We start from the raw sequence: 230686 nt of genomic DNA, 5'->3' as shown, positions 1-230686 counted from the left end.
CACGATTCGAAGATCATATTCTTATCATCCAAATTCAGATTCATGGTAGAATAATCTACACAAGCGGCTTCATGGATGTTAATATACAATCCATTATCGGTCTTCATCTGCAAGGATGTCTGAACACCTGTGGGCGAAAATGTGGTCTGAGAAGAATTGCCGGTAACAGCCGACTTCATCAATCCTCTTATCTGAGATAGCTTTGACGTTACAGTTTCGTACTCCTGTGTATCATAATCACCCGGCAGCCACCATGCTTTATGATCACCAGCCATGGCAAACTGAGTATGTTCTTCTTTTATTATGAAATAATTGAGATCTTTCTGTTGTGGAAACTCGTATCTCAAACCCATTCCATAATCGTATACGCGAAAACGTATAGTTATATTACGATTACTAGATGGCTGATTAAGATTTACCGCCAACTCATTATAATTATTCCGTATAGTAGCGGTCTCACCCCATACCGGTCTCCAAGTCTCATTTAATGTTGATTCGTTAGTATCTGTAATATTAAAGCCATCCATCAAATCAGTTTCGTCCATGCCTTTACTTGCATGTTTATTTTTAGCCAGTTCAAGTCCTAAATGACTAGGTTTTATAACCGCCTTACCTTTATAAGTCATCTCATAAGTTGGTCGGCCATTATCTAAATAGAACTTCAATCTGACATTCCCGTCAGGCGATTTAATCTCTTGTGCCATTACCATCAGCGGCAACAGCATAAATGTAACGAATGTGATAATTTTTTTCATTTCTAATATCTATTATAAACTATTTTCTACCTGATTGTAATACCAATTCTGTAACACTCTCATTAAAGTCTTTATTCTCAATAAGATCTTCTATATTAAGATGAGCACGATACCTCCAATAATTATGAGGATTGGCCGGAACGTTTATTCTTTCGGCATTAGGATCGGCAAGTCGTATTTTCTCGTCGATAGCTAGCCAGTCTTGTATTGTAAGAATGCAAAGCATCGACGGACTAAGAAGGTTGCGTGCAATAATATCCTTAGCCAACCATCCGGGCAAAGGATGTGGAGCTTCACCACCCCTATACAGCATTGTGCTGTAATAATCCTGTGTACGTTTTTTGTCTTCATCCCACCACTGACGTAGTGTAGCTGTATCATGAGATGATATTGTACATACCGAACGGTAAGGATTTCCTGACAAATGACCGAAATGCACATGCGGATCTTTTGGCATTGACTGCAATTCCAAACTTAATATTCTCAACTCGTTCATTACCCATGGCACACAGTCTGGCACCATTCCCAAATCTTCTCCACACACCAACATGCGGGTAGACTGTATAATAATAGGAAGTTTCTTCATCGCCTCTTTATACCAGAACTGATTATTACGACGATAGAAGTAATCATTGTATATTTTGTCGAATATAGACTTATCACTATCATATAATGCCTGATAAATAAAGGCATACTGTACTGAGATACGTGGATGAAACTTGTTTGGGTCTTTGTGGTCACGTAAGAACAACACATTACTGATAAGGGCATACAAGCCATCTCTTATCCAGATGTCATCATCAGAAGTTTTTCCATCAAATGCCGCTTCAACTTTACGTTGTGTGTCATATTCAGGCCTCATCTTATACATATCATCATGAGTATGCATAAGATATTTGGTTATTACCTCATCAGCATGCTTTCCAAATATTTTATTTACTATCCAATCGGCAATAAAAGGTTCTGTGAATAGACGCTCCTGAAAATGCAAACCATAAGCTTCGATTTCATCTCTTGTAAGTCCTAAAGCAGGTGAGAAATGTCCCAATAGTCCATGAACAGCATCTGCGGGAATCTCCCATATTCGGAAAAATCCTAATATATGGTCTATGCGATAAGCATCAAAGAATCTCGCCATATTAGAAAAACGGCGAATCCACCACTGGCAATCATCTTTAAGCATCTCATCCCAATTGTATGTGGGGAAGCCCCAATTCTGACCATTAGTAGAGAAAGAATCTGGCGGCGCTCCTGCCTGACCGTTAACATTGAAATATCGAGGTTCGGCCCAAACATCACATCCATTGCGACTTACGCCTATCGGGATATCTCCTTTTAGTATAACGCCCTTGGCACGTGCATATTCATGAACACGCTTCATCTGACAATTTAAAATATACTGAACAAAATAATAGAACTCTACTTCCTTATATTTTTTGCTACGAGGCGACTCTAATGATTCACGTTCTTTTTCGTCAAATATATTATGGTCTGGCCATTTAGTGAAATCAGAAGTTTTATACAATTCGCATAAATAGCGATACTGAGCATAAGGTACGAGCCATCCTTTGCTTTCTTCGAAGAACAACTTGTAACGATCGGCATTCATTACAGACTTGCCTTCTTGCTCAAATATTACTTTAAGATATTCGTTTTTCGACTCATTAACTCGTTCATAATCTATTTGTGATAAAGCATTAAGTTCGTTACGAAGTTGTTCTAACTCATTTCTTTTTGCCTCATCTTTTATTTTAGGCAATGCCCCAAGATCAACGTATTGAGGATGCAATGCAAAGATACTTATACAGCTATATGGATACGAATCAAGCCATGTTCCGGTATTATTTGTATCATTAACAGGTAGTATCTGTAACACACGCTGATGAGTAAGTGCAACCCAGTCTACCATCTTCTTCAAGTCACCAAAATCACCTATTCCAAAACTATTTTTAGATCGAATAGAAAACACAGGTACCACTGTTCCTGCACTTTTCCATTTGCTAATGGGAAATTTTGCAGGCTGCATCTCAACTACCTCTACCATTTTAGGTTTTATATCTAATATGTCCAAGACATTATTAAATCCATATTCCCAAATTGGATTTATGCCATCATTTTGATTAAGAACAACAAATTTAAATTCGATAATTGGCCTTAAGAATATCCCCGCATCAAGAGAAACTATCCATTCGTTGTAATTATGCTCTGTCATGCGTATAGAATGATTTATATTCCATCCGCCCAAAGATTTATCATCACCAACAATGGCTAGATAGTCACCTTTGCGCAACTGAGTTGCACGAACCTTAATGCAGAGTGTCTTATTATAATTAACAGATTCACATAAGTTTATATGCTGGTCTACCACACAATCTGTATAAGCAGAACTATACAAATAAGAATCTACAGGACTGTCTATCCAGTTGTCTTTAAGGATGTAATCAGTTGCTGATTTATTTTCAAATTCCAATCTGTGTGATACCACAGGCCATTCTGTACGTACCAGTTTTCCATTCTTTCGTACGCTATATGTATAATCTATATAATGTATTAATTCTGAAGAGAATGACGATTCTCGACTCCACATAAGGCCATCATCAGTAAACATATTGATGATTTGTTTTTCTAAATCATCCTCACCAACTTTATGCAAAGAAATGTTTATTTGTAACTCTTCTCCAAAGCTTGTTCTATATTCTATATTAAATTGGACTTTCATAGGCATAGTTATATTATTATGCCGTAAAATTACAATAAAAAAACATTTGTGTAGCTGAAAACGCATTAAAATTGGTCTTCTTGATGTGCAAACGTTTGCGCGGCAAGAATCATAAGGCCTCTACAGACAGACACTCATGCCAATATTAAAGCTAAGATTGTTCATTAATGTCCGTCTATGAAAAACATCTTCTATAAGAGATATATTACCTCCCGATTCATCATATCGATTGTGCAAGACAAATGTATACTTAGGATTTGCATAATCATAATCAAAACTAATCATGAATGCAGTTTCGTCCTTTATAGCATAAGCAATGTATAGTCCGGTGCCAAAAGTAAAAGCGTTGTTTGCCTTAATCTCTAAAAAATCATTATCGTGATACAATTTAGGATTATACTCATCTTTTGATATATTACAAATACTACCGCCATTAGCCTGGAGAATGTCGTCTAAAATTTTACTGTAGTTTTCCTGTCTATCTTTAAGATTATTAAAACTAAATATAGCGTCAACACTATAATTAGTGGTAAGTCGGTTTCCAAAGAGGAGTTTTGTTCCTAATCTTAAACGTGTGCTTATCGGTAAAGAACTGTAAAATCCTAATGACATGTCTATCATTCCCAGATGACTTGATTCTAATCCATCTAGTCTGTAAGCATCTGAAGGTATATCAGACTTGCTTATAAGTGGAACTGTATATGCAAATTTATGATTAAAATTTCCTACGATAACAGATTGTGTTGATGCTTTCAACCTACCACCAAAACCAAGATACTTATTAATAAAATAAGCACTCTCTATGTTTACTGACGATGAACGACAAGTTTTCAACAACAATCTAAGAGGATTGCCCGAAGGAGTCATATCAGCCTTATAGTTATCAAATACTTTAGGCGAATTAAGATGGGTAGGTCCTATGCCTGTTCCAACAGTCATACTAAAAAAAGATCCATTCTCCGATATATCAGGTATTACATTTTTAGGCCGGTTTTGTATTCCTTTACCTTTTAATATCCAATCACCAAGCATATATCCAATATCTGCAGATACAATACCTATACCAGCTCCTACAAGTACATCATTAATCCAATGTCGGTTATTCATTATACGTGTTATTCCTGTAAGAGTTGCCACACTATATCCTGCCACACTATACCATGGACTAATAGGTCCATACTCTTTGTTAAATATAGTTGCTGCCGCAAAAGCTGTTGCTGTATGGCCTGATGGAAATGAGTTTGCAGTTGTATTATCCGGGCGCATTTCTTTAGACGAATACTTTATGCTATTCACCAAAGTAGCCATAGTGACGTAGGATAATGTTGAATTTAACGTCAGTCTTTTCCAAGTACTAGTATTTTTAACGCCCAAAGCCTTCAATGCAAAAGATGCAACAAGAGGAGCATATTGAGTATAGCTGTCATATGTTTTCTCAAAATGGGGCTGAAAGAAGGTCTTAATAGAACGAAAATCTTTCTTTTGAGCTTTTAACATCAAGCCGTCTGCTATGAATACCAGGCCTGAAGGAGTACAATTGCGCTTAAATGATTGGCTTAAAGTAAATGCTCTTGAGACAATGCTATCATTTCTCGTTTTGTATAGTTTATTAAATGACAAGGTATCGGCATCTTCGGCTTTAGAGTTTACAGTAAAAAAACATACCAATATCATTAGTATTGATGATATTCTCATTAGAAGAAATTTTCATATTATTCATGCAAAGGTAAACAAATATAATTAAATATCATCAAGAGCAATAAAAAAAGTATGTATATTACGGATTTTCTCCAATTGTTTCTTTTATTACAAATACACAAAGTGCACCGGCTATTAGAAGTCCTCCAGCTACAAGCATCATATTACTTTGAACATTACATACCAAACTTAAGATTACTCCGCCAAAGGCAGCAGCTACTATCTGCGGAATACAAATAGTTCCATTGAAAAGTCCAAGATAGACACCCATATGACTGCCATTGAGAGCATTGGTTACTATTGTAAAAGGCATCGCTAACATTGCCGCCCAAGCACATCCTATGAGAATGAATGGCAAGAACAAAACGTACTGATTATGTATGAATGGTATCATACAAAATCCAATTCCTCCGAGAATAAGGCTAATGGAATATGACACCTTACGATTATTGAATTGCGGCAATATGACTGCCCATAAAACACTACCAACAGCCTGTACAGCAAACAGTATACCGACCCAATTTCCGGCTGCCTGATATCCAGTTGAAGACACATCTGCAGTATTCCAACATGTATTAGCAATAGAACCGTTTGTGTATGTCCACATATACATAAAAGCTGACCAACAAAAGAACTGTACTAATCCAACTGTCCAAAACGCAACAGGTGCAGACTTCAATAACTTAAAGACATTTACTTTTTCCTGATCAAGAGGTTTCTCTAATCCATGATACATAGCATACTCTTTAGGCGGCATCTCCTTTACCTTCACTATTGTATAAAAGACACAAAGTATTAGTATCGCTGCACCAATATAGAATGAATAAATAACAGAATCTGGTATTACGCCATTAGCTGCTACATTACTTATGCCCAAAAATGTAAAGAGAAAAGGGAATATATAACCAACTAACGAACCGGCATTACAAAGAAAACTTTGAATAGAATACGCCAATCCCTTCTGTTTCTCATTTACAGTATCACCAACCAACATCTTAAATGGTTGCATTGCCATATTTATACTCGTATCAAGAAACATAAGAGATATGAGTCCGAAAATCATTGCTGTAGATACTTTCATTCCAAAACTTCCTGCATTAGGAAGAATACACATTACAAATACAGCTAAAGCTGCTCCTATGAATAGATAAGGTATACGTCGCCCAAACCTACACCAAGTTTTGTCACTAAGAGTTCCAACAATAGGTTGTACAACTATACCCATAAGCGGTGGTAGTATCCAAAAATAACTAAGATTATGGGGATCTGCACCTAGTGTGGCAAATATTCGACTAATGTTAGCGCTCTGAAGCGCATAAGCTATCTGAACGCCAAAGAATCCGAAACTCAAATTCCAAAGTTTCCCAAAACTCAAATCAGGTTTTGTATTCATACTATTAATTATTATCAGTTATCAATGTTATTTTGTGGTTCCACGTATAACTAATCTTGTACGTACAACTTTTTTTTCTGCTTTATCTATTGGAAGAGAACCTTCAACATGTCCTATAAGAATATTTGCAGCCTCCTCGCCAACCAAGACTCCACGCTGCTCCACTGTAGTAAGCATTGGATCGCAAGCTATAGCACGATTTCCATTAGTGAACCCACATATAGACACATCTTCAGGTATTCTAAAACCCATACGTTTGGCTGTATACAGCACTCCAATAGCTGTATCATCATTAACAGCGAAGAATGCATCGGGTCTATTTTTTGAACTCAATAAAGATGGAGTAATGGCTTCTGCATCAGCACGGTTGTCACAAAATTTAGTAATCGTGTCATCATATTCTAACCCGTGTTTTAATAAAGCATCTTTATATCCATTATATCTGTTTTTAGATATTTCCAATTTCATTGACGATCCATAAAAGGCGATACGCTTACAGCCAGTATCTATAAGATGAGTAACAGCAGTATAAGCCCCCATATAATCATCCACGACGACTCTACTTGCATTTACGCCTGTACATATGCGGTCATAAAATACGAGAGGTACGCCATTGTCTATAAGTTTTTGAAAATGGTCATACTTTACGGTATCTTTAGCCTGCGAGACAATTATTCCACAAACTTGGTTTTCAAAGAATGACTGACAAATCTTAACTTCTTTCTCATATTTTTCATCACTTTGTGCAATCATAATACGATAGCCTCTTGCAGAAGCCTCCTCTTCTATACCTGTAAGGATGGATGAAAAATAATAATGCACAAACTGAGGTATTATTACACCTATTATTTTAATCGGCATATCTTTGCTATGGCGTAAAGACTCAGCAAGCATATTAGGTGAAAAATTATGTTCACGCGCATATTTCTGAATTTGTTCACGCCGTTCTATACTTATTCTAGAACTATTTTGTAAAGCTCTCGAAACAGTTGCCACAGAGATGCCGAACTCTTTGGCTATGTCTTTCATTGTTAGAGGTGTAGATCCTTTCATGGTTATAATTATATTAACGGCAAAGATATATAATTAAAACAATGTTGCACTCATAACGATTTAATTTATTGTCCTTTAACAATGCAAACGTTTGCATTACCAATTTGTCGTTTTTAACCGAAAAAAAGTACAAAATAAGATTAACGAAATTACTTTTGCATCATAAACTAATATGACAGAAGAACCATCAACCTTATATATTGGAAATGAATAACAACATTTTATAATAAAATAGAATATAATAACTAATAACATTAACTTTAATACAAACAAAATGATGAAGCAAGTAAACTTTCGAATCCCTTGTAGAGTATATGCCCTGATTCTAGGGTTACTCATTTCATTGGGAACTTTCGCACAGCAAATTACTGTGAAAGGTCACATTAAGGATGCTGCAGGTGAAGCCATTATTGGCGCGAATGTAAAAGTTGTAGGTGCCACGATGGGCACTGTTTCTGACTTTGACGGTAATTTCACGCTTACAGCTAAAAAAGGAACTAGCTTGATAATATCCTATATTGGATATGCAAGTAAGACTATCGCAGCAGAACCAAATTTAATGATTACGCTGCAAGAAGATCAAAAGATGTTGGATAATATTGTAGTAATCGGATACGGAACCGTAAAAAAGAGCGATGCTACAGGATCAGTTCTTTCTGTTAAGGCTGACCAGCTTAACAAAGGACTCGCTACCTCTCCTGCAGATCTATTACAAGGAAAGAGTGCAGGTGTGCAAATCATAGGGAATAGTGGCGCTCCTGGTTCAGGTTCAACTATTCGTATTCGTGGAGGTTCGTCACTTTCAGCAAGTAATGACCCTCTAATCGTTATTGATGGACTGCCGATAAGCAGTACTACTATTTCAGGTCAGTCCGATGTTCTTTCATCTATCAATCCAAATGATATTGAAAGTTTCTCTGTTCTGAAAGATGCTTCTGCTACTGCTATTTATGGATCACGTGCCTCTAATGGTGTTATCGTAATTACAACAAAAAAAGGTAGTAGTGGTAAACCAAAAATAAGTGTTGACCTGACAAGCTCTGTTCAAACCATTTCAAAGAAAGTTGACGTAATGGATGCCGGTCAATTCTCTAGTTTCTTTAATTCTTATTTTGCTGCCCATCCTGAACTAGATGCTGCAAGTGCTAATGCTGCATTAGGAAATTCAAATACGAACTGGCAAGATCAGATTTATCGTACAGCATGGACTGAGGAAGTGAACGCTAGTGTAACAGGCGGAATACTAGGTAAGGGAAAGATATTCAATGCTATGCCTTATCGCTTATCTGCAGGATTTCTGAATGATGATGGAACTCTGAAAACTTCTAATATGAAAAGGAGTACTCTGTCTTTAAACTTAACTCCAGAATTCTTTGATAAACATCTAACCATAAATTTAAATGGGAAAGGTGTATTCACTCAAAACAGATTTGCCGACGAAGGGGCTATAGGAGCTGCTATTCAATATGACCCTCTAAAACCGGTGTATGACACAAATGGTATTAATGGATACAGCGCATGGATGACAAACGGAGCATCAAACACGATGTCTACACTTAATCCTGTTGCTATGCTTTATGACCAAAACAAGACATCAGACATTCGCAGATTTGTTGGTAATGCACAGTTCGATTATAAATTTTTCTATATACCTGGACTAAGAGCGAACTTAAATCTTGGTCTTGATGTATCAAACAGTGATGGCTGGAACACAATGCCTCAAGGTAGTGAAATATCTCTACATGACAAGGTGCAAACAGGAAAAGGTCTATGGGAAAAGTACACACAGTTACGCCGTGATCAAACATTGGAATTCTATCTGAACTACGCAAAAGAACTACCTTCAATATTAAGTCGTTTTGATATTTTAGGCGGTTATTCATGGCAACATTTCTATAATACAACAACAGACAGCAAAGTTTCTAGTGATGGAGCAACTACTTATTCAGCAATTCCTTTATTCAAAACAGAAAGCTATCTTGTATCATTCTATGGACGACTAAACTATACATTAATGGAACGCTATCTTTTGACGTTTACATTACGTGATGATGGTACCTCTCGTTTCCAAAATAACAAATGGGGACTTTTCCCGTCAGCAGCTTTGGCATGGCGTATATCAGAAGAGAAATTTATTAAAGACATTAATTGGATTTCTAATTTGAAACTTCGTCTTGGGTATGGTGTTACCGGACAACAGAATATTAGTCAAGGAGATTATCCTTCTATAGCAACATATCAGACTAATCAAGCTGGTAGTTTGTATCAATTTGGAAATAAAATAATAACGCCAATAACACCGAATGCTTATAATTCAAATATAAAATGGGAATCAACTACTACATACAATATTGGTATTGATTATGGATTTTTCCGTGATCGTATTAATGGTAGTATAGATTTTTACAAACGTAAAACAAAAGACTTGCTTAACAACGTTCCTATTAGTGCCGGTTCAAACTTGTCTAACTATCTATTAATGAATATTGGCGATTTGGAGAATAAAGGATTTGAAATTGCTATTAATGCAGTACCTGTAGAAACAAAAGACTGGCATTGGGAAGTTGGCTTCAATATTTCTTATAATAAAAACAAAATTACCAAACTCACAGCCAATGAAAGTCCTAGTTATATAGGTGTATTAACAGGTGACATAAATGGTGGCGTTGGAAACAAAGTACAGATACAGAAGGTTGGTTATCCTGCTAATTCATTTTATGTATACCAACAGGTATATGACAAAAGCGGTAATCCAATTGAAGGCCTTTATGTAGACCGCAATGGCGATGGCCAAATAAATGACAATGACCGATATGTATACAAAAAACCTGACGCAGACGTAAATTTGGGTTTCAATACAACATTAAACTATAAGAAATGGACCTTGGCAGCATCATTCCGCGCAAATTTGAACAATTATGTATATGATAATGTAGCATCTAATAACGAAATGATGGCAGATATGTGGACAAATAGCTTTATTTGTAACCGTCTAACATCTGCAGCGACATCTAATTTCCGTCAGGCACAATACTTATCTGATTATTATGTACGTAATGCATCATTCCTAAAACTTGACAGATTAACATTGGCTTACGAATTAGCATCATGGGTTCGTCTGCATGTTACGGCCCAGAATGTATTTACTATCACTAAATACGATGGATTAGATCCTGAGATACAAGGAGGACTAGACAAAAATATGTATCCTCGTCCACGTACTATTTTATTTGGTGCAAGCTTTAACTTTTAAATAATAGAATAATTATGAAAAGACATAATAAAAAATATGGTGTGATAGCAACTGTAATAGCTATATCAATGGCTTTTTCAGGATGTACGGCAGACTTGAATGTCAATCCAATTGACCCCAATCTCAACACACCGGATAATTCATTGACTGGTAGTGATGCATATACATCTCTATTAGCAAAATGCTATAGCGCATTTGCAGTAAGTTCACCAAAAGGTTCAACAGGCGACCCTGATATATCAGGAATAGACGGTGGATTTGGACAGTATTTACGTGCGTATTTTAATTCACAAGAACTTCCTACTGATGAAGCCGTTATTGGATGGAATGACCAGACTGTAAAAAACTTCCATGGGCTCTGCTGGAATTCTTCGGACGTATTTGTTTCAGCAATGTATTATCGTATAATATACGAAGTTTCACTTTGTAACGAAACGATCAGAAGGATTAACAGCGCAGGTGATAAACTTACCGATGCTGAAAAGAATCAGTTATCTGCAGAAGCTCGTTGCATACGTGCATTAGCATATTTACATGCAATTGACATGTATGGTAATGTTCCATTTACAGATGAAAATTCGGCTGTTGGAGGAGAAAATCCAACGCAGATATCTCGGTCAGACCTTTTCACATGGATGGTAAAAGACATCAATAACTTTGTGCAATATCTACCAGCTTCTCCTGAAAAATATCGTTGCGGAAAAGGTATGGCATACATGATTTTAGCTAAATTGTATCTCAATGCAAAAGTTTACACAGGGACTGCACAATATGATAAATGTGCTGACGCTTGTAAAAACATTATAAGTCTTGGCTACAATCTGGAGCCCCAGTCTAATTACTGGAATCTTTTTAATGCATCAAATGACGAATTACAAGGTGTAGGTCATGAGATTATATTCAGTATCTACCAAGATGCTATCAATACACAAGCATATGGAGGTACAACATATATTGTAAATGCAGAATGTGGTGGAAAAATGGATTACAAAGCTCTAGGCCTTGGTGGTGCCGGATGGGGTGGAATTCGTGTAACTCCACAATTTGTAAACAAATTCTCTGGTTCTGATATTCGTGGTTCAAAATTCTTTACTACAGGTCAAGACAAGGATATCAAAGACCTTAGTACATTCTCTGAAGGATATGCATATACTAAGTTCACTAATTTATATAAAGATGGTACTGGAGTTAATACTTCGTTCGTATCTACAGATTTCCCTGTTTTCCGCTTGGCTGATGTATACCTTATGCTAGCTGAATGTCAAGTAGTAGGAGGTGTAAATGTAAATGTTAATGGACATGATGGCATATGGTACTTCAATCAAGTACGTGAAAGGGCAAATGCAACTGACATGAATACTGTATCAGCTAACGATATTCTTGACGAACGCGCTCGCGAACTAGCTTGGGAATGCCATCGTCGTTCTGACTTAGTACGTTTCAACAAACTTACTACAAGTGATTATGTTTGGGCTTGGAAAGGAAGTTTAAACAGTGCAGATGGTAATAGTGTAGACAATAAATACAATATATATCCTTTGCCTTCAAGTGATATAACTTCTAATACAAACTTACAACAGAATACGGGTTATTAATTAACGCTTAATAGATAATGATTATGAAAACAATAAATATAGCAAGTGGACTAATGATTATTGCCTCAGCTCTATTCTTCGCATCTTGCGACAATGACCGTGGTGATAACCCCAAATTAGACACAGACAATTTGCCTACAAGCTTTGTTCTTAATGTTCCAGCCTATGCTGCGAATAATACATACGACCTTGCTAACTCTACTGGTATAAACTTTACTTGCAGTCAACCTGATTATGGAGGAGAGCCTCTAGCTGTTAATTATTCAGTGCAAATATCACTAGATAAAGCATTCACCAAGTATACACAGTTGGGTACAACATATACTACAGCAAATATAAATGTGAGTGGTACAGAAATAAACAATGCTGTCGTAAAGTTATATCAAAATGCGAATAGTGGTGCCGATCCATCAGGAGTTGTCCAGACTTTGTATGTACGTTTAAGAGCTATCTTAGCTAACTACTCTAAAGCAGACTGTTTATCAAACACGATAGAATTGCCCAAAGTTGTTGCTACATATCTGGCAGAGTTACCAACATCAATATACTTGACAGGTCCTTGCATTCAAGATGGTACAACATTCAAGAAGATGGCGCCTGCATTTGGAACTGAAGGAAAATTCTTTACTATGATATACGCACCTGCCGGTGGTACATTCAAATGGAGTAGAGACGGTAATGAAAAGCTCGGATATAACGATGCTACATCAGTTGTAGATAATGCAAATTCAGGAGCGAAAGCATCTGCAGATGGAAGTATACAGATTGCAAATGCAGGATGGTATGTTATATATATGAATGCAAGTCTTGATGTACAAAAGAATATGCTGATAACAAATCTGAATATTGATCCGGGAGAGGCATATGTAATAGGCAATGCTTGTGGAGGTGCTTGGACACAAGGCGATCCAAATTGGAAAATGGTAGCTCCGACTAATGCTTCCGGAAAATGGATTTCTCCAGCATTCACTGCCAAAGATGAAATGCGAGCTTATATTCTTGTTCCGGGACTTGACTGGTGGAGAACTGAATTTACGCTATACAAAGGCGACTTATATTGGCGTGCTGTAGACATTCCTACTAACTGGGCTACTAACGTAGGTAAAGATTACTCTGTATCATGCGGAATTGGTCAGAAACTTTATGTTGACTTTGATAACAACAAAGGTGAAGTAAAATAAACTTATTAATCACATAATAGACATTCAATATGAAAAAACATATAATTTTCAGCGGCCTGTTAATGTCATTGTTGCTAATGTCATCGTGCAATGGCACATATGATGATTGGGCAAGCCCTCAGCATAATGACCAGGAAGCCGCAATAACTATCCCCGGATTTACTGCAACTGCAGCAAATGCGATAGATTTAGGCAAGGCTGGCGACAGCGTTAAGGTATTCTGTTTATCATCTGCTGCTCTACCTGCAGGAGTTACAAGACAAAAAACACGTATGATAATAACTCCTAAAGGAGACACTAAAGATGCGACAATAACAAAGATAAACACTACTGATGACGGTAAAATAGACAGTGCTTCTTTACAAAACATTATCGCCATGAATTACGGTAAAAGGCCTGTAGCACGTACATATAGCGCTCATGTCTACTCTAATGCTATTAATGGGAATGGACAGGCAATACTTATTGATGCCGGCGCAGTAGATATAGTTGCTACTCCTGCAGCACCATTCATTGCAAATGCATACTATCTGGTTGGAGATATGGTTGGATGGGATGCAACAGGTATGGTTAAATTGTCACATTCATCACAAGACGTTTACGCAGACCCGGTATTCTCAATCGAATTTAAGACGACCGCCGCAGGTCAAAATCTGAAATTGATTCCGCAAACTAACATTGATAACAATACTTTCTGGTATGAAGGAACTCAAGGCGTTGTTGGTGTAAAAACTGATGGTGACACAAGCACAAGTGGTTCACTTGTTACAACATCACCCGGTGCAATAAAAATTCCTGATGCCGGAACATATCTGTTAACGATTAATATGATGGATTACACTTACAAGATAGAGAAAACTAATAAGTATTATCTAGTAGGTGGACTACAGAATTGGACTGCTGACCCTGCAACTGGTATGACATGTCTATTCTATCCAATGGGAAATGGTGTCTATTCGTATACCGCAAATTGGGAAAGTGGAAAAAATAATCTTAAGATTTGGGATCAAGACTCATTTGGTAATTGGAATGTCGCCATTGGTTCTGTAAAAGATGGTGCGACAGATATGTCAGGATCACTCATCAGCTCAAGTGCAGGCGCGATAAGTTCACCTACAACAGAATATTATACACTGACAATCAATATGAGTTCTAAAACTTATGAATGGCAAAAAATTGAAAACCAGTCACCTACAGAATACACAAAGTTAAGTCTCATAGGAGCCTTCAATGGTTGGGGAACTGATTATGAACTAACACAGGTCACTAAACACAACTGGTACGGTAAATTTACTCAAACCACAGCAGGAGAACTCAAATTCAGAGCTAATGATAGTTGGGATGTCGCTAACTGGGGTATCAAACAAAATATAGGAGACAAATATTACGGCACAGCAACAAATGGAGGAGGCAACATGACTGTACCTGTAGGAACATACAGTGTTTATTTCAATGATATCACAGGTCAGTTCGCCTTTGTAGCACAGTAAATATTACGAATATTAATAACAAGAAACAGAAACGTTTTAAATTATTAATGCATAAACTTAAAAGAGGAAACTTATATAATAAGTTTCCTCTTTTTATGATTGCCGGCAATATTTTTACTGCATTTATTCTACTCAAGAACGATTTTACAGTTATCAAGGCTTTTTACAGTAGCCAATGCTTCATACCTGATTCCATTAGCTCTCAAAGTTTTTCCACCATTCTGGAATGCTTTTTCGATTATAAATCCCATGGCCTCTATCTTACTTCCTGCCTGTTTACAAAGATCAATAACACCCATTGAGGCATTACCGTTAGCAAGAAAATCGTCAATAAATAGTACATGATCTTTTTCTGTAAGAAAATCACTGCTTATACAGACAGTATAATCACGGTCTTTAGTAAACGAATGCACCACAGAAGTAAGCATATTCTCCATCGTCTTTGGTTGTTTCTTCTTTATAAAGACCACAGGCAACTGCATAATGTAACCTACCAATATAGCCGGAGCAATGCCACTAGCCTCTATTGTAATAATCTTGTTAATATTCAAATCAGAAAATAGCTTGACGAATTCTTTTGCCAGTTCCATCATCAAATTAGGATCCATCTGATGGTTTATAAAGCTGTCAACCTTAAGAATACCACCCTGATAGCATTTGCCGTCTTGAATTATACGTTCTTTTAATAAATCCATTATTATATATTTTATTCTTTTACATTCAGTACTGCATTACTTATTATTGCGACCAGTCCACCAGTCGTAATACCAGATGAGAATATTGTTTTGATAGCCTCTGGGAACTGCTTCAAGATATCAGGCATCAATTCAACTCCGATTCCGAAAGACAAACTTATAGCCAAGACAAGTACTGCTTTTCGATTTAATTCCTGTGACGACACGATACGTATTCCGGCTGCGGCAACAGTACCAAACATAAGCAATGTGGCTCCACCTAGAACTGCAGAAGGCATCAATGAGAATATTATTCCGACAATAGGAAACAAACCTAATATTATTAGCATTCCTGCTATAAAATAGCCGACATATCTACTTGCTACACCTGTTAGTTGAATTATACCATTATTCTGAGCAAAAATAGAATTAGGGAAAGAACTAAAGATACCTGCAATCATAGAATTTAGACCGTCTGCAAGCACTCCTCCTGATACTCTTTTTATATACTTTTCTCCTTCAACAGGTTCTCCAGACACCATAGAGTTTGCAGTAACATCGCCGGTGGCTTCTATTGCTGTAACAAGATATACCAAAGCAATTGCTATGAAAGAAGATAAATTAAATTTTACGCCTAATTTGAATGGAACAGGAACATTGAAACTGGTAAAGTCTTTTGCAGAAAATGCACTGGTATCTACCATTCCCAGGAAGTAAGCAAGTATATAACCTATAACAATTCCGGTAAATATGCTACTCATCCTCAAATATTTATTTCTACTACAATTGAGGAGTGCTACACTGATAAGAACAACTGCCGAAACAGTTAAGTTCTGATAAGAACCAAATGTACCTGAAGCCATTGCGGCATTTCCACCTCCACAAGATATCATTCCAACTTTTATCAAGCTCAGTCCTATCAACATGACAACAATACCACTAACTAATGGCGTTATAACCTTACGAAGATATTTGAAAGTGAAACTTACGATCATCTCAACCGGTGCACCCATTATACAAGCTCCAAAAATCAATGGCAGTCCACCGGCATTACCAATAGCAATAATAGGACCAATAAACGAAAAGCTGGTTCCTTGTACACATAATAATCCGCAACCAATTCGGCCAAACTTCTTGCACTGAATAAATGTTGCTACACCTGATATAAATAGCGACATTGAGACCAAGAAGCCAGTTAAAGCTAAATCCAGATTCATTGCTTTAGCAATAATCAAAGCCGGTGTTATTATAGCCACAAAAATAGCTAAAAGATGCTGCAGCGCAGCAAACAATGTGTCACGCAATGGCGGACGATCATAGATCCCATAAATTATTCCCTTGGGCTGTTCTGTCTTTTCTTCCATAAATATTAATAATAAAGTTGCAAAATTACAAAAATTCTTTGATTTTTTGTTGCTTATTTAAATAATTATTAATATTTTTGCGATATAGAAAGGAGAGAATGCCATGAAAAAGACCACTATGTTATTTTTAGTTACCTGTGTTCTTGCGTCGTGTGTCTCCACAAAACATGCAACAGTAACAAAAGAATCTGAAGAAGATAAGGTTACTGTTAACAAGCCGGCTACACAGTATAGCAACAACACTTTAATTGTATACTTCGACACAAGTATTGGAAATAAACCGATTCTTACGGCAGCCAAGAAGTATGGCTCTGAAATTCTTTATCAATATAACATTGTAAATGCTGTAGCTTTGACAATACCACCTAATACAAATATCAACGAGGCCATAATATACTACCAAAATGTAAAGGGGGTATTACAAGTTAACCGGGATAAAGTATACAGTACCGAATAATGCATATATGTGCAAACGTTTGCATTCAAATTAGATGTTATGTGTGCAATTGTGAAAACAATGATAAACAAAATTTTCGTATATTAGCGGCATAATTGATTAAACCACTAACTTATGAAACGTTTTTTTACCTTCATTCTTACATTTATAATTCCTTTGCTCATCATAGCGCAAGGATGGCCTGCAAATTATAGCGGCGTAATGCTCCAAGGATTCTACTGGGACTCATACTCTGATACCAAATGGACCAATCTGGAATCCCAAGCTGATGAACTGTCACAATATTTTGACCTGATTTGGGTTCCACAAAGTGGATGGACTAATATGGCCACTAGTATGGGATATAACGATGTGTATTGGTACAATCAGACTAGTAGTTTTGGAAATGAAAGCGAGCTGAAGTCAATGATTAATACCTACAAAAACAAGAATGTTGGTATCATTGCCGATGTAGTTATAAATCACCGTGGTGGAGTAACAAGATGGACAGATTTCCCTACCGAGACAAATCCTTACGACAATAAGACTTACTCGATGGGACTTAGTGATATATGCAATACCGACGAATATAATACCAGTACAGATCCCACAGCTGTATCAGAGCGTGCCACTTACGGCAAAGCTACAGGTGCAGCTGATACAGGTGATGACTTTAACGGGTATCGCGATTTAGACCATACAGGTGCCAACGTACAGACGAATGTCAAAGCTTATCTCAAATATCTGCTCAATTATCTTGGATATACGGGTTTCAGATACGATATGGTAAAAGGATATTCAGGCAAGTATACAGGTATGTATAACGATGATGCCAATCCTACATTCAGTGTAGGTGAATGCTGGGATGGCGTATCCGTTATCGGCAACTGGTTTAACGCAACAAATTATGACGGTAAAGGTATCAGAAGTGCTGCATTCGACTTTCCGCAGAAATATCTCATGAATGATCAGAGTAACTATGCCAATTGGTACAGTACATCGGGAAGTCTTGACAACAACGATACATACAAGCGTTATGGTGTTACATTTGTAGATAACCACGATACTTATCGTAACAATAACAAATATACCGGTGATGTACCTTCGGCAAATGCATGGATTATTGCCAATCCCGGAACTCCTTGTATATTTCTGCCGCACTGGAAGGCATATAAGAGCGAAATAGGACCAATGATAAAGATACGTAAAGCTGTAGGCATAACCAATACAAGCAATACTATAGTTATCAGCAGCTCTACAAGTTTCATTGAGGCCAAGACTACAGGCACTAACGGAGATCTTTATGTAGTAATCGGCGACATTACAAAGGGTAATATTCCTAACGGATACACTAAAGTATTAAGTGGTACAAATTATGCCTATTATACGAATGTTGCTATTAACATCGTTACAGTAGATAAGTCGAGTGGAATATACGACAACAATATAACTACGACTATAAACGCTACCGGCAACAGCACATATGTTTATACTACAGATGGCAGTACTCCTACCGCTACTAATGGTACACAGGGAACAGGCAGCAAAAGTCTTACATTCACTAATACTACGACTCTAAAAGTTGGGTCTTTAGTTAATGGGGTTGTAACAGACATCCAGACATATACTTACACAGTGAATGCATTTAAGGCTTATAAAGCTACTATATACGTAAACTGCGATGCATGGTCTCCTTTATATTTTTATGTATGGGATGCCAATAGTGAACTTAATGGGAAGTGGCCGGGAAAAGCAATTACATCAACAACCACTATTGATGGCGAAAAATGGTATTATCAAACATTAGATATAACATCAAGCACATATACATTCAATTTTATATTCAGCAAGAATGGCTCTCCACAAACTGTAGACATTACAGGGTTGAACAGTGACAAGTTTTATGAACTTGGTTCTCTTACCGATAGCAAATACAACGTAAATGACGTGACCAACAAGCATACCACAGGCATTGATAATATTACAAACAGCGGGAGCAAGGCTTTCAATAAGACCAATGTTTATTCTGTAGACGGCCGCCTGCTACGTTCTCTGCCTAAGGATGCAACAGTAAATGATGCCCTTGGCGGATTATCAAAAGGTGTTTATATCGTAAACGACAAGAAGTTCGTGAATAAATAAAATACCACTATACCACTAGCCCTGTGTTTATGGGCTTTTACATCGTATGGAAATACCACAAAATACCACTCATATACCACTTTATTTTTATAGTGGTATATGAGTGGTATTTTGTGGTAGATGCGTTCCATTTGTTGCTTTGTATAGTGTTTATATTCAATAATTTATGGATATGGTGGCATAGTGGTATTTTTTATTAAAAAATCACAGCGATATTTCTAAAATAGTGCAATTTTCGATGTGAAGCGTATGCTTTTAACTCATTTTTAGGGCTACTTTTACTCCGAAAGCATAGCTTTACTGATCTAAAAGCTATGCTCCAAGTGACCGAACTCAATGCTTTTGCATAGTAAAAAGATAGCTAAGACAAGGTAAAAGCTATGCAAACAAAATAACATGACTCTCCTTCAACTAAAATTGAAGAAGAGTCACTAAAGTTATAAAACTACAATTCTACTAATACTAAAAATCTAATTGTTTACCTTTATAGAAATCTAAAAGATTCGTTTGATACAGATACTCATATTTAGCCTGAACGAAATCACTTTCCGACTTCATATAGTTATTTTTTGATTCATTGAATTCTGTTATATTAGCCTTACCATTTTCATATTTGGCCTGAATCAGTTTGAAAGCATCTTCATTGCTTTGCTTTGCAGAAGAACTACTTTCATATTTACTTTTTGCAGCTAATGCATTATAATAGACCTGCTGAATCTCTTTATAAAGAGTTTTCTTTGTATTCTCCAACTGCAACTTTTGCGTTTCACGATTGAGTTCTGCCGACCTTATACTATTTCTAGTAGAGAATCTATTGAATATAGGCACGCTTAGGCTCAAACCCAGATACTGACTGAAGTTGTTCTTTATCTGCTTCATAAACCCTTCTGCATCATATCCGGATGTTTTGTAATAATTAGAACCCAATCCTGCATTAAAGGACAACTGTGGATATAATGCAGACTTCGCAATCTTTATGCTATTTTCCGTACCATTCAATCTATATAGTTCTGCCTGTACTTCCGGCCTTAAACCCAGTGCAGAAGCAAAAACTTCATTCGGTGTACTAAGAGTAGAGAATGAGGTACTATCAGGAAACAAACTATTAATATCCGGTTTCACAATCTCAAAAGCCTCCGGTGAAGGGAGTTCAAGCAACTGTGACAGTGTAAGCAATGCTATACGGTAGTTGTTATTAGCCTGAGTAGCGGTAAGTCGGCTCTGAGCTTCTGTTGCCTTCTGCTGAGAAACCTGAGCTTCGCTGGCTTTTCCGTTCTGCAACATGATCTGTAATCTTCTGACCTGCATAGAATCTATTGATATCTGACGCTTTGCCACATCTGATATCTCTATATCATATAGAATTTGCACATAAGCCTCAGCTACCTGTGTACGGATATCATTCTTAGCTTTTTCGAGATCGGCTGTAGCTGCAGCCAGATTAAGTTGATTAAGCTTTATGGTGTTAGTTATCTGAAAACCGGTAAATAGAGGGACACTAGTTCCCAAACTCAAAGAGGTACTACTGGTATTCTTATTCTCATAAGTATTCTGAGATGTTAAACCTCGACCAAATGATATATTTTGAGATGCAGAAGCTTCCAGGTTAGGTAATCGGCTGTTGCGGGCTGTGCTCAGGTCAATCTCTTTCTGCCTACGTGTATTCTCCTGTTGCTTTACAGATATATTATGTTCCAATGCATATTCGATGCATTCTTTTAATGTCCAATGGTGTACAGTCTGCGCAGATGCACATACGATACCCATCAGAGACATAATGCCAATTAAAGATATTCTATTCATAATATTTAATTTAGGCGTCCTTCTTATCGTCTTTTACAATCTGCGGACCACGTATTTTGTCTTTTACAGAAATTCCGCTCTTTATTTCTATATTAACGCCATCGCTTAGGCCTGTTATCACCTGACGGCGCTGATATGTTTTCTTTTCTTTAGTTCCCTTTACTACATATACAAAAGTAGAATCTCCACTAAATTCGATTGCACTCTCCGGCAAAGACAATACATTGTGTGCACTTGCAAGTACGATTTGTGCATTTGCACTATATCCGGATCTGATCTTGCTACCTTTCAACGTTCTAACGGCAGCCTTCAGTTCAAATTGATTTGCACCATTACTTACTACAGCTTTAGGTGATATATACTCCAAATCAGCCTCGAATTTCAGATCTTGTAATGCTCCAATTGTTATCTTCATAGGCATGCCCATGACCAACTGTCCAACTTCTGTCTCATCAATATTGCCACGGAATATCAAATCGTTCATATTTGCGACACTGGCTATTGTAGTACCATCATTGAATGTATTGCTAAGTATTACTGAGTTACCTACTTTAATAGGAATATCAAGGATAACACCACTTATTGTACTTCTAACCAATGTACTACTTGCCTTTGCATTACTTCTTGAGATACCGTCACGTACAACGCCCAAAGCATCCTCGCCTGCCAGTTTCTCCTCACGAGCCTGATGAAGTGTCTGTTTTATTTTATCAAATTCGTCTGCACTGACAAGTTTCTGCTTATATAGATTCTGCTCACGATTAAAATCAATCATGGCCTGTTTTAGATTTAATTCAGCCAGACGAACACGACTCTGAGCACTGCTTAGCTGACTCATGTCAGGAATAACCTTAACTTTAGCGATGACCTCGCCTGCCTGAACATAATCACCGGCCTGCTTATAAAGGTTTGTGATAATACCACTTACCTGAGGTTTAATGTTTACCTCATTACGAGGTTCTATCTTACCTGTAATAATAGTTGTTTTATCAAGGTTAGCTACTTTCGGTGTAAACTCATTATAAGCCACCGGTTTAGGTTGTGATTTCATGTATAGGAAAATGAATGTTCCTATAAAAATCAGGGCTATAACGCCTGCGATAATAATTTTTGAATACCGTTTCATTATTATGATTATTTTTTATTATTTATATTATTCGTCTCTCATTGCATCAACCGGTTTTATACTCATTGCCCTCCATGCAGGAGCAAGTCCGGCAAGAACGCCTAGTATGCATAGCAGTAATGCAGCAAAAATAGCAGTCCAGAAATGGACTTGGAAATGTGCAGCTAAAATTCCATCCGTTGTATTTCCGACCTCTAGCATCTGCAATATCAATACGCCAAACAATATGCCACTCATTCCGGCTACAGATGTAAGTATTACGCTTTCTGATATTATCTGCGACAATATATTACGCGGGGTGGCTCCTATGGCTCGTCTTATACCTATTTCGGTAGTACGTTCTTTCACTGTAACCATCATTATATTAGAAACGCCTATTGCACCGGCAAACAATGTGCCTAGCCCGACTAACCATATAAGAAAGTTAACTCCTTTAAAAAGACTATCAAGTATACCAAAAAGGATTTCTGTATTAAATACCATTACACTCTGATCATCAGTAGGATCAATCGTGTGGGCACGTGCTATCGTCTGGCGCATCCGGTCTGTGATACTACTTATCACGACTCCACTACGGCCGGTAACAGAAATCATATCTATCTGATCGCCACGGTTGTAAGCCTTTTGCATAGTAGATATCGGCAATGTTACTTTTTCTTCTGCACGGCCATTAATATTCATATCACCACCAGCCTTATAGTCAACGCCTACGACCTTATAATAAATAGAATCAACACGTATATATTTTCCACATGGATTGGTACCATCTTTAAAAAGGTCTTTATAGATCTTCTTGCCAATCACACACACCTTACGATGATTCGTTACATCCAGACTATTTATATACCGCCCATAATAGATAGTTGGGGTATAAACTTTCTGGTAATTGGGCAACATACCTTGTACAGAGCCTTGACTCTTTTTGTCACCATAAACTATGGTACCTCCATTGCCAAATAGAGCCGGTGATATAACATCCAATTCGGGTACTTGAAGACGTAGTCTGTCTACATCACGATAAACCATTTGCCAACCACGGCCCTTTTTAAATCCTTTATAGACTTTTGTCGTAGGTTGAGCCCATATCATTGCAGAGTTGGTTGCGAATCCGGCAAAATTATTCTGTAACAGTTCTTTTAGTCCTTGGCCTCCTCCTATAAGAACGACAAGCATAAATACGCCCCAGAACACACCAAATCCGGTAAGGAAACTCCTACTCTTATTCCTCGTAAGAGTATCAAGTATTTCTCTATAACTATCAATATCAAACTTCATAATTATTCTGCTTTTAAAGCTTCTATAGGTCTTATCTTTGCAGCCTTACGCGCAGGAATAAGTCCAGCTATCGTTCCGGCTATTATTATTACGAGAGTTGCCTCTATACATACATCAAGGCCTACTGTTGGATTGAGGAACATCGTTGCCTTAAAGAGTCCGGTATCTATCTGTGTATGTCCTATAGTTGCATCCATGTATTCATTAGCTGCAACGCCAAGCACCATACCTGTATACCCGAAGATAGTTGTTATTATAACGCTCTCTACGATGATCAATTTCAGTATTGAAGCCGGACTTGCGCCGATTGCTTTTCGAATACCAAATTCGCGTGTACGTTCCTTTACAGTAATAAGCATAATATTGCTTACTCCAACGATACCACTCAGAAGTGTAAACAATCCGACTACCCATAATGCGGTACGAATGATACCAATACCCTGGTTCATCTGCATGCTCTGAGTGTAACGGTTCCATAACCAAACAGCACTTTCATCGTCAGGAGCTGCCAGATGATTAGAATTTATCTTCCGTCTGTATTGTTTCTCGAAGCGGTCATTATCGGCCTTGGTTGGCAATCCATGGAAAGAATATTCAATATTGCCGATACTGTCTCCTCTGTTATAGATAGTCTTTATGGTTGAGAAAGAAGAGAATACATCCTTATTCATTTGAGACTGGTCCTGCTTATATATACCAACAACTTGGAATGAGAAATTGCCAACATTAACATATTTTCCTATTAGATCCTGGTAATTTTTCAATAGTTCTTTAGCATTGTCTTGGCTTAAGACCAGTACTTTACGCTGCTCTTTAATATCAATGTCATTGATGAACCTGCCATAAAGGATTTCTCTCTTAGTTATCTGAATGTGATTGGGATAGACTCCTGTCAATGTGCCATTAAAATAATTCTGCCCCAAACTGATAGTAACTCCAGAAGTTTCTAATTCCGCACCAACATCATCAATGTTTGACTTGAAATTTGTACGTGTTGTGTTCATATCTTTATCAAGAAGACTTACGGTTCTACCCTCTTGCAGACCATTATACGCTTTAGATGTTCTACCACCGTAAACGATCATTGAGTTTGACAAGAACCGCCCCTGACTGTCCATCTGTGCATTGATAAGTCCATTTCCGGCTCCGAGCAAGAATATAATCATGAAGATACCCCATGCTACAGCAAATCCGGTAAGAGCAGTACGTAATTTGTTGCGTCTTGCCGTACTCCATATTTCAGCTAAAATATCACGCATAAGTTTATCATATTACTTCATTACACCATTTATACCAAACGGACTAGCATGATGATCAAGATTTTCTTCAATATTGCCAATCAGCCCATCTTTAATATGCACTATTTTATTAGTTTCATTAGCGACTCCACTCTCATGAGTCACTACAACGATCGTCATACCCTCATCTTGATTCAAATGTTTAAGCAGTTGCATAACCTCAACACTCGTTTTTGAATCCAAAGCGCCGGTAGGTTCGTCAGCCAGTATTATCTGCGGATTTGTTATCAGCGCCCTTGCTATAGCTACGCGCTGTTTCTGTCCACCGGACATCTCATTGGGATAATGATTCGCCCATTGTGTGAGACTAAGTTTTTCAAGATATTCCATTGCCAATTCGTGACGTTTTTTACGGTTTACCCCTTGATAGAACAATGGTAGCTCAACATTTTCCACAGCAGTCTTAAATGATATGAGATTAAACGACTGGAATATAAAACCAATCATATTGTTTCGGTAAGCAGCAGACTTTGTCTCGCTAAGGTCTTTTATAAGTACGTCATTCAAAATATACTCGCCTGAATCGTAATTATCAAGTATACCCAGAATATTAAGCAATGTAGATTTGCCGGAACCTGAAGCACCCATTATTGACACGAACTCACCTTTTTCTATATCAAGGTTTATTCCCTTTAGCACATGCAAAGGCTGTCCATTATCATATGTCTTATTTATATCTCTAAGATGTATCATATTATTCCTCCCATTTGTTTTTGATTGTATCTATATCTATATCGAGCATCCTCATCTGTCTGAACATTTCGGGGATTTTGCGCTTCAAGAATTCCTCTCTTCTCTCTTTTTTAATTTGCGCGGCAGCACCTGCAGTAACAAAGTAGCCAAGTCCGCGTTTATTATATATTATACCATCACGCGCTAACATTTCATATGCCTTAAAACTCGTGTTCATATTTACCTCCAGCATTGCCGAATACTCGCGTACACTAGGTACCCGGTCGTCGTCTTTATATTTGCCGGCAAGGATTTCATCACACAGTCGGTCGGCCATCTGAACATAAATCGCTTTATCGTTATTAAATGTCATACATTAATCCATTTATTATTTATGACCTGCATGCGTGTAAAAAGCTTGTAAGAAGCAAAATAGTTGATAACTATCAGTATTAAAAATACAATACTGAAGGTATTTGCCACAGCACTTGAACTTGTAACATCTAAATGCATATTAAAATCAAATGATGAAACAATCCATCCAAATATAATACTGGCAAAGATAAGTGCCATCGTCGTAAATAGCCATGCATTGCGACGAAAGAACGTTCCGCCCAACATATATATTGAATGCATCCATATACAGAACAAAGAAAGACAGATACATGCAGCAATCTGCCAAGAATTAGCTTGATATACATCCTGCCCGTTTACATATACGTGATTGGCGAAAATGCTAGAATCTACCATTGTCCTAAAGAAATCAAGAAATACTGATCCCCCTATGCCCTTTCCTGTTATAAGAGCAAACAACATTCTGAATATATCTGCACCAAGTAAAGCAACAAGAAATGCAGCCAAGGAACCCAATGTTACATATAGATATCTACTTACAAACTTTTCAAGGTTTGATGTTGGAAGCATTATAAATGTAATACGATCTTCCTTTTCTTTCATATTCGCAAAATTAAGGCTAGCGCCAACGATCATAAGTGTTGTAAATATAAACACACTTGTAACTACCAGACTTTGAGTTCCGGAATTTCCCAAAGAGTTAAGTTCAAATATAGCCAACAACACGAAAAACAATATACTAGTCATCTTTATGAAAGATCTCTTATAAGCAAAGAAACTCCATTTCACCAAGATTCCGAATCTATTTAAATTAAACTTTTCCATAATTATTATATTATTCTATCCGTAAATATTATTTTGTATTTATTGCGCCTTTAGTAACTGCATTAAACAAGAGTTCCAAATTCAATGGCGTCTCTTCACTATTTCCTCTTGGGGCAATTACAGCGTTCCCTTGCAATGTTGGTTCTGCATAAAGTATATCAGCCATGTCATCCGGAGTACGGTACTCAAATTTATACTTATCACATATATCAGATACAGAAGCATTCAGTTTTAGTTCTTTACCTTCAAGCATTAATATATGATCTAAGAGCTGTTCTATATCATGAACTTGATGCGTTGATATAATTACAGTACGATCTTCTGTCATATTACCGGCCACTACTTTGCGGAACTGACTCTTTGAAGGAATGTCTAATCCATTTGTCGGTTCATCCATAAGCAGCAATTTTGTGTTTGTGGCAAGTGCAAAACTCATAAAAGCCTTTTTTGCCTGTCCCATTGATAATTCATTAAGATGAATATCAGTTGTTAGTTCAAAATCCCTAAGGCAATTATTTAATATCTCATCGCTGAAATTCTTATAAAATCCACGATTCATCTTTACATAATTTACCAATGACACTTTTGGCAATTTAAAGACCTCGGGCAATATAAAAATTTCACTTAACGTATCTGGACAACGTTTACTGGTTTCTAAACCATCAAAGACGATGGAACCATTCATCGCACGCAACAACCCACTTATTAAATATAATAAAGTGCTCTTACCGGTTCCATTCTTTCCCAATAAACCATATATTCTGTTTTCTTCCAACTTCAAGTCGAAATCTTTAAAAATATAGCGGCTTGTGCCTGCATATTTAAAGCTAATGTTTTGTATTTCAATCATTGTATTATTGTTTTTGAGTGTTGTACTTATGTAGAACACTGCAAATGTATGTAAAAAAGAAATATGCTCCAAATTTTTGGAGCATATTTTACATAAAATAACATTTAAGAATGTATCCTTCTATAAAAACAATGATATTAGGAGATAAATTCCAGCACCAAGAAGTGCGCTTACAGGTATTGTCAGTACCCACGATACCATGAGATCTTTTGTAACTCCCCACCTTACAGCAGTAAGACGTTTAGTTGCACCAACTCCCATAATAGAACCTGCTATAGTGTGAGTTGTACTTACAGGAATCTTAAGAATTTCAGTAATATATAAAGTTATTGCTCCGGCAGTCTCTGCAACAACACCTTCAAACGGAGTTACCTTTGTTATCTTTGTACCCATAGTCTTTACTATACGCCATCCACCTGACATAGTTCCAATTGAAATTGATGTAAAGCAAGCAAATGCCACCCAGTCAGGAATATCATCTATTGTCTTTATACCAAGTCCTATATGAAGCGGATGAGCAGCTATCATAGCTGCTGCTATAACACCCATTACCTTCTGAGAGTCATTAAGTCCATGACCTATACTGAATAATGCTGATGAAAACAACTGAAGATGCTTAAACCAAACTTCAGCCCTCAAATGGGACACGTGTCTACAACCATATAGCACAAGTAATGAAATAGCAAAAGCTATTACCATACCTATAAATGGAGCCAAAAATATAAAAGCAGCAATCTTTAGAATAATAGCACCATGTATAGCATTAAAGCCATTTGCCATTATCGCAGAGCCGGCAAAGCCACCTATAAGTGTATGAGAAGAAGATGAAGGTATACCCTTCCACCATGTAAATAAGTTCCACATTATGGCACCTATTATACCTGCTAATATTATAGGTAATGTGATGTATTGCTCGTAGACTGTTTTTGAAACTGTATTGGCAATACCAAACTCACCTATTATATATTTGGAAATGAAAAAAGCAAGAAAATTAAAAAACGCTGCCCATATTACAGCTTGAAATGGTGTCAGCACTTTCGTAGTGACAATTGTTGAAATCGAATTTGCTGCATCATGGAAGCCATTAATATAGTCAAAAACGAGTCCTAATATTATGATGGAGACTAATAATATCATCCTAATTTTGATTTAAGCGTATTTTACAATAATAGTCTTCAGCACCTTTCCTACTCTTTCGGCTGCATCTGTAGCTTTTTCGAGTTCTGCAAGTATTTCTTTCTCCTTAATAAGTTCGATACCGTCTGTTTCTTCTTCAAAGAGTTTAATTATAGCAACCTCATACAAGTCATCGGCCTTGTTTTCCAGGTCATGCAGTTCTTTACTGCGAGCTTTAATACTAGATGCATTCTTACGCAAAAACTCTAGTTCTTTCATTGCTATATCTATACATTTAGCATCATCCTTTACAACAAGTCCTAACTCAATAGCCATAGGATTATTTGCTTTGGGATTATATATTGCTATACGCTTAGCACAACTATTAACTCGGTCTATTACATCATCCATACAATCTGCGAGTGAGTGGATATCTTCACGGTCAAAAGGTGTTATAAAAGAGGTGCTGAGTTCTTCAAAAATTTTATGTGCCAACTGGTCACCTAGTCTTTCCTGATCCTTAATTTTGTGAAAATAATCTGTACGCTCTTCTCGAGTACTACATTGCATTGAATCAACCAATAAGTCTGATGCTGCGATTAAAACTTCAGATACCTGCTTTAATAAATGAAAAAACTTTGGTTCTTTCGGTGTAAAGCGACTGAAAAATGAATTGTTCATAAAGTCTATTTTTATTAAATTTTAACATTATTTCCTTATCCCGCTGCAAAGGTATATAACAAATATTACAATGATGTTACAAATGAAAATAAATTGTATTACAATTTACAAACTTATTGCAAGCATCTTTACATTTAAGCACTGAAAATGTATTTGATTTTACACACATTATTACCCTATATTATATATTTGTGCACAAATGTAACAAAATTATTAAGAAAAAACACTTAAATATTATATTTTTATTCTGTTGTAAAAAAAAAACTATATATTTGCACTCATGAAGAGGATGTTTTTAACAACCCTAATATTATCATGGACACTATTTAGCACATATGAATTGTATGCTCAAAACAATCCCTACGGCATCAAAGATGCTTTATATAATTATGTGCAGAAGACATCTGACCATATTGGAGAAAACATTGGTTACAAGATGGCTGATACATTATTTGCAAAAGCCAAAAGACAAAAGGACCTTAATGCAGAATGCTTAGCCTTAGACTTTAAAGTTTGGCATTTTCACAAGACCGGGCAACTAGAGAAAGAACAATCCGAGTTTAAAAAGGTTTCCCCCTTTTTATTAAAATCACCATACAAAAAGTACTATTTTAGTTGCTGGAATATGCGCATAAATGAATTTATCAGTGCGCATAATTATCTTATGGCCATAAACGAGATATCAAAGTATAGAGAAAAAGCCTTCGCTTTGAAAAATAATTTTGGGATAATCGAAAGTTATAACATGGAAGGAGGACTTTATTATTCTCAAGAAGTCTACAGATACGCCCTCCCTCTATACTACAAAGCATTAGAATATGCTAAAAGATCTAAGGACAAGGAAATATACCGCTACTACAAAAACGTGTCTATAGCAGCACTAAGGCTACACAGATTTGATGAAGCAGAGAAAGCTGCAAAGATGAGCATTAAGACAGCTCCTAATGAAGAATCTACAGTAGGTGGATATTGCGCCTTGTTGTCAACATACTGTGTAAAAGACACCAGTGAAAATGTAATAAAGCAAACGTATGAAACCTTAGAAAACATTGATAGTAAGGTGGTTGACAAAAGCATTAACAAATTTTCTCGAAGTGAAGCAATGTATAACTTTTATGAATTCTTTTTAAACGATAAAAATTCAGCTTTAAAAGAATATAATTCAGGATTTTTTAATCCAGACTCCGCAACTAGATACCTTAGGACTGCAAAAAGATATGAAGCAGAAGGTAAACTAAAAGAAACCGCAGAAAACTATATAAAATATTGCAATTATATAGAAAATAGCAATATAAAAGACGGTAATTTTCTTCTAACTGCATTTGTACCACAAATAGACTTTGACAACATTGAATTTGAAAAGCAATCATTAGAAGAGAAAAAGTCTAAAATAAGGCTTAAACAATTACGTATAAATGAACAAATTCTTAAGTTGAAAGATGAGCGAAATCAAGCTCATATTATAAAGAGAGAGAAAGAACATTCTATTATGCTAAGTCAGTTAGCGGCAAAACGTGTAGAGATACAAAGACAAAATAATCTCATCAAAAACGCGAAAATAACGACAGAGCAACAAAAAAGAGAATATCTGTTTGTAAAACAAAAAGAACTATGGGAAAATTCATTAATAGTTACATTAGCAACAGCTACTTTTATTCTTTTTTTTCTTTATATTATATATAAGCTTGATGAACAGAAAGAACTGAAATATAAAAAAGAAAAAGCGGAAAAAGCGGAAAAGACAAAGAGCTTATTTTTCCAAAATATGAACCACGAAATAAGAAGTCCTCTTAATGCTATCATAGGGTTTAATGATTTACTTTGTTCAGACATTGAAAACAATATTTCATCTAAAGAAAGAGCCGAAATAATTAACATGATTTCCACGAACAGTAATCTGCTTATAACTCTAGTAAATGATGTTCTTGATTTATCGAATCTTGAAAGCGGTTCATACAAATTGAACTGGGTTGATTCTGATATCCAACATTTATGCAAAACAACAATTGAAAGCATTAGAGGACGCCAAGCAGATGGGGTTGAATTAAGGACAAGGTTCAATCCAACTAACCTTTTTTTTCTACACACTGACGAACAGAGACTCCAGCAGATCCTTATCAATTTTCTCACTAACGCCTGCAAATATACAAGAACCGGCAACATAACATTATCATATGATGTATTATCAGATGTTGTTAGATTCACTGTTACAGATACCGGATGCGGAATAAAGCCTGAGGATGCCGATAAAATTTTTGAACGTTTCCGCATGCTTGACAAGTCAAAAACAGGAAATGGACTTGGGCTACATATATGCAAAATAATATCAGGTCTTCTACATGGTCAAATTTATCTTGATAAAGAATACAAAAAAGGGGCAAAATTCATTTTTGACCATCCTATTAATAACAAATTTTTTGCAATACTATTGTTTCTGTGTTCTTTTTTACCATCATACTCAGCAGAAATTAATAAAAGTAAAAGCAATCTCCAAAAATATCAATGGGCTATTGAAAACAACCAATACGAGGAAAAGAGCATTGCGATGACGGATACAATGATCATAATGGCCAGGAAAGCCCATAACATAAAAGCTGAAGGAAATGCTTTAGAGCTAAGAACAAAATGTTATTTTAATCTTAGGAAAGAATCTCTCATGTTGAAAAATGCCAATGTCTGTAAAATATTCTCTTTAAAGCATAAACAATATAGCTGCATGTTCAATTCATGGAGTACTGTTATTAACTATTATCTTTTAAAAAACGAATTAGATAAAGCAATGTCACAGTTGAAAAAGTTCAAAGCGATGACTGAAAAGACCAATGACATTACAGGCACAGGATTATTATTTTACAATCTCGGGACTTTCTATTTTGTACAAAAACGTTACGGAACAGCACTCTCATATTATATTAAAGCCATTGATTACACTAAAGTATTTAAAAATCTAGACTATATAATGATCGGAAATTGTTATAGACTACTAGGTAATAATGAGAATGCCGCAACATGGCTTAAAAGGTCTATAGAAATGCCAAGTTCAGATGTATATAAAATACATCCACTCATCGGCTTACTGGAATGTTATTCAAAAATGGGACAGACTATTAATGCCATACGTACTGAATCTGAAATAAAAAAGATACTACGTGATTACCCCAATTCAGCAAAATATTCTAACTATCATGAGTCTATGTATTTTTTTTATCTTTATATATTGAAAGACAGAGAAAAAGCATTGGAAGAGTTATTAAAGACAGAAGACTCTGATAATACTAAATACAATTTAGCACTTTACTATTATTATATTGGAGAATATGAAAAAGCGAACGTTCAATTAAAATATGATGTCATAAGATATACAAAATGGCTGAAGTCAGACCCTATGTCAAATCACTATTATTATATAAGCCAGTTTGATTACAAACAAGCAATGAGAGATAAAAATAGATTGGCTATGCATAACATCCATACTGAAATAGAAAATGCGAATAATACTAAGAAAATCCTGATGATGAAAAACGAGCAGTCAGAATGGGTCCTAATGCATGCTGACATAAACAACAGACAGGCTAAAGCTTTGCTGAAGCTTCAAGAACTAAAATTCCAAAATAATAAAGAGAAACTTAATAGACAAAACATAATAAGAACCGGCGAACAGAAACAGAGGATACTAGCAATGGAACAGGCCAAATACAGGAGTTCTACTATAAGTTTCGCAGCATTATTTATTATAGTTTGCACGATTATAGTTATTTACCATGTACAAACTAAAGCTAAAGAGATGGCTTATGCAGCTAAAAAAGCACAAGATGCTGAAAAAGAGAAAAACAATTTCTTTGAAAATATAAATAAAGAAATAAGAAAACCTATCAATAACATAATAATGATAAATAAAGAATTAAATAATTCTGAAAAGATAATTCTAAAGTCACAAAAAGACGAGGCTATGCATATATTGCATAATAACGCGGATTACTTGCACAAACTTGTAGATAAAGTGCTTGATGTATCTAAATTGGAAAGTGGTACATATAGTCCGAAAATGAGTAATATAATTGTTTATGATTTATGTCATGAAATAGTATGTTCCTTTGAATTAAATAATCACAAAACTAATATTAAACTAAATTCTGATACAAATGATGTTGAACATTGTAAGACTATAATATCGGATAAATCAAGACTTGAAGCTGCCATCAATTCGCTTATAGAAATTGCATCTGCGAATAGCACGTCTAATTATATATATTTATCTTATAAATCCGGATATAAATCAATTTCTTTTATAACTTCTCATACAGGTAGTATACCACAAAATGAAAGAAAGGACATATCACTAAGCTGGCAAATGGTTAAGTTGACCGCTGAGTTATTGAAAGGAAAGAGTTATAAAGTCGAAGACCAAGACGGGAGTATAAGATATATATTAGAAGTACTGACGAATATATAATATCAATTAATAATATTATATTACGATACTTTTGTTCTATCAGAATTTTGCATTATCTTTGCAGCGTATAAACAAAATTTCACATAACTGATCAATATAAAAACTATATTATATGGGCATCGTAATAGGAATAGATGTAGGTATTAGCACTACCAAAATTGTCGGAATAGAAAATGGCAATGTTATATCGCCAATAAGAATAACTGCGGCTGACCCTGTAACATCTTTATACGGAGCTTTTGGAAAATATCTATATGACAATAACATAGGATTAGGAGATATAGAAAAAGTTATGCTTACAGGTGTAGGGAGTGCTTATATTGACTCACCAATATACGGATTACCAACTGGAAAAGCAGAAGAATTTATTGCTGACGGACTGGGGGCAGAATACGAATCTGGATTAAATCGTATTATTGTTGTAAGCATGGGTACCGGGACATCTTTTGTAAGATGTGAAGGCGACAAGATTAAACATATAGGAGGTATCGGTATTGGCGGTGGAACACTTCAAGGACTATCAAGATTACTACTACAAACCGGAGATATAAATGAAGTATCTGATCTTGCGACAAACGGTGACATATCAAATATAAACCTGCTTATAGGTGATATAAGCGCAAAACCTTTACCCGGGCTTCCAATGGATGCAACGGCTTCTCTATTTGGAAAATCAGCTAGTAATGCACCGCGAGAAGACATCGCTTTAGGCCTTATATATATGACATTACAGTCTATCGGAAGCTCTTCAATATTATCAGCTCTTAACAGTGATGTAAGAGACTTTGTCTTAATAGGTAACCTTACATTGTTGCCTTTATGCAAAACTGTATTCCCAATAATGGAAAAGCTATATGGGGTACATTTTTTTATTCCTAAATATTCAGAATTTTGTACTGCAATTGGAGCTGCATTATATTATCTGAAATAGTATATAATACTATACACAATTTAATATTTTCAAACTATCAAAAAAAGACCTACTCAGGCAATATTCTGATTTTACTTAATATCTAAGATTTGATCACAATAGTCAAATACAGCTTTGCGATGAGTAATAAATATTATTGTCTTATCTTGTAATGACATAATATTATGAAGTAAATGGCGTTCAGTTTTTATATCTAGAGCACTGGTAGCCTCATCTAGAAGCATTATACTGCGGTTACGCAACAAGGCTCTAGCGATAGCTATTCTTTGCGCCTGACCTTCACTGAGCCTAGTACCTTGTTCATAACAAAATGTATCTAAACCAAAAGGCAAATCAAAAACGAAGTCGGCACAAGAGATGTGCAAGACTTCCGCAAGTTCATTGTCAGTCGCATCAAATTTTCCTAATCTAAGATTGTCACGAATGGTTCCACTTAATATTGTATTGCCTTGTGGTACATAAATAAAGTTGCAACGTAAAAGTGGACTATTATCAAAAGTTTCATCTGTTCCATATAATTCTATTTTACCTTCTTTTGGTCGCAGTAAGGCTAGAATAAGATGTAACAAGGTAGTCTTCCCCGAACCCGTTTCACCAATAACTGCAGTACAAGAACATGGCTTAAAATCAAAAGATAAGTTATCTATAACATTCGGTTCACAGCCATTATACATATATGATATATTATGAAGACGGATGCCCACTGGTGATTTTATCTGAATACGCCTACCCTGTTTTTCCAATGGTGGTTTCTCTAATTCAATCAACCTTTCAGTAGCTATGGATACAGAGACAAAAGCTGGTATTATTTTGGTAAGATTGCGTGCCGGTCCTTGAATTCTATTGACCAATTGTAAAAATGCCGTCATTCCACCAAATGTCAATGTATGATGGCTCATTCTAATTGCACCCCATAAAAAAGCTAAAATATAACCCAATTCAAAACCAGAATTCAGCACTAGATTTGAGAAAACTGAAAATATGGTACGTTTAACAACATTACGGCTCAATTCACTTTGTGTCTTTTTAAGTTTGTCAACCATCAAATCATTACACTCCAATGTTTTTATCAACATTTTATGTTGTACTGTTTCCTGCAAAATGCTCTGTACTCTACTTTCCGAATCACGCACTTTTCGAATAAAGCCACGCATCTTACCAAGATACAATTTACTTATAAGTATAAATAAAGGTGTTATTGCCACTATTATCAAAGCCAATGTCGTATCCATATTTAACAGATAAAAGAACGCACCTAAAAATAAGATTATTACCGATACTGTATTGGGTATAGTTTCTGTAAGAAACGTAACAACATTATTGACATCAAATTCTAATCTGTTCAATAAATCACCACTATGAATGTCTTCACGTCCACACCACTCAGAACATAATATACGATCAAGCATTCGCTGTCGCATAAGATTCTGAGCTCTAACTCCCAATAGATTTTTCACCCATGTGCTAGCAATGTCAATTATAAAATTAAAGAATATGAGTATACCGATAATGCCAACTGCACAATATACAGAACCTAATATAGCACCCGAGGCAACGTCTATAGCATGCTGTACAGCCCACACAGTAAAAAGACTGACTGAGACATTCAATAATCCAATAACAGTATTAAGAAAAATATTGACGCGAAATCCTATAAATGACCGCCAAAGCCATTTGAATATAATTGGATATGAATATTTACTATTATTTATTCCCAGTAAAGAGTTAAAATTCATATTATCTTCTTGTATCTGCGCCCCACATCAACTTTTCGCGTAGTGTATGATAATAACTAAAACCATTTCTCTTTACTATCTTTATATTATATGGAGCCTTGCGTATAACAAGTTTAGTGCCCTCTTTACATTTTTCAGAGCTTCCATCTATTGCAACAAGAAAGTTATGACTGCGACTCTCAACGGCCAGACATATTTCAGAATCATCAGGTATTACGATAGGGCGTATATTAAGGCTATGCGGTGCTACTGCGGTCATAGACAATACTCCAGAATGCGGTGTAAGTATAGGTCCTCCATTAGATAATGAATATGCTGTAGAACCTGTAGGAGTACTTACTATCACTCCATCGGCTTCATATGTTGTAAGATATTCACCATTAATTGTTACACGAATACTTATCATTGAAGCATTGTCACGCTTAAGTACGGCAATGTCATTTAATGCACAATCATAACACTCAAGCTGGTCACCATCTGTTTCAATTTTAATAACGGTTCTGTCTTCTATAGTATATTCACCGCTGTACAATGCATCTAGGCACCGTTCTATTTCATATGGGCTTACATCGGCTAGAAAACCAAGGCGGCCCATATTTACGCCTAAAATTGGTATATTTTTATTACCTACATGACAGGCCGCCTTCAGGAATGTTCCATCTCCACCCATAGAAATAACAAAATCAGCATTAAAATCGTCATTGTAAAAGATACCACTGGCATCTACTTTAAGATGTTCAATTTCTGTCAAGAAACGATAATATGCTTTCTCCACATAAACCTCTGCCTTATGTTCTGAAAGATAAGAAAGGATGGTCTGTACAGATGCCGACTTCTTAGCTTGGTATATATTACCAAAAATGGCGAATTTCAATTTACGTAATGACATTTTTAATTGTTTTTATTATCTTTATCAATCACCAATATTGTTATTTGACAAACATTTTGTATTTTTGCCGATAGTTTTCGTTGCAAAAATACATTTTTTTGATTAAAACGAAGAAAGAAAAGATTAAATAATTAAGTAAAAATGACAAAATTAAGCGTAAACATTAACAAGGTAGCTACTATCCGCAATGCTCGTGGGGGTAATAATCCAGACGTATTGAAAGTAGCTTTGGATTGTGAGGCGTTTGGCGCTCAGGGAATAACTGTGCATCCACGTCCTGACGAAAGACATATACGCTATCAGGATGTTAGGAATATCCGTCCAAGAGTAAAAACAGAATTTAATATAGAAGGTAATCCTATTGACAAATATATAGAACTTGTGCTTGAAGTAAAGCCTACACAAGTTACATTAGTGCCCGATTCAGACAATCAGATTACGAGTAACCATGGTTGGGATACCAAGAAAAATATAAATTTCCTCACTGATGTAATAGGAAGATTCAAGGAAGCTGGAATAAGGACGTCTATTTTTGTCGATCCTGATGTAGAGATGGTTGATTATGCCAAAAAATGTGGTACCGACAGAATTGAATTGTATACTGAGCCGTACGCAAGCGAGTATATAAAAAATCGAGATTCTGCTATTGCACCTTTTATTGAAGCGGCGAAAGAGGCAAAAAAATTAGGACTTGGACTAAATGCCGGTCACGATTTAAGCCTGGTCAACCTAGGTTATTTCTATCAGCAGATTCCTTGGATAGATGAAGTAAGTATAGGGCATGCTTTAATATGTGACGCATTATACATGGGACTTAAAGACACTATTCAAAAATACCTAGATTGTTTAAAATAAAAATATCAATATGGCAAAAGTATATGAATTTTTAGCTAATGGTTTTGAAGAAATAGAAGGCATGGCTCCTGTAGATATTCTGCGTCGTGCAGGTATTGATATAAAGACTGTAAGTATATCTGAAAGCAAATATATTGAGACATCGCATGGTATAACAGTCAAAGCAGACTTAATGTTTGAAGATACAGATCTAAGCGATGCTGATTTGCTTATGTTGCCTGGTGGCATGCCAGGATCTACTAATCTTAATGCTCATAATGGATTAAAAAGAGCTTTATTAAAGCACAATGCTGAAGGTAGAAAAATAGCAGCTATATGTGCCGCTCCAATGGTACTTGGAGGTCTTGGATTACTTAAAGGAAAGCATGCGACTTGTTCTCCTGGATTTGAAAAGTATATGGAAGGTGCTATATACACTCACGAGTTATGCACAGTTGATGGCAATATCACTACTGGAGAAGGACCTGCCGCTACCCTACCATATGCTTATACAATTTTGGAATCATTTGTTGGCAAAGAAGCTTCAGAAACGTTACAGAGAAAGATGCAATTTGCTCATCTCATGGGTAATGAATAAGGACTATATAATAATCGTTGCTGGAGGCAAAGGCCTGCGTATGGGTGGAGATATTCCGAAACAGTTTTTGCCTATTCACGGCAAACCTATATTAATGCGCACTATAGAACAGTTTCATAAGTATAATGATAATCTAAACATTATACTGGTATTGCCTTCTTCACAACACGATTATTGGTATCAGTTATGCAGTAAATACGGTTTTGATATCCCATATGATATTGCAGACGGAGGAAATACACGTTTTGATTCTGTCAAAAATGGGCTGAATCTCATACCCGATACAGCCTTTGGTATTGTTGGAGTACATGATGGAGTACGCCCTTTTGTATCTCTAGATGTTATTGAGAGGTGTTATAAATCAGCACATATTAATGATGCTGTCATTCCTGTAATACCTGTCTTTGAAACTGTACGTCATCTAATCGGTAAAACAAACGAGACTGTATCAAGAAGTGAATACAGACTTGTACAAACGCCACAGACATTCAATATACAATTATTAAAGAAGGCTTACAAACAGGCGTTTTGCGATTCATTTACAGATGATGCGTCTGTGGTAGAACATCTAGGTGGCAAAATTACTCTTGTAGACGGAAACCGCGAAAATATAAAGATAACAACGCCTTTCGACTTGACAATAGCAGAGGCTTTACTAAAAGATTAATGCTAGACATACTTGAACAGGACATACAATTTCTATCTGGCGTAGGACCTAGTCGCAAAAAGATACTAAATGAAGAATTAGGTATCAACACATTTGGCGACCTGCTAGAGTATTATCCTTATAAGTATGTTGACCGAAGCAAATTGTATAGTATAAGCGAATTAAGTGGCGATATGCCTTTTGTACAAATCCATGGAAAAATTCTAAGTTTTGAGACTTTCGATATGGGTCCACGCAAACAAAGGCTTATCGCTCATTTCTCTGATGGCAATGGAATAGCTGAACTTGTCTGGTTTCAGGGATGCAAATATATAACAAAACATTACAAGATAAACACAGATTATATCGTTTTTGGTAAACCTTCGGTATTTAATGGTCGTATCAATATAGCACACCCAGACATAGACCTAGCATCTGAACTGCAACTAAATGATATGGGAATGCAGCCATATTATTCATTGACTGAAAAAATGAAGAAGCACGGATTTACCAGCCGGTCTATTGAAAAACTAACAAAGAGCCTTATAACAAAGATCTCACAATCTATAGATGAGACTATACCTCCTTTCATTACAGAACGGTTGCATCTTGTTTCTAGAGACAAAGCATTAAGAGATATTCATTATCCTAAGACGTCTCATGACCTTCAAAGGGCAAGACTCAGGCTAAAGTTTGAAGAACTTTTTTATGTCCAACTTAATATTCTGAGATATGCCAGTGATCATAGACGTAAGTATAAAGGTTACGTTTTTGAGCATGTTGGAGATAAATTCAATCAGTTCTACCATGACAATCTTCCTTTTTCACTTACAGGTGCACAAAAACGTGTAATGCACGAGATACGTGCTGATGTTGGTAGTAGAAAACAAATGAATCGTCTACTACAAGGCGATGTTGGCAGTGGAAAGACTCTTGTTGCATTGATGTCAATGCTGATCGCCATCGACAATAATTATCAGACCTGTATTATGGCACCAACCGAAATTCTTGCCGAACAGCACCTTGATACTATTAAAAGTTTCCTTGATGGCATTGATGTTCATGTAGAACTACTTTCTGGTATTATAAAAGGTAAAAAACGTAATGCTGTACTGCAAGGACTAATAGATGGAAGTATTGACATACTGATTGGTACACATGCTGTAATTGAGGATTCAGTACAATTCAAACACCTGGGATTAGTAGTTGTAGATGAGCAGCATCGTTTTGGTGTAGCGCAACGAGCCAAGCTATGGAACAAAAGTTTAAATCCTCCGCATGTACTTGTAATGACTGCAACACCAATTCCACGAACATTAGCTATGACTCTTTATGGTGACCTAGATGTTAGTGTCATTGATGAACTGCCACCCGGTAGAAAACCTATTGAAACTCGCCACGTGTTCGATAACCAGATGACATCTTTATATAACGGTATAAGAAAACAAATAAACGAAGGAAGACAAGTATATATTGTATTCCCTCTTATAAAGGAGAGTGAAAAGAGTGACCTTAAAAATCTAGAAGATGGATTTGAAGCATTAAAAGAAATTTTCCCTGAATTTCATCTAAGTAAAGTACATGGAAAGATGAAATCAAAGGAAAAAGAATTAGAAATGCAAAATTTTGTTAAGGGGAATACACAAATTCTTGTAGCTACCACCGTTATAGAAGTAGGCGTAAATGTACCTAATGCATCAGTTATGATTGTAATAAATGCAGAGAGGTTCGGTCTATCACAATTACACCAATTAAGGGGACGTGTTGGTAGGGGTGCAGACCAGAGTTTTTGTATACTAGTTACCAGCTATAAGCTAAGTAGCGAAACACGCAAAAGGATTGATATAATGTGTGATACTAATGACGGTTTTGAAATAGCCGAAGCTGACCTGAAACTCCGTGGTCCAGGCGATTTAGAAGGTACACAACAAAGTGGAATGGCATTCGATCTAAAGATTGCAGATATAGCACACGACGGACAAATAGTGCAGCTAGCTAGAAACGAAGCACAGACTATAATAGAGAATGATCCACTATGCCAAAGCGACACCTACAAAATGCTCTGGAATAGGCTTGCAAAATTACGTAAAAACAATATAAACTGGTCTGCTATTTCATAGTGAATGAGCACATTAACCATTCTTCTTTTGTGTTAAAGATAAAATAAAAACTGTTAACGCAGGCGCCTTTTCGCAATATTTTTGTTATATTTGCAAAGTCTTTTGGTTAACTATTGAACGAAATTTATCGAACACAGCATCATTGTGAAATATATGTGTGTAGGTTTTTACCGAAGACATGTAAACAAATAAAGATTATGAATTTAAAGAAAATACGAACTTTAGCAATTGTCACATTAATGTCTATATCGGCTTTACCTATTGTCGGCCAAGATTTATTGGCACGTCAAGCTCCGGTAGACAGACGAATGATGGCAGTTGATACATTCCAATTAAGAAAACTTATATCTAGAGAGCAAGCACAGTCTACTGCCTCAGATTTATACGACGACTTCAGCAATAAATTTGCTCACCACACAACAGCATTACCAGATTCATTCAAAATAAACCTGAAAGATTTCTGTATGCCTACACCTAGCCGTGTCATAACATCAAATTTTGGTTCAAGATGGGGGCGTATGCATAAAGGACTTGACGTAAAAGTTTATATTGGCGATACAATCAGAGCTGCATTTAGTGGTAGAATACGTGTGGTAAGATACGAAGCTGCTGGCTATGGAAATTATGTGGTTATACGCCATAATAATGGATTAGAAACTATATACGGTCACCTTTCAAAACAATTAGTTAGTGAAAATGAAGAAGTAAGAGCTGGAGAACCTATTGGATTAGGAGGTAATACAGGCCGAAGTACGGGTTCTCACCTTCACTTTGAAACACGCCTTTGCGGAGTGGCCTTAAATCCAGCTTTAATGTTTGATTTCAGAAATCAAGATGTAACGAATGACTACTATGTTTTTAGAAAGAGTTCGTATGAAAGAGAATCTCTTGCGGCAAACAAGGAGCGTGGAAAAATTGGAAGTGGTGGTTACTCTAGCGATGAAGTCATCGGAACGCCTAATACAGGTGAACCGATGGAGAGTGGATTCGTACGCTACCATAAAGTTAAATCAGGAGAAACATTATACTCTATAGCACGAAAACGTGGCGTTTCGGTTGATAAAATATGCGACTTGAACCATATCGGTAAAGACGTACGCTTACGTCCTGGACAGATTATTAGATACTCTTAATCATTAAGATATATATAATGAGAGCCGCAACTTAACGATGCGGCTCTCTAATTTTATTAACATTTGTAAGACCCGTAGCTCTTATTTCTTAACGGTGCCTGCTTTTACATTAGCGCATTTCTTTGCGCATTTCTTCTGACCTGCATTACATTTGCATTTTGCATCTTTAGCACCACCCTTTGCTTTGTCGCACTTCTTCTGGCAGCATTCTTTAGTATTTTCTACTTTCTTCTGATTCTGTGCATTAACTACACCACCAAAACTAACAGCAGCAACAAAAAGAGCTGCACTTAAAATAATCTTTTTCATAATTGAATATTTTAAAATTGTTTGTAATAAAAATCTATTGCAAAAATAACGTTTAAATCGATTACGTATATAATATTTTCGTTATTAAAGATTAAAGGACTATTAATGTTTGAAAAAAGCACGAAATATAAACATGATATGCATAACAACAGTGTCAAATGAACCATAATGACTAGCCATTATATGATATCTCTCTTTAAGTGAAGATTTGTGGTTTTTTGTAGTCAAACCCTCTTGCATATAGTTGACTATTGTAGCATGAACATTTTTCAAAAGTAGTCCTCTCTTATCAGCTTCCTTCATAACCCTAATACACCAATCAACGTCAGCTGAATATTTGTACTGCGTGTTATAGCTCAACTCCTTAGCTATATCAGTACGAACATAAAAAGCTTGATGACATACAAGCATACCATGTCTGAAAGAACGCCACGTCAATTGTTCCGGAGGTGTAAGGCGACGACGAAATAGATATGACCCACTGCTATCTACTACATCTGTATCTCCATATATAACTGCAGGTAATGGTAGTTTTGAAGCTCTGATATCATCAAGTTCAGCATTAGCTACGATGGTCTCAATTGTATCACCAAAAGGTAAACTGTCACCGGCATTCAAAAAACACACATAATCGCCATTTGCCATCTGCAATCCTTTGTTCATAGCATCATACAGACCATTGTCCGGCTCAGATAAAATTCGAACTTCATGTCCATTACCTGATGCATAAGAACGCTCTGAATAGTCTTTCGCAAGTGTCAGTGTTTCATCAGTAGAGGCTCCATCAATAATAATATGCTCTATATGAGGATATCCCTGCACCAATACGCTATTTACCGTATGGTTAAAAAACTTACTTGCATTGTAAGTAACAGTAATAATCGAAAAATTTATCATAATCTATAATTTTTAAAAGCCAAAGCTTCATCATAAACCTCAATATATCTCATGGCTATAGCATGCTGGGAGTAGTTGGCTGAAACTTTTTTAATTGCATTTTCACTTAACTTATTATAATCTGCTTCTTCCAAAATCCAACTTATTCCTTTTGCCAAATCTTCAGAATTTTTATACTCTGCCACATATCCATTACTTTTATGATCAATCTCCTCAGGTATACCTCCTACATTAAACCCAATACATGGAACGCCACAAGACATAGCTTCCATTATAGTATTTGGCAAGTTCTCTGATAAAGATGGTAACACAAAAATGTCTGCCGAATTATAAATACGGACAATACGTTTCGTATCACTTACATATCCAAGTGGATAAACTGGCAATGTCAACCTATTGACAAATTCTTCGGAATGACTGCCTAATATTGCGATAGCCGTATTATCTTTCATATCTGGATTTTGATCCGTCATTATCCTACAAGCCTCAATCAAATGATTAATACCTTTATTCATATTAGTAGCACGTTGAGATACAAACAGAATAAGGCGTTTATCAGAAGGTAGACCAACAGATAGTCTGGCCTCTGCTTTATCCATTTTGCAGAATGTACGCATATCTATTGGATTGGGAATGCTTGTGACTTTCTGTCCAACCAGAAGTGCACTTTTATTAGCTTCATTTTCAAGCCAATGACTACAGGCTACAAAAAATATACTGTTATCTTTAAGTATTTTCTTTTTCTTATTCCAAATTTTATAAGAAAGATCATGTTCTGATTTTCCTGGAAGGTATGGGCAATTTCCGCAGTTGGTTTCATATCTGTGACAATCCAAAGCAAGATGACATATACTAACTGCTGGCCAAATATCGTGCATAGTCCAGACTACAGGCTTGTTGCTTTCCAGTATATGCTTAATACCAGAAATAGAAAGCATACCTTGATTCACCCAGTTTAGGTGAATAATATCTGCCTCCTTGAACTCACGCAATTTTGTAATATCAAAACCAGAATTAGCTATATCCAACTGGAATAGTTTATCTTTTGAAAAATGAAGATGTATGAAAATCACAAACCTTTCCCACAAGAAATGCCACTTAGTAAATATATTATGCTTTAGTTCTACAACAGTTATCTGATCCGTGTCCTTATCTCGAACAAGCATTTTAGCTTTCACTCCATTATTGTTCAAGGCCTCCATAAGACGGTTAGCCGCAACTGCTGCACCACCTGTTTTCTCGCTTGTATTTACTATCAGAACTCTCATTGCAACATACTTTTTATTATGTAAGCAAAGATACATTAATTAGATAGAAGAACAAAAACAAAATATGAAAAACTATAATAAAAATTACTGTTATCGCACACACTATATTGATTTAAGTCAAGAAAAAGAGCTTTTTATGCCATAAAACATGTTTTGCTTTGCTTCGATTTAGAAATTGTCTTACCTTTGCATCATCAAAAGGTTAATAGATTGTTTAGGTTAGTAGTTATATTATAAGTATTTAGGTTTTTAGTTATTTGTTTTAAGGTAAGTTTAAAAGATTAAGTTAGGATAACAAGGCCACCGAGAGGTTCCCTTTAACTTAGAAAAGATTTTTAGTTAAACAATATTCAAATGCGTTACAGACCGTTGAGGCTTGCTACGCATTTATTTTATCATACTATTAGAAATATCTTTAAGTATTCTTCGCTTAAGTTCGAGTTTGTCATCTTTTGGAAGAAATTTAAAATTGTCCAAATGCAACAATATTTTCTTTGCCTGTTCAAAAAATATACTGGACTCAGGATGCTTTGTAATATAGTCATGCCAATATTTATCATATGTTTTGTCATCATCCAAAACATATACTATAAAATGAGTGTCTTTTAAAAAATCATGCACACTATTATATTTATTGCTATCTAGCATAACTATTGCCATTATATGATAATGACGATACAATAATAATAATGTAACTTTATATTTCTGATTATTTCACTACTTCACGCAATTTTAACATTCCTCTATGCACAAGATTACGCACTGAGTGGTAATTCATATTCATTATATCGCATATTTCATCATATTTACGCTCCTCTATATAATATAATGTAAATGCCTCACGCTGACGAGGAGTCAGATTATTAAGCAGAAAATTTACACGATTTTTCTGACCGCTATCTTTCTCCATTTTTAAGTATTCAGTCTCGACACCCTGGTCCATTAATGTATTGTGTACATCTTCGGCCGGAGTCTCTGACATAAAAGTACGACGCCTAAATTCGTCTAATAATCGATTTTTAAGAGACACAAACAGATATGAACTTACATTATTAATTTTTTGTTCAGCCCTTTTGGTATACAACTTAATAAACACATCGTGTATGCAATCTTTTATCAGTTCTTTGTCTTGAGTAAGACAACAACCATAATTAAATAACACATCAGCGTATATGTCATACAATTTCGAGAATGACTTATCGTCACCAGATTGAAATGCATTAAGTAAATCTAAGATTACTTCCTTGTTAGTAGATATCATTAGTATAAGGTTTTTCTTTACGCTGCAAAGTTAAACTGCTTTTACTTTTTTGATACGCACTATCTAACATAATAATGGGAAAAACTGATACAATATCAATTTTTCCCATTTTGTAATTGATCTTTTTTGGTATTTAAATTCTCTTTAGCCAAACTAAGCCTTTATCGCTAGTGGTATAAATACCATTCTTGATTGTTATCGTACCTCTAGCTTTAATATATCCAGTCTGGGTATTAACACTGCTAACAATATACTTGCCAGAAGGTAAAGCTACCTTGGCTTGCTTATCTGAGTTATTGTATAGCACAGTACCCGTTCTTTCTTCTACCAACTGATAACAATCAGTAGCATTAACAGTATTATTTACTACGGGTTTCATCTTTGCTATGTCTCTAAGAAATGTCTTATCCGATACAGGTATTGCAGGGCAAGAACCGCCTGCCATAAGAACAGCCCAACACATCTCAGGGAATTTCTGAGCATAATATACTACAGCTTTATCAGGGTATTTTGTAGTATATTCTAAAACAGATCTATATACATCTTCAAATCTTATTGACCCTAAGCGTGCCTTTCTAAGAAATTGTCTTGGAGCGATATTAACGCCTCCATCTGGTGCATAAAGGCCTTTACTATGATATAGCCATTGCTCTATATCTATTATATCTATCACTTTAGAACGCTCTTTGTCGCACAATATAGAATCTTGCACATCCTTATTTACAGATAGTGCGATTAGTGGACGCTTTCCTGTTTTCTGTTCCCATTCGCGCACACAGTCAACCCAGAATCTTACAAAATGCAGAGGCCCAGTAAACTCTTCACCAATAGAATGAATCACATTGGGATTATCTGCAAATTGATCAAGAATATTCATAATATAATTTTTGTGCAATGCTCTACGAATACTGTCATTCTCATTATAGAAATATTCTGCCATGAACAGGCGTTTATCTCCGGTGAAAGGTACGGGTTCTGGAAAACCGGTATTATTAATATTATTAACTGTGCGCCAAGGGCAGTCCACCCAGTGCGCTCCTGCTTCCAAAATATTATGCTGGAAATAGTGTTCATTAAAAAGTAGGAGTCCATTATTCTCGCCTTTCTGTGCAAATTGCTTAAGACGATAGAAATACCACTTATTTAATTTATTAAGATCGTATTTGCTCAGTCCATCCCATGCTGTTCCTTCGCCACAACGAGCAAAAGACTGTTCATAAAATGGTGCCCATACATCTCCATCACGTCTACGTATACGTTCATGATCATCCCTGCGTAAATCATACCACAAACCATAGTTCTGACTAAATACAGATGTGTTTTCTCGTTTCATTTGCGCTACTACCGAGTCTATATTATCGGTAAGTCCATAGCCTTCACGTCCGGGTACAAAACGTGTAAGTGCATACGAGGCCTGAGAAAGCCAGTTATCTTTTATTCTACCAGCCCACCATGGCGTATTATGTTTACCACCAACGATAAGCATATCGTCCATCAAAAGTTTTCCATTTTTAACTCCAAATGAATGTTTTACTTCTGCAGAGGTCAAATCGTCTTTCGTATTTTCTACCGACTTCAGTCCTAAAGGCGAAACTGATGCTGTAAAAGTTGCATCTTTAATCCATTTTTCTAAAGTAAGACGTGGCTTTGTAAGTGCCTCTTGCGCCATTCGGGCTGCCTCTTCTAAGGATGGATTACTTGATGCATCTGTATTGCGAGGCAATATGTGACTTTGGGCATCAATATCATGACCTAACCTTTTCTTCAACAAATCGTAATAAAGACTTCTTGGTTGAACATGATTGTTTGATTCCGACCATTCACCATCGCCTTCAAATTGTCCCCAGCATCCTATTGCATAGTTTTTTGCATCATCTGCCGGTGATGAACAATATAGCTCGGATGCAGTGCATTGCCAGAATGTACTGTTGGCTGTATTCCAACCTGCGCCAAATTTATCCTGACCAAGATTCGTAAACTTAAGATCATTACCATCTATGTTTACTATGTCAAATAACAAGCCTGTAGCCCAAGATGAAATTGAGCCACTGAATCCTAGAGATTCCTGACTGTCGCACTGCACAAACGCATTAGGTCCAGCTGCACAATATCCAGCACAGAAGTCGTTGATACCTTTTACCGAATAACAACGTTGGAATAGACATTTTTCGCCCAGTGTATAGAATGTACAACGGCGAAAGCCTCCTATCTCCGAAACCGGATTATATGATATACAGTCTTCTACTGTTATTTGCTGGCCTGTACGCTGAACGATCACTGCGCTGCCTGCCATATTCTTGAAGTATACCTGCCTTACCCAACAATCTTTTGCTGCTGATATATAGATTCCATTCCAACAGTGATCTTCATCTTTGGGGTATTTTTTATCATAATCAGATTCGATAGTAAGATTTTCCACCCCCGATTCGCTTATTCTGCCATTCCATTTATAGCGCAACACTTTACAGTCGCCCCATTTCTTATCTAGAGCAACTGTTATTGGTGCATCTATTGTAACATTATTGCCATCGGCGGCAACAATCGTTCTACTCCAGTTTACATCTATATCGGTAGGTTTCCATCCCAACCAGTCTAGTCCACCTCCAAATATATTACACTTTACAGACTGTATCCACTCTTTAGTGCTAGGACGGAAAATCATTACGTCTTCACCCTTTTTTAATGCACCGCCACGCGATACAGCAAACTGATGTGCATTTACAGCTACATAAGGTGTAACAATATCAAGCGTATCAATAACCTTTAAATCATTTTTACCCTCAATATATACAGCAGCTCCACGGTCAACACCCATCTTTCGGATAATGGTCTTTTCACGACCCGAACCTCTTATTATTACTCCAGATGCTGAGATTCTTATAGGTTGAGATATTTCAAAAATACCATCACCAATTAAAACAGATCCTCGTAATCCAGTCTTTTTATTCGGTTTCAAGCCCGACACATAATCCACAGCATTCTGTATGCGCTGATAATTATCACCGGATTTGTTACCTACAAAGATAACATTTTTTGCATTTGGTATCGCCGTTTCCGACTGGTGATAACCACAATATGAATAATCTAACATAGAAGGTTGCACATTAGCATGTGCAACCCCAAAATTTAAAATTATTAGAACTACGAGTTGGTAAAATCTATTCATTTTTTATTCTTTTTTGAATCAATGCGCTTGTACCATCCTTCTCGCTCTTTAACAAGATCATAACCACGTTTGGCCAGATAGTTATTTATTCTGCCTTTGTATTTGCCAAACCATTCATGTTTCTTGTTAGAGTTTTCTGCATCCATAGAGAATTCTCTAGCTTCTTTTAGCCACGCCAAGATCTGAGCTTTCTCTTCTGGTTTCAGAGTAGGTATCATATCGAGAGTCGCATCGTAAGTTACTTTAACCACTCCATAAGTAAGTCCGTCCTTTACAGCCTCGATCTGCTTTTCATTGAGATATAAAGACAAATCAGCTGCAAATTCAAAGTGATGCTTGTACAGTTGCGCATCACATTCGTTCTGGGCATATTCTACGGCATACTGTTTTGCCTTACCTGATAGCGAATCTTTGGCACTCTTTATCTTACCGGCACAGCTCTCATGAATATCATTCAACTTAAAGTATCTGTTGGCTATTATGTTCAGCACTTGTCTAGATGCATACTTATCTTTAAGACCCAGTTGGTCAACAATTTTCTGAGAGCGTTTAAGTATTGTTGATACATAAGCCGTATCACGACCATTACTATCAAGTTCTACTGCCGACATCTGAATTGTCAGTATTGACAATAAAGCTAAAATGATTATCTTTTTCAATGCACCAAATATTTAAAGTTTTCCCTGTTCGGCCAATGTATCATGATTGTTTTTCAAATCACTCCAATTAACCTTGGTCTTTGTACTTATACCATTGATGTACTTTTCAATGTTGGTATATCCGTCACCATTACAGTCTTGGTTGGCATCGCTAGGATCGTTAGGATTAAGGCCATTGGCTTTCTCCCATTCATCTGGCATTCCATCTCCATCGCTGTCCTTATAAGGTTTGCCTTTATACTCAGGATATCCACCCATCTGACGAGGGTCTGTGATAATGCCCTGCATATAAGAATCCTTTGACAGGCGACGATATTTGAATGATCCGTCAGGAGCCTGAGATTTAGAGCTAAGTCCCCATACGTCTCCATAAGGATTAACCTTCGGTAATTTCTTTACATAATATACGTTTCCGGTGCGTACTTCATCTATAACTCTTTGGTCTACGATGTCACGCTTTGGAATTGTTGCGCCTACATTATTCAATACATAATCGTATGTCTGCTCTTTAGGAAGAATTTTAATATATGGCATTACAAATGGCTCATAAGAATGCATCAAAGCCAATTCTTCCGGATCAAGATCACCGTCTTTATCTGAAGTTTGTATTCCACCTGCCCAGTTGTTTTTGGTAATGGCATCATATCCCTCTACTATATTGCCTTCTGCATATACACGGCCATATTGTTTGAATGGGAATAGTTTGTTACTACGACTTTCCGACTTAACGATACGCCATCCTACATTGCTGTCTTTAGGTGTCAATGGTCCCGGTTTGTAATAATTATTTATAAAGTTCGACATTGTAGAATACTCGCCGCCATCAGCCGTACGGTGTACCCAGTTGAATATTACATTATTTACGAAATTGAATACTCCACCCCATCCAATAGAAGGATTACGGCCGGTGTTATCTGCCCATAGGTTACGCATAAAAGAAGCATTCTCGCCACCAATTGTACTACCGAAAGCATGATTATATGTATCCAGCGACTTAGCCGAAATGGTATTCTGAATGGTTACATTTACAGTTGGTTCCTTACGACTTCCAAAACTGTCTCCAAGATCAAACATATGGCGATAGAAAGAGATGTTTTCATCAAGTCCCCACTCACAAGAGCAGTGGTCTATCATTATGTTTCCAACAGGATTTCCGCCAAACGAGTCTTCACGATACCATGAATGTGTGTTACCACGACGGAAACGCATATGACGTACAATTACATCATGAGTGTTCACCTGGAAACTTTCTCCTGCGATGCATACGCCATCACCCGGAGCAGTCTGTCCGGCTATTGTGATATAAGGAGCCCTTACTAATATAGGGGTTTTGAGTTTAATGATACCAGATACATTAAACACAACGATTCTGGCTCCACCCTGTTCGCAAGCCCAACGAAATGAACCAACGCCATCGTCATTAAGATTTGTAACAGTAATCACCTTACCGCCACGTCCTCCGAACGTATACATACCGCCACCTTCTGCACCCGGGAATGCAGGTATCTTAGCCTGACGCAAATCGTAAGGACGAAAAGCCCAAGGCACATAAGGACGGCCTTGCATAGCCTCCTTCTTAACAATAGGAAAAGCTACAGCCCATGCTGAATCAGAATGTGCAGTCCACACCTTTTGGAGAGAGTCTATTTTGTCCTGAGCCTCCTTCGTAATAACCGGATATTGAGCTTTGACTGCCGTTGGCATAATCAAAGCAGCAAAAGCCGCGAGTAATAGTTTATTTTTCATCATTTTAATTGTTTTAATTCGTTTGTATTATAGACGAAGAAGCTTTATACTTGTAATCAAACAGCAACTCTTTTTTTAAGCTAATATATTATTGCATTCTCTTTTTACTATCTGCCGGCCTGTTTACATTCCTAAAATCATTATCTCTCAGATTTTAAAGGCATTAAGTAGTGTATAATGATAAAAATCGGAGCTAGAATGTCTATTATCATGTTTTAGCCGCAAATTTAATATTTTCCTGCGATTTAAAATCATTCTTCTTCCTTTTTGTTATTTTAGTGTCAAATCAGACGTATTTCGGTCTCTCGGTCTTTTGGTCTCAAACTATGCAAACTTAAGTATTATTATTTTTGATTTATATCTATATAATATTATTATAATTATTAATAATTAATAATTATAATAAACTATAGAGGATTATATAAAGGACTTTTAATTAGAATGTTAGTTTTGAGACCAAAAGACCGAGAGACCGACGACGCTGTGTTTTGAAAGCACACCGTTAATAAAATGCCAATGGTCTTCTTAGATTAAATAGCTGCAATGTCAAGACTGACTGATGCCGACGCTGTGTTTTGAAAGCACACCGTCATAAATCCAATAATTCTGATAAACTAAAATCAAATTAAATTCATGGCAGGGGTAATACCTTGCAAGTTACAAAAGAATGCTGTACCTTTGCATCGTCAATGAGATATAAAACGCCCGCCACTGTCAGATAGTCAACCACGCCCACTCCGACCATCAATTTCCTATCTCCGACAACGCCGGCATCATACGATAAGTCTGATGACCGGAAAACATTAAAAAAAAGATTCCCACCAAATAATATAGTGGGAATCTGATATAAATTATAATTACTGTGCAAGAGGATCAAACGTTCCGGCCGCTCCACCATTGTTGGAATCTTCCCAACCAATCGTCTGAGGTAAAGATTTGTTTACGACAGAAGCTCCTGAGGATAAACCCAAGAAGTAATATCTGGGATTGAAATACATATATTCGTCTACATGACTAGCATTACGGGCATCACCCTTCTTAAGTTTAAGAACAAGATTACTCTTGTACCATGCCTTAAGAGTCTGAAGTTGAGGGCCCAAGTCCTTCCTCAAGTCTACCGCAGCACAACGTGTCACGTTGTTCTTTACTAAAGGATCTGAATCGTAAGTAGTACCGCCCAAACCGAACTTATCTGCTACGCGGAATTCCATATTTTCTCTTCTCTGCCCATTAAGAGGCTTAAATCCTAACCATGTACATGTGTTTCCACCCCAACCCGTAAGAGTCCAAGTAGAAGGAGCACCGGCTACTTTAGTAGCACCGCCATCAAATAGCATCCAGCGGCGTAGATCGTCAAAGCGCTTACCTTCGTATGCAAATTCAATCTGGCGCTCATATATTATAGCACTCATACAAGCAGCCTGATCACTTGTCAGATTACTCTGAAGACCATAATTGTTAGATGCCGAGTATCCCGCACGTGCACGTATCTTCTGCAATAAGGCTACAGCATCAGACAACTGGTTTGCGCCACAAGCAACCTCGGCAAGATTAAGCAGTACCTCTGCGTATCTTATCTCCATATGCTGAGCTCCCGAATGTGCGAAACCTCCATTTGCATCTTTTGCGTTCCACTGGTACAATGGACTGTTATTTACGTCATAATCGTCGCTTTTCTTACGTACATACACTCCGCTTTTGCTTGTAAGGAGATTATCTGCACCATAAGAGTTTCCACTTTCAGGATTAGCCTGATCACTTGTACTTGTATACCAAACATAGTTCCACACAGCATAGTTTTTACCACTATCATATGATGGGTTATGAGAGTCTGCCTGGGTAGGGTCGCCAGAATATGCCCAACGGAAGCCAGGGAAAGCAAATGTACGATAGAAACGAGGATCACGACCTACGAATGGGTAGTTCTCATCATAAGTAGAATCAGAAACAGCCAGTTTGGTATATGTATCGCATGTTGCCGGGCGCTTACCGTCAGCCATTGGGAACATATCTATAATCATTGCAGATGCATTCTTACCACCACCAGTCGTATTAGAAGGACGGATAAAACGCTCCCATGAGTTATTTTTCTGTGTATCGTTAAGACCATTATCCAGGAAATTATTGAATAACGTTATAAATACAGCCTCAGGATTTCTACCTGTCTGCGAGAACATTGAAGCGAAATCTGATCCGTTAACATTATTAGATGTAGAATACAATCCATATCCACAGGCATTGATAGAGTCTAGTTCTGATTTCATTGTATCATAAGCCGACTTCCATCTTGACTCGTCATTGCTGCGGTTAAATAGAGGACTGCACCAGAGCAGCAATGTACGTCCCTTAAGAGCCAGAGCTGTACCGGTTGTAACGCGTCCATAATCGCTTGAACCCCAACCGCCTTTCATTGTCTTAGAAGCAAGCATTTGAGCCGATTTATCAAGATCGCTAAGAATAAATGCGATACAGTCTTTTGCCGAAGAACGAGGAGTAACCGAAGACTCATCAGGATTTTGCACATCAGTTACAATAGATACACCTCCATACCATTTTACCAAATTATAATAACACCATGCACGGAAGAAGTAGCACTGTCCAAGGAATGTATTCTTGTCATCTTCAGATAAAGAGCCACCCTTTATACCACTAATGCAATCGTTTATATTACGGATACGACCATATACAGCCTCTTGTACGTTACTCTGAGTACTCATAAAGTAATCAGGTACCGAATTGGTTGAACTAGTTGATGAAAGTGGATTATCCGGATCAACAAATGATCCAAAACCGCTATACTCTTCTGTACTCTTACCAATCAGGTCATTGCTTCCGGCTGAAGGATATTTCCAAAGTTGCACTTCCTGTACGTTCGGTGTAGGAAGACACCATCCATAGACATCATTTACACGGCCGTTTGCACCACTATAATAGTTGTAAATATCAGTACTTACATTGTCATAGTTCTTTTTTTCATCTAGGAAAGAATCACTACAAGATGAAAATACGAATGCAGAAATCAAACCGCAACCAATATATTTTATAGTTCTTTTCATCGTCATTATTTTTTAAATTATATCATCTATTACTTAAAAAGTAAGATTCACACCTACTGTGAACTTTCTAAGATTAGGATAGCTTCCGTAAGTTCCTGCCATCGGACTTGTAAAATTGTCTGGATAAGGATTATAGAAGTTTATCAGGTTCTGACCGGTAACATTAATACGGGCATTCTGTATACCAATGGCCTTTACCAATCTTGCAGGTATAGTATATGCTATTGTAAGACGGTCTAGAACTACCTGTGCAGAGCTAATTCGCCAGAAGCTTGATGCTACAGAGTTAACGCTTGCATATGCAAGATTAGGATAGAAGGCTGTATGATTGGCAGATGCCACCAAATTGCCTGATCCATCATAGATATCTTTATATACATACATATTATCTGGATTCCAGAATGAAGGCATATTGCAATATTCTATGCTTCCATTAGGACTTAGCGCCTGTGATGGCAACAGTGTATATCCACCCCAGCTTGCGCCAAACTGCCCTGATATAGAGAATCCTTTCCATTCTGCACCAAAGTTCATTGTAAAGCCATAAGGATTAGAACGATTAGAGAGACATACCTGATCATTATCTTTATCTACTACTCCGTCTGGTCCGGCATATGTTCCGTCTGCCTGTCTGGCTCCGCGTACATCTTTGTATATCAACATACCAGGACGAACTTTATCTTTTGTCATACCCATATAAGATGTGATATGATACTTGTCAAAGTATTCTTCTATATCCTGGAAGCTTCTGAACATTCCGAGACATTGCATGCCCCACAAACCTACATCAGAACGATGACCTTTTGTAATCTGACGATACAGATAGTCTGTTTCCCAGTCCATATTCAGTACTTTGTTATCAGTATAACCGGTATTGATACCTATATGATATTTAAAGTCTTTTCCTATTTTGTCACGCCATGTCATACTGAGTTCGTATCCCCAGTTGTCCATCTCACCCAAGTTTACGGCAGCAGATGGTGTACCAACAGTAGAAGGAACGGTCTGAGCTATGTTCATAAGCATTTGGCGATTCCATTCGTGATATGCGTCAAATGTTAAAGACAAACGTCTGTCTATGAAAGAAGCATCAAGTCCGATATTAAACTTATAGTCTTTATCCCAATGTACATCGCGGTTTACGGCTGAGTTTGACTTGTTTATTGTGATACGAGTTCCCGAAGCATTGCCTATACCCTCTCCAAAAACATTTCCTTTATTTGAATCGAGCGCATAAACCTGCATCCACTGCCATGGAGCTGTATTGTCACGCCCAGTAAGACCAAAAGAAGAACGAACCTTCAAAAAATCCATCCATTTTACAGACTTCTTAAACCATGGCTCTTCTGATACTATCCATCCGGCACTTGCAGCAGGGAATGTTCCCCATCTGTGCTCAGGAGCAAACTTTGTTGATGCATCCGAACGAACAAGGAATTCTAATAGATACTTGTCGGCATACGAATAGTTTACACGTCCGATATAAGACAATGCACCAGATTCGCTACGTGTAAATGTTGTGGTTTTGTCTCCTTGTATAGAGTTAGACTGATATGTAGTAAACTCATATGGATCTGAGCCACTTCCTACCTCATATTCACTTTCTGTTTCCGACTTCTCTATAGAGAAAAGTGCTGATACATGATGTGCACCGAAATCGCGAGCATATGATGCAGTGAAGTTCATCTGATAATTGTCGGTACGGGTCATTGTTCTAGACAAGTAATTGCCATTATCCAACTGTAATGCGTTAAAATTACCGGCATATACATAATCGTCGTAAGACTCTCCCGCTGTGGGAGTATATAGATGGTTTCCACTACCAAAACGTTTGGTCATACTATACAGAGTGAAAGAAGAACCATATTCATTGGTCTTATCATCGTTAATGCTTTTAGAATATGCAAAGTTCAACTTCAGTCCCTTAAGAATCTTGCTCCAACCGAAATCATAACCAACACTACCATTGATTGTTAGATTAGAATTCATGTTTTTGCTGAAATCTCCATTATTCTGTAATACATCAAATGCGTATTGCTGATTTTGATTTTTCTGTGTATTGCTTACTCCGTAAGCTACTATTGGGTAGTCTCCTACACTCTCAGGCATATAGTAAGGACGTGTAAGCAACAGGTTATAGTCTTTCTCACTATTTGTTCCACCTACTTTTACCAATGGTTTATTTTTCTTACCATAATCGCCTGATACAGTAAGGTTGGCAGACAGCCATTTACTGATCTTGACATCTACACCGGCACGATAGTTCCAACGATTATAATCTAGTTTTCCAAGATTACCATCTTGATCGAAGTATGATAAACCTGCGAAATAATTTACGTTTTCTGTTCCACCGCTTACATTTACACTGTGCTTCATTGTCGAACCGGTTGTCCAGTACTTATCAAGCAAGTTGTAGTTAAGCCCCTTCATTGCCTCTAGTTCGTCGGCCTGGAATAAGGCTGTCTTCTGATTCAGTGTAGTATTAGTAGGGTCTGCAGCAGCTATCTCATTATAAAGGCGTCCGTAGTTATATGAATTCAGCATCTTAGGGCGTGCTATCTCGTCAGTAAAGCCGAATGTGCCACTATAAGAAACCTGTGGAAATCCCATCTTTCCCTTTTTGGTTGTAACCAAGATTACACCGTTGGCAGCTCGTGCACCATACACAGCAGCAGAGGCATCCTTTAATACGCTGATGCTTTCTACCTGTGAAGGGTCTAGGTTATTGAAGGCCTCTGCACCCAAGTTTTGAGAAGCATTACCTACTTTCACATCGTTAGGATATATATATCCGTCTATTACGAACAGAGGTTGCTGAGCTGTACTGCCGACATCTGACAATGAGTTTGTGTCACGTATATATATCTGAGCATTCTCACCAGGACGAGCACTACCGCCACTTACGCTAAGACCATTTACAAGTCCGCTAAGTGATGAAGCCAAACCGCCATTAGAGAGGTCTTGTATCTCGTCTACCGGTACAGTAGCTACCGAACCAGTAAGATGAGCCTTCTTCTGCGAGCCGTAACCAACTACAACGACTTCATTAAGATTCTGAGAATCTTCCTTTAGTTGTATCTTGCCACCAGGCTTTACTGTCTGTGAAAGATATCCCACATAAGTAATCGTAACCTTGGCATCTTTAGAAACTGATATTGTATAATTACCATTAAGGTCAGTGATAGTACCCTTTGATTTCGTTCCTGGCACAGATATAGTGGCACCTATTATAGGATCTCCGTTCTCGTCTAATACCTGTCCCTTAATATTCTGATTTTGCGCCATAGCCGGTGCTGAAGTCATTGCCAACATCAGACTAAGTCCTATGCTTATAATGTATTTTCTTTTCATAATCTTTTCTGTTAATTAGATTATTAATTATTTCGTTGGCAACCAACGTGGATCACCTGTGCCAAGAGTAGCCTGTTTTGATCCGCTTATCGTAAAGTCACCATTAGCAGCATCCTTGAACCCGGGGTTCTCCTTTATGTCTGTACCGGAATCGTCAAACCCAGCAGGATTATCGTACGTTCCGTCTGGTTTCATGTATGTGTTATTATCAAATTTTGCTGTAGGCTGTTTGGATTTTCCTACCAAGAATCTGCGTGCTACACCAGATGTACTACAATTATAGAATATACTATTTGTCATATTCCAGAACGAAGTAGATTTCCCTGCAATTCCATTATAGTTACCCCATTGACCATTAGGACAGATATTATAGAAGGTGTCATGGTCAAAATTAATAGAGTTATTAACCCAATAGGTTGGTATCTGAGCAATTCCAAAACCTCCATACTGAATAAAGTATTTAGGTTCTACAACTCCTGTATTATAGAATGTAGAATTATTTATGGTAAGATCTTTTACAAAACCACCACCCTTATTTGTCCATATATAAGCCCCATTCTTAAGGTTAATTGCATCAGAAGAGGTACAGTGTACAAGACTGTTTTTCACTAACAGAGTTGTAGGACTGCAAACAGCCACTTTATTATCCCAAAAGAAGAAAGAGTTAAGACCATCCACTTTGCATCCTATTACACTTATTGGATCGTTAATAAAGTAGAAGTTGTAATTTGCTCCAAATGCAGAAACTACTACCGGAGTAGTAACAGGTTTTGCACTCATCTGTATAAATCCTGCTTGAGAAGCATTACAGTCAAAGTTGATATACTTTAAGACCAACCCTGCCGAAGTATTGAAGCCAGAGGCAATGCCTGTAAAATTAACATGCGCATTTTCCGCCTTTGTTGTACTACGCAACGTTACCGTATTTGCTCCGAAATCTATGGCATCAGATAAGGTGTATGTTCCGCCTGCCACTAGATCGTAGTTAAGAGTCTTGCCTATTGAATCAGCCGGCAAGGGATTTGATGCGAAGAATTCATTCAGGTTAGCACCATCAGGGATAGACATATAAGTAGCTGTAAACGTAGAATAAGACTTTTCTGTTGAAGTCTTTGCGTCTTTATTATTATAGACATTATTTCCTAATGTTTTTACAGATATTTTATAATTCGTATCCTCTTCCCTTTTAACAGTTACAGAGCATCCATCAATAGTTTTATTATTGACACTATCAACAGCTACAGGGTTGTTGGTGTCATTAACATTTAAAACACTGACAGCATATCCACCAGCGCCATAAACAACAGGCCATGAAATGGTAAATGTTGAACCATCTGTACTAGGTGTAACCTTAATATTATCCGCGCTAGGTGATACCAGCGTACTATCTGTTACATCCGAAGTAAACGATTCGTCATCAAAGCCATCTTCCGCACATGAAGATATGAATAATGCACTTAAGGCCATAATGGCTAGCACAAAGATTCTACCGCACGTAAAGAAACGATTTCTTTTCATAATTTTACGTTTTAAGTTTAACTTGATATTAATTAATTATTTATTCCCGTTTTTAAATATTTGTTTCAAGAATCTAACGTTTGTTCCATAGTTATACTTTACATCTTTCACTCTTGAGGCATCACGCGAACGCTCAATCACGAGCCATCCACTCCATCCTATTTTATCCAACGTTTTCTTTACTTTCTGTAAGTCTATTCTATTATCTTTATCCAATGTAACACTGTCTGTGTTGCTAGAATGTATCTGACATATTCTTTCTTTTCCTAATATTTTCAATTCTTTGCACACATCACGTTTGTTATCTGTAGCATCCTGGAAATTATAGTATATTTTTATTCCATCCGAATTTATCTCATCTAGCAATTTGACATCTTCTTTGGCATCAAGTGCTGTGCGTATGCCTATAACCACATTATCAGCTTTTGCCATTTCACCGACTTCATGCAAACGGTGCAACAATTCTGCACGTTCTGATCCATCTTTATGCCATCCATTTCCACATCCACCTAGCGGAAGGAATGCCACTCTGGCACCCATAATCCGCATAGTGTTTAAACAATCTTCTATTAGAACCTTATAATTATTTTTCGAAATAAACGACTGAGCGAAAAAGCCTGACATTGCTACAGACGGCACTTCCACGCCTAGAGAATCTGCAGTATGTCTGAACTGTTTCTGAAAATAGACCTGATGTAACTTATTATCAAAAGTATCACGTTTTCCCAGTCCTCCCATATCCATTTCAATACCATCGGCGCCAATCTGCTTTGCGAGTTGGAATTCGCCAATCTTTTGCCTTTTAAGCATCATCCAGTCACAAGCAGCTATCTTATATCGCTGATTGCCATCTTTTGCATATGTCATTTGTAATGGCAAAGACAATAGTAGTAAAATGTATAAAAATCTTGTTGTTAAAGTGAGTCTACCCATTCCCATATCTTGCATTTGGTTAACCAATTATGATGTAAGACGTACTTTAACAATTGTTGTAATCAATTATATTATAATTATTTTCTAATTTCGCTAATATATTCTCTTGGCGACTTTCCAAAACGCTTACGAAAACATTTTCCAAAGTATCCACTGTCCTTGAATCCGGACTTAAATGCAATCTCTGTAATACTGAAATCCGTAGTTCGCATAAGCTCTAATGATTTGTTTATACGATATTCTTTTATAAGGTCTACGGGGGCATACCCTGTCAGACTCTTTACTTTCTTAAAGAAAGCAGAGCGACTCAGTCCTATCGTAGATGATATTAGATCTATATTGAAGTCACTATTGTCTATATTATCTTCTATTACCTGATGTATCTCTTTAATAAACTTTACATCTTTTTGTTCCAGATATTTACTGTATTCATCACTTGCCACATTACCATTGGCTAGCATTGTATCACGGAAAGCGCGACGCTCTTTGAGCAATTGTGTAATACTTGCCAAAAGATAATCTTTACTGAATGGTTTGGTGATATAGGCATTTGCGCCCATGCTTATTGCCTTCGTTTTTGATTCATCATCACCTTTAGCTGTTAATATGATAACAGGAATATGTGATATCTGAAAATCTGTACGTATGCAGTGTAACAGTTCCAGTCCATCCATATTAGGCATCATCTGGTCTGTTATAACTATATCTGGATGATACTTATTCACTTTTAGCAGACCTTCTTTTCCGTCATATGCTACATGCACTTTATATTCACCTTCCAGTTGCAACTTTAACATATCGCACAAGTCATGATTGTCATCTACCAGAAGTATTGCCGGAAGTTCTTTTTCATTGTTACTGGTCTGTTCTAATAGTTCGGGGCCTCTTTCTAAAGTATCGTCTGCAGCCTTCGACATTTCGTTTCCTGATATATAGAAGTCAACTTCTTCACCCGTGAACTTCTCTTTTTCTACTGGTACTTCTACTACAAAACGCACACTTGAATCTGATGAATTCTCAGCATATATATGACCGTGATGCAGGTGCATTATTTCTTTTGATACCGCCAGTCCTATACCTGTGCCCTGATATTTTGCATTCTCATTATTATCAGCTTGAGAAAAACGTTCAAATATCTCAAATAACTTATTTTCAGGGATATGGCTACCGCTATTTTCTATTGTTATCCGGCAAAGTCCTTCACGCTCCGATTCGACAGTAAGCGTTATGATACCATCCTGCGGTGTAAATTTGAAAGCATTTGCTAATATATTACGTACAACTATCTCCAAACGCTCTTCATCTGCCCAAACCATTATATCACCATCAGGCATTTCCAGAGTAAATTTTATATTATGTTCGTCTGCAAGCACTCTGAATTCTTCCATAAAAGCTTCCATCATACCGTGCATACTTACCGACGAGACATGAAGACGCATTTTACCATTCTGTATTTTCCGAAAGTCGAGAATCTGATTTACCAATTGTATCATCTGTGTAGAATTTTTCTCCATCAATGACACATACGATTTACCTTTATCAGATAGTTTTTCTCTTTCTTTCAGTTCTTGAATTGATCCTTGTATAAGTGTAAGAGGTGTACGCAATTCATGTGATATATTAGTAAAAAATCGTATTTTTAGTTCTGCAAGGCGATGACCAATATAGACATCATTACGCATCTTTATCATATATAGAGATAAACGTATAGAACCATATATCAGTCCTAATGATAGGATGGAATAAATGATATATGCCCACCAACTGGCCCACCATGGTGAAAGTATTACTACTTGAAGTGAGCAGCCAGATTTCAATTCAGGATTTGCCCCATCCATAGTCTCTACTTCAAATGTATATTCACCAGAAGGTACATTTGTATAAGATGCTATACGGTTATTCCCATTATAGTGCCAGTCACGATCATAACCTTTCAAGCGATACCTATATGAGATACGGTTCTGATTATTAAAATTAAGAGCGGCAAACTCAATAGTAAACATATTCTGGTTATGACTCAATACGATCTTATCTGTATAGGCAATGTCTTTGTCTATTATCGGATTATCAGTATAACTGCGTATATTTCTATTGTTAACTTCACAATCCACTATATATGTCTTGTAAGTAAGTCCGGATGTTTTAAGACTGTATGGATTAAAGACCAGTATGCCTTGTTTACACCCCATCCATATGGTTCCATTCCTATTATAAAGAGACGCTGTTTCTTCCATTGTCACATCAGGGAATCCATCATACTTGTCGAAGTTGCGCACCCTGTCTGTCTTAGGATTATAGCACGATAATCCTTTATCAGAACCGAACCATAAACGATTATGACTATCAGATACCATTGAGACAACAACATTACTCTGCATTCCCTCTTTTGCGCCCAATGAAGAGAACGAAGGTATGTGGTTGTCTCTATCATAACTGTCTAATCTATTTATTCCGCCACCAAATGCGCACATCCATATATTTGAGGCATTATCCTTATACAAAGCATAGACATCATTGTTAGCAAAAGAAGAAAGGTTCTTCCTGTGGTAAGTCTCAAACCTTATATTATGCACATTCGTAAATTTGCTTTCAAAGCTCATCAGTCCGTCTATCGTTCCTACCCAGATACGTCCACTACGGTCTTCCACCATATTTCGGGCTTCCATGTATTGACCATACTGTGGATAATGAAAGAATCCATTGTATTTATTTTTAAATTCAATATTATCTCCATTTTCTGATATAAGGTTAAGGCCACCATCTAATGTGCATACCCAGATACGACTGTAATCATCCATATATGTCATGTACACATTATTACCGCTTATCGACTTCACATCTTTTGCATCGTGCTTATAATGGATAAATCTGAAACCATCCGGCAATGATTTATCAGTAACAGCCTTAACCAGACCATCACCTTTTGTTGATAGCCATAGATTGTTTTTTCTATCCATCATTATATAGTATACACTACCTATATGGTATTTACTGTAAGAGTACGTCTTCTTTAGATGTCCATTTATGTCAAACACGTAAAGGTCCTTACTTCTTGTACCTACCCAGATATCACCATTCTTCATCTGATAAATTGAGCGTACACCTTTATTTTTATCTGACTCCAAAGGATTAGACGGCAACTTTATCATATGAAACTGTTGCAGAGGAAAATTAAATTTATACACGCCACAGTTGGTAGAAGATAGCCAGAGCAATCCTTCTTTATCCATATAGAGGTTAAAGAATCTTTGATTTGGTGCATCATCAACTATTTGTGGCATCTGTGCTATCGAATGCATACTCCTATCTATACGATCAAAATAGAAAGCCTCACCTGCAGGCGAAAGAAAAAATAGTCCATGACTACCTGCATCTTGTATTTGAGGTTCGCATATCTTACCAAACAGAGTAAAAGGATATCTTGTAGAAGAGTCATGTATAGGGTCGTAACATACAGCCGCCCTATCGTCATCGCAGAACCACAACTTACCATATCTATCTACATATGAAGCTGATATATTGGTACTTAACGAAAGATTTATAAGTCTCCCATTACGATAAGAGCTCTTACCTGCCACTGTTATATATATGTCAGTTGGAGATACAGCTACAATATTCGTTATTTCTTTTTTGGCAGAGAATAATTGTTTTACTTTACCATGCAATGCATCTATAAGATAGACTTTACCGTCTTCGCAACCGGCATATAGTTCATATTTCCCACGTTGATATGCACAAGTAAAGTTCTCTGCTTTTAACGAATTAAGCAGTATTGCCGCAGATGCTTTTCTTATGGTTTTTATTGTATAATCCATCCCCTCCCAACTAATATAGTTGCGAGTTTCTGATATAATGTTTTTTTGAAGTTGAAGACTGAATGGATTAACAGAACCATTCGGTTTTATTAGTCGATGTATTTTAATACTGCCTACTTTATCCGTATATCCAAGTAACAATTCCTTATCTTTCGTAAGAAGCATCACACTCCCATCAGCCGTGCGCTGTATCTTTATTACCTGTATGTTATGTGAGTACGGTTTTATCTCATCATATACAGAACGAAATATTTCAGTTCCTTTATAGAATATGTATAATTTCCAGTCAAGTGTCTTTATCCATATATTACCGTTTGCATCTTCCACCATGCTCTCTATCTTACGTGGCGGCTGATTTGAATTACGGAATATTGCTTTATTATATGTATAAAATTTAGTTCCATCAAAACGACTTAAACCATACCATGTACCAAACCACAGAAATCCATCACGGCTCTTCAAAGAACAGTTTACGATATTGTTAGGCAGACCTCTGTCTTCGCCGTAATGCTCCACTATCATATTTGAATAGTCGGAACCGGTTGCAGCAGACTGCATAGTTATTGCCAATAATAGTATTAGCAGTAGTTGCGTATGGTATCTTCTCATTTGTTAATAGATTTCGATTGCAAACTTACATAAAATAGCGAAAAGAACCGAATTAAATTGAGAGAAAATATACATTCAGAATCTTATTTTATTCCAAAGTCAGCCTGTTGCTGTTCCACTTCTTTAAGTAATTTTGCTTTCTGCTCTTCAGTAAGGACAGTCTTCCTGTATATTTTTTTATCTTGTAAAGTTTCTGTCTCAGAAGTTTTATTCGATTTCGATCCTGTGATATTCTGTTCCAAATAACAGAAAGGAATATCAGACGGAACACTTTCTATTTCTAACTCGGCAGACGAAGGTGCATGTACGCCCTGAAATTCTACCTCGGCTTTTATTTTTATCTTGCCGGCTTTACGGGTTGAACGAATCAAGACGGGAGCAGATCCCCACTCTACAGCTCTTGGATTAGCATTAATGGTGCTGTCGCCTATAATTTCACCCTCACCCTCAACTGTAAAACGTACATTCTCTTTAGCCAGTCTTCGCACATTACCACTATCATCTGTCACTTCGGCCACAACAACAACGAAGTCAGAACCATCGGCTACCAACGACTTGCCTTCTGTATCTGCGTAAAGACGTAGTTTGGTGCTACGCCGTGACGGCATTTTTTTCATTTTGCACACTACCTTACCATCTATGATTCCTTCTGCCACCATATTAACCTTCTGCCAGTTCTTTTTTACATAACTGTAGTCGCGTGACTCGAAGAAATCCCACACATTCTTAAATATTACCGGTTGGTTGGGCATATGTCCATTAGCGTGCACCACCGGCAGCGTCCATGATTTTGCACCATCATAGATAGACAGTCTTACTGAGTCACAGTTGCTGAATACCACTACATCCGGCTCTGAAAATGGAGTCATTTCATGGGCTATATATACCATCGGTCCACTTTCAACAGATGGATTGCTATACGATGCAGGTGATTGACTGCGGAACATATAATATGCATACTTCGTCTGACGGAAAGCATCGTAAATGCCTCCCCAATATGGATCGGGATGGTAGCCTCGCTGGTGATCGAATGGATGCCACAGGCAACCTCCAATAAACTGTCCGTTGGTGCGGAACATTCCATCGCAGGTATTGGCTAACGACAATGCCTGGACCAGTTGAGCACGTTCACCCCAGCTTCTGCTGGCTCTGTTTATAGCGTTATGTGCATACCAATCATCCACATATTCGCCAAATTCTCTAGTGAATATGCATTGTTTGGGTTTATCAGTCTTCTCATCGTCACCGGGCCACCCGTATACCAAGTCATAATTGTCTTTAACTCCTGCAGATGCCACATCTGCAGCAGCTACCGGTCTATATGGATAAGGATATTCATCTTTTGTTATCTGCAATGCCTTTAGTGAGAAATCTTCAGGATAATGTGTCTCATTAAGTATAGGTTCCCACATAAGCACACACGGATGGTTGCGGTCTCTACGTATTATATTACGGGTGTTCTGCTGAACACGCTCTGCGAATTGTGGGTCTTTGTTCCAAAACTGCCAACCTGGGGTAGCTACGATTATAAACATTCCAAGTTCATCACAGGCGTCCATAAATGCGGGATCCTGAGGATAGTGAGCTGTACGTATTATATTAAAACCGGCATTTTTCAGTCGGCGTACATCACGCCACTGTTGACTGTTAGGCAACGCATTACCAACATACGCAAAATCTTGATGACGATTAGCACCAATCAACTGATGATATTTCTCGCCATTCAACCAGAATCCATCTTTTCCTCTGAACTCAAACGAACGAATACCGATCTTTGTCTTTCCTCCATCCACTATAGTCTTACCATCTTTAACTTTAGAAGTCAAGTTATACAAGTAAGGCGTTTCGGGCGACCATAGGTTTGGTTTACTAACATGTATTTTCTGAATAAATGTTTTAGCTTCACCCGGATTGAGTAGTAGTTTGGAAGATGCCTTACCTGCTACCTTATTTGTAGCAGTCATTAATACATTGTCAACAACCACATTCTTTGCTACTCGTTCATTATTTCTAACTTCCGTGTTAACAAATACATCTGCACCTTTTCTTGTTATATTGGCATAATGAACAAACAGTCCACCTCCGGCTACTTTATTCTCATCTTGGGCCTCCGTTATAGAAACCTTTGACTTTGCTATCATCCATACATCCCTATAGATTCCACCATGATATGAGAAATCAAGAGAATACTGTGGCTTACCGGGAGGATAGTTCTTATCATCACTGTTATCGGCCATTACTGCTATCATGCATTTATCACCGGCCTTAACCCCATATTTATCAAGATGCACAATAACAGGCAGATAGCCACCAAAGTGTTCAATGGCAAGTTTGCCATTAACGTAGATTTTCTGTTTACCCATTATGGCCTCGAAATATATCTCTACATCCTTACCGGCAGTCTCTTTTGGCAAAATAAAGTGTTTACGATACCATGCTATTCCCTGATAGTTTCTACCACCACTGGCTTCTGCCGGTTCTAGCTTCACACAATGTGGTGTTGAAACAACATCCCAACTACTATCATCAAGACTTGTCTTCTCTGCTCCGGCCATATCCCCTAAATGGAAACGCCATTCAGAATTGAAATTGTATACAAGTCTACCGGTATTATTTATAGGAAACATACCTGCTATAGATGTTTCTATCTGTGCATTTACTGTTAATGCAATAAACGAAATCAATGCTATTATTATCTTCTTCATAATATTCTACTTATTCCAATCATCAGAACGAAAACTTGATAATGGCAAGTCTTCACAGAACACATCACCATCGGCATAGTTCTTGAATGCATACCTTACAGCGATAGGATTTTTAACCTTATCACTTTTAACCATCATCTTACTGCGATATATCCATGCCTTGGCCGGATAGAATTTCTTATCTGCGCCTGCTACCTCAAAGTTCTTTGATTCAAAACTGCCATGGCAGTTAATCCACATATCGGCTCTTTCAAAAAGTACAGTCACCGTATCGTTATGTATCTCAATATTTTTATAGTAAGGACTTTCTGCCGTTATGCCATTAATGCCATATGTCTTTACCAGAGCCAGACGGGCAAGGCGCTCTCCGGCTACCTGTTTTTTCATCGGGTGTATACCTTTCTCCAGTCCGGCATCCATAAGAACAACCATACCACTATTCTTCAGTCGCAGTTCGGCTCTTGACTGCTGCTCACGCAAGAAAGCAGAATTGATGGTGTCTTGTCCTGCCGATGTTATAATTCCATAATCGTACGGAGCTATCTGACAATAATAGAATGGGAAATCTCCCTGTTTCCATTCCTCACGCCAACCGTTTACCATTTTAGTAAACATATCAGCATAAGTTGAAGCCCTGTTCCAGTTGTCCTCTCCCTGATACCATATCACACCCCGTATCGTCATACCGATGAGTGGATGCAGCATTGCATTATAGAGACCTGTCGGTGTACGGTTTTTCGATTTATTTATATCATCCTGACTCTGTGGTATCTTTGCCGATGGGAACGCTTTCAACCAGTCTGCTTTCATCCAGGCCTCGCAAGCACTGCCGCCCCAGGCCGATACGATCAATCCAACGGGTACATTAAGGTTCTTGTTCAGCATTTTTCCAAAGTAATAGGCTGTTGCACTAAACTCTCTTACTGTTTCCGGACAAGCTTTTTCCCACGTTCCTTCCACATCATATTGTGGCTCTATCGTAGAATTACGTTTTACCGTAAACAGTCTTATATTATCGTTCTTACTATCAAGACAAGCATCATTAGCGCCCTCTACCGGTTGGTTTTTAAATCCTTTCATAGGCATTTCCATATTGCTCTGTCCACTGCACAACCACAGTTCGCCGATAAGTATATTATCCAGACGTTTTTCTTTTCCATCATCAAATGTTATGGTATATGGGCCTCCTGCCTTCGGTGTCTGCACCTGCAACTTCCATGCACCTTTATTATCGGCCGATACCTTATATGTCTTCTTATCCCATCCTGTAACGATCCTTACCTGATGATTGGCATCTGCTGTTCCCCACAGATTACATTCCGTCTGCTGTTGCATCACCATATTATTGCTAAAGAAAGCAGGCAACTTCACTTCAGCATTGGCACTGATACCAACCATAACAGCGATGGCAAGCATTGCATTCATTCGTTTCATCATATTATTGTTTTATCTTTATACCCATTATTCCGGCAGGCAACAAGGCGTCGCCTTTCATCCTGTATTTTGCGTTAGTCCAGATACCTTTATATGGAGGATTACCCATATCCGCGCCACGCAGAGCATTAGCCCAAGTATTAACTACCTCGATTTTTATGTCATTATGCCCCTTTCTCAGAGCCTTTGTGATATCCACCTGATATGGATAGGTCCATGCTATCCCACAGTCCTTACCATTTATCCATACATGTACTACATCCCATACTTTATCAAAACACAACCATTTTCTGCCTGACAGCAGACCGTTATAATCTAATGTAGTAGTATATAGTACATGTCCGCTATAGTATTTTATTCTATTATCGTCTTGCCCGCTCCAGTCAAACAGAGTATCGGTATTCACGATCAATCCATTTTCTTCAAATTTCACTTTCCAAGGCAGTTTACCGAGTTTGATACTCTTGTCTGCTATACATTCTTCTTTCATTTCTGTTACCTCCGTTACAGGAAATATTACGAAAAGAGAACCATGCTCAGGAATAGATACTTTCACTTCTGTCCGTCCATTTACGTCTCTCCATAAAGATGTTTTATACGACTCTCCCGTCACAGCATCATATATATACGGTATACGTCCTGTCTGACGGAATGATGCAGTAAACACCATTGCAGAATCTTTCTGATTAGCTACGAAATAGATATCTTTGTCATCACCCGTACGATGTGTATATGCTATCCCTTGAGGCAAAACGACATCACGTGATAAACCGAGCTTTGAGAAATCGCTATCCATATATGGAAGATGTGGTATTATAACTCCGGCCTTTCTGAAATCTTCTATCTTTGCAGCCACCTCAGGCGATAGTTCCAGGTTATCAGGGTTCATCGGTCTGGCTGTAGGTATCATCAATACATGATATCTTGCGCCACCGGGTAATACGATACATCCATTCTCCACCTTTGCTATTCTTAACAGAGCATCTTTATTAAACGAGTCATATGCATATCCTTGCAAAGGATTTATCCAGTCTTTTGTATCCACGATGTTTGCCGAGTGAGTTACCCCTACAGGACTTTCTTCCATTGGTTCTCCTGTATTTTTCATTCTTTTGTTCTCGGCATCAACACACTTTGCTCCATATATACCGGGCAGCATATTTACCATACGTTCGGGCAGCACAGCCCTTCTAGGCATTTCCTCACCGGTAAACACTGCTATATCTGCAACAGGATTGCCGTATTGTAATAATGTCTGGCATCTTGTAACATAGTCTACTAATGCAGAAGCCTCTCTGAACCATGTCTGGTCGCGCTGAAAGAATAGTCCGATACCATCCAGAGTCATGCCCGGTCGTCTGTCGGTCCAGGGATTATGTGTGTTTACGTGAAAGAACAATTTGTTCATCCCAAGACAGAAGTTACGGTCAAGTAACGGTTTAATCAGTGCTGGAGTCTCATTCCAGACACCTCTTACCTCAGTAAACCCTTCTGCCTGAATGATGTTCTTGCCATATATATGGGCTCCACTTACCGCATCCAACATATCATTGGGCTTGTCGTGAGTAGGACTGTTAAGCCAATATTCGCCCATAGGCAGATCGGCATACTTGTAATGTTCTATCCCGTCGCTCACCATCGTTGGAGCCACACTCTCTGAAGACAACCTACAGCCATATCTGTCTGCACGCACCTTTACCGTTGCGAAAAACACATCATTGATAAGATCATTTATTGTGTTGCGAACATCTCTCAATACTCTCTCGCTCTTTGCGGCACTCTCGATAGGTATGCCTGCCATTACAGGCAGATAGGGTATAAGATCATACCCACGGCGACGGCTAAATTCAGCAGCAAAGTTTCTGCTCCAGTTCTGTGAGCCGCATTCCCAACTGTCCACATGCATAAACTTTATTACATGCGAGTCTGGTCGTTTCATAAACTTATCAAACCATCCGTCTATCTGTTTATTTACAGCTTCGACAGAGAATTTATCACATTCCAGTCCTTTACCACCACCGGCAGTTGCATTGGTCTGTCCGGTAGATGTATGCCCCATTCTCAATATCCGCCATTTACCTTTAGGCAATTTTGTAAGCACCGTATCGCCTTTCATATCCAGTCTGATGATGTCGGCCATTCTGTAACAGTTGGCATCGCTCACCTGCTCTGCTGTCGTACCTTTTGCCACACGCCATACATATCCGGCCTTACCTTCCCATTGGGCTAAACGTGGTGTACTTCGTAATATGATATCCTTTATCTTAAGATTAGGTTTCCATTTTGCCGCATCCAGATCCTCACTACCGGGTTCTGTACCAACAGGAGTCCAGTCAAATCTGAAATATCTTGCCTTTGTAGGTGGTATGGCAAATGTTGTGTTATATCCTGTGTTCTGCCATCCCTGACGTGGAGGCTCCATGTTTTCAATCACCCTATAATGTATGTCATCATCGCTTGCCAAGACAGTTAACCGCTGCGACTGTATATTATTTCCCGGTGAGACAACTTCTATATTACGGCAACAAATAGTATTGCTGTAGTCATACTTTATCCAACAAGGTTTTGACGATTTATAGGTACCGCTTTCATCACGCGTCACTTCGCCTGAAAATGATACAGAAGGCTTAATACCATCAATTGTCTGTTCTCTTACAGGCAGCGCATAACAGGCAATATCCTCATAATATCCATCATAAACCTGTGGCCGATGTACAATAATATTTTTGTGCCTACATACTACGGTATCTGTATATACTACCTTTTGCATTGATTCTTCAGGTTTAATCCACGGTCCACCTGCCAATGCGAAACCGTCACTGACATGAATGCCGAGTTGCAGTCCCAGACTGTCTGCCTCATGCAAGGTATAATCAGTCATATCCCAGAAATTGTCAGTCAGTTGCTGTGCCTTACCTCCATACTCGGGATGCTCCTGCGCCCCACGTATCGGCATGAGATATGCTCCGCCCAGACCAACATTCTTCATGGCCTGCAAGTCTTCCTTTATACCGACCTTTGATACAGCCCCATACATCCAGTACCAAAATGTCCATGGACGTGTATCATCTGCATGCACTGCAATACCTGCTGCAGCACAAAGTATAATCAATATGCTTACAAGACTTTTCCGCATCACTCAAATCTTAATATAAAGTCTGCTTTATAGTTTCCACCGGCCCAATATGGTTGAGCCGAGGGACCGTTTAGATCGGTACAGTTCACCTTATTGCGTACAGCCGGAATCACTCTCAATACGCTTATGCCGCTCTCAGGCAAAGTATATAAGATATGGTCTCTACCGTCACGCGGTTGATACACACCTATATAATTTTTATCAGGATACAAATTCTTAATGTTTATCTTACCTTCTGTGGTTGTAATTTGCATCCAATCCACATCAGCAAAGTAACCCTTGAATTCAGGGTAAGTAAAACTCTCACCCGGTATCGGATCATTATATTCGTTGTGCCAGTATCCATATTGCGGCCCCTGCAGGCGGTTCTGCCATACACGGTATGGTCCATCCCCTACCCAACTCTTACTTTTCACCTTACTCTCAGGATAGTCGAACATCACTCCCATCAGGTCTACTACGCCACCAAAGTTGTATGCAGCGCATACCTTCACATCACCTTTATCATTAAACGTCCAGCAGACACTGTCAAGACTTCCCGTCTTATATTTAGCCGTTAGCACCGGCATGCCATCCTTATCGCTAACATCAAACTTATCGAATGTACCCTGGTCTTTATAAAGCGTATACTGTGTCTTCTTACTTTCAGCTTCCTTGTCATCATGATTATAGAACTGGTCGAAAGAACGGTCAGCCCTACGTGCAGCAATAAACCGGGGTCCATCTGCAAGCGATATATTTCTATCGCCTATCTTCACTCCTTTTATTTCGCCGTTGCTCTTAGAGAAACTGTAAGTGCGGCCGCCAACCTCCACATTAAGAAGGTCCTTATTTTCAGTGTATTTAGCCTTACTCTTTGATTGCTGCATGCAAATAGCATCAGCACAACCTTTCTGATTGCGAATGCTCCATGTGAATATCTCATTACCCCACTTGTCTGCTGCAGATATCTGCAACACATCATATCCTACGCCTGCTGCAGGTATTGTGATAACACCACTCTTACCGGGAGCCACATCGATTGTCTTCAGAGCATCCTCCTTTATAGTAATAATCTTATCATCACCCATCTTAGGCATACTGAGATAACGATAAGACAACTTGCAAGTATTGAGATTCAAAAAGTCATATCTGTTTTCTACAGGGATGGTGATATTACCTTTGCTGTCTGTACCCATTTGTTGACAATCTACAACCAACGGACTCCAAACCTCCTTTATGGTATAATAACTACCCTCTTTCTCATGATGCGGGCCAACGATACCATCAGCAGCATAATTACCGACATTGTCTATCACGCCACCCATATCCACACGTTTCACACCCTCATCGGCAAAGTCCCATAAGAAACCACCGGCACAACGGGGATTGCTACGCATCATCTTCCAGTAGTCAGCCAACCCGGCACCATGCCCTCCGTCGTATAGTCCATGCAAAAACTCTGTAGGCATAAATATCTCAGGTTCACGCATATACTCCTCTGTCTCACCATACGAGCGGTAATGCTTTGTCTCCAGTCCGTTACGGTTTTCCCAAGGGTAAATCACGGTACGTTTCTGTATATCCCATTTTGCAAATTCAGGCTCCAGTTCATAATTGAAGCCACCCTCGTTACCATTATCCCAAAATACGATAGACGGATGATTCACGTCACGGGTCACCATCTCCTCGACCAACTTCTGTCCCACGATAGTCTCATGAGCCCAATGCCATCCGCTAAGTTCGTCAAGTACATACAATCCGAGACTGTCGCAAGCCTCCAGAAATTCAGGATCAGCAGGATAATGGCTCAATCGCACAGCATTCATATTCATGCTTTTGATAAGATTTACATCCTCAATATTCTTGGCCTTACTCAGAGTACGCCCACTCTCAGGTCTGAAACTATGCCTGTTTACGCCCTTGAACATCACCTTCACACCATTCACGTACACACCATCGTGCGGACGAACCTCTATCGTTCTGAAACCGAACTTGCTACGCTCACGATGCAACACACGGCCATCCTTATCAGTCAGTTCGAACACCGCTGTATACAGATTAGGAGTCTCGGCAGTCCACAACTTAGGAGCTTTCACATCCAGATCCACCCGGGCCATATCACTGCCACGTGCGTCGGTCACACTTTCAGCCACCGTCTTACCCCCAGCATCCTGTATTGTAGTCTTCACTTTCGCTCCTTCCACGGCACGGTTCAGATAGCAGTCGGCCACAAACTGTCCATTCATGCCCGCATTGATAGCTACACGACTTATATTCAGAGCAGGCTTAGCCACCATAAACACAGGCCTTATAATACCCCCAAAGTTCCAGTAGTCAGCCCTTCTCTCTGCCATATTCACCTGTTCGTTGGCACTTTCCTTACTTACAGTTACTTCCAGACGATTCTTCTTATTACCAAAAAACACACGGTCAGACACATCATAAGCGAATCTGTAGAATCCACCCTGGTGTACAGTCCCCGCCTTACGTCCGTTGATCGTAACCTCTGCATCAGTCATTGCCGCCTCGAATACCAACATCACCTGCTTCCCGGTCCAGTTTGCAGGAAGATTAAATTCATACTTATATATACCCTTCTCGTCTGCGATGCCCTCAGGGTGAGGCTTGCCATAAAACTTCATACCATACTGATACGTGCCGAATCCCTGCAGTTCCCAGCACGACGGCACACCTATCTTAGTCCACTTCCCGGCATTACTGCCCCCGGTGCAATAGAAGTCCCACTGTACCATATCATCACAACCATGTCCTGAAAGATATCGCCTTTGAGTTTCCACACCGCTCTGAGCAAAAGCCATAGAGGTGAGAAACAATAAAAATATATAAGTTGTAAATTTTTTCATATCATTACCTAATTGAGTTACTCTTATAGTATAAGACTAACAATCACCGATTTTGTCTATAACGAAATCGGATAATAATAAGAAAATCCACTATCCCAACTTTTTCAAGAACCTCTCTTTGTCAACAACGAATCTTACATGTTCGCCCTGACCTATCATATTCTCTCCGTCCTTTGCCATTACATCGAATGTAAGTTTACGGCCGTCAACTGCTACCAGCGTAGCTGTCACTGTGATTTCAGCACCAATAGCCGAGGGGCGCACATGCGTAGTATTTATCATGCTGCCAACAGTTGTTTCGCCATCATCCAGAAGTTCAGCAACGGCATTCATAGCGGTATTCTCCATCATTGCCACCATAGCAGGCGTAGCCAGCACAAGCATATCGCCAGAACCCATCATCTTAGCTGTAATGGTTTCGTTTACTGTAAATGTCTTTGTATACTCAAGTCTTTTTTCTGTTTGTTTCATAATTAATGTTTTGATATATGGCATGAATAAATTCTAGAATATGATTAAATAAAGCGATATATTACGCCTTTATCGAGCCCCTTATGTTTTAGTATTTCAGTATGGCTGCAAAGATACAAAAAATGATTTATTCTGCCTAAACAGACATAATATTTGTTTATATATTTGCACTGGGATATCAATATTCCACAGACTACACCCTGACTGTGAATTGCCCCCTTAAAGTTGGACAAAAAATATTCAGTGTTCACTTCAGATAAAATTCCCCCCTTTAAAAGGTTTAAACGGCTGCCCCAGATGAGCAGGGTATGTGATGAAAATGCCCGAAAAAAGTTAAACACCACATCAAAGGATAACAAAGTCCATCCACTTATTCATAGTTTATACAAATACTATATACAATGGCATATGTGTATAACTGACTTATTGTTGGTTGATTAAAATTATTATTAACCATGCGAAAATTATCAAACAGAAATACTATGGTTTATTTGTAAAGTGACTGCAAGGACAGATGGTGTAAAGAACAAACTCACAAGAAAATTTGGTGAATTCACAAAATACAAGTATATTTGCACTGTAAATAAATAAACATATAAAACATACGGCTATCTCCGTAATTATTAAGACATATAAAAAGAAAAACAATAGGGATTCTCATTAGATATTGAGAATTCTTTTTTATTAATATAAATTATGATAATCCGTAATATTTCCTACAGGAATATTTGAATGAGTTCTGTTACAAATTAAATAGAAAGTATTTTAGCGAAAGGCTTTTTGACAGGTTATTACTTATATCGGTAACTTATGAAACAAATTTTAAAACACCGCATTTACAACCATGACTATAGAATATGATGCGGATTATCATTATATAGGATTACAAAAAAATATCTTCTCATGAGATTACTACATATATATATATCACTTGTCACCATGACTTCTAGTGTCGCATTGTATGCGCAGTCTGGCGATACATTGAAAGACGAACGCTTTTCCCTGCACGGGCAAGTAACGGTAATATCGCAATATAAGCCCTCTTTTCATGCCACCTATTCAGGAGCAAACAGCCTCGTCTCTGAAGCAGAAACAGAACGTTCACTGACGACAACCCTCTTTTTGGGTGTCAAATTATGGAATGGGGGTGGCTTCTTTATGAGTCCCGAAATATCCGGCGGATCAGGATTGAGCAGCTCTTTGGGAGTAGGTTCATCTACTAACGGCGAAGCATACAGGGTAGATAGTCCGGCGCCTTCTTTTGAGTTGGGACGATTGTATTTCACCCAAATCATTCCATTGAGTAAGCAGCGTACTTACCAATGCGATGATATCAATAAATTAGGCGGAACAATTCCTACCGAATACCTAGCTTTGACAATAGGTAAGATCTGTGTGTCAGATATTTTTGATGCAAACCAATATAGTCATGATCCAAGAACTCAATTTATGAGTTGGGGAATTATGAACAATGGCGCTTGGGATTTTGCAGCAAACACCAAGGGCTATACTCCTAGTGTGGTGATAGAGTGGATTAGACCTCACGACGCATTACGTTATGGCATTTCGTTGCTTCCTAAAGTTGCCAATGGAATGGAAATGAATTGGCACATTCTAAAGTCTAGTTCCAATTCTATCGAATACACTCACCGTTATTCATTAGAGGGAAGAAAAGGAGCTATCAGATTGTTTTCCTTTATCAATTGGGCCAACATGGGAAATTACGAAGAAAGTCTGAAGTTGAATCCTTCTTCTCCCAATTTATATGAGACCGAAAAGTCCGGTAGAGTGAAATACGGTTTTGGTGTCAATGTAGAACAAGAAATGAATGACTTTATAGGAGTGTTTTTCAGAGCCGGATGGAACGACGGGCGCAATGAAACATGGGCCTTTACCGAAATAGACCGTACGGTGAGTCTCGGAGTTTCTGGCAATGGTAGTAAATGGAATCGCAAAGCCGATACGTTTGGGGTTGCGCATGTCGTTTCAGGATTGTCTGCTTCGCACCGTGATTATCTAAAGGCCGGTGGTAAGGGTTTCGAATTGGGTGATGGCGGTTTGAATTACGGCTTGGAGAATCTTTCAGAACTTTATTATTCTTTTGCCCTAAAAGATAATTTATTTCTATCGGGAGCATATCAGTTCATTATCAATCCTGGATATAATAGAAACAGAGGACCTGTGAACGTGTTGAGTTTAAGAATTCATGCCGTTTTTTAGCATCCTGCTTCAGTAGAATACTTATACGTTACAGGCGGTCAGCAATGGCCGTCTGCTTTTGTATTATATGGATGGTGCAAATTCATATGGATAACACCAATCTTCCCATTTTGAAAAAGATACCATGCTAAAATGAAACGATCTGTTTTTCGGGTATTGGTCATCAAAAATATTTTCCAATAGCATTATTGCCTTTGTGAGGGGCTTATAGCATTATTTTCACAGGGCCGGTACACTTCTATCTGGAGTGGAACGCCTTTTGCCTTTTATGATGAAGAGGGCTACAAGTGGTTGTATAAACCGTGATGTCCCTTCTTATAAATAGATCGTTTAAAAATATAACATGATGAATCAAATTAGTGAAAGAACAATGAAATCAACCGGTGCCACACTGCTGGGATTGGTACTTATGATTCCATCATTATGTGAAGCTCAGGAGCAGGTTCCTGTTACTTTGACTACAAAGGCAGATGTAGTCAGTTCTTATGTCTGGCGTGGCATGTACGAGTCGGGGCTGTCGGTGCAGCCTACCTTGAGTGCAGCCACCGGCAACTTTTCGCTCACGGCGTGGGGAAGTGTAGATATCTCGGGCAAAGGATACAAAGAGACTGACTTTACCTTTGCTTACACCATCAAGAGAGCTACTCTTTCGTTGACCGATTATTGGTGGGGTGGTGAATCCGGAATATACAATAGCAGAAAAGACGGCAACAACAATTATTTTCAGTTCAACAATCATTGCACCGATCATATTCTGGAAGCTGGAATATCGTATCAGTTACCTCTTCAGAAATGTCCATTGAGCCTTTCGTGGTATACCATGTTTTGGGGAAACGATAAAAAGAGCAATAGTAATAGTGCCACTGTGAATGCGTATTCTTCATACGCAGAAATTAGCGCCCCATTTGAAGTTCAAAACACCTCTCTGTTGTTTTCTTTGGGATTCAGTCCTTTCGAGTCTCCAAGTAACTATAAGAATGCGGGGTTTGCCGTTACAAATATTTCGATGAGAGCATCCCGGAATATTAGAATAACCGATAAATATTCATTGCCGATATTCGCTCAACTTGTATTGAATCCCAATAGAGAAGATGTGCATTTTGTGTTCGGCATTACGTTGCAGTAAGTTCTGTCTAAAAACGGACGATAACATCAAAAAAACTACGAATATGTTAGGAGCTATATTAGGATTTACTTTATGCTGTTTCATTGATGCAGTATGCTTGGGATACAGACCAAAATGGTATTACAAGATAAGAAGTAAAATGCGTAAGAGCTAACAAAAAACTTGATGGATAATTGGAAAGAAAAAGGAACACGCAAAAAATGCGTGTTCCTTTTTCTGACAAGTCAGTCCCTTACTATTCCCTTGATGTGATTATATCCGTGGAAAATTTCCATGCTACTTACGATAATACGATGGCAGCTATTCTTAAACCGTTAAATATTAGTAATAGTCACACGATTTATCCGTAAATATTTTACGGTAGTAATATTTTTCTGTAACTTTGCAATACAAAAAATAGTATTGATTACATACTCATCATATCATGTTAACAAAATTTGCTGTTAAGAATTATCGCGGTTTCGCAAATAAGATCGAGTGGGACTTATCTCATCCGAGCAGTTATTCATTCAATCAGAATGCCATCAAAGATGGAGTTGTAAAGAATGGTATTGTTTACGGTCCTAATGGGTCAGGTAAGAGTAATTTCTGTTTGGCAATTTTTGATATAGCCAATCATCTTTCCCACAAATGGAAGAAGCCTGACTACTATGTGAATTATGCATCGGCTTATGGTTATCAGCAGCCTGTAGAATTTGAGTATACATTCAAGTTTGGCGAGGACACTGTGTCGTATAACTATTCGAAGGTAACAAAGGAACTGAAAGGTGAATTAGTAAGTGAGAATTTGTTGTTAAATGGGAAAGAGCTACTTTATAAGGATACAGACACCCTTCGATTGGCAGATGATTTTGTATTGACAGATGCTGCTATCGAGAACTTGAAGGGTAGTGCAAATAATATCTCTATAGTGAACTATCTGCTTGGTGCGGTTCCTCTGGCAAAGGATCATGCCCTACTGAAGCTTAGTGCTTTTGTAGAGAACATGCTGTTTTTCAGAAGTCTTGATAATCGTGAATTCATAGGACTAAAAGAGGGAGGCAGCAACATTGAAGAGTATATTATCAATAATAATTATGTTGATGATTTTGCCACTTTTTTAGATGAAACAAGCCACCAGAAGTTTACATTTGCAAAGCCTGTACAGGGTGAGAAGACGATCTTCTGTATGATTGGTGATGTTAAGATACCATTTCTCCTGGTTGCTTCAACAGGTACACTGAATCTGGAGTTGCAATATTTTTGGTTGAAAGAGATGGTGAATGCTCCATTCGTCTTTATTGATGAGTTTGATGCTTTTTACCATCACGAGTTGTCGTATGCTATCTGTGAACGTTTGTTCAAGAGCGAAAATCAAGTCTTTGTGACTACCCATGATACATTCTTACTCTCGAATGACCTTCTTCGTCCTGATTGTTTCTTTATACTGAAAGATAATAATATCAATGCTATTTGTGATTTGACAGATAAGGAGTTGCGTTTCGGACATAACTTAGAGAAATTGTATCGAGGGGGTACATTTGGCCTATGATTCTTTTTGTGTTTGAAGGTGGCAAGACCGAACCGGCAGTCTTTGATTCGATTAAGAGCCTCTTGCTATCGGGCGAAGAGCTATGTATCGTAAATTGCAGACATGATCTACCAACGCTTTATTCCAATCTGAAGGAGAATGGCTATGACTTATTTCGATCATTGCCTTTTGAAGAGAATGGAATAGATATACCAGAAGACAAACGCTTGGATACCCTGTTCTCTCAGATATTCCTGTTTTTCGACTATGATTTTCAAAATCGAATCGGTTTGGAGAAGCTCAATGCCATATTGGATGAAATGCTGGATTTTTTTGATGACGAAACGGATAATGGTAAGTTATATATCAACTATCCTATGGTGGAATCTTTGAAATACACCAAGGAATTGCCGGATGAAAATTATTGGCAGTATGTTGCAACCCGACAGGAATGTGTGGATCATAAGTTTAAAGGCAAAGCAGAGCGGTTTGCTTATGCAAATGCAAAAGCCTATCGATTTATCGATCTTTCAAAAACCGATAAAACAAATGTTGTAGAAAACTGGAAGATGCTCAAACATCAGAATGTGTGTAAGGCTAATTATCTCGTGTCAGGTTGTAATACGATGCCACAAGAAAAATCTACAATTAACCAGGCAGCAATTTTCAAGGAACAAAAGACGAAATATGTGGATGTAAATGAGAGTGTAGCAATTCTGAATTCTTTCCCTATTTTTATCTATGAGTATTTGAAATAATAAAGTATAGGACAATTATGGAAATATTCAAAGACGTAATATCAGGCGATAAGCTCGTATTGATAGATTTCTTTACCAACGGTCCTACTTATCCCTATACCATCGTACGTGAATATATTCATTCTGACGGTGTACCACAGAAACGCATGGGCTACCTTCAAGATTACTCATTCACCTTTTTGGGGATGATGAGAAGTGGAACGTAACAGAAGATAACCATAATACCATTTAATTATAAATGTTTATGCCATCATCTTCATAAAATCACAAAAGCCTAGATGCATAAACTGGTAATATACGGCAATATTTTCTTCTGTATCGATTTTCAACACCTTCATTAACTCAACAGCAAACTCCAGTGATGCTGTACCATTAGCAGTCACAACACCTTTATCGCTAACGGCCTGAACGTTCTGATACCCAGCAGCGTTCGTATAGTTATCCCCGCCCCAGCGTTTCAATTCGTCAAGTCCATTCCCTGTATGCTTTATATTATTAAGAAAGCCATTCTGTGCCAGAAAAGAAGCACCATTGCAGATACCACCTACTATTATGCCTTTCGAAATAGCGTCTTTCACAATAGGTGCAACTCGCTTAGCTTCATCCGTCATCCAACTAAATCCTCCTATAAGAATAAGGGCAGCATAATCTTCTGGCATATTATCAAAAGAATAGTCTGGCATCGTATTAAAACCACCGCAAGAACGGACCAAATCCATCGTCGGTGCAACAACTTTTGTTACATATTTGGGATTCGCTTTCTTTCCAAACTTATCACAATTGATTGAACCGGAAATATAAGCTGGTTCATAATCAGCGTAATCGTTCAACAGAACGAATAAAACTTCATTTTTCATTATCTTTAAATCTTTTACCTAATATCCACAAGCGGATAGACTAATATTTTTTATAAGTTTCTGGGCCACATTTATTTACCCGGAATTTTGTCATGCCAAGAAATTCACTTAATTTAGTGTTGCAAACAAACAAAGTAAAAACTATAAAATGGCATGACAAAAGTACTAATTAAATCTGACAAAATCACTCTTTCTGGAGGCATATTTTCAATTATCGACCATTTTAACCGCAATATGACCTCAATTATTGACAAGACATTGGGGCTTTTCGGTTATCAATATAGCGAGATTATTTGTTCTCTGATGAGTGTGTATTTCTGTACCGGGAAAATGGATAAGGACAAAAAGACATAAGGGTGTTTTGTACCATAGCTAAACAAAATTCACGAAAAAAATTCTATGGGTAATCTGAAATCTAACTTCTTTTGCAAAATATAAACTATATTATGAGGTTGCGGATTTTAGGATAAATAAAAAGAGTATATCATTAATAAGTATTTTTATAATTAAATGTACTGTTGGGGCATATTAATTTTGAATCTACATTACAAGATAATTTATTACCTTTGTACTTGCATTTGCGTAAGTATTTGCATTATTCAAAATTAGCTCAGACACCTTTGATATTTAAATAGACACAAATAATGAGTTGAGTTTGAACCCACAACTAGGGCGTATACTTAATGATATATTTGTGTTAGTTAAGAGTAACCATCAAGGGTAATGTCATGTCTACGCCCTATTCGTTACATACATATATGATATGTACGCGTACATATCAAGACCCACCTATGTATGTAATGTAATTTCATTTTAATAAATTCGCATTAAATATTGTAAATATAATGCTATACGCAGATACAATGATTGTATTTTGTACATTAATTTATACACATAATATTTGTATCTTTTATGATTTTTTTGTACCTTTGCATTTATAAAACTTAAACATACAATGGATCCTATAGGAAATAATCAAACCAAAGTTCTAACAAACGAAGAGAGTGTTAATCACTTTATGATGCTATGGCGTGTTTTTCTGCCACCCGACGAAAGCAAAGTAGAACTATTCAAAGACCTTATCACAAAACTTTTCGAAGATGAGGTGATAAAAGGTTTTATGAAAGACGATAAATTCATTATATTACCAAACTTTGAAATACTAGAAAGAAATCATTTTTATAATCTTGTTTACAATGTGTATTCTAAATTTTTTCAAGAAAGCTTGTCAATTAACAGTTTTGAGAAGGTGGCATCAAGTATCTTCTTCTATAACGGGAAAACGAGTAAAACAGTTTACAGAAATATTTGTAAGCACAATAATAGCAAACCTCCCAAGCCCTATATAAAATTTTTTGAGAAAACCAAATAAAAATGGTGGTCATTTTATGCCCAAAAAGGCATAAGATGACCACTTTTTTTGTTTGGCGAGGCTTTGTTTTATGAGTACCTTTGCAATGTAGAAACAACGTCGTTTCTATGCAAACTTAAAGCCAATGAAAAATAATTTCATCAGTGGATAATCATTCCGCAGCATATTGGTTGCTGCCGATAAAGCGAATGACAGATCCGGTCCTCCCACCTTCGGGTGGGGGGAATTCTAACTACAAGAATTTCTCAGGTGAAAACTTTAAACCGCCACAAGTTATTATCAACGTTTTTATCAATATCAATAGTTAACCGCAAGGCGATATTGCTCAATGGTTAATTGATATAAGTCTTTATTTTAGTGATATCTGACAGGGTGCGTGGAAGTACGGAACTTCTTCGTACGGCCACCGCTCTGTCTTTTTTTTAACACAAATCAAAATGGATAAATTGGATATTCATCAATTACTATCAGAACATTTTATGTTGTCTGAATTCATCAGGTCGCATACAGCGGATAACCTGCACATCAACAACACCCCGGATGAGGGTATCATCGAAAATCTTAGAAAACTATGCACCTGCATATTGGAGCCTACACGTATCATGCTGAAAGAGTCTATCATAGTGACTTCAGGTTATCGCTGTAAGTTGCTCAACAAGCGTGTGGGCGGTGCAGGCAAGAGTCAGCACCTGTCGGGCAAGGCTGCCGACCTGCATATACGCAGCAAGGAGTATGCCGTGAAACTGTGGCAGATACTAATGACCAACAATCATGTAGACCAGTTGCTATGGGAGCACGACCACCGTGGCAGTGAGTGGATACACGTGAGCTACTCAGACCACCCAAGGCACTTTATAGACCAGAACTTCAAGGCAAACGCCACAATAAATAAAACACTAGATTAAGTATATCAAATCAAAAATAATAAAGAGTATGAAAAAGAAAAGATCAGGCTACATTCAGATAAGTCGCAAACTTATGGAAAGCAAAGGAGTATACGAACTAAGACGCGCCGAAAAGGCAGAGGGCCTAGGTGTATTTATGATGATAGTTTTCGAACTGGCAAAGTATGAAGACGCTATCGGTAATGAAGAAACCCTGCTGATAATATCAATGCTGGCACACAAGAAGAAATCGTACGTATGGCATATCATCAAAGACTTCGGACTTTTTGATGTAGAGGGCGAACATTTCCAGTGCCGACTGCTACAAAAAACATTCAATATTGAGACCATTCTTGGTGACACGCCGTCCGGTGGTGAATCAACGGTGAATGAACGGCCACTCAATGGTGAATCAACGACGCTCTATAAGGTACGCGCAGAGGCGCGCAGATCTCAGATACAAAATACAAGAATACAAAATACAAAGAATATTGGTACTGGTGTACCAATAAGAACCACTACCAGCACCACAGATTTTCATGAATTAATAGAAGATATTTTCCGTTCACCGGATTGGCTTGAGAAGATAGAACAGCGAATGGCTCTTTGCATATGCTCCAACAAAATGATCAGAGAATTTGTAAAACGCAGTTTTATTGATGAGATAGAGATGAACGGATGTTACGATGACGGCGAACCGTTTACCATATCACGTGCCAAGCGCTACTTCGTGAACTGGATACGTCCGGGCAAGGCTCCACGTGAGGAACTGAACAAGAAGATTAACAATATGCTCCGCTTCAATGTAGAGCAGGCTAAGAGAAAGGCCGGCAAACCGTTTGACGGCTACGGCACGATAGATTCGAAGGGGCGGCGCAGAGGGCCACACGGTGAGATTGTACCGATGGATGCACCTGCCTGTATGGACGACATGATGGAATGGAACAACAAAACGCAATGCTGGGAGTAGGGCGATGAAAGAATACAAGGAGACAAAGCGTGGATTTCTGATTGTACCCAAAGCTGACTTCGACTTAAAGCATATCAAGGGCGATATTGCCCGCAGTACGTGTCCTGCATGCCGTGATGATCGTGGTCATCCGGGCGATACCTCCGTCAAGCTGAATCTGAAGACAGGTATCGGTAAGTGCTTTCATTGCGGAAGGACGTTCATCCTCAAAGAGAAATGCCGAACCTATAACGACCGTTCACGGCCTGTGCACAAGCACGATTATAAGTTGCCTAAATGTGACGACCTCAAGATATTGCACTCGCCTGATATCATAGCCTATCTCAAGAGCCGTAAACTTGACGACGAGGACCTCATGATGAGGATGCATGTGATGGAGGGTGTGCGCAACTTTAAAGGCTTGGATTTTGCCTGCATGGCTTTCCCCGCATACGATGGCAAAGTGGCTGTAAACTGTATGTATCGCACTGTAGACAAACGGCTACTTCAGGACTCGGATTGCGAGCTGATACCATGGAATATTGATGCCGCCCTTGGGCAGACCGAACTGTTCATCACCGAGGGTCGTATGGACGCTCTGTCGATAGCACACTGCGGATATGAGAATGTGATAAGCGTAGCCAATGGGTCTAACTTTGAGGTCTGCAATTTTGACCGTTTCAAGTATTCGCATCTCGACCATTTGAAGACTATCTACATAGCCGGCGACATGGATACTCCGGGACAGAAACTACGTAAGAACCTTGCTCTATACTTCGGTGAGAGCCGTTGCAAAATCGTGGAGTGGAGCTGGCCTGTAGGGAAAGAAATGGAGGAGGTCAATGATGCCAATGAGTGTCTGATAGAGGGCGGTAAGGAAGCCGTGAAATACTGCATAGACAACGCGGTAGACTGTCCGCTGTCGGGTGTCGTTACTCTGACTGATGTAGAGGATGGCATGGATGATATCCGTGATAACGGACTGCCTGATGGCAAGGCGATCGGTCTCTATGAACTGGATAACAACATGCGGTTTCTTGAAGGGCAATTTATCGTCCTCACCGGTTCGCCCGGTACGGGTAAGAGTACTTTCGCCGACTTCATTGCTGTTCGCCTGTTGGTCAGATTTGGATGGAAATGTGCGGTATTCTCGCCTGAGAAAAGGCCTATACAGGAGCATTACACTGAGTATGCCTCAAAACTTTTGGGTTATAATGTGCATGATAAAGTGAATGTGCACGATGGGGCTTACGATCGGTGTAAGAGGTATATGGATAGTAATATCTTCCACATAGGCGGTGACATCAAGAAGGATATGCCGACGATACTGCATACGGCAGAGCAGTTGATCATCAAGGAGGATATCAAACTGTTGCTCATAGACCCGTTTGCGTATATCGACCTGAGCCATGAGAGTGGAGTTACCGACTATGAGAAGATAAACGAGAACATCAGGATGCTGGCCGAATTTGCCACCGACAAGTGTATCTGTGTAATACTGGTAGCGCATCCCCGCAAGCCTGTTCTGCTATCGAGCGGCAAGATGGCGATGCCCACACTGTACGACATCAGCGGCAGTTCGATGTTCTACAACCTCTGCGACACGGGTATCATCATGCACAAGGACGATTCGATAAACAGAATCGTGGTTTACGTAGACAAGATAAGGAGTCAGCCGAGGATGGGAACCGTAGGTCATGCAGCCATATGTTTCGACCCCGAAAGTGGCAGGTATAACATCTGTCATGCCGACACGAGTGATGCCAAGATGGTTAGGTATATCGACTATACGATCAATCACAAGAACTGGGTACCAAGGACTGATGCCGAACAGGGTACATTCAACTTTGAAGATGATGATGACATTCCGCCTGTCAAAGGGGATGACTGTCCATTTTAGGTAAATGAACATTGAGTATGTGAATAACTCATTAACAACAGAAAGGAGGTAAAAGGCAAGAAAACTAAACCAAGTTTTATAGATCGGGCGACACTCCCGACTCATCAAATATGTGTCTATTGCGGTCAGGATAAGCCTGTCGATGAATTCGAACGGATGAAGACAGGGACCTATCGCAAAGTCTGCAATACGTGCAAGTACGAACACTATACGCTGCCTGCTTATTACAGACGAAAAGCTAGGGAATGGGGACTGTAAATCGGTTTCCCTGCCCTTTGCAAAACAAAAAAACAAAAAATAACTACCACTTTACCACTACATGTGGTAAACGACTGAATATCAATATGATAATATTTTACGACAACCAACATAAATGCCACAAAACGTCACTCAAATACCACTCCGGAGCTATGCTCCGCCACCTCAAAAGCATAGCTATTGAACTATGGGAGCTATGCTTTGACAAGGTAAAAGCTATCTTCCTGAAAGTGAGAGCTATGCTCTTGAAAATAAAGACAAAAGTATACGGAAAATGGGAATAAGATTAGACTATTTAAGCAAGGGCGAACGCAAAATAAAAGGCGTATCACTCGATGAAGTATTCGAACTGTTGCATTCGGGCAAATACGACAAACATTGTAACAATCTGAGGTGGAAACTACGCTCAGCAGTCAACTTAGAGCGTAGTGCCACTGTAGAAGATGCTGACAGATTGCCAATTGCAAGGTTTACAATCTCAGACGAAGGAGAATACACGGGATATGTAATGCTTAGTTTCAAGACTCACGACGAGGTACAGAATGATGCCATAAAAAAGGCGGCAGCATCTCTGCCACAGACGCTGATGTGCTTTACCGGCAGCAGCGGACGGTCTGTAAAAATCATAGTGACTTTTACACTGCCTGATGGCACATTACCTCAATTTGAATCAACAGACGACTCCCCTTATGGAAACAATTCTAAATATTTTCATCAGCATGCCTATTACATGGCTTCAAAATACTATACCGCCCAACTTGGTATCGAACCTGAACGCAAATCCCCACGCATCGAACGTGGTTGCCGCATTGGTACAGATACTGATGTATATCTAAATGTAAAGGCTCTGCCGATAGTGCTTGAGCAACCGGAGTCGTCGCTCACGGATAGTATTCTTCATGGTGATACGAGATTGCATCAGTTGGGTACTGCCGATGCCTTGCCATATGCCAACAATATACTACCCGGATATGATAATTATCAGATGGCGCAGACTAAATTTCAGTATTGCTACCGCAACACCATACGGAAAAATATGAATGACCTGGATCTCTTTATAATGGCCCTCGCCCACGAATGCATGAAGAACGGTTTGTCGCAGGAATTCGCGGTAAAGCGTCTCCTCCATATCACCCCTTACAGCAACTACGAGATGCTGGTGCGCGGATGCTTCAACAACATCTATAACGTAGGCAAAATAGGCAGCGACTCGGCCATCCCCGAACCATCCGTCGAGATGGCTCAGCTGCGTGATTTCCTCAAACGAAGATATAAATTCAGACGAAACAGCATTACCAACCAACTGGAATATATCGAAGAGGGCATGTATATGTTCGACTGGTCGGCACTCACCAAAGAGGCTACCAACCGCATCGTGATAGATGCCTTGATGGAGGGCATCGTAATCTGGGATAAAGACGTAAAGCGTTTTGTAGAATCCACCTACATCAACGATTATGACCCAGTACACGAATATCTCGGTGCTCTGCCGGATTGGGACGGAAAGGACAGAATCAGCGAACTGGCCCGAAGGGTGCCAACAGCTAATGCAGACTGGGAGCGAAACTTCCATACATGGATGCTCGGCATGGTGGCTCAATGGATGGGTCTGAACAAGATACACGGTAACGCAATGGTGCCTCTCATCATTGGTGCACAGGGCGACGGCAAGTCGACGTTTTGTAAACTCATCCTGCCCGAGGAGCTACGCAATTATTACACAGACCGACTGGACTTTGCCAATAAGAACGACGCCGAGAGGGCCCTGAGCCGCTTCTGTCTGATAAACATAGATGAGTACGACAGCATTACCAAGCGCCAGACGGCATTCTTGAAGCATATCTTGCAGAAGACATCGGTAATGAGCCGCCAACTTTACTCATCTGTCATCCAAGACAACGCCCGCCACTCGGCATTCATAGCCACGACAAACGACATGACCCCACTGACCGATCCCTCAGGTTCACGTAGATATATGTGTATCCGTACCACGGCCAAGATAGATACCCGTACGCCATACAATTATCCACAGATCTATGCGCAGCTCAAGGCAGAGCTGCAGCAAGGTATCAGGAGTTGGTTTGACAGCGAAGAGGAGAGCGCCATCCAGCTTCAGAATCATGACTTCGAGCAGTATGACATTATGCAGGAGGTGTTCAACGAGGTGTACCGCAAGCCCAAGCATGGTGAGAATGGCGAATACTTGATGGTGAGCACCATTCTGCACAACTTGCATCTAAAGTACAAGAGTCTGAAAGAAGATAAATCGAACTATCAGAAATTAGGCAGATATCTGATGCGTCAGAGTTTCAAACACAAGAAGATGAATTACGGATCAGTGTATTACGTAAAATCAAATTAAATATTGATTTTAGAGTGGTAGCACAGTGGTGTTTTGTGGTATTTCATACCACGTGAAAGCTGCATAAACACAGGGCAAGTGGTAAAGTGACATTTATTTATAAAAAAATCCCTTAGAAAAAGTAATTTTATTCTCCCTCGAAGATTTGAGGGAGTACGGCGAAGCCGGGAGGGATGTGATTAAAACATTTCTTCGCCTAATTTGCCAACAGCTTGTTGGCAAATTGAGCCTTCTTGATTATAAAACAAAAACCACTGACGTATATATTTTAGATTCCGATAAGAGGAATCTTTCATATCATAAATTACCATAGCTGGCAGTTACCGAGAATTTCTCGGTAACTGAACTTTCTTCAAGTTCACCGGAATTGAATATATTCTTTAAATGTAATCCAATGCTGTTTAGTGTACTCCATTTATACGGTTAATGATTTCCATTGCTGTTATATCTCGCATCAGTGCAAAGCCAAACCACTTTTTCCCTAAATCCTTGATAGATGCTCCGATATGATAGACTTCATCATCAATGATTAAAAAACGGTCGTGTGAATTACGGAACTCATTGACGGTGATGGGCGGATATTGAGCGTTGTGGCGGGTTATATCCAATTGAAGTTGGCGGCTGATTTTGCCTGTATAAATAGTAGCAGCTACATTTCTTTCCCTTTTATCTAACATTGTCAAGACCGACTCATCTATATAGTTATCAATTAAGACGATAGAAGTCTTCGCTTTCTTAATTAAGTCTGATACAAATACATAGGCATCAAAGACTTGACCGTCATAGAATATACCTTGATTAACAGATTCTTTTACATCGAATTTCTGAAAAATCTCTTCAATTCGTTTATCCGATTCCTTTTGATGGTATTCAATGTCTTCAAGTCGCTTGAATACTTGTGCATTACCTGCTATAAAATGACGCATGGATACAAAAGCACGCATGATACGGATGTTTACTTCTATTGCTACATCTGAGCGAAGTACACTACTTAGCATAGCGATGCCTTGCTCGGTGAAGGCATAAGGCAGTTTACGAACGCCACCCCAGTTTGATATCGCAAATTGCGATTTCAAGTTTTGGAACTCATCATCATTAAGCTGAAACATAAAGTCAGCAGGGAATCGCTTTATATTTCTTTTTACTTGTTCATTAATGCGGCCTGTTTCTACTTTATATAATGAAGCTAAATCTCTATCCAATATGACTTGTTGTCCTCTAATTGTCAATATAAAAGACCCAATAGACTTTTCTATTGCCATCTGGTCACAATTTGCAACTGGTTGGATTTCTGCTTTGTTATTTTTGTTTTCGTTCATTGTCAAATACTCTTAATCTACCAATCCCAACTCTTTTAGAGAACCCTCGATCTCCACATCAAACTCTGCTCGTTTAGATTCAAGGCTCTTAATTTCACTCATAACAGCTTTGATGTCGATAGATTCTTCCGCTTCAAAGGTATCAACATAGCAAGGTGTATTGAATTAGAATTATATTTAGTTTTGCAAAAATACTTAAATTTTATCAATTTATTAAATTTAAAATGGAAAATAAATGATTTGCAAACAATTTTTCATTTTTGTGGCAAATATCACTTATTTACCGAAGCTTCTTATTGTTCGAAAAGTTTATCAGATTGAACAAGATTTTTACATTTTCTCTCAAGCGATAGGTTTGATCATATTTGAAACCATACCTCTATCGATATTTTAAAACGTGTTGACGAATCTAAATTAGAGCCAGATGAGACCGGTGAATTGTGGCTATTTGTTGAATTAGCCATCAATGTATAAATATTCGGACAGTAGAGAACTCAAAAGGATAATGATACTGTCAATTCTAATGCAGGTGTGATATATAGGCTATAAATCATTTTGGATTACTGACGCGGGGCATATCGTTGCAACCAAGAAACAAACAACTGATTGCAGTAGCGTTCAGGAAACTCCTGAGCCATAGTGACCACAGTTAAGCGCTTAGCCGAATCACTATGAATGTTTAACCATTTAACGAAAGGATTGTAATATGCCTATTCTTTACAAATTAGCAAAAGACAAGATACTTGCAGACAAAGACAACAAGGACACAAAAGAACTGATAACCCAGTGTGGTATCAAGATCGTACAAGAAGAATCGTTCTATATAGAACCAAAAGAGGAGGGCAATAAATGAAAAAAGATGTATGTCATTAGTTTGTATTATAAATATAGGTAGCGCATTTTAATAAGTGCGCCACCTATATTTATGAAATAAGAATCAACTATGTATTAGTGAACTCTACAGGTTCCCGAAATATTATTCCGTAATGATCCTTAAAAATGTCAGTATGCTTAACTGGACTAACAGACTTAATTAATTCATTTGTTTCTAATGCCGATAAAAGATTACATTCCTTTGCAAAGTCTATAAAGTTTTGTCCTTTTGGCTGATCTTGAATCCAAATACAATCGTATGCTAACAAAAGAATTTCATATTTGGATAACTGAGATTTCACTAAATCCATATAATAGCTTCTGGGAAAATCCTTTACGTCAATACCATTAATATATTTTACAAGCAAATATAAATTTTTAAAATAGTTTCCAAATAAGACCCCATACTCTTTATATAATTGTGTAAAAGAATCTTTAATACGGTTTTCTTCAACATTCATATCAAATCTGCTTTTATAACTGTTTCCTGGCATAGTGGAATAAATTTGTTTTAATCTATTATATAAAATTTCAAAAGCCTCTTCTCCGTATGCATTAATTGGCGCATTAGAAAAGCCGAAGCCTCGTCCTACTGATTCATAATTAACATATATTCTCTTGAGTAAATTATTATGAAATTCAATTTGTTTCATAATTGTATTTTCGATTTGTTCTAAACGATTAAGTCTTGAATTTGTTTCATTACCCTCTTTCATCACTAATACAGTGACATACATAATAATGGCTGTAATTATTGATACTAAATCACTTAATGAAAAAATATCTTTAAAACATCTTTTCAAAAGTATTAATGCAATTACAACTATAATAAATAATATAATTTTACCATTTTTCATATCGCGAATTCAACTGGAAAGTGCAAATTTACAGAAATATTTTTAAAAAGCAATCTTTGGCGTAGCAAAAGCAGGTTTATTTCTCCATCTTTTATTGATTTTGGCTAAGATTCTTTGTATATCATTATCATCGTAATGCGCAAACGAAGACTTCTTGGGTATATATTGTCGTATCAATCCATTTGCATTTTCTATCGCTCCTTTTTGCATGAAGGGTATGGATCGATAAAGTAAACGTCTACACCCAAGCTCAATTAGGAAACGGGTGATGTTGCCTGTCAACGCATCTTCAAGTTCCCGCTCTTTATAGTTCTCTGTGAGTGTGATGAAATCGAATGTATAAGAGTCTTTTAATGTCTGCTGTGCCAGTTCGCTCTGCGTATCAGGCAAAAAACGGGAGAAGTTGTTCACCGCCTTACCCTGACGCTCGTAAAGGTCGGTGTCCAGGAAGTTGAGTAATACGGCCCGACTCCATCCGTTCTCTACAGTCTTTTGCAGGTAAAAAACTGCTTTATTTATATCTTTGCACGAAGACATGATATACAGATGATGCCCCCACGGAACGGAAAAAAATACGTCTTCGCCTAATTGGGCAACAAGTTGTTGCCCAATTGAGCCTTCTTGGTTATAAAAAATATTTTAGCTTATGTATTTTTTCACGTCTAATTCAGTATAATATAGAAAGAAATCTCAATTTTCTTTTCATATCTCTAACCATATAGAAAGATTTTTATCATATCCTTTCTGTTAATTCTATCAATGAAATCTATGCTCGGATCATAAAATTCATTCAGAAGGAGTTCGTATAATTGAATGTTTACATAAAAATTATCACAGCTTATGTGCACAGCAAAGTATGTTTTACATATGTTATGGTATCACTTTGCATTTTGGATTACTGCCACGGGCAATATCATTGCAATCGACTGCTAAATGTATTACCTTTGCACTCGCAATCAAGAAACAAACATCTTATTGCAGTAGCGTTCAGGAAACTCCTGAGCCATGGTGATCTCAGTTAAGCGCTTAGCAGAATCACCGTGATTGTATAACCATTTAACGAAAGGATTGTAATATGCCTATTCTTTACAAATTAGCAAAAGACAACCGAAAGGCCAGCCGTACAGCCGGACAGTTCTTCGCCCGTGCCATCGTCACTAACGTGATGGACACTGAGGGACTTGCTGAAATAATGCAACGTAACTGTACAGTGAAAAAGAGCGATATTCTAGCCGTTCTTACAGAACTGGTAGAGACGATGACAGACCAGTTGCAGAACTCAACAAGAGTGAAACTCAACGGTTTCGGAAGTTTCAAGATTGGAATAAAAGGTACAGGAAGTCAGACCATCGACACCTACTCTGTAGGTAAGAACGTAAAAGGTCTTCGTGTCAACTTCAGCCCTGAAGCCAAGAAGGATGCAACCGGTACAAGAACCAAAAAGTTCTTGAGTAACGCCACAGTGCAGGAAGCTCCTAAGAATGCCATCGTCGGTGAGAAAGAAACTGCGAAAGCTAAGGCCGGTGGTTCTCCATCTGCGAAATCCTAACAAGGACTGCCTGGAATAGGCAGTTGCAGGAAAGGAGGACACAATGTCGAAGATTTCATCCACCAACTGGGGTAAGCTGATAAAGGTAATTATAACTGTACTCAGCGCTCTGGCAGGACTAATAACTGGTACAGCGGTAGCAGCTAATTAAAACCAAGAGGAATGTCTGTAACGGCATCTGCAAATAATAGTAGCAGATGCCGTTATTATTTTGTTATTTTTTATTACCTTTGTATTATCAATTAAAAATCACGACATATCAGAATACCAGTACACTATACTTAGTAACTATGATATATTAAAGAAAATAAAGATGAAGAAATCAAGAATTGAAGAACTCGCAATATATAGTAAAAGTTTAAACAAGCCTATGCCTGTTGTGATCTATCTGCCTTCAGGATACGATGATGAAGAAAGTTTGCCTGTATTATATTTTTTGCATGGCAGAAGCGGAGATGAAAATTTCATTAAGAATATTGAATTGGATAAAGTTGCAGACCGCCTGATTGAGAATGAAGATATTAAACCAATGATAATTGTATGCCCCAGAATAGAGAACAGCAGGGGCATAAACTCATCCCCTATTTGTAAAGACGTGAAAGACCCTTATGGAAGAACAATCAACATTGGTATGTATGAGGATTATTTTATGACGGATATCATTCCATACATTGATAAGAATTTTAAGACTGTAAAAAACAGACTTGGACGATTTATCGGAGGGGTATCGGCTGGTGGATATGCCGCTCTACATAATGCATTACGTCATCCTGATTTATTCTCAAAAGTTGGTGGGCACATGCCGGCCTTAGAATTACAGCTTGAAGATGAAGATAAACAATATTTCCAAAATCCTGAGAACTGGAATAAATATGACCCCATTTACATCGCAAAAAATATGGAATACTCTGATACGAAGATTTATCTTGATGCAGGAGATAACGATGAGGGGGAATTCTACAAAGGTTGCTCTGTGCTATATAAGAATTTAAAAGTAAAAGGATTTGAAGTTGAAAATCATATCTTTCAAGGGCATCACAATCTTGAATACATAAAAGCTAACATGGAGAAATATTTAATGTTTTACGGAACAGATAATATTACATCATAATCTAAACCAAAATTTATAAGGAGGAATATTTATGAAAACACCAGAGGTAGCAATTTGTCTTTCGGGCGGCGGTTTTAGAGCTGCTGCATTTCATCTAGGTACACTGTCATATCTAAGTCACCTGAAAATGGCTGACGGCAGTAGTTTCCTCAACATGGTAAATACCATTTCTACCATATCAGGAGGTACGATAACCGGACTGTGGTACCTGGCTGGTTTATGTAATGGCGTTGAAGATGACGAATCATTCAAAATTCTTTATCAGAAACTGAATTCTGTGGACATTCCGACGGTAGCGTTAGACTCTTTTGTCAGGAACCAGAAAGACGTACATTCACTAATCAAGCAGATGACTGATGTGTACGACGATATGTTTTTTGATGGCAAGACACTAGGACTTATCTTTGACAATATCGAGAAAATCCATGTACACCATTTTTCGGCCAACGGCACTGATTTTTCTTGTGCACTGCCATTCCGTTATCAGGCTACAAAAGCTATCGAAAATGCAAAAGAGGAATATAGGTATGGATTTGTAGGCAACAACAATAACAATATACCAAGGCATATAGCCCGTCAGATACGATTGTCGGAGATATTGGCAACATCATCATGCTTCCCCGGAGGATTTGAGCCGCTGGTATTCCCAACGGATTTTAAATTGTCTGCAAATGAGAAAAATGCTGAATACGTGAAAGACATGCAGCCCGTAGGGTTGATGGACGGTGGCATCGTGGACAACCAGGGACTGGAATATATAAAACATGCAGAGAAGCAGTTGGAATATAACGATCCTGACGCAAAATACAGAAATGTAATAGACCTGGTAATAGCATCAGATGTATCGAGTCCTTATATGAAGCCCTATAAAGCCAATTTGTTTAGTGGTATGAAAAATATAAGCATCAATGCTCTGATGCATGGTTTCTATATAGCTGCAGCATTATTAATAACTGCTGATATCGCAAGTGTGGGTAAGATTGATTATTTCTGGACGGGTGTGCTTACTACATTGTCTCTGATATCCCTGACGGCTGCAATACTGGTACATATAATACGCCACAAGGCTGACGGCATGATAGCTGAATCGCCATTGAAGAAGTGTAAGAAATCAATAAGAAGACTTACTGTTAACAGTATAGTAAATCTATTGATAAACAGGGGTACATCGCTTCTGATGCTTGCCAATACGGTGTTTATGAAAAATACCCGCAGGATGTCGTACGACATGATGTATAATGATAGCAGATGGAATAACAGACTGATAATGAACGCCATTTACGAGCTCCGGCCGGGAGAGAAATGGCAGTTAAAATATAAAAGCGGTGAACTGCCTGAATGGATGAAACCGTCGGAGGTTATCCAGCAAAACAGTAAAAAGGCGGCAAATATGGGCACTACGTTGTGGTTTACAGATAATGACAAAAGTAATAGGGTGCCTGAAGCCATCATAGCCACGGGACAATATAATATGTGCTGGAACCTTATCGAATATATTGAACGGTTGGAGCGTGACAAGTCGAATACAGACGAGACGCACGAACTGATCATCAAATGCAAGACTCAACTGATAGAAGACTGGATGAAATTCGAGAAAGATCCTATGTGGCTGTTCAAGGATAAAATGGTGTAAACTATGAAATAAAAGTACTGCAAATTAGTTACAGCATCATAAAGTTCTACAAAGAAGAAAGAGAGCGAAACCGCTCTCTTTCTTATATATTATTTATCTAACCGAGAATGAATATACCACAATATTGGAACTCTCATTTTCAAGAGTTGGATTTTTTACCATTACTCCATACTCACCGGGTTCACTAACAGTGAATTCAATTATATAAGAGTTCTTACCAAACTTTTTGCCTTCAAAAGATATTTTTTTCAAGCCTGACTCTGTATTACCAAAAAGGTTATTAATCTTACCAAATACAGCACGGCGGTCTCCGCCTTTAATAATATACTGGAATATTGATACTACTGATGTAGGATCCAAGTTATTATCAGACCCTCTAACAACAAGCTTCATTGGTGTATCTTTCTCAAATACAATGCTTGACGCTTTTCCGGGAACTTCGATAAATGACTTTGTACTTCCTACTCCCAACCACATTTTAGATCCGGTAGCTTTTGACTTGACTTGTGTAGCTAGCTTATCAATATTTATGGTTGTACTATCAGCGTTCAACACTCTGACATTGCCGACAAAATCAGCTTCCTGTAATTTACTTTGTGCATTCACACATAATGCAGAGATAAACACTGCGATACATAATACTATTCTTTTCATATAGAATTATTAAAGATAATGTTTTTATGATAATTAATTATTCGTCGACAAAAATAATATTTTTTTAATTACAAAACAAATTTCAATACCTATATTTACATATCGAATTAACTTTGAGACGTATAATCATATTTATATACGCTGAATAGATGTATTTACATATTTCACAAACTTATCACTTGAACTATAATGACACAAATATGTGTAATGTGTGTGTGCTGTTTTTGTCTATAGAATACTTCTTTAATACGCCAGGTCCACAACTGCTATTGCCCAATCCCATAACGGCAGCATCTATATTAAGCACTGTATAATCCGACTCTTTTAAATCACAATCGTGGGTAGTGGATGCAATAGTTGAAGTTGAATAATGCATGGCCGAAAATGAGAATGGAGATTCAACGGCTGTTATATGTAAGGTATTACCACTCTTCGTCTTAAGCAGAACCATTGTGCAGTCTTCGTGGTTACCACAATCTTGCGGACGTGGATAGTGTGTATATTGAGCTGTAACGGTGCTGTGCCAAAGACCAATAGGACAAGATGTCTTACGGTCGGGATAGTTATCATACGGTCCACGACCATACCATTGCAATTGTTCATAAGCACGGGGCAGAGTAATAGACATGCCAAGACGTGGCAGTTCGGGCAATTCGCCTTTCATCCTATACGTCTGGATTACATCAAGACCTTTGTTGCCAACTGAACTGATACGTGTGGTTACAATGATGCTGCCTTTGGCATATTTGTATTCGTCTACTTTGATGCAGTGGACTGATGTACTGTCGGTACTTATCCTGCTGACCTGCGGACTGCCCAGGCTATTATTAGTCCAGTCTTTAGTCAACCAGTTGCCAAAGCCTGTATCGTTGTCTGTGGGGGCACGGAAGGCTTGGAAAGATGCATTATTAAGCCATTGTTGCAACAACGGGGTATATGAAGTTTTCTTGCTTAACTGTTCAGGTACTGACATGGGATTATCATTGAGGGCTATCTGCTCACTTATCACTTCGTGATTCTTATTTGCCCACAACTGATCTTCGCGCAAAAGGGCATGGAGATTGAGACGTACATCATGACCGGCATCTCCAGCCAAGCCAATAACAGACATCAGTCTGGTTGTGTCTGCTACCGACAGATTCTGTGTATTTATCTCTCCCCTCTTTACAACCCTGCCGTTATCGGTGATATCATAAATAATACGGTAGCGTGAAAGCGGGAACGTTATTACATGATTTACAGCATACAAGTCATCACCTTTGCGGAAAAACTGTACAGGCGAATAGACTTTCTTTACTTCGTAATACTTTGATGGAAGTGTGCGATTGCACAATACGATGCCATTAAGACAGAAAGCGTGCAGATTAGGTTTGTCGCCAAAATCACCGCCATAAGCAACCATCGTATCTTTTACGCCATCACGGTCTATCACTTTGTATATGCCCTGGTCTACCCAGTCCCATATGAATCCGCCCAACATACGGCGATTGCTGTATATCTCATCCCAGTACTCCTTGAAGTTGCCTAAGGCATTACCCATACAGTGAGCATACTCGCTGGTAAGTACCGGACGGTTATCGTTCTTCTTTTCAGCTAGATCAAGCAACCTCTCCCAACGGGCATTCTCGGCTCTCTCTTTGTCAGACCCTTCGGGTATTCCGGGGTTGAGATACTCCTGCCGTACACGTGGATAGAATCGGCTTATTACGTCTACACACTGCGGATCAGGATCTCCCTGTGCTCCTTCGTAATGCACAAAACGGGTAGGATCAAACTCATGCAGCCATCCTGCCATTGCCGCATGGTTGGCCCCAAAACCACTTTCATTGCCCAGACTCCATAATATCACAGATGGATGATTTTTGTCTCTTTCGGCAAGACGGATAACACGATCCATAAAGGCATCATTCCAATCAGGTGTGGAAGCAAGTGTGCCACGCAATCCGTGAGTTTCACAGTCGGCCTCGTCCATTACATACAGGCCCAGACTGTCACAAAGTTCGTACCATCTGGGGCAGTTGGGATAATGACTGGTGCGCACTGCATTGATATTAGCCTGTTTCATCAAACGGATATCTTGCAGCATACGGGCTTCGGTCATCACCCTGGCTGTACGGGGATCGTGCTCATGACGGTTCACACCACGTATCCTAGTAGGTACACCATTAACAAGCATCTGTCCATCTCGTATCTCTACACTTCTGAAGCCCACTTTCTGCTGTATTTGTTCTACGACCCTACCCGTTGAGTCGGATAATGACATACGGAGTGTATAAAGGTATGGCGTCTCTGCGGTCCACTTTACAGGAGATGTGATGAGTGTGTCGATACGACCAAACTTGCTATGACCTCTCTGCGGGAACCATTCGTTCATGGTAGCCGCCTTATGCTCCAAATCGAGTATATCACTTACAGATTTACGTACAGATACTATCTGTTGACCTTTTGGGTCTGTAAGTATGGCTGAAATACTGTACCCGTTGGCATCATTACCATTATAGGCACTAAACTGTGGGTTTATCTGAAGTCGGAAATCTTTATAGTCCTTATCAGCCACGACTGTGCGCACAGTATAATCGCGGATTCGTATATCAGGGGTATGAAATAATGTTATATTACGATGTATGCCTCCAAATCGCCAGAAGTCCTGATCTTCGAGATATGATCCGTCACTGTATTTGTATACTTCTACAGAAATGAGATTATTTCCGGGCTTGAGATATCCGGTGATATTAAACTCGGACGGTTCCATGCTACCCTGAGAATATCCTACCTTCCGGCCGTTAATCCATACATAGAATGCACTCATTACACCATCAAACCGAAGAAATGTCTGTCCACCATGCGCCCACAAATCCGGCAACATAAAATTACGGCGATACTGACCTGTGGGATTTCGCTCTATATAGGTGGTGTATGTGTTCTTGGGTTCTGATGTAACTCGCGGAGGATCGATCTTAAAGGGATAGCCCGAAGATATGTATATTGGTGTGCCGAAACCGTTTACCTCCCAATTGGCAGGCACTTGGAAAGTAGTCCACCGGCTGTCGTCAAAGTCGGTACGATAAAAGTCGGTTACTCTCTCACCGGGTGTCTTGGTCCATCTGAAACGCCATGTGCCGTTGAGCGTCATAGACCTATCGCCTGTGTTACTACAAAACGGTATGAAAAAGCTACGAGCCGGTTCGCGGTTGATCTGCAATACATGATTATTCTCCCAGTCATGCACTTGTGCTTTAAGACATAAACTGTATATCTGGCATAATATTGTCAACGCAGTAATCAACACATAATGTGGGTTTCTTCTGTTCTGTTCCATCTTACTAAATCTTTATTGTACCTCTAATGTATCAAATGTAATTGCTTTTGCCTTTATGGTAAGTTTATATTTACCGGCATTGATGAATGTGCCTGTTGTTGTACTCAGCGTACGGAATTTATCGGGTGTAGGCTGGAATGTTATGTTATCTTCTCTTACTACAGAGCCTTTAGCGTCTGTAAGCAGCATTTTAGCCGTTATGGCTCTGTCTGTCAGGTTCTTATATCTGAATCTTATGGCGTACTCTTGTGCCAGTCCGGTGCTGAAGGTCCACTCTGTAGCATCATTCTTTTGGACTGCATTATACGCCACTGAAGGACGTGTATCTGTTTCGGGCGGAAGCATCTGCTTTGTGGTCTTGACGATTGTATCTGTATCCATAGCCGACCATGAAAAAGCTTTCGGCACACTATTATCATTTACATACGTATATGATTTGCCATACTTGGCAATAGCGATAGCACTTATCACAGCCTCTCCCGATTCAACATCAGGGAAAGAAATTTTTATCTTATTATCTCGAATGTCTGCATATACCACTTTTTTAAGTGCACCGGCATGCCCGCTCTGTGCCCATACATCCATGTCATGGATAACAGCAGAGTCGTTGACGGCAACATCGAAGAGACGAAGTCCGGAGCAATCAGACTGCATACCCGTACCGGTACCGATCCATGGCTCTGTAAAATACAGTTCGATACGGTATTTGCCATTTACGGGTACCTTGAAATCGTAATGAAGACGTTGACGACCAAAGCGGAAATTACTGAACAGCGGCCAATCGTGAGTGCCACGTATTGGTTCTGAGATATGCGACTGACTGGTCTGATATGGACTGATGTTCTGTGCTCTCTTATTATCACCGATAAACTGTTCTGCCCACGAATGACTGTATTTATCTGTATCCTGCAACCATTTGTTTCCATATGTATCGGTATAGTCGTCACCACCACAATTGATGCGGTAGAGATAGCTATATCCATCTGCCGGTTTCAAGATGTCTCTGTTGCGGTCTGCTGCGGTTGGAGCTATCAAAGATGGCTTGTATAACCTGTCAAAGTGTGGTGCCCGTTCCAGTCCGTCCAGCACTATAACATCCTCTGCAACAGCCCTGCCCGAACGATAACCCACAGCCCTTAGCACATTATATTGTATCATACGATTTTCCCATACAAAATGAGAACCTATGCCGCCACGCTTTTTGCGTCCGAAAGAAACACTGTCGGCCGCATCGTTGTATAGCAGTACACTGTCGCAATTGCTATACACACTTATATCAGCGCGACGTGCTCCTGTACAGAATCTGTCTGCCCATGTATGTGAAACTATATAGACCATCGGTTTTTTATCAGCCGACACATAATTAGCCCTGTACATATAGTACGCGTCTACCGGTTGCTGCCACGGAGTAAGCAGACCTTTATAATTGAAAGGTCCTGACTTATCTACCTTACGCAAAGCCTCATCAGGCTGTGTACGGCCGGGGTTATCATGACTGACAAAAGCCCATTGAAACTGTCCACAGACACTATCCTTGACGCTTTCGGCCAGTCGCACTTTAGTTTCAAGCAGATTTGCAAAATTCTCTTCGGTATAGTCTTTGTATGATAATGTATTTTCTTTATGATAACCTAGCGTACGCCATGCCCCATACTCACCATTAAGAAGTTGTGATTTACTTTTCAGTTCATCACCATATTTGTTTACATCCCCGCCATACGTGCCACTCCAGTTTTGTACTACATTCCAGTCTGTACCTTCACCACCATTACATGTGGTAATGGCACGCATTGTACCAACTGTTGGGTCCATCTGTCTGATTATATCACAGCATTCTTTAGCGAAGTCTTTAGGCAGTACACTCTCATTCTGCAGTCCCCATAAGATCACGCTTGGTGAATTACGTCTTTCTTTTATCCACTGCCTCAACAGACTCTTGAAATTTGCTCTGAACTGTGGGGTATCATACCATATATGAGCAGAAAACTGACTCCAGAATAATAGTCCATCCTTATCAGCCAACTGCTGATATCTGATATTGTGTGGTTGATGGGCTTCACGCAAAGCATTAAATCCTGCATTACGTATCATCTTGATACGAGCCTCTATCTGCCTATCACTGAAAGCATGACTATCGCCAAAGAGATGTTCATACTCGCATGTTCCATTTATAAATGTTGGTTTCCCATTGAGATAGAATCTGCCGTCGTTATCATTACGTTTCACAGGCCATGAGATAGTACGTATACCATAAGAGGTCTCAACCTGATCGGTTGTATTTCCGTCACGTTTTATCATACTGGTAAGAGTATAAAGATAAGGACTCTCTGTACTCCATAACACAGGATGCTCTACTGCCGACAATTGTCTCACTACCCTAGTTTGACCGGCAGCTATCGTTATGGTATCGCTAAGTCGGAAAACAGACTTACCGTTGGCCATGGCAAACTTATTTACAAGATTTACCGTCAACGGCAGGTCACCATAGTTTTTTAGTTCAGTATCGATATATATAGTGTCGGCCTTATCATTATTCCAGATATGCACACCAAAAGGTTCGACCCTGATCTCATCTGTTTCGACTAACGACACCGGACGGAAAATGCCTAAAGGCTGTGAGCCCTCACTGAATCCCCACTCGGAAGAACAACCGCCACACACCCAAGGCATATCTGTTATCATCTGAGGATGCTCTGTAAGTATCTTAATATTATTTGTACCATCTACCAATGCATCGGTAACATCCAATGTCATTGTGGTACGCCCTACCGGAGTTCTGGCATAAGTCTTTCGATTGAGTGATACAGTAGCATAACTGCCTACACCTTCAATCTGCAGAAAGTATTTCTTACCTGGATGTTTCTCTGTAGTGAATGTCTTAATATATTCAGCCGTACCATGAAGATTGCCATGGCGCAATTGACGGTAACCATAATAGTCATCCCAATTGTGTGGTAAATTGACCGATATGGTATCATTAATCTTTGCTGATGAATCGGATGCTGAAGTAAGCCATGTACACCATCCTTTATTCAATGGCGTGATAATTCTCTTGCCTTTCATTTCAGGTTGTGGAAAGTGTACTTCAGATGATCCCATGGGCTTACCGGTGGCAAGAGCTATTCCCCGCTGTCCTTGATTATTGACAGCACAATAGAAATGATAGACCACACCATCCGATTTCACGACACAACTCTTATGAGCAAACATTTCATCGTAGGGTTTGTCGGGGTATACCAAATCAGCGCCATTCCAATCGGTCCAGTTTACAAGATCTCTACTTACTGCGAATGTATTAAAGGCATTATACTTTCTATTGGGGTTATAGGCTGAGAAATAAAACATCACATATTTATCACCCATCTTGACTATCTGTGCGTCTCCGGTAATGATGCCGGGCACTTCATGGCTGAATACAGGATTACCAGTATACCTTATCCAATGTTTCATATCATCGGATAGAGCTATGCCTATACGTTCGGCTTTCATCTTGTTGACAGGATTTACACCACCGGCATTATAGAACATCACAAAACGATGCCCAAGCTTTTTATCATTGTCATCGTATATGGTACTCTTGTACTGTGTTAGCCTCTCCCACCACTGGGTATCTTTGTTATTGATACTTAACAACGGTGATTCTCCAGAATCCCATTCGTGAGCTAAACTGATATTGCCTTTAGTACTTGCAATACCAATATTAAGAGGAGCACGCACAGCTTCGTATCCTGTACCGCTACCGCCAATATATGTCATCCAATGACGGCCTTTGTATTTACGCATCTCATAAGAGCCACCCCAGTTCCAGTCTATCAAAGAAGGGAATCCTCCCCGCTGATTACAATCCCAATATCCGTCACGATAAGATAGCACCCTGCCAAGAGTTTTCCACTGTAATAGGTCATCACTCTCGGCCATCCATGTTTCATAACCACGACCGTCCAGTCCGTCTTTACCATTGTATACCACATAAGTCATGTACCACTTGCCGTTATCCTTATAAACAGTGGGACAGTCAATCTTATGATTATTGTCTTGAGGAGCAATAACCAAACCATACTTATAAGGAGTCTTCACTTCCTCATAAATACGTTGCATATCCTGTCGGGTAATATCACCACCGGCGAAAGAAAGCATTGGAAGTGATAACAATAATATCAATATATTATTGAATGTTTTTAATTTGAGTCTAATCAGCAATTTTAATATCATTACTTATATTGTAATCCTTTTATAAAATTCCATACAACAGTATATAAAACATATAGTACTAATAAAACAACCAGTCAATGGCATCATCAGAACCTTCGAGACCTACATTACGGGCAACGACATTGTCTGACGTAAAACCTAGTACCAATAGGTAACCTTTTGGCAATAACAAGGTGTTATGACCTGCCTTAAGATCATACTTATGTACATTAATCTGCGGCATACCATTAATCTTAATGGCAGAAAACAACTGAGGTTCTGCCTGTCCATAATCGTTGGCTGTGGCATCGATTTCCAACTTCGGTGCAGCGGCATACTTTATTTGATCGTCTCTGAAGTATCCAACTAAGACAGAGACATCTTTCGCAGATGTAAAATCAAGACGTGTACCCTCTTCTTTCTGATGTTTACTGTTAAACACAATGGCATTCATACCTTTTAGTTCAGGAGCCACATCAGTAACGACACTATCTAAATCATCGAAGAGTCGTACACCTTTAGCAAGTTTCACCGTCTTAATGCTATCACCAAGTACCACTTTAGCATTAGTCAATACCTTAATCTGCTTGGTCTCCTGATGAAAATCGCCTTTAGCTTTCAACTTCAGTATTGCGATATTCTTCTTCAGGTTGGCAAGTTCTATCTCATAACGTGGCAGCATCTCAACCCATGTTTTGTATTTGCCACCATCACCCCCAATAGGTATGCGCCGCTGTGCAGTCTGCATACTGTTGGCATACAGATAAGTATCTTTAGTAAGGTCAACCAGTTTACGATAGTATTCCAGACTCTTTTCCATCAACGGTACAGCAGCATCCAGTTCGCTGATGTCCTTACCCCATCGATAGTTGAGCACATGCTGCGCAGCCTTAACCTTATAGCCAAAAGCATAAGCGAACTCACGATAGCAGTGCATATCATTACATAACCTATCAAACTCCTCCTTATTTTTTGTTACCTTATCCGCTACCGCATCAATTGCAGCAACAGCCTTGTCACCATGAGCCTCTATTTGTGTCACTATGTCGAGAGGTAGTTCACCTACATGAGGCTGATGCTTCCACTCTTTCTCTACATATTCTATCAACTTCTCGCCTGTTGGTCCGCAACTGGCATAGAATTCAGGATACACAGTATACTTGTAAGGATTTACCAACTGACTCATAAACATACCAAGTAGCAGAGTCTGTCGATTACCTTCAGTAATGCCGAATCTGCGTAATGTCTTTGGAGCAATCTCACCACTCTGCTCATAAGCTTCAAGTATATTTGAGGCATCAGCATAAGATATACCATAGTTATCTCCTAATATCTGATCCCAGTAAGCAACTTCATCCTGATGATCCCTATGACAGTTCCACGCATAACGTCCCCAGGCAGAGAACCACATCTTATCACGATCTATCTGTAGCAGTCTCTTACCATCGGGCAGTTTATCGGCTGTATAAGGCCAGTCCCAATAAGAAGCCTGTGGATACAAATGTAGAGAATTAGCGTGATGAATATCATGCATAGCCATAACAGACTTCTGTATGAAATCAGGGGCAGACCATCTCCATGGCTCCAGATTAGCAAGGATATGAACATTCTCTATATGAGGAGCACCCAGCGAAGCTAAATACCGGTGTTCTTCCGCCCAAGGGCCCTGAGGCTGATATGTGGTGAGCGACTCTCCATTATACTTTTGCATAGTATAGATATTACGATACAAGGGCAGTGCCGCATCAAGAACCATCTTACTATCGGTATCATGAGCACGTAATATTATAGGAGGTTCGTCAGTACGCCCGAGAGCCTTCAGACCATCCTTTACACCTGGTATTATTGTCTTTGTAAACCATTGTACATCATCTTCGTAAGTATCCATTGCCTCACCAAGACATACAAGAAGACCTACATTGGGATATTTCTCTATGAAAGCCGCAATCGACTTACGGGTATAGTCGCTTATCAATGGTGTTATACCTCTATGGCGGTCTTGCGTCTTCAGTCCGTAATGATCAGCAAATGGTTTACTTAATATGATATTATAGAACATCTGTATAACAGAAATTCCCCTTCTGCCAGCCTCTTTGGTAAGGAAAGTATACATTTCCTCATTCTTCTTGAATGTTGAATCATCCACCTCAACGGCAAAAGGATAATCTTTGAGACGTACCAAAGATGAAAACGGATGACCATTCCATATATAAAGAGAGTTCATCCTGTCGTCTACCAGCATATCCAGATATTTTATCCATGCTGCCTTATCGTAAAACCAAGGGAATGTCTGTGGCGTATAAGGATACTCGTAAACATTATGACCGGGAAGATACTCTGTTTTCTGCATACCAATACATGCGCCACGCATCACCATCTCGGGAGCATCTACACAAGCCTTTGAAAAGTCTGCGTTACCATATCTATGAAGATGCTCTACAAGGGCACAGCAACCATATATCACGCCTGTCCCGTCATTGCCAGTTATATATACCTTGTTACCTTTAGAGGTTATCGTATAACCCTCTTTTTTCAGTCCGGCAGTATCGGCCGATTGCTTAAGATATACTATTATATCAGGTTTGCCATTTAGTTTATAAGTATTTATCTCGACTGTTCTGGTTGCGCCCTTGCTAATATCCGTATATCCTATCTCCGTAAGTTTACGATGAAGGTATTCCACTGCATACAGCTCTCTTGCTGATGACTTTTTGGGAGTAACGACTGTGTATGTTTTGGCATTGCCTATAGAGCAATACAGCAAACAGGCAAATATTATATTTATTATCCTCATAGTTTTATCTTTTTATATGCTATACGTTGTCTACGCCATGTATATACAGCATGCAGACTTCCATCCATACCTTGTATGATGGCCGGATATGAATACTGACTTATAGGACTATTTTCGAGTGTCATAAGATGCCGCCAATGTATACCATCATCTGATATAGCCAGACTAATCGGTGTGCGTACTCCTTTAGGAGTTCCCGGAAGAGTTGCGAAATCGTTATATATAAGAATATGTCTGCCGTCTTGTAGAGTCACGGCATCAGTACCAGAGTTGTTATTGGGCAGATCTGTCAGTTCCACCCTACTCCATGTTTCGCCACCATCACTACTAAACGATGTTGCAAGTCTGCCATTACGAGTACGACATAATACCTGCAGTCTGCCATCTTTGAGTCGAAGTATCGAAGGTTGTATACAGAGTATCGGACGTTTTACTCTATCTTTCTTGAGCATATCACTAGTAGGATATTCCATATTTGCATCTATTGGGCCTATGTATTTCCACTCTTTTGTTTTGATATTGTATATCTCGAAGTGTATTTTCCAACCATCAGCTTCCGTACTTGATGGACAAATAAGTCTGTCACCAATAAGTTCAGGTTTGTTCTTTATCGGTCCAAGAAATCCTTTAGGTAATGGTTGTTTCTTGCCCCACGTCTTTCCACCATCAGATGAGGTTACAGTCCACCCTGTCCAGTCAGCTACATCTTTGCCTATCTTGAAAAACAGCATCAATTTACCATCAGACATAAGATACAATACAGGATTCCAACATGCCTTTCGCTTCATATCAGAAGTGGTAGCCTTGCCTCCTACTGCATCGGTTGTCTCTGCTGTTATGCCTGCTATATCAGCTTCTTTAGTATTCAACTTGAAGACGCCATCAGCAACCTTCATAGGTTTCGTCCATATCTTTGCACCTTTTGGCTTACGGCACACCCATATACATACATCAGGATTACGCTCTTTTGTTCCACCAAAGAATGATGCGACTAAATCGCCATTAGGCATCTCTGCTATAGTAGAAGCATGACATTCAGGAAAATCGGCATGTTCGTATAAGAACTGGTCTTCTACGATCCTACTATCACGAGCAGGTATATCTATACTATAATGGTATTTTCCAGAACCAATCTTTTCTATTTTACCATCAGGTAGATATACATCAGCAGTTGTATTGGCAGGGATCTCTACATCCCAATCTAAATGAGTCAATGTCTTATGCCACTTGCTTACTATTTTCCCATATGGTGAAATATAGCTGACATCAATATCATTGGCATCCTCTATCTCGAAAGATGGTTTCAACATTATATGACTATAAGCATTGCTACCGTATGCATTTCTTATTCCTCCTAGATACTGATAGCACCAAGTCAATAAGTCACCCAACAGCATTACATGGTTTGCACTATTCATCTTAGCACTAGCTGTATCGCCATTCCATAACTCCCAAATGGTAGTTGCTCCTTTCTCTGTCATATATCCCCAAGAAGGATATGTCTTGTTGGTAGCCAACAGATACGCCACATCAGCGAATCCATTATCTGAAAGAACCCTCAACAACCACTGCACCCCTATCACGCCACAAGAGATATGAGCATTATTAAGTGTTATGATATTGTTAACGATATTCTTTACCACATCAGCCTTACACGAATCAGGTACTATACCAAATGCTAATGGCAGAAGATTGGCTGTAACGGTATTGTTGCCATAGAATATACTATCCGGATATAATGTGTGTCCGGGTACTAGTGATGTGCCACGCTTTACTGTAAGAAACTTACGGTTAAAGGCATCTTTCATATCACCTTCCATCTTATTCCACAACAATGCATCATCAGTAAGATTTTGCATCTTGGCAAACTTGCTCATAAGTTTTGCAACCCTTATCATGTATGCTGTGGATATCAAAGCGCCGTCTGTCTGTCTGGCGGGATCCTGACTATGTATCAGTTCAGGTTTCTCGGGCGGAACACACCAGTCGCCATACTTATCCCGGTATACTATACCATCTTTCATATACTCGTCTGTGATGTGCTTAACCCATCTTTTGATATTAGGATAACATTGTTCAACAATACTTTTATTACCATATTGAGAGTACAACATATCGCATGTGAAAGGTAATGCGGCAGGCCATGTGACATTATCGGTATAATAATTCCAATATGCAGGCGCCACATCAGGTATGCAACCATCTTCTCGTTGTGCCTCGTATATATCCTTCATCCACTTGCTATATAGAGACTGGTTATCAAAGAGATAACTTTCGCCTAACGACCCCATAGTACGGTCGCCCAGCCACGGTTGACGCTCATTACGTTGCGGACAGTCTACCGGCATACCTTTATAATCGCTCATTACGCCCCAGAAGGCATTATGATAAATCTTGTTAAGTATCGTATCGCTGCAAGAGAATGAACCTGTTTGTAACATTTCATCGCTTACTACCTCTGCCGTAAAATCAGATGCTTTAGCATCTTTTACTCCTATGATTTCGGCATACCTGAATCCATGATATACAAACCTTGGCGACCAACACTGTCCATTCTCTCTGCCATTACATATATAAGTATCAGTAGACATTGCGTCACGTAGATTTTCGGTATACAGTTGTCCATCAGCAGTGAGTTTCTCAGCATACCTTAACTTGATGGTATCACCTGCATTGCCATGCACACTGATACGAACCCATCCAGCCATATTCTGTCCGAAATCCAATATCAGTTTATCATTGTACTTTTTCAATACAGGACTTAAAGTCTTTACGACACGCATATTTTCGGTCATAGCACCTCTCAATGTACCGGAAGGCACACTTACCCTTTCAGCATCATCCCATTTAGAATCGTCATAACCGGCATTAGTCCATCCTAACATTTCTTTACGAGCATCATATGTCTCACCATCATATTCATTATTAGCCCTTATCGGTCCATCTGTCGTCAGTTTCCAGGTCTCGTCTGTCGAAACTACATCTTTTGTACCATCAGTATATTCCAATACAATATTAACTCTACATTTAGGGTATCCAAATGTGGTGTTCTTATATGGTTTATTCTGACGCATAGCAAAATATCTGCCATTGCCAAGTATTACGCCCACAGCATTTTTAGACTGACGGAGCTGTGCCGTAACATCAAAAGTATTGTATAGAATAGTTTTACGATAGTCTGTAGGAGAAGGAGCAAGAACCTGATTGCCTATCCTGTTGCCATTGATATACAATTCATAAAGTCCTAAACCGGCTATATAAGCAGTAGCCTGTCTCAACTGTTTTTTTATGCTGAACTCCTTACGCAAATATCTTGCACTCATAACGCTGTGCTGCACACCTGCTTTATCATCGGGCATAAGATTATCTGTGCCTATCCATCTGCCATCCCAATGAGTTTCGCCAAGTAGGCCAATGCTAAACATTGACATATCACTCCATGCACTAATACCGACATTGGTATATACCCGAACACGCCAATATACCCGTTGGTTGCTTTGCAAATTTTTGCCACCATAATTTACCCATACAGATTGATTGGTACTGACCCTACCCGAATTCCATATATCCGCTTTATCCTCAGACAATAGTTCTGGAGAGGATGCTGCTATTATCTGATAAGCATCCTGATGTACGTTGTTCTTATCCGACTCAATAATCCAACTCATCCTTGGGGTGTTATTATCCAGTCCCATTGGATTAGTCATTTGTTCTGTACGTAGATTAGTAACCTTTACATTCACTGCCCATACAGAAGAATAAGCAATGAGCAACAGTATCGTAGCTAGTATTTGCTGTTTTTTCATTTCAAAAGTCTGTTATTCGTTCAAGTCTCTGGTCTTACCTGAGAGGTTTTGATCTGATATCTTTTTCTGATCTTTTGCCAAATATGTTTTATCAGCATCTACGGCAATCAATACAAAGTCGGTATCAGTACTCCCATTAGCTGGGTTTATATCCAAAGAGACTACCTTGTTATCGTATTTACCAATATAGGTAAGCATACCATTCTGTGTATTATAAGTCCAGAGATTCTTCTTGCTACCGCTTATTTTACGAAGATCAAGTTTCATGGTCCTCCCTGTATAGTTATAAACAAGTAGATAATCTTTACCACGAGTAGCCGAAAGACGGTTATATTGCTTGCCATTGTCTAGTATTATACTCTGATCAGGCACCCTTTCAAAATAAGGGAACGCCATAATAAGATTCTTAAGATACTTCATCTGACTAAACCCTGGATCTTTGAGAGCCTGATACCATGACTTAACATCACCGGCATCACCATAAGATGTAGGATAGCCAGGTTTTAAGAACTGCATGATGGCATTATGCCCATAAGTATGTCCACAAGATCCTGCGAATACAGACCAATAAGCATATCTTCGTACATCACGAGCCTGCCATCTTGGTTCATTATTATCATGGAGTCCCTGAGGTATATCCTCATATATAGGTTCATCATCAAGTACCGGTTTTATATTTTTATACTGCCATGTAGAATCGACATACTGCCAGTTGTCCTCTTCAGTATTATCCGGTATAGGATAGTCTTTGTTACCCATACGCTGACCATAACGTCGATGGCCACTTTGGAACATATTAAAATCAAGCCAACTACGATCATTAAACCATTTGGCAGATGTATAACGTCCACGTGGGTGATAAGACATAAGATGATTCTTATCAATACTCTTAATAGTGTTAGCCAAAGCATCCCATACCTCAGTATGTATGTCGCCCTGTATGTCACCACCCATTATCCAAATAATATTAGGACGATCTTTATATCTCTCTGCAAGAAACTTGCCATAAGCCTTTGCCTGTTCAGCATTTATTGCGCCATCCTTTACCTGAGATCCCCATATGCATACCATACCGACATATATACCGTTATCTGCAGCCCTGTCTATGATATAATCAAGATGATCCCAATAACCATAAACACCTTTGCGATTGATGCCTTCAAAATTGAATCCATCGATCAACGACATCTGACCGTATATATTATATGATGGCACCTTATCCATAACCTGAATTTGAACCATATTATAACCAGCTTCGTTGCATCGCTGAAGATAATAAGAAGCCTCATCTCTATTTAATCTCTGAGGTAATAGCCATGCTGTTTCGCCTTGCCAAAAGAAAGGTTTGCCGTTATCAAACTGCAAAAACTTATGATTGTCAGAAACTCTTAAGCGTCCGTTATTCCATGGTTTTATGGCACCAGAAACATCAAGCACCAATGCCGATAGCAATAATATAAACAGATATTTTTTCATTTTTATTTTAATCATTATATTCCCATACTTCTCCAGCCTTTGTCTTAAGGTCGTAAAGGTATGTATTAGGTAGTTTGAGTTTATTAAGTTTAGCTTCTTTGTTAATAAGGATAGAAGCATTGCCAGGTACATCGTATAATGGATTTGAATTACCTCCAACAGCTTTTTTCAGTCCTTTACCTTTCAGTTTTACAACAGAACGCAAACGACAGTTGCCTCCCTTCTCAGAGTATACACGCAAATGATTAATACGGCCACCTTTCCAGTCAATGTCTATAAAAAAACCACCGCGTGCGACAAGCCCTCTTACACTACCATCCTGCCAAACATCTGGTAATGCTGGTAACAGATATATATATCCATCATAACTTTGCATTAGCATTTCTGCTATACCTGCTGTACATCCAAAGTTGCCGTCTATCTGAAATGGAGGATGCGCATCAAACATATTGGCATAAGTACCTCCACCCTTCTTGTTCGTACCATAAGCAACAAACTTATCATCAGACAATTTCAACTGGTCAGCAATCAGTTTATAAGCATGGTTGCCATCAAGCAATCTGGCCCAAAAGCAAACTTTCCATCCCATACTCCATCCGGTACTTTCATCTCCACGATGCACCAGCGATGTGCGTGCTGCATCAAAAAGTTGGGGCGTACGATAAGGTGATATCTGATTGCTTGGATATAATCCGTAAAGATGCGAAACATGGCGGTGAGTGTCTGTGGGATCATCCCAGTCTTCCATCCACTCCTGTAACTGTCCCCAATGCCCTATCTGCATAGGTGGCATCTGTGTCAATAATTGTTTATAATGAGATGCCAAGTCATTATCCGTATTAAGTATCCCGGCTGAAGCTATCACCTCATGGAACAAATCACTAACCAGCTCATTATCCATAGTAACACCGGCAGCAATAGTTGCCTTATGGTTACTACCCGCATGTACATTCTCTGGCGATAGATCAGGACACACCACAAGCCATCCGTGCTTAGGCTCTTTCACCATAGTTTGATCGAAAAACAAAGCAGCCTCTTTCATTGTAGGATATACATTATGCAAAAAGTCCTTATCGCCAGTATAAAGGTAATGTTCCCATAGATGACGACAAAGCCATGCTGCGCCGGTCTGCCACATACCAGAAGCCGCATGATCTACAGCGCCTGTGATACGCCATATATCGGTATTATGATGCAACACCCATCCATCTGCCCCATACATTATACGCGCAGCATCATGACCAGTCTTGCTTACATCATCTATCAGACTGAACAGCGGACCGTTAAGTTCTGTAAGATTAGTAACTTCTGCAGGCCAATAGTTCATCTCCAGATTGATATTTGTGGTATATTTACTGTCCCATGACGGTAGCATTTTGTCATTCCAGATCCCTTGCAGGTTGGCCGGTTGCCCACCAGGTTGTGAACAGCATATCAACAGATATCTGCCGAACGTAAAATAGGTCGCAGCAAGATAATTATCATTATTCTTTGCGAAACCTGCAATTCTGGCATCAGTAGTAAGATTGGCAAATTTATCTTCACCAAGATAAAGACTGGTCCTGTCCATATACTTATGGAAGATGTCTTCATGTTTATTTTTAGCAGTCTGATAGTCTATAGCCATTGCACTATCTATATAACTCTTGGCACGTACCTTCTCATCAGCAGATATATTCTTATAATTCACAAAGTTGGTAGCAATAGATACATATATCACAGCCTCATCGGCATTATTAACACTCATAATACCATCTTTACAGACCATTTTCCCGCCATTATTACGCACAGCCATACGCCCCTCAAAACGTATTTTACCTTTCAGTCCCTCATGCTGCCCCGCAATACCATCAAGCACAACATTATCACCGAGAGTCTTAATTACTATGTCTTGATGTGGAGTAATGAAGTTCGCATTAAAAGTTATCATACCAGGTTTACTGGCCGTAAGTTTTACAGTGATTACCTGTGTAGCGAAATTCGTAATTGTCTCGCGTTGATATTCAACATCTCCAATAGTATATTTTACGATAGTGAGTGCTGAGTCAAGACTAAGTTCACGTATATAATTTTTATACTGTGAATGTCCTGGAAATGATATATACAAATCGCCAAAGGGTTGATAAGGCATTCCATGATTAGTAGAAGACATCACTTTCTCGTTGGCGAGATTCTGTGCCTCCTCATACTTGCCATCAAAAATCAACTTACGTATAATAGGGAGATTGGCTTTAGCTTCAGGGTTGGCATTATTATTGGGCTGTCCTGCCCATATAGTCTCCTCATTCAACTGTATATGTTCAACGGCAGGATTTCCATATACCATTGCCCCAAGTCTGCCATTGCCTAAAGGTAAAGCCTCAGTCCACACCTCAGCAGGTTTATCATACCATAATCTGTATTTGGAAGCGTAAATACTGCTACACGCAAGCAGTCCTAATAGTGCCGCCAATATTTTAATCTTTTTCATAATTTCGATAATATACTATAATTGTAGACGACTAAGAATTGGATTTGTAACCAATATTGGATATATTTGAATTTTGACATCTTGACTACTAACAAGATGCTGTCATCTACGAGTCAAATTTAATAAAAATAATTCAAAGTTTATAAAATAAAATATAAAGATTATTGTATTTTAATTATTTATTAATTACCTTTACTCTGATTTATAAACATTATATCGTATCTTAGCAATAATTATTTAATGCAAAAGCGCAAAAGCTATTTGCTATGACCTATGGTATTTATAACTCTCTTTCAGTATTTAAAAAATCAATAATATCCTTTCATTATAATAAGATCACGTTTTAATAGAATAAATCAATTTTACCAGTTAAAATAGACATAAAATAGTATCTAAAAGTTATATCAGAATAATTTTCTTATCATTTCGGGAATTATAGCTAACTATCGCGGAATTTCTGCCATTATATTTCAAATAATCTAACCATATCTTTGCATCAAAAATAAGAATTATAAAATTAAAAGAGAATATGAGAATAAACAAATTAACAATGGTCTTGATGATAATTCTATTATCTATAACAGCTTGTGTAGGAAGTGGAACCAAAAAGACCGTAAAAGTAAAGGAGAATAACAACATGAAAGTAATCCATTTAACAAAAGAAGAATTTCTAAAAAGAGTAAGCAACTATGAGGCAACACCCAACCAGTGGAAATATGAAGGTGATGTACCTTGTATCGTAGATTTCTATGCTACATGGTGTGGACCATGTAAAATGCTAGCACCTATTATGGACTCTCTGGCAACAGAATATGACGGAAAACTAATAATATACAAAGTTGATGTAGATCAGGAAGAGGATCTTGCACAGGCTTTCGGAGTGAGCAGTATTCCAACTCTGCTATGGGTTCCCCAAAAAGGAGATCCTTTCTACACAAGAGGAGCTATGCTTAAAGGGGATCTAAATAAAATCATTAAAGAAAAGTTGCTATTAGAAAAATAAATACTACCTTAGCGGAGTAATTAATAATTCGCATTGATGATCGATTATCAGTTCAGTACCAAAATGGATGGCACTATTGCCATAACATCTCGCTTTGATGAGAACAAAAAACTCAATAAAGATTCTTCACTATACAAATTTATTTGGGTAAGGGAAGGTGAACTGAAAATAGAAATAGATCATGTAAAGATAGTACTACATAAAAATGAAATAATTCCGCTCACGCCACTTCATCACATCAGCATAGATTCGGTAAATGGTGAATACCTTACTGTTCTATTCAACAGCAATTTCTATTGTGTGTTCAGACATGATGATGAAGTGTCGTGCAACGGTTTTCTTTTTCATGGTTCAAGCAATGTAATGACATTGAAACTTTCTGAAAAAGAATCAGAATTACTTTGCCGTACTATGGATGAATTCGTTGAAGAGAGCTCTATTACAGATAAGCTTCAAGAAGAAATGCTACGTATTTTGCTAAAACGATTTATCATTATATGCACAAGGATGGCGAGAATGCGCTATGGCATAAATAAAGATTGTGAAAAAGCTTTGGATATTGTAAGAAAATTCTACGTACTAGTAGATAACAACTTTAAAGATAAAAAAAGGGTTCAGGATTATGCGGGAATGCTTTTCCGTTCGCCAAAGACTCTTGCCAATCTGTTTGAAACTTATGAGCTACCTTCACCATTAAGGGTGATACACGAAAGAATAGAAGCGGAGGCTAAACGACTACTTCTATATACAAATAAGAGCGCAAAGGAAATAGGTGATATTTTGGGATTTGAAGATTTGGCAACATTTAGTCGTTTCTTTAAGAAAATGACAGGTAAGAACATTTCTGAATTCAGAAAAAATGTCTAACACATATAATGTTATACAAGTCAAAATAGTAAGTGTGTAGAGAAAAAGGTAAAAGGATAAAAAGATAAATAGAAGTAATGCAGTATTTAGGTGAAATAATATCTATGGGTGTAGCATTCTCATGGACTATAACAGCCATTGCCAGTGAAGTAGCAAGTAAAAGACTAGGTGTATTCACACTTAACGTATGGCGTATGTCTGCCGCATTCATACTTACAGGACTGGGAATGTGGATATTTACAGGACAGTTTATGCCTGTATACGCTAGTGGAAGAGCATGGATGTGGCTCACTTTGTCAGGGCTGGTAGGTTATGCAATGGGCGATTATTGCCTATTTAGGAGCTATCTTGCAATTGGTTCGCGTTACGGTCAGTTATTTATGACATTGGCACCTATGGCTGCTGCATTCATGGCATGGTTTACATTGGGCCAGCACTTAACAGTAAACAGCATTATTGCAATGATAGTGACACTACTTGGAATTGCAATCTCCGTGCTTGGAAGAGGTGACGGCAAAAAGATCACGCTTAAATTACCTCTAAGTGGAGTGCTATTCGGTATAGGGGCAGGAATGGGACAAGGCATTGGACTGGTTCTAAGTAAAATAGGACTAGACTATTATATAAAAGATACACCTTCATACATATTGCCATCAATACAAAATTATCTACCATTTAGTGCTAACATGATAAGATGTCTTGCCGGATTTTTAGCTTTCTTATTAATAATGTGGGTACATCAAGGCTTTGGAATGTTACATAAAAGCATACACGACAAAAAAGGAATGAGCATGACTCTTATAGCTGTTATATTCGGTCCATTCATTGGGGTTGGATTCTCATTGATGGCAGTACAATATACAGCTGCCGGGATCGCAAGTACTCTGATGGCACTAACTCCTATACTGATAATAATACCTTCTCATTACATATTTGGTCAACCAATAACAGTCAAGGGTGTTTTGGGTGCTGTAGTATCTGTTCTAGGTGTGTCACTATTTTTTCTGCACTGACATTATCCCATATATCGCCCATAAGAGCGATACCTCCAAATGAAAGTCGTTCTAGTTGTGGGTCGGCTTGTATGCCTGCACCTCCACTACAGTCGGATCATGCTATTGTCAAAGCTGTAATAGATGAAATGAACCCAGAAAGTTGGACCAAACCAACTAAAAGTTATAAATAAATGTCACTTTACCACTCTTCCTTTGTTTATAGGGCTTTCACGTACTTCGAAATACCACAAAATACCACTGTTCTACCACTATAAGGTCATACTTTTATTTTCATTTTCAAGAAGATAGCTTTTACATTGTCAAAGGATAGTTCCCGTAGTACAAGAGCTATGTTCTTGAGGTGTCAAAGGATAGCTCACATAGTGCAAAAGCTATGCAAAGATAGCTCCGGAGTGGTATTTGAGTGACATTTTGTGGCATTTATATGGGGTTTATACAACTATTATCATATTGATAGTCAGTCATTTAACATGTATAGTGGTATAGTGACACTCTTTTTTATTTTTTTATTCTGTAAAGTGCAGGACTTTGTTCTTTTCCTTTTGTTTCGCTGTATTGTTCTTTTCCTTACGCGGATACAAAAGAAAACTGAACCAAAAGAAAAAACGCAAGGGCTTTGAAGGTTTGTTATTATTGTTATTACAAATATGCATGCAATGAATAAGGCGCAAACAGAATATTACATAAGAAAGTCAGTATGTTCAATCCTTAACAGTTCAATCTTTCTTTGAAGTCCTCCTGCATATCCAGTAAGATCACCTTTGACCCCTATAACCCTGTGACATGGAACAATAATACTTATTGGATTATGAGATACAGCTCCTCCAACAGCCTGAGCTGACATCTTTGAGATTCGCATCTTTATGGCAATCTGCCTAGCAATATCACTATATGTAATACTTTTGCCATAAGGTACTGCCTGTAGAATATCCCATACCAAAATGCGAAAGGAGGAACCTTTAAGATGTATTGGAGGTATTTCACCTGGATTTATGCCCCGGAAGTATGCATCCAACCATTTACGTGCCTGAATAAATACAGGAATATTGTAATCAAAAATATATTCTGAACTCAGTTGCGGAAAATATTTCTGTCCGTCAAACCATAGACCAGTTAGTGCTTCACCATCACTGGCCATAGTGATATCACCTAATGGTGAGACATACTTACATAAATATAAGTTCATTTGAGACAGTTGCTTTTTAGAATTTCTGGAGAAACAACAGTAACCTTACTCTCATCCAACTTTTTACGGTCCAATTTGAATACATCTATAAAGAAATCATAAACAGCATTACGTTTGTTTGGCCCAAAATCATGATGTTCAGAAGGTAAATGCACATTACGGACTTTATCTTTTGCATTATAGAATCCATATATTCTCTCCAAATAAGGGAATTCTACAGTAGGGACACTAGATGTCCAATCACCACCATCTGATACAATAAGCATTGGACGAGGAGCAAACATGGCCGCTAATTCCGGATTACATGTTCCACCACAAGCCAGTTGTACAGGCTTTCCACTCTCACAAGGACAGCCACCATCAAAGTGACTTGCAAGATTCACCGTTGGAGCAGATGCTGTGAAACGATTATCCAATACAGTAAGTAGTATTGTATGAGTTCCACCTCCACTGCCACCATTAACACCTATACGATTTCTATCTATATCCTTGCGGTTATGCAATAAATAATCAAGTATTACCAAACCATCCATTGCCTGAACTACATGTGCCCTACTAGTCTGGTGTGCCTCAAGTCCGACTTCCTTCTCAGACTCGCCCCATCCATAAAGATCAAAGTCTGAACACACTGCGCCCATACGGGCAAGCGTAGCAAGACGTAGTTGTTCATCTTCACGATATCGGCCGCCGTTGAAATGTCCGTCAGGACATATGATAAGCGCATGCTTCCCCTTTGTAGAAGGTGAATATATTGAGCCGAATAGATGAAGTCCGGGTAATGTCTCTATACATATATTTTGTACTGTATATCCATCATATTTACGTATTTTAGACAATACAGGTTTCTTATGAACAAGACTATCCATCAGTTGATCAATGCCAAGCAAATTCCTTACAGACTTACGCAAACTGTCTCTACGCATTTCCCATTGATCCTTATTAGAATATAGGGTATTGAGATATGCAAGCATTTTTTCACCCTCTTCTACATGGCGTCGTGGATACTCATATGGTTTTATCTTATATAATTTATCCGTCTGTTTCCAATAATTGAAATCAAATAGAGACAGGATGTTTCTCAGAGATTCGTCTAAAGAATATGCTCTTACACGAAAATCTGCATAAGTTAATTTTAGACCCACTGTATCAACACTATATCTGAACTTCACATTGAAACGTTTTTCCAAACCATTCATAACAGTACTGAATGATTTTGTATACTTTGATTCGAACGTCTGTGCTCTAAGCGATGATACTGGTATAACAGCAATCGCTAGTGATATTATTATTGATTTTATCTTGTCCATTTATCTTTAAATTTATATTCTCCTTTTTTTAGTTTAACTGTAAATGTGTACCTGCCACTGCCAACAGTCCTTACTACATTTTCTCCAGGAAGTTTAACATTAGCAGTTCCTCCAACAGGTACTTTTATATTATACGTAAATACATTGCCTTTTAGTATCCAGAAGGCTGATAATTTTCCATAAATATTTTCGGTTGACGCATTTACATAAGTAATGTCACCTATAATATGAGGGTCAAAGTCCGGAATACCAGCTAAAGAGGTAAAGAAAAACTCGTCTATCTGCCCCATCATAAAATGATTACGAGATGCTCCCTGATTGGGATCCCATTGTTCGGTTAGAGTTGTTGCTCCCTGCTTTATCTGATATCCATATCCTGGCACATCATAATGGTTAATCATAAGATATAATAAACTATCTTTACCATATTGAGACAATGCACGGAAAAGATAAAGATTACCAACATCGCCAGTTGTAAGTCTATTACCGTGTTTCTGTATATCTGCGATGAGATTAGCAAGTAAATAAGGTTCCTCTGTCGGATAGTTAAGTTTCATTGTCAGAGGTATGGCGTTGCTTGTCTGACTTCCAGAACCATACTGATGAGTAACTTTATTATAGAAGTGCTTATTAAATGAAAATTTTATATCATTAGCTAATTGTCTATATATAATAAAATCACTATCATTATGGCAAAAAGAAGATGCCATCATAATATATTTTACCCACAAATAATAATGAGCTGTAGCAACCAAAGATATTGGTGTATTCTTAGAGAAACCAGATTTACCAGGACCATAATCATACCAATCACCCAATCCAAAATCCAATATATTATCTTTTGCACGTGATTTAAGGTAATCTATATATCTTTTCATAGCCGGATAATACTTATGTATAAGAGTATCATCATGGTATTTCTCATAATACAAAAATGGGAGATATATAAAAGTGCCACTCCATTCAGGAGATTCTCTGAAGACATCAACACCTGGACCTTTGAATATTACATATTCTGGAGCAGTTGTCGGAATAGCCCCATTATCCATTTGAGCATCCGAAATATTTTGCATTGTCTGCTCTATAAAGCCAGGTAAATCATAATTCAAGGCCAATCCAGTACCATTAAGATAATCTTGTTCAAGCCAACCTAATTTTTCCCGATGAGGGCAATCAGTAAAAACAGCCTGCATATTGCTGCGTACAGCACGCTCAATCAACCTATGAGTTTTGTTTATCAAATCGTTTGAACACTCAAAGGTAGATATCTCACGAGCTGAGTTATACACAAAACAAGAATGTATTTCATTTATTACAGGAAGATTATTAGGATTTGGTTGTCCTTTCATTACAGCTCCTTCTACCTGTATATATTGGAAACCATAATAAGAAAAGCGCGGATGCCAAGTCTCGGGCTTATCACCTCTAAGAGTATATACATAATAATACGGACGTCCGGTTTGTTTCTGATTGCAAGCGCCCTGTTCTGTTAATGTCTCTGATACAAGAATAGTTATTTTCTGTCCACGAGTTCCGGTAACTGTAAATTGTGGATAGCCGGCAAGGTTCTGACCCATATCTAAAACAAAAGCAGACTTATCAACAGTCCTTTTTGTAGAAATACAAGCCTTTACAATATTCTGTTCGGACAAGCGGGTAATGGATTTTACTCCATATGTTTCCATAATCTTCACAGGCTCTGCATACTGCGGACGTAATATTCCTTTAGGGGAGCATTGCAATACGGCATTAAGCCATTGAGCTGGAGTTTCAAGACGAGCATCGTAATCTTCTCCGCCATATATACTATTGAAAGTTATCGGACTAACAGCATACTTCCAACTATTATCAGTTACAATCTCCGAAGTTTTATATTCTTTCCCCTTCTCGTTTTCGTATATTATCTCAAGTCGTAACCTAAGGGTTGGTGGACCATAATTGGTAATCAGTTTATGATACCTACCACCACGTTCATTATAGAATCCATTCCCCAAAATAGCTTGAATAGCATTTATTCCTTGCCGAACATACTCTGTTACATCATAAGTGTTGTAAAAAACAGATTTATCATAATTGCTCCACAAAGGAGCGAACTCCGAGTCTCCAACTTTTCTTGCATTGATTGATAATTCATAGAATCCTAATCCACACACATATACATATGCCTGTTTTACTTTGTTATGCAAACTAAAATCCTTACGCAAAAATATACTTCTGTTTGAAAGTGTATCATTGGGATATTTAGCATTAGGCACAGCTCCAATCCATACTGAATTGCCAAATACTTTTTGAGGATTCTCTATTATGAATGACTGGTAATTACTCCAATATGAAACATTATCAGATTCATCCCATACTCTTACTCTCCACGCGAACTTTCCATCATAAAGTGGTACAGGTATCAATTGACTGGAGTCTGTAATAACTTTTTTGCTAGAGTATACTATAGAGTCGTTAATTTTGTTGTATACCTCAATTTCATAAGCCGACTGTTTTGTTCCGTTTTCATTAGAGACCAATTGCCATCCAAGTTTCGGCGTGTTATTGTCTGTAATAACAAGTCCATCTTTATGTTCACATGTAATACGGGTAACTGAAAGTCCTTTGGCAATAAGCGACAAGGGCAACAGAAACAGAAACATTATCGTAATGAAAAGAGGCCTCTTCATTTTATTTTAATATATCTTTTAAAATTACTTTCCCAAGATTGCTATATGTACATACCTTTTTACCGTCAATAAATATACTAAAACCTTTCCCTACATGATATTTATCACCATTTTTATCCCATACCACACTTAGGTTATGACCATGATAAAGTACATCATCAAGACAGAACCACGGCCATTTATCAGCAGGGATAAGTGGATTTATTTCTATTGTATTATCAGCGCGAGGACGCAAACCTATTATTCCACTAATTATAAGGTCATTAAAAGTAGAATGATTATAATAACGACTTCGCTCAAGATCACCCTTTAACCAGTAACCTGTAGTTTCATCTAGATATTCACCAATATATGGCAATCCACGGTGAGTTTGGCTCTGCACATATTTTTCCATTTGAGAGAAAAACACACTATCCCCTATCACCGGATTTGAATAATTATTTATATAATTAGCCATAGCAGTAAGAGTCTGGGATGTTGCAAAAGGCCATACAGCTCCGTCCCACTCACACTTACCTACTCCATGAGTACGAAACATAGGATGACGCCGTTCGGCAGTTGTAAGTCCATAAGGTGCAGAAAAGCCACTCTCATCAGCAACCTGCTGCCATGCTATGCTATATTTAATATTATCATCTGGCATATTAAAATACCATGGAATAAAACCGATTGCTTCTCTTACATTAGATGAGGAATCTGGATACAGAGTTTCAAAAAAATGATGTTTGTCATTCCATAAAAGACTTTCTACCAGATGTTTAATGGTGTCTGCTTTATGAGTATATAATGTTTGCAATTGTTTATCTCCAACAAGGATTCCAATATTAGCCAGAGCACGAGCATTTCCATACATATAACTATTGATTGAAGGACGCGCATATTGTTTCTTTCGGCCGCCACTTATGGTTTCTTCCATAGCATCCTGAACATCCGACTGCCAATACAATCCATTATTGAGACGGTGACTTTTCTCCCATGTTCCATACTCCCATTCTAGATCTTTTTTCAGTCCTGCAATGTAATCTTTTCGGCCATCAACAAGGTATCTATCCCAAACAGATGCTGCTATCCAAGAACTGTATTTACCTATTTTAGACATAGGCCCTCCATTATTACCATGAAACCATGTATTAATAGCCTGATCCATATAAATAGGATTGCGAAGCCAACGACTCTCATGAATATGATGACCTACCGCAGAAGCTATAAGATTATATTTGTCTGCATAGGTACGTTGAACAAGGAACTCCGTCATTGCATAACCTGCAGATGTTTTTTCTATATGTTTGCGAAGAGTCCACCAACGATAGTAATACATCTGTTCAAAGTTTTTCTGAGGACATTCAAAAAGAGGTATATTTTCCTGCATCCATTGCCATGACTGAGAGTTCGGTATAGCCTGAACAATGTTCTCATCTTCCATGTTGTTAAAATAATCAACATAGTGTTTGAAATCTTTATACTTTAATATTGCAGCTCCTGAGTCTACATCCATGGATTCTGTCTTAAAGTTGGCTATACGATATTCAGCAAGTGTATCCTCTTCTCCTGTTCTATCTAGTATTCCATAGAAATCGGCTGGGGTATCTATTGTAGGTGTTATACGCTGACTGCCAGTACGAAACATTATTCTATCTATCGAGTGCACTGGGGCAAAGAACATACGTTGACCTACTTTTTTGCCATCTACATAAACAGTAATCATACGATTGGCTACTGATAATAAAGCTTTTACACCATATGTCTTACCTGGAACATAATTAATCAATCTGCCAGATCTCGCCCCACTCTTAGCCTGAAATAGACTATCACCGGTCAATTCAAGACGTGAGCAGGCTGTTCCATTATCATCAAGAAACTCAATCTGCAATAATCCATTACTGTTCTGTGATGCCTGCATTTCAAAACAAACAGATAGTTCTTTAGTTTCTGGTATCTTACGCTCTATCCTTGCATAATCAAAAGGATCCTTATCTTTTAGTACAAGCCATTTACCATCAATAGATACAGGAGCCAACAAAGGCGAATATATATTCCATTGGGTAAGTTGACTCAATGAATTATATTTAGAAAAATCGTCTGACGCCTGACTATGTGCTTCTGTCTGAACAGGGACTGGTATTCTTGATACCCATATATCCTCTTTATTCATACTATAAGATACCCACATATCATTATCAATAGGTTTTCCATTACCTTCTTGTATTCCACGTACATATTGCGGACCATATGATTTATAGTTACCTCCATAGCGCATTGGAGGGACTTCGCCACAAACAAGATTCAATGTTGTATATTCCAGTCCATCTTTACTTAAAGATATAGCAAGCGGCCAACGATACTCTGATGGATTATAAACAGTAGCATAAGATCCGTCCGCAAGTCGTTGCCCCCATATTTTGGCATTACTATTTACAAAACCCTTCGCTCTTTCAACCGGTTCGGCCCAAGTCTTTCCACCGTCACTGCTTATAGATGTCAATGCATGCTTCCAGAGACAAGCCAGTCTACCATCAGGTAAAGTATAGTCATTGTAGGCTTTATATGGCTTATTAAGTGGAATTATCGAATCATTTCTATCTGCTTCTTCAACCCACTGCATTCTGTAGCGTGGATTAGCAAGAATCTCTTCGCAAGCCTTACGCATACCACTGTTTGCTTTCTTATAATATGGGAAATCTGTATTCTGTTGATTAAAGGCATGATTATAATATATAAAATAGATAGGTCCAAATGTTCCATCCTTATGTATTTCTCTTACTACCCTACCTATACCATTTCCGTCATTGGGATCATCCTTAGGGTTAAGTGCTACCCCATAATTACCCATAGCTATAAGTTTTCCACTTTTAGAAACATAAAAGCCTACCCGCTGATGCATTATAGCTATTAGATTATGGGCCTTTTCTTTTATACCTTCCTTGCTGTAGCCTTCCGGAACCTTATATTCAGGGAACAATTCTACAGGATTACTCCAATGATAACCATCTGAAGAAGTTTGTAACATTGTATGCGAAGGTGGTACATGCTCACTTTGTGGATCTGAAAGATAATGTACATAAAACTTTCCATTCCAATAAGCCATCATCGGTTGATGATTGTATGTCCATCCATTTCCATTAACAGCAGATGGATGTTCACGGTTAGCACGTAAGATCTGTATATTATGAACTCCAACAACAGGAGATAATGCACCATCATGAAATGACGGATTGCTCATTTTATCACCTGTATAATGTACTTTGTCTTGTGCTGTAACAAAAGATAAAGACAGACAAGACACGCTTAACAGAAGAATATTTCTTATTTTCATTGTTTATGCAATTTCAACATTTCTCTTACAATCTTTTCCGGGGCACGGAATATTGTTCCATGCTTATGCAGCATTGGCACTGATATACTATCGGTATAATCCGTAAAATTGCGGAAATCGGATGTCTTTAAAGCTCCAAAGTCACCTCTTCTATACCTATCATAATATATGATATACCCTTTACCTGTATTTGCAACTGTTGGGCCCTCAACAAAATCTTCAGTTATTGGTGCAGAAGGTTCTGTCCATGGTCCATGGGGATTCTTAGCAAATGAAACTTTCAGATTACGGTTATTGCGAGTATTGTCTTTCAAGACCATAACATATTCATTATTTTCCCTTTTTAGGATCATCGCATCTATAGCACTAAAGTGCGTATCAAATAACAAATGTGCTTTTGAAAACGTTTTGAAATCTTTTGTTGTGGTATAATATAGACGATGATTATTGTCCTCATCCTCTAAGCCTCTTTCAAATTTATGCGGCACACAAGATGCCCAAACTATCATTGTTTCACATCTAGTGTCATCGTAGAATAATTCAGGAGCCCATACATTAACTGTAGAGGTATCAGTCATCACGCTAATAAAACGTTCGTCACTCCAATGTATCAAATCCCTACTACATGAATAACCGAATCCTCTATCACCTTTCCAACTTGATGTCCATACCAAACGGTATATTCCATCTGCAGTACGGATGATTGATGGATCGCGCATTACTTTCTGCAATCCGACTTCAGGCTTTAGCCAAACCCCAGGAATTGAATCCCAATGTGCCCCGTCAATACTATACAGAAAACGTAAACCTTGATCTGCTGGTTCATGGAAAGACGTATACATATATATATCTTTTTGTCCACCACATGAATATAATGAGATTAATATTTGTATTATAAAGAGGTAAATATACTTTTTCATCATTGTATTTTAATTACAAGGACGAAAAAGTATAGTTTTTGTAACTAGTCTTAAGACTTTTGTATTAGCACTACAGCATAAGCGGAGATACCTTCTTCTCTTCCTGTAAATCCTAATTTTTCTGTTGTAGTAGCCTTAATAGATATATCATCCTCATCTATTCCCATAACACTAGAGAGACATTTTTTAATGGAAGGAACGTGTGGATTTATTTTAGGACGTTCTGCGCATATAGTTGCATCTATATTACCTATAGAATATCCCTTTGTGGCAATTAACTTTACGGTCTTATCAAGCAGAATTTTGCTGTCTACATTTAATGTTTCTGCTGATGTATCAGGGAAATGGTAACCTATATCACGCATATTAGCAGCACCAAGTAGTGCATCACATATAGCATGAATGAGTACATCTGCATCACTATGTCCTAATAGACCCAAAGTATGATCTATTTTTATACCGCCTAACCACAGTTCACGGCCTTCCACCAACTGGTGGACATCATATCCTAATCCAACTCTTATCTTCATTATTTTCTTTTAAAAAGATCTTTAATTCCGTCCATATCAAATGATAAAGTGAAACGAAGTGTCTGGTCCAATGGATTACTTTTTGCAGTAGCAATGACGTAAGCACAATCGAGAGAGAAAACATTCATTTTGAAACCGGCACCAACTGTAAAATATTTCAAATTACCTTTATTTGCAGCCTGATCATGATATCCTGCACGTAGAGAGAACTTATCATTATAAACATATTCGCCTCCTAAACTCCACTGTATCTCTTGCATTTCTTCTTTGAATCCACCGGGAGCATCAGAAAAACTCTTGAATATTCCACTTATAGGCGACAAATCATAATAATCTTTTTGCTTACGTTGTTCATATTGCTCTTGGGTTTCACCATCCTTTATCTTTGGCACAGTAGGTACAAGAAGTTTATTCGCATCAGCTGCAATAGTAAAACGATTATAGGCATCAATAGGCACCATAAGAGCTGCTCCTATACGAAGATTTGTTGGAATAAATTCTTTATTATCTGAACCTCCAAACGATATTTTACTACCAATATTACTGATGTTCATACCAAGACCCAACTGACATTCACGATTGCCTATATTCAGATAGTCATTATAATAACATGCTATATCTGCAGCAAAAGCTGATCCAGGTGATGTATCTTCTGTATAATCATATGTTAGATCTGAGTATATCCATCTTACAGCAGCTGCAATTGAAAACTTTTCGCTCAACATAAGAGAATATGCAACATCCATAGACATCTCATAAGGTTTTATAGTCATATCATTACTGCCACTTGCATCACTAGATGTCATTACCTCACCTAATGAGAAATAACGCAAAGAACCTGATACAGCACTATGATCTCCAATCCTATAATATCCTGAAAGATAAGCCAGATCCATATCGTTAACTAACTGACGAAGCCATGGAGTGTAATTAAGAGATACACCTGCACGACTTATGCAGAATGGATATTTTGCAGGATTCCAATATTGAGAATTTACATCTGGATCTGTTGCAGCGCCGACGTCACCCATTGCCCCGGCACGGGCATCAGGAGCTATTGTTTGTGATGTTACTGCTGAATTAACAGGATTGAAAATATCGTTTTTATCATCTGCCTTAACAGCGATGCCAAATAGTAGTAGGAATAATGAAACAGTGATTATTCTCAGATTATATTTCATTCTTTATTTTGTTTTGGGAATATAGGGATTTTTTGTTAAACCTTTTTATAATAACTTGTTATGCGTTTAATTATTGTTCGTATATGATAAATTAATTATTAATTACAATAAGTTTTTGGGCCTTAGACACCTGTTCACTACTATCACTTTTAATTCTTATTCTATATAGATAAACACCGGTCTGCAGCCTTGCTCCACCATCTGTTGTAATATCCCATGTAAGCGTAGACGTATTTGTTGAAGGTGTTTCGTTTGTAGTAGTTTTATACAATTGTCTGCCACTCAAATCGAATATATCAAGTTCTATATCAATGTTACTACCTGCACGATCGTGATTTATAATAAAAGTAGTTGAAGTAGATGCAGGATTATTAGTACAGCCTACACTGAATAACTTTGGAGACAGTCCACTCTCTACATTGAAATCAAGTTCACTAGTTGATGAATTGTTAAGTATATCCCATACTCTGAACTTAAGTTTGTGCCTTCCAACAGCAAGTTCTGGAATACTATATCCTACGCTACCAGACGTATAACTACCAAAGTCATACTTAAAATAGTCATTCAATATATATGTTTGCGACATATCTCCATCTATAATCAATTCTATATCATGACCAATTCCACTTCCTGCAGAGTTTATACCATCGTTATCCATAACTTGAGCTAAGAAGTATGGGGTTCTATTAACTGTAGCGTTATTTTCAAAAGATGGTGAATTAAGATAACAATATATCGAAGGACCCAAAGAATCATTTTTAACAATATCAGAACCACCTAATATAAAATTGTTATTATATCCACTTGCCTCTTGAGAGAAGTCATTGTTAACAGCATATAGATTTATCATCCCATTACTATTAGAGTAATTTATATCTTTAGTAACAGCAAATAAGAATGAGAATGAGCCGTTTTTTACACTATCATTACCAACATACAATGTGTTAGGACGATCTGTATATGTAAAGTTGCTGCCGCTGCCACCGACGTTATTCTTACATACCACAGTATCAAGGCAATCTCTAACAATAGAAGTTAGAATACCATTAAATGATGTATTCAATATTGAATTATTCTCTATATGTCCCTTTACATTAACTCTGCTACCTGATTTTATCTGAATAGACTTGCCCGAGTTTACAGATATTCCATTTATACTGTCTACGTAAGCATTCATTTGGGGATACGGAAGAGCTAATGCAGGATCGCCTAACAATGTATATTGCAATTTATTGGCAGATGTATCAGTAGCTTTATTTATCAACTCGTTTTTTGCCATACGTACAGCTTCTCCTATTGTGTTTCTTATTCCATTTGTGGTACCAAGCACGTAAGATGTAAAAGCATTATTCATAGTCGAATTATAATTGGAATATACAGTACGTGTGGTTCCATAAAAAGCAATTGCGCCACCATTTGGATTAAGTACAGCTTGCTCTCCTATGTTTTCTATCTGCCCGTCAAAAGGCATAATATCACACGAAGCTGTTACCCATAACGGTAACCGCATTGATGTCGCTTCTTTGAAATCATTTGTAGTAAGCACATACTCATGCGAAATGGCATCAGGCGAACCATGACCTGTATAATTAAACATCAGTGCACCCTTACTCATATTCTGTTTTATTATCTTTTGAACCTCTGGATATCTGTTGCCTGTTGATGTTGTTACTCTATTATATGCATCCCACATTATACGTTTTACAATAAACTCGGGATGTGATGTTTCAATAATTTTAGCTACATTCTCCGCACCTATCATATGTATATTCTGATCCCCGTCTTCAAGAGTTCCGTCATCACCAAGTATGCATACAGAAGTCTGCCAACTGCCTGCATTTTTATTATTTCTATAGTCTGTAGCTTTATCAACCATTATTTTTGCTTGGGCTGCATCTCTCACAGGGAAACGCCCTACTGCAATATCCGGCTTATCTTTCCCAAGCAAATCAGAGCCCTCACCATCATCCAGAAGACAAAAATATCCGTCATCTACATAGCATTCTGTCTCACTAAATGAATTTTCACTTTCATAACATAACAGATAATCATCCGGATTGTATTGTTTCCAATCAGATGTTAACATACGATTATCCCATGCTCCATCTCCAAACAATATGAGATATCTTGGCATATCACGTTCGGTAGTAGCCTTGTCGTATAGCATTTTCATATATCTACGATAAGCATTGGCATCAGGAGTTCCACTTGAGAACTCATTATACAGTTCATCTGCTGGCACGATACGTACCCTCATCGTATCTCTCTGTTGATGCAGTGTTTTTAATCTTTCTGCTTGTGCGGTTAGTTTACCGGAACTTGGTACGATTATCACCATATCGTATGCACTGTCTGCATGCAAATCTTGGTTAGTCAACTTATAAATATAATCTGGCTGCGGGAAGCTACCCGTAGTCAGTTGTGGTACCGGATTTGGGTTTTCATAATACAAAGATATATAGTCTAGACGCATATTTCCTCCTGATGCCTCTACGATCTTAACCGTATTAGATGAGTGTATATTGTTCAGCGCAAATGTCATCGTACTCTCGCAAGCGACATCATAATTGCCAGGTTTTGGCATTGTTATAGAACCGACTATAGAATCGTTAACAGACACATTAGCAATAGTTAATGCATCGGCAGTCAAGGCAACTGTTATTGTGCCATTAGAAGATAGTCCTGAAGATGCCAGTGTATAACTTTTTGATGAACCTACTGTATACTTATAATCATCAAAAAGATTACGTCCCCCAGCATACCAAGAATAGTTATCTATCTCATATAGTGTATGATAATCATCTCCAGATGGATAAAATGAATTCACAAAAGTAGTGCTATCAACAGTGTCAGTTTTATTTTCTTGCTGAGTTATTAAATAATAACCGTAATCTGAATATGGATTACGCGTTCTAATTTTTGTATTTGGTGAAGTCCATGAAACAGATCCTTTGGCATAAAAAAGTTTTTTACCTCCTATATTACATGTCATAACTTCTTTTAAATCGTCTGTCGATCTTATATAGTTGTCTGTCAACAGTTCCGGTTGTAAAGCGCCACCATAACCATATATTTTCACTTTACTTATATCTGTAAACCCAGCCTTTTGTATTAATGACTGTGTTATTTGATAAACTCCACTTGCAGGAACCCTTATCTTAGCCCATTGACCACTTGCAAGAACAGAATGGCTTATATAACGTTCATTAGAAGTAGTACTTCTAGTTAAAATTGATAGTTTCTTAGATTTCGATATAGGATTGGAAGTCAACCTCAACATGAAACTTATCAACTTCTTATATTTTCCATCCCGATATACTAATGGGATAAAGTTTACATCAAGCGAGGCTTTTTTTCGGTCTATACTTATTGACTGATTTATCTCAGGGGTATATGGTAAAGGATTCTTTGATATTGATTTATATTTCTTAATATCCTGAACTGTCATATCAATATATTCAGGATATTCTATCTGTATGGTATAAGTAGAGTCTGAATATTCTCTTCCTATATTAAAAGAATGACAAAAACAAGGCAGTATGCTATCAACCTTAACTTCATCAGAAGTCAGATTAAAGAATTGCTGGGCTTCAGCATCACAAATATATGCCAACAGCAATAGCAACCATACGATGACTCGTCTCATTTAATATTAAATTCCAATACTTTTCTATCTTCTATATATCCTTCAAGATGCTCGTCTATATGAACTGGTCCTACCCCTACAGGAGTACCTGTATATAATATATCTCCTGTTTTCAAAGTAAAAAATCTGCTTATATATGCTATTATCTCATTAACTTTGAAAAGCATATCACTAGAGCAACCTTCTTGAACAGTCTTACCATTAATGTCAAGGTGAAAATGAATTCTTTGTATATCGCGAAACTTTTCTATTTCAACCCACTCACCTATTGCAGCCGAACCATCAAAGCCTTTGCATATTTCCCACGGCTTACCCTCTTCACGTAATTTATTCTGTAAATCTCTTGCCGTAAAGTCAATGCCTACAGTCACTGCATCATAATATCTATGTGCGAAACGCTCTGGTATACTCTTTCCCAAACGGGATATTCGAACGACCAATTCTGTTTCGTAGTCTACCTGCTCACAGAAATCAGGAATAAAAAAAGGTTTTTTATCCTTCAATAATGCAGAATCTGCCTTAGTGAAAATAACAGGTTGTTCCGGTTTATATAACGCTCCATCCAATTCTTTATTGTGCTGGATGTAATTCATACCAATAGCAAATATCTTCATATATATTTAGTATTAAGAAAAGATATATAATTCGAAAAACGTCTGTTCCATATAAAACAGAACAGACGTCTTTATTATTTAAGTAGTGCTACCAAAATATAGCACTATCACTTTATCAAATTATTCAGCACGTAATGTGAAACGTTTGAAAGCTATAACAGTAAGCTCTTTATCTGAAGACTTCAAGTAATCAGAAACACTCTGTTTGCTATCCTGGATGAACTCTTGGTTCAACAGGCAAGAATCTTTGAAGAACTTAGCCATACGGCCTTTAGCGATGTTCTGAACCATCTGCTCAGATAGGTTAGCAGCCTTCTGCTCAGCTGTTTCTTTCTTAATATTACGAATCTCTTCAGCTTGAGCCTCTGTGATGCTACCCTTCTGGATACCTTCAGCTAGGTGCTCTTCGTTCTCTGAGATATAAATATTGAAACCTGCTTTTCTCAGTGCATTCTCTACAGCTTTAGCAACCTGCTCCTCTTTAGTCTTTTCAATAGCTACCTTCAACTCAGTATCTTTAACTTCCTGAGGAACGCTAGCTTCATCGAGAGCTACAGGATTCATAGCTGCAACCTGCATCGCTATTACATGAGCCTGCTCTTCAGCAGGTTTATTAGTCTGAACCATTGTGCACAGAAGATGTTTGCCCATGTGGTCATATACAGATACATTATCACCCTGGATAAAGTTGTATCCGTCTAGTTCCATCTTCTCACCTGTAATACCAGAACGAGCTACTACAGCATCCTGAACTTTTGTTCCGTCAACCAAAGCAAGTTCTTTAACTTCATCAAGACTTTTAGCCTTAGCTGCTACTGCAACATCAAGTATATCCTGTGTCAGTTTGATATAATCAGCACCGTTTGCAACGAAGTCAGTTTCACACTTCAATGCAACGATTGCAGCAAAACCATTATCTGCTTTTGCCAATACACAACCGTTAGAAGTTTCACGGTCACTACGCTTGGCAGCGATAGCCTGACCCTTCTCGCGGATTATTTCTACAGCTTTGTCAAAATCGCCATCAGTTTCTGTGAGAGCTTTTTTGCAATCAGCAAGACCTGCACCGGTCATTTTGCGGATTTTCTGTATATCTGCTATTGATACAGCCATAATTGTATTATTTCCTTTATTAATTAATAAAAAGATTATGATTAAGCCTCTGCAGGAATCTCTTTTTCTGATGTTTCTGCTACTGCTTCTGTTGTCTCTTCAGCAACTTCTGCCTTAGGAGCATCTTTACGAGCCTTGCGTACACGAGTCTTTTTTACTTCTCCATCAGCCAGTTCTGCCTGTTCACTTGCAGCTTTCTCATCAGCTTTTTCAGCTTTACGCTCTTCAAGACCTTCTGAGATAGCGCCACAACAAGCATTCAAGATAACCTCAACGCTGTCTTTTGCATCATCATTAGCAGGAATTACGAAATCTACGTTGTTAGGATCTGAGTTAGTATCTACAATACCAAATACAGGAATACCAAGACGTCTAGCTTCTTTCACTGCAATTGACTCTTTCAGAACATCTACTACGAAAAGAGCTGATGGCAAACGAGTAAGATCAGCTATAGAACCTAGATTCTTTTCTAGTTTTGCACGCTGACGGCTAATCTGCAAGATTTCACGTTTTGAAAGATTTGAATATGTACCATCGTTCATCAGTTTATCGATGTTCGCCATTTTCTTTACAGCCTTACGGATTGTAGGGAAGTTAGTGAGCATACCGCCCGGCCAACGTTCTATAACATAAGGCATGTTTACGCCAGCTGCTTTTTCAGCAACGACGTCCTTAGATTGTTTCTTAGTAGCGACGAACAGGATTTTCTTTCCTGATTTGGCAATCTGCTTCAAAGCTTCTGCAGCCTCATCTACTTTGGCTACTGTTTTGTGCAGGTCGATGATATGAATACCGTTACGCTCCATGAATATATAAGGAGCCATTGCAGGATTCCATTTACGTTTCAGATGGCCGAAGTGACATCCAGCCTCTAGCAACATATCAAAATTTGTTCTTGACATTTTTCTTTTAAATTAAATTGTTTACTTTCTTTTTTATTCTTGTTAGAATCAGCCAGCAGGTAGCCCTCCCGATTAAAAAGGAATCCCACCGGTTTAGATACTAAACTTACGCAACATCCAGCAAATTAACGTTTACTGAACTGGAAGCGACGACGAGCCTTAGGCTGTCCTGGTTTCTTACGCTCAACAGCACGTGAGTCACGTGTCATGAAACCTTTTTCTTTTAAAGACTTTTTATCCTCTGCGTTGATTTTTACAAGTGCACGAGAGATTGCGAGACGCAAAGCCTGTGACTGACCTGTATAACCACCACCATCGAGGTTAGCTTTAATATCATATTTCTCAAGAGCTTCAAGCAACTCTAATGGTTGCTTAACAACATATTGAAGAATAGCTGATGGGAAATATTCTGTAAGATCTTTCTTATTTATGGTAATTTTGCCTGTACCTTCGCTTACGTAAACACGTGCAATTGCACTTTTACGGCGACCTATTGCATTAACTACTTCCATCTTTTATTATTTATACTGGTTAATATCAATTGTTTTGGGCTGCTGAGCCTCTTTATCATGCTCTGCGCCATCAAAAACGTAGAGATTGTCCATCAAGCTACGACCTAAAGGGCCTTTAGGGAGCATACCCTTAACAGCATGACGAATGATCTTATCGATTCCGTTTGTACGTGTACGCAGATCTGCTGGCGTGTTAAAACGCTGTCCACCTGGATAACCGGTATAACGTGTATATACTTTGTCAGTCTCTTTCTTACCTGAGAAAACGACCTTAGCAGCATTGATAATAACTACATTGTCTCCACAGTCTACATGAGGTGTGAAGTTTGTCTTGTACTTTCCGCGAAGCAGTTTTGCTACTTTAGAGCAGAGGCGACCTACAATCTGATCGCTGGCGTCTACGACGACCCACTCTTTATTTACTGTTTCCTTATTAGCGGAAATGGTCTTGTAACTTAAAGTGTCCATTTTTACTTTTAAATTGTTTAACTACTAAAAAACTTTTTTCTCTGAACATCGATTCACTAACCATCGCACTCGGCCAAAAGTACGACTATTAACACAATATTCATAGGGATTCTAAGTTTATCCCCGAAATAATCGGACTGCAAAGGTACGAAGTATAATCGTAAGTTGGAAAATAAGAAATGATTAAAATTATCTATTTAATCATTATTATCCGTATTTTGTTATTATTAACTATCAATATCTATATGCAATGATATTCAAAAACGATATTTTGCTTTCAGAAAGAATTTTAAATTTTATTTTGAAGACATACATTACCCGACTTTATATAGAAAAGGTCTACATCTTTTTAACAATTAAGCGATTATGGGTAAAGGGAATATCTAAGTTATGCCAAAGAATTCAAGCTGATGGGAATCACATCTATACTAGTGTGCTAACTATTTTGCAATTTATTAATAAAATCAATAATAAAAACATTGAAAAATTAAATGTGTGAAGGAAGTGCGCATCTTTTTTAGCATCCTTCACTCATAAATAGCTGAATACTATATAAATACGGAAAACTGCGTACCTTTTTACTGTAAAACTTTAATTTTCTAAAAAAATATGCTTGTAATTACTTTAATTTTGCTTATCTATACTATAGCATCATCAAAGCTATGCGTTAACATTGCAAAAGCTATGCGTTTGCATCACTAAAGCAATGTGGTTATTGCGTAGGTAATTGATAAAATTGCGAAATAATAGGTTCGGAATGACTTCATATATATAAAGTAAACTTTTACTAATTAATTTAGCGATTTATGTTGTTTATCAACATCATCTATATTATGGTTATAAGATGACATATATATTAATCACGATTACCTAGCCATTTGATAAGATTTTCAAACATTTCATGCAAGTCGTACATTGAATTCCAACCAAGGTTCTTTAATTTTGTGGTGTCCAGTCTCAACTTAGTATCAGGAGAATAACCCATTCCTTCTTTTATTTGTATAACAGGTTTAATTTTCTGATTAAATTCATCACATAAAAATCGTGCCATATCTACTATCGATATATATGTCTTTTCGTTAGCCACATTATATACGTCTCCATCTTTGCCTTTTAATAATATATAGAATATGGCACTGATGGCATCTGTAGTATAACAATAGCTACGCTTCAATTTACCATTTGTGTGGAGTACTATATCCTCATTATTGATAACACAACGTGCGAACTGTGCAAATACACGATTATCATTTTTATCAACTCCTGCTCCAAACGTTTGGGCTAACCGTGCAATTCTAACAGGTAATCCATATTCTTCTGCATATGCGTGACACATACACTCTGCGGCTCGCTTAGTCATGGGATAACTACTACGGACATTTGCTACATCAAGATATCCCTGACAGTCCTCAGTAAGGGGATTCTCATCGTTTGTAACTATACCGTAAACCTCAAGCGATGAAACATAAACAATACACTTTGGTCTGTTAACTCTTGCGTATTCCAATATAGTTTCAGTTCCGTTTATTCCTGTTTTGATTGTCTCCACCGGATTATTGACAAAGAACTTTGAGGCCGTTGGACTAGCAAAATGGATAATATAGTCAACAGTTCCTTTTAGATCAAATTGTTCATCTGAAGCAAAATCATATATATAGAAGGTCAGGCTATCTGATTCAGGGCCTAATATAGAAACGGCCTTATTAATATCACGTACAACTGCGATGATACGCAAATTAAGATTACATTTTTCGTTTAGAGCTAACAGGCATTTTATTGTTACGGTGCCCAGAAGTCCAGTGGCGCCGGTAATAACAAAGGCTCTATCACGAAACTGTTCTGAATCTCTGAACTGAAAACAAAGTCGCTCGATATCTTGTTGCAATATATCCATATTCTAAAAATTACAATCCAAAAATCTGTTGGTCTTCATGCACTTTAATCATTGCTCTAAAGACAAAGAAGTCGGCCGGTGTAGTTATTTTAATATTCTCAATTGGACCGATAATAGTTCCTAACTTGTAGCCATAATGGCTCATCATTGTGCAACTATCAATAAAATCATTATGCCCTTCAGCTATGGCCTTACGATGAGCATTCATTATATCTACGAGCCTGAAACTCTGAGGAGCTCGAGCTATAAGCGAGTCTGACCGTGATGGAATTTCCAGGGTTTCGTTTTCTTTTTTTACTATAAAAGTTTCAGTAGCAGGAATACATGTTATACATGAGCCGCATTCTTCCACTTTCTTGATATTATCTTTAATTGTATTTTCTGTAATAAGAGGTCTTACACCATCATGTATAAGCACGGTAGCGTCTTTCCCGTCTGCAACAACTTCTGCCGCACACAAACCATTATAAATAGATTCTTGACCGGTCTTTCCTCCTGGTACAATTTTCACGACCTTATTGATTTCGAACTTACGGAGCATCTTTTCCAAGAAAGGAATCCAGTCCTCAATGCATGCCACTACAATAGAATCTATCATGGGATGATTGTCAAAAAGTTCTAGAGTATAAATTATAATAGGTTTTCCATTAAGTTCCAGGAACTGTTTGGGGCGTGCCTTTGTGTGCATCCTCATGCCAGAACCTCCGGCAAATACTACAGCTATATTCATGATAATATGATTTATTTATTCCCTTTGCGCGTGCGTTTCAGCACAACAGTTTCGTTTTCTCTCTTGTTCAAATTAAAGTATGTTCGCGAATGTATTGTGGTACGTTGTTCTACAGGTGGTAATTTCATATAGTCACCGAAGAAATTGCGAAGGTAGGTATCATGTTCTCCTGGCAAATCGACAGTTAAACCCTCAAACTGAAATTGAGAAGACTTTTCTATCCATGATTTAGGATATATCTCGCGCTTACCATATACTCCACTGTATGTTATAACATTAGAAGATTCATCATAATTATATGTACTGCATATTGCATCCATAGATTTAAGCAAATGACGCCTGCATCCTTTGCGGTCTACAAAGCCCCACAACTTTATAAGGAACCTCCCCCACTCATTGCGGTCAAACAGAAGACTAATATATTCAGAAAAGGTATTTCTTGTAGAAATAGCAGTCAAACGATGAGCTAATTTTATAAATTTTTTCTTCAGTTTCAACGCCTCAGACATATCATCAGAAGCGCCATCCAAAGGGAATATATCAATGTAAAGACCAGTAACAAAGGGGATATCAGCTTCTTCTTGCAAAGTAGTACTTTTACTAACTAACTTAGAGAAATACAACGGATATTTATCATTATGATGTGGGGTAACTGTCTCATAACATTCCATATCCATTCTGCCGCATATCTCAAAGAATTTGTCATAGTCAGGACGTGGCATGAATACGTCAATGTCATCATCCCATGGTATCATTCCACTATGACGGACGGCCCCTATCGCAGTACCACCAGCACAATAATAACGCAAACCATTCTGTTTGCATATCTTGATGAATGCCTTTAGTATATCAACGATAATAGCATTCCACTCTTTTTGTATTTCGGGTGTTATTTCCATTTATTCAAAATCTAAACCACTTAATCCATTCCCCTTCGAAACATTTAGAACTATCTTCGGATACCACTTTAGCAGGGGTTCCTGCCACCACACAATTTTCGGGTACATCATCTACTACTACAGCATTGGCACCAATTACAGCATTATCTCCTACACAAATATTCCCAATAACTTTGGCACCGGGAAAGATGACGACATTATCACCAATAGTCGGCACACCAGCCTTTAAACCTGCGTATACCCGACCAAGAGTAACTCCTTGGTGTATGGTACAACAGCGACCAATCCTGACCATCATTGCACTAACAACACAAGAGTAATGATAAAATTTCAATCCACCACCGATTTTCATCCCGAAAGGGAATTGTATACCTGTAATATGCTGTTCATAACGATATATACGTTTTACAAAGAACATTGCAAAAGATGCCATAAAATTATGTTTTGTCAAAAGCCAATTGCCAAGTCTCATCCAGGATGTTATTCTGAAAGATTCATCTGAGAATGATTTACGTATCATTCTGTATGTTTTACGAACTTTTGTATAATGCCCACGGTCAACACGGCTATAATCTTCGCATATGAGCATTCTAAACTCTTTGTAATCCATTAATTAGTGCATGATATATTTGTGCAAAAGTACGATTAATTTTCTTTTGGTGCAAGAAATATTTTGAATTGTTTCATTTCTATTACCAGATGCAATAATTTAAAACCATATTAAATTAAAATTGCGCTCTATCTATATTGTAAAGGAGACCAGCAATATGCAAAATAAAAGTCTGAAGATACTAAAGCTTTCAAAAAAAAGAATTATCTTTGCAACTATTAATATAGGTTTTATGAATCCATTTCTTATAGACGTACCTGTACTTATACTATTTTTTAACAGGCCCTATGCTCTTGCTCAAGTTTTTGAGCAGGTAAGGAAAGCTCGTCCATCTAAATTATTACTATATCAGGATGGTCCACGAAATGAGAACGACTATGACAACATGGATGCATGTAGAAAAATAGTTGAGAATATCGACTGGGAATGTGAAGTTCATAAAAGCTATCAAAAAGAGAATTCAGGATGTGATCCTTCTAATTATTACGCACAAAAATGGGCTTTTTCAATTGTAGATAAATGCATTGTATTCGAAGATGATAGTGTCCCATCTGTTTCTTTCTTCAGTTTCTGCAAAGAGTTGCTTGACTTATACGAGAAAGACGAACGCATCGGAATGATTAGTGGCCTTAATCACGAAGGCATAACAGAAAATATAAATTCTGATTACTTTTTCTCAACATCTTTCTCTATTTGGGGATGGGCAAGCTGGCGAAGGGTAATTGATAAATGGGACGACAAATACAATTTTCTAGACGATAGCTCATGCGTCAAGCAGATGCATTCTTTATTCAAACAAAGGAAATACAGAGACGAATTCTTCAATATAGCCAGACAGCATAAAGAAAGTGGCAAATCATTCTATGAGACTATTTTCTATTCAGAATTGGTACTCAATTCGCAATTAAGTATCATCCCAAAGAAAAATATGATACATAATCTTGGGCCTGACGGAGGAGATTCCACACATTATGGCAATTCAATAAAGACATTGCCAAAAAGCCAACGACGTATATTTACCATGCCTACTTACGAGGTTGAAACGCCATTAAAGCATACTGAATATATTATTGAAAATATAGAATATCGTAAAAGGCTATACAAGATAATGGGTTGGGGACATCCATTTATTAAGATTTCCAGATCTTTTGAAGAACTTTATCTGAACATAAGATATTGTAATTTTGAAACCATTTTCACATCCATAAAAAAAAGACTTATGAAATGGTTCGGAAAATATCAATATAAATAATATAAGGATGAGATTAGCATTTTTGATATCTGCACATACAGATCCGCAACATCTGGATAGGCTCATTAAAAGTCTACCTGAAGAATCTGATTTTTTCATACACGTAGACGCAAAATCTGATCTTAAGATATTTGAAGACAAAATAAAAGATGAGCGGGTAAAATTTGTTTTACCAAGGACGAACGTAACTTGGGGAAGTATCAAACAGGTTGAGTATCAAATGACACTGATTAAAAATGCCCTTGAAAGTCAAAACCATTATGACTATTTAGTGTCTATGAGTGGACTGGATTACCCTGTATGGAGTAACGATAGAATAACAAACTATTTTACGGCCAACAAAGGAAAAGAATATATACAAGGTATCAGTATGGCTGACCAAGGCGAAGATGCCAGACTATACAGGCAATACAGACTGCTATCCGAAAAGCCATGGGCTATGGGGTCTCTGGGTAGTAAATTCAGAGTAGCCTTACGCCACATCATTTCGTTTGCCGGCATAGTTAAGCCACTTACATTCAAGGCCAACGGTAAAAAATACAAATTACACAAAGGTTCTTCCTGGTGGGCTATTACTCCGGAGTTGGCCAAATACGCTTTATATACATGGAATAATAACACTCAATATGTAAAATATTTCAAAACGAGTTTCGGCCCTGACGAAACATTTATACAGACACTGGCTTTCAACAGCCATTTTGCGGATAAATGCATACTCACAAAAGGTAAAATGCCTGACTTCGATAAACTTACTCCACTAACATACATCTATTATCATCCAATAATAAAGGTGCTTAATGAAGAGGATTATGATACTATTATTAATTCAGACAAAATGTTCTGCCGTAAAACGATAACAGACAAAAGTGACAAATTATTAAACTTAATCGACAAGTTTAGGGAGCTCAATTATTTGAACGAATAAATTTATATGGAATCTTTAAAAGAAAAAACAGCAAAAGGACTATTCTGGGGCGCGCTGAACAGCGGAACTACCCAGATATTGAATATTATAATTGGCATATTTCTAGCGAGATTGCTATCTCCATATGATTATGGAATAATAGGACTGCTAACTATTTTCACAGCAATAGCCGGTAATTTGCAAAGTAGTGGATTCTCTACAGCACTTATTAATATAAAAAATCCGACAGACAATGATTACAATTCGGTGTTCTGGTTTAATATATTAACAAGTATAGCTATCTATATAGTACTTTTCTTTTGCGCTCCGTTAATCGCAAAATTTTTCCATCAGGAGTGCCTTACTCTTGTATCACGTTTTGTATTTCTATCCTTTGTAATAGGATCTCTTGGCATAACTCCTAATGCTTTTATGACAAAGCATCTCATGATTAAGGAGATGACAATAATAGGATTTATTTCTTTAACGGTATCTGGAATAACAGGAATTTTCCTTGCTATAAAAGGAATGGCTTATTGGAGTCTTGCCTGGCAACAAATTATATATATATCAATTCTTAATATTGGAAGATTCTATTATACCAGTTGGAAACCATCTTTAAGAATAGACTTTTCTCCAATAAAAAGGATGTTTAATTTCAGCGTAAAGATTCTTATTACGATGATAGTCAATACCTTTAACAATAACATTCTTACATTCATTTTCGGACGTCTGTTCACAGCCAAAACTGTTGGTAATTTTACACAAGCCTATAAATGGGACAACATGGCCTATTCTTTTGTGGCTAACACAATGCAGCAGATAGCTCAACCGATATTTGCATCACTTACAGAAGAAGAAGACAGAGAACGAAGAGTATTCAGAAAGATGATGCGGTTCTCCGCATTTTTGTCTTTTCCTGCAATGTTCGGATTAGCTTTGGTCGCAAAAGAATTTATTATAATAACTATATCTGCAAAATGGATAGACAGTGTCATTTTGTTACAGATTCTTAGTATAAGCGGTGCGTTTTTTCCTTTTTACACATTATATCAGAACTTGATCATCGGCCATGGTCGCTCCGGCATCTATATGTGGTGCAACATTTTCCAGATAATAGCACAAATAATCATAATGTTGTTTTCTTATAAATATGGAATCGTTGTTATGGTAATGGGATATTCATTATTCAACATTCTATGGTTATTGGTTTGGCAACATTTTGCTTTCAAAATCATAAAACTCAGATTATTAGATACCATTATGGACATTATTCCATATATGCTAGCTTCTGCCTGTGTAATGGCTATTACTTATTTTGCGACATATTTTATATCCAATAATATTATTCTTCTTGTTTCAAGAATGATTATTGCCGGTTTAATATATTTTCTGATAATGAAATTGGCACACGTCGAAATACTAAATGAATGTATAAGGTTTGCAAAACATAAAAACAAAAAATCTTAATCATGGAAATTTCAGTTATCATACCTGTATATAACAAAGAATCATATATCAAAGGCTGCATAAGAAACATCTTATCTCAAGACTTTGATAGTTTCGAAATAATAGTGGTTGATGACGGGAGTAATGATTGTTCCGGAATAATATGTGATGAAATAGCAGCTAAGGAAAATAAGTTACACGTTTTTCATATCCCTAACGGAGGCGTTACAGCTGCACGGAAATATGGTTTGGAACATTCTAATGGAAAATTTATTATGTTTGTTGATGCTGACGACATATTATTACCTAATGGACTAAAAGTAACATATGAAGCGATAAAACGTACTGATGCTGACGAAATCATCGCAACATATAAGACACAATATGGGACCAATATAACTTCTGGTTATGATGGTTATGAAGAAAACGAGTTACTAATAAAGGATCTTCTTGGAAGCAAACTGCATTTTTGTCTCTTATGGGGGATACTTTATAAAAGAGAGCTCTTATCAGGATGTATGGATACTCCAAGAGAGATAATAGAAGGCGAAGATATAATGATGCAGATAAAATGCTTGATGAAATCTCCAAAGGTCTATTTCATTCAAAATTGTATTTATCAATACAACATTGGAATACCAAACAAACGGAATGTGGGTTTGGAAATGGCAATAACTTACGATAAAATTTTAAAAGAAAGTCTAAGTACTAAGTGGGATACGTTCCATTCATATTATGTTCTACATAAAATAAAGGTATACGAAGATTTTATTGAGCGTAAGCAATTCTATGTTTTTGATAAATATTATAAATCATTACGCAATGAAATAGATAATAGCATATCAATACCCAATAGAATAATTGTGATGTTGAATCCACGGATAAGTCGTTTTATAATAATAGCTTATAGATGGTTTAACAAAATTAGAAGTAAAGGTATTTTGTAAATAGTATTCCATTATACGCCCATAAATATATTGTAATTAAAGATAATAGCGTTCTATAGAATACGACTTTCTTTCTACTTGAATTTTTGAATATGTAGGCAATAGATATAGGAATTACGAACAGCCAGTGTGGCCCCATAATATAAACCTCATCAATACCGAACTTCATAATAATATGGATTAATATATCGAACATGAATCCGGATATGCAAATCCATAATAATTTTTCTTTTCGTCCGCACCAAACACCATAAGCAAACAATATAAAAATAATGGCTTCTACTATATAATTATAAACATGATTGTAAGTAACGACAGATGGACGTGATATCATTTGGTCTTCAAGCAGATGACTTTGATGGAGCTGTATCGACTCTCCAAATAGATTCTCGACAACTGCATCTTTACGAGATAATACTTTTTTTGTTGATATAGCTGAATCGCTATTATTACCTAATGTAGGTAATGAAGGTAGACCATATTCTAGCACACAAGCAGATATTATAATCAGAATAGGTATAATTACAGATAGAAAGAACTTTTTTGTTTTGAAAAATGATTTTCCATTAGTAAACATTGAGGCAATAAAAACTTTTGCTCCATTCGTTATAGTAGTGCCAGAAGAAAGCAGGAACAGCAAAGCTATCTGCCATGACTTAAAAGTTTTCTTTTCTTTTATTTTAGAGCCTGCAATATATAATGTGAGTAGCAAAATAAAAATAGATATAGCAAAATGATCAGGCACAGCTACAGCAATCATTATATAAGCAAAAGAGAACAAAAAAGCTGAAAGTATAATAGAATCTATCTTATTTATTTCTATTATTTCCCTTAATATTCTGTAAGTATATATATATGAATAGAATCCACAAAAGAGCAACAGTATCGCATATACAAATTGTGCCATATTAATACCGGTAAGGCTCATCAAGCAAATATTAAGAAGATATAGAGGGTACATCATCCAAGCCAGCAAAGGATGTCTATATTGTGCATAGTAATCTCCCCATTTTGAAAGAGTGATATAGTTAAGTGCATCAAATCCGGATATATGAAATTTCCCAAAGAACAAATTCCAATAACCTCCATTTACATCCGGACTAAAAATATAATAGTATCGATATATAACCATGGCATTAAGCAACAATAATATTGTAAATGCAACAGCTGCTAGAGGATATTCGTCTCTATATATTTTGAAAATCTTCATATCTTATTTAAATAAATATTCTGAATATAGCCAAACATTGTGTATGAAAAGATAGCATGATATTGCTAAAATTAATCCTCGCAGAATATATAGAGTTTTACCTTTTAAAGACTTTATAAAATAAGCTATCGCTATAGGTACGACAAACAACCAATGCGGACCCATAATGTATATTTCGTTTATTCCAAATCCTAGTCCAAGGTGAAGCAACATATCAATTGCGAAGCAAGACATGCACAGCCATAAAAAACGATTAGACCGACCAAACCATATGCCGGTAATAAACAATAATATAATAATTGATTCAACAAGATAACTTATAATAGAATGATATTTTACTATGATAGGACGATTGAAATATAATACGTCCTCTAGAAGATGATCTTTATGCAATTGTATAGACTCTCCAAATAGATTTTCAACGATTGTGCCTGTCCGTGAAGTTGTTGTATCAGTCCAACTCAAAAATCCATTATTCGTTATTGGTTTACCTTTTTGTCTCCATGGCTCATGTATTGTTGCCATATATATAGCATGTGCACGGTGCTTCATAACAAGTTTTACAGCATTAGCTATTTTTACAGAATCCTTGTCGCTTGCAGTATCTGATACAATTCTATATATACTATCTTTTTCATTCTTTATCTGCTGCGCTTTAGCTATGTTGCGGAGCTCCTCACCTGGCAATATATAAGTCTTATATTCATAGCTACAAAATAGCCACAAAAATATGATAGGCAAAATTACTATTAATAAAATATTTAATGGACGAAATATTTTTTTGCCATTAGCAAATAATACAGACAACAGAACTTTAGCTCCATTATTTAGTGTAATGCCAGCTGAGGCAAGAAATAAGATGACAGACTGCCATCTTTTAAATTCAGTGTGATTACGTATTTTTACTCCCGATATATATAATGTAAATATTATAACAAACATTGATAATGAAAAATGATCGGGAACAGTTATTGAAACTATTATATAAGCAAAAGAGAAAAACATAGTAGCAAGCAATGTAGAATCAATATTGCTCAAGCATATGACATCTCTAAATATACGACGAATAAAAATAAAAGAATAGAAAGCACTTAATATTAATATTGATGCTACAATATACTGAGAAAAATTTAACCCGGTAATACTCATAAGGCCATAGTTAATGAGGTATAGTGGATACATCATAAAAGCCAAAAGAGGATGGCGGTATACATTATATTGGACTGTCCATCCTGTTACTACAGAGTATGTTATTGGATCATATCCTGATATATGGAAATAGCGTAGAAACACTTGCCAATAATCATCCCCTGTATTATGTATAAACACACTATTGTATTTATATATTACCAACGCATTAAGAAGGATTACGACTAGTAATGCGACTGTTGCCGGTAATCTTTCCTCTTTACGTATTCTAAAAATATTCATTAAATTAGTCATCTTTATCGCTTCAAAAAAAACCTTACTAATACAAAATTTGTTGGTACACAAATGCAAAACATTGGTATTTGTGCCCAATTCTTACTAACTCCTACCCATATAAAAAGATTAAGTAATCCTGTCTGCATAAGGTAGTTTATTAAATGTGAAAATGCAAATCCAAGTCCATGTTTTGTATTCGTCTCAACATTAAATGTATATTTTGTTGAGGCATAGAAATTAAACATAAAACTTACCAAATAACCAACTGTATTTGCCAATGTGGGATTAAGTATATACAAAAATAGCCTATATACAGTAAACTGTATTATTGTTGCAATACCACCAACTATTAAGAATCTTTTTATTTCATGAATATTGTTATTATCCTTTTTTCTAAAAGGTTTATAATATCCTTTATCTGCATACTCTAACATTTCTTTGTCCCCACAACTATCTCCATAAGCTAATAATGTATAATCGGCACGTGGTTGGCAAACTGCATTTATACGATTTACTTTCTCTATCCCATAACAATTCTTTGTTAAGAAACGGCCGGTAATCAGCCCATCTTTAATATCTATTTTTGTTCCTAATACCGTAACTTCCAATCCTTCAAAAAATGGTTTCACCCAGTTATCTATACTAGCACTTACTATAAGAACTTTTGCGCCTTCTTTTATAGCTTTTTGAACAGTACTCATGCCTTCTTTTCGGAGTAGATATTTTTTATCCGCCGCAAAATCAATACAATATCTATTAAAATCAACAATAGAGCATCCTCTATAAAAATAAGAGAAGATTCGTTGCTTTACTTTCCAATTTGGATACAAATGAATTTTCATAAGTATAAGCAATGGGGAAAAAAGCAAAAAACCTAATACAAAAGATGCATTACCATTTGTATATCGTATAAACTCTAGTAAAGTATCTCTATCAGTAAGCGTTCCATCAAAATCGAATGCTTCTATTCTCATTTCAATATATATATTATAAACATAAAAGACAAGGCCCAAAGTAATACTATCAACTGAGTAAACCTATCACGCAACATAACCTTTGTAGGATCACCGCTCCTTTTATCAACTACAGTTATTTGAATGTATCTCAATAGTCCCAATATTACGAATACACTAGTAAGATATAAATATCTAGTATGCAACTGAGCAATAACTTCTGGCGATACTGTATACATTATATAACATACGAGTGTTACAGAGGCAGTGATTGTAATTGCTTGGTTAATGAATGTAATATTATAACGAATTGTATTTTTGCGTGGAGCCTCTCCTGTTTCATTCATCATTATTACATCATCACGCCGTTTAGCAAAAGAAAGAAATAGCGTAAGAAGAAATGTCATAAGAACAATCCAATGGCTCAACACAATATTCGCAGCAAGACCTCCTGCAAGTATTCTAAGAACAAAACCAAATGCGATTATACATACATCGACAATAGCGTATTGCTTAAACTTTGCACAATAGAAGATATTTAAGACCCAATATGAAAGTATTACGGCTATGACTAACCAACAATTATACGAGTTCTCATATGCATTAAATTGAAAAAGGCTTAGTGATGATACTATAGATAATATTATCATAATAATCATCAACATATAACCCTTAGTTACGGAAACTGAGCCTGATGCAATCGGGCGAAGACGCTTTACTGGATGTTTACTATCTGCTTCCTTATCAAGTATATCGTTAAAACAATATATTGATGATGAGGCGAAACTAAATGATAAGAATGTTATAAAACCTGTTATCATATCAGATTTGTCACAAAGGCTACCTCCAAAAAAAATTGGAACTAAAACAAATATATTTTTTAGCCATTGTTTAGGTCGTATTAATTTTATTATATCTCTCATCTGACAGAATATTTATTATATAAGGCTGTGATTTTATCTGTTATATAAGTTACCACTTTACTTAAAAGCCAACCTGCTAGTGCTGATATCAATGTCGTTATAATAAAAGTGAGCCAAAAGCCGAGTCGCAAAGTATTAACTTGTACAATAACAAAATGCGCATGCAATAAGTACACTTCTAAACTTATGCCACCAATAAAAGAAAACGATTTCAAAAGCCATTTTGGCGCATAATCAAGAACAACTACCAATAACAATATAAGTGAAACTGTTAGTGGAATATAATTCATTCGTTCAAGTATTTGTGGATAATGGCCCCTCCATACCATCTCAAAGTTTATGCATACTAGCAAACTCATCATAAACAATATGATCAATAACCATATTGAAGATTTATCTATTGTACGTTTCTGCCTAACGAGTTCACCACAATTTATACCTAAGAGAAATATTGGTATCCTACTCCAAAATATTTCGACATGGCCAACAAGAGAACTAATGGGTGCAACATATTGCTGCATAAAGCAGAATATTATAGCAACAACAGGGAGCCATCTATATACAGGGCGCTTTGATATTAAAGACATGTACGCTGGTGCAAACATATACATCATCATTATTGCAGGCACATACCAAAATGTAAGATCATCTATTCTCCAAAAGCTCCAATTAAATGTTATATTAGCAATTAAATCAAGTACATTCCTACTATAACCTGCATGATACAAATAATTAGGAATATAGAACAATGGAGCAATTATTATCCATGTTGGATATATACGAAGATAACGACGCCAATAGAAATGTTTCAAATTAGGCTTTTTAGTCCAAGAATACCATAAACCTATCCCGCTTAAGAATAGAAATATATCAACGCCGACATTTCCACATTTTACAAGTCCCCATAAGATATACTTATGATCCATGCCTATATGGAACATTATTATAAAAAGCATTGCAATGCCCATAATGGCACTACGATATTTGCTTATGTTGCCTATTTCAATTTCGGTTTTCAATTTCGGTTTTCAATTTCGGTTTGGGAATATAACGGAAAATATATTTAAATATCCAAGCAAGAACTATTGAGGTTAGCAAGTATATTACTATACCTGTCCAGACCATACCATGATAAGACATTGGTATTATGATTTCTCTCGTTATAGGATGCGCTACGAAAAGAGCTGCAGATATTGCGCCTAACCATACAAATGCTTTCATTATAAGAATTGGTAGTATTTTAACGAACCCCAATGTAGCTGTCACAACAAAAAGAGGAGTCCACAACCATGCGTGGAAATTAAAACTTGACAAGCAAACAATCACTACCGAGACAAATGTAACAACAGCATATGTAGTTTTTTTTAATTCTCTACCATAACGGGCAAACAATATGCCAACTCCAAAAGGCAACATTCCACTAAAGAAATTATATCTTAGTCTATTAATCGTATCACCTGCCGGATCACAAAATTCTTGAATAAGCCAGCAGAATATTATCATCCCTACAGTAACTCCCCAATGTCTTCTATAAAGAAATGCCCTATAAACTACGTATAGTTCTATCATTAATCCAAAAAACCAATATGGGCCTGGCTTTATAATATGGTCCGGATCTGGAAGTATATTTATATACATTAGCATTTGGGCCATTATATTACCTACTGTATAATCATGATATCCACTGGGATGAAGGAAACACACAAGAACGAATGCTATATAACCTAGGAACATAAGACGAAAAAGTTTCAGATAATGATAGCTAACAAAAGCAAAAGGCTTAACAACATTAGTATTTTTCCCTTCATACTTCATAACAAGACCATAACCACTTACAAAAAGAAATATAGGTACACCATAGCACCCAAAAAATGAGAACAGATCTAACATGCAGTTTGGCCCTATACTCACGACACTTTTTAATAACATATTAGGCCATTTGCTTTCAAAGGTATATTCATTTTCCTGTACGACTGGCAGAAAATGGCAATAGTTGTGTAAAATAATGCCCAATATTGCTATACCCCTTAAAGCCTTTGATTCGGCTATACTTATTAGTTGTTTACTCATTATTTCTTTTCCAATTTATTATAATCAGTAGTAAGTTTTAACATTCTGGGTCTATTCACATCATAATCAGGACTTAACAAGTTGAATTTAGATTTATATTGGGGACAATGTATACCTGCAAGATATAAAAGCATATGCGACAAATTATCCGTCATAAAAGGACGTGTCTTTGCATCAACGATTTCTTTAAAAATGTATGGATGTGTCGTAGCATATTTATGAGAGCACCATATCCAAAATGGTATTTCGAATTCCTCACGTGCAAGTCTATAGTCAATACCAGATGAGTGCAAGCGACCATAAAAATGATAATCATTGTCAAAGCACTCCTCTCCATGGTCTGGCATGTAAATTACGATTGCATCTTCATTATAAAATTTATTTACAATACATGCGACAATAGAATCGTTATACCGTGTAGCATTATCATAATCTGACAATATGTATTTTTCTCTTCCGCTCAATGCAGGACGGTCATAGCTTTCTGGTTTAAAGAACTTTCTATCTGATGGGTAACGTTGTTTATAATTAACATGCTGCCCCATTAGATGAAATATTATAAGGTTATTTTTTCCATTATATTTGCGTAATTCGTCATAATCCTTCAATAGACCATCATCATAAGTATGAAGACTTGCATTACGTGTATCAAACTGTGATTTGCTTAATTGAGGATTATTCAAGAAAAATCCTCCACTAAAATCATAAACAGCTTCCTTTGCTTTTGGCAGGAACTGATTTGTTATGAAAGATACGTGATAACCAGCCTTTCTGAAAAGTTGTGGAAATAGGACCCCATCACACCAGTCTCCGGGCTCACCTAAAGCGTGAGTTGAAAATACATTTTTAAATACGTAACTCGTAAGATTCCATGGAGACACCACATCTGTAAAAGGTACTAATAGTCCAGTTTTTGCCAAAGCGACCTGTCTTGGGGTCGTTGGATGTTCGTACCCATATAATTGCGAATGATGTTTATTATAACTTTCTCCTATTATAAGAACGATGTTTTTACTGCGATATGAACAACTGTCTACTACAACTTTGTTCATTGACTCTATCAATTTTTCTACCTGTTTTGATGCAAGATGATTAGCATATATACTAAATATTAGTCTATATACTGGTAGATATAATTCTGCATGTCCTTTTTCTGTGAGGGTATGTTCAACATCACCAATATTGCTAGCTGACATCAAATGATATGTCGCTACTTTATTATGAGAGCATACAAAAGCTCCATATATCAAGAGCAATAACGCAGAGATACTAAAAAACGGCTGCAATATGCCAGATAAATTACGAGCATTATCATTGATTATTGCCTGAAGCATATAGAAACGTCCCTTCTTGCGATGCAAAGATCTGGAATAAAAAAGACATAATATGTGCAATATAATTATTAATATTACTATGCCGAGTAATGAGTTAAATATACCAGCAGTGATATAACCGGTGATAAATTCCCCTGCCTCTCTCCCATTAGTTTCGCCAACCAATAACAACATTGTAGGAGTAAGTGTCGATTCAAACTTCACATAACAAAAGACATCAACAATTGCAGCAAAATAAAGTATAACACAAATAATCCTCCTTACCAAGACTCTTATCCTTTTGGGTAATGCGACTAGAATCAGGCACAAGAAATATAAATCAAAAAAAAGCTCTATCCATGCTAACGGATATGATGTAGCGCCCTTCAAATGCAAAGGTATTTCATTTAAGGCACAGACCAATCCTAGTATGTACATAAAGACGAAGAACCGTGCATTATTCCTTATCGGATAAAACACTTTATTAATTAGGCGACAAAACTGACTAAAAAAAACCATTGAATTTGCAAATTTAATGCAAAAGTACTGCTTTTAATTTGTATTATAGCAAAATGCCACAATTTTAACGTTTTCGATATAAGCCTTCTTTGACTATATAATCTGCTACATCTGATGGAACTAAATTTTCAAATTGTTCCTCCCTTCTAATGCGCCCGCGAATTTGAGTACTGCTAATATTTACGAGTTGTGTATTTATTACTTTTACATTATCCGGTAACTTCTGATCGTTTATATAATAGTTTTTTCTTGGATAAATAGCTATTTTATACTTATGAAGTATATCTTCGTGTTTATACCATTTATCAAAACGTTGCCAATTGTCTGCGCCAATTAATAAGATAAAAGACCTGTCAGGATAATTAAGCGACAAACTCTCCAAAGTATTCCACATATATGATGGCTTAGGCATATGAAATTCATAATCACTTACAATCATATTCCTCTCATCCTTTAACGCTAAACGAACAAGTTCAAGCCGTCTCTCATCATCAAGAAGGATTTCTGAACATTTCAAAGGATTCTGAGGCGATACTACAAACCAGATTTCATCCAGTCCAAGTTGTTCAAGCATTTTCTTTGCAAGAAAGATATGACCATTATGAATTGGATTAAAAGATCCGCCATATATACCAGTCAGTAAACTCATCCTTATATTCGATGAAAATCCTTTACTCGTTAATAAATTCTTTTATTATATCAAATGATTCCTGCTTAGCCTTATCCAAGTTATCATTAACAATAACCTTATCAAACTTAGGAGCAAATGTCAACTCGTAAGCAGCTTTCGCCAAGCGATCCTCAATAACCTCAGGCGTATCTGTAGCTCTTCCCTCTAAACGATGTCTAAGTTCATCAATAGATGGAGGCTGAATAAAAACGCTCAAGGCCTTATTACCATATATTTTTTTTATGTTACAGCCACCTTTTACGTCAACGTCAAAAACAACGTTTTCACCTTTTCCCAACTGTTTCTCAACTTGTTGCTTTAGAGTGCCATAAAAACGATCCTTATACACCTCTTCATATTCCAAAAATTCATTTTTCTGAATACGTTTTTTAAATTCATCCGGTTCGATAAAAAAATACTCGACGCCATCTTTTTCACTACCTCGCGGCTGTCTACTGGTACAAGAAATACTGAAAGCCATATTCAGTTCTTTATGTTCCATCAACCAATTAATAATGGTACTTTTTCCACTACCACTTGGCGCAGAGAATATGATTAGTTTTCCTCTCATTAATTTAAAGTGCGTTTAAGACCTGTTCTTTTATTTGTTCAAGTTCATCTTTCATCTTTACAACAATATTCTGCATTTCGGCTTGGTTACTTTTACTTCCTGTTGTATTGATTTCACGTCCCATTTCCTGTGCAATAAAGCCAAGCTTTTTGCCTTGGCCATGACCCTCTTCCATCGTCTGTCTAAAATACTTAAGGTGATTGGTCAGTCTTTGTTTTTCTTCACTTATATCAAGTTTTTCAATATAGTATATAAGTTCCTGTTCCAAACGATTTTTATCATATTCGACTTCTGGTATACTCTTTAAGCCATCTATTATCTTTGTTCGAATCTTTTCAACACGATTTTTTTCGTAAGGTTCTATAAGCATTAACAGTTCATGTATGTTGTCAATTTTCTCATTAAATTTTTTCTGTAAAGCAGAACCTTCCTGCTTACGAAAATCTATTAAATGATTAATAGCATCATCTATAGCACTAAGAGCCACATTCCATTCTTCTTGATCCAAAACTTCTAAATCATTTTTGGCTGTAACATCAGGCATCCTCAATAATGTAGAGAACCAATCTTGCGGCTCTGGAATATTTGACTTTTTAGCTATATCCTTTATCTGACAATAATAATTTTCGACAAGAGTCGCATTTATAGGAGTGGGGCTTACTGTAACATCTTTCTCTATCCAGATACTGAAATCGATTTTCCCTCTTTCCAGCATTTTAGATATATTTTGACGTATCTCCATTTCTTTCTCCCTATATAGGGGGGCAATACGTACAGATAAATCCAGAGACTTACTATTTAATGATTTAATCTCAACATTAATCTTCTTTGTTTTATAGGTTGCGACTGACTTCCCGTAACCCGTCATTGATTGTATCATAATTACTTTCACGTTAAATTTATGCAAAAGTACAAAAAATGCGGGAAAAAAGAGTAAATTTGCATTTTATTTAGAATATATTTTAATTATGTCTTGCATTTTGCATATTGAAACGAGTACTAATGTGTGCTCTGTTGCCGTCAGTAACGAAGGTATTTGTATATTTAACAAAGAAGATCATAGTGGCCCCAACCATGCCATAAGTCTTGGCGTTTATGTCGACGAGGCTCTGTCTTTTATCGATAACCATGCGGTACATCTTGACGCAGTTGCTGTAAGTTGCGGTCCTGGTTCTTATACAGGTTTGCGTATAGGTGTCTCTATGGCTAAAGGTTTGTGCTACGGACGAAATATTAAGTTAATAGCACTTCCAACATTAGAAGTATTATCAGTACCTGTTCTTTTATCAGAAGAAGAATTACCTGAAAATGCTTTATTATGTCCAATGATAGATGCCAGACGCATGGAGGTATACGCAGGAATATATGACCGTTCGCTAAAAGAGATTTCTCCAATAAAAGCAAAGATAATAGATAGCGATTCATATAAAGATTTATTGGATAAACAGCCTATTTATTTTTTTGGAAATGGAGCTAGTAAGTGTGAAGATAAAATTTGCCACCCAAATGCGCATTTTGTAAAAGACATTGAACCACTTGCAAAAAACATGTTTCCATTAGCAGAGAAAAAGATGGCCCAATCTAAATTTGAGGATGTGGCATATTTTGTTCCATTCTATCTCAAAGATTTCATTGCCACCAAACCTAAGAAACTATTATAATATGGATATTGAAGGATTAGATTATAACACAAAGAGAGAAAAGCTTATTTTGCCGGAATTTGGTAGAGAAATCCAAAAGATGGTTGACTACGCCATTTCTTTGCCAGATAAAAACGAGCGTCAGATTTGTGCTGAAAGCATAATTGCGATAATGGGCAATATGTTTCCGCAAATGCGTGATGCCACAGACTACCAGCAAAAGTTGTGGGATAATCTTGCTATAATGAGCAATTTCAAACTAGATATAGATTATCCATACGATGTAAGTAATGCAAAAAAGATATCTACGAAACCTGCTCCAATGAAGTATCCTATGACTCAGATAAAAATCAGGCACTACGGTAAAATGATGTTTGAACTATTTGACAAACTTAAAGAGATGCCAGATGGTCCTGAAAAGAAAGAGCTAACACGAATTACTGCAAATCAAATGAAAAGAGACCTTTCACAATGGAGTCATGGCTCTATGGATGACGAAAAGGTCGCAAATGATCTGGCTAAATTTACCGATAGTAACATACAATTGGATCTTAATTCTTTCGAATTCGATGAGATAAAGGAGAACGACACTTTCGAAAACAACAAAAGACGTAAGAAAAAATTTTAATGCGCTGAATATGTCATCATTCATAATCGAAGGCGGGAATCGTTTAAAAGGAACAATAACGCCACAAGGAGCGAAGAATGAAGCTCTTGAAGTAATAGGTGCTACTTTGCTAACTGCAGAGAAAGTTCATATCAAGAATATACCAGACATTCTAGATGTAAAGAACCTTATCCAGCTTCTAAAGGATATTGGTGTAAAAGTTGAAAAGTTTTCGCCTAATGAATATACTTTTCAAGCAGATGATTTAAATTTAGAGTATTTACAAAGTGATGATTTCATAAAGAAATGTTCTCACTTAAGAGGCAGCGTACTACTAATAGGACCATTATTATCAAGATTTGGGAAAGCTGTTGTTGCAAAACCAGGTGGCGACAAGATTGGAAGAAGAAGACTTGACACGCACTTTCTTGGATTCAAATATCTTGGGGCAAAGTTTGTACACAATACAGAAAGAAATGTCTATGAGATAAATGGTCAGAATCTAAAGGGTTGTTATATGTTGCTTGATGAAGCTTCTGTTACAGGAACAGCCAATATAATAATGGCATCCGTTTTTGCAAAAGGAGCAACTACAATATATAATGCAGCCTGTGAGCCATATATCCAACAATTATGCCATATGTTGAATGGTATGGGAGCAAAGATAAGTGGGATAGCTTCGAATCTTATTACAATTGTAGGTGTCAAAGAATTGCATGGCATTACTCATACTATATTGCCGGATATGATAGAAGTAGGTTCCTTTATCGGAATGGCAGCAATGGTCGGAGACGGAATTCGTATAAAAGATGTTTCTCTAAAAAATCTTGGTATTATTCCAGATTCATTCAAACGTCTTGGCGTGAAAATGGATATAGAAGGAGATGACTTAATAATACCATATCAACCTCATTATCAGATAGATTCTTTTATAGATGGTTCATTCATGACACTTTCTGATGCGCCATGGCCAGGACTAACTCCTGATTTACTATCAGTACTATTAGTTGTAGCAACTCAGGCTAGAGGAAGTGTCTTATTCCACCAAAAAATGTTTGAGAGCCGTCTATTCTTTGTTGACAAGCTAATCGATATGAGAGCTCAAATTATTTTATGTGATCCACACCGGGCGGTAGTAGTTGGGCATGATCATAATATAAGACTGAAAGCAGGCCGGATGACAAGTCCCGACATTCGAGCAGGAATTGCACTGCTTATTGCCGCAATGAGTGCAAATGGTACAAGTAGAATAGACAATATCGAACAAATAGATAGAGGCTATCAGAACATTGAAGCAAGACTTAATAAAATAGGTGCGAAAATACAGAGAATTGATTAATTATGATATCACAAGAAAACGTTTACAAGATAGGAATACTTGGAAAGCCACATGGCATAAAAGGTGAATTGTCGTTCATGTTCAACGATGACGTATTTGATCGTGTGGACGCAGACTACCTTATTATATTAATTGATGGTATTCTAGTACCATTTTATATTGAAGAATATAGATTTCACGGAAATGATACTGCATTAGTCAAATTCTACGATATTGATGATTCAGATCGTGCTCGTGATCTTACAGGTTGTGAAGTATATTTTCCCAAAGCCCTATCTGATGTAGATGAGTTTGACAACTCTTGGGAAAGCATTGTTGGATTTGATGTTTTTAATGGCGACAACTACATTGGGGCTATATCATCTGTTGACACGTCTACAGAAAACATTCTTTTAAGCGTATCTACAAATGATGGAAATGAAATACTAATACCGGCTGCAGAAGAATTTATGAAGAATATTGACGCTGATAAAAATAAACTTGTTATGGAGTTGCCAGATGGGCTTCTCGATGTATAATAGATAATGTGATATGAAAAAACAGATAGCCATTTTAGGTTCTACTGGTTCAATCGGAACGCAAGCACTTCAGGTAATTGAAGAGCATAGCGACATATATGAAGTATATTGTTTAACAGCAAACAATAGCACAAAGAAATTAGCAGAACAGGCACGAAAATTCAAGCCGGCAGCAGTCGTAATTGCAAACGAAGACAATTATGACGAATTGAAGGACTTACTTTCGGACATGCCTGACATAAAAGTATACGCAGGAGCAAAAGCTCTCGAAGATATTGTAGAATCAGGACCAATAAACATTGTTCTTACAGCAATGGTAGGTTTTGCAGGTCTAAATCCTACTATACATGCAATAAAAGCGAGAAAAACAATTTGCCTTGCCAATAAAGAGACTCTTGTTGTGGCCGGTGAACTTATACGTAATCTTGCTACAAAATACCACACACCTATAATACCTGTTGACAGTGAGCATTCTGCAATTTTCCAAAGTCTTGTAGGTGAAGATGACAATCCAATTGAAAAGATATTACTGACTGCTTCAGGAGGACCATTCCGTAATTTCACTACTGAGCAACTTTCTAAGGTAACAAAAGCAGATGCCCTTAAACACCCAACTTGGGACATGGGAGCTAAAATAACCATAGATAGTGCCACAATGATGAACAAAGGTTTTGAAGTAATAGAAGCTAAATGGCTTTTTGGAGTCGATGCAAGTCATATCCAGGTATTAGTTCATCCACAATCTATTGTGCACAGTGCAGTTCAATTCCAAGATGGTGCTGTAAAAGCTCAGTTGGGAGTTCCAGACATGCGAATTCCAATACAATACGCATTCTCGTTCCCCAAAAGATTACATCTATCCTGCGATCGAATTGACTTATTCAAACAGCCTTTAGAATTTTCAGAGCCTGATTTGGAAAAATTCAGGTGTCTTAAATTAGCGTTCGAGGCTATAAAGCAAGGTGGAAACATGCCTTGCATCGTAAATGCAGCAAACGAGATTGTTAATCGAGGCTTCTTAGAAGATAAATGCAGTTTTAACGATATGAGTGATATAATTGAATCAACCATGAAGCGGGTAACCTTTGATAAGAATCCTACATATGATGTTTATGTTCAAACGGATAAAGAAGCACGCCTAATAGCAAAAGAATTAATGAAATAATTTAAAATTACCAATTTAATAAAATGGAAATATTTTTAATCCGACTATTGCAGTTTATGCTTGCAATATCGCTTTTAGTCCTGCTGCACGAAGGCGGACACTTCTTCTTTTCGAAACTTTTCGGGGTTCGTGTAGAGAAATTTTATCTTTTCTTCGATCCATGGTTTCACCTCTTCGAATTTAAACCGAAGAAGAGTGATACAACTTACGGTATAGGCTGGTTACCATTAGGAGGATATTGTAAAATATCCGGTATGGTTGATGAATCATTTGACACAGAACAGATGAAACAATCAGTTCAACCATACGAATTCAGGTCTAAACCTGCTTGGCAAAGACTCTTAATAATGATTGGCGGCGTGCTAGTTAATTTTCTTCTCGCTTTGTTTATATATTCTATGGTTCTATTCTATTGGGGTGATTCATATATACCTACAAAGAATATGAATATGGGTATGAAATTTAATGAACAAGCTAAAGAAATTGGATTTAAGGATGGTGATATATTACTTAATACAGACTCAAAAACATTCAAGGGATGGGACGGAGATATGTATAGAGCTATATCAAGTGCAAAAACTGTAGATGTATTACGAAACGGTAAGAAAGTCACTGTCAATATACCTGATGGCTTAAGTCTTCTCACTATGCTCAAAAGCGATCCAAAGTTTACGATGCCACTCATTCCATCTAAAATTGACAGCGTAATTGCAGGCAGTCCCGCAGCAAAAGCGAATATCAAAACTGGAGATATGATAATATCAATGAATGGCAAAACGATTGACTCATGGTTTACCTATCACGATATTATAGGCAGATTGAGTGATAAGATGACTTCGGCCAAGACTTCTAAAGACAGTATGTTGATACGTTCCGTAAAAGTCGTTTATACTCATAAAGCAACCAATGCCAAGGATACTGCAAATATATTGATGACTCCTGATTTGAAATTAGGTCTTATTGAAAGTAACATTCTTGATTATTACAAACCGGTACAAATAAATTATGGATTCTTTGAGAGTTTCCCTGCCGGTATAATGTACGGCTGTCATGTTTTACGAGGATACGTTGGCGACCTTAAATATGTCTTCACATCAGATGGTGCAAAATCACTTGGTGGTTTTGGTGCAATAGGAAGCCTATTCCCTCCTACTTGGGATTGGATGATATTTTGGCAAATGACAGCATTCTTAAGTATAATATTGGCATTTATGAATATATTGCCTATACCTGCATTAGACGGTGGGCATGTACTATTTTTATGCTACGAAATAATCACAGGCCGCAAGCCTAGTGATAAATTTATGATAAGGGCGGAATATGTAGGAATATCTATTTTACTACTGTTAATGATAGTAGCTAATATGAATGATATTTTGCGGTGGCTAGGCTATATGTAATAAATATACAGTTTAACATTTAATCACAAAAGAATAAACTAATACATTAACGGCCAAATAATTAATAAATTGTAATTATTTGGCCGTTTATTATATCATTCTGTTATTTATCTTTAAATGCCATATATTATGTTATGCAAAATGTGTCATTTTGGAATGAAAATGCGTAATTTTGCAACCAATTTGATAGGAAATTCAAGAATTTAATTAAATAAATGCAATTAAAAATGGGAAATGGATTGTATAATGCCGAGTACGAGCACGATGCGTGTGGCGTTGGTATGGTGGTGAATATCCACGGTAACAAAAGCCACGAACTTGTAGATAACGCATTGCGTGTACTTGAGAACATGCGTCACCGCGGTGCAGAGGGTGCCGACAACAAAACAGGTGATGGCGCCGGTATTTTGTTGCAGATACCACATGAGTTTATTTTACTTCAGGGTATCCCTGTGCCTGAAAAAGGTAAATATGGAACAGGACTTGTATTTTTACCCAAGGATGAGAAAAAACAGAGTGACATTCTCAGCATAATGATTGAAGAAATAGAACGAGAAGGTCTTTCTCTTATGCACCTCCGTAATGTTCCTACCAACCCAGATTGTTTAGGCAATGCAGCACTATCAACAGAACCTGTTATAAAGCAGATTTTTGTAACTGGTGTCACTGATGACAAAGTACCAAGTGTTGAACGTACTCTATATATTATCCGTAAGAAAATAGAACGTAGAATAGACGATAAGGACTTTTATATATGTTCACTATCCAGCAAGAATATTATTTATAAGGGTATGCTTTCAAGCTTACAGCTTCGTCAGTATTTCCCAGACTTAACCAATAATTATTTTACCAGTGGACTGGCTTTGGTTCACTCAAGATTCTCAACTAACACATTCCCTACATGGAGTTTGGCACAACCATTCCGCCTACTCTGCCACAATGGCGAAATTAATACGATACGTGGTAATCGCGGTTGGATGCAAGCACGCGAATCTGTATTAAATTCTCCTGCTCTTGGAAACATCAAAGATATTTCGCCTATTGTACAACCTGATATGAGTGATTCAGCAAGTTTGGATAATGTATTTGAGTTCTTCGTTATGAGTGGACTTTCATTACCTCATGCTATGTCTGTTATGGTTCCTGAAAGTTTCAATGACAAGAATCCAATATCTGAAGACCTTAAGGCTTTCTACGAGTACCACTCTATATTAATGGAGCCATGGGACGGGCCTGCTGCATTACTGTTTAGCGACGGTAGATATGCAGGTGGTATGTTAGACCGTAATGGTCTACGTCCAGCACGATACACAATCACAAAGAACGACACTATGGTTGTTGCTTCTGAGGTTGGTGTTATGGACTTTGATCCTACAGAGATTGCAGAAAAAGGACGCCTACAACCTGGTAAAATTTTACTTATTGATACACAGGAAGGCAAAATATATTACGATGGTGAGATTAAAGAGCGCCTAGCTAGTGCTCATCCTTATCGTCAATGGTTATCTACAAACCGTATACAGTTAGAGAAACTGAAGAGCGGTCGTAAGGTAAGTAACAGCATTGACGAGTTAGTACGCCACGAAACACTATTTGGATTCGGAGAGGAAGATGTAGACAACACAATAGTTCCGATGAGTACAAAAGGTGTTGAACCTACAGCAGCTATGGGTAATGATACACCGCTGGCTGTTCTTAGCGATAGACCACAAATATTCTTCAATTATTTCCGTCAGCAGTTTGCACAGGTTACTAATCCTGCCATCGACTCTATACGAGAAGAACTGATAATGTCTCTAACCGAATATATCGGACGCGTGGGCACAGGTATTCTTACTCCTGATGAGACAAATTGCAAGATGGTACGTCTTCCACACCCTATTTTGACCAATACACAACTCGATATAATTTGTAACATACGTTATAAAGGATTCAATACCGTCAAACTGCCTATCCTTTTCGAATGCGCAAAAGGAGAAGACGGTTTGCGTGAAGCCCTTGACAACTTATGCAAAGATGCTGAGAAAAGTGTTGACGATGGTTATAACTATATTATATTATCAGACCGTGAAGTTGACGAGACACACGCGGCTATACCTTCTCTATTGGCAGTAAGTGCCGTACACCATTATTTAATATCTATAGGCAAGCGCGTACAGACAGCGCTTATAGTAGAAAGTGGTGAAATACGCGAAACGATGCACGCTGCCCTACTTCTAGGTTATGGTGCATCTGCACTTAACCCATATATGACATTTGCTATTCTTGACGACCTTGTTAAGAAAGGTAAGATACAGGAAGATTATAATACAGCAGAAGCAAACTATATTAAGGCTATTAAGAAAGGATTATTCAAAATAATGGCCAAGATGGGTATTTCTACAATCCGCTCTTATCGCGGTGCAAAGATATTTGAGAGTATCGGACTTTCAGAGAGTTTGCTTAATAGCTATTTCGGTACTGAAATTTCAACTATTGGTGGTATCGGTCTTGAAACGATCGCTCGTGACGCTATAAAGCTGCACAACGAAGCTTTCTCTAAGAAGGCTCAAACAGACTTCCTTCCAAATCTTGGACAATTCCACTATCGTAAAGATGGCATTAAGCACGCTTGGAATCCTGAAACGATAGCAACTCTTCAGTTAGCCACACGTTTCAATGACTACAAAAAATATAAAGAATATACTCATTTGGTTGACGAGAAAGAAGATCCAATCTTTATACGTGATTTCTTCGATTTCAAACGCAACCCAATCTCTATAGATAAGGTTGAACCGATTGAAAGCATCGTTAAGCACTTCGTTTCTGGTGCGATGAGTTTCGGTGCACTAAGTTCTGAGGCTCACGAAGCTATTGCACTTGCAATGAACAAAATCGGCGCACGAAGCAATACAGGTGAAGGTGGTGAAGACAATGATCGTTTCCACTCTACTGTAGATGGTATTAGCCTGTCAAGTAAGACAAAACAAATTGCATCAGGACGTTTTGGTGTTACTACTGAATATCTTGTCAATGCAGAAGAAATACAGATTAAGGTAGCTCAGGGGGCTAAACCTGGTGAAGGTGGACAATTGCCTGGTTTTAAGGTTAATGACATAATTGCAAAAACAAGACATTCGATACCTGGAATCTCACTAATTTCTCCTCCTCCTCACCATGATATATATTCTATAGAGGACTTAGCTCAGCTGATCTTCGACTTGAAGAATGTCAATCCTAAGGCTGCTATCAGCGTAAAACTTGTTGCAGAAAGTGGTGTTGGAACAATTGCTGCCGGTGTAGCTAAAGCAAAAGCTGATCTTATTGTAATATCCGGAGCAGAAGGTGGTACGGGAGCTTCTCCTGCATCCAGTATGCGTTTTGCAGGTATAAGTCCTGAAATAGGTCTTTCTGAAACTCAACAGACATTAGCAAGAAACGGACTTCGTGGTCAAGTTCGCCTGCAAGTAGATGGCCAGTTGAAAGATGGCCGTGATGTCATCATGATGGCTCTTCTTGGAGCAGAAGAATTTGGTTTCGGTACTTCACTCCTGATAACTCTTGGCTGTGTTATGATGAGAAAATGCAATCTAAACACTTGTCCTCTTGGTGTAACTACACAAGACCCTAAACTACGCAAGCACTTTATCGGCAAGTATCAGTATGTAGTAAACTACTTCACAATGCTGGCTCAGGAAGTTCGTGAATATCTCGCAGAAATGGGATATACAAAGTTAGATGATATCGTTGGACATACAGAACTGATCATTCCGAAAAAGGCAGCTAAAGGCAGCAAACCATCAATGCTTGATTTCAAACGTATATTACACAAGGAGACAAGTAATTGTACACTGTACCATACAACAAATCAGATACATGATTTGTCTGACGTTCTTGACCAGCAGATCATACGTGCTTCACGTAAAGCTGTTGATTCTCAAGAGGAAGTCAATCTTGATTATGCAATTAAAAATACAGACCGTGCAGTAGGTACAATGCTCAGTGGACTCATTGCTAAGAAATATGGAGAAGAGGCTTTGCCAGATTCTACTGTTAATATCAAATTCAAAGGTTCAGCAGGCCAGAGTTTTGGAGCATTCCTAGTTAAGGGCGTAAACTTCAAACTAGAAGGTGAGACCAATGATTACTTCGGAAAAGGACTTAGCGGTGGCCGTATCGCAATTTTACCACCATCACGCAGCAACTTCAACGCCGAAGATAACATCATAGCCGGAAACACCGGACTATATGGAGCCACAAGTGGTGAACTCTACGTAAATGGTAAAGTAGGTGAACGCTTTGGAGTACGTAACTCAGGAGCTATTGCCGTACTGGAGGGTGCTGGAGACCACTGTTGCGAGTATATGACCGGAGGTCGTGTAGTTGTATTAGGTGAAACAGGAAGAAACTTTGCAGCCGGAATGAGCGGTGGAGTAGCTTACGTATGGGATAAGAAGCACAACTTCGACTACTTCTGCAACATGGATATGGTAGAAATCAACCTTGTAGAAGACAGCAGCTATCGTAAAGAACTTCACGAACTGATACGTCAACATTATCTCTATACAGGTTCTAAACTGGCACGCACAATGCTTGACGACTGGAACCACTACGTAGAAGACTTCATTCAGGTTGTTCCTATTGAGTACAAAAGGGTACTTCAAGAAGAGCAGGTTAAGAAGTTACAACAGAAAATAGCAGACATGCAACGTGACTATTAAAAAATTAAGACAATGGGAAATCCTAAAGCATTTTTAACAATACACCGCAAAGAAGCGGGATATAGACCAGTCCTCGATCGTGTACACGATTTTGGAGAGGTAGAGCAGACATTAAATACTAACGATCGCATGACTCAGGCATCTCGCTGCATGGATTGCGGAGTACCTTTCTGCCATTGGGCTTGTCCACTAGGCAACAAGCCACCAGAGTGGAATGATGCGCTATATAAAGGAGATTGGGAGTTGGCATACCGCCTTCTCAACTCTACTAACGACTTTCCTGAGTTCACAGGACGCATTTGTCCTGCACTATGTGAGAAGGCGTGCGTTCTAAACCTTACAGACCACGAACCTACAACAAACCGTGAAGACGAATGTGCTATTACAGAGCATGCTTTCAAGGAAAATTATGTTCGTGTAGAAGTTCCTGAACGAAACGGCAAAAAAGTGGCTATAATAGGAGCAGGTCCTGCAGGACTTGCTACTGCCAACCAGCTTAACCTTAAAGGTTACACAGTAACAGTATATGATAAGAACGAGAGCGCAGGAGGACTATTACGTTATGGTATTCCTAATTTTAAACTGAATAAAGATATCATAGATCGCCGCATTGACATTTTAAGTCAGGAAGGTATTGAATTCAAATATAACGAGGGCATAGATTCAAATAAATTACCTAAAGGATACGATGCCTACGTGATTGCGACAGGTACACCGGTAGCACGTGATTTGAATATTCCGGGACGTGAGAATAAGGGTATCTATTTGGCGCTTGAACTACTTTCGCAGCAAAACAGATTGCTTGTAGGTGCCGAGGTTAAAAAAGAAGAAATCATCAATGCTAAAGGCAAAGATGTTCTTGTCATAGGTGGTGGTGATACTGGTTCAGACTGTATCGGTACAGCCCACCGTCAGGGTTGCAAGAGCGTAACTCAGATTGAGATTATGCCAAAACCTCCGGTAGGGCCGGAAGATCCTAATAGTCCATGGCCAAACTGGCCTCGCACTCTGAAGACAACATCTTCACACGAGGAAGGTTGTGTACGCCGCTGGAATATCAACTCTAACAAGTTTATTGGTAAAGACGGTAAACTAGTAGGTGTAGAAGTTGAGGAAATTTCTTGGAAACCAAATCCGGAAGGTGGACGTCCACTAATGGTAAAGAGTGGTAAACCGGAAGTAATCAAATGCGACCTTGTATTTTTGGCAATGGGATTTTTGAAACCGGAGCATCCTAAATTTGCAGATAACGTATTTGTTACCGGCGACGCTGAAAATGGTGCATCACTTGTAGTACGTGCTATGGCTAGTGGCCATAAAGCAGCTGATGATGTTGATAAATTCTTGAACAAATAATATCAAAATTTTTAAGATGTGAGGGCTGACTCGTAGTATAGAGTCGGCCCTTATTTTGTTAATAGTATCATCCTCAATAATTAACTTAATATTAGTTACCACATGTGGTTTCAGGTATAATCGTTAAAGAAAAGACAACTACTTAAGAAAAGGAACCATACCATGCATAATGAACGGAAATATATGATATTGGATGATTTTGTATTCGATAAGCACCATATACTTAATACTTTTGCGAACGATAATATGGTGTAATTAAAAACCAATCTAATAAACATAAACAATAATGAGCAATTTGAAATCAAAGATGTACTTATTAATGATACTATTGATAAGTATGCCTGTTGCACTAATGGCCCAGACCTTAAAGATTTCGGGTGTTGTTTCCGATGATGCAGATGTTATTATCGGTGCTACCGTGAAAGTAAAGGGTCAACAAGGTGGCACTGTAACAAACATTGACGGTAAGTATTCAATCTCTGTACCCGGAAATGCAAAACAACTAGTAATATCCTATGTTGGATATGACGTTCAGACAGTAAATATTAATGGAAGATCAAACATTAATATAAAACTAAAACCTTCAAACCAAATATTGGATGAAGTTGTAGCTATAGGTTATCAAAAAGTACGAAAAGCCGATCTTACAGGTGCGACATCAAGTGTGGGTGCTGATGATTTGGCTTCACGTCCAGTAGCAACAGCAGCTCAAGCCCTGGCTGGTAAGGCTGCTGGTGTAAGCATTGTCTCCCAAAGTGGTGCTCCTGGAGCTGACATCAATATAACAGTCCGTGGAGGAACCTCTATCACACAAAGTACAAAACCTCTATATATTGTAGACGGATTTGAGATGGAAAACGCCCTTCAGCAAGTGGATATCAATGATATACAGACTATCGATATCATGAAAGATGCCTCGTCTACCGCTATATATGGTGCACGTGGTGCAAATGGAGTTATTATTATTACAACAAAGAATGCCAAAGCAGGTAAAACACAGGTGAACTATAATGTCTATTATAGTTGGAATTCGCTAGGTAAGAAACTTGATGTACTAAATACACTAGATTATGTCAAATACGAATACGAATTGCAAGTTCTAGCTGGGAACCAGACCAACTTTGCCGGTTTCTATGGTGGAGATGTTAACGCTTCCGACTTTTATACAGGAGCTTACAATCGTATAAATACAGATTACGCCAATCGTGCAGGCGTAGACTGGCAAAAGGCTGTATTTGGTGGCACAGGATTTTCTATGAATCATAATCTCAGTATCAGTGGAGGTAATGATAAGACCAAATATCTATTGTCTTACAACTATACAGGTGAAGATGGTATATTATCCAAACATGGATTAGATAAGAATTCAATCCGACTAAAATTAAACCATGAGCTATGGAAAGGTATTCGCTTTGACTTCAGTACTAGTTTCCAAAACACCAAAGTAGAAGGTGGTGGGTCAATGGCGGGTTCGTTGAAGAATGTCATACTACAACCGGCAACCGGCGGTGTACGTTTTACAGACGATCAAATGCTAGGAGAAGATCTCTCAGAGGAAATGATGGCAATAGACTCTCAATATGATATTGATAATCCACTTATAAGCAATTCAAGTATAGACAACAAAAGTTATAGACGTCTATGGACAACAAATGCCGGTATAGAATTCGATTTTCTCAAACATTTCACATGGCGTACAGCTGGAAGTTATACATGGGGTCAAACTCGTTCTGACATATGGGATAAGGGTCTCACACGTTTAGCAAAAAATAATGGTGGCCCCTATGGTTCACGCAACAATTCAGAGAGTTCTACTTATCAGATAACAAACACTCTAAACTGGGTCAATAATTTTGGTCTAAATCATCTTAATATTCTTCTGGGTCATGAGGTATATCATCTAAATAACATGAATCTTGATAACGAATATCACAACTTTCCAGAGGCCAATTTTGGATTAAACAATGTAACGATGGCTAAACCTTATGCCTGGGGATCAGGCATTAGTGACAGGGCTCTTGTTTCATTCTTTGGTCGTGCATCATATAATTGGAACGAACGTTATCTTGTTACAACTACACTTCGAACCGATGGTAGTTCTAAGTTTAGCAAAGGTCATAAGTGGGGTTTGTTCCCATCTGCTAGCGCAGCATGGCGTATCACAGAAGAGCCTTGGATTAAAAATACAAGTGACTGGCTTTCAAATCTAAAGTTAAGAGTAGGATTTGGTACAACTGGTAATGATAATATTGATAATAATATGTATGCTACCGACTATGGAGCTGGATATTATACAAATGGAACAGAAGTTATATCAACATTAGTGCCTGGAGGTACTGTAGGTAATCCGGAGATAGAATGGGAGAAAACAACTACTATAAATGTTGGACTAGACTTCGGATTCTTTCATAGTCGCCTAAACGGTAGTATCGATTACTATAACAACAAATCTAAAAATTTGTTGATAAAAAATAAGATTCCTACATCAACAGGTTACAGTTATCAATATCAGAACTTGGCCTCAGTAAGAAATCAAGGCATCGAAATCACATTAAATTCTACGAATATCCGAACGAAGGATTTCACGTGGACAACAGACTTCAATATCGCCTTCAATAAGAATAAAGTATTGAAACTTTATGGCGGTGATAATGCCAACAACTATATGATTCAAGATTATGATTCTCGTATGTTATTTTATATAGTAGAAGGCCAGTCTTTAGGTCAGTTCTATGGATATAAAACTGATGGTGTCTATACAACAGACGATTTCACACAAAATGCAGATGGAACATATACCATCAAGAATGGAGTTCCTTCACTAAAAGGAGCAACAAGGTCGAATATCAAACCAGGTGATATAAAATATGTATGTACAGCCAATCAAACGGATAAAGACGGGAATCCTGTATGGAGTACAGATGACCGTACTGTAATAGGCAATGCCAATCCAGACTTCGTTGGAGGTATGAATAATACAGTTCGTTATAAAGGCTTCGATCTATCCGTATTTCTCAACTTTTCTGTAGGTGGCGACGTCTTCAACATGAATACTCAGAGATATATCGGACCTTACCTACCTAATCAAAATACTCTAGCAAGTATGGCCAACAGATTCACTCTCATTGACCCTATTACTGGCAAGGAGACAAAAAATCTCTCAAGACTGTCCGAACTCAATCCTGATCAGTATTCAAAGGGTCAGATGTGGAGTGTACATGCAGATAATAAGATAGCTATCTCAGACCCACTCGACTGCTATATAGAAAACGGAAGTTATTTGCGTTTTAGTACCATCACTCTAGGTTATACATTCCCTAAGGTATGGATGCAGAAGATTAAAGTACAAAATATGAGAATATATACTACATTGAATAATATTGCTACCATTACCGGTTATAGTGGTTTCGACCCTGAGGTCAGCGCAACGTCTAGTGCCCTTACTCCAGGTATTGATAATTCAGCCTACCCACGCTCTAAGAGTTTTGTTATCGGTATGAACTTAACCTTTTAATGAAAGAGAACAAATGAAAAAGAATATTATATATATTGGAATTGCGACGATTTTGTTGCTAGGTACCACTTCGTGTAATGATTACATCGATATACCTTCACAATCAAAATATGATTCAGAATCAGTATTTGAAGACGCAAATAAAGCAGAAATGGCTGTATTAGGTTGTTATCCTCAAACATTCAATCGAGAATATTTCTATCAACTTGGCATGGGTACCGACGAGTGTTTCTCTACAGAAGGAGAAACTAACTCAAAGAACCAGATAGCTAATTATGTTTATACATCTTCCAATTCACCTACAGGTCTATATAATGCCATGTATCAGGGTATTGAATATGCAAATGTATGTATAAAAAATCTAAAGAAAATGAGTTCTTCGAACTCTTCGGAACAGAAAAAGTTGAATTATCTATTAGGCGAAGCTTTGGCTATACGGGCGGAAAATTATTTTAATCTTGTTCGTTACTTCGGTGATGTGCCATTTATAACGACACCAACTTCAGACGCAACTACGTTCTATTCTTCACGTACAAGCCGTGATACAATTTACGACCATATCATAGCAGATATGCAGAGTGCAACCCAATTATTGTCATGGGAAAGTGAGAACGTCGTAAGTAGTGAATCAGAAAGATTTACAAAGAATTCGGCATATGGTATCCTTGCGCGTATATCCCTTTACGCTGCAGGCTATTCTTTAAGATGGGATCTTAATACATATGATCCTACTACAGTGAAGATGGCTCAGCGCTCTAATCAGGCACGTATCAAAGAACTTTATGAGATAGCAGCTGATGCCTGTAAAGCGGTGATAGATAGAAAGGAAAATTCTTTGATGCCCAAATATGAAACAGTATTCCGCGATATACTTGAAAAGAAGTTCGATAATGAGACAATGTTACAGATCGGACAATATAGTTCTCAAGTTAATAGCTATAATGTAGGCTATACAAATGGTATTTTTTGTCATACAAATACTATTTATGGAAAAACTGCACCTCAAATGATTGTTAATCCTGTGTATTACTTTAATTTTGGAAATGGGGATACACGCCGTGACGTGTCTATATGTAACTATGGTTATGCTGGTACAAAAGACAAAAATGGAGAACGACAACTTAACGGTCTGCCAAGCAACACGATTGGAAAATTCCGCGTAGATTGGAAGAACGATGCTGGTATAAATGCCAGCACGCGTGAGATCGACTTTCCTATTCTTCGATATTCTGACATATTGCTTATGTATGCCGAAGCTTTGAATGAGCTGAATAATGGTGCCAACAGCGAAGCAATAGATGCGCTGAAGCAGGTAAGAGCCCGTGCTTTTGGTGGTGATGTTACTAAAATAGGTAATATTCCTTCTGGACATGACGCATTCCTTAAAGCAATACAGGACGAACGTTATTTAGAATTTGGATTCGAAGGTCTGCGCCGTACAGATCTTTGCCGTTGGAACATTCTATATGAAACACTGACTCAGACAAAAAAAGACTTGCTTGATTTGGCAAACGGTGAAGGCCGTTTCTCAGATTATAAGTTACAGTATGCAGCTTATAAAGCAGAGAAGCCTTCTGGATTCAATGAGCCAATTGTTGCTATGAAATATACTCCAATTGCCCAATCTGACTCGATTGTATACGCTAAGCAGGGCTATAAAGTTCAGAACATGTTCATGGGTACTGATGGCTTTACCAATAACCTTCATAAAATTGATAAGAAAGAAGCATGGATGACAACATCACTTTTCCGTGGTTTGGTTAAAAATCAAGTAGAGATTTTGCCCCTAAATACAACTTCTATTATAGACATTAATAAGGGTTTGGAAGGACAGCAACATCCATTATACTAATAAAGGTATTTTAGTTAATTTAGTATTTTTGTCCCTCTTAAATAATATATTTTATCTAAGAGGGACTTAAATATAATATAAAGTTATGACAAAATTTTCTTTTGGTTTAATTTTCTTCGCATCGATTTTATCCATTCATGTCTATGCATCTAAACAGACAAAGCGTCTTATTGCATTTCCAACAGCAGAAGGTTGGGGCAAATATAGCTGTGGAGGCAGAGGAGGAAAGGTCATTAAAGTTACTAATTTAAATGATCATGGTCCAGGTTCATTACGAGATGCCATTGATTATAAAGGTGCTAGGATAGTTGTCTTTGACGTAGACGGCACAATTTCATTGGAGACCCCCCTACGCATTACGAATGACTCTATTACGATAGCAGGACAGACAGCACCAGGTGATGGTATTTGTCTGAAAGACTGCCCATTGAGTATAGACGCATCTAATGTTATTATAAGATATCTTCGTGTCCGTGTAGGAGATAAATATCCACATGATTATGATTCGGTTACAGGCGGAGGATATAAACAACATGATGTTATCGTCGATCATGTAAGTGCAAGTTGGAGCATTGATGAATGTTTTTCATTATATAAGACCTCTAACTTAACTGTTCAGTGGTGTATGATGAGTCAAAGTTTGGCTAAAAGTCATCACACCAAAGGCGCACATGGATTTGGAGGAATTTGGGGCGGAAAAAATGCCACATGGCATCATAATCTCTTAGCAGATAATACAAGTAGGAACCCTCGTTTTTCTTCAGTCGCTAATACAAAAAATGTAGATTTTCGTAATAACGTAGTTTGGAACTATGGTTTTAAAGCAGCTTATGGTGGCGGAGAATACGGAGAAATAAACTTCGTTGGGAACTATTACAAGCCAGGACCTGCAAGTATTAGACCTCATTTACTTGATGTCTCAGAAGATGGGACAAGCTTATATTTTATATCTGGGAATGTCGTCGAAAAATGTGATTCTATCACTGCTGATAATTGGAAAGGAGTTGGAGGGCCCAATCCTATGAGTAGTTTTGTTGGCCACCCTTTTGAATATGAACCTATAAAAGAACAAATGCCTATGAATATGTATGATAAGGTTCTTCAGCAAGTCGGTTGTAGTCGAAATCGTGATTCTTACGATTGTTCTATAATAAAAGAAGTAAGAACAGGTAAACCAGCATTTAGTCCTACTGGAATTATTAATAGTCAGACTGAAGCAGGAGGATGGCCTAAACTTAAAATAGGCAAAGCTAAAAAAGATTCAGATAATGATGGAATGCCAGACTCTTTCGAAGACAAATATGGCCTAGATAAGAATAATCCCAATGATGCTTCTCTAATTGCAGAAAATGGATATACTAATATTGAAAATTATATATTTACTATAGATGCTAAACTTGAAGATGGATACTAATATTATGAAAAGAATTAATAATGATAATGTATAGATATTAGGTAGCATATTAATAAGTTTACCTAAGATATACACTATAAATGGATATTTTCAGTTATACTGATAATTTGGGATCAGACGAGGGCATAATCAATTCAATGGTGCCTGACGAGCAATCATATAGTGGTAATTATGTTGATGAATCATCACGTTCATTAAAAATAACAGATAATAAATGATTTAAGATGTAAAATTGGATTCTATTAATGCTGAACATTTAACCTTGGATAAAGATGCTTTAAAGATAGACTTTTCTAATAGTTGCACTAATCCTAGCTTAATAAGATGCATTAAGATAAATAATAATTAATATATGAACCGGAAATTTAGAATTTTTATACTGACTCTCCTAATTAGCGTTTCTGCTGCAGGAAGAAATATAACAATAGACAAGCACGCTATCGTGCAGAGAAATAATCCTCATGTCACAGCTATAGACTCCCTTAGCTCCCTGTCAGTAGGCAATGGAGGATTTTCTTTTACCGTTGATGCAACAGGCCTTCAGTCATTTCCTGAGACATACAGCAATGGTGTGCCTCTCGGAACCATGAGCGATTGGGGTTGGCATTCTTTTGACAATCCAAAGGGATATAAATCAGAAGAAACTTTACGAGGCTATGATTTTGGCCGCGGAAGAAAAGAACTTTATTCTGTTCAGATTAAAGATAATGCAAGACAAAGAGCTGCTTGTGATTGGTTTCGCGTTAACGCTCATAGATTGCACTTGGGAATCGTTGGATTAGAATTAGGAAATAACCCCAATAAGGTAAATTCAATTAGCCAGACATTGGATATGTGGCAAGGTTTAATTGATAGCAAATTCGATTATAATGGTAATAAATATACTGTAAGCACGGTATGCGATCCATTTCTTGATATGATCGCATCACATGTTATTTCTAATGGGAGAATCTCTATAAAACTAAAATTTCCTTACCCATCTGGAGGTCATTCTGATGATGCATGCAATTGGCTTGCAGACAATTTACACTCTACCGAACTTGTTTATAGCAACTATCATTCTGCTATATTCAAACATACAATTGGCAAAACGATTTATTATGTTTCTATCAATTGGCAAGGTAAGGCTAAAATTAGAAAACAGAAAAAGAATTATTATGTATTGGATGGAAAAGAAAAATCCTTGAGTTTTACATGTCTTTTCACTGAGAAATATGCACATAATAACGAAACTTTTAACGAAGCGAAATCGAGATCAGAGAAATACTGGAATAGCTATTGGAACAAAGGTGCAATGGTTGACTTCTCACAGTGCAAAGATCCAAGAGCAAAAGAGTTAGAGCGTAGAATTGTATTGAGCCAATATCTACTTGCCATCCAAGATGGAGGAAATACACCTCCTCAAGAGACTGGTCTTACATACAATTCATGGTACGGTAAATTCCATTTAGAAATGATTTTATGGCATCAGGCCCAATTTGCCCTATGGGGACATCCAGAGATGCTTGATCGCTCACTTTCATGGTACTTTAAAGTTGAAAAGAAAGCCAGAGAGATAGCCCAAAGGCAAGGATTCAAAGGTGTTAGGTGGATGAAGATGACAGATCCAAGTGGTGAAGAAGCTCCTTCTAACGTAGGTAGTTTCCTTATATGGCAACAGCCTCATCTCATTTATCTTGCTGAACTTCTTTATAGAGTTGACAATTCGAAGGCTGTACTTGATAAATATGCTAAACTTGTAGAAGAGACAGCTGAATTTATGGGAGACTTTGCGCAATACGATTCAATTGGCAAACGCTACATACTAAAAGGTTGTATAGCGGCACAAGAGACCTTGCCTGCAGCAACCACGGAAAATCCGCCATTTGAATTATCTTATTGGCATTACGCCCTTCAGATAGCTCAAGAATGGCGTGAACGAATGGGTAAAAAAAGAAATGCGCATTGGGATGACATCATATCAAAGATTTCTCCTTTAGCATCAAAAGACAGTCTCTATCTAGCTGCTGAAACACAACCAGACTCTTATGTAAACGAAAAGATGTACAGCGACCATCCTGCAGTTCTAGGGGCCGTAGGTTTATTACCATATAACAGTCATCAGGTAAATATGGATATAATGAAGAAAACTGAAAACTGGATATGGAAAAACTGGAAATGGGAAACTACCTGGGGATGGGATTATCCTATGATGGCTATGTGTGCTGCTCGTATGGGAGAACCTGAGAAAGCTGTAGATGCATTACTGATGAAACAACAGAAAAATACATACCTGATAAATGGACACAACTATCAAGATGAACGATTAAGGTTGTATCTACCTGGTAATGGAGGCTTGTTAATGTCTATAGCAATGATGTGCGCAGGATGGGACAACAATACAATTGAGAATCCCGGTTTTCCTAAAGATGGAAATTGGAATGTACAATGGGATGGACTTAAAAGATTGCCATAATAATATATTGATTAAAGGGTAAATTTTGATATTTTGCTTTATTTGTTTACCTTTGCAAAATTTGTGTTGATATGAATAAATTTAGGTTCCTTGTATTTTGCATCACTATTTGCATGATTTCCAGTTGTAGTCAGACAAGACGAACAGATTCTAATGTTAGTAAAACTTTAGAATCTATTCGTACTGACACGCTGTCTTTGCCTATACAGATAAGATCTAAGAAGCTGACTATACAAGATGGATTGCCGTCAAATTCCATTTCATCGATATACCAAGACAGGAAAGGCTTTATGTGGTTCTGTACTCACAATGGACTGGCACGCTATGATGGAAACAGGATGGTAATATTTAAACGTAATGCCAATTATGGTTCTCTTGATGATAACAGGATAAAATCTATTGAGGAAGATTACAAAAATAAGAACATGTGGCTCTTTTGCACTTCTGAGGTCTTTTCATGCCTTAATTTAAAAAGTGGACAGAATTCTGATTATATGTATGGTAAACCTAAGCCACACTTTACAAATTCAAAAATATTAAAAGCCGGTACTATTTGGTTATACGGGAAAAAAGAAGGAGCTTTAAAAGTTAGTTTAAAAGACGGTAAATTTCGGACAGAAAGATTTGGCAAAAACAATATTGGTTCTGATAATATCATATTGTTTGACGCCATCAACTCAGACAGGATAATATTATGCACACCCGGCAGGATGTATATTCAGACTCATAATAAACTGATCTTTGCATACCGAGGTAAAAGTTTTGTAAAGATAATGAAATTTGCCAATAAACGAATGCTTCTCTCTGATGATGGAAGCATATATCAATTGAATGGAAATAAAGTAAGATTCTTACTAAATATAGGATTCAGTAAGGAGCAATCATATATAGGAGGTATCATTTGGAAGGGTAACTGGATTATATTCACTAATACCGGAAGTTATTCTGTTGACATCAAGAATTCTAAAGTAAGATGCTGTACTGGTGAATGGAATATCAACAATGGTAAAGTTATAACTGACAATAAAGGCAGGAAATGGATATATAATAAGACAGGAATATTAAGAATGGTTACCAATAAAGGTCTTATAAGTTTAAATCTATTACCAAGAAACGAAACAAACTATATCGACTATGAACGTTATCATATAGTAGAAGATAAACATGGGTTAATCTGGATTTCGACATATGGTAATGGACTATTTGTATACAGCAAAGACCTTAAACAGCACCAACACTTTACTGCAAATGGGAGTGAAGACTCGCCAATTGCCTCAGACCATATTCTTGACATGATTGCGGACCGTAACGGTAGTGTATGGGTTAGTACTGAATTTGGTGGAATAGCTCATATTGAGGTACTTGAAAAGACTACAGAACGAATATTGCCGGATGAAAACAAACACATGGCATTCTCTAATGTGGTAAGAATGATTTCCAAAAACAAGGATGGAGATATTTATGTGTCAACTCGAGCAGGCTGGCTGTACAAATATAGTCCGGATATGAAGCATCTTATATTAAAGAAACACTTCGATTCAAATGTATATGCTATAAAAGAAGCTGAAGATGGCAATACTTGGATAGGTACACGCGGCAAAGGTATATATGGTATAAAAGGACTCTCGTTCAAAGACCATAATGTCTTCTGCATGACTATGGACGGTAAGAAAAGAATGTGGATAGGAACTTATGGAGACGGTTTAAGTGTTGCATGGAAAAAAGGCAATGGATATCATGTCAAAAACATGTTTTCCGACAGCGTTGGAACAAATGAAGTAAGATGCCTGAAAATAGACAAAAACGGATGGATATGGATGGGGTCCACAGGTGGACTTATTGTATTCAATCCTAACAAACTTATCAATAATACTTTAGCATACTACAGATATAAAAAAGGTTCTGAAATACACGATATTATGATTGACAAAAAAAATCGTGTATGGATTACCCTACCTGGTGAAGGTATATGTGTTACGGATTTCAAGAACGGATACCAGAACTTAAAATTTAAGCAATACAATCAGTCTAATGGACTAATAAACAATATGACCCAATCTATTGTTGAAGATAAAAAAGGAAATTACTGGATATCTACTCAACAAGGTGTATCATGCTTTAATTACGATAAAAACACCATTGACAATTATTATATGGACCCAAATCAAATGGGTAACGTTTACAATGAAAATTCAGCGGTGTGCCTTAATGATGGCAGAATATTATTAGGTGGATATTATGGACTTACTATTATCAACCCCAGTAAGCTACATCATTATTATGATAAGATGGGACTTGTTTTCACATCTCAACCTTATACAGACACGATGATTCTTGATTATAAAAACAATTCACCTGTTATTGATTTTTCTACACTAGACTATTCTGATGTAAAAAATGTAAAATATACTTATTGGCTGGAAGGTTATGATAATACATGGAGTGTGACATCACCTAATGCATGGGCCGCATATAAGAATCTTCCTCCGGGGAAATATAAATTACACGCAAAAGCATGCAATACTGATGGTGAGTGGGGAAATGAGAGCGTGTTGAGTATTGTTATCAGACCACCTTTCTATATGTCAGCATGGGCTATTATGATATACATTATATTAATTGTAATTACAATATATTTCATAGTTAAGAATATTAAAGAGAAGGATGAACTCCGCACTAAGGTTAAACTTGAACGAGAACTGACAAAATATAAATTGTCATTCTTTACCAATATAGCACACGAATTCCGTACGCCACTTACATTGATAGCAGGTTCTCTGGAGAAAGAAGCCAGAATTGTAAAAATAAACCATTGGCAGAGTGAACTTGATAAGTCTATACATACTATGGATAAGAGTGTAAGAAGGATGTTAAGACTGATCGACCAGCTTCTTGAATTTAGAAAGATGCAAGCAGGAAAACTAGCTCTTGCCTTAGAAGAAACAGACGTCGTACACTTTATCAAGGAATTGTGCATGACATTTGAAGATGCAGCCGAATCTAAAAATATTAGTTTTACTATTGAGTCATCAGAAGATGCTTATATAATGTTTATAGATAAAAGGCATCTTGACAAAATAGTATTTAATCTTCTTTCAAATGCATTCAAATACACACCATCCGGGGGTAATATATCTGTAGCTATTAACTTTAATAGAGAAATGACAATAACAGTAACCGATACTGGTGTTGGAATACCAAAAGAAAAGCGTGGACAATTATTTAATGGATTTATGCAAAGTAGTTATACCGGAGAAAGTTTTGGAATAGGACTTCATCTTACTAAAGAACTTGTTATTGTTCATCATGGCGCAATTGAATATAAAGAGAATACCAATGGAGGCTCAATTTTTACAGTAAATATTCCTACAGACAAAAGTGTTTATGACGAATCTGATTTTCTAGTTAAGGATAATCCCATATTAAAAGATGAGATAAAAGCAAGTATTCCTTTTAAAGAAGAAGAAACACTCAATAACGTTAATAATACAAAGCCTCTTAATAAGAAAAAAATCCTATTAGTGGAAGATGATAATGATGTACGTGACTTCCTTGTTGAAGAGTTAAGCATTTATTTTGAAATAGAAACTGAATCTGATGGTAAAAGTGGGATTGCTAAAGCAAAAGATTATGATGCAGACCTAATCATTAGTGATGTTATGATGCCGAGAATGAATGGCTTTGAATTAACAAAACGACTAAAAAATAATTTTGAAACAAGTCATATTCCTATAATTCTTCTCACAGCTCTAAGCAATGAAGAAAGTCACCTTGAGGGTACAGAGTCTGGGGCAGATGCCTATGTTACTAAACCATTCAGCCCCCAATTACTTATCGCAAGGATTTTCCAGCTATTAGATCAACGCGAGAAGCTAAAACAGAAATTTTCCAAAAATCTTGAAACGATAAGACCAACATTGTGTGCTACAGAACAAGATAATACATTTGCTCGTCGCCTTAATGCCATTATTGAGTCTAAAATAAGTGATCAAACTCTTTCTGTTGAGAAGATTGCAGATATGCTACATATCGGACGTACAATTTTCTATCGCAAAGTAAGAGGCATTACGGGATATACGCCCAATGAATATCTACGTGTTATGAGATTAAAGCACGCTGCAGAATTACTCAAGTCGGGCGTAATGAATGTTTCTGAAGTTGCTTACGAAGTAGGCTTTGATAACCCTTATTATTTTAGCAAATGCTTCAAAGACCAATTTGGAGTTCCACCATCAAAATATAGGGAATAAGATTACTTAATCTTATTCCCATTAATCTCGACGTTCTTTATCTTACAGTTCTTAAGGAATGATACGGGCATTTTACCATTCGAGTCCTTTGCATTAATATTTTCAAATGAGAAATTACCCAAATCATATTTATCAGATTGCTTCAGTTCATAGAATGATTGTGAGCAAGTAACATTTATATCTTTCATTTCTACATCAGAGACAGAAGAACGAGGCATATCTTTGCGTACTCTCAAATCAAAGAACTGAGTCCAAATGCGTGTTCTTATACCATATGTAGTATTACCTGTACAATTCTCCACACTAACATATTGATACTTCTGAGGAGTGTCCGGACGCATTTTAAACAATAGGATATTACTTGTTTTATTGAAACGACAATTCCTCATTATAATATTTTTAGCATCAAAACATTCACTTCCAAATGTTATACCCCCTCCTGCTTTTCCAAAGCTACAATTCTGAACTATTATATTTTGGCAAATTCCATTTGTCGAATCTTTATCAACAAATGTTCCTTTGCCACCCTTAAGACAAATACCATCATCATTAACATTTACATAACATCCATCAATCAGGACATCTTTACAGACATCTAAATCTATAGCATCTGTACTTGGTCCTTTGGGATATCCATCTGTTGGTGCATAAATATAACATCCTATATATTTAACTCTTTTGCATTTATATATATGGTTAGTCCAAAATCCTGAATTAATCATTCTGACTCCACAAACTTTTACATCTGTTGAATTAGATATATAGAGTAATCTAGGTCTTAAAGCTTCTAAGTTGGTACAATTAGGAATTACCTTTCTCCTGAGCCAAAACTCATCATAAAACTTTTTGCCATTACCATCAATTGTTCCTCTACCTGAAATTGAAAAACCATTTAAATGGTCTGCATTTATCAATGCTGCAAAATAATTCATTGTAACGCCTTCTAATCGTGTCGGAATTATTTTATAGTTTGTAATAGCATCACTCCCTTTCAATTTAGCCCCATCACTTAAGTAGAGGTTAGTTCCTTGTTTAAAAAACAAAGAACCGGTAAGGAATGTTCCTTTAGGAACAACTACAACTCCTCCACCATTTTTATAACATTGGTCTATTACATTCTGTATTTTTTCTGTCTGGATTAAACTTGAGTCATTAACTACTCCATAATCTGTTATTACATATTGTTTCCCTAGATTATTAATATCAATTCGTGTAGTATCCGAAAACCACTCCGAAATAATTTCTCCATTTGGGAAGCATTCTGCTTTCTTCTTTCCTGACATATTATTATTAGCAATAAACAATATCACTAATATTACGATTATTTTTCTCATTATAAGTATTATTTGTTTTGCCCGCAAATATACTATAAGATTGGCCATCACATCATATAATATAATATCATTAAGATATAAAATTATACAACGTCACCATAATACTAAGCGAAATGTCAGTTGTTTCCTTATTACAAATGACTTTTAGAGAGAGATGTTCATTTCACCTCCCACTCATACAATCCTGATGAATTATCCTTTGGCAATTTTACTTCTAACTTTAAACATTTAGTCTTTATCGGAATAAATCTTACTATATTTCCTACACCTATTTTGATTTCATATCCATTAATATTTTCTACAGACTGCCATTGTCCTTTATCATTCATAAAGTATATTTTCCACCATTCAGGCAACCTGCAACCTCCCCATGGAGAATCATCATACCAATAAACAGTACTGTTCGAAACTATATTTTCTTCTGGAAACTGATATGTAATCCATTCTATTGAATCATTCTCGGGCCACCAATGAAAATATGGTATAGTACGGTCATTCTCATCTTTAGGCAGCATTCTGTCATTTATAGCGTGAAGTGCAGCAGTATTTGTCTTAGCATCAATAACACTTCTGAAAGCCAATGTAAACTGAAGACATTTTCTGAAATGCCATCTGTACCTATTGATTCCATCACTAACAATGATAAAGACAAAGAGTTTTTGTCTAAGATGTATAAACTTATAGAGGGGAATACGTCTAATCCAGACTTCTCAATAGACTATCTTGCAAAAGAGCTCTGCGTAAGCCGTTCAGGACTGTTTGCCAAGATAAAGGGTGTGGCAGATGTCACTCCCAACGAATTGATACAGATAATACGACTTAAGAAAGCCGCATCTATGCTGCTTGAGAATAAATATCAGATTAGTGAGATTTGTTTCATGGTAGGTTTTAATAGCCCATCCTATTTTTCCAAGTGTTTCCAGAAACAGTTTGGCATGTCTCCTTCTGAATATATTGGCTCACAGAATTTATAATTACGAATTAACTTCCACTGGTACAAAATGTCGTAACGGTATATACATCAGATATTTAAGTCCGGGGAGGTGAAAATTTCACCTCCCCGGATTAGTATAAAAGAGATTTATGTTATGAAAAATAGCATCATTGCATGCCATAAAAACATAGATAACGGCAACTAATTCAAGTTAAGTTGCAGACCAATTCAAGTTAAGTTGGTATATATTACCTATGCTTTTGACAAGCCAAAGCATAGCGGGGAGGTAAAATTTCACCTCCCCGTAGATAAAGCACTGGTAATAAAGCCATTATGTATAATTTCGCCACAGGGAGGTGAAATATAAAATTTGCATGAGTTTAAAATGTATAGTAATTGAAAACTGTACTAAGCCTAACAAATTGTATAATAGTTTACGCAATCATAAGCTATACAACGTTGTCAATTTATCAATATTCTATCTTATCATCTTTCTTCGCCCAAGCCTCAAATGTCTTGATTGCCTCATCTCTTAAAATCTGCTCAGACGGTTTTTTGCGTCTGTCGGGCGTAAGAGCTATCTCATCATAAATGAAAGAATCATCAAAATCTATATTTTTAGCATCATCCTTGGTATTGGCATAATATATTTTATCTAGATGAGCCCAATAAATAGCTCCAAGACACATTGGACATGGCTCACAAGATGTATATATAGAATAACCCTCCATACTAAACGTTCCTAATTTGGAACCCGCAGCTCTAATAGCACTTACTTCCGCATGAGCAGTCGGATCATTGTTAGCCGTAACACGATTTACGCCTGTAGATATTATATTTCCACTCTTATCTGCTATTACCGCCCCAAAAGGACCACCACCATTTTTTACATTATCATTAGCCAAGCGAATTGCTTCGCGCATCAATTCTTTAGTTGTCATCTTACTATTTTTATTACGCAAAGGTAGTAATTTATAATCCAAATAAAGTAAAACGCTAAAATATTTATAAGAAATAAATAATATTTCAAATTAATAATTACCTTTGCAGGGTTTTATATAAGATGTAATTAAAAAGTTATGGCGATAAAGTTCGATAAATGTTCAGGGGCAAGTAAATTTAGTGCACTTGGACTTTTAGTAACACTAGGTATTGTATTCGGAGATATAGGGACATCACCTTTATATGTAATGAAAACTATAATGCATGCCAGTGAAGGTTATGATGCAAACTACATTATAGGTGCCGTATCCTGCATCATCTGGACGCTCACTCTACAAACCACAGTTAAATATGTTATTGTTGCACTTAGCGCTGATAATAAAGGTGAAGGTGGTATCCTTGCTCTATATGCATTAGTGAGGAAGCATAACCGTAAATGGCTATATGTAGCAGCTATAATAGGCGCCAGCACGCTAGTAGCAGATGGCATCATAACGCCTTCCATTACAGTAACTTCTGCCATAGAGGGATTGAAGGCTGTTAACGACGCGACACCTGTTGTGCCAATAACGATTGCTATCATATCAGCACTTTTCTTTATACAACAATTTGGTACTAGTGCTATAGGAAAATTATTCGGTCCATTCATGTTCTTCTGGTTCTTGATGCTAGGAGTTATGGGAAGTTTGCATCTAGCAGAATTTTTACCTATACTTAAAGCATTCAATCCTTATTATGCAATAAGATTATTAGCACATGACCCGAACTGGTTTCTCGTTTTAGGTGCTGTTTTTCTCTGTACCACAGGTGCTGAAGCACTTTATAGTGACCTTGGACACTGCGGAAGAAGAAACATAACAGTCAGCTGGATATACGTAAAAATCATGCTTATCCTTAATTATCTAGGACAAGGCGCATGGATTGTAGAAAACATAAAACATATTGGTGATGATGTAAATCCTTTTTACGCGATAATGCCAACACAGTTCTTACTCATTGGTGTTTTCATGGCAACAATTGCAGCAGTAATAGCCAGCCAAGCACTTATCAGCGGATGTTTCACTATATTCAGTGAAGCTGTTAACTTGAATTTCTGGCCTAGGCTTAAAATAAAATATCCTACCAATGTTAAAGGACAATTGTTTGTACCATCAGTAAACAACTTTCTGTATATTTTCTGCATCATAACGATATTACTGTTTAAGACATCAGGAAGGATGGAAGCTGCATATGGTTTGTCTATAACCATTACTATGCTTATGACAACGATACTACTTGCTTTCTACTTACACATGCACAAAATAAAGCTATTCATAGTAATACCATTCTTTGCTGTATTTGTAACCATTGAAGGATTATTTCTTACAGCAAATATGTTTAAATTCATACATGGAGGTTGGTTTACCATTATGCTTGCCGGCACATTCTGTACAATAATGTATGTATGGTACAATGCACAGAATATACGCCATAAATATTTGGTTTTTGACAAAATCCATAAGTATTTCGATATAATCTCTAGTATAAAGAATGACACTACCATTCCTAAATATGCTACAAACTTAGTTTATGTTAGTCGTTCAGACAGTCCTGAATATATAGAAGGTAAAGTAATTTATTCAATAATACACAAGCAACCAAAACGAGCAGATCACTATTTGCTATTCCATTTCGAACATATTGACGAGCCAAATACTCTAGATTATACTTTTACACCACTCATTGAAGACACTCTATTCAGAATAAATGTCAGGATTGGTTTTAGAGTGCAACCATACATGACACTATACCTTCGTCAAATAATAGAAGATTTGGTTCATGAAGGAACATTCGATTTATCTAGTGGTTATACTTCTTTGAAAAAGAAAGGCGTTTCTGGTGATTTCCGTTTTATTGTTATCCATCGGATTTACTATCCGGCAAGTTCAGACCGAGGCCGTGACAATTTAATGATGAATATATATGGGCTCATCAAGCACCTTGGAATAAACGAGGAGAAGGCTCTTGGCCTTGACACTAGTAATGTTGTTGTAGAAAAGGTTCCACTCATAGTAAAGAGAAATGGAAATTCAAGACGTATAGTGCCTATGCCTACACCTACAGAAGATTCTGAATAATACTTTTACTAAATATACATATATATTATTGAGATCTATAGAATAGGAATATACGACTACAAGTGGTAAAAAGTGGTACGACATGTTATTATATATTGTAAAATAATAATGTTAAAAAATTAAGGGCAAAGATTAATAAATTCATTTAATAGTTGTATAGCTAATCAATATAGTATAATATTTTTGTGTACTTTTGCACAGAAATGAAATCAAAGTATATCATTATATGCTGCGTTATAATTTTCCTTCCTATCTATATGGATGGACAGGAAATTTTTAAGAACAAAAGGATTTTCAACATAAAGAGAACAAAACCGAATGTTGAGAGTCCTCGCAGAAAGATCACAATGCCAAATAAAAAGAAAAAAATGGCTATGACTCATTCTGATAGTCTGGAAGTAGAATATCAGAAGTGGTTACATAGGGAACCTTTGACTATTTCTACATCTATAGGTGATTTTCATGAATACGAGAAGCCTAAACTTCCTGAATTCAACCCTGAAAAGATGGAAGCACCAAAAGTAACTTATAAATTCGACAAAGGTATACTGGTTAAAGATATGCTACCATCTCCTTCATCTGGTTTTTCAGTTGGTTTCGACTTCGGTCAAATAATAAGCAAGAATGCAAGAGATCATGCAAGAGATCTTAAACATCTTGAAACAGCAAAGAAGTTAATGAAAAACTACTGATTATTTATATAACAATAACTAAAATGTTATTGACCGATCTTGGAATTGAAAAATGAGTCTTTGCCGCCACATACAAATGGCCAAACAAAGACTCATTATTATAAGTATAAATTATTTCTTATATGCATCCTCATGTATACCACTAACGGCTCTACCACTTGGATCATTCATATTCTTAAATGATGCATCCCATGCTAGAGCTTCTGCTGTACTACATGCCACGCTAGGTATACTAGGTACAGACCTAGCAGCACTATCACTCGGAAAATGTTCTGCAAATATTGAACGGTAATAATATTCTTCCTTATTACGAGGAGGATTAATCGGGAAACGCTCGTCTGCATGAGCCATCTGCTCATCGCTTACCTGATCAGAAGTTATCTTCTTCAACGTATCAATCCAATTGTATCCGACACCATCAGAAAATTGTTCTTTCTGTCTCCAGGCTATTTCTTCTGGCAACATATCTTCGAACGCTTCGCGTACAATTTTTTTCTCCATTGTATTTCCAGGGCACATTTTAGCTTCAGGATTTGTACGCATCGCTACATCCAGGAATTCTTTATCCAGGAATGGAACACGACCTTCCACACCCCATGCAGAAAGACTCTTATTTGCTCTAAGACAATCGTACAGATATAATTTTGACAGTTTACGAATTGTCTCTTCATGAAATGCTTTTGCATTTGGAGCTTTATGGAAGTACAAGTAGCCTCCGAATATTTCATCAGCACCCTCACCGCTGAGCACCATCTTTATTCCCATGCTCTTTATGACACGGGCAAGAAGATACATTGGTGTAGATGCACGTACTGTTGTTACATCATATGTCTCTATAAAATATATAACATCGCGTATTGCATCTATTCCCTCTTGTATAGTATAGTTTATCTCATGATGTACTGTACCTATACGGTCTGCCACTTTACGAGCCTTTTCCAAATCAGGAGCACCTTTAAGTCCGACAGCAAATGAATGTAATCTAGGCCACCATGCTTTAGTAGTACTGTCCTCTTCAACTCTATTCTCGGAGAATTTCTCAGCTACCGCACTAATCACAGACGAGTCTAGTCCTCCACTAAGCAATACTCCATAAGGAACATCACTCATAAGTTGACGCTTTACAGCATCTTCAAGCGAATCATGTATATCCTTTACACTAGCCTTATTGTCTTTTACATTATCATAGTCAAACCAATCGCGAGTATAATAGCGTTTCATTTCGCCTTCCTTGCTCCAATAGTAATGTCCTGGCAAAAATGGCTCATATCTGTCGCACATGCCTTCGAGAGCTTTCAGTTCACTTGCTACATAGACCATACCCTTTTCATCATAACCTATATAAAGAGGTATTACTCCAATTGGATCACGTGCTATAAGGAATTCATCTCTTTCTTTATCATAAAGAGCAAATGCAAATATACCACTTAAATCTTCCAGAAATTTTATTCCTTTCTCTCTATACAAAGCAAGGATTACCTCGCAGTCACTTCCTGTTTGAAACTGATATTTGCCTGCGAAATGTTTACGAATTTCCTGATGATTATATATTTCACCATTCACAGCCAATACTTGTTTCATATCCGGACTATACAATGGTTGCTTTCCTGATTCAGGATCAACAATAGATAAGCGTTCGTGAGCCAATATAGCAGATCCTCCACAATATATACCACTCCAGTCAGGTCCGCGATGACGGATTTTCTGACTCATACGTAATGCTTTCTGACGCAATTCAGGTGTCTGTTCCTGAATATTAAATATACAAGCTATTCCACACATACTCTTTTATTTTTGTTGTCGTTTGCTGTTATGAATTTACACTTTGATAGAAAAATCGCTGCAAATATAGCAAAAAGTTTTATATTCAGCCACTATTATTAGCAAAAAGATACTATATTAATGATAAAATTCCATATTAATTCAATAATCTGGCCCAAAAAGACCAGATTAAAAGTTATATGGCTATAATTGTTACAATCTGAAACAAATACACCGCAAACTTAATAAATCTGCATAATTATAAACAAAAGAAAGACCTTCCGCACAAAATATTAACCAAAATCAAAAATTTAATTAAGATTTGTGCGAAAGGTCAGCCAATTAAACTATTAAATAATATTAGTTATAAGCATTTTCACCATGTTCGTAGATATCGAGTCCTTCTTCCTCAACTCGTTTACCAACTCGCATTCCCATAAATTTATCAATTAACTTGAATAACAAGAATGTAATAACACCACTATAAACTATAGAGAAGAGTGTTGCTAAAATCTGAACTCCAAGTTGATGCCAATCACCGTACAAAGCACCTTTAGGACCACCTGTCACAGCAGCAGTAGCAAATACGCCGGTCAGGATAGAACCTAATATACCACCAATACCATGAACACCGAATGCATCAAGAGCATCATCGTATCCTAATTTTGGTTTTACTATTGCAACCATACAATAGCATACAACACTTGTTATGATACCTATACCAAAAGCTCCAAGAACATCCGTGCTACCTGCAGCAGGAGTTATAGCAACCAATCCGGCAACAGCTCCAGTGCAAACGCCGACTGTTGTAGGTCTTCCATTATGAATCCAATCAATAACCATCCATGTCATAGCTGCAACGCAAGTACAAAGATGTGTTACCAAAAATGCATTTGCATCAAGTCCGTCTGCAGTCAGTCCACTTCCTGCATTGAATCCAAACCAACCCAGCCACAACAAAGCAGCTCCCATAAATACGAATACTACATTGGTAGCAGGTATTGGCTTATTAGGTTTGTAATCAGAACGACGACCAAGCATTACAGCCATCACAATAGCAGCAACACCGGCATTTATATGAACAACTGTACCACCTGCAAAATCAAGAGCACCAAGTTGTTGCAACCAACCTCCACCCCATACGAAGTGGGCCATTGGATTATATACAAGGATAGACCAAAGTATAGTAAAGACTAAAAAACTTGAAAATTTTAGACGTTCAGCAAAAGCTCCTATGATAAGAGCAGGCGTAATTACTGCAAACATGCATTGGAACAAGCAGAATGTTATCTCAGGGATTCCTGCCGGTGCCATTATAGAATGTATTCCGACTCCATGAAGAAATACTTTATCAAATCCTCCAATTACAGTTCCGATGCCAGTACCATGAAAGCCTGTTCCAAATACCCAACTGTAGCCAAAAGCAATCCACATAATGCTCAATACAGCAGTACATATAAGACACTGCATCACGACGCTAAGTATATTTTTAGTTCTTACAAGGCCGCCATAAAATAGCGCCAGACCAGGAATGGTCATAAGCATAACCAAAATAGTAGCTATTGTTATCCAGGCTGTATTACCAGTATTTAATGCTGTCAATAATAATGTCATAGTGTTTGTATTTTAGTTGTTATTTTTCTTGTTCTGCGTTATACAATGCGATATCTCCTCTTTCACCAGTTCTGATACGAACAGCATCCTCTATTGGTATAACGAAGATGCGCCCATCTCCAATTTCACCTGTCTGAGCAGCTTTTTGAACAGCAGAAACTACTTTTTCCACATTTTTATCACGTACAACTATATTAATCAGAGTACGTTCAATACAACTTGTATTATACATTACACCGCGGTAAATACGCGCCTGACGCATTTTGCCCTCACCTCTCACATCGTAGTAAGAGAACCATTCAATGTCAGCAGCAAGTAGCGCCTCTTTAACATCCTCAAACTTCGTCTTACGGATAATTGCTTCAATCTTTTTCATAATGTCAACTATTACTTTTTGTTGTTATTCAATGCGATATACATCTCATATTGTCATCATTTTCGCTGCAAAGGTAGCATTTTGTTTTTATTATTAGGTATTTTTGTTACAAAAAGTAATTTGTAATATAAGAATATTACAATCTGCTATTATTATACACCAAAAACTTTCAATCTGTAAATTCGAAGCATACTTTTACATACAATTTGTTACATACCTTCATATTTTTGATTATTAATGTTACCAGAACTAAGAAAAATAGCAATAAATATCACAAAGAATATTATAGCAACTTTTTTCTTTCAATTCGAAAGAAATACAGCCAAAATTCAAACAAATTGATATTAATATGTTAAATGTGTAATATTTAGTTATAAAAATAGAGTGTTTTTAAACAAAATGATGTATTTTTGCAACGAATTCAAAACAAATAGGAATTAAAATAGGGAAAAGGACGACAATATGACAACAACAACCATAAAGTTCACAAAAATGCATGGAGCTGGGAATGATTATATATATGTCAACACCTTATTATATAGTATACCCAATCCTGAATTAGCCTCCATAAAATGGAGTGCGCCCCATACAGGCATAGGTAGTGACGGACTGGTTTTAATAGGCAAACCATCAATTTCTGACGCTGATTTTTCAATGAGAATATTCAATGCTGATGGATCTGAAGCTCTTATGTGTGGAAATGCATCACGTTGTATAGGTAAATATTTATATGAAAAAGGTATAACCGATAAAAAAATAATAAGATTACAGACTCTTTCCGGAATAAAAGTACTAAATTTACATATTAAAGAAAATTTGGTAAGCAGTGTTACAGTTGACATGCTAGAGCCACAATTATCAAACAAAGACCAACTATGCACTGAGAGTGGTAGCATCACAGAAGGTTCAGTTTATGCTGACGGAAAAGAATTCAAAGGTACATTTGTATCTATGGGTAATCCTCACTTTGTAATATTTGTAGAAGACATTGACAATACAGACGTTCCCGGATACGGAAGTTTATTAGAACACAATGCACTGTTTCCACAAAGATGTAATATAGAATTTGCAGAAGTAAAACCGGACGGCACAATACGCACAAGAGTATGGGAAAGAGGAAGCGGAATAACAATGGCTTGCGGTACCGGTGCATGCGCCACTGCTGTAGCAGCTTCATTAACTCATAGAACAGGAAGAATGAGTAGTATTGTAATGGACGGCGGCACATTAGATATAGAATGGAATGAAAAAGACAACCATGTATATATGACCGGGCCTGCGGCATTCGCTTTCGAGGGAGAAATAGAATTGCCGACAGAATGCGATATAAACAATGACAAACTTAACAAACAATAAAGAGTAATATTATGGCATTAGTAAACGAACATTATCTAAAATTACCGAACAATTATTTGTTCGCAGACATAGCAAAGAAAGTTAACGCTTTCAAGGTTTCACATCCTAAAGCTAACGTTATTAGTCTTGGCATAGGAGACGTTACTCAACCTCTCTGTCCTGCCGTGATTGACGCAATGCATAAAGCAGTAGAGGAAATGAGCGTTAAAAGCAGTTTCAAAGGATACGGCCCTGAACAAGGTTATATGTTTCTACGCGAAGCTATAGTGAAAAACGATTTTTTACCAAGAGGCATTCATTTGGATGCAAACGAGATATTTGTGAACGATGGCGCTAAAAGTGACACCGGAAATATTGGAGAATTAGTAAGATGGGATAACAGTGTAGGTGTAACCGACCCAATATATCCAGTTTACATAGACTCTAACGCAATGTGCGGAAGAGCTGGAACATTGACTGATGGGAAATGGAGTAATGTAACATATATGCCTTGCCTTTCAGAAAATAGTTTCGTACCTAAGATACCGGATCACAGAGTGGACATAATCTATCTTTGCTATCCAAACAATCCAACTGGAACTGTAATATCAAAAGAGGAACTCAAAAAATGGGTAAATTACGCTATAAAGAATGATACCTTAATATTCTATGACGCAGCATACGAAGCTTATATACAAGACCCTGAAATACCTCACTCAATATATGAGATAAAAGGAGCAAGAAAAGTTGCAATCGAATTCCACAGTTATTCCAAGACAGCAGGATTTACAGGCGTAAGATGTGGATATACAGTCATTCCAAAAGAGCTAACAGCTGCTACTCTTGATGGTAGAAGAATACCCCTAAACCCTCTTTGGGACAGACGCCAATGTACAAAATTCAACGGGACAAGTTATATAAGCCAGCGAGCAGCAGAAGCAATATATACAGAAGAAGGGAAAGCACAAGTTAAAAGCACTATAGACTACTATATGACCAACGCAAAAATAATGCACCATACACTTACCAAACTGGGGCTACAGGTATACGGAGGCGAAAATGCGCCTTATCTGTGGGTTAAAACTCCAGACGGTACCGGAAGTTGGAGATTCTTCGAACAGATGCTTTACGATGCACAGGTGGTTTGCACACCAGGTGTCGGTTTCGGCCCAAGTGGCGAAGGATATATAAGACTTACGGCTTTCGGATCACGTGAAAATTGCGAAGAGGCAATGGAAAGAATCACAAAATGGCTGAAATAAACCATATAGAACACAACACAACACAACACAAAAACACAAAGATTATGAAGAATTTAGAGAAAACCGGACTTCTGGCTATCGCATTATTAGCCGGATTCACAACAGTGAAGGCTCAAGACAAAGTCGAGACAAAGATTTCTGCAGATGTAGTAAACCAGTATTACTGGCGTGGTCAGGACCTAGGAGATGTAAGTTTACAGCCAACATTAGGCTTGGGATACAAAGGTCTGTCTATTACAGCATGGGGTAATGTTGGATTGTCTGATAAGGAAGACACAAAAGAGTTTGACCTTACAGCTGCCTACACAATAGCTGGATTTAACATCGGTGTAACCGACTATTGGTTTAACACTCCTAACGATCGTTATTTTTGCTATTCTGCTCACAGTACATCACATGTATTCGAAGGTAACATCGGTTATAACTTCGGTCCGGCAGCATTACAGTGGTATACCAACTTTGCAGGAAATGATGGATATAACAAGAGCAACAAACGTGCATATTCTTCTTACCTAGAAGCATCTGCACCATTCAAACTAGGAGGTTGCGACTGGATAGCAGCTGTTGGAGCTGTACCTTATGCAACATCTTTCTACTCTAAAGCAGGAGGTTTTGCAGTAACGAATGTTTCAGTAAGAGCGACTAAAGAAATAAAAGTATCTGATACATTTTCAGTACCTATATTTGGTCAGATAGCATGCAACCCAAGCAATGAAAAAGCTTATTTTGTATTCGGCTTTACGTTACATCCATAATACATAAATAAACAAGGCTGATATTAAAAATCAGCCTTGCTATAGAAAGAAAGAAGATAAAAGAAATAATTAACAATTAAAAAATTAAATGAAATGGCTAATTTAAGATTTCAGGTTGTTGCAGAGGCTTTCAATAAAAAGCCTGTTGAAGTAGAGGTTCCTAAAGAGAGACCTGCCGATTTTTTTGGCAAGAATGTTTTCAATCGTGAGAAAATGTACAAATACCTGCCAGCAGATGTTTACGCTAAACTAGTTGACGTTATTGACAACGGTGCCCGCCTAGACCGTAGCATTGCTGATGCTGTAGCAACTGGCATGAAGGAATGGGCTATGGAGAAAGGTGTAACACACTATACTCACTGGTTCCAGCCTCTTACCGAAGGTACAGCAGAGAAGCATGACGCTTTCGTAGAGCATGATGGAAAGGGAGGCATGGTAGAAAAATTCTCAGGAAAACTTCTTGTACAGCAAGAACCTGATGCCAGTTCATTCCCAAGCGGAGGTATCCGTAATACTTTTGAAGCTCGTGGATATTCTGCATGGGATCCAACATCTCCTGTATTTATCATGGATGATACACTCTGCATACCTACAGTCTTCATTTCATATACAGGCGAAGCTCTTGACTACAAAGCACCTCTATTACGCGCCCTACGTGCTGTAGATGTTGCAGCAACTAATGTATGCCATTACTTCGATACTAACGTAAAGAAGGTACAGAGCAACCTTGGTTGGGAACAGGAATACTTTTTGGTAGACGAAGGACTATATGGAGCTCGTCCTGATCTTGTTCTTACCGGCCGTACATTGATGGGGCATGATTCTGCAAAGAACCAGCAGATGGATGATCACTATTTCGGAACAATACCTGATCGTGTTCAAGCTTTTATGAAAGACCTTGAAATACAAGCTCTGGAACTTTCTATACCTTGCAAGACACGTCACAACGAGGTAGCACCTAACCAGTTTGAGTTGGCTCCTATCTTCGAAGAGACAAACCTTGCTGTAGACCACAATATGCTGCTAATGTCACTGATGAAGAAAATTGCTCGCAAACACGGATTCCGTGTACTGTTGCATGAGAAACCATTTGCAGGCATTAACGGTTCTGGCAAGCACAACAACTGGAGTCTATCTACAGACACTGGCGCATTGCTACACGGACCAGGTAAAACACCTATGGACCACCTGCGTTTCGTAACATTCATTGTTGAGACATTGATGGGTGTATACAAGCACAACGGACTGCTCAAAGCTTCTATCATGAGCGCTACAAACGCTCACCGTCTTGGAGCTAATGAAGCACCTCCTGCAATTATTTCTTCATTCCTTGGTACACAGTTGTCAGAATTGCTCGACCACATCGAGAAGTCAGACAAAGACGAACTGTTCACAATGGCAGGCAAACAAGGCATGAAACTTGATATCCCTGAGATACCAGAACTCATCATAGACAATACAGACCGTAATCGTACATCACCATTCGCATTCACGGGCAACCGTTTTGAGTTCCGCGCTGTAGGTTCTGAGGCCAACTGTGCATCAGCAATGATAGCCCTCAACTCTGCTGTAGCTGAAGCTCTAGGAAGCTTCAAAGCTCGTGTAGATGCTCTTATAGCTAAAGGCGAAGATAAGACAAGCGCTCTTATTGATATATTACGTGATGATATTAAGACTTGTAAACCAATACGTTTCGATGGCAACGGATATTCAGACGAATGGGTTGTAGAAGCAAAGAAACGTGGTCTTGACTGCGAAACAAGTTGCCCTGTAATCTTTGAACGTTACCTAGATATTGACAGCGTAAAGATGTTCGAAAGTTTAGGTGTTATGACTAAGAAGGAACTTGAAGCTCGCAACGAAGTTAAATGGGAGACTTACACTAAGAAGATTCAGATAGAGGCACGCGTAATGGGTGATCTTTCTATGAATCATATCATACCTGTAGCTACACATTATCAGAGTCAGTTGGCTAAAAATGTTGCTTGTCTGCGCGAGATCTTCACTGGAGATAAAGTTGACAAGATAGCAGGACGTAACATCAAGATCATTGAAGAAATATCAGAACGCAATGAATCTATAGAAAAAGGTGTTGAAGACTTGGTAAATGCCCGTAAGGTAGCTAACAAGATCGAAGATGAGCACAAGAAAGCTATTGCTTATCACGACACAGTTGCTCCTAAGATGGAAGAGATACGTTATAATATAGACAAACTTGAACTTATCGTTGCTGATGAGCTCTGGACATTGCCTAAATACAGAGAATTACTCTTTATTAGATAAAACAATCTATTTCTTTTATTGGTTGTTTAAGTTTGCGACGGAGGGTGGCTGTGAAGCCGTTCTCCGTTCTTTATTTTAAAAACATTTCTGTATTATTCTTGATGTAACTGCTGTTAGTTATTCTTTAATTTAATTGAAAAATAGACTTGTAGCCTATCCTTTTGTTTTCGATTAAACAAAAATCAAAGTCCGTTAATTTTTTTATAAAATTAATTATGAAATTAGTGTAAGAAAGTCTTTGTTGATGTTTTTTTGTATATTTGCCTTCTGCAAAACAGAATATATACCATGAAAAAAATCATCTTAATTTTATTAAAAGTCTTTATTTGTTTATTTACCAATGTACAATGTAAAAAATGCACATCCAGCAGTTTCCATGGTTCCTCTCAATGAAAAACAAGTTATGATAGAAGATGATTGCAAATGGATAAAAATAAAATATCCAAATGGCATTAATGATAACAGAATAAAGATTACAAACAATGAATAAAGAAAAAAATATTAAGTTCTTCGATTTATTAATAATAGTACTGTCTGTTTACGTATTATTGGCATTATTAATATCCTCAATATTCCATATTCCAAAAGAAATATACAAACTACTAGAGATAACAGACAATGGAATCTGTTTATTTTTTCTAATTGATTTTATTCGCAATTTTTATAATGCTGAAAACAAATATGAATACATGAAATGGGGATGGATTGATTTAATATCAAGTGTCCCAATGTTACCTTCGTTCAGAGTAGGAAGATTATTCAGACTAATAAGACTGATAAGGATATTGCGGGCTTTTCGCTCTACAAAAATCCTAATAAGATACATATTCAAAAGCAAAATAAAAGGAACTATGATATCTGTCTTCATAATAACACTATTGATTATCCTTGCCTCTTCTGTCTCTATATTAATTGTCGAGAAGGGACCTTCCTGTAATATAAGAACTGCTGGCGATGCTATTTGGTGGACAATGGAAACAATAACTACAGTTGGTTATGGAGATAAGTATCCTGTTACACCAGAAGGCAGGCTTATAGGTGTAATGCTTATGGTTAGTGGAGTAGGATTATTTGGTACATATACAGCATATATAGCCTCTCTGTTCGTGAACTGCAGCAAAGACACAAATGATAGTGTAAAATAATAGCTACAAATTAATTTGCCTATATATTATAAGATCCTATTTAATTATTTTTTTTCCATTATATATAAATAGGCCTTTAACAGGATTTTTCACATTCATCCCCATAATATTATAATATTTATTATCGTAAGCAGAATGATGAGAGGACTTTTCTGATTCAATACTATTTATGCCTGTTACATCTCCATACTTAAACTGATAACCTATCTTTAAAGAATAAAATTGACTCGTCGGCTTTAGTTTCATGAAGTTAATATCAGGAAGACTGCCATCGGCTTTTCTATCAGAAGCGAGTTGGGCAAAGTCTGTACTTTCAAAATCCGATTCAGAAACAGTATATGATGATGGCAAAAACGTATTATTGGTCAAAGTGCATTTTGCAATGTCAATATATAGATAATCACCTTTCACGCCATTAAACGAAAGATTATTAACCAGTACATGTCCATATCCATCAACGTCAGTGGCATTATCCCATGACTGTTGATTCACCATGTCATAATTATACTTGTTAAGATAAGAACTATTGTTATACCAATTATCACCTCCCAAATGATGATTAGCATAGAATCCGTTGGCCTTGTTATGGAAAGCTATACAATTCTGAATAGTATTCCTCGGGGCATCAACAGGAGATACCTGAACCATAGATCCATATCCTCCGGCTTTGAATCCATTTCCATCTCCAGGAGTAATCGTTGAATAGTCTTCATAACCATTATAGAAAGACCAACAATTATCAAAAGTAACCGGTGCATAATTATTTATGAGATCAAAACCATCATCACTATTACACCATGCACGGCATCCCCTAAATATATTACCGGTAGACTGCGCTGTGACATGACATCCAAACCCATCTACATTTCCACCCTTTCCCCCTTCAGATACTGTATCATAATTGTTATATGCATCACAGTTTAGTATAAGATTGTCATTACCTTTTGTAATATACACACCAATAGCCATACCATTATGCATTGCAATATTTTCTATAACATTGTTACTTCCATTACGACAACTAAAGCATTCTGATTGAGTATGAGTGGTAATAGTTACCTGAGTGCCTACTATATCAAAGTTTTTGAAATGCAAATAACTACCATAAAGATAAAATACACTAATTCGTTTATCCGCCGGTTTTACATTTGATATATCAAAGACCGGACGTTCTCCGGGATATCCGAAATAACAAATGGGGCGATCTGATGTTCCACTCTTTTTGAGGTCAAAGACACAGGCATAAAGGTCACTCACTTCAGAACCCATTATCTGATCTTCTGTAATAGTATACATTCCACCTCTAAAGTAGATTGTATCACCGGCATTTATAATATTCTGGGCTGCTTTTAGTGTTGCTAAAGGGGCATCGATAGAGCCTGTATTATTGTCACTACCAGTAGTGGATACGTAATAAGTCTTAGCGCTGGATGGTAATTGCATTACCAATGCGAATATTAAAAAGTATAGATTCTTCATTAAATTATTTATTATAGATAATCTGATTCACTGCAAAGATAGTTGTATATATAAAATTAAGCAACTAATATCATAATAACATGAATTTTATTTTGTGTCTTCATTAAATTCCACTTCTATAATCTGCAGTTTATTGCTATTAGACGACTTCAACTGTTTATTAGACTTATCAGCCAGCTCTACCATGTCAGCAAAGGCGTCCTTAACAGATGCAGGACCAACCATCTTAATTGTAAATGTATCATTAAATGTCAGTTTAAGAGGTATGTGACAATATCCCAAGCCTTTGTGTGTGAAGCCCTTAAACACAAGTTTACGACTGGAATAGACCTCTATCGGATAGCTTGAATCGCGGAATCCCAATACTTTTATCACCATCTCATTTATCTTTGCTTTCCTTGCAAGATGGTATCTAATATATGCATTTTTAAGCATTCCATCACTTGACCAATGTGTGGACTCATTATCATCATATGAGGCTTTGACATTTGCTGTATCAGATGCCGCCTCAGCATATTTTATGGCGATAGTATTCTTCTTTTGTGTATAAGATGATGTTGAAGGCGTTTCACCACGATTAAGTATGCATGGCATCATGCTACCCCAATCTGCTTCTATCGCCTTGCCTGACGCATCTGCATAGAAACCGTTATTTACAAGTACCGGCTCAGACTTTATAGATAAGGATGTTTCAGGAAATCCCTGAGCTGCCGCTTTAATTGTTATTTTACCAGCATTTACACAACTCCTTATCATTACACGATTTACGCCACATTCAACAGGTAATGTCTTATCCGATATATAGTTATGGTTATTGCCCAAAGCGATACCTCCCAACCATTCTACAGGACCATCAACAGTAAAATGTATCATATCGTTTGCCAAAGAACATCTATTCCCGTCTTTGTCTACTATCTCAATCTCTGCAATACGAACATCTGCTCCGTCTGCTCTGAATATATTAGGCGCATTTACCCAACGCAAACGAAGAGTAGCAGCTTTACCTGCTGTCTTTATTTCATATCTGCTTTCCTCTGCGCCTTTATCATTTCTACCCAACGCAATTAGTCTGCCAGGTTGCCATTTTACATTTTTAAAAGTGAAAAGGAATGTATTGCTACGTGTTCCCATACCCAATGACTTACCATTGAGGAATAGTTCAACATTCTTGCTTGTAGAAACTACATATACAGGTTTCGTTACTGTATCTGTATAATTCCAATGCCCTATAATATAGGTATGGTTTCTCTCTGTATCAACCCATCCGTCCCACATAGTCTGATGTACATACCATGAATCTTTTGGTATTCGCATTGCATCAACATCACCACTTGTACGATAGTTTACCTCTCCACGAAAATGTGTATTTGTGTCTGAGAATATTATTTTCGCACCTCCAGAGTTTACTCTTGTTCCTGTTCCTGGGCGTTCCATCCAATATTCATTCCATCTAGCTACATTCTCAACAGCCAGTTCATCTTGGTTGTGATTATAACTGGGAGCAGGTTCACCTCTATAAAGAGGGCCTTTGCCTTCGGAGTGATATGGATAACTGTACGAATCCCAATATTTACGCAGACCCTCATCACGGCAATATTCCATCTGCCACATAGGTTTATAGGCACTCTTATTGACATATAGCATCTCACCTCCATATTCTGCCACACGACTATCAAGCATATTTCTTGAACCTATAGCCCGTCCTCCTTCAGGATCATATTTATCACGTATAGTCTTCATTTCAGTCATATGACTGTCGCTTATCTGATTATTACCACATTCATAGAATATGATACTTGGATTGTTTCGGTTGTATATAATGGCATCGCGCATCACTTCCTTGCGCTGTTCCCACTGACGGCCTTTGGCATCTTTCTCAGCATCACCTGCAGGCATAGACTGCATCATTCCTACTCGATCGAATGATTCAATATCTTGTTTCCATGGCGTGATGTGCATCCATCTGAATAAGTTGGCGTTACAGTTAAGAGCCAGACTATTAGAATAATCACTCATCCACACAGGAACTGAGAGCCCAATAGCAGGCCATTCGTTGCTGGAACGCTGAGCAAAACCTTTAAACTGTATAGCTCGGTCATTGATTTTGACTATGGCATCAGCAAAATCCGTTTTGCGGAAGCCAGTACGTGTACTTACCTCATCTATGTATTTACCGTCTGCTACTAAACGGGTCTTTATATTATATAAGTAGCCATACCCCCAACTCCAAAAATGCAAGTTGCTTACATTTTCTGAAGCTTTACATGTAGCTACTGCACCGACGGGAACTTCTATATTGCAACCATTAAATTTTGCTATAGTTTTGCCATCCAGGTCAATCACCTCTACTTCCAGACCAATGTTTTGTTTAATATTGCTCTCATTTTTTACTTCCGATTCAACATTTATGGTTGCTTTATGTTCTTTTATACTAAAATTATTGGCATATATATATGTACCTGTAGTTTTAAGGTTATCATAAAGTGGCAAAGTCTGATATACATCTCCCATGACATGTAGCCAAACATTTTTACTCAAGCCACCATAATTAGCATTGAAGTTATTGTCATTCCATTCAAATACACTTTTTGTGGCTTGCTCGCGATAGTGCCAACTATTATCCACCCTAACAGATATCACATTATCACCATTCAAATTAATATATGGTGTAAGGTCAAATCCAAAAGCAGTGACACCATTTTCGTTTATCCCTACATGATAACCGTTGAGATATACATCAGCAGCCTGTCTTGCCCCTTCAAACTCAATAAAGACATGTTTGGCATTCATATATCTGCCGATAGTAAAATGCTTACGATACCACATAACCGTATCTGACTGCTGGGATATAGCTACAGAGAAGGCCTCCTTTCCATTGAATGCGTAAGGAAGAGTAACTTTCTGCCATGATGTGTCATCAAAGGTTATATTTTCAGCTCCACTTTGGTCTCCAACTTTTAGAAGCCAAGAAGAATTAAAATTTAGTCTTTGACCAGCAAAAGCACAAACAAAAAATAACAGATAAAGTAAAGACAAATATATCTTTTTCATTTTATAGAATTTAAAATTATGCTGCAAATATATGATATTTCAGTCTCCAAAATATATTAATATCGTACAACTTTAAGGAATATCGTACGAAATATCATTTAAAACAATACAGCAAGACTAGTAATGCATAAAAATAGCATAATTACATTGCTTTGAAATTAAATTAAGGGCGATTTTGCATCACTGCAAAACCGCCCCTATATCAACATTTAACTAACACTAACTTTTACTTAAATTTATTTTTATCTTTTATAAAACAACTTCGTTATTATTTTATGAATTTGTAAACACAGAAGGTTCTTGCTCCTATATTCACATTCAGTATATTACCTTCTGTTTTCACATCAGATACTTGAGGTATAACAATATTTTTTTTATCTACTGTATTTACAGCTTCATTACTCTCGGCATGAAGCGTAGTTACTTTTCCTGAATGAAAAGCTTTCAAACCATTAAATACAATATTTAGTTCTTTGGCATCATCTGTTGTATTGGTAACTTTTACAATATATGCATCTTCGTTTTTATCATAAACTGCCGAAGCATAAATGCCATCACCGCCTTCTACAGCTTTGCCATTCTCTGTAAGTGAAAGTACATTTGTGCCTTTATTCATTCCATACAATTGCTGCACATAATAATTTACTGTACGTACGCTACTCAGATTGTCAAACCATATAAGATCCGGACGCCACTGCCAACCATCTACATGTGCAAATAGAGGTGCATAAGTAGCCATATGTACAACATCTGCATTACGTTCTAAGCCAGTCATAAATGCGGCTTCGCTCAAAGCAGACTCAAAATCATTCTTTCCTTCCTGATATTGGTTATTGAATTTGTCTACATGACATGCATATTCACCGGCAAACACTTTTGGTCCTTTGCGATCATATTTGTCATAACGGCCTGCACTCTTAAGGAACCACTCAGGACTACGGTAATAATGCTCGTCAACCAAATCAGCCCCTAATCGTTTCATCTCTTTCCATCCATAATCAAAATCTTTGCCATCAGGATTAGGACCTGCAGTACCTACAATCTTCATCTGCGGATATTTTGCACGTATAATCTTTACAAATGGCTCCAGACGCTCAGGATATAAAGGTCCCCATTGCTCATTGCCAATAGCTATCTGCTTAAGGTTGAACGATTCCGGATGTCCCATATCAGAACGTAGTTTACCCCATTTGGTATTTATTGAACCGTTGGCAAATTCAATAAGGTCTAAAGCATCTTGTATATATGGTTCTAAATCTTTTACTGCTACATGAGCATTTGCATCCTTATCTTTGTTCTGAAACTGACAAGCAAGTCCACAGCTTAATACAGGAAGAGCCTGCGCACCAATTTTCTCAGACAAGAGGAAAAATTCATAAAAACCCAATCCATAAGTCTGATAATAGTTAGGATACATACGATTAGGAAATGTATAATTCCATCTGTTCTCGTTAAGAGGACGGTTTTCAGGGCATCCAACAGTATTTTTCCATTGGTAGCGGGTGGCAAGGTCTGTACCTTCTACAATACATCCACCCGGGAAACGGAACACTTTAGGATGTAAATCTTCTAGATCCTTTACTAGATCAGCACGCAGTCCATGCCAATTATCAGCAGGGAAGAGTGATATATGATCAAGATCTACTCCATCATCAGACATAAGGAAAATACGCATTAGTGCCTTTGCATCAGTAACCTTAGATATTAGTGAAGCTGTAAACTTCTGCCACTGATTATTATTTATTATAATAGTATCTCTAGCTATAGGATTGTCTTTTGAGTCGACAAGTTCTACACGAATCTTTGCGACTTTTCCTTGCAATGAACTAAGACGGGCATATACCGAAAAGTCATATTTCATTCCTTTCTTTACGCCCATTCCGAAAAAGCCATTATTCTCTATTCCTGTAAACTTCTGATCATGACCAGAATTAAGTAATGTTACATAATGTGGGTTACGTTCAAATGCAGGTTTTATATCTGATACTGATACGTTGCCGAATGTATTCCATCCCATAAGATGACTAGGAAACTCAAACGAGCGGTTTTCTACCATCTCTGCATACAAACCGCCATCTGCTCCAAAATTAATATCTTCAAAGAAGATTCCATACATCGTGGGTTGAACGACAGCGCCTAACTTGTTAGCTTGAATATCAAAATGATGTGTCTGTGAAAATGCCACCGAAGTTACAGCACTGACAAAAAAGATAGACAGTAATCTTAGTTTTTTCATATTAGGTATAGGTATAAATAAATTTATTAATAGATTATTGATTGCAAATATATAAAGAATAATTGTCAAACGTACAATTATTCTTTTATTTTTCAATATTTTTAGAACCTTTATATTATATCACTCTCTTTTTTAGCTTGATCAATGCCGAAATTTTGTTTTTCTTATTTGTGCGCCTTTCTATTTCAAAAGGAATATAACCTAATTTGTGGTATAATAAAAGACCGGCTGTATTAGCATTAAAACATGATAGGTGGGTCTCTTGTATATCATATTTTTGCTTTCCTATATTTTCCATAATTGTTATTAGAAATGTACCAATACCACAACTACGGAAATGATAACTTACAATAACATTTCCAATAGCACAATATTCTGTTTTCTTTACTTCATAGAAATTTGCGAAGCCTATTATTTTATTATCATATAGGACTACTGTTGAATCAAAACGATCTTTTATAATATCTTCTAACTGTTCTTTGGTTAGTGGATAGTCAGCCTTTGGACACATGAAGAACAACTCTTGTGCATTTTGAGGAAGTTTACAAATAGCTTCAAAATCACTTGGAATGAGATTTCTATAAACAATTTTTTCTTTTTTCATTCTTATATTTATCTTCTATACTCATTGTTTTTCTTTGCAAGATTAATGTCAATTCAACTAATTATAATATCTTGATTATTTGTTAATTAGCAAAAGATATTATAATTCATAGCTGTAAAACATTAAACTATAAATAATAAATTCAACAATATTTACTAATGACAAAATTACAGAAATATTTTGTATTGCAGATTATTTCTGCAATTTTTTTAACCAGATTATAGAAAAATATAACCGATGTTCTACATCAAGACGGAAACATCATCGGGATAACAGAATATCAATGGTATAAATTATGGCGGTTATCATACTCTTCCACAATTCAAGATAAATATAGAATGAGCATTAATGTCTTTTTCGACAAATATGCTTTTGACCTTAAATATACTATATATATTTTATGGTCACATTTAAGATCAAAAGCATAGATATGAATTTACAGATCGTTTGTTATATATATATTATAATTTTTTATACTACCTGGTGCTCCCTGCTCAGCCCTTGGAAGGTATTCGATACCAGATACTGAGTTAGAAGACCCCATATCAACAACTAGCACATGAGGAAATGAAACTCCACTTTGCGTAGCCCAATAAGTACTCTCTTGCAAATCAAAAACTTTATCGGCTGTTTTATTCCCATTAGATACATCCTCACTATCTGCATACTTTATTGTCCATGACTCACGACTCAACCTTTTACCATTGGCATCCAGAGCGTACAACTCAGCGATACTGGCCTTTTCTTTACCTTCTTGGCTATTTAATCCTTCTATAACGAGATAACGACCAGTAGATAGTGTGTTGAATTTTACTTTCTGCCAACCATTGCCGGCTTCAAAACTACCACTCGCTACCAAATATTCTTTTTTCAATTCAGGTTTTTTTATATTTGATGAGCGTTCCAAATTCAGTTTATCTAATTCCGGCTTATTTTGCCCATAACATACAGGACTTCCTTTAGGACCTATTACGTCTAGTACGATAACCTCATTGCGCCCCTTTTTTAACCAACATCCAGGCAAATATAATGTCTGCTGTGGACCTATGTTCCAAAAACGTCCTAAAGAATGACCATTAACATATACTAATCCCTTACCGAAAGCCTCCATATTCAAGAACGTATCTCCTACTTTTTTGAGATTAAAATACCCTCTGTAATAACCTGGTTTATTAATATTGTCCAACCATTTTTCTGTCTTCAAGCTTTCAATCCCATTAAACATAGAAACAGAAATACTTTTATCTATTACCAAATCTATTTGTTTATTGCTCATCTCAAAAGCCTTTAATGCCTGAGTATAATCATCCTTAATGCGTATATTAATCCAATTTTTTGGCTTGTAGGTAGTTTGTACATTCCCATTATCGGTTGTAATAGTTACATCCTTTGTTATACCCTTATAATCTTTTATTGCTCTTCCAAAATTGATACGACCCATACCTTCAACAAATACCTGAATCATTGAATTTTTAGCTATTGGTGGCAACTCTATTGATTTTTCATTCTTTACTCGATCTATTGTTCCAATGTATTTACCATTAATAAATATTCTGGAATAATCATGGCATTCATTTAAAGTTAGAATGCTATTAGACTTAGTCTCTGGTAGATCAGCAATATATACCATAGATCCCCACCCCATATTCATATCCTCAAAGGTAAGCATCTTGTCTGAATTGTTTGTAATAGCAATGCTATCCATGCCATTCAATAAATTAGAGTGCTCTGACAAACTAAATTTAGGTATATTTATTATACTAATAGGAGATTTAGGAACAGCAGGCAATTTCTTACCATCATTATATTTCTCCATTGTTTTACGTAATTCCCAAAATTTTGGAGTTGGCATACCATATTCATTTATTGGAGCATCATAGTCGTAGGATGTTACATCAGGAGCAAATCCAGGACTATTAGCACCTGCCCAATGCCCAAAGCTGGTTCCACCATGAGTCATATATAGAGAAAAGGATATACCTTTAGACAACATCTCGTCAATTCCGGCAACCATCTCGGAAGAGGGGCGTGTCTCATGACGTGCGCCCCACTTATCAAACCATCCACTCCAAAACTCAGAACACATTTTTGGAGCATTTGGACGTAGTTTGCCAAGCAGTTTAAACTGTTCGTCTATATTAGCACCTGTACCAAAATTCATTGTCCAGACCAAATCATCAAGTCCATTCTTTGTAAAGTTGCTGGACCAATCACATTGAAACAGAGTTACTTTATCAAATCCCGATTTTTTTACAATATCTCGTATAGCAGACACATAAGGTTTATTCTCACCATACGAGCCATATTCATTCTCAACTTGAACCATAATAATCGGTCCGCCGTTCTGAATCGTTAATGGAGCTAATTGTTTACCTACTTCTTTTTCGAATATTTCTACACGCTTCATAAAGTAAGGATCCTGTTCGCGTAAAGCAATATCTTTCTTTTTAAGCAACCACCATGGCAGTCCACCCATCTCCCATTCAGCACAGACATATGGTCCGGGACGCACTATTACGTACATTCCGTTTTTCTTTACAAGTCTGCAAAATTCTGCCAAATCATTGTTACCGGTAAAATCAAAATGATTTTCCTGCGGCTCGTGTATATTCCAAAAGACATATATGCAAATCGTATTCATTCCCAATGCCTTACACATTTTTATCCGATGTTCCCAATAAGCGCGAGGTATTCTTGGATAATGCACCTCAGCGGCTTTTACCACAAATGGATGTCCATCAAGAAGAAATGTATTTTCACCTACCGCAAAGGTTGAAACCTTAACATTGTTTGACGCATTAACATGCATGAAAGGTGATAATAACAGAAAACTTAATAAGCAGATTTTGATCGTCTTTTTTATTTCCATATTATATTTTAGTTTATTTTTATTCAGAGACAAATGTTGTTATTGAACGCGGAATAAGATTACAATTAGATGCATCATATGTATCAACAGGAGTAAGATTCTCAGATGTTACGTCAGAAGTTCTGTACATTTTCCATTTTATACTTTCAGAATTATCCATACTTAATGCAAACGGTTTTGATTGTTCCGAATAGTTGATTGCAACAACTACCCATTTACCATCTGTATTCAAATATGCAGAACACATTATGCCTTTAACATCATTATATCCTTCAGGTATTTCTTTTCCAACAGAATCTATGGCCATAATATCATGACGAATAGCTCCTGGGCGTATAAACCTACTATAGTTACCTAAAGCCCACATCAATTTAGAGTCGACTACACTTCCGCTTTTCATGCCATCACTGCTATAAGCTCTTATTAATCCGTCTTTGTAATCTTCTCCTACAGCCCTCCACCATGACCAACTCTGTGCATCAGCAAAAACGAGATCATGATGTATTATTCTTGCTACATATAGTGCTGTCTTCATAGAAAAATCAAATCCGCCACCACCGCCAATTTCCTGATCGTTATTCATTATGCATATCTCCGTCTGCCAATATCCTAGGCCTTTATTTCTCAAAGAATCTCTCAATGCTGAACGAATATCCTTCATATACTGTAAAGGTGTATTAGTCCAATAACTATGCCCAGCCATAATATTGGGAATATTGGGTGTAGCTCCAATATATGTCTTAGTACTATCTTTAGAAAATAATGTATTTATTGTATTACCACGTTGCCAATCGGTATCATGGATACCGATTAAACATCGTAAATCTGAACTTTCATTTACTATTATTTGGGTCTTAATATTGTGCTTTACAAATTGTTTGCTGATTTCTTTAACAAGCCTTACAATCTCTCTATTAGTTGCCGGTGAACCTTCTTGCTTTGGCCCTAACCAGTTCCAGCTGCCATCAGGTTCATTCACCGGACTTAGATAATCAAAATGTATTCCATCATGTTGTTCTATGCCTTTTAATGACTTTGCAACAAAACGTGCTACATCACCATAACATTTATCTTTAATATTTGCTGTAGCTCCACGCCCTGTATTTGTAGCCAGTCCATTCTTTGTATAGTAAACCGGTACTGAATTCATAAAAGCTAAAAAATGGCATACTCCTCTATCTTTAGCCAATTTCAGGAAATGTCTTTGACCTTCTTGTTTGCTCCAGTCATAAGATTTATCAGATTGTAAGAAACAATCTGTACGTGTATTTGAATTTATTTGAGATTTATCACCTTGTTCCAAAGAACCTGCTCCAAGATTAAATCGCCATATTGACAATCCGATTCCTTTAGGTTTACCTGTTGAATCGTAATCCATACTAAATAGCCAATCAGCTATTTTATTCTGTTGATCTTGAGGCCATAAACCAATAAAACGCATACTCCAAGCATCGCTGGCTCCAAAATGTTGTATTGTCTGTTCTGATTTTGTTGTTTCTATTATATATATTTTGATTTTATTATCTGCCTTAGTATATAATGTAGACAAAAGAGTAATCAATATTATCAGATATTTTTTCATTTTACGACTATTTTTTTACCTTTTGTTATATATACTCCTTTTTCTAACCCATCTAATGTAGAAGCATTTTTACGTACAAGTTTTAAGAAATCGTTTGTAAGCGATCCTTCCAATTATCTTAAAATGACAAAGGGTATAAAATAACAACAATTACATGTATCTAAAATTAAAAAGTCCGTCGCGCACAAACATTTTTAGTCTGATTGCGGCGGACATATATGTTCTTTCGACTAGTTTTAATTTAGAGAATTACATATTGGTGATATAATGAATTTGAATTCCTTATCACCATAGTGTACACGATACTTTGGAAGAGCAATAGCATTCTGACTCCAACTGTCTATACCACCAACTCCAGCCTGAACCATATCAATATACAGATTTACATAAGGAGACACGGGGACCTCTGGGCAATGACGCTGATGTTTTTCATCTCCTTCATCAAGATCCTTAATAGCATAATTTAAAGCAGATGCTGAAAATGGAGCTACAGATGTTATCTCAAATCCATTGTCTGATGAAGATGTCTGTTTCCACCAACGGATATCACTCTTAGTGCCTGTCTCTTGTGGGCGTATATATGAGAAGAACTGCTGATCTGCAGTTTGAGTATATATACCTATGTTCTGAGCTGACTTACGGTCTGCGTAATTTTCTACAGGTCCACGACCATAGAAGGTACTCTTATCCATCTGTTTAGGCAACTGCATCACCATTCCAAAACGGAACATGTCCGAAACTTTTTTAGTGCTGTCTGTTGTCATCTTCTCAGTTACATTGATAGTACCATCAGCATTAATCAAATAAGATAATGTAAGTTTAGCACTTACCTCTGGCATATCATATACTGCTGTTACTAAAGGTTGTTTGCCCTTTTTAGATATTATGGAAACTAGATTTATCTGTGGATTACGCCATACTTTATATTGATGTTGCAATCCTGCGCCCATATCATTATCTGTTACAGCACGCCAGAAATTAGGTATCAAAGAACCTTCTTCACCTAACATAGGCTGTCCATTTACATCGTAACGTTTAAGATATCCGTCTTTCTTACTAAATTCTATATTAAGCTGATTGCCGTTTAGGGCTATCTTATCGTTATCATCAGTCAACTTCATCTTTCCATTAGTCTGCTTTCCTGACATTATATTAGCATTTGCAACATAAGGTCTCAATACAATCTGCTGATGGGCCACAACCTGTCCTGCATCCATAAGAGGTTCAGGATTTTTCAACTTATAATCTATATTAAGAAGAAGTTCTGATTGTCCTTGAACGCTTTCCATATTATATGGCAATGTATATTCACGACTTTCATGGGGTGCTATATCAAGGTTTTCTATTTCGCCATTCTGAACAGCTTTCCCATCAGACATAAGTGTCCAAACCAACTTATAGGCAGACAAGTCTTTAAAGAAATTCTCATTATAAACTTTCAATATACCCTTATTGAGGTCAATCGGTGTTGTCCATATGTTCTGATAAAAATACCCTACTTCATATAGCTCCGGATTAGGTATACGATCTGGATTAACAAGTCCGTTACAGTTAAAGTTATTATCACTCGGATCATAATTATTATAGTCACCACCATATTTGTAGATACTCTTACCCTGAGCATCCTTTGCGTGCAATCCCTGATCTACAAAATCCCAGATAAATCCACCTTGATATTTTGGATATTTACGTACCAGATCCCAATATTCTTTGAATCCTCCACATGAGTTTGCCATAGCATGAGAATACTCGCATTGTATCAAAGGCTTCTGATCTATCGGATCATTGCTCTGCGCGTATTTTTCACATCCTTCCTGACTAAGATACATAGGACAGTAAATATCTGTATTTCCAAGTTTCCATGCCTGCTCAAACTGTACAGGTCTACTTAAATCTTGTGATTTAATCCATTTAAATGCTGCTGTGAAATTATCACCATTAACAGTTTCATTTCCTAGAGACCAGATTATAACACTAGGATGATTGAAATTCATGCATACATTATGCTGGTTACGCTCCAACACCTGTTTTGCAAACAATGGAGTAGTCATCTCACGTGCTTCCTTACTATATCCGAAACCATGAGATTCTTGATTAGCCTCAGCACAAAGATAAATACCATATTCGTCACATAAGTCATACCACCTTGGATCATTTGGATAATGACTTGTACGTACTGCATTGATATTAAACTTTTTCATTAACTTTATATCCTGTATCATACGTTCACGTGATACTACATATCCACCATCAGGATCCATTTCATGACGGTCAGCACCTTTTATGTATATAGGCTTACCATTAACCAACAGCTGAGAACCTTTTATCTCAACCTTACGGAAACCGACCTTTTGAGGTATAGACTCTACTACTTTATCACCTTCTTTGATATTAGTTATTAGTGTATAAAGATAAGGGGTTTCAGCGGTCCATTTTTTGGGATTGGCTACAGGTATCTGAGTATTAAGTGCAGAAGCTCCACTTTTGCTCATAAAGTATTTCTTTGCTACAGTATTGCCTTGAGCATCTTTCAGTTCTAAAGAGACATTTGCTTTACCTGCAACAGAAGCACTTACATTAAGCATACCATTCTGATAATTAGCATCAAGATCTGGAGTTATACGTATATTATTAAGATGTACTGTTTTATTTCTACTATATAGATAACATTCGCGTGCTACACCTGCAAGACGCCAAAAGTCCTGATCTTCATCATAAGAGCCGTCACACCAACGGAAAACCTGAAATGCTATAATGTTCTTTCCTGGTTTCAAATAAGGTGTGATATCAAATTCGGCAGCTACCTTGCTGTCTTCAGTATAGCCTACATATTTTCCATTTACCCAAAGGTACATACTAGATGTTACCGAACCGAAATGTGCTATTACCTGACGGCCATTCCAATTAGCCGGCAATTCTATAACACGTCTATAACTACCTACCTGATTGTCTTTTACAGGCACATCTGGTGGATTACTTTTAAAGTGTCCACGCCATGCAAAACCTACATTCACATATTCTGGGTCGCCATAACCATTAAGGCTCCAGATACCAGGAATAGGCATAGTTCCCCAATCAGCATCGTTATAATCAGTTTTATAGAAATCTGTAGGACGCTGATCTGCGGCAGCAACCCATTTGAACTTCCAACTGCCATCTAGCCCAAAATAGTTTCCAGATGATTTGTAATTCCCTTTAATAGCATCATTTTCAGATTCATAAGCGAAGAAATTTGAATGCAAAGGAAAGCGATTCACCTCATTTACCTGCAAGTCATGCCATTCAGTAAACGTAGGATTTGCAGCAACATTTGTCGCAAATGCAGAATACGCGAAAGACTGCAATCCGATAACGGCTGAAATTAATAATAACTTTTTCATGTAATAATATAGATAGATTTATTTTAAACATTATGGTTTACGTTGCAAATTTACATAATAAAATGCGAACTAACGTAGACATATACGTATAAAAGGGGGGCTTATTCGTATTTTATAGGCTTTGCACGTATTGTTTAGGTGTTATTTTCATTTTCCGTTTAAACATTTCACGGAAATTCTTCACATCTTTAAATCCGCACTTTTCACAGACAGACTCAATATTAGTCAAGCCTTGTTTAAATAATTGTACAGACTTGTATATTTTATAATCATTAATAAATTCAATAAGTGACATACCTGTCATCTGCTTTATCTTCTTATAAAGTGAGGAATGGCTCATAGCCAATTTGTCTGCAAGAAAATCAATATTGAAATCATCATTATTAATATTATCATCTATTATCTCACGACATTTCAAAAGAAAAATTTGTTCCTCTTTTGTATAGCTGTTATCCTTTTCGGTTATTGCATTAGTAAGTTTGGCATTATCCGTCTGTTCTATCAAATGATCTATTCTCTTTCTCAATACCTTAAGGGATATAGGTTTTGTGATATAAGCATCTGCACCGTTATCAAAAGCAGTAAGCATATCTTCTTCAGATGTCTTTGCAGTAAATATTAGTACTTTAATATTGGATAGTTTCTTATCAGATTTTAATTTAGTCAAAAACTGAAGTCCATCCATATTAGGCATCATTATATCACAAATGATTATGTCTGGCAAAACTTTCTCAGCTTGTTTTAATCCCTCTATACCATCATAAGCCTTATAAACTTTGAAATCAGATATCAGATTACGTTCTAATAAATCAACGGTTTGCTGTTCATCATCAATAATAAGAATAGTGTGAGTGGCCATAGGGTTCTCTGGCAATTGTGGTAGAATAGGCTTTGGTTTAATATTATCTTCGATCTCGAATGGCATTAAATCTTGTTTTATATATTTTTCATTTATATTCTTAGGAATTGAAAATATAAAGTTAGAACCTTTTCCAACATTACTGTCTACATTAATAGAACCTCCATGCAATTCCACAAAACTCTTTACTACAGACAATCCTATACCATCACCTGTGCTTTGTTTTTCTGCCCGTTCTGACCGAAAGAAACTTTCAAATATTGTATCACGCATTTTTTCTAAAATACCGATACCATCATCTTTTATGGAGAAAAGAACTTCATCATCTTGTTCTTCTATTGTTAATGTTACATAACCACCTTCTTTTGTATACTTGAATGCATTCGAAACTAAGTTTGAGATTATCATTTCCAGTTTTTCTGTATCAAAGTCTAATTCTATGTCAGACTTATCGCATATGAAATTAAATGATATATTTTTCTGTTCACAAAGGTTAGTAAAGTCTTCTATCAAATTCTCACAAAATGCCACAACATTCATACGCTGTAAAGCTAGTTTTAGTTTATCAGAGTCTACCTTGCGAAAATCAATAATACGACTTATCAATTTATTCAACTTAGCAGAACTTCTGTACATAGCATATAAATACGATGACGGTACACTCACAATTGACTTCTTTATGTCCAAAAGTTCTTCAATCTGAGCAGATATAAGAAAAACAGGCGTACGCAATTCGTGTATGATATTAGTATAGAAAGTCATCTTAGCATCATTAAGTTTTTTCATCGTATCTTTTTCTATTTCATTAATGCGCATATTATGCTTAATTTCCAATTCGTATAAATAGAACTTAAGCGCAGAAAACAATATAATAAGTATCAATAATACCCAAATTATACTAGCCAAAGTGGTTTTCCACCAGGGAGGGGAAATTATGATATGAAAGACTGTTGGTTTAAGCCAATTCCCATTGCTGTCTGTGCATCTCACATAAAAGTCATATTTACCTGGTGGAACATTAGTATAAGATACTTCTCGTGCTCCAGACAGTTCACGCCAGCCAGTTTCTAATCCCTTAAGATAACATGAAAAATGTATCCGGTTAGGTGCATCAAGCTCCGGTACTGAAAAATGAATTGTAAAAAAATTCTGTTCATAGTCTAGTTTGATATCTTTTATATAACCGCCATACAGATTAAAGATTTTCTTATCATTATTCAATAGTTCTAAAGACGTTATACTAACATTATTGTAGCATTGTCTATAACGAATAATAGTAGGATTAAAAGAAACTAGTCCCTTTGTACTTCCAAAAAACATTGTATGCCCATCAAACAAACTTGCATTATATGTAAATATAGATGAAATGCTCTCATCTATATCAAATCTGGCAAATGTATGTGCTTTTCGATCATAACGAAAAAGGCCATTAAGTGTACCCATCCATAATAGTCCATTTTTATCTTCCGCAATGGACACAACATTAGAGTTTGTCAACCCTTCATTATAATCATGCTTAATTGTCTTATTAGTATTAAGATCTATTGAATATAATCCATAATAAGCCATTGATATCCAAATTGTATTATGCGAATCTACATACATATATCGTATGCCATTACCCGGCAGACGGACTTTTCCTGAATTTGAAGTATAATGCCTAAATATTTTCATATTACGCCTGTCAATAATATATATGCCATTATGATTTGAGCCTATATATATATAATTGCCTTTCCTTTGTACAGAAGAGCAATTAACTCCTATCAAAGACTTGATTAATTGTAGCTTTTCTGTTTTTTTATTAAACACACACATATTAGGACCTCCAATCCATATGTTGCCAAATCCGTCATCACACATTGTCCAAACATTATTTTCATCACCTAAACCAAAAGATGGCATAGAATATAATTTGAAGCAAGATTTCTTAATAGAATACCTAGCAAGTCCTTTCGTATATATTGCCATCCATATATCATCTTTATCCTTTAATATAGATAAAACATTATTACCGGCGATATTGCTATTAAATGTTGTAAAGCTCTTCGTTTTCTTAGATATTACATTATAAATATTAAGTCCGCCTCCATCAAGACCTATAAAGATATTCTCTTTGTCGGCCAAGACAGCTGTTACTATATCATACGTAATACTATGGTTGGCCTTATCTAGCATCTCAAACTTAGATTGTTTCTCAGAATAAACATTTACTCCAAATCTATAAGTTCCAATCCATAGTTTATTATTATTATCAGCAAACAGGGAATAAGCAGCATCCCCACTTATATTACTATTTTCTGGTATATATTTAATTATTTTTTTACTGTCTTTAATTATAATACCTCCACCATCTACGGCAAAGACTGTCTTATTTTTATAGTCTATAACATCCATTAAATTGTCAGGAACATAATCATTAGCTAATTCCAACTTCTGATTTATTATTTTAAATGCCAGTCCCTTATGTCCAATCCCATTTCCGAAGTATACCAGATCGGTATTTTTACTATATTTCAGATTAAGATTATACGTTATATCTATATTTTTTACATAACTACAATAAACTTGTCTTGCATCAGAAGACAATATAAACAATTTATTATGACCTATAGCAACCAAATTTTGATTTTTAGAATTGCTAATTACATATATTTTATTATGGCTGTTAACTCTTTCGAATTGACAATTTTCAGCAGGTCCTTTCTTTATATATAATATACCATTCTCATCTGCAGCGAGAATATTGCCTTTGTTATAAATAATAGAGTTCAATCTTGATTTAATCAATGATATATGACCTTTATATGTTACACTACATTGATGAAAAAGTCCATCTCTAAAAGAATAAAAGTCCAAACCTTTGTCTGTTGCTAAATATAATCCCGTATTAACAGGCAATATTTTGTGTACATTGTCGTTTATTATTGAAAAAATATCATTCGGATTTTTTTTAAATACACTTAATGACAAACCATCATAACGGCATAATCCCCCAAAGGTGCCAATCCATATAAATCCATGTTTATCTTGAGATATACAATTAATTGTATTATCAGGTAATCCTTGAGTATTATCTAGAATCTTGAAATACCCATTTGCACTATATATATAAATTCTGGCAAAAAAAAATATCAATAATATCGTTATACGTTTTCTCATTCATTTTAATTATTAAAATGTAAAAATACACAGAATAATTGATAACTATAAATTATATTAATCAAAAGAGCCAATCTAATATTCAGTAAGACTGGCTCTTTATTGACTTAATATTAACCTAATGAACTTATTTTTCAGCTGGTTGGTCAGCTGTAGTTGGCCAATATGGATTTTGATATAAAGGAGACTGATCTACAGAAGCATGGTCTGGAGCTGTTAACAAGAATTGCTTTAGTGGCAATGGTTGTAGATAATGAGCCATATGCCATGTAAGACCATTTTTAAAGTTATTATTAGCCATATTTATCTCATGTGGACGATAATACTCACTCAAATCAGGAGATGAAACATTTGAACTTGAAGACCCATCACCTTTTAGTCCTGTATACCATCCCTGCATTGGCGTATTCCACAAGTGGAAGCCTTCTATATGACAAGGTGTATTAATCAGCTGGTCAAACGAACGCCAACGTTGCAAGTCCATACCGCGTAATCCTTCTGCAAGGAGTTCACTCCTTCGTTCACGACGAATATTATATAAAACCTTATCTGTAAGTAATTGCCCTGCTGTATATGCTCCAAAATCTCTAGTTTCCTTACTCATATCAGTAGCATTAATAGTTACTAATGGATCTGTTGCGGAACCTACAAATCCTGCTTTCTCACGAATAGTTTTCCAATACTCTAATATCTTACCTGAATTAATATCATTAGTCAGCATATACTCGGCTTCCATATAATTCAACAAAGCCTCGGTTGCACGGAATATCTCACAGGCATTGTAACTTGCGCCATTTCCACAAAGAGCCTTGTCAAATGTTCCTCCTTTACGAATGGTATATCCGGTTACATAACCATTTTCTCCTGTTTTACTCTTGATATTTGGAACAGGTTCTACTTCTACAAAATGATCTTGAGAAGATGACATATTCTTAAAGCAATTTATCTGCCCCGGAACTTTCAAAAAAACAGTAAGACGCGGGTCCCTGTTTTTTGCTACACATACTAATGAAGTATCTACATACTGATATCCTGAATTATAAATAGGTTTACCATCTTTCATAAGATAACCTTCAACCAGACTACGAGTAAATCCTGTACCAATATTACCTGATTCTACAGCTACCTCAACATCATTATTCACACTAAGTGAATTACTGTATTGTCTCCATAATAACACTTCCGGAGTAGAAGACATATCTGTAGTACCCCATATGTTGAAATAAGGGTTATCAGGATCACTAACAGACTGAGGAATTTTTCCTGTATTGGTAACCAACTGCCCTTTATATTTATCTGCAACAATCTGCGATGATTCAACTGCAGCCTTAAAGAAGTACTCAATTTCTTTATCTATAGAACCAGAAGGATACTGATAGTTTTTATTATAGTCCTTACCTGCTCCCGGCCAACCTTGACCTAATGGAACGAATGGCGTTCCTTTAAAGTTATTCAACCAAGAACCTTCATACAAAGCTACACGCGATTTGAAGAGCTGAGCTGCATCTGTAGAAATACGTGTATGCTTAGACTCAAAATTCTCTTTCATATATGTCAATGCTGTATCTACATTGTTGATTATAAAGCGTGCAACTTCATTACAAGGACGACGTTTACATGCAGCAACCAGCATAGTCTCATCATCAGACATAGCATCTGTAATTATAGGTAAATCTCCAAAGTCTTGTAGCATATCAAAATAAGCATATGCACGGAAAAAGTATAATTCACCTATATATTGACGTATATTTACATCAGTACCTGATATAGAACCAGCCTTATAACTAGCTAAGGTTCTATTTAATTGATAGTTTACATTTCGTATTTTATACCATCCTCCGTTATTAATAGGGTTATTATTATCACTCGTTTTATCCCAGCTATCATTTGTATTTGAAGTTTTCCACAATCCGGTTCCAAATTTATTGTCTGGAGACAACGACGTCTGGTTGTCTGTATTATTATCATTAGTATAAGTACCATAATTCCAAGCGCCATGCCCTGGTATTATATCTTGATAAAAGCGATTCGCTACAGCCTGAATCTGTGATTCACTTGTATAAAAAGTTTCAGGAGTCAGGTATGATGGTGGATCTTGTTTCAAATAATCATTACATGAAACAAAAGTAGCAGAGAATGCTAATGCTAATATTTGAATTTTATATAGTTTCATCTTATTTATTTTTTAGAATGTTATATTAAGACCAAAAGCCCATGTTTTCTTCAGAGGATAGCCATTATTTTTATTATCCATATCCAATCCAATTGTTTCCGGATCATACTGATCAGGAACACTTGTAATCGTAAATAGATTCTCAACAGACATGAATACACGTAGATTATTTATTCCCCAATTTGATATCAATGACTTTGGAAGAGAATAACCTAATTGCAAGTTCTTAAGACGCATATATGCTGCATTAACTAAATAGCGACTCTGACATTGTACATTTTTATCACTCCATACCGGCCTTGGTAAAAATGCATTTGTATTTTCGCTTTTATAACCATTCTGTACAGACCAAGAGTTAGAATCACGATAATAGTCTGATACAGATGTCAAGCCAGAACACCACCAACGTCCACTAGCTGATGCACCAAACATATATTCAAGGCCACCCCATGAGTTGCCTACCCAAGAATCTCGTTTAAGAACTCCTTGGAAGAATGCACTTACATCAAAGCCTTTATAGCTGGCATTCAGATTTATACCAAAGAGATAACGTGGAGTACTATTCCCAATTACTTTCAAGTCTCCATGATCTGCCAATGTTCTTGCACCAGCGGTTACCTTTTTATCACCATTAATATCTTGATACATTATATCACCGGCACCCCAGTTACTGCCTATACTACTTTGGTCTGCTGTAGCTAAATGAGCATTCATCTCATCCTGACTTTTAGCAATACCTACAGTTTCATATCCCCAGATTTCATTAATGTAACGTCCTGATATATATGTGTCTATTGAGTTTGTCGGGTTATTAGGGTAACGCGTTATTTTAGTACGTGCATCTGATAAATTTAATGTAATTCCATAAGCTAAGCCATTATTCAATGCATCACGCCAAGCTAATTGAAGCTCCCATCCTGTAGTACGTAAGTCTGTATTATTTGTTTTAGGAACAGCGGTTCCAAGAACAGCAGGTAATTCAGGTGCATTACCAACCATATTTTTGGTATTACGCACATACCAGTCAAAACTTCCAGTCAGACGATTATTTAATGCTCCAAAGTCAAGACCAAGGTCATAACTCTCTACTGTTTCCCATCCAAGCGATGTAGAAACTAAACTAGGTGCACTTGTTACGTTAGGTTTAGTTCCATTCTGTAACCATGTTCCGGCGAATGGCAAATAACTTATAGTCTGATAAGTCTGATACCAGTTATCTGTATTTTGATTGCCAAGAGAACCATAAGAAGCACGAAGCTTTAATGTGTTTATATCTTTTGATAATGTTTGAAAGAATTTCTCACGAGCGATATTCCATCCTAAAGATACAGATGGGAATAATTTCCACATATTATCAGTACGGAAACGTGATGTTCCATCGTAGCGAAGGTTTGCCTCCAATAGATAACGCTCATCATAATTATAATTAAAACGTCCAAAGAAACCAGCTGTCTGCCATTGGTTACGTGCTCCATTTACAGGAGGAGTAACTGCAATTCCCTGATAACTCAAACCAGAAGTTAAATCAACCTCAGGTTTACTAGGATCCAATATACCATCACGCTGCAATCCAAAAACAGTTTGCTTTAACTGTTCTGTCTGAAAACCAGCCAATACATGAAAATTATGTTTCTCTGCTAATGAAACAGAATACTCTGAATATACCTGAAAATTAAGGTAATTTTCTTTTTTCAAATCTTCATGAACATTAGAACCTGTATTATATAAAATCGGATTACCTGCTACATCATGATTATATGTTTGTTGAGAGTCCCAATGACGGTTAGCGTTCATTATTCTATAATTGAAATCAACGTGTGTAATCCAATTTTTAATTGGTTCAAATTCGAACCCTAACTGATGGTATTGGGTATCTTGTTGGGTAGTATCACTACCACCTGTGGCAAGTCCAAGTGCCGGAGATGGTGAAGAATACAAATATCCATTACGATCATAAAGGGGCAAAACAGGCCACCCCTGACGAGCCATATCAGAATATAGGCCATTGGTTAAAGCCGACGGTCTTTCAAAGTCTGTACGTGTAAAACGCATTGAATACTTCATACGAGCCCAACTAGCAAGTTGTGCATCTATTTTAGCTGTTCCATTATAACGCTTATAACTATCTTGATTAAAATTCATAAAACCTCCATCATCAAGATAATTTAGTGAGGCATAATAGCTAAAACGCTTGTCACCACCATTTACACTGGCATTATGCTCTTGAGAGAATGCTGTATTCTTGTATACCTCAGAGTACCAATCTACATCATCAATTCCGTATCCATAGCCATCTTGCCATGTTTGATTATTGCTCGTACCTATAGCATATAGAGTCCTACCATCTGCTGTTTTGCGTTGTCCATATCCACTAGGAGTTGCATTATGATAATCCACAATCTGTTTCATCCTGTCATTATCAAAAAATACGCCATCGCCGTTATTATAATCAGCATCATTCATCCACGATGCAAAGTCAACCGAATTCATCATTTTTTTCGCACGTATAAGCGAACTGAATTGGAAACTGTTATTATAGTTTACGGTTACTTTCCCTGTTCCACCATTTTTAGTAGTTACAAGTATTACTCCGAAAGGAGCACGAGAACCATAGATTGATGAAGCTGCGGCATCTTTTAATACTGATATACTCTCAATATCCTGAGGGTTAATAGTATTAAGATCACCTTCCATTCCATCAATTAATATTAGAGGTGAACTGCTCGACCCCTGACCTATGGTACCTGTACCTCGTATATTAATATTGGGTGAGGCATCCAAAGTACCACTTTTTGATGAAATTTGGAGTCCGGGTACAACTCCCTGCAAAGCTTGAGTAGCGTTTTGAACAGGACGTGAAGCAATTTCATCTCCAGATACAACGCTAACAGCTCCCGTCAAGTTTATCTTTTTCTGAGTTCCAAAACCAACAACGACAACTTCATCCAGTGCCTTTGAGTCTTCTTTTAATGTAATTTTAAGAGTAGAATTATTAGTAAAATTTACCTGTTGAGATTTATAGCCTACATAAGAAATTTCCAATACACTACCCTTTATATTAGTCAGAATAAAATTTCCGTCTAAATCAGTAACTGCACCAGACTTTTCTCCTTTTACTTTTACCGTAGCGCCTATTATGGGATCTCCATTTTGGTCTACTACATGTCCTTTTACAAAACCAGATTGTTGTACTACATTCAGTCCATTGTTTCCCGCAAATAAATATTGAGGAATTCCAATAGAAAAAGCAGTAACAAAAACTGATGAAAGCAAAATATGCTTTCCTGATAGTTTCATTAAGTTGTGATTCATAAAATTGTTCATTATTAAATTTTTAGTGTTAACAGATAATATTTCATTCGCTTAAAAAAGCGATTTTATTTTGTCTACTCTGCAAAAATATCATAAATGCAGCAGACTTATGAGGGATTTTTTCGTATAATCAAGGGTGTTTTTCGTATTTTGGCGTTTATTTATTAAGATAATCTAGTTGCCATTCACTTCTCCATTGTATTACAGGTCGCCCCGCTTTAAAATCAATTGGAAGCCATATATATCTTGCATCACTTGGATGTTTTGGTCGCCAAATATCAGCCATAAAGATATATGCATTCTTTTTACCTTCTACTCTTAATATATATGTACTCTGCCCACCAAAGGTTATTTTAGATTCTGCGCCAATACAAGGATTTGGGAGTTGTGTCCATGGACCCATTATATGTCTTGCCATAAACATTCTTGCCTCATTTGGATCCCAACCTGTACATCCACTTGTTATCATCCAATAGATACCATCTTTTTTAAATATCGCAGGTGCTTCATTCATATTAGATGGAGCAATACGAGCATATTTACCTGTATGCGAAGTATAGTCATCAGAAAGTTCTGCAACTTGCAGTGTCAAATTGTCTTCTGATGAATATATATGGTATGCTTTATTATCATCATCCACAAATATGGTCTGGTCACGAGCCATCTGTCCTCCAGGCAAATCTCTAAACATAAATAGACCTTTCTTAATAGCATCATACCATTCTGGTGTCCACCATTTCAGTGAAATTAAATTTGAATATTGATTTCTGATTGAAATGGAATCATCTTTACTAAAATTTATTGGATATACATTGGGATTGACTCTTCCTGAACACAAAAAATGATAAGGACCAGTTACCACATTACTGGTAGCTACTCCATAACGTGCTGCAGAGTATCCATTACCTTTCAGTTCCAAATGGAACCACATAACGAACTTTTTCGTTTTTTGATTATAGACAACTTTCGGACGTTCCAACACACAGCCTTTGGCTATATCACTATTTTCATCATCCGAAACAGATAAGGCCACACCACGGTTAGTCCAATCTAATAGGTTTTTAGACGAATAACATGTTACTCCAACCATAGCAGCGCTAGTGGTATCTGATTTATATTCACCAAACCAATAATATGTCCTTTTATAATAAAGGATTCCTCCTCCATGGGCATTTATATGGATCCCTTTATTATCGGGCCATAAAGCGCCAGGATGAAACTTTTTTGAATGATCCTTGCCGATAACATTTGTCGGCAAGGATACTATCAAAGTAAATAATGTAATAATAAGTTTTGTTCTCATAATTAGAAGTATAACGACCGCAAAGTTATGTCAATATACAATAACAATGCGGGGTATATTTCGTATTATAAGAGGTCTTTCACGTATTTTCCCTTAAAACAGATCTTTTGTTGTTATATCATCTGCCCATCTGTGGTCTTTCGGGAAATCAAGACCACCCCATGCTTTCTTTTGAGTCCAGTCGGCAGGTGCATCAGTCCAGAAAGGATGATTTGCAGGCAGACCTAGAGGCAAGAATACCAAAGATGTCATATACAAACTTCCATTGTTTGTATACCAATCGGCTATATTGGGCTGACTTCCACAGAAGCCTATTGTAAGGAATCCGTCTTTTATATTTTCATGACCGTCAAACATACGGTGGAGCACACAAGTTAATGCAGCACGTACTTGTCCGTTGGTCAGTTCTTGAGGTAACTTCTGATATAGGGCCATAAGTGCCAAAGGTTGCATTGTAGCCATTCTATAAGGTATAGACCGTCCAAACACCGGGAAAGTACCTTCAGGTGATATAAATCTCTCCAGAACGATGCTGAATTTCTGTGCACGTTTCAGTTCTCTGTCATAATACTTAGCATAATCTATACGTGTATGCGCCTTTGCATCCTTCATCGCCTGTAATGTCTCAAGATACATAGGATGGAATACATAACTGCTATAATAATCGAATGCAAAATCAGGACCATCCGAATACCATCCATCTCCCACATACCATTCCTCTACTTTGCGTATTGCCGAATTCACTCTATATTGGTCATAACCACCACCGGCCTTAGCAATAAAACTTTCTATTGTAGATGAGAACAATACCCAATTAGTATATGGTGGGTCTATCGCGCGAAGGCCCTTAAAATTATCTAAGTATCTTTGTTTGGTTACAGAATCAAGTGGTAGCCATAGTTGATTATAAGCTCTTAAAAAACTCTCTGCTATATAAGCTGCATCCACTAGAGTCTGCCCCTGTCCATGCCACAACAGACAGTCGGGACTTTTAGGATCTACTGCATTCTTATAACTTTTTAAAGCCCATTCACGTATCTGCTTACGTTTCATTCCTTCAGCCGTATTGTCATCCGGCAGTGTAAGCCATGGAGAAACGCCTGCCATAAGTCTTCCAAAACATTCCATATAAGCTACACGCTTGTCCCTACCATCCCAAGTAGGACTCACTTCAAGACGCATGTTCTTCTGCAGCGTTCCTTCAGACATGTTTTTCAATACGGGCTCTGCCATCTTACATAGCAAACTTACCCAATAAGATCTATCGTTTATGACTTTATTGCATTTGGCTTTTAATGCTTGCCCCGGCATAAAAATAAACAATAGCAACAACACTAATTTAAAATTTTTCTTTATCATACTATTTATCTTAAATTCAATATTAATTATCATTATCCAAAAATACGACCATATTATAAATGAACAATAATGCTCTTCCGCTTTTTAACATTAATTGTCCTCGAATATAAGCCATTATCCTTAACAATAATAAGTTTTATTCTTTTATTACTATTTCCCATATTATTGATTTTTAGTTCTTTTCCATTTTGTTTATTATATATATCAATCCCAGAACCTTCAACAAAACAGTCTATAGAATTACTTTCTGAATGATTTAATGGAATGAGAAAACTAGCTGATGATGATGAATTATAAACAGATGTCTTACCGCCAAATATCGGTGCACCAAGCTCACACTTAATATCATAAAGGTGACAGCGCTTTTTACCATTAAAATTAGAAAGTAACATATAATATCTCCCATCTGGATCTGGTGCTATAACTCCATTCCATCCAGAAGGTAAAAAATCTTTCAGTACGATCAATTTTCTACTCATTTCTTTTGTTTCTATAGAAGAAATTTTGCTATAATATATGACATTACGTCTGTCTACAATCTTTCCTATGCTAAATGGCCTTTTTTCATCGGAACAAAAAGCATATAATTTGGATGTCATTATAGAATTATTATTAGAATTATCTCCGAAGCCAATATTTTTATTATTGTGACAAACTACGCCGAACAGATTATCTATATTAACCCAATCGTTTTTTATATTTATAAAAGAGTTTCCATCAGCATTTACAGAATCCTTGGAATAAATATTACGCGAAATTTTAGTAAATTGATCTGTGCTGATCCCCATTAGGCCACCACGCTCTTTATTTATGACTCCAGATCTTAAGCCAACTACATAATCAAGATATATTATCGCATTTCCAGGAGTTGAATATATGGAAAATCTATTATCAAGTGTTTTGTCATTTGTCAACAATTCACCATTCATTGTATATGAATTTCCTTTCAATTTATAAATACCTGCTATAACAGGGACAGCATTGATTCTTGTAGAGTCCACATCATACCATCCTATAAAATTTCCTGTATTATGATCTTTGAAAGGAACTATAATTTTATTTTGCTCCTTAGTATCAAGTCCAATATATCCCGTATAACTTTTTATCCCAGAACTCCAACTAAAACATGTAAATCTGTCTTTTGTATATGCTCTGACTATGTTTTGACTGTCGAACAATTTCGCTCTTGAATATCTGTTTCGAAAATCAATCCAATTTGTAGGCTGTATATCATTAGTTGACCGAACGTCATGCATAAGCCAAGTCATCATTACACGATGAGCCTCAACCCCCATACGACGTGCTCCAACATCAGGTCGTAACAGCCAACTGCCATCTTCCGTTGTTTGCTGACGCTTCAATATATTTCTGTATGCTAAATTCTCAAGCATTAAGGCATCTGGATCACGTAAGAAACATGCATTTGTTGTATATGATGTAATCTGGTCATACAAGAAAAGACTCCAATCATTACCATTTGGCATTGCAAGTTCTCCATCTGCTAAGGCCAACCAATTAAGGACATGCGTCATTACCTTTGAATTATTATGCATTAGTGCGTTAGTTTTCCATCTTACATTACCATATATAGTTTTCTGGAATAATTCCAAAGCTAAAGCCGCCTCTCCAAGCTCCTGTATTACAACATTCTGATAACTAGTATGAAAAAAATTATGATTTTGCAATGTATAATCATCATAAAGATTCTTGCCTACATAAAAATCTGCAACTGTTTTGTTGTCATATAATGGATCTATAATAGTTTTATCTTTGGAATCTTCAATATGTGAATAACTATTTATTGCAAATGCCCTTAACTTATTAAACCAATAAGGAGCTATACTATCATTGGGAAAAAGTCCCAATGTCACGGCTAATACATCCACCTCCCATGCATTCTCTTCAGCCTTAGTATCACCATCATAACCGGTAGGTACGGAACGATGTAATTCATAGTTACATTCTGATTTAAGCATATTCTCTATGTATTTTTTTTGAATAGAGGATAGTTTATCCCATTGAAAAAATGCTGAATAAGCAGCCGACATAGCCCACAAAGAACTCTCCCATGTATAATCTTCTGCACTAATTGACCCCCAATATTTGCCATCTCTACAACGTACAAGCTTGTTCGCTTTATGGGATGAATATGAATATGACAAAGATTCCATCGCCATTTTTTCTATATCATTCCACGAGACGCCATTGGGTAAGGCAACTTTACCTTTACCATACTTTACCATAAAAGCGCAAACCATTGAAAGGTCTGCGTTCGTTCTGACACCTGCTTCTCCACTCCCCATGGTATCCTCACCACCAAAGCATCCAATCTTTTCACCTACCGAATTCATCATCTTATTCTCTATAAAATCATTTTTCATATAAAGAGAAAAATTTGCCAACATCTGCAATAAGTCGGATTTCATATCAGATTCCTTTACGAACTTATATTGGACAATATTCCCATACATGTTTTCTTTAGCCGTTTTCGCTTTAAGACCTGCTTCACCTGAAAAGAAATAAACAGATATGAGACTATAAAATATTATAACTATCTTTATTTTCATCTTATCGTTTAAAGGAAAGATACTTGTTATTATAATAAATGTTTGTTCTTTATTTTTAAGCGGGACAATTAAAATTAATCATCCCGCTTTCATTTCATATTAATACATCTTTTACAACTCAAATCTATTATTTGCCATATCCTTCATTCTGTGTTATTACAGCATCTTTATTCAACTGAATAATTGATAATGGTATTGGCAATAAAGAATTGAAACTTTGGAATCCTGTAATCACCTTGCTTTCAGGAGCAGCAGGAACAACATCTCCGTTTTTCAAGATTCTTTCAGCTAAAGTATTTGTTCTGCATAGAGTTACACGACGATTTTCCTCACCAACAAGTTCACGTGCACGTTCATCGAGAATGAAATCTATATTTATCTGTGAAGCATTAACCTTGCCAGCAGATACATTACCTGTCTGTATACGATAATCTTTGAATGCGCGATCTCTTAAAACATTTATATCTGCAGCAGCACCATCATTATTACCTTGTCGCATACGAGCTTCTGCACGTAACAGATAAGCTTCCGCAAAACGCATTATTGGCCAATCTTTTACAAGTGCGTATCCAAAATCATCTGTAGTATCATATCCGCCCCATTTTGTTGTATATGGATAGCATACATTTAATGAGTCACCTCTGCCTACTATTACTCTATCACCTGTCTTTAAAGTTATTTTTTTAACCGCATCTGGACTGTTTTTATCCACTTTGAATCCATCTTTGTCAATGCCTATCTCTTCACTATAACCAGGTTTATTATAATAAAACACGCGACGTATATTATAATTCGAATTTCTTATATCACCCTTTTCATACAGGCCATATTTGATGAAATTGCTCAAACGCAACCTACCATTTCCACGACCTCCAAGAGAATCACAATTCTGCATACCAGAATATTTATGAAGAGCAGGTTGCCATATTCTACGCTGTTGAGGATTATCAATAGTTCCACCTATTACATCACGGTTATATTCCATTTCAAACGTCCATATTCCTTCTGTATTGCCTTGAGAGCGGCGTTCATTTCCCCAGCGAAACATATCATGATAATAATCGCCACCTTCACCTAAGAACTTACCATAACGAGCAGAAATAAGCTTATAATTCCCTTCCGTTATAACAGGATCTATAGCTGTTTCGGCTTTTTTATAATAAGAAGCATCACGCATACCCATACGTAGGAAAGCTTCTCCTGCTAGCATTCTTGCGAAATCTTTATTTGCACGACTCTCATGGACAGCTTTCCCAACAGCAGGAAGATTATCCATAGCATAATTAAGATCCTCTTCTATTTGTTTATCAACATCAGTTATCGGTTGGCGTGTATAATCAGTACGTGGAACTGCTGTTGACGATGTAACCAAAGGAACATCACCCCAAAGTGTGACAAGCATGTTATAGGCATAGGCTCTGAAGAAACGTGCTTCAGCAGCTTCTTGTATCTGTTGCCCAGAAGGGTTTTCACCCAATGCGGAAACTATCAAATTAGCGTTATTAATAATTTCATACATTTCCTGCCATAAGAAACTAACTCCATCATTTTCATTATTCAGTTCCGCATATTGATGGAATGGTCTTTCAACTCCTTGTTCATCACCAGCAGAAGCCACATCTGTGCCTGTTTGGAAACAAGCTACAAAACCTTGATTACTAGACCATCCCCAAATGGAAGCAAAGGTACGGTGCAATCCCACCAACTGAGCTTCTATTGTTTTTATATCTGTATTTCCCGGTACATAGGATGAATAAACTTTCTCATCAAGATAACTGTCACTGCATGACGTTGTAGTAATAATACAAGTCAATGCTACAGCTAAAGTAAAAACATATTTTATTTTCATAATAATTCTATTTTTCAGTCATTTTTATTAATAT

At 37.2% G+C, this 230686-nt stretch carries 153 protein-coding genes and 1 pseudogene (1 of these 154 running past the window's edge); 59 read left to right on the top strand and 95 right to left on the bottom strand.

Annotated features, from left to right (window positions below; genetic code table 11):
• The 5 genes from XYLOR_RS12665 to XYLOR_RS12645 form a co-directional block, all read right to left on the bottom strand.
• Positions 1–755 carry the beginning of a glycoside hydrolase family 97 protein gene (locus XYLOR_RS12665; protein ID WP_036880195.1) on the bottom strand. Its footprint begins 1372 nt before the window's first position, so the window shows 755 of its 2127 coding nt (coding positions 1–755); it begins with the start codon at positions 753–755; its stop codon lies off the left edge, out of view.
• Between the two features lie 19 nt (positions 756–774).
• Positions 775–3474, bottom strand: a complete 2700-nt coding sequence (locus XYLOR_RS12660) for a 4-alpha-glucanotransferase (protein WP_036881126.1) — start codon at positions 3472–3474, stop codon at positions 775–777.
• 120 nt (positions 3475–3594) lie between these two features.
• Positions 3595–5169: a phosphatase PAP2 family protein gene (locus tag XYLOR_RS12655; protein ID WP_051509010.1), complete on the bottom strand. Its 1575-nt coding sequence runs from the start codon at positions 5167–5169 to the stop codon at positions 3595–3597.
• 82 nt (positions 5170–5251) lie between these two features.
• On the bottom strand, positions 5252–6565 hold the full coding sequence (locus XYLOR_RS12650) for an MFS transporter (RefSeq protein WP_036880193.1): 1314 nt from the start codon (positions 6563–6565) through the stop codon (positions 5252–5254).
• A gap of 27 nt (positions 6566–6592) precedes the next feature.
• Positions 6593–7618 (bottom strand): LacI family DNA-binding transcriptional regulator, encoded by a 1026-nt coding sequence (locus XYLOR_RS12645; RefSeq protein ID WP_036880190.1) that lies wholly within the window; start codon positions 7616–7618, stop codon positions 6593–6595.
• 277 nt (positions 7619–7895) lie between these two features.
• Between XYLOR_RS12645 and XYLOR_RS12640 the strand changes: the two genes are divergently transcribed.
• From XYLOR_RS12640 to XYLOR_RS12625, 4 genes are read left to right on the top strand one after another with little or no spacing between them, the layout of a single operon-like run.
• On the top strand, positions 7896–10871 hold the full coding sequence (locus XYLOR_RS12640; protein ID WP_036881122.1) for a SusC/RagA family TonB-linked outer membrane protein: 2976 nt from the start codon (positions 7896–7898) through the stop codon (positions 10869–10871).
• Positions 10872–10885: 14 nt separating this feature from the next.
• Positions 10886–12466, top strand: coding sequence for a RagB/SusD family nutrient uptake outer membrane protein (locus XYLOR_RS12635; protein ID WP_036880187.1), 1581 nt, complete (start codon positions 10886–10888; stop codon positions 12464–12466).
• Between the two features lie 23 nt (positions 12467–12489).
• Positions 12490–13647, top strand: coding sequence for a SusF/SusE family carbohydrate-binding protein (locus XYLOR_RS12630; protein WP_036880186.1), 1158 nt, complete (start codon positions 12490–12492; stop codon positions 13645–13647).
• A 29-nt stretch (positions 13648–13676) separates the two neighbouring features.
• A complete protein-coding gene (locus XYLOR_RS12625; protein WP_036880184.1) occupies positions 13677–15137 on the top strand; it encodes an Outer membrane protein SusF domain-containing protein in 1461 nt (486 codons plus the stop codon).
• A 128-nt stretch (positions 15138–15265) separates the two neighbouring features.
• Here XYLOR_RS12625 and xpt read toward each other — a convergent pair whose 3' ends face one another.
• Together xpt and XYLOR_RS12615 are read right to left on the bottom strand one after the other, a co-directional pair.
• A complete protein-coding gene (xpt, locus tag XYLOR_RS12620; RefSeq protein WP_036880183.1) occupies positions 15266–15832 on the bottom strand; it encodes a xanthine phosphoribosyltransferase in 567 nt (188 codons plus the stop codon).
• An 11-nt stretch (positions 15833–15843) separates the two neighbouring features.
• On the bottom strand, positions 15844–17175 hold the full coding sequence (locus tag XYLOR_RS12615; RefSeq protein ID WP_036880182.1) for a nucleobase:cation symporter-2 family protein: 1332 nt from the start codon (positions 17173–17175) through the stop codon (positions 15844–15846).
• Positions 17176–17278: 103 nt separating this feature from the next.
• Between XYLOR_RS12615 and XYLOR_RS12610 the strand changes: the two genes are divergently transcribed.
• Together XYLOR_RS12610 and XYLOR_RS12605 are read left to right on the top strand one after the other, a co-directional pair.
• The gene (locus tag XYLOR_RS12610) at positions 17279–17632 is read left to right on the top strand and encodes a S8 family serine peptidase (RefSeq protein WP_051509008.1); all 354 of its coding nucleotides are present in this window, start codon (positions 17279–17281) and stop codon (positions 17630–17632) included.
• Positions 17633–17746: 114 nt separating this feature from the next.
• Complete coding sequence (locus tag XYLOR_RS12605) at positions 17747–19753, top strand: alpha-amylase family glycosyl hydrolase (RefSeq protein WP_036880181.1); 2007 nt, start codon at positions 17747–17749, stop codon at positions 19751–19753.
• 462 nt (positions 19754–20215) lie between these two features.
• Here the strand turns inward: XYLOR_RS12605 and XYLOR_RS12600 are convergent, their stop codons facing one another.
• The 10 genes from XYLOR_RS12600 to XYLOR_RS12555 all read right to left on the bottom strand — a co-directional run bounded on the left by XYLOR_RS12600 (position 20216) and on the right by XYLOR_RS12555 (position 29753).
• Positions 20216–21556, bottom strand: coding sequence for a TolC family protein (locus tag XYLOR_RS12600; RefSeq protein ID WP_036880174.1), 1341 nt, complete (start codon positions 21554–21556; stop codon positions 20216–20218).
• Between the two features lie 10 nt (positions 21557–21566).
• A complete protein-coding gene (locus XYLOR_RS12595; RefSeq protein WP_036880171.1) occupies positions 21567–22682 on the bottom strand; it encodes an efflux RND transporter periplasmic adaptor subunit in 1116 nt (371 codons plus the stop codon).
• A 27-nt stretch (positions 22683–22709) separates the two neighbouring features.
• Complete coding sequence (locus tag XYLOR_RS12590) at positions 22710–23957, bottom strand: ABC transporter permease (RefSeq protein ID WP_036880168.1); 1248 nt, start codon at positions 23955–23957, stop codon at positions 22710–22712.
• A 2-nt stretch (positions 23958–23959) separates the two neighbouring features.
• The gene (locus tag XYLOR_RS12585; RefSeq protein WP_036880166.1) at positions 23960–25216 is read right to left on the bottom strand and encodes an ABC transporter permease; all 1257 of its coding nucleotides are present in this window, start codon (positions 25214–25216) and stop codon (positions 23960–23962) included.
• Positions 25217–25228: 12 nt separating this feature from the next.
• Positions 25229–25948 carry an ABC transporter ATP-binding protein gene (locus tag XYLOR_RS12580; RefSeq protein ID WP_036880164.1) on the bottom strand — a complete coding sequence of 240 codons (720 nt, stop codon included), beginning with the start codon at positions 25946–25948 and terminating at the stop codon, positions 25229–25231.
• 1 nt (position 25949) lies between these two features.
• Positions 25950–26300, bottom strand: coding sequence for a GntR family transcriptional regulator (locus tag XYLOR_RS12575; protein ID WP_036880163.1), 351 nt, complete (start codon positions 26298–26300; stop codon positions 25950–25952).
• Positions 26297–27106 (bottom strand): hypothetical protein, encoded by an 810-nt coding sequence (locus XYLOR_RS12570; RefSeq protein WP_036880162.1) that lies wholly within the window; start codon positions 27104–27106, stop codon positions 26297–26299. Before XYLOR_RS12570 ends, XYLOR_RS12575 begins: the two co-directional genes overlap by 4 nt.
• Positions 27107–27134: 28 nt before the next feature.
• Positions 27135–27956: an ABC transporter ATP-binding protein gene (locus tag XYLOR_RS12565; protein WP_036881119.1), complete on the bottom strand. Its 822-nt coding sequence runs from the start codon at positions 27954–27956 to the stop codon at positions 27135–27137.
• Between the two features lie 120 nt (positions 27957–28076).
• Positions 28077–29093: an inorganic phosphate transporter gene (locus XYLOR_RS12560; RefSeq protein ID WP_036880160.1), complete on the bottom strand. Its 1017-nt coding sequence runs from the start codon at positions 29091–29093 to the stop codon at positions 28077–28079.
• Between the two features lie 12 nt (positions 29094–29105).
• A complete protein-coding gene (locus tag XYLOR_RS12555; protein WP_036880158.1) occupies positions 29106–29753 on the bottom strand; it encodes a DUF47 domain-containing protein in 648 nt (215 codons plus the stop codon).
• 280 nt (positions 29754–30033) lie between these two features.
• Here XYLOR_RS12555 and XYLOR_RS12550 point away from each other — a divergent pair, with 280 nt between their 5' ends.
• Positions 30034–34206 (top strand): ATP-binding protein, encoded by a 4173-nt coding sequence (locus XYLOR_RS12550; protein ID WP_036880156.1) that lies wholly within the window; start codon positions 30034–30036, stop codon positions 34204–34206.
• A gap of 112 nt (positions 34207–34318) precedes the next feature.
• Positions 34319–35137, top strand: coding sequence for a type II pantothenate kinase (gene coaW / locus XYLOR_RS12545; protein WP_036880150.1), 819 nt, complete (start codon positions 34319–34321; stop codon positions 35135–35137).
• Between the two features lie 71 nt (positions 35138–35208).
• On the opposite strand, the gene XYLOR_RS12540 is transcribed toward coaW, so the two are convergent.
• Complete coding sequence (locus XYLOR_RS12540; protein ID WP_036880148.1) at positions 35209–36873, bottom strand: ABC transporter ATP-binding protein; 1665 nt, start codon at positions 36871–36873, stop codon at positions 35209–35211.
• A 1-nt stretch (position 36874) separates the two neighbouring features.
• Complete coding sequence (locus XYLOR_RS12535; protein ID WP_036880146.1) at positions 36875–37762, bottom strand: NAD kinase; 888 nt, start codon at positions 37760–37762, stop codon at positions 36875–36877.
• A gap of 141 nt (positions 37763–37903) precedes the next feature.
• Here XYLOR_RS12535 and XYLOR_RS12530 point away from each other — a divergent pair, with 141 nt between their 5' ends.
• The 5 genes from XYLOR_RS12530 (at position 37904) to XYLOR_RS12510 (ending at position 43093) form a co-directional block, all read left to right on the top strand.
• Positions 37904–38617, top strand: coding sequence for a pyridoxine 5'-phosphate synthase (locus tag XYLOR_RS12530; protein ID WP_036880143.1), 714 nt, complete (start codon positions 37904–37906; stop codon positions 38615–38617).
• Between the two features lie 10 nt (positions 38618–38627).
• The gene (locus XYLOR_RS12525; protein WP_036880140.1) at positions 38628–39194 is read left to right on the top strand and encodes a DJ-1 family glyoxalase III; all 567 of its coding nucleotides are present in this window, start codon (positions 38628–38630) and stop codon (positions 39192–39194) included.
• Positions 39187–39861 carry a 2-C-methyl-D-erythritol 4-phosphate cytidylyltransferase gene (locus tag XYLOR_RS12520; protein WP_036880137.1) on the top strand — a complete coding sequence of 225 codons (675 nt, stop codon included), beginning with the start codon at positions 39187–39189 and terminating at the stop codon, positions 39859–39861. Before XYLOR_RS12525 ends, XYLOR_RS12520 begins: the two co-directional genes overlap by 8 nt.
• Complete coding sequence (recG, locus tag XYLOR_RS12515; protein ID WP_036880135.1) at positions 39861–41960, top strand: ATP-dependent DNA helicase RecG; 2100 nt, start codon at positions 39861–39863, stop codon at positions 41958–41960. The genes XYLOR_RS12520 and recG overlap by 1 nt, the downstream gene beginning before the upstream one ends.
• A gap of 197 nt (positions 41961–42157) precedes the next feature.
• Entirely contained in the window at positions 42158–43093 is a 936-nt protein-coding gene (locus XYLOR_RS12510; RefSeq protein ID WP_036880132.1) for a peptidoglycan DD-metalloendopeptidase family protein, read from the top strand.
• 81 nt (positions 43094–43174) lie between these two features.
• Here the strand turns inward: XYLOR_RS12510 and XYLOR_RS12505 are convergent, their stop codons facing one another.
• The 18 genes from XYLOR_RS12505 to XYLOR_RS12420 all read right to left on the bottom strand — a co-directional run bounded on the left by XYLOR_RS12505 (position 43175) and on the right by XYLOR_RS12420 (position 76273).
• Complete coding sequence (locus XYLOR_RS12505) at positions 43175–43402, bottom strand: hypothetical protein (protein ID WP_036880127.1); 228 nt, start codon at positions 43400–43402, stop codon at positions 43175–43177.
• 102 nt (positions 43403–43504) lie between these two features.
• Positions 43505–44299 (bottom strand): glycosyltransferase family 2 protein, encoded by a 795-nt coding sequence (locus tag XYLOR_RS12500; RefSeq protein ID WP_036880124.1) that lies wholly within the window; start codon positions 44297–44299, stop codon positions 43505–43507.
• Complete coding sequence (locus tag XYLOR_RS12495; RefSeq protein WP_036880121.1) at positions 44296–45567, bottom strand: glycosyltransferase family 4 protein; 1272 nt, start codon at positions 45565–45567, stop codon at positions 44296–44298. The genes XYLOR_RS12500 and XYLOR_RS12495 overlap by 4 nt, the downstream gene beginning before the upstream one ends.
• Positions 45568–45954: 387 nt before the next feature.
• The gene (locus tag XYLOR_RS12490) at positions 45955–46227 is read right to left on the bottom strand and encodes a hypothetical protein (protein WP_051509007.1); all 273 of its coding nucleotides are present in this window, start codon (positions 46225–46227) and stop codon (positions 45955–45957) included.
• Between the two features lie 49 nt (positions 46228–46276).
• Positions 46277–46828, bottom strand: a complete 552-nt coding sequence (locus tag XYLOR_RS12485; protein WP_036880118.1) for an RNA polymerase sigma factor — start codon at positions 46826–46828, stop codon at positions 46277–46279.
• Positions 46829–46961: 133 nt separating this feature from the next.
• Positions 46962–49994: a DUF6298 domain-containing protein gene (locus XYLOR_RS12480; RefSeq protein ID WP_051509006.1), complete on the bottom strand. Its 3033-nt coding sequence runs from the start codon at positions 49992–49994 to the stop codon at positions 46962–46964.
• Positions 49991–50653: a DUF3826 domain-containing protein gene (locus XYLOR_RS12475; RefSeq protein ID WP_036880117.1), complete on the bottom strand. Its 663-nt coding sequence runs from the start codon at positions 50651–50653 to the stop codon at positions 49991–49993. The genes XYLOR_RS12480 and XYLOR_RS12475 overlap by 4 nt, the downstream gene beginning before the upstream one ends.
• A 12-nt stretch (positions 50654–50665) precedes the next feature.
• Positions 50666–52402, bottom strand: coding sequence for a thrombospondin type 3 repeat-containing protein (locus tag XYLOR_RS12470; RefSeq protein ID WP_211242081.1), 1737 nt, complete (start codon positions 52400–52402; stop codon positions 50666–50668).
• 854 nt (positions 52403–53256) lie between these two features.
• The gene (locus XYLOR_RS12465; protein ID WP_036880115.1) at positions 53257–55455 is read right to left on the bottom strand and encodes a RagB/SusD family nutrient uptake outer membrane protein; all 2199 of its coding nucleotides are present in this window, start codon (positions 55453–55455) and stop codon (positions 53257–53259) included.
• A 33-nt stretch (positions 55456–55488) separates the two neighbouring features.
• Positions 55489–58806, bottom strand: coding sequence for a SusC/RagA family TonB-linked outer membrane protein (locus tag XYLOR_RS12460; protein ID WP_036880114.1), 3318 nt, complete (start codon positions 58804–58806; stop codon positions 55489–55491).
• Between the two features lie 27 nt (positions 58807–58833).
• Positions 58834–60324, bottom strand: a complete 1491-nt coding sequence (locus XYLOR_RS12455) for a DUF4992 family lipoprotein (RefSeq protein ID WP_084608618.1) — start codon at positions 60322–60324, stop codon at positions 58834–58836.
• 36 nt (positions 60325–60360) lie between these two features.
• A complete protein-coding gene (locus tag XYLOR_RS12450) occupies positions 60361–61257 on the bottom strand; it encodes a sugar phosphate isomerase/epimerase family protein (protein ID WP_036881111.1) in 897 nt (298 codons plus the stop codon).
• 77 nt (positions 61258–61334) lie between these two features.
• Entirely contained in the window at positions 61335–65681 is a 4347-nt protein-coding gene (locus XYLOR_RS12445) for a hybrid sensor histidine kinase/response regulator transcription factor (protein ID WP_036880109.1), read from the bottom strand.
• 83 nt (positions 65682–65764) lie between these two features.
• A complete protein-coding gene (locus tag XYLOR_RS12440; RefSeq protein WP_036880106.1) occupies positions 65765–68386 on the bottom strand; it encodes a glycoside hydrolase family 2 protein in 2622 nt (873 codons plus the stop codon).
• Between the two features lie 6 nt (positions 68387–68392).
• Positions 68393–69820: a sialate O-acetylesterase gene (locus tag XYLOR_RS12435; protein ID WP_084608662.1), complete on the bottom strand. Its 1428-nt coding sequence runs from the start codon at positions 69818–69820 to the stop codon at positions 68393–68395.
• Between the two features lie 4 nt (positions 69821–69824).
• Positions 69825–72956: a glycosyl hydrolase gene (locus tag XYLOR_RS12430; RefSeq protein WP_051509005.1), complete on the bottom strand. Its 3132-nt coding sequence runs from the start codon at positions 72954–72956 to the stop codon at positions 69825–69827.
• The gene (locus XYLOR_RS12425) at positions 72956–75802 is read right to left on the bottom strand and encodes a glycoside hydrolase family 2 protein (protein ID WP_036880102.1); all 2847 of its coding nucleotides are present in this window, start codon (positions 75800–75802) and stop codon (positions 72956–72958) included. Before XYLOR_RS12425 ends, XYLOR_RS12430 begins: the two co-directional genes overlap by 1 nt.
• A gap of 90 nt (positions 75803–75892) precedes the next feature.
• Positions 75893–76273 carry a thioesterase family protein gene (locus XYLOR_RS12420; protein WP_036881108.1) on the bottom strand — a complete coding sequence of 127 codons (381 nt, stop codon included), beginning with the start codon at positions 76271–76273 and terminating at the stop codon, positions 75893–75895.
• Between the two features lie 903 nt (positions 76274–77176).
• Here XYLOR_RS12420 and XYLOR_RS12415 point away from each other — a divergent pair.
• From XYLOR_RS12415 to XYLOR_RS12395, 5 genes are all read left to right on the top strand, one after another.
• The gene (locus XYLOR_RS12415) at positions 77177–78493 is read left to right on the top strand and encodes a carbohydrate porin (protein WP_036880099.1); all 1317 of its coding nucleotides are present in this window, start codon (positions 77177–77179) and stop codon (positions 78491–78493) included.
• 343 nt (positions 78494–78836) lie between these two features.
• Complete coding sequence (locus tag XYLOR_RS12410) at positions 78837–79619, top strand: hypothetical protein (protein WP_245602013.1); 783 nt, start codon at positions 78837–78839, stop codon at positions 79617–79619.
• Positions 79620–80043: 424 nt separating this feature from the next.
• Complete coding sequence (locus XYLOR_RS12405; protein ID WP_036880097.1) at positions 80044–81150, top strand: AAA family ATPase; 1107 nt, start codon at positions 80044–80046, stop codon at positions 81148–81150.
• Complete coding sequence (locus XYLOR_RS12400; RefSeq protein ID WP_036880094.1) at positions 81147–81887, top strand: hypothetical protein; 741 nt, start codon at positions 81147–81149, stop codon at positions 81885–81887. The genes XYLOR_RS12405 and XYLOR_RS12400 overlap by 4 nt, the downstream gene beginning before the upstream one ends.
• A 17-nt stretch (positions 81888–81904) precedes the next feature.
• Positions 81905–82093: a hypothetical protein gene (locus tag XYLOR_RS12395; protein ID WP_036880092.1), complete on the top strand. Its 189-nt coding sequence runs from the start codon at positions 81905–81907 to the stop codon at positions 82091–82093.
• A 36-nt stretch (positions 82094–82129) separates the two neighbouring features.
• On the opposite strand, the gene XYLOR_RS12390 is transcribed toward XYLOR_RS12395, so the two are convergent.
• Positions 82130–82744 (bottom strand): DJ-1/PfpI family protein, encoded by a 615-nt coding sequence (locus XYLOR_RS12390; RefSeq protein ID WP_036880088.1) that lies wholly within the window; start codon positions 82742–82744, stop codon positions 82130–82132.
• Between the two features lie 153 nt (positions 82745–82897).
• Here XYLOR_RS12390 and XYLOR_RS12385 point away from each other — a divergent pair.
• From XYLOR_RS12385 to XYLOR_RS12355, 7 genes and pseudogenes are all read left to right on the top strand, one after another.
• Positions 82898–83086: pseudogene (locus XYLOR_RS12385) on the top strand (IS1380 family transposase); the annotation flags it as partial.
• A 613-nt stretch (positions 83087–83699) separates the two neighbouring features.
• The gene (locus XYLOR_RS12380; protein WP_036880081.1) at positions 83700–84116 is read left to right on the top strand and encodes a hypothetical protein; all 417 of its coding nucleotides are present in this window, start codon (positions 83700–83702) and stop codon (positions 84114–84116) included.
• Positions 84117–84553: 437 nt separating this feature from the next.
• The gene (locus XYLOR_RS13705; protein ID WP_084608617.1) at positions 84554–85021 is read left to right on the top strand and encodes a D-Ala-D-Ala carboxypeptidase family metallohydrolase; all 468 of its coding nucleotides are present in this window, start codon (positions 84554–84556) and stop codon (positions 85019–85021) included.
• A 28-nt stretch (positions 85022–85049) separates the two neighbouring features.
• Complete coding sequence (locus tag XYLOR_RS12370) at positions 85050–85970, top strand: DUF4373 domain-containing protein (RefSeq protein ID WP_036877655.1); 921 nt, start codon at positions 85050–85052, stop codon at positions 85968–85970.
• Positions 85971–85974: 4 nt separating this feature from the next.
• A complete protein-coding gene (locus XYLOR_RS12365; protein ID WP_036880078.1) occupies positions 85975–87849 on the top strand; it encodes a bifunctional DNA primase/helicase in 1875 nt (624 codons plus the stop codon).
• Positions 87850–88193: 344 nt separating this feature from the next.
• Entirely contained in the window at positions 88194–88391 is a 198-nt protein-coding gene (locus tag XYLOR_RS12360; RefSeq protein WP_036880076.1) for a hypothetical protein, read from the top strand.
• The gene (locus XYLOR_RS12355; protein WP_036880073.1) at positions 88382–90469 is read left to right on the top strand and encodes a VapE domain-containing protein; all 2088 of its coding nucleotides are present in this window, start codon (positions 88382–88384) and stop codon (positions 90467–90469) included. Before XYLOR_RS12360 ends, XYLOR_RS12355 begins: the two co-directional genes overlap by 10 nt.
• Positions 90470–90870: 401 nt before the next feature.
• Here XYLOR_RS12355 and XYLOR_RS12350 read toward each other — a convergent pair whose 3' ends face one another.
• Positions 90871–91788, bottom strand: coding sequence for an ORF6N domain-containing protein (locus tag XYLOR_RS12350; protein ID WP_084608616.1), 918 nt, complete (start codon positions 91786–91788; stop codon positions 90871–90873).
• A 706-nt stretch (positions 91789–92494) separates the two neighbouring features.
• On the opposite strand from XYLOR_RS12350, the gene XYLOR_RS13865 reads away from it, so the two are divergent.
• Entirely contained in the window at positions 92495–92641 is a 147-nt protein-coding gene (locus tag XYLOR_RS13865; RefSeq protein WP_154655738.1) for a hypothetical protein, read from the top strand.
• Between the two features lie 88 nt (positions 92642–92729).
• Here XYLOR_RS13865 and XYLOR_RS12345 read toward each other — a convergent pair whose 3' ends face one another.
• Positions 92730–93518 (bottom strand): putative phage abortive infection protein, encoded by a 789-nt coding sequence (locus XYLOR_RS12345; RefSeq protein WP_036880070.1) that lies wholly within the window; start codon positions 93516–93518, stop codon positions 92730–92732.
• A 42-nt stretch (positions 93519–93560) separates the two neighbouring features.
• Positions 93561–94130 (bottom strand): PDDEXK nuclease domain-containing protein, encoded by a 570-nt coding sequence (locus XYLOR_RS14210; RefSeq protein WP_441365004.1) that lies wholly within the window; start codon positions 94128–94130, stop codon positions 93561–93563.
• 463 nt (positions 94131–94593) lie between these two features.
• On the opposite strand from XYLOR_RS14210, the gene XYLOR_RS12335 reads away from it, so the two are divergent.
• The 4 genes from XYLOR_RS12335 to XYLOR_RS12325 all read left to right on the top strand — a co-directional run bounded on the left by XYLOR_RS12335 (position 94594) and on the right by XYLOR_RS12325 (position 97811).
• Positions 94594–95067, top strand: a complete 474-nt coding sequence (locus XYLOR_RS12335; protein ID WP_036880067.1) for an HU family DNA-binding protein — start codon at positions 94594–94596, stop codon at positions 95065–95067.
• A gap of 43 nt (positions 95068–95110) precedes the next feature.
• Positions 95111–95218 carry a smalltalk protein gene (locus tag XYLOR_RS13860; RefSeq protein WP_154655728.1) on the top strand — a complete coding sequence of 36 codons (108 nt, stop codon included), beginning with the start codon at positions 95111–95113 and terminating at the stop codon, positions 95216–95218.
• Between the two features lie 162 nt (positions 95219–95380).
• Complete coding sequence (locus tag XYLOR_RS12330) at positions 95381–96178, top strand: alpha/beta hydrolase (protein WP_036880063.1); 798 nt, start codon at positions 95381–95383, stop codon at positions 96176–96178.
• Positions 96179–96209: 31 nt separating this feature from the next.
• Positions 96210–97811 carry a patatin-like phospholipase family protein gene (locus XYLOR_RS12325; RefSeq protein ID WP_036880060.1) on the top strand — a complete coding sequence of 534 codons (1602 nt, stop codon included), beginning with the start codon at positions 96210–96212 and terminating at the stop codon, positions 97809–97811.
• A 93-nt stretch (positions 97812–97904) separates the two neighbouring features.
• On the opposite strand, the gene XYLOR_RS12320 is transcribed toward XYLOR_RS12325, so the two are convergent.
• The 7 genes from XYLOR_RS12320 to XYLOR_RS12290 form a co-directional block, all read right to left on the bottom strand.
• Positions 97905–98465 (bottom strand): hypothetical protein, encoded by a 561-nt coding sequence (locus XYLOR_RS12320; protein ID WP_154655737.1) that lies wholly within the window; start codon positions 98463–98465, stop codon positions 97905–97907.
• Between the two features lie 184 nt (positions 98466–98649).
• Positions 98650–101784, bottom strand: coding sequence for a glycoside hydrolase family 2 TIM barrel-domain containing protein (locus XYLOR_RS12315; protein WP_374057291.1), 3135 nt, complete (start codon positions 101782–101784; stop codon positions 98650–98652).
• A 12-nt stretch (positions 101785–101796) separates the two neighbouring features.
• Positions 101797–105996: a beta-d-glucuronidase/beta-L-arabinofuranosidase gene (locus tag XYLOR_RS12310; protein ID WP_051509001.1), complete on the bottom strand. Its 4200-nt coding sequence runs from the start codon at positions 105994–105996 to the stop codon at positions 101797–101799.
• 58 nt (positions 105997–106054) lie between these two features.
• Positions 106055–108769: an alpha-d-galacturonidase gene (locus tag XYLOR_RS12305; protein ID WP_036880055.1), complete on the bottom strand. Its 2715-nt coding sequence runs from the start codon at positions 108767–108769 to the stop codon at positions 106055–106057.
• Positions 108766–112575 (bottom strand): family 78 glycoside hydrolase catalytic domain, encoded by a 3810-nt coding sequence (locus XYLOR_RS12300; protein WP_036880052.1) that lies wholly within the window; start codon positions 112573–112575, stop codon positions 108766–108768. Before XYLOR_RS12300 ends, XYLOR_RS12305 begins: the two co-directional genes overlap by 4 nt.
• Positions 112576–112587: 12 nt before the next feature.
• A complete protein-coding gene (locus XYLOR_RS12295) occupies positions 112588–114051 on the bottom strand; it encodes a glycoside hydrolase family 140 protein (protein ID WP_051509065.1) in 1464 nt (487 codons plus the stop codon).
• A 7-nt stretch (positions 114052–114058) separates the two neighbouring features.
• On the bottom strand, positions 114059–116521 hold the full coding sequence (locus XYLOR_RS12290; RefSeq protein WP_036880048.1) for a glycoside hydrolase family 95 protein: 2463 nt from the start codon (positions 116519–116521) through the stop codon (positions 114059–114061).
• Positions 116522–117050: 529 nt separating this feature from the next.
• Between XYLOR_RS12290 and trxA the strand changes: the two genes are divergently transcribed.
• The 3 genes from trxA (at position 117051) to XYLOR_RS12275 (ending at position 119404) form a co-directional block, all read left to right on the top strand.
• Positions 117051–117524, top strand: a complete 474-nt coding sequence (gene trxA, locus XYLOR_RS12285; protein ID WP_036880046.1) for a thioredoxin — start codon at positions 117051–117053, stop codon at positions 117522–117524.
• 39 nt (positions 117525–117563) lie between these two features.
• On the top strand, positions 117564–118391 hold the full coding sequence (locus XYLOR_RS12280) for a helix-turn-helix domain-containing protein (protein ID WP_036881096.1): 828 nt from the start codon (positions 117564–117566) through the stop codon (positions 118389–118391).
• A gap of 77 nt (positions 118392–118468) precedes the next feature.
• Positions 118469–119404: a DMT family transporter gene (locus tag XYLOR_RS12275; protein ID WP_036880043.1), complete on the top strand. Its 936-nt coding sequence runs from the start codon at positions 118469–118471 to the stop codon at positions 119402–119404.
• Positions 119405–120086: 682 nt separating this feature from the next.
• Here the strand turns inward: XYLOR_RS12275 and XYLOR_RS12270 are convergent.
• From XYLOR_RS12270 to XYLOR_RS13700, 17 genes are all read right to left on the bottom strand, one after another.
• Positions 120087–120593 carry a methylated-DNA--[protein]-cysteine S-methyltransferase gene (locus XYLOR_RS12270; protein WP_036880041.1) on the bottom strand — a complete coding sequence of 169 codons (507 nt, stop codon included), beginning with the start codon at positions 120591–120593 and terminating at the stop codon, positions 120087–120089.
• Complete coding sequence (locus XYLOR_RS12265) at positions 120590–121900, bottom strand: alpha/beta hydrolase family protein (RefSeq protein ID WP_374057290.1); 1311 nt, start codon at positions 121898–121900, stop codon at positions 120590–120592. The genes XYLOR_RS12270 and XYLOR_RS12265 overlap by 4 nt, the downstream gene beginning before the upstream one ends.
• A complete protein-coding gene (locus XYLOR_RS12260) occupies positions 121888–124569 on the bottom strand; it encodes a family 78 glycoside hydrolase catalytic domain (RefSeq protein ID WP_051509000.1) in 2682 nt (893 codons plus the stop codon). Before XYLOR_RS12260 ends, XYLOR_RS12265 begins: the two co-directional genes overlap by 13 nt.
• 1 nt (position 124570) lies before the next feature.
• Positions 124571–127882 (bottom strand): MGH1-like glycoside hydrolase domain-containing protein, encoded by a 3312-nt coding sequence (locus XYLOR_RS12255; protein ID WP_036880039.1) that lies wholly within the window; start codon positions 127880–127882, stop codon positions 124571–124573.
• A complete protein-coding gene (locus XYLOR_RS12250) occupies positions 127879–128802 on the bottom strand; it encodes a glycoside hydrolase family 43 protein (RefSeq protein WP_245602047.1) in 924 nt (307 codons plus the stop codon). The genes XYLOR_RS12255 and XYLOR_RS12250 overlap by 4 nt, the downstream gene beginning before the upstream one ends.
• Before the next feature lie 50 nt (positions 128803–128852).
• The gene (gene ispF / locus XYLOR_RS12245) at positions 128853–129332 is read right to left on the bottom strand and encodes a 2-C-methyl-D-erythritol 2,4-cyclodiphosphate synthase (RefSeq protein WP_036880031.1); all 480 of its coding nucleotides are present in this window, start codon (positions 129330–129332) and stop codon (positions 128853–128855) included.
• Positions 129332–130513: a type IX secretion system outer membrane channel protein PorV gene (gene porV, locus XYLOR_RS12240; RefSeq protein ID WP_036880028.1), complete on the bottom strand. Its 1182-nt coding sequence runs from the start codon at positions 130511–130513 to the stop codon at positions 129332–129334. The genes ispF and porV overlap by 1 nt, the downstream gene beginning before the upstream one ends.
• A 91-nt stretch (positions 130514–130604) precedes the next feature.
• The gene (porU, locus tag XYLOR_RS12235) at positions 130605–134159 is read right to left on the bottom strand and encodes a type IX secretion system sortase PorU (RefSeq protein WP_036880027.1); all 3555 of its coding nucleotides are present in this window, start codon (positions 134157–134159) and stop codon (positions 130605–130607) included.
• The gene (locus XYLOR_RS12230; protein ID WP_036880025.1) at positions 134156–134773 is read right to left on the bottom strand and encodes a fumarylacetoacetate hydrolase family protein; all 618 of its coding nucleotides are present in this window, start codon (positions 134771–134773) and stop codon (positions 134156–134158) included. The genes porU and XYLOR_RS12230 overlap by 4 nt, the downstream gene beginning before the upstream one ends.
• Before the next feature lie 120 nt (positions 134774–134893).
• A complete protein-coding gene (tsf, locus tag XYLOR_RS12225) occupies positions 134894–135886 on the bottom strand; it encodes a translation elongation factor Ts (protein WP_036880023.1) in 993 nt (330 codons plus the stop codon).
• 41 nt (positions 135887–135927) lie between these two features.
• Positions 135928–136788, bottom strand: coding sequence for a 30S ribosomal protein S2 (rpsB, locus tag XYLOR_RS12220; RefSeq protein ID WP_036880020.1), 861 nt, complete (start codon positions 136786–136788; stop codon positions 135928–135930).
• A gap of 125 nt (positions 136789–136913) precedes the next feature.
• The gene (gene rpsI, locus XYLOR_RS12215; RefSeq protein ID WP_036880018.1) at positions 136914–137300 is read right to left on the bottom strand and encodes a 30S ribosomal protein S9; all 387 of its coding nucleotides are present in this window, start codon (positions 137298–137300) and stop codon (positions 136914–136916) included.
• A gap of 6 nt (positions 137301–137306) precedes the next feature.
• On the bottom strand, positions 137307–137768 hold the full coding sequence (gene rplM, locus XYLOR_RS12210) for a 50S ribosomal protein L13 (RefSeq protein WP_036880015.1): 462 nt from the start codon (positions 137766–137768) through the stop codon (positions 137307–137309).
• A gap of 856 nt (positions 137769–138624) precedes the next feature.
• Entirely contained in the window at positions 138625–139662 is a 1038-nt protein-coding gene (locus XYLOR_RS12200) for an NAD-dependent epimerase/dehydratase family protein (RefSeq protein WP_036880009.1), read from the bottom strand.
• Between the two features lie 10 nt (positions 139663–139672).
• Positions 139673–140392: an IspD/TarI family cytidylyltransferase gene (locus XYLOR_RS12195; RefSeq protein WP_036880007.1), complete on the bottom strand. Its 720-nt coding sequence runs from the start codon at positions 140390–140392 to the stop codon at positions 139673–139675.
• An 11-nt stretch (positions 140393–140403) separates the two neighbouring features.
• Positions 140404–141291, bottom strand: a complete 888-nt coding sequence (locus tag XYLOR_RS12190) for a LicD family protein (RefSeq protein WP_036880004.1) — start codon at positions 141289–141291, stop codon at positions 140404–140406.
• 4 nt (positions 141292–141295) lie between these two features.
• Positions 141296–141901 (bottom strand): serine O-acetyltransferase, encoded by a 606-nt coding sequence (locus XYLOR_RS13700; RefSeq protein ID WP_084608613.1) that lies wholly within the window; start codon positions 141899–141901, stop codon positions 141296–141298.
• A gap of 232 nt (positions 141902–142133) precedes the next feature.
• Here XYLOR_RS13700 and XYLOR_RS12180 point away from each other — a divergent pair, with 232 nt between their 5' ends.
• Genes XYLOR_RS12180 through XYLOR_RS12165 form a run of 4 tightly spaced genes read left to right on the top strand, consistent with a single transcriptional unit; the run spans position 142134 to position 146453 of the window.
• The gene (locus tag XYLOR_RS12180; RefSeq protein WP_036881089.1) at positions 142134–143153 is read left to right on the top strand and encodes a glycosyltransferase family protein; all 1020 of its coding nucleotides are present in this window, start codon (positions 142134–142136) and stop codon (positions 143151–143153) included.
• 7 nt (positions 143154–143160) lie between these two features.
• A complete protein-coding gene (locus XYLOR_RS12175) occupies positions 143161–144078 on the top strand; it encodes a beta-1,6-N-acetylglucosaminyltransferase (protein WP_036880000.1) in 918 nt (305 codons plus the stop codon).
• 6 nt (positions 144079–144084) lie between these two features.
• Positions 144085–145527: a lipopolysaccharide biosynthesis protein gene (locus XYLOR_RS12170; protein ID WP_036879999.1), complete on the top strand. Its 1443-nt coding sequence runs from the start codon at positions 144085–144087 to the stop codon at positions 145525–145527.
• Positions 145528–145529: 2 nt separating this feature from the next.
• Positions 145530–146453: a glycosyltransferase family 2 protein gene (locus XYLOR_RS12165; RefSeq protein WP_036879997.1), complete on the top strand. Its 924-nt coding sequence runs from the start codon at positions 145530–145532 to the stop codon at positions 146451–146453.
• Here XYLOR_RS12165 and XYLOR_RS12160 read toward each other — a convergent pair.
• The 10 genes from XYLOR_RS12160 to XYLOR_RS12115 form a co-directional block, all read right to left on the bottom strand.
• Positions 146431–147663: a DUF6080 domain-containing protein gene (locus tag XYLOR_RS12160; RefSeq protein ID WP_036879994.1), complete on the bottom strand. Its 1233-nt coding sequence runs from the start codon at positions 147661–147663 to the stop codon at positions 146431–146433. The genes XYLOR_RS12165 and XYLOR_RS12160 overlap by 23 nt on opposite strands.
• A 3-nt stretch (positions 147664–147666) precedes the next feature.
• Positions 147667–149094, bottom strand: a complete 1428-nt coding sequence (locus XYLOR_RS12155) for a DUF6080 domain-containing protein (RefSeq protein WP_154655736.1) — start codon at positions 149092–149094, stop codon at positions 147667–147669.
• A gap of 14 nt (positions 149095–149108) precedes the next feature.
• Positions 149109–150062, bottom strand: a complete 954-nt coding sequence (locus XYLOR_RS12150; protein WP_036881087.1) for an HAD-IB family hydrolase — start codon at positions 150060–150062, stop codon at positions 149109–149111.
• Positions 150059–150964, bottom strand: a complete 906-nt coding sequence (locus tag XYLOR_RS12145; RefSeq protein ID WP_036879988.1) for a decaprenyl-phosphate phosphoribosyltransferase — start codon at positions 150962–150964, stop codon at positions 150059–150061. Before XYLOR_RS12145 ends, XYLOR_RS12150 begins: the two co-directional genes overlap by 4 nt.
• Positions 150961–151932: an acyltransferase family protein gene (locus XYLOR_RS12140; protein ID WP_051509062.1), complete on the bottom strand. Its 972-nt coding sequence runs from the start codon at positions 151930–151932 to the stop codon at positions 150961–150963. Before XYLOR_RS12140 ends, XYLOR_RS12145 begins: the two co-directional genes overlap by 4 nt.
• A gap of 34 nt (positions 151933–151966) precedes the next feature.
• Positions 151967–153034: an acyltransferase family protein gene (locus XYLOR_RS12135; RefSeq protein WP_036879983.1), complete on the bottom strand. Its 1068-nt coding sequence runs from the start codon at positions 153032–153034 to the stop codon at positions 151967–151969.
• Positions 153034–154827, bottom strand: coding sequence for a phosphoethanolamine transferase family protein (locus XYLOR_RS12130; RefSeq protein ID WP_309477145.1), 1794 nt, complete (start codon positions 154825–154827; stop codon positions 153034–153036). The genes XYLOR_RS12135 and XYLOR_RS12130 overlap by 1 nt, the downstream gene beginning before the upstream one ends.
• Positions 154828–154930: 103 nt before the next feature.
• Positions 154931–155515: a nicotinate (nicotinamide) nucleotide adenylyltransferase gene (gene nadD, locus XYLOR_RS12125; protein ID WP_036879977.1), complete on the bottom strand. Its 585-nt coding sequence runs from the start codon at positions 155513–155515 to the stop codon at positions 154931–154933.
• 22 nt (positions 155516–155537) lie between these two features.
• Positions 155538–156107, bottom strand: a complete 570-nt coding sequence (gene gmk, locus XYLOR_RS12120; RefSeq protein WP_036879973.1) for a guanylate kinase — start codon at positions 156105–156107, stop codon at positions 155538–155540.
• Between the two features lie 4 nt (positions 156108–156111).
• A complete protein-coding gene (locus tag XYLOR_RS12115) occupies positions 156112–156987 on the bottom strand; it encodes a YicC/YloC family endoribonuclease (protein ID WP_036879970.1) in 876 nt (291 codons plus the stop codon).
• A gap of 88 nt (positions 156988–157075) precedes the next feature.
• Between XYLOR_RS12115 and tsaB the strand changes: the two genes are divergently transcribed.
• The 14 genes from tsaB (at position 157076) to XYLOR_RS12050 (ending at position 182317) form a co-directional block, all read left to right on the top strand.
• Positions 157076–157768, top strand: a complete 693-nt coding sequence (gene tsaB / locus XYLOR_RS12110) for a tRNA (adenosine(37)-N6)-threonylcarbamoyltransferase complex dimerization subunit type 1 TsaB (RefSeq protein WP_036879967.1) — start codon at positions 157076–157078, stop codon at positions 157766–157768.
• A 1-nt stretch (position 157769) separates the two neighbouring features.
• Complete coding sequence (locus XYLOR_RS12105) at positions 157770–158375, top strand: DUF4290 domain-containing protein (RefSeq protein WP_036879964.1); 606 nt, start codon at positions 157770–157772, stop codon at positions 158373–158375.
• Positions 158376–158385: 10 nt separating this feature from the next.
• Positions 158386–159693: a UDP-N-acetylglucosamine 1-carboxyvinyltransferase gene (gene murA / locus XYLOR_RS12100; protein WP_036879962.1), complete on the top strand. Its 1308-nt coding sequence runs from the start codon at positions 158386–158388 to the stop codon at positions 159691–159693.
• 2 nt (positions 159694–159695) lie between these two features.
• Positions 159696–160211 (top strand): ribosome maturation factor RimM, encoded by a 516-nt coding sequence (gene rimM / locus XYLOR_RS12095; RefSeq protein WP_036879959.1) that lies wholly within the window; start codon positions 159696–159698, stop codon positions 160209–160211.
• A gap of 13 nt (positions 160212–160224) precedes the next feature.
• Positions 160225–161376, top strand: a complete 1152-nt coding sequence (locus tag XYLOR_RS12090; protein WP_036879956.1) for a 1-deoxy-D-xylulose-5-phosphate reductoisomerase — start codon at positions 160225–160227, stop codon at positions 161374–161376.
• A 23-nt stretch (positions 161377–161399) separates the two neighbouring features.
• Positions 161400–162776 carry an RIP metalloprotease RseP gene (gene rseP, locus XYLOR_RS12085; RefSeq protein WP_036879954.1) on the top strand — a complete coding sequence of 459 codons (1377 nt, stop codon included), beginning with the start codon at positions 161400–161402 and terminating at the stop codon, positions 162774–162776.
• A 227-nt stretch (positions 162777–163003) separates the two neighbouring features.
• Positions 163004–167476 (top strand): glutamate synthase large subunit, encoded by a 4473-nt coding sequence (gltB, locus tag XYLOR_RS12080; protein WP_245602011.1) that lies wholly within the window; start codon positions 163004–163006, stop codon positions 167474–167476.
• 12 nt (positions 167477–167488) lie between these two features.
• Complete coding sequence (locus XYLOR_RS12075; RefSeq protein ID WP_036879950.1) at positions 167489–168832, top strand: glutamate synthase subunit beta; 1344 nt, start codon at positions 167489–167491, stop codon at positions 168830–168832.
• 286 nt (positions 168833–169118) lie between these two features.
• Entirely contained in the window at positions 169119–172346 is a 3228-nt protein-coding gene (locus XYLOR_RS12070; RefSeq protein WP_051508999.1) for a SusC/RagA family TonB-linked outer membrane protein, read from the top strand.
• Between the two features lie 13 nt (positions 172347–172359).
• Positions 172360–174198 (top strand): RagB/SusD family nutrient uptake outer membrane protein, encoded by a 1839-nt coding sequence (locus tag XYLOR_RS12065; RefSeq protein ID WP_036879948.1) that lies wholly within the window; start codon positions 172360–172362, stop codon positions 174196–174198.
• An 85-nt stretch (positions 174199–174283) separates the two neighbouring features.
• Positions 174284–175612, top strand: a complete 1329-nt coding sequence (locus tag XYLOR_RS12060; protein ID WP_036879947.1) for a pectate lyase family protein — start codon at positions 174284–174286, stop codon at positions 175610–175612.
• Positions 175613–175692: 80 nt separating this feature from the next.
• The gene (locus XYLOR_RS13855; protein ID WP_154655735.1) at positions 175693–175830 is read left to right on the top strand and encodes a hypothetical protein; all 138 of its coding nucleotides are present in this window, start codon (positions 175693–175695) and stop codon (positions 175828–175830) included.
• A 134-nt stretch (positions 175831–175964) separates the two neighbouring features.
• Positions 175965–178067: a hypothetical protein gene (locus XYLOR_RS12055; protein ID WP_036879944.1), complete on the top strand. Its 2103-nt coding sequence runs from the start codon at positions 175965–175967 to the stop codon at positions 178065–178067.
• 71 nt (positions 178068–178138) lie between these two features.
• Positions 178139–182317, top strand: a complete 4179-nt coding sequence (locus XYLOR_RS12050; RefSeq protein ID WP_084608612.1) for a hybrid sensor histidine kinase/response regulator transcription factor — start codon at positions 178139–178141, stop codon at positions 182315–182317.
• Positions 182318–182319: 2 nt separating this feature from the next.
• Here the strand turns inward: XYLOR_RS12050 and XYLOR_RS12045 are convergent, their stop codons facing one another.
• Together XYLOR_RS12045 and XYLOR_RS12040 are read right to left on the bottom strand one after the other, a co-directional pair.
• Complete coding sequence (locus XYLOR_RS12045) at positions 182320–183651, bottom strand: glycoside hydrolase family 28 protein (protein WP_036879941.1); 1332 nt, start codon at positions 183649–183651, stop codon at positions 182320–182322.
• A gap of 158 nt (positions 183652–183809) precedes the next feature.
• Positions 183810–184232: a hypothetical protein gene (locus XYLOR_RS12040; protein ID WP_036879938.1), complete on the bottom strand. Its 423-nt coding sequence runs from the start codon at positions 184230–184232 to the stop codon at positions 183810–183812.
• 24 nt (positions 184233–184256) lie between these two features.
• On the opposite strand from XYLOR_RS12040, the gene XYLOR_RS12035 reads away from it, so the two are divergent.
• A complete protein-coding gene (locus XYLOR_RS12035; protein WP_036879935.1) occupies positions 184257–184625 on the top strand; it encodes a helix-turn-helix domain-containing protein in 369 nt (122 codons plus the stop codon).
• 430 nt (positions 184626–185055) lie between these two features.
• On the opposite strand, the gene XYLOR_RS12030 is transcribed toward XYLOR_RS12035, so the two are convergent.
• Positions 185056–185526, bottom strand: coding sequence for a nucleoside deaminase (locus XYLOR_RS12030; protein WP_036879933.1), 471 nt, complete (start codon positions 185524–185526; stop codon positions 185056–185058).
• A 138-nt stretch (positions 185527–185664) separates the two neighbouring features.
• On the opposite strand from XYLOR_RS12030, the gene XYLOR_RS12025 reads away from it, so the two are divergent.
• Together XYLOR_RS12025 and XYLOR_RS12020 are read left to right on the top strand one after the other, a co-directional pair.
• On the top strand, positions 185665–187644 hold the full coding sequence (locus XYLOR_RS12025; RefSeq protein WP_036879931.1) for a KUP/HAK/KT family potassium transporter: 1980 nt from the start codon (positions 185665–185667) through the stop codon (positions 187642–187644).
• 257 nt (positions 187645–187901) lie between these two features.
• Positions 187902–188336, top strand: coding sequence for a hypothetical protein (locus XYLOR_RS12020; RefSeq protein WP_154655734.1), 435 nt, complete (start codon positions 187902–187904; stop codon positions 188334–188336).
• Positions 188337–188447: 111 nt separating this feature from the next.
• Here XYLOR_RS12020 and asnB read toward each other — a convergent pair whose 3' ends face one another.
• The 3 genes from asnB to XYLOR_RS12005 form a co-directional block, all read right to left on the bottom strand.
• Positions 188448–190118 (bottom strand): asparagine synthase B, encoded by a 1671-nt coding sequence (gene asnB, locus XYLOR_RS12015; RefSeq protein ID WP_036879927.1) that lies wholly within the window; start codon positions 190116–190118, stop codon positions 188448–188450.
• A gap of 339 nt (positions 190119–190457) precedes the next feature.
• Positions 190458–191711, bottom strand: a complete 1254-nt coding sequence (locus tag XYLOR_RS12010) for an ammonium transporter (RefSeq protein ID WP_036879925.1) — start codon at positions 191709–191711, stop codon at positions 190458–190460.
• Between the two features lie 19 nt (positions 191712–191730).
• The gene (locus XYLOR_RS12005; protein WP_036879922.1) at positions 191731–192087 is read right to left on the bottom strand and encodes a P-II family nitrogen regulator; all 357 of its coding nucleotides are present in this window, start codon (positions 192085–192087) and stop codon (positions 191731–191733) included.
• A 462-nt stretch (positions 192088–192549) separates the two neighbouring features.
• Here XYLOR_RS12005 and dapF point away from each other — a divergent pair, with 462 nt between their 5' ends.
• The 5 genes from dapF to XYLOR_RS11980 all read left to right on the top strand — a co-directional run bounded on the left by dapF (position 192550) and on the right by XYLOR_RS11980 (position 198867).
• The gene (gene dapF, locus XYLOR_RS12000; RefSeq protein ID WP_084608609.1) at positions 192550–193443 is read left to right on the top strand and encodes a diaminopimelate epimerase; all 894 of its coding nucleotides are present in this window, start codon (positions 192550–192552) and stop codon (positions 193441–193443) included.
• 11 nt (positions 193444–193454) lie between these two features.
• On the top strand, positions 193455–194684 hold the full coding sequence (locus XYLOR_RS11995; RefSeq protein WP_036879920.1) for an LL-diaminopimelate aminotransferase: 1230 nt from the start codon (positions 193455–193457) through the stop codon (positions 194682–194684).
• Positions 194685–194728: 44 nt separating this feature from the next.
• Complete coding sequence (locus XYLOR_RS11990; RefSeq protein ID WP_036881082.1) at positions 194729–195439, top strand: hypothetical protein; 711 nt, start codon at positions 194729–194731, stop codon at positions 195437–195439.
• Positions 195440–195532: 93 nt separating this feature from the next.
• Positions 195533–197722 carry a glutamine synthetase III family protein gene (locus XYLOR_RS11985; RefSeq protein ID WP_036879916.1) on the top strand — a complete coding sequence of 730 codons (2190 nt, stop codon included), beginning with the start codon at positions 195533–195535 and terminating at the stop codon, positions 197720–197722.
• A gap of 482 nt (positions 197723–198204) precedes the next feature.
• The gene (locus XYLOR_RS11980) at positions 198205–198867 is read left to right on the top strand and encodes a potassium channel family protein (RefSeq protein WP_036879913.1); all 663 of its coding nucleotides are present in this window, start codon (positions 198205–198207) and stop codon (positions 198865–198867) included.
• Between the two features lie 36 nt (positions 198868–198903).
• Here XYLOR_RS11980 and XYLOR_RS11975 read toward each other — a convergent pair whose 3' ends face one another.
• The 14 genes from XYLOR_RS11975 to XYLOR_RS11910 form a co-directional block, all read right to left on the bottom strand.
• Complete coding sequence (locus XYLOR_RS11975; RefSeq protein ID WP_051508997.1) at positions 198904–200346, bottom strand: right-handed parallel beta-helix repeat-containing protein; 1443 nt, start codon at positions 200344–200346, stop codon at positions 198904–198906.
• 87 nt (positions 200347–200433) lie between these two features.
• Positions 200434–203397 (bottom strand): DUF4982 domain-containing protein, encoded by a 2964-nt coding sequence (locus XYLOR_RS11970; RefSeq protein WP_036879910.1) that lies wholly within the window; start codon positions 203395–203397, stop codon positions 200434–200436.
• 268 nt (positions 203398–203665) lie between these two features.
• Positions 203666–205633, bottom strand: a complete 1968-nt coding sequence (locus XYLOR_RS11965) for an alpha-L-arabinofuranosidase family protein (RefSeq protein WP_036879907.1) — start codon at positions 205631–205633, stop codon at positions 203666–203668.
• Positions 205634–205748: 115 nt separating this feature from the next.
• Positions 205749–206237 (bottom strand): GNAT family N-acetyltransferase, encoded by a 489-nt coding sequence (locus XYLOR_RS11960; protein WP_036879904.1) that lies wholly within the window; start codon positions 206235–206237, stop codon positions 205749–205751.
• Between the two features lie 436 nt (positions 206238–206673).
• The gene (locus XYLOR_RS11955) at positions 206674–209106 is read right to left on the bottom strand and encodes a beta-galactosidase (RefSeq protein WP_036879901.1); all 2433 of its coding nucleotides are present in this window, start codon (positions 209104–209106) and stop codon (positions 206674–206676) included.
• Between the two features lie 19 nt (positions 209107–209125).
• Complete coding sequence (locus XYLOR_RS11950) at positions 209126–210688, bottom strand: glycoside hydrolase (RefSeq protein WP_036879898.1); 1563 nt, start codon at positions 210686–210688, stop codon at positions 209126–209128.
• A gap of 236 nt (positions 210689–210924) precedes the next feature.
• On the bottom strand, positions 210925–214068 hold the full coding sequence (locus XYLOR_RS11945; RefSeq protein WP_036879894.1) for a glycoside hydrolase family 2 TIM barrel-domain containing protein: 3144 nt from the start codon (positions 214066–214068) through the stop codon (positions 210925–210927).
• A gap of 112 nt (positions 214069–214180) precedes the next feature.
• Positions 214181–218089: a hybrid sensor histidine kinase/response regulator transcription factor gene (locus tag XYLOR_RS11940; RefSeq protein ID WP_036879891.1), complete on the bottom strand. Its 3909-nt coding sequence runs from the start codon at positions 218087–218089 to the stop codon at positions 214181–214183.
• A 127-nt stretch (positions 218090–218216) separates the two neighbouring features.
• Positions 218217–220262 carry a RagB/SusD family nutrient uptake outer membrane protein gene (locus tag XYLOR_RS11935; RefSeq protein WP_036879888.1) on the bottom strand — a complete coding sequence of 682 codons (2046 nt, stop codon included), beginning with the start codon at positions 220260–220262 and terminating at the stop codon, positions 218217–218219.
• A gap of 12 nt (positions 220263–220274) precedes the next feature.
• Positions 220275–223574, bottom strand: a complete 3300-nt coding sequence (locus XYLOR_RS11930; RefSeq protein ID WP_036879886.1) for a SusC/RagA family TonB-linked outer membrane protein — start codon at positions 223572–223574, stop codon at positions 220275–220277.
• Between the two features lie 157 nt (positions 223575–223731).
• Positions 223732–224877, bottom strand: a complete 1146-nt coding sequence (locus XYLOR_RS11925; protein WP_036879883.1) for a glycoside hydrolase family 43 protein — start codon at positions 224875–224877, stop codon at positions 223732–223734.
• Between the two features lie 93 nt (positions 224878–224970).
• Entirely contained in the window at positions 224971–226236 is a 1266-nt protein-coding gene (locus XYLOR_RS11920; RefSeq protein ID WP_084608660.1) for a DUF2264 domain-containing protein, read from the bottom strand.
• Positions 226237–226289: 53 nt separating this feature from the next.
• A complete protein-coding gene (locus XYLOR_RS11915; RefSeq protein WP_211242080.1) occupies positions 226290–228803 on the bottom strand; it encodes a hypothetical protein in 2514 nt (837 codons plus the stop codon).
• Between the two features lie 127 nt (positions 228804–228930).
• Positions 228931–230652: a RagB/SusD family nutrient uptake outer membrane protein gene (locus XYLOR_RS11910; RefSeq protein ID WP_036879881.1), complete on the bottom strand. Its 1722-nt coding sequence runs from the start codon at positions 230650–230652 to the stop codon at positions 228931–228933.
• Positions 230653–230686 lie beyond the last annotated feature (34 nt).

The sequence above is a fragment of the Xylanibacter oryzae DSM 17970 genome (assembly GCF_000585355.1).
GTDB lineage: Bacteria > Bacteroidota > Bacteroidia > Bacteroidales > Bacteroidaceae > Prevotella > Prevotella oryzae.
The sequence above is the reverse complement of the archived record's forward strand: the minus strand, read 5'-3'. Positions and strand labels throughout refer to the sequence as shown.

What these genes read in the sequence shown, in the direction of transcription:
- XYLOR_RS12660 (WP_036881126.1), bottom strand. Translation starts at nt 3,474, where the DNA reads ATGAAAGTCCAATTTAATATAGAATATAGAACAAGCTTTGGAGAAGAG.
- XYLOR_RS12655 (WP_051509010.1), bottom strand. Translation starts at nt 5,169, where the DNA reads ATGAGAATATCATCAATACTAATGATATTGGTATGTTTTTTTACTGTA.
- XYLOR_RS12650 (WP_036880193.1), bottom strand. Translation starts at nt 6,565, where the DNA reads ATGAATACAAAACCTGATTTGAGTTTTGGGAAACTTTGGAATTTGAGT.
- XYLOR_RS12645 (WP_036880190.1), bottom strand. Translation starts at nt 7,618, where the DNA reads ATGAAAGGATCTACACCTCTAACAATGAAAGACATAGCCAAAGAGTTC.
- XYLOR_RS12640 (WP_036881122.1), top strand. Translation starts at nt 7,896, where the DNA reads ATGAAGCAAGTAAACTTTCGAATCCCTTGTAGAGTATATGCCCTGATT.
- XYLOR_RS12635 (WP_036880187.1), top strand. Translation starts at nt 10,886, where the DNA reads ATGAAAAGACATAATAAAAAATATGGTGTGATAGCAACTGTAATAGCT.
- XYLOR_RS12630 (WP_036880186.1), top strand. Translation starts at nt 12,490, where the DNA reads ATGAAAACAATAAATATAGCAAGTGGACTAATGATTATTGCCTCAGCT.
- XYLOR_RS12625 (WP_036880184.1), top strand. Translation starts at nt 13,677, where the DNA reads ATGAAAAAACATATAATTTTCAGCGGCCTGTTAATGTCATTGTTGCTA.
- xpt (WP_036880183.1), bottom strand. Translation starts at nt 15,832, where the DNA reads ATGGATTTATTAAAAGAACGTATAATTCAAGACGGCAAATGCTATCAG.
- XYLOR_RS12615 (WP_036880182.1), bottom strand. Translation starts at nt 17,175, where the DNA reads ATGGAAGAAAAGACAGAACAGCCCAAGGGAATAATTTATGGGATCTAT.
- XYLOR_RS12610 (WP_051509008.1), top strand. Translation starts at nt 17,279, where the DNA reads ATGAAAAAGACCACTATGTTATTTTTAGTTACCTGTGTTCTTGCGTCG.
- XYLOR_RS12605 (WP_036880181.1), top strand. Translation starts at nt 17,747, where the DNA reads ATGAAACGTTTTTTTACCTTCATTCTTACATTTATAATTCCTTTGCTC.
- XYLOR_RS12600 (WP_036880174.1), bottom strand. Translation starts at nt 21,556, where the DNA reads ATGAATAGAATATCTTTAATTGGCATTATGTCTCTGATGGGTATCGTA.
- XYLOR_RS12595 (WP_036880171.1), bottom strand. Translation starts at nt 22,682, where the DNA reads ATGAAACGGTATTCAAAAATTATTATCGCAGGCGTTATAGCCCTGATT.
- XYLOR_RS12590 (WP_036880168.1), bottom strand. Translation starts at nt 23,957, where the DNA reads ATGAAGTTTGATATTGATAGTTATAGAGAAATACTTGATACTCTTACG.
- XYLOR_RS12585 (WP_036880166.1), bottom strand. Translation starts at nt 25,216, where the DNA reads ATGCGTGATATTTTAGCTGAAATATGGAGTACGGCAAGACGCAACAAA.
- XYLOR_RS12580 (WP_036880164.1), bottom strand. Translation starts at nt 25,948, where the DNA reads ATGATACATCTTAGAGATATAAATAAGACATATGATAATGGACAGCCT.
- XYLOR_RS12575 (WP_036880163.1), bottom strand. Translation starts at nt 26,300, where the DNA reads ATGACATTTAATAACGATAAAGCGATTTATGTTCAGATGGCCGACCGA.
- XYLOR_RS12570 (WP_036880162.1), bottom strand. Translation starts at nt 27,106, where the DNA reads ATGGAAAAGTTTAATTTAAATAGATTCGGAATCTTGGTGAAATGGAGT.
- XYLOR_RS12565 (WP_036881119.1), bottom strand. Translation starts at nt 27,956, where the DNA reads ATGATTGAAATACAAAACATTAGCTTTAAATATGCAGGCACAAGCCGC.
- XYLOR_RS12560 (WP_036880160.1), bottom strand. Translation starts at nt 29,093, where the DNA reads ATGATATTATTAGTCTCCATCATAATATTAGGACTCGTTTTTGACTAT.
- XYLOR_RS12555 (WP_036880158.1), bottom strand. Translation starts at nt 29,753, where the DNA reads ATGAACAATTCATTTTTCAGTCGCTTTACACCGAAAGAACCAAAGTTT.
- XYLOR_RS12550 (WP_036880156.1), top strand. Translation starts at nt 30,034, where the DNA reads ATGAAGAGGATGTTTTTAACAACCCTAATATTATCATGGACACTATTT.
- coaW (WP_036880150.1), top strand. Translation starts at nt 34,319, where the DNA reads ATGGGCATCGTAATAGGAATAGATGTAGGTATTAGCACTACCAAAATT.
- XYLOR_RS12540 (WP_036880148.1), bottom strand. Translation starts at nt 36,873, where the DNA reads ATGAATTTTAACTCTTTACTGGGAATAAATAATAGTAAATATTCATAT.
- XYLOR_RS12535 (WP_036880146.1), bottom strand. Translation starts at nt 37,762, where the DNA reads ATGTCATTACGTAAATTGAAATTCGCCATTTTTGGTAATATATACCAA.
- XYLOR_RS12530 (WP_036880143.1), top strand. Translation starts at nt 37,904, where the DNA reads ATGACAAAATTAAGCGTAAACATTAACAAGGTAGCTACTATCCGCAAT.
- XYLOR_RS12525 (WP_036880140.1), top strand. Translation starts at nt 38,628, where the DNA reads ATGGCAAAAGTATATGAATTTTTAGCTAATGGTTTTGAAGAAATAGAA.
- XYLOR_RS12520 (WP_036880137.1), top strand. Translation starts at nt 39,187, where the DNA reads ATGAATAAGGACTATATAATAATCGTTGCTGGAGGCAAAGGCCTGCGT.
- recG (WP_036880135.1), top strand. Translation starts at nt 39,861, where the DNA reads ATGCTAGACATACTTGAACAGGACATACAATTTCTATCTGGCGTAGGA.
- XYLOR_RS12510 (WP_036880132.1), top strand. Translation starts at nt 42,158, where the DNA reads ATGAATTTAAAGAAAATACGAACTTTAGCAATTGTCACATTAATGTCT.
- XYLOR_RS12505 (WP_036880127.1), bottom strand. Translation starts at nt 43,402, where the DNA reads ATGAAAAAGATTATTTTAAGTGCAGCTCTTTTTGTTGCTGCTGTTAGT.
- XYLOR_RS12500 (WP_036880124.1), bottom strand. Translation starts at nt 44,299, where the DNA reads ATGATAAATTTTTCGATTATTACTGTTACTTACAATGCAAGTAAGTTT.
- XYLOR_RS12495 (WP_036880121.1), bottom strand. Translation starts at nt 45,567, where the DNA reads ATGAGAGTTCTGATAGTAAATACAAGCGAGAAAACAGGTGGTGCAGCA.
- XYLOR_RS12490 (WP_051509007.1), bottom strand. Translation starts at nt 46,227, where the DNA reads ATGGCAATAGTTATGCTAGATAGCAATAAATATAATAGTGTGCATGAT.
- XYLOR_RS12485 (WP_036880118.1), bottom strand. Translation starts at nt 46,828, where the DNA reads ATGATATCTACTAACAAGGAAGTAATCTTAGATTTACTTAATGCATTT.
- XYLOR_RS12480 (WP_051509006.1), bottom strand. Translation starts at nt 49,994, where the DNA reads ATGAATAGATTTTACCAACTCGTAGTTCTAATAATTTTAAATTTTGGG.
- XYLOR_RS12470 (WP_211242081.1), bottom strand. Translation starts at nt 52,402, where the DNA reads ATGATGAAAAATAAACTATTACTCGCGGCTTTTGCTGCTTTGATTATG.
- XYLOR_RS12465 (WP_036880115.1), bottom strand. Translation starts at nt 55,455, where the DNA reads ATGAAAAGAACTATAAAATATATTGGTTGCGGTTTGATTTCTGCATTC.
- XYLOR_RS12460 (WP_036880114.1), bottom strand. Translation starts at nt 58,806, where the DNA reads ATGAAAAGAAAATACATTATAAGCATAGGACTTAGTCTGATGTTGGCA.
- XYLOR_RS12455 (WP_084608618.1), bottom strand. Translation starts at nt 60,324, where the DNA reads ATGAAAAGAAATCGTTTCTTTACGTGCGGTAGAATCTTTGTGCTAGCC.
- XYLOR_RS12450 (WP_036881111.1), bottom strand. Translation starts at nt 61,257, where the DNA reads ATGGGTAGACTCACTTTAACAACAAGATTTTTATACATTTTACTACTA.
- XYLOR_RS12445 (WP_036880109.1), bottom strand. Translation starts at nt 65,681, where the DNA reads ATGAGAAGATACCATACGCAACTACTGCTAATACTATTATTGGCAATA.
- XYLOR_RS12440 (WP_036880106.1), bottom strand. Translation starts at nt 68,386, where the DNA reads ATGAAGAAGATAATAATAGCATTGATTTCGTTTATTGCATTAACAGTA.
- XYLOR_RS12435 (WP_084608662.1), bottom strand. Translation starts at nt 69,820, where the DNA reads ATGAAACGAATGAATGCAATGCTTGCCATCGCTGTTATGGTTGGTATC.
- XYLOR_RS12430 (WP_051509005.1), bottom strand. Translation starts at nt 72,956, where the DNA reads ATGCGGAAAAGTCTTGTAAGCATATTGATTATACTTTGTGCTGCAGCA.
- XYLOR_RS12425 (WP_036880102.1), bottom strand. Translation starts at nt 75,802, where the DNA reads ATGAAAAAATTTACAACTTATATATTTTTATTGTTTCTCACCTCTATG.
- XYLOR_RS12420 (WP_036881108.1), bottom strand. Translation starts at nt 76,273, where the DNA reads ATGAAACAAACAGAAAAAAGACTTGAGTATACAAAGACATTTACAGTA.
- XYLOR_RS12415 (WP_036880099.1), top strand. Translation starts at nt 77,177, where the DNA reads ATGAGATTACTACATATATATATATCACTTGTCACCATGACTTCTAGT.
- XYLOR_RS12410 (WP_245602013.1), top strand. Translation starts at nt 78,837, where the DNA reads ATGATGAATCAAATTAGTGAAAGAACAATGAAATCAACCGGTGCCACA.
- XYLOR_RS12405 (WP_036880097.1), top strand. Translation starts at nt 80,044, where the DNA reads ATGTTAACAAAATTTGCTGTTAAGAATTATCGCGGTTTCGCAAATAAG.
- XYLOR_RS12400 (WP_036880094.1), top strand. Translation starts at nt 81,147, where the DNA reads ATGATTCTTTTTGTGTTTGAAGGTGGCAAGACCGAACCGGCAGTCTTT.
- XYLOR_RS12395 (WP_036880092.1), top strand. Translation starts at nt 81,905, where the DNA reads ATGGAAATATTCAAAGACGTAATATCAGGCGATAAGCTCGTATTGATA.
- XYLOR_RS12390 (WP_036880088.1), bottom strand. Translation starts at nt 82,744, where the DNA reads ATGAAAAATGAAGTTTTATTCGTTCTGTTGAACGATTACGCTGATTAT.
- XYLOR_RS12380 (WP_036880081.1), top strand. Translation starts at nt 83,700, where the DNA reads ATGGATCCTATAGGAAATAATCAAACCAAAGTTCTAACAAACGAAGAG.
- XYLOR_RS13705 (WP_084608617.1), top strand. Translation starts at nt 84,554, where the DNA reads ATGGATAAATTGGATATTCATCAATTACTATCAGAACATTTTATGTTG.
- XYLOR_RS12370 (WP_036877655.1), top strand. Translation starts at nt 85,050, where the DNA reads ATGAAAAAGAAAAGATCAGGCTACATTCAGATAAGTCGCAAACTTATG.
- XYLOR_RS12365 (WP_036880078.1), top strand. Translation starts at nt 85,975, where the DNA reads ATGAAAGAATACAAGGAGACAAAGCGTGGATTTCTGATTGTACCCAAA.
- XYLOR_RS12360 (WP_036880076.1), top strand. Translation starts at nt 88,194, where the DNA reads ATGATAATATTTTACGACAACCAACATAAATGCCACAAAACGTCACTC.
- XYLOR_RS12355 (WP_036880073.1), top strand. Translation starts at nt 88,382, where the DNA reads ATGGGAATAAGATTAGACTATTTAAGCAAGGGCGAACGCAAAATAAAA.
- XYLOR_RS12350 (WP_084608616.1), bottom strand. Translation starts at nt 91,788, where the DNA reads ATGAACGAAAACAAAAATAACAAAGCAGAAATCCAACCAGTTGCAAAT.
- XYLOR_RS13865 (WP_154655738.1), top strand. Translation starts at nt 92,495, where the DNA reads ATGCCTATTCTTTACAAATTAGCAAAAGACAAGATACTTGCAGACAAA.
- XYLOR_RS12345 (WP_036880070.1), bottom strand. Translation starts at nt 93,518, where the DNA reads ATGAAAAATGGTAAAATTATATTATTTATTATAGTTGTAATTGCATTA.
- XYLOR_RS12335 (WP_036880067.1), top strand. Translation starts at nt 94,594, where the DNA reads ATGCCTATTCTTTACAAATTAGCAAAAGACAACCGAAAGGCCAGCCGT.
- XYLOR_RS13860 (WP_154655728.1), top strand. Translation starts at nt 95,111, where the DNA reads ATGTCGAAGATTTCATCCACCAACTGGGGTAAGCTGATAAAGGTAATT.
- XYLOR_RS12330 (WP_036880063.1), top strand. Translation starts at nt 95,381, where the DNA reads ATGAAGAAATCAAGAATTGAAGAACTCGCAATATATAGTAAAAGTTTA.
- XYLOR_RS12325 (WP_036880060.1), top strand. Translation starts at nt 96,210, where the DNA reads ATGAAAACACCAGAGGTAGCAATTTGTCTTTCGGGCGGCGGTTTTAGA.
- XYLOR_RS12320 (WP_154655737.1), bottom strand. Translation starts at nt 98,465, where the DNA reads ATGAAAAGAATAGTATTATGTATCGCAGTGTTTATCTCTGCATTATGT.
- XYLOR_RS12315 (WP_374057291.1), bottom strand. Translation starts at nt 101,784, where the DNA reads ATGGAACAGAACAGAAGAAACCCACATTATGTGTTGATTACTGCGTTG.
- XYLOR_RS12310 (WP_051509001.1), bottom strand. Translation starts at nt 105,996, where the DNA reads ATGATATTAAAATTGCTGATTAGACTCAAATTAAAAACATTCAATAAT.
- XYLOR_RS12305 (WP_036880055.1), bottom strand. Translation starts at nt 108,769, where the DNA reads ATGAGGATAATAAATATAATATTTGCCTGTTTGCTGTATTGCTCTATA.
- XYLOR_RS12300 (WP_036880052.1), bottom strand. Translation starts at nt 112,575, where the DNA reads ATGAAAAAACAGCAAATACTAGCTACGATACTGTTGCTCATTGCTTAT.
- XYLOR_RS12295 (WP_051509065.1), bottom strand. Translation starts at nt 114,051, where the DNA reads ATGAAAAAATATCTGTTTATATTATTGCTATCGGCATTGGTGCTTGAT.
- XYLOR_RS12290 (WP_036880048.1), bottom strand. Translation starts at nt 116,521, where the DNA reads ATGAAAAAGATTAAAATATTGGCGGCACTATTAGGACTGCTTGCGTGT.
- trxA (WP_036880046.1), top strand. Translation starts at nt 117,051, where the DNA reads ATGAGAATAAACAAATTAACAATGGTCTTGATGATAATTCTATTATCT.
- XYLOR_RS12275 (WP_036880043.1), top strand. Translation starts at nt 118,469, where the DNA reads ATGCAGTATTTAGGTGAAATAATATCTATGGGTGTAGCATTCTCATGG.
- XYLOR_RS12270 (WP_036880041.1), bottom strand. Translation starts at nt 120,593, where the DNA reads ATGAACTTATATTTATGTAAGTATGTCTCACCATTAGGTGATATCACT.
- XYLOR_RS12265 (WP_374057290.1), bottom strand. Translation starts at nt 121,900, where the DNA reads ATGGACAAGATAAAATCAATAATAATATCACTAGCGATTGCTGTTATA.
- XYLOR_RS12260 (WP_051509000.1), bottom strand. Translation starts at nt 124,569, where the DNA reads ATGAAGAGGCCTCTTTTCATTACGATAATGTTTCTGTTTCTGTTGCCC.
- XYLOR_RS12255 (WP_036880039.1), bottom strand. Translation starts at nt 127,882, where the DNA reads ATGAAAATAAGAAATATTCTTCTGTTAAGCGTGTCTTGTCTGTCTTTA.
- XYLOR_RS12250 (WP_245602047.1), bottom strand. Translation starts at nt 128,802, where the DNA reads ATGAAAAAGTATATTTACCTCTTTATAATACAAATATTAATCTCATTA.
- ispF (WP_036880031.1), bottom strand. Translation starts at nt 129,332, where the DNA reads ATGAAGATAAGAGTTGGATTAGGATATGATGTCCACCAGTTGGTGGAA.
- porV (WP_036880028.1), bottom strand. Translation starts at nt 130,513, where the DNA reads ATGAAATATAATCTGAGAATAATCACTGTTTCATTATTCCTACTACTA.
- porU (WP_036880027.1), bottom strand. Translation starts at nt 134,159, where the DNA reads ATGAGACGAGTCATCGTATGGTTGCTATTGCTGTTGGCATATATTTGT.
- XYLOR_RS12230 (WP_036880025.1), bottom strand. Translation starts at nt 134,773, where the DNA reads ATGAAGATATTTGCTATTGGTATGAATTACATCCAGCACAATAAAGAA.
- tsf (WP_036880023.1), bottom strand. Translation starts at nt 135,886, where the DNA reads ATGGCTGTATCAATAGCAGATATACAGAAAATCCGCAAAATGACCGGT.
- rpsB (WP_036880020.1), bottom strand. Translation starts at nt 136,788, where the DNA reads ATGTCAAGAACAAATTTTGATATGTTGCTAGAGGCTGGATGTCACTTC.
- rpsI (WP_036880018.1), bottom strand. Translation starts at nt 137,300, where the DNA reads ATGGAAGTAGTTAATGCAATAGGTCGCCGTAAAAGTGCAATTGCACGT.
- rplM (WP_036880015.1), bottom strand. Translation starts at nt 137,768, where the DNA reads ATGGACACTTTAAGTTACAAGACCATTTCCGCTAATAAGGAAACAGTA.
- XYLOR_RS12200 (WP_036880009.1), bottom strand. Translation starts at nt 139,662, where the DNA reads ATGGATATATTGCAACAAGATATCGAGCGACTTTGTTTTCAGTTCAGA.
- XYLOR_RS12195 (WP_036880007.1), bottom strand. Translation starts at nt 140,392, where the DNA reads ATGAATATAGCTGTAGTATTTGCCGGAGGTTCTGGCATGAGGATGCAC.
- XYLOR_RS12190 (WP_036880004.1), bottom strand. Translation starts at nt 141,291, where the DNA reads ATGGAAATAACACCCGAAATACAAAAAGAGTGGAATGCTATTATCGTT.
- XYLOR_RS13700 (WP_084608613.1), bottom strand. Translation starts at nt 141,901, where the DNA reads ATGGATTACAAAGAGTTTAGAATGCTCATATGCGAAGATTATAGCCGT.
- XYLOR_RS12180 (WP_036881089.1), top strand. Translation starts at nt 142,134, where the DNA reads ATGAATCCATTTCTTATAGACGTACCTGTACTTATACTATTTTTTAAC.
- XYLOR_RS12175 (WP_036880000.1), top strand. Translation starts at nt 143,161, where the DNA reads ATGAGATTAGCATTTTTGATATCTGCACATACAGATCCGCAACATCTG.
- XYLOR_RS12170 (WP_036879999.1), top strand. Translation starts at nt 144,085, where the DNA reads ATGGAATCTTTAAAAGAAAAAACAGCAAAAGGACTATTCTGGGGCGCG.
- XYLOR_RS12165 (WP_036879997.1), top strand. Translation starts at nt 145,530, where the DNA reads ATGGAAATTTCAGTTATCATACCTGTATATAACAAAGAATCATATATC.
- XYLOR_RS12160 (WP_036879994.1), bottom strand. Translation starts at nt 147,663, where the DNA reads ATGAAGATTTTCAAAATATATAGAGACGAATATCCTCTAGCAGCTGTT.
- XYLOR_RS12155 (WP_154655736.1), bottom strand. Translation starts at nt 149,094, where the DNA reads ATGAATATTTTTAGAATACGTAAAGAGGAAAGATTACCGGCAACAGTC.
- XYLOR_RS12150 (WP_036881087.1), bottom strand. Translation starts at nt 150,062, where the DNA reads ATGAGAATAGAAGCATTCGATTTTGATGGAACGCTTACTGATAGAGAT.
- XYLOR_RS12145 (WP_036879988.1), bottom strand. Translation starts at nt 150,964, where the DNA reads ATGAGAGATATAATAAAATTAATACGACCTAAACAATGGCTAAAAAAT.
- XYLOR_RS12140 (WP_051509062.1), bottom strand. Translation starts at nt 151,932, where the DNA reads ATGGGCATTGCAATGCTTTTTATAATAATGTTCCATATAGGCATGGAT.
- XYLOR_RS12135 (WP_036879983.1), bottom strand. Translation starts at nt 153,034, where the DNA reads ATGAGTAAACAACTAATAAGTATAGCCGAATCAAAGGCTTTAAGGGGT.
- nadD (WP_036879977.1), bottom strand. Translation starts at nt 155,515, where the DNA reads ATGAGTTTACTGACTGGTATATATGGCGGATCTTTTAATCCAATTCAT.
- gmk (WP_036879973.1), bottom strand. Translation starts at nt 156,107, where the DNA reads ATGAGAGGAAAACTAATCATATTCTCTGCGCCAAGTGGTAGTGGAAAA.
- XYLOR_RS12115 (WP_036879970.1), bottom strand. Translation starts at nt 156,987, where the DNA reads ATGATACAATCAATGACGGGTTACGGGAAGTCAGTCGCAACCTATAAA.
- tsaB (WP_036879967.1), top strand. Translation starts at nt 157,076, where the DNA reads ATGTCTTGCATTTTGCATATTGAAACGAGTACTAATGTGTGCTCTGTT.
- XYLOR_RS12105 (WP_036879964.1), top strand. Translation starts at nt 157,770, where the DNA reads ATGGATATTGAAGGATTAGATTATAACACAAAGAGAGAAAAGCTTATT.
- murA (WP_036879962.1), top strand. Translation starts at nt 158,386, where the DNA reads ATGTCATCATTCATAATCGAAGGCGGGAATCGTTTAAAAGGAACAATA.
- rimM (WP_036879959.1), top strand. Translation starts at nt 159,696, where the DNA reads ATGATATCACAAGAAAACGTTTACAAGATAGGAATACTTGGAAAGCCA.
- XYLOR_RS12090 (WP_036879956.1), top strand. Translation starts at nt 160,225, where the DNA reads ATGAAAAAACAGATAGCCATTTTAGGTTCTACTGGTTCAATCGGAACG.
- rseP (WP_036879954.1), top strand. Translation starts at nt 161,400, where the DNA reads ATGGAAATATTTTTAATCCGACTATTGCAGTTTATGCTTGCAATATCG.
- gltB (WP_245602011.1), top strand. Translation starts at nt 163,004, where the DNA reads ATGGGAAATGGATTGTATAATGCCGAGTACGAGCACGATGCGTGTGGC.
- XYLOR_RS12075 (WP_036879950.1), top strand. Translation starts at nt 167,489, where the DNA reads ATGGGAAATCCTAAAGCATTTTTAACAATACACCGCAAAGAAGCGGGA.
- XYLOR_RS12070 (WP_051508999.1), top strand. Translation starts at nt 169,119, where the DNA reads ATGAGCAATTTGAAATCAAAGATGTACTTATTAATGATACTATTGATA.
- XYLOR_RS12065 (WP_036879948.1), top strand. Translation starts at nt 172,360, where the DNA reads ATGAAAAAGAATATTATATATATTGGAATTGCGACGATTTTGTTGCTA.
- XYLOR_RS12060 (WP_036879947.1), top strand. Translation starts at nt 174,284, where the DNA reads ATGACAAAATTTTCTTTTGGTTTAATTTTCTTCGCATCGATTTTATCC.
- XYLOR_RS13855 (WP_154655735.1), top strand. Translation starts at nt 175,693, where the DNA reads ATGGATATTTTCAGTTATACTGATAATTTGGGATCAGACGAGGGCATA.
- XYLOR_RS12055 (WP_036879944.1), top strand. Translation starts at nt 175,965, where the DNA reads ATGAACCGGAAATTTAGAATTTTTATACTGACTCTCCTAATTAGCGTT.
- XYLOR_RS12050 (WP_084608612.1), top strand. Translation starts at nt 178,139, where the DNA reads ATGAATAAATTTAGGTTCCTTGTATTTTGCATCACTATTTGCATGATT.
- XYLOR_RS12045 (WP_036879941.1), bottom strand. Translation starts at nt 183,651, where the DNA reads ATGAGAAAAATAATCGTAATATTAGTGATATTGTTTATTGCTAATAAT.
- XYLOR_RS12035 (WP_036879935.1), top strand. Translation starts at nt 184,257, where the DNA reads ATGCCATCTGTACCTATTGATTCCATCACTAACAATGATAAAGACAAA.
- XYLOR_RS12030 (WP_036879933.1), bottom strand. Translation starts at nt 185,526, where the DNA reads ATGACAACTAAAGAATTGATGCGCGAAGCAATTCGCTTGGCTAATGAT.
- XYLOR_RS12025 (WP_036879931.1), top strand. Translation starts at nt 185,665, where the DNA reads ATGGCGATAAAGTTCGATAAATGTTCAGGGGCAAGTAAATTTAGTGCA.
- XYLOR_RS12020 (WP_154655734.1), top strand. Translation starts at nt 187,902, where the DNA reads ATGGATGGACAGGAAATTTTTAAGAACAAAAGGATTTTCAACATAAAG.
- asnB (WP_036879927.1), bottom strand. Translation starts at nt 190,118, where the DNA reads ATGTGTGGAATAGCTTGTATATTTAATATTCAGGAACAGACACCTGAA.
- XYLOR_RS12010 (WP_036879925.1), bottom strand. Translation starts at nt 191,711, where the DNA reads ATGACATTATTATTGACAGCATTAAATACTGGTAATACAGCCTGGATA.
- XYLOR_RS12005 (WP_036879922.1), bottom strand. Translation starts at nt 192,087, where the DNA reads ATGAAAAAGATTGAAGCAATTATCCGTAAGACGAAGTTTGAGGATGTT.
- dapF (WP_084608609.1), top strand. Translation starts at nt 192,550, where the DNA reads ATGACAACAACAACCATAAAGTTCACAAAAATGCATGGAGCTGGGAAT.
- XYLOR_RS11995 (WP_036879920.1), top strand. Translation starts at nt 193,455, where the DNA reads ATGGCATTAGTAAACGAACATTATCTAAAATTACCGAACAATTATTTG.
- XYLOR_RS11990 (WP_036881082.1), top strand. Translation starts at nt 194,729, where the DNA reads ATGAAGAATTTAGAGAAAACCGGACTTCTGGCTATCGCATTATTAGCC.
- XYLOR_RS11985 (WP_036879916.1), top strand. Translation starts at nt 195,533, where the DNA reads ATGGCTAATTTAAGATTTCAGGTTGTTGCAGAGGCTTTCAATAAAAAG.
- XYLOR_RS11980 (WP_036879913.1), top strand. Translation starts at nt 198,205, where the DNA reads ATGAATAAAGAAAAAAATATTAAGTTCTTCGATTTATTAATAATAGTA.
- XYLOR_RS11975 (WP_051508997.1), bottom strand. Translation starts at nt 200,346, where the DNA reads ATGAAGAATCTATACTTTTTAATATTCGCATTGGTAATGCAATTACCA.
- XYLOR_RS11970 (WP_036879910.1), bottom strand. Translation starts at nt 203,397, where the DNA reads ATGAAAAAGATATATTTGTCTTTACTTTATCTGTTATTTTTTGTTTGT.
- XYLOR_RS11965 (WP_036879907.1), bottom strand. Translation starts at nt 205,633, where the DNA reads ATGAAAAAACTAAGATTACTGTCTATCTTTTTTGTCAGTGCTGTAACT.
- XYLOR_RS11960 (WP_036879904.1), bottom strand. Translation starts at nt 206,237, where the DNA reads ATGAAAAAAGAAAAAATTGTTTATAGAAATCTCATTCCAAGTGATTTT.
- XYLOR_RS11955 (WP_036879901.1), bottom strand. Translation starts at nt 209,106, where the DNA reads ATGGAAATAAAAAAGACGATCAAAATCTGCTTATTAAGTTTTCTGTTA.
- XYLOR_RS11950 (WP_036879898.1), bottom strand. Translation starts at nt 210,688, where the DNA reads ATGAAAAAATATCTGATAATATTGATTACTCTTTTGTCTACATTATAT.
- XYLOR_RS11945 (WP_036879894.1), bottom strand. Translation starts at nt 214,068, where the DNA reads ATGAAAAAGTTATTATTAATTTCAGCCGTTATCGGATTGCAGTCTTTC.
- XYLOR_RS11940 (WP_036879891.1), bottom strand. Translation starts at nt 218,089, where the DNA reads ATGAGAAAACGTATAACGATATTATTGATATTTTTTTTTGCCAGAATT.
- XYLOR_RS11935 (WP_036879888.1), bottom strand. Translation starts at nt 220,262, where the DNA reads ATGAAACTATATAAAATTCAAATATTAGCATTAGCATTCTCTGCTACT.
- XYLOR_RS11930 (WP_036879886.1), bottom strand. Translation starts at nt 223,574, where the DNA reads ATGAATCACAACTTAATGAAACTATCAGGAAAGCATATTTTGCTTTCA.
- XYLOR_RS11925 (WP_036879883.1), bottom strand. Translation starts at nt 224,877, where the DNA reads ATGAGAACAAAACTTATTATTACATTATTTACTTTGATAGTATCCTTG.
- XYLOR_RS11920 (WP_084608660.1), bottom strand. Translation starts at nt 226,236, where the DNA reads ATGATAAAGAAAAATTTTAAATTAGTGTTGTTGCTATTGTTTATTTTT.
- XYLOR_RS11915 (WP_211242080.1), bottom strand. Translation starts at nt 228,803, where the DNA reads ATGAAAATAAAGATAGTTATAATATTTTATAGTCTCATATCTGTTTAT.
- XYLOR_RS11910 (WP_036879881.1), bottom strand. Translation starts at nt 230,652, where the DNA reads ATGAAAATAAAATATGTTTTTACTTTAGCTGTAGCATTGACTTGTATT.